Raw genomic sequence first — 230686 nt, 5'->3', positions numbered from 1 at the left:
GCGGGCGGGCGAAGCCACGAGCGCCGTGCTGCTGACGGCGAACGCCTTCGGCCTGTCGTCGTGCCCGCTGACCGAGCCGCTGGAGCTGCCCGACGTCCGCGACACCGTCACCGAGCGGGTCACCGGTGGGTCGTTCCCCCAGATGGTGCTGCGGATCGGCTGGGCCCCCGCCAACGCCGAACCGCTGCCCGCGACCCCGCGCCGGGACCTCGCCGACGTCCTGCAGCCGCTCGGGACGCCCCCCAAGCACTTCCAAGCCCGCTAGCGAAGGAGCCGGTCATGCCGTACTGGAACCACCACTGGGCCATGGGCTGGGCCGGCGGCGCCGGCATGCTGGTGCTGACGGCACTGGTCCTGGCCGGGCTGGCCGCCCTCGCCGTCGTCCTCGCCCGGCGGGGACCGCAGCCGGCGTCGCCGGACGACACCGCCCAGCGGATCCTCGACGAGCGGTTCGCCCGCGGCGAGCTCGACCGGGAGGAGTACGAACGCCGTCGTGACGCCCTGACGAGAACGAGATGACCACGCGCGGGCGGGTGCTGCTCGCCGTGGCGGCGTGCGGACTGGCGGTCGCCGGGTGCGGGACCGATCAGGGCTCGCCGTGCCGGTGAGCACGCCGCGGCCGGCCTCGGTGCTCCCCGCGCCGGTCACCACCCCGCCTTCCGCTTCGGGGCCAACGGCACCGCCTGCCACGACGGCGCCGGCTGGCGCACCGAGGCGCGCGATGCGGACCCGAGGAGCCGCGAAGCGCTCTACCTCGTGCGCGCCGGGCGGCACGCCTGCTTCGACCGCGTGGTCTGCGGGCCGTGCGCTTCGCCGGCTCGTCCGAGGGGCTCGGCACGTTCGCCGCCGGCGTCCGCGCGAAGCTGCCGTTCCGCGTGTTCACCCAGCTCGGGCCGCAGGACCGGGTCCGGCGGGTGGTCGTGGACATCGCCCACTGAGAGGACGTCATGGACCGGCTCAGCCCGCTCGACGCGGCCTTCCTCGAGATCGAGGACGAGGACCCCGGCTCGTCCCTGGCCATCGCGTCGATCGCGATCGCCGAAGGGCCGGTACCGGACCAGGGCGAGTTCACCGCCGCCGTGCTCGAGCGGCTCGCCGGGATCCCGCGGTACCGGCAGAAAGTGCGCACGGTGCCGTTCGACCTCGGCCCGCCGGCATGGGTCGACGACCCCGCGTTCGATCCGGGCGCGCACTTCGGGCGGGTCGCCCTCCCGGCCCCGCACGACGACAACGCGCTCTGCGAGCTGGTCGCTCTGCTGATGGGCGAACGGCTCGAACGCGACCGGCCGCTGTGGGAGTTCTGGGTGATCGAGGGCCTGCCGGACGGGCGCTGGGCGATCCTGACGAAGGTGCACCACGCTTTGGCCGACGGGCTGGCGGCGACCCGGCTGCAAACCGTCCTCTTCGGCGACGCCCCGGCCGACCCGCACCCCGGCGCGGAGGCGGCCGACCCGGGTTCGGCCAAGCTGCTGCTGGACGCGGCCGGCTCGCTCCTGCGCACGCCGTGGACCCAGACGCGGCTGCTCGCCCGCGAGCTGCTGCACCCGAACCGGCTGGCCCGCCGCGTCAGCGACGCCGCCCGCGGTCTCGCGGCGATGACGTCTGCGCTGCTGCCCGTGTCCCCGACTCCGCTCACCGGACCACTCGGGCGCGACCGGCGCTACTCGACCGCCTCGGTGCCGCTGGCCGACGTCCGGGCCATCGCGCGGACCTTCGACGTCACGGTGAACGACGTCCTGCTCGCCGCCGTCACCGGCGGATTCCGGGAACTGCTGCTGCAGCGCGGCGAGACGCCCGCCGCCGACAGCGTGCGGTCGCTGGTGCCGGTGTCCGTGCGGACCGGCACCGCGCTGGACAACGAGGTCTCGCTCCTGCTGCCGCTGCTGCCGGTCGACCTGGCCGACCCGGCGCAGCGGCTGGTGCGCGTGCACCGGAGGCTGGGCACGCTGAAAGCCGCCAAGGAAGCCGACGCCGGCGCCCTGCTCACCGCGACCGCGGCGCACGAGCCCTTCGCCCCGGTCGCCTGGGCGATCCGGGCGGCCGCGCACCTGCCGCAGCGCAACATCGTCACGGTGACGACGAACGTGCGCGGCCCCGCCGAACCGCTGTCCGCGCTCGGCCGCCGGATCGTGCGGATTCACCCGTACGTGCCCATCGCGCTCCGGGTGCGGATCGGCGTGGCGATGCTCAGCTACGCCGGCGAGGTGACGTTCGGGATCACCGCCGACGCGGACACGGTTCCGGACACGGACGTGCTCGCGAAGGCGATCGAGCGGGAGTTCCCGGCGCTGCTGGCCGCGGCCCGCTGAGTCCAGCAGTCACCTCGTGCGCCACCTTGCCCGGGCCACCCGACGCTCTACCGCTGCGGCGGCTCAGGCCGGCTGAGCCGCCGCGGCGAACTCCTCGGCCAGCGCGTCGACCAGGGCCTCCGGGTCCGGGATCAGCTCGCGGTCGGTGCCGAAGCCGAACCGCACCTCGCCGGCGTAGCTGAAGATGCAGATGGTGATCGCCTGGCGGCCGCTGCAGGGTGCCCAGCCGACGATCCCGGCCACTTCCGCGCCCGCCAAGGTCATGCGCGTCCGCGGGCCGGGGACGTTCGTCAGCACCCCGACCGCCTTGCCGGCGAAGAACCGGCTCACCGGGCGGCCCAGGACCGCCGGGCTCTGCGCGATCGCGTACTGCATCCCGAACGTCAGCGCGGGCTCGAAGGAGTCGCGGATCCGGGCGACCCGCGCGTGCACCTCGGCGAGGCGCTCGGCGAACGTCCGGCGGCCGAGCGGCAGCCGGGCCAGCACCAGGGAGAAGTGGTTGCCGAGCGTGGCCGGGAGGTCCTCGTCGAAGGACGACAGGCTCACCGGGATCAGCCAGCCCAGGTCCGACGGCCCGGGCCGGGCGGTGCCGTGCGCGGTGAAGTACCGGTCGAGGGCGCCCGCGACGAGCGCGGTGCAGACGTCGTTGATCGTCGTCCCGGTGTCGTGGCCGATCCGGCCGAGTGTGACCAGCGGGACCGGGTCGCCCCACGCCGCGGTCTTTTCGACGCCCGGTTCGCCGTCCCACAGGCCGGTGGCCGTGGACGGGCCGAGCAGGTCACCGGTCCCGGTCGCGCTGTGCCAGAGCGTCGTCGCCGCGCTCGCGACCGTGTCGACCGCCCGCCGGGGGCCGCCGTCGAGGGCCGAGGACAGGAAGCCGGCGACCGCGCCCGTGGTCCCCACGGCCGCGGTCGCGCCGAGCACCGGCAGGGCGACCGCGGTCTCCAGCACTGGGTGCACGCGGGCGGCCCGCTGCTGGAGCTTCGCGCCGGTGTCGCCCAGGACCCGCAGCGCGGTGGCCCCGAGCCGCGCCACGGGCTGGGCCACGGGTTCGCGGTGGGGTCCGGCTCCGCCGACCTTCGCGTGCGGAGCCGTTTCGTTCCCGGCCGGGTCCAGGAGGCTGAACAGGACCTGCGTCAACCGGATGCCGTCGGCCATCGCGTGGTGCGTCCGGCAGACCAGCGCGCTGCCGCCGCGGTAGCCCTGCAGCAGGTCGATGGTCCACAGTGGACGTCGTGGGTCGAGGGGCTCGCTGCGCCGCGCCGCGACGAACGCCTGCAGGGCCGCCTGGTCGGCGGGCGCCGGAAGGTCCTGCACGAAGAGGTGCTCGGCGAGGTCGAAGCCGGGATCCGTTTCCCAGGAAAGGGTTCGGCCGTGGCGGACGGCTCGCTGGAAGTACACCGGGTAGCGCGCGAGCAGGCGGTCGGACACCAGCGACCGCAGCCGCGCGGGGTCCACCGGTGTCCGCGTCCAGAGCACCGAGGTGACGACCATCAGGTTCTCGGGCCGGTCCAGGTGCAGCCACAGGCTGTCCTGCGCCGGCATCCGGCGGTGCGGTCCGACGGTTTTCCGTGTGTTCGGCACCGTTCCACCGTGCCGCGGCGCCGGCTCCGGGGAAAGGGCCGGAAGTCCTCCGCCCGCGCGGCCGAGGACCCCGCACCTTCGGCGAGTTCTTCGCGCGGGCCGGGCGAAGCAGTCGTTCTGCCCGAGCCGCGAGGACCTTGGGCCCTACGAGGACTCCGCGCCGCCGGAGAACCATCGACGGGAAGTGACTACGACAGGGAGAAGCAGATGACGGTACGGCTCGGCATCAACGGATTCGGCCGGATCGGCCGCGACATCCTCCGGTGCGTGCTGGAAACCCCGGACAGCCCGATCGAAGTGGTCGCGGTCAACGACATCACCTCACCGGAGATGCTGGCACACCTGCTCGCGCACGACTCCACCTACGGGCGGCTGCGCATCCCGGTCGAGGTCGTCGACGGCGAGGCCCTGCGCGTCGGCGACCACCTCATCCAGGTGACCTCGACAGCGGACCCGGCGCAGCTGCCGTGGGGCGAATACGGCGTCGACGTCGTCGTCGAATCCACCGGCAAGTTCCGCACCCGCCAAGCCGCCGGCGTACACCTGACCGCGGGCGCGAAGAAGGTCGTGATCTCCGCACCCGGCAAGGACGTCGACGCGACGATCGTGCTCGGGGTGAACGAAGACGACTACGACCCCGCCAACCACCACATCGTGTCGAACGCCTCCTGCACCACCAACTGCGTCGCGCCGATGGTCAAGGTGCTGCACTCGGCGTTCGGCATCCGCCGCGGCCTGCTCACCACGATCCACAGCTACACCGGCGACCAAGCCCTGCTGGACCGCCCGCACAAGGACCCGCGGCGCGCCCGGTCCGCGGCGGTCAACGTGGTGCCGACCAGCACCGGCGCCGCCAAGGCGATCGGGCTGGTCCTGCCGGAGCTGGCCGGCAAGCTCGACGGCGTCGCCGTGCGCGTCCCGGTCGAAGACGGCTCGCTGACCGACCTGACGGTGGAGCTCGAGCAGCCGGTGACGGCCGAGCAGGTCAACCACGCGTTCGCCGAAGCCGCCGACGGCGACCTCAAGGGCATCCTCCGCTACACCGAAGCCCCCATCGTCTCCCGCGACATCATCGGCGACCCCGCCTCCTGCGTGTTCGACGCCCAGCTCACCAAAGCCGACTCCCACCTGGCGAAGGTGTTCGGCTGGTACGACAACGAATGGGGCTACGCGACCCGCACCGTCGAGCTGGTGGAGCTCATCGGGCGCTCGCTGCGCTGAGTGCCCCGGGTGCCCGCCGGTGACACGACCCGGCGGGCATCCGTCCCCAGTGCCCCGGGGACGACGATGCGTTGCATCGCCGTCCAGCTTCAGCGCAGTCCGGCGGCCGCGCCGTCGTCCTGGTTGTACTTCAGGTGGTTGCGGACCGCGACCACGCCCGGCACCGATTCGGTCAGCCAGCCGGCGCGCTCCACTTCGCTGCGCCGGTCGATCACGCCGCTCAGCGTCACGACGCCGTCGGCGACCTGGACCGTGGCCGTCGACGGCTCCGCCCGGATCGACCGCTGCAGCACCTCGCGCTCGACGATGTCCTTGATCTCCTCGTCCGGGCGCAGGAAAGACCGCAGGACGTCCCGGCGGGCGAGGACGCCGATCAGCCGGCCGGAGCCGTCGACGACGTACAGGCGGCGCAGCTTGGCCTCCACCAGACGGCGGGCCGCGCCGGCCACCGGCTCGTCCTTGGCGACCGTCGGCACGCTGCGGGTCATCAGCTCGCGCGCGGTCAGCCCCTGTGCCTTGGTCCACACCCGGCGCTTCCAGAAGACCGGCTCGGTCCTGCTGTCGCTGCGGTGGCGGGCCAGCAGGTCCGCCTCGTCGACCACGCCGATCGGGCGCCGGTGGTCGTCGAGCACCGGGATCGCGGCGATCCCGTGCTCCGCCAGCAGCGAGACGAGTTCCTTGAACGTCGTCCCGGCACCGGCGGTCACCACCGGCCGGGTCATCAGATCCGACACCTGCGGACCGCGCATCGCACACCTCCGTCAGACAGTTCTCTTCAGGTTAGAAATCCCCGCCGGGACCGGGCTGCGGGCGAGGGTCCCCGGCCGGGAGGTCTTTCGCCCCTTGCTCTACGTCGCGCGCAGCCGCGCCACCACCACCGGGCAGAGCGCGTAGGACATCAGCGACTGGCTCGTCGACCCGAGAGCCAGCCCGCCGAACCCGCCGCGGCCCCGGCTGCCCACGACCAGCAGCTGCGCGTGATCGGCGAAGTCCAGCAGGCACTCGGTGGCCCGGCCGGCCATGACCTCGCGTCGCACCACCACGTCCGGGTACTTCCCGCCCCAGCCGGCCAGCCGCTGGCCGAGCAGTTCGTGGGCGTACTCCTCGGCCACCTTGCCCGTGTCCCACCAGCCGTCGCGGTGACGGCAATGCACCGCGACCAGCGGGACGTCCCGCCATGACGCCTCCTCGAACGCGACCGCGATGGCCTCCTCGCTCGCCGGGCTGCCGTCGACCCCGACCACGACCGGCCCTTCGGCCGGCGGTTCGTCCTCCCCGGCGTGCGGGCGGATCAGCGCGACCGGGCAGTGCGCGTGCGCGGTGAGCGCAACCGTGACCGAGCCGAACAGGATGCGGCCCACCGGCCGCAGGCCCGGCGTGCCGAGCACGAGCATCGCCGCGTCGCCGGATTCGGCGACCAGGGCGTCGACGGCCCGTTCGGGCCGCAACACCGTTTCCGCGTCGATGCCCGAAGCCGCGTCTCGAGCCTCCGCCAGCAGGACTCGTCCTTGCTTCCCGGCCGCTTCCAGCAGTTCCTCGTACGTCGGATCGATCCTCGGGTAGGGCGCGGGCAGTTCCGGCAGCGCGTGGACCAGGCGCAGGCCGAGCCTCCGTTCCCGCGCGACGCGCGCGGCCCACCGGACCGCCGCGAGCGCGCCGGCCGATCCGTCGACACCGACCACCAGTTCCGAGCCGCTCATGCGATTCCCCTTTCGGTTCCCCGGAAGTCAACCGGCGTAGGCCAACGCCCGCACGAGGCTTCGGCCCCGTTCCGCGAGGACTTCGGTCCTTCCCGCGCGGTCCTCGTCAACCGGCCCCCAAAGGCCTCCCGGCCGGGGACTTTCGGCTCCAGAAACCGCGGCGGCACCGGAAGAAACTGACCGCAGTACCGAAAGAACGGAGGTTCGCCATGTCCATCAAGCCGGACACCAAGAAGGCAGTTCCCACCCAGCGGGTCACCGAACCGGCGCCGATCCCCGATTTCGCCGCCGGTCCCGCGGTCGCCGGGAAGTCCCTGGCCGTCCTGCGCGTCGCCACCGGATTCATCTTCCTGTGGGCGTTCCTCGACAAACTGTTCGGCTGGGGATACGCGACCCCGTCCAAGGGTGCCTGGATCCACGGCGGCTCGCCGACCAAAGGCTTCCTCAGCGGCGTCGACGCCGGACCGTTCCAGTCGATGTTCCACACCTGGGCCGGCACCTGGTGGGCCGACACCCTGTTCATGCTCGGCCTCGCCGGCGTCGGCATCGCCGTCATCGCCGGAGTCGGACTGCGCCTCAGCGCCGCCGCAGGCACACTCATGATGCTCATGATGTGGACCGCCGAATGGCCCCTCGCCCTCACCACCAGCACCGGCGAAGCCACCCACTCCACCAACCCGATCGTCGACTACCACATCATCTACGCCCTCGTCCTCATCGCCCTCGCCGCCGCCGCGGCCGGGAACACGTGGGGACTCGGCCGCCGCTGGGCCCACCTCACCGGCGACCGCACGTGGCTGCGCTGAACAACCCCGCCCCAGGGCGCCCGCCGGTCGGCGGGCGCCTTTTCCCCTGCCCGAAAGGAAAAGCGATGAAGGCACTCGTGTACGACGGCCCGGGCCGGCGCAGCTGGACCGAGCACGCCGATCCCGAACTGACCGCGCCGACGGACGCGATCGTGCGGGTCGACGCGGTCACCATCTGCGGCACCGACCTGCACATCCTCAAAGGTGACGTCCCCGAGGTCGAACGCGGCCGGATCCTGGGCCACGAAGCCGTCGGCACGATCACGGAGACCGGGTCCGCCGTCACCTCCGTCAAGCCCGGCGACAAGGTCCTGGTCTCCTGCATCTCCGCGTGCGGCCGGTGCGAGTACTGCCGGAAGTCCGCCTACGGCCAGTGCCTCGGCGGCGGGGGCTGGATCCTCGGGCACACGACCGACGGCGTCCAGGCGGAATACGCGCGCGTCCCGTTCGCCGACACCTCGACGTACGTCCTGCCGTCCGGGGTGAGCGACGAGTCGGCGCTGATGCTCGCCGACATCGTCCCGACGTCGTACGAGGTCGGCGTCCGCAACGGCGGGGTGAAACCGGGTGACACGGTGGTGATCGTCGGGGCCGGGCCGATCGGGCTGGCCGCGATCACCAACGCTCAGCTGTTCGCCCCGAGCACGATCATCGTGGTGGACAAGGAACCGGCCCGCCTCGACGCGGCCAAGTCCTTCGGCGCGGACGTGCTGGTGCAGCCCGGTGACGCGGCGGCCGCGGTGGCCGAGGCGAGCGGCGGGCTCGGTGCGGACGTCGCGATCGAGGCGGTGGGCATCCCGGAGACGTTCGAGCTGTGCACCCGGCTGGTCCGGCCGGGTGGCCACGTGGCGAACGTCGGCGTCCACGGCGCACCGGCGACGTTGCACCTCGAGGAGCTCTGGATCAAGAACGTGACGATCACGACCGGCCTGGTCGACACGGCCAGCACGCCGATGCTGCTGCGGATGCTGGCGGCCGGGCGGCTGGAAACGAGCCGGTTCGTCACGCACCGGTTCGGGCTCGACGAGATGGACGAGGCGTACGACGTCTTCGCCCACCCGCAGGACAGCAACGCGCTGAAGGTCGCGCTGTTCCGCAGCTGAACCGAAGCGCCGGCAGGCGGTTCTCGAGGTGCCCCGCACCCCGAGGGCCGCCTCGAGGCGCGTGCCCCGGCAAGGAGGGCCGAAGAGCGAAGCCCTGGCCGGGATCCGGATCGGGATCTCGGGCGGGCGCCCGGAAGCCGGCCGCACCACCCGCACCGACGCCGCCGGCCACTTCGCCTTCCTCGACCTGCCTGCCGGCAACTACACGACCTGGGCCGACACCACGGAGTGGTACGTGCCGGCGTCCGGTGCCGAGGTGACCGGGGAGAACGATCCCGAGGTGTGGACGCCGGGGACCTGGCCGGACCGGGCGTGACCTTGCCCGCCGGCTCGAGGCGCACCTTCGACCTGACCGTGCGGATCACCCGGGAGGCGGCCACCGAAGGGAACCTGCGCGTCCGGTGTTCGGTCGGCGCGCCGCCGCACCTCAACTTCCCGGCCGCGGTCGAGGCGACCGCCAGGGTGCCCGGCGGCATCGCGCCGAAGGTCGTCGGCTACGTCGGGCGTTTCCTCCGCAAGCCCCAGCTCGGGCTGCCGGAGAGCACCCCGCTGCCCGGGGTGAAGGTCTACCTGCGGGACCAGGTCACCGGCCGGGTCGTCACCCGCGCGGTGACCGACAGCGAAGGGGCCGTCGTCCACAATGGACGACGGCCCCTTCCGCACGGATCAGAAGACCGGGCGTTTACCGCTCAGCATCCCGGCCGGCCCCGGCGGTGCCGGGGACACATCCCGGTCGTCGAAACGGGCCTTGAGGGTCTGGCGCACTTCCACGACCCCGTCGACCCTGCGGATCAGCGCCACGATGACCGGGATCATGCTCTGCCGCTCGACCGTGCCGTTGAGGGTCACGATGCCGTTGTGCACCGAGACGTACAGCGCGGCCGGGTCCATGGCCATCTCCCGCCGCAGCACCTCTTCCCGGACCTCGTCCCGGATCTCCCGGTCCGTGCGCAGGAACACCCGCAGCAGGTCCGACCGCGACACCACCCCGACGAGCTTGCCCTCGTCGTCGACCACCGGCAGGCGGTGGAAGTGGTGCTCCTCGAGGAGCTTCGCGGCCACCGCCACGTCGTCGTCCGCCCGGACGGTCACCGCCGGGCTCGTCATCAGGTCGGCGACGAAGGCCGCGCCGGCCTTCCGCTTCGCCTGCCGCGAACCGGGCTTCAGCAAACCGTGCGGGGCTTCGCGTTCGAGCAGGTCGCCCTGCGAGACGACCCCGAGGACCAGCCCGTCCTCGTCGACCACGGGTGCCCCGCTGATGTTCCAGGACGCCAGCAGCACGGCGACCGCCTTGAACGGCGTGTCCGGTCCCACGGTGGTGACTTCGGCCGTCATGACCGAGCCCACCTTGCGACGACTGGGCATTTCGACCTCCTTCACAGCAGCGGCCCGGGGTAGTACGTGGCCGCGGGTTCCGGTTCCGGGATCGCGTCCTTCTCCGGCTCCGGGACCGTCCGCGCCGGGATCACCACGACGGGGCAGCTCGCCTCGCGCAGGCAGTGCTCGGCGACCGAGCCGACCAGCAGCTTCAGCAACCGGCCGTGGCCGTGGCTGCCGAGCACCAGCATCGACGCGGTCTTCGACGCCTCTTCCAGCGCCACCGCCGCCGAGTGCTCGACCAGCTCGGCCCGGACGGCGACACCCGGGTGTTCGGCCCGTGCCTCGCCGACGGCCTCGTCGAGCTGCTTCCGTTCGCGGTCGGCGACCGTCTGCGGGGTGCCGGCGACCGCCGCGCCGAGGTCGTAGACCGGCTCGAACGTCCACGCGCGCAGCGCCACGACCTGGCGGCCGCTGACCGCCGCCTCGGCCATCGCCCAGCCCAGCGCGGCCGCGCTGATCGCCGAATGGTCCACGCCGACGACGATGTCGCCCTGGTTTGCCGTGGTCATGTCAGTTTCACCTTCTCTTCGTCTCAGTCTCAAGAACGGGTTTTGCGGTCCTGGCCGGCGAACCACTCCTGCTGCCAGCGGGCGTAGCGCAGCCGGTCGAGGAAGAACACCGAAAGCCGGTAGCCGACGGCCAGCAGGATCAGCGCCGCGAGCCACAGGCCGAGGCCGACGCCGGCGGCGTCGATCACCACGGCCGCGGCGCTGAGCGGCGGGTCCACCGGGTGGCCGGCGGCGTCCACCCAGATCGGCAGGACGTGCCCCTTGAGGGTGCCTTCGTCGGCGACGACCTGGCCGACGCGGCGCGTCCCGTCCGGCAGCACCCAGGCCGCCTCGGTGGGTTCGCCGGTGCCGACGACACCGCTGCGGCCGTTGACCGTGATCTCGGGGCCGTCGGCGAGCAGGGTGGCGGTCACCAGCGTGCGTTCGCCCAGCTGCCGGGCCGACTGGCCCTGCTGCCGCGCGAAGGTTTCCGAGCCGAAGGCGGCGGCCACCGGGAGCGCGGCGAGCGCGAGCAGCAGCACGACGGCCAGCAGACCGCCCTGGAGGCGATCCGAAGGGCGCGCCACCGAACCGTGACGCGGGAAGAGCGTGCGCCACTGCCGCGCGATCCGGTTCATGGTGGCGTCCTTTCGTCCGTCGTCCTCCCAGGATCACCGCCGGCCGCGGGTTCGCCGAAGAGGCGTTGGACCCCGGACCGGAGTCCGTCGGCGGACCGGCCGGGGACTTAGGACCCTGTGCCGCCCGCGGAACCGGGCGGGATCGTCGGGACACCCGACGAAACGGAGCACCGACCATGCGCGCACGCGAGATCATGACCACCCCGACGTTCGCCCTGACCCCGTCGGCGACGCTCGAAGAAGCCGCGCGGACGATGACCGCGCACGGGTTCACGACGATGCCGGTGGTCGACGCGGACGGGCGGCTGCTCGGCCTGCTGTCCGAAGAGGACATCCTGCGCACGCCGGCCCCGCCCGGCGACCCGGACACCGGCGTGATGCTCGACGGCGCGCCGCGCACGGCGGGCTCGGCCATGCGCACGACCGGCCTGGCCGTACCGGCCGGCACCGAGGTGGCGGAGCTGGCGCGGCGGATGACCGACGCCGGGGTGCGCTCGGCGCCGGTCGTCGAAGGCGGGCACGTCGTCGGGATGATCACCTTCCACGACGTGCTGCGGGCCGTGGCCGGGCGGCCCTGAGCGTCACCCGGCCGGGGTCCGGTGGGTCAGCACGTCGTCCACCGGACGGCGGCCGGTCAGGCGAGTCGGGTAGCCGTAGCCGATGCGCAGCAGGGTGTGCGGCTGCCCGAGGCCGGCGAAGAGGCGGTCGAGCTGCTCCCGCGTGTGAGCCGTCTCGAAGGGCTGCGACAGGAAGGACGTCGCCAGGCCTTCGGCGGTCGCGGTGAGCAGGACCCGCTGCATGGCCATCCCGGCCCGCACCTCCGCGTGCGGGCCGCGGTCGCGGGTCAGCACGGCGCCGAGCAGCGGTTCCTGCTCGTACTCGCGGGCCGGGAGATCCGGGTTCTCGTGCGACGCGCGCAGCGACACGACACCGTGGCCGTGCGGTGGCGGGCCGGCGGAGATCTTCGGGACGCCGTCGGGGCTGTCGGCCTCGCGGTGGGTCCAGAACGCGGCTTCGGCGCGGAACCCGTCGTCGTCCGCCTGCAGGGCTTCGGCCCGCCTGATCAGCGAGGCGACCGGGGTGTACCGGCCGGACGCGTCGAGGTAGTCGATCTGCCCGCCTTCGTGCATGGCCGCCGACTTGAGCGCGGCCCGCACGGCCGGCGGCACCGCCTTGTCCAGCAGCGGCCGCCGGTTCGTGTGCCGCCGGAAGACGGCCTCGGCGAGCCTGCGTTCGGCCGCGGTGGCCTTTTCGTTGCCGTCGAGCCGGATCACCGCGACGAGGTCGGGTTCGGCCGGATCGGGCAGCAGCCGGACGACCGCGGCGAGCCCGTTGGCCCGCAGGCTGATCTGCAGGTTGAAGGCGGCGGCCCCGCAGGCGAGCCGCGCCTCCCGCCCGTGCGGGTCGGCGACGGCGAGCACGCGCTCCCGGTCCAGCCACACCTCGACCACGTCGTGCTCGACGACGAACCGCCAGGGCTGGGTGTTGTGCGGCGAGGGCGCGCGCACGGCCGAGGCAAGGGCCTGGTCGAACACGGTGGGCAGTGGTCGGTTCATCGTCGGGCTCCGGTGTCTGGGGGATGAACACGTCCAGCATCACCGGCGGGCTGCGGGTGCCGCGACGGCCGCGCGTCACGACCGGTGAGGACCAAAGACCTTCCGCACGCTGCCGGATGCGGAAATCCGGCCGGACGGCTGCGTGAGTCCGCGGCCGCCGGTCCTGGCGTCGGTGAGCCGGGTCGCGCCCGGAGGTCATCGGGGTGGAAACAGTTCGCCGAGCGGGAGCCGTGGCGAGGGGGCGGCGGGGACGGCCGCGTAGCCGAAGCGGAAGATCGCCTGCGGGGCACCGGGCAGGGCCAGCTCGGAGACCAGCCGCGCCCGGAGGCCGGTCAGGTGCAGGGGTTGCGTGATGACCGAGCCGGCCAGCTCCTTCGACGCCGCGGTGAGCCAGACGCGCTGCAGCGCGGCCCCGGCGGCGAGGTGGTCGAGCCGGGTGTCGGTGCCGGTGCAGAAGATGAGCAGGTTCTCGGCGGCGAGCCGGTCGGCGAGCACGGCGTCGTCCGGGATCGGCGTGCCCGGCCGGACGATCCCCGCGAACGGCACCGGCTCGGGGCCGAGCGCGTCGCCGGCGATGCCGTCGCCGGCCGCGGCCCAGCCGTGGGTGTGGGCGGTCCACACCGCGAGCTCGCGCTGGTAGGCGCGGTCGTCGCGGAGGACTCGCGCGGCGAAGCCGAGCAGCTCGGCCAGCTTGTCCAGCCGGCCGGGCACCACGACGTGCACGCCGGTCGTCTCCCCGGCGGCGACCAGTGCGCGGTGCGCGGCGGTGGGCACCCGGTTGTGGATGAACCGGTGCCGGTGGCTGCGGCGGCGGCCGATCGCCTGGTAAAGCAGGTAGTCGCGGGTGGAGGTGGCGCGCGGGCGGCCGATCGTCACGGTGGCCACGACGTCACCGCCGCTGCGCAGGCCGGTGTGGCAGTCCCGGCCGAGCGCGCGGACCGCGAGCTCGAGGTTGGTCAGCGCGGCCCCGCAGGAGAGCGTCCGGTCCCGGCCGGCCGGGTCGTGCCGGCGCAGCCGGACCTCCCGGCGCTCCAGCAGGTCCACCTCGGTGCCGCGGACGAGCAGCTGCCACGGCTGGCTGTTGTGCACCGAAGGGGCGCGGCTCACGGCGCGCGCGAGGACGCCGAGCTGTTCGGTGGTCAGGGCGGCGGGCGCGGCGGCGGTCATTTCGCGTCACTCCTCGTGGCGGAGCCGGGTGCTCCGCCCATGGTCGCGGTGGCCGCGGGACGGCACCGGAGCACAAAGTCCTCCGGTCCGGCGGAATTCGTCCCCTACCCGGCCGCAGCCGGCCGGCCGCACGATCGGGGCGACACCGGAGGAAAGAAGGAAGTCATGAGTACTGGTCGCGTCATCATCGTCGGAACGGACGGTTCACCCCGCGGCGACGCGGCACTGCGGTGGACCCTCGAAATCGGCGCCCACGCGGGCGACACGGTCCGGGCGATCCTCGTCCGGCCGCGGGACACGCTGCTGCCCGGCACGTCGTTCGCCATCCAGCCGCACGGCCGGGTCCCCGAGGCGGATTACTCGCTCGACGCGCGCGTGCGCGAGCTGGCGACCGAGACGCCGGCCTCGGTGGAGACCCGGACGGTCCACGGCGACCCGGCCACGGAGCTGGTGACGGCGTCGGCGGACGCGGACCTGCTGGTGCTGGGCGCCCACCGCGGCGGAGCGATGGCGGACCTGGTGCTGGGCAGCGTGGGGCGGGAGTGCGTGCGGTACTCGCGGTGCCCGGTCGTGGTCATCACCCCGGAGGCGGCACACCGCCTCGCTCCGGCTTGATTCGCCGGAGCGGCCCGGGTCAGGGGCGGCGGGTGGCCCAGCGGAACAGCTCATCCGCTCCCCAGACCAGGACCGGCATCGGGAGCAGCATCGCCACCACCCAGGCCGGCAGCGCCGCCGTCCCGAACAACGCCTGCAGCGGCGGGAGGTAGATCAACGCCGCCGCGAACACCAGCTCGAACACGATCCCGCCCAGTAGCAACCGGTTCGTCGCCAGGCCCACCGAGCGCAGCGACACCCGTTCCGTCCGGGCCGCGAACGCCGTGCCCACCTGGCAGGCCACGATCGCCGCGAAGCTCGCCGTCGTCGCCTGCAGATAAGCCGCGTGCAATGCTCCCGAGGTGACGTCCGCGCCCGGGTGCCAGCCGGCCGCGTACAGCACCGCGAGGAACGCTCCCAGCACCAATGCCCCCGACAGCAGGCCCATGATCCCCCACGCCCGCAGCAGCATCCGGCCCGTGACCACGCCTTCGGAACGGCGCCGCGGACGGCGGCCCATCAACCCCGGCTCGGCCGGCTCGCGGCCCAAAGCCAACGCCGGCAAGGTCTCCGTGCCCAGGTCGATGGCCAGGATCTGCAACACCGTCAACGGCAACGGGATCATCCCGCCCGAGACCGCGAACAGCAGGAACGGCAGCACCTCCGGCACCGCGTGCGCGAAGATGTAGAGCACGAACTTCCGGACGTTGTCGAACACCCGGCGCCCTTCCCGGACGCCGGCGACGATCGTGGCGAAGTTGTCGTCCGTCAGCACCACCGTCGCCGCTTCCTTGGCCACGTCCGTGCCGCCGACGCCCATCGCCACGCCGATGTCCGCGCGGCGCAGCGCCGGGGCGTCGTTGACGCCGTCGCCGGTCATCGCCACCACTTCGCCGCAGTCGCGCAACGCGTCCGCGATACGCAGCTTGTCCTCCGGGGCCGCGCGGGAGAACACGATCTCGCCGTTGGCCGTCAAAGCTTCGTCGAGGGCCGGCTCCGGCAGCTCGGCCAGCTCCTCGCCGCTGATCACCCGGTCCGCGCCGATCCCGACCCGGCGGGCGATCTCCGCCGCCGTGCGGCCGTTGTCGCCGGTCACCACGTGCACCCGGATGCCCGCCGAATGGCAGTCCGCGACCGCCGCGGCGACCTCCGGCCGGGGCGGATCCACCAAACCCACCAGGCCGAGCAGGGTCAGGTCCGTCTCGGCTTCGTCGCGGCTGCCCGGCAGGGTGGCCACCCGGCGGCCGGCGACCGCGAGCACCCGCAGGGCCCGGCCCGCCATCTCGTCGACGAGCGCCAGGAGCCGGGCCCGTTCCGCGGCCGGCATCGCGCAGCGGGGCAGGACCTGCTCCGGCGCGCCCTTGGTGGAGACCAGCAGGTCACCGTCCACGAAGTCCACAGTGGACATCCGCTTGAGGCGCGGGTCGAACGGGTACAACGCCTTCCGGGCGGACAGATCGGCCGCGTCGGCGCCGGCGTACCGCAGCAGGGCGAGTTCCGTGGGGTCCCCGCTCGACGCACTGACGTCGGCGGTGCTGCACCGCGCCAGCGCCGCCGTCAACGGCTCCGGCTCCCCCACCGGGTGCACCTCCTCGACGCTCATCTCGTTGCGCGTCAGCGTCCCGGTCTTGTCGGTGCAGATCACCGTCGTCGACCCCAGCGTCTCCACCGCCGAGAGCCGCTTGACCACGGCCCCCGCTTTCGCCATCGACCGGACACCCGCCGCCAGCGCCAGGGTGATCGTCGGGAGCAGCCCCTCGGGGACGTTCGCCACCAGCAGGCCGATCGCGAAGACGAAGGCCGCCGACCAGGACAGCCCGGCCAGCCAGCCCAGTGGCAGGAACCCGATCCCGACGACCACCGCGACCAGCGCGATCAGCCACGCCACGCGCCGCACCTGCCGTTCGAGCGGGCTTTCCTCCCGCCCGACGCGTGAGGAGAGCGACGCGATCCGGCCGATCTCGGTGTGCCGCCCGGTGGCGTGGACGACGGCGTGCGCGGCCCCGGCGACGCACACCGTGCCGCTGAAGACCAGGACCGGCGAGTCGAGCGGGCGGGAAGCGTCGTCCTGGGCGTCGGCCATCCGGGTCACCGGCACCGACTCGCCCGTCAGCATCGACGCGTCGACGTCCACCGTGCCGTCGATCAGCCGGGCGTCGGCGGGGATCCGGTTGCCTTCGGCGAGGACGAGGACGTCGCCGGGAACCAGTTCGGTCGCCGGGACGTGCCCCACCCGGCCGTCGCGCAGCACCGGCGCCCGGTCGGGCAGGTACTTGCCCAGTGCCTCGACCGCCTTTTCCGCCTGCTGTTCCTGGACGAACGCCAGCAGGCCGTTGAGCAGGATGACGCCGGCGATCGCGATCGCCAGGTTCGTCGTGCCGGCGACCCACGCCAGCCCGCCCGCGACCCACAGCAGCAGCGCCAGCGGGTGGACCAGCTGCCGCCCGAGTTCGAGGGGCCACTTCCGGCCACCGTGCGACGGCAGCGCGTTCGGGCCGCTCACCTGCAGCCGGCGGGCGGCTTCCCGCGCCGTCAGTCCGGCCGGTGTGGTCCGCAGGTCCCGCAGCAGCCGGACGACCGGCTCGCGTGCGTCGACCGCCGGCACCTCGGCCGGTTTGCTCTTCAGGTGCGTGGTCATCGTGCCTTCCTTCGCTTCGGGGTGGCGAGGCCGACCAGCAGCAGCCCCTGCGGGATGCCGGGCACGATCTCGGAGTGCCGAGCTCGCTCGGCGGGGGTCAGGCGGGGCAGCGGGACGCTCCGGGACGCGAACCCGCGGACGACCGCGGCCAGCCGGGTGCCGTGCAGGGCGGCGCCGGCGAGGACGTGGTGGCGCCGGCTGTCGCCGGGGGTGGTGACGAGCAGGGCCGACTGGCCGGTGACGTCGGCGCCGAGCTGTGCCAGCGCCGGCACCCAGTCCGGGCGCACGATGCGCACGTCGGTCTCCGGCCAGAAGCCCTCGCCCGCCAGCGCGCCCAGGACCGCGAGGCTGACGGGCCGCAGCTCCGGTTCCGCCAGCTTGCGCAGCGCGACGTACCGCGCCCACTCGCTGCTGGAGGGCGCCCGCGGCTCGCCGACCCGGACAACGACCGCGACCCCGGGCCGGTCGGCGTCGTACGGGAACACGACGACCGGATCACGGCCGAGCACCCGCACGACGGTCCAGATGGTCGAGAGCGCGGCGCCGCATTCGAGCAGGGCGGCGGTGCCCGCCCGGTCGCGCCGGGCGGGCGGCTCGGTCAGGACGACCTCGTCCGGCCGCACCTCGGCGACGCACCGGTTCGGGCCCAGCCGCACCAGCGCGTCGCCGAGCACGGCGCGGGACGAGGTGTCCCAGCGGAACCCGGTCATCCGCCCGGGCGCACGGGGAGATGCCTGGTGGCGGCCCGGCAGGTGGCCAGCAGGCCGTCGACGTCGATCACGGTGACGCGGTGGTCGAGACCCGGTGGGGTCGCCGCCCGGACGTCCGGGTCCGGGGAGACCAGCGCGACCGGCACGTGGTCGCGGACGGCGCAGACGACGCCGAACTCGCGCGCGGTCAGCCCGGGTTCCTGGCCGCGGACGTCGACGACGAGGTCGGGCTGGGCGAACGGCTCGTCGAGCGGGCAGCGGCCGCCCGGGGCGAGGGCGCGGCAGAGCCCGGTGCGGTCGTGGCAGCGGCTGACCAGGCAGCCGGCGTCACGCAGGGGCTGGACGAGGAAGTCGGCGTCGCCGAAGGACGCTTCGGTCAGCAGGACGTGCACGGGGTCACCTCACGGACACTCGGGCGAGCGCCTCTTCAGCGCCGCGGGCCAGCTCCAGGTCTTCCCGGGGCAGGACGATCAAGGCGGGCACCGGGGAACCGGGCCGGGTGACGATCCGGTCGACGTCGGTGTGCGGGGCGGCGCCGGCGCGCAGGCCGAGCACCCCCAGGCCGTCGATGACCGACGTGATCAGCTCGGGCTGGTGCTCGGCGACGCCACCGGTGAAGACGACCGCGTCCAGTTTCGCCAGGCTCGTCGCGGCCGCGCCGATCTCCCGGCACAGCCGGTGCCGGTAGACGTCGAGCGCCACCGAGGCGTCGCGGTCGCCGCGGGAGGCCGCGGCGAGCACGCGCCGCAGATCACCGTTGGTGCCGGTCATCCCGGCGAGCCCGGAGCGGTGGAACAGCGCGTCGGCCATCTCGGCCGGGCTCATCGGCGCCGTCTGCATCACGTGCAGCAGCAGGCCGGGGTCGACCGAGCCGGACCGGGTGGCCATCATGGCGCCTTCGAGCGGGGTGAAGCCCATGCTGGTGTCGACGCCGTGGCCGTCGCGGATCGCGGTCACCGACACGCCGGCGCCGACGTGGGCGCACACGAGCTGCAGGTCCTCCGGCGCGCGGCCCAGCAGCTCGCCGGTGCGGTGCAGTGAGTACTGGCAGGACAGGCCGTGGAAACCGTAGCGGCGCAACCGGTTCTGCACGGTCCACGCCCGGGGCAGCGGGTACCGCGCCGCCGCTTCCGGCATCCGGGCGTGGAACGCCGTGTCGAAGCAGGCGACCACCGGGACGCCGGGCAGCAGGCGGCGGACTTCGCGCGTGACCTCCAGGGACAGCGGCTGGTGGTTGGGGGCCAGGGAGGTGAGCCGTCCGAGGTTGGCGAGCAGGGCGTCGTCGACGCGGGCGGGGGCTTTCTGCGAGCCGCCGTGGACGAACCGGACGGCGACGGCGTCCACTTCGGACCAGCGGCGGATCGCCCGGCCCACGGCGGAGTCCGGATCGGTCAGGTCCCAGGCGGCCCAGCCGACGGCGGTGCCGTCGGCGACCAGCGACACCTTCACGCTCGACGAGCCCGGGTTGAGGGTCAGCACACGCACGAGTCGCTCCTTCAGTCTCGCAGCCGGCGCAGGAACGGGTCTTCGGCCGCAACGGGTTGCAGGCGGGCGCGGACGTCGAGGGCCACGCAGCCGTCCGGGCGGACGCGGACGGGGTTGAGGTCCAGTTCGGCCAGCTCCGGCACCAGCTCGGCCAGCCGGTTGACCTTCAGCAGCAGCTCGCGCACCGCCGCCCGGTCCAGCCCGGACGCCCAGAGCGGCTTCGACGCGCGCAGGCCGTCGAGCAGCAGGTCCGCGTCGGCGCCGGTGAGCGGCGCGAGCCGGGCGGCGTGGTCGGCGATCAGGTCGGTGTCGACGCCGCCGAGGCCGAACACGACCAGCGGGCCGAACACCGGGTCCGAGCGCACGCCGACCAGCAGCTCGCGGCCGGGTTCGGCCATCGGCTGGACCGTCACGCCACGCAAGGCGGAGCCGAACCGGGCCCGCAGGAGCCGGAACGCCTCCACGATCCGGTCGGCCCCGTGGACGTTCAGCAGGACACCGCCGCCGGCGGTCTTGTGCAGCAGGCCGTCGGCGTCGGCTTTCAGCACGACCGGCGAGCCGAGGTCGGCGGCCGCGGCGTCCATCGAGTCACCGGCTTCGACGTAGCGGGTCTCCACCATGGGGATGCCGGCGAGGCGCAGCAGTTCGACGGCGTCCGACGGCGAGAGCCAGCCTTCACGGTCGCGGGCGAACGCCCGCAACGCGTCCGGGTCTTCGAGCGGCTCGAGGTGTTCTTCGGCCTCGGGCCGGTTCAGCCACCGCTCGTAGCGGACGAGCCGGGCCAGGACCGCGGCGGCCGCGGCGGGGTCGTCGTAGCAGGCCGTGACGCCGCGGCCGGGCACCAGCGGCGCCACCCGGGCGCGCTGGCCGGGCCGGACCGCGAAGACGGTCTTGTACTCGGGCGGGAGCACCGCGGCGAGCGACGTGCCGGGATCGCCGACCGCGGTGGGCACGGTCGCGGCGATGACCGCGTCCACGCCGTCGTCGTCGAGGACCGCGCGCAGGGCGTCGGCGAAGGCCTCGGGTGGGACGGCCGCGGTCGTGTCGACGGGGTTGCGCACCGCCGCCTCGGCGGGCAGCAACTTCGCGAGGCGGTCCCGGGTGTCCTGGGACAATTTGGCCATGACCAGGCCTTCGCGCTCGCAGGCGTCGGCAGCGAGGACCCCGGCGCCCCCGGCGTTGCTGACCACGGCCACCCGCGGGCCGCCGGGCAGGAGCTGCCAGGACAGCCCGGCGATGACGTCCACCAGCTCGGCGACGGTGTCGACGGCGATGACGCCGGCCTGTTCGAACAGCGCGTCCCGGGTGACGGCCGGGGTGGCGGCCGCGGCGGTGTGCGAGGCGGCCGCGCGCTGCGCGGTGTCGCCGCTGCCGGAGCGGACGGCGAGCACCGGGCGGGTGCGGGCGAGGCGGCGGGCCAGCCGGCTGAACTTGCGGGGGTTGCCGAACGACTCGAGGTAGAGCACGGCCAGTTCGGTGCGCAGGTCGGTGGCCCACCACATCAGCAGGTCGTTGCCGCTGACGTCGTACTTGTCCCCGGTGGAGACCAGGGTGGACATCCCGAGGCCGAGGTCGCCGAGGGACTCGGCGAGCGCGATGCCGACGCCGCCGGACTGGGTGACCACCCCGATGTTGCCCGGCCGGACCGGGGTGCCGAGGAAGGTGAGGTCGTAGGGGCACGCGGGGTCGGTGGAGACGACGCCGAGGCAGTTCGGCCCGACCAGCCGCAGGCCGTGTTCGCGGACGGCCGCGCGGACGCGCTCGCCCGCGCCGGTGCCGGTGAGCCCGGAGGAGAGGACGACGACGGCCCGGACCCCGCGTTTCCCGCACTCCTCGACCGCCTGCGCGGCGGCCGGCGCGGGCAGGCAGACCACCGCGAGTTCCGGAGTGCGGTTCAGCGCCGCGACGGACGGGACGCACCGCACTCCGAGGATCGCGTCGGCGTGCGGGTTCACCACCTCGACCGAGCCCCGGTAGCCGGAGGTGACCAGGTTGGTCAGGACCGCGTGGCCCACCGATCCCGGCCGCCGTCCGGCACCGATCACGGCGATCGAGGCCGGCTTGAACAGGTGCGCCAGGCTGGCGGCGTCGGCGACCGAGTCGCGTTCGAGGACCGCATCGAGGTAGGCGGAATCCTCTTCGAGGACCATCACCACGTCGCGCTCGGGACCGCCGACGCTGGCCTCGAAGCTCAGGCCGAGGTCCTTGAAGACGTGGATGACGTTGGCGTTCTCGGCCAGCACCTCGGCGAGGAACCGCTTCAGGCCGGTCTTGCGGGCGTGGGAGACGAGGTGTTCCATCAGCAGCGTCGCCACGCCCTGGGTGCGCACGGCCCCGTCGACCACCAGGGCGACTTCGGCGTCGCTAGAGTCGTTCAGCACCTCGTAGTTCGCCACGCCGACCAGCGCGCCACGCCGGTAGCAGCCCACGGCGTAGTGGCCGGGGCCGGCCTCGGCGGCGATCTCCGCCGCCAGCTTGTCCAGGGTGTTCGGGCGGGGGCCGAAGAACCGGAAGTAGGTGTCCCGCTGGGTGAGCCGGGTGTGCAGGGCGAGCACGTCGGCCGTGTCGGCGGGGTGCAACGGACGCACGAGCACCACGTCGCCGTGCGCGAGCAGGGCCCGGGTCATCGTTTCTCCTCGGGGCATGAGGGTGGGCGCGGCCGACCGAGGGCCGCGCCCACCGCGGAGGGTCACCTAGTTCTTGGTGACCTGGATCTTGACGTGCTTGTCGCGCGGGTGCTCCGAAACCGGCATCGATACTTCGAGGATGCCGTCGGTGTACGTCGCCTTGACCTTCGCCGGGTCGGCTCCGGCCGGCAGGCTGACCGTGCGGCTGAAGGTGCCGTAGGAGAACTCGCTGCGGCCGCCTCCGGCGGTTTCCTTCGCCTCACGCTCGGCGGAGATGGTCAGCAGCCCGTTGTGCGTGGTCACGGAGATGTGCTTCTCCGGGTCGAAGCCGGGCAGCTCCGCGCGGAGGGTGTACTTGCCGTCCTCAGTGGACTCCTCGATCCGGACCGGGTTGTGCTCGGCGAACGGCCACGGGTTCTCCAGCCACGCCGCGATGCTCGGCAACGCCAGGCGAGAGCCCGGCACCAGGGCAGTCATCCGTTCCTCCTTCCCTGCGACTTCGGGGGTCGCAGGACAAGGAGACCTCGGGGAGGTGGCCGGGCGACGCGGCCGGATTGCCCGAACCGCGAGGACCTTCGTCACCGATGCCGGGCGCGAGGAACCCGCGGCCGGCCTGACCCGCCGCAGCGGCCCCGCCCCGGCCGCTCAGCCGACCGGGTTCGGAGCTCCCGGCCGCTCAGGCGACCAGGTGTGGGCTCCCGCCGCTCAGCCGACCGGGGCCGCCCACTCGATCCTGACCCCGCCCTCGGGGCCGCTGTCCAGCGCGAACGTTCCGCCCGAGGCCTCCGCCCGGTCGCGCAGGTTGCCCAGCCCGCTCGGGGAGATCCCTTCCGCGAGTCCCTTGCCGTCGTCGGTCACGACGACGCGGACGTAGTCGTCCTTCACCGCGATCGACACCGTCACCGCCGCGGCCTCCGCGTGCCGGACCGCGTTGCTCACCGCCTCGCGCACCACCGCTTCGACGTGCTCGGCCAGCTGCGCCGGCACCGTGTCGATCGGGCCGGACATGCTGACCGTGGGCTGCAGCGGGGCGTCGTCGGTGAGCTCGGCGATCGCGTCGTGCAGCCGGTGCCGCAGCCGGACACCCGTCTCACCCGCCGCGCCACCGTGCAGGTCGAAGATCGCCGTACGGATCTCCTGCACGATCTCGTGCATCTGCTCGATGCTGTCACCCAGCCGCTTCTGCAGCTCCGGCGACTTCGTCCGCCGCTGCGTGCTCTGCATCGACAACCCGACCGCGAACAACCGCTGGATGACGTGGTCGTGCAGGTCACGGGCAATCCGGTCCCGGTCGCCCAGCACGTCCAGCTCGCGCGCGGCCCGCTGCTGCGCCGCCAGCTGCAACGCCAGTGCCGCCTGGTCGGCGAAGGACGCCACCACCGACAGCTGAGCCGCCTCGAACCCGGAGGATCCGGCCTCCCGCGCCGCGATGAGCACCCCGGTCGTCCGGTCGCCCGCCCGCAGCGGCACCACCATCGCGGGCCCGAAGCGGTGCTCGCCCAGCACGAGCTCGGGCACACTGCGTGGCGTCCGGTCCCGGTACACCGAGCCCGGCACGCTTTCTTCGAGGTCGATGTGCGTCCCCGACAGCTCCGCAGCCCGCGTACCCGCGCACACCGTCACGGTGAGGTCGTCGACGGCGTCGCCCCAGTCCTCGTCGACGTCGAGGCGCCCGGAGTTGGGGAGCGCGAGCATCGTGACATCCGACCCGGTCAGCTCCAGCGCCCGGCTGGCGATCAGGTTGAGCGCCTCCGCCGGATCGGTACCGCCGAGCAGCTCCGTGGTCACCTCGCTGGTCGCGGCCAGCCACTGCTGCCGGATCCGCGCCTGCTCGTAGAGGTGCGCGTTCTCGATCGCGATGCCGGCCGCGGCGGCCAACGCCTGCACGACGACCTCGTCGTCGTCGGTGAACGGCTCCCCGTTCTTCTTCTCGGTCAGGTACAGCCGGCCGAACACCTCGTCGCGCACCCGCACCGGAACGCCGAGGAACGTGTGCATCGGCGGGTGGTGCGCCGGGAAGCCCACCGAGGCCGGGTGAGCGGAGATCTCCTCGAGCCGGAGCGGTTTCGCCTCGTCGATGACCACCCCGAGCACACCGTGCCCCTCGGGCAGGTCACCGATCAGCCGGCGGGCTTCGTCGTCGATGCCGACGTAGATGAACTCGGCCAGGGAACCGTCCTCGGCCAGCACCCCCAGCGCGCCGTACTTCGCCTCGCCCAGCTCGATGGCCGCCTGCACGATCCGCGTCAGCGTCGTGTCCAGCTCCAGCCCCGAGGCGACGGCCAGCACCGCGTCGAGCAGCCCGTCCATCTTGTCCCGGGTACCGATCAGCAGCTCGATCCGGTCCTGCAGGTCACGCAGCAGCTCGCGCAGCCGCAGGCCGGACAGCGTGCCCGCCATCCGCCGCGGCTCCTGCCCGGCTTCGCTCACAAGGCCTCCGCATCATCAGTGACTTTGTCCCCTTTCCGCGGCACCGCGAGGCGAGAGACCGTCGAAAGAAGCTTTTGAACCACAGTGTGCCGCACCGCGGTACCAAGGGGAGACCATGACACTACCCATCACTTCGATCGGCTTGCTGGACCCCGATCAGGTGAAGTCCGTCATCGGCGCTGCGGTGCTGGCGCCGTCGACGCACAATACCCAGCCCTGGCGCTTCCGCTGCAGCCCCGAGGGCCTGGAGCTGCACGCCGACCCCGGCCGCGCCCTGCCCGTGGCCGACGCCGACCGGCGCGAGCTGCTGCTCTCCTGTGGTGCGGCCCTGTTCAACCTGCGCACGGCCATCCACGCACTGGGTGCCCACCCCGCCACGACGCTGTTCCCCCGGCGCGACGACCCGACGCTGCTGGCCGTGGTCCGGCCGTTCGCGGCCCGCCGTCCCGACCCCCGCCTGGTCGAACTGGCGGACGCGATCCCCCGCCGTCACACGAACCGGACGCCGTTCGAAGCGGGCACGATCCCGGTGTCCGTGGTCGCCGAGCTGCGCCACGCCGCGGAGGTCGAGCAGGCGTGGCTGCCGCGGCTGAGCGGGCAGCAGCTGGAGGGCCTGCGCGAGCTGGTCCACAAAGGGCACCACGCCCAGCTCACGGACCCGGCGTTCCGGTCCGAGTGGCAGCGGTGGACCGGGCGCGGCCCGGACAGCCGCGACGGCGTCCCGGAGTACGCGGCCGGGTCGATGCCCTCCGACAACGGCGGCTGGGTACTGCGCGACTTCGGCTCCCGGGACCGCGGCCGGCCCGACGGCTCCCAGCCTCTGGTCGTGGTCATCGGCTCGTTCGACGACACGAGGGCGGACCAGCTGCGGGCCGGTCAGGCGATGCAGCGGGTCCTGCTGACGGCGACCGTGGCCGGGCTCGACGCGTCGTTCATCTCCCAGCCGGTCGAGGTCCCGGCGGTCCGGGCGGAGCTGCGCCGGCTGCTGGGCGGCGGGCTGTGGCCGCAGATCGTGCTGCGCCTCGGCCGGGGCGCGCCGGTGCCGTGGACACCGCGGCGCTCGCTGGCGGACGTCCTGATCGAACCGTCGCCGTTGGGTTCCCGGTGAGGTGAACGCGAACGCGCGATCCGGCCGGAGCCGCTCAGCCGCCCTGGTTGCGCAGTTCGGTGGCCAGGACCGCGGCCTGCGTGCGCCGCTCCATGCCCAGCTTGGTCAGCAGCCGGGAGACGTAGTTCTTGACGGTCTTCTCGGCCAGGAACATCCGCTCCGAAATCTGCCGGTTGGTCAGGCCCTCGCCGATCAGCTCCAGCAGCTTGCGCTCCTGGTCCGACAGGTCGGCCAGCGGGCCTTTCTTCGCTTGGCTGTCGCGCAGCTTCGCCATCAGCGCCGCGGCCGCGTGGGCGTCGAGCAGGGACTTGCCCGCGCCGACCTCGTGGACCGCCGAGACCAGGTCCATGCCCTTGATGTCCTTGATGACGAACCCGCTCGCGCCGGCCATCACCGCGTCCAGCATCGCCTGCTCGTCGGTGAAGGAGGTCAGCATCAGGCACTTGAGCTCGGGGAGCTTGGAGCGCAGCTCGCGGGCCAGCTCGATGCCGTTGCCGTCGGGCAGCCGGACGTCCAGCACGGCCACGTCCGGGTTCAGGGCCGGGATGCGGGCCAGTGCCTGCGACACGCTGCCGGCCTGGCCGACGACGGTGAGGTTCTCGTCCTCGTCCAGCAGGTCGGCGACGCCACGGCGGACGACCTCGTGATCGTCGACGAGGAACACACGGAGCATGGACAACCTCCCGGGTACGGATCCGACACGCTCAGCGTACGACCGCAAGACCCCGCGCGGCAGGGACCCGTGACCGTCCCGGAAGTGACCAAGGACCCTAAGGCCGGGCACCGTCGGCACCGGATGCTCACCGGGTAACCCGCGAACGAGCAGGAGAACCGGATGAGCGCCCTGGACCTCGCCCGATGGCAGTTCGGGATCACCACCGTCTACCACTTCATCTTCGTCCCGCTGACCATCGGGCTGTCCTTCCTGGTCGCCGGGATGCAGACGGCCTGGGTGCGCACCGGCAACGACCGCTACCGCCGGATGACGAAGTTCTGGGGGAAGCTGTTCCTCATCAACTTCGCCATGGGCGTGGCGACCGGCATCGTGCAGGAGTTCCAGTTCGGGATGAACTGGTCGGACTACAGCACCTTCGTCGGCGACATCTTCGGCGCGCCCCTGGCCATCGAGGGCCTGCTCGCGTTCTTCCTCGAGTCGACGTTCCTGGGCCTGTGGATCTTCGGCTGGGACAAGCTGCCGAAGAAGCTCCACCTCGCGACGATCTGGCTCGCCTCGATCGGCACCGTCCTCTCGGCGTACTTCATCCTCGCCGCCAACTCCTGGATGCAGCACCCGGTCGGCTCGATCGTGAACCCGGCGACCGGCCGTGCGGAGCTGAAGGACTTCGGCGCCGTGCTCACCAACTCGACGGCGGTCGGGGCCTTCGCGCACACCATCACCGCGTGCTTCCTCACCGCCGGCATGTTCGTCGTCGGCATCAGCGCCTGGCAGCTCCGCAAAGGCAACGCGGCGGACGTCTACCGGCCGTCGATGAAGCTCGCCCTAGTCACCGTCCTGATCGCCAGCCTCGGCGTGATCGTCACCGGTGACCTGCAAGCCCGGCTGATGACCCAGCAGCAGCCGATGAAGATGGCCGCCGCCGAAGCCCTCTACGACACCGTCGCCCCCGCCTCGTTCTCGCTGTTCACCATCGGCTCCCTCGACGGCTCGCAGGAGAAGTTCAGCATCCGCGTTCCCGGCGTTCTGTCCTTCATGGCCACCGGGAAGTTCGACGGTCAGGTCGAGGGCATCAACGACCTCCAGACCGCCGAACAGCAGCAGTACGGGCCCGGCGAGTACCGGCCGAACATCCCCGTCAGCTACTGGACGTTCCGCCTCATGATCGGCTTCGGCTTCCTCTGCCTGCTCATCTCGCTGGCCGGGCTCTGGCTGTTCCGCCGCGGCCGCACCCCGCGCGCCCGCTGGTTCTTCCCCGCCGCCACCGCCGGGATCGCCCTGCCGTTCCTGGCCAACAGCGTCGGCTGGATCTTCACCGAGATGGGCCGCCAGCCGTGGTCGGTCTTCGGGGTCCTCAAAACCGCCGACTCCGTCTCCCCCACCGTCCCCGCGAGCAGCGTGCTCACCTCGCTGATCGTGTTCACCCTGCTCTACGGCGTGCTCGCGGTCGTCGACGGCGTCCTGATGGTCCGCTACGCCAAGGCCGGTCCCCCACCGCCGGAGGCATCCAGCGAAGACACCGATTCCGACGAGCCGCGGCCCGCGGCCTTCGCCTACTGAGACGCCGGAGACCCCGCCATGGCCCTCACCGACATCTGGTTCCTGCTCATCGCGGTCCTCTGGACCGGCTACTTCGTCCTCGAAGGCTTCGACTTCGGCGTCGGCACGCTGCTGCGCGTCCTCGGCCACGACGACACCGACCGCCGCGTGCTGATCAACACGATCGGCCCGGTCTGGGACGGCAACGAGGTCTGGCTGCTCGTCGCCGGCGGCGCCACCTTCGCCGCCTTCCCGCTCTGGTACTCGAGCCTGTTCTCCGGCTTCTACCTGGCGCTGCTGCTCGTGCTCGTCGCGCTGATCCTGCGCGGGGTCGCGTTCGAGTTCCGCGGCAAGCTCGACAGCCCCCGCTGGCGCAACACCTGGGACTGGATCATCGTCTTCGGCTCCGCCGCCCCCGCCCTGCTGTGGGGCGTCGCCTTCGGCAACATCGTCCACGGCGTCCCCCTCGACGCCCAGCACCACTTCACCGGCACGCTCTTCACCCTCCTCAACCCCTACGCCCTGCTCGGCGGGCTGGCCACGCTCAGCCTCTTCACCTTCCACGGCGCGGTGTTCCTGACCCTGAAGACGACCGACGCCCTCCGCGACCGGGCTCGCACGCTGGCCCGCGCGCTCGGCGGCACGGCGATCGTGTTCGGCGGCGTCTTCCTCGCCTACACCGCGATCGAGCACGGCGGCTGGGCGTGGCTGACGTCGGCCCTCGCCGCGCTGCTGCTGGTCGCGGCGGTGCTGTTCGCCGCGGCCGAGCGCGACGGGTACGCCTTCGCCAGCACCGCCGCCGCGATCATCGCGGTCACCTTCACCCTGTTCTGGTCGCTGTACCCGAACGTGCTGCCCTCGACGACCGACCCGGCGTTCGGCCTGACCACCACGAACGCCTCCTCGACGCCGTACACGCTGCAGATCATGACCTGGGTCGCGGTCGCCTTCACCCCGATCGTGCTGGCCTACCAGGCCTGGACGTACTGGGTGTTCCGCAAGCGGATCAGCCGGGCGTCGATCCCGGCGGGCGGCGGCCTGCCCGTGGTCCGCCGGTGAAACCCCTCGACCCGCGGCTGCTGCGCCACGCGAGCGCGGTCCGCCCGTTCGTCCTCGCCTGCGCCGCACTCGGCGTGCTCACCGCGATGCTGGTGCTCGCCCAGGCGGAACTGCTGGCCAAGACGATCACCTGGGCGTTCCTCGACGGTCTTTCGCTCCACAGCCTGGTGCTGCCGCTCGGCCTGCTGACCGCGGTCGTCCTGGCGCGGGCCGGGATCACCTGGCTGGCCGAGACGACCGCGCACCGCGCCGCCGCCCGGGCTCTCTCGCAGCTGCGGGAGACGGTCATCGCGGCCGCGCTGCGGATCGGGCCCCGGCGGGCGGACCGCTCCCCCGCCGAGGTCGCGGCCCTGGCGACGCACGGCGTCGACCGGCTGGAGGGCTACTTCTCGCGCTACCTGCCGCAGCTGCTGATCGCGGCGGTCGTGCCGTTGGTCGTCGGCGTGCGGATCCTGGCCGCCGACTGGGCGGCCGCGGTGATCGTCGGCCTCACGGTGCCGCTCATCCCGGTGTTCATGATCCTCATCGGGCTCTACACCCAGCGCGACGTCCAGCGGCAGTGGAAGACGCTTTCCGTGCTGGGCAACCACTTCCTCGACCTCGTTGCCGGCCTCGCCGAGCTGACCGCGTTCGGGCGAGCGCGGGCCCAGATCCGGTCGCTGCGCGAGATCACCGAGAAGTACCGCACCCAGACCCTGCGCACCCTGCGCGTCGCGTTCCTGTCCGCCCTCGCCCTCGAGCTCCTGGCCACCCTGTCGGTCGCGGTCGTCGCCGTGTCGATCGGCCTGCGGCTGCTGGCCGGCGAACTCGACCTCCAGACCGCGCTCGTCGTGCTGATCCTCGCGCCCGAGGTCTACCTGCCGCTGCGGGCGGTCGGCGCCCGGTTCCACGACAGCGCCGAAGGCCTCGCCGCGGCCGAAGAGATCATCGCCCTCGCCGACACACCCACCGGCGACACCGGCACCCGCACAGTCCCCGACCTCACCCGCGTGGCGGTGCGCTGCGAGGACGTCACGGTCGAGGGCCGGTCCGGACCGGTTCTCGACGGCTTCAGCCTGCGCCTGCCGCCCGGCGAGGTCGTCGGCGTGACCGGCCCGAGCGGGGCGGGCAAGTCGACGCTGCTCGACCTGCTGCTGGGCTGGCGCCGTCCCGACGCCGGCCGGATCATGGTGGGCGGCACCGACCTCGCCGACGTCGGCCGCGTGACCTGGCACCGGCACCTGGCGTGGGTGCCGCAGCAGCCCCACCTGGTCGCCGGGACGGTGGCGGAGAACATCCGCCTCGGCTCGCCCGACGCGACCGAAGACGAAGTGCTCGCCGCCGCCGACACCGCGGCGCTCGACGTCTCGCTGTCCACCGTGGTCGGTGAGCTGGGCGCCGGGCTGTCGACCGGGCAGCGCCGCCGCGTCGCGCTGGCCAGGGCGGTGCTGCTCGACCGGCCGCTGATCCTGCTGGACGAGCCGACCGAGGGCGTCGACGCGGAGACCGAGGCGGCCATCCTGGAGCGGCTGCCGAAGGTCCTCGCCGGGCGGACCGCGGTGATCGTCAGCCACCACCCGGCGGTGCTGGCCCGCTGCGACCGCGTCGTCTCCCTGGGCGAGCCGGTCACCGTGGCCACGCCGCCGGCCGCGGTGTCGCCACGGCCGATCTCACGGCCTTCCGCTGCTCCGGCTCTCGTTTCCTCCACAGTGGACGTTCCCCGGTGGCGGCCGCTGCGCGAGGCGATCCGGCCGCACCGGCTCCGGCTGGTCCTGGCCTGCCTGGCCGCGACGGCGGCGCTGGGCTCCGGAGTCGCCCTCACGGCGACGTCGTCGTGGCTGATCGCGAGCGCGGCCCTGCACCCACCGGTGCTGAGCCTGATGGTGGCGATCGTCGCGGTCCGGACGTTCGGCCTGGCCAAAGGCATCTTCCGCTACGTCGAACGACTGCTGTCCCACGACGTCGCCCTGCGCGCGCTGGCGGAGCTGCGGGTGCGAGTGTGGGCGCAGCTGGTCCGGATCGGCCCGGCGGGCACCGCACGCCTGCGCCGCGGCGACCTGTTGCACCGGCTGGTGTCCGATGTGGACAGCCAGCAGGACGTCCTGGTGCGCGGCCTGGTCCCGGGGGTGTCGACGTTCGTGGTCCTGTCGGCGACCGCGGCCACGCTCGGGCTCGTCCTGCCGGGCGCCGGCCTCGCCGCGGCGGCCGGCCTGGCCGTCGCCGGTGTGCTGGCGCCCGCGGTCGCCGCCCTCGCGGCTCGCAAGGCGCAGCGCGAAACGGCGCGGCTGCGCGCGGACCTGACGGCGGGCACGGTGGAGCTGCTGCAGGCGTCGGCCGACCTGATCACCCACGACGCGGCGGCCCGGCGCCACGCCCGGCTGCGCGAGCTCGACGGCGTCTTGACGGCCCTCCAGCGGCGGTCGGCGGCGTGGCGGGGCCTGGGCAGCGGGATCGCCGCGCTGGGGGTCGGGCTGACGTCGGTGACGTGCCTGGCACTGGGCATCGTGGCGGCGGTCCCCGGGCCGGCGCTGGCGGTGCTGGCGCTGACGCCACTGGCGGCGGCCGAGCTGGTGGCGGGGTTGCCCGAGGCGGCTCAGCGGCTGCTCGGGGCCTCGGGCTCCGCGCGCCGGCTGGCGGAACTGGACGCGCTCCCGGCGCCGTCCCCGGCCACCGCTGCGGCACCGATGGCTTCGAACCTGGCGGCCGAGCACCTGTCGGTCCGCTGGCCGGGTGCCCCGGTCGACGCGGTCGAGGACGTGAACCTCCGCATCGGCGACGGCCGCCGGATCGTCCTGACGGGCCGCTCGGGCGCGGGCAAGAGCACGGTGATCGCGGCGTTGCTGCGGTACCTGGACCCGTCGGCGGGCCGCGTCCTGCTGGACGAGGGGAACACGCTGGCCTACGACGGCGACTCGGTCCGGGAGCGCATCGCCTGGTGCGGCCCGGACACGCACCTGTTCGACAGCACGCTGCGGGAGAACCTCCGCCTGGCCCGGCCTTCGGCCACCGACGACGAGCTGCGGAGCTCTCTCGGCCAGGCCCAGCTTTCATGGTGGCTCTCCCAGCTGCCGGACGGCCTCGACACGGCACTGGGTACGCACGGAACGCCGGTTTCCGGAGGTGAGCGCCAGCGCCTGGGCGTGGCCCGCGCGTTGCTTTCGGACCGCCCGATCCTGCTGCTGGACGAACCGACGGCCCACCTCGACGCCCCGACGGCGGCAGCGCTGGCGGCCGATGTGCTGAAGGCGACCGAGGGCCGGTCGGCGCTCGTGGTGACGCACCGGCCGGCGGAGTTCGCCGAGCTGCCGGCGGTCGATCTGTCCCGCAGCGCGGCCGGGGTGCGCTGATCCTCAGGAGATCTTGCAAACGGCGTACCAGGTGCGCCGCCCCAGCCGCTGGACGGCCAGCGCGAGGTGCTCGGCCCGGCGGTACAGCTCCCGCAGCCGCATCTCGCGCCGCGGGTCCGGTTCGGTCTCCAGCTCCGCGATCGCCCGGCGGTACGCGTGTTCCGCGGCCTCCAAAGAGGACAGTGCCGCGTCGGCCTCCCCCGCGGCTTCGGTGCGGGGCAGGGTGTCCACGGCCTTGTGCAGCATGTCGAACGCGGTGACGACGGTGAGGACCATGGCCGTGAGGTGCTCGTCCGGCTGCGTGCGGGACAAGTCGGATTCGCGGACGAGCATGTACGCCGCCTCGGCGATCTCCCCGAGCCGCTCGGCCAGCTCGAACACGTCCTCGGCCTCGATCGGCGTGCTGAACGCCTCCCGCACGGCCACCAGCACCTGACGGCGCTCGCCCGCCTGCACCAGCAACGGCGTGCGCAGCTCGCCGCCGGTCGGCAGGCCGCGGGCCCAGCCCGCCAGCGCGGTCAGCAGCTCGGCGACCGTGTCGGCCTGGTCGCGCAGCAGCCCGAGCACGTCCGGGTTGTGCGGCAGGAACCACGTCTTGGGCAGCTTCATGCCCACCACCTCCACAACGGGAGCGCGGCCGCGCCCAGCACGGCACACGCCGGCAGGGTGATCAGCCACGCGGAACAGATTTCGCCCACCACGGCCCACCGCACGTGGTGGACGCGGCGGCTCGCGCCGGCCCCGACCACCGAGGCGGCGACGACGTGGGTCGTGCTGACCGGCGCCCCGGCCGCCGCCGCGGCGAGGATCACCGCGGCCGAGCTGCCCTGGCTCGCCAGGCCGTCGGCCGGGCGCATCCGGTAGATGCCGCGCCCGACGGTCCGGACGACCCGCCAGCCCCCGGACGCGGTGCCGAGGGTCAGGGCCGCCGCCGCGGCGAGCTTGACCCACAGCGGAACGGCAAAGGCCTCGAGGTGCCCGGTCGAGACGAGCAGGAGCGTGATGACCCCCATGGACTTCTGGGCGTCGTTCGCGCCGTGGCTGAAGGCCAGCGCCCCGGCGGTCAGCCACTCCGCGCGCCGGAGCACGGTGTCGACCCCGCGGCGTGCCCGGCGCAGCGCCCGCCGCACCAGCAGGTCGGCGGCCGCGCCGAGGCCGGCGCCCAGGATCGGCGACAGGGCCAGCCCGGCCAGCACCCCGAGCACACCGGAGACGTGCAGGCCGTCGAGCCCGCCCCAGCGCACCCCGGCGAACCCGCTCGCCCCGACCAGGCCGCCGACCAGCGCGTGCGACGAGCTGGCCGGCAGTCCCCGCCACCAGGTGAGCAGGTTCCAGGCGATGCCGGCGGTGACGGCCGCGCCGACCGCGGGCAGCACGTCCGCGGCCGGCAGCCGGACCACCCCGCCGACGGTGTCGGCGACCGTCGTCCCCGCCAGCAGCGGTCCTGCGACGTGGCAGCCCGCCGCCAGCAGCAGGGCCGCGCCCGGAGTGGCCGCGCGGGTCGCGACCAGCGCGGCCACCGAGTTCGCCGAGTCGTGGAAACCGTTGGTGAAGTCGAAGACCAGGGTGATCGCGATCGCCGCGGCCAGGACGGCCGCGGCGGTCACGCCTCAGCCCTCCCAGGTCCAGTGCCGCACCTCGGGCAGGTCTTCCCCGTGGGTGCGGATGTAGCGGTGGTGCCGTCCCTGGGCCTCGGTCATCCGCTGCCGCAGCACCCCGGCCGTCGCCACCAGGCCCGGTACGCGGTCGATCACGTCGATCACCAGCTGGAACCGGTCCATGTGGTTGAGCACCAGCATGTCGAACGGCGTGGTCGTGGTGCCGTGCTCGGTGTAGCCCCGGACGTGGAGGTCGTGGTGACCGGTGCGGCGGTAGGCCAGGCGGTGGATCAGCCACGGGTAGCCGTGGTAGGCGAAGATCACCGGGCGGTCCGGGGTGAACAACGCGTCGAACTCCCGGTCCGAAAGACCGTGCGGGTGCTCGGCCTCGGGCTGCAGGCGCATCAGGTCGACGACGTTCACCATGCGCACGGCGAGGTCCGGCAGTTCCTCCCGGAGGATCTTCGCGGCGGCCATGATCTCCAGGGTCGGGGCGTCGCCCGCGCAGGCGAGGACGACGTCGGGTTCCCGGTCGGTGTGCGTGCTGGCCCATTCCCAGATGCTCGCGCCGCGGGCGCAGTGCAGCGCCGCCTGCTCGGCGTCGAGCCAGTTCGGCGTGTCGTTCTTCCCGGCGACCACCACGTTGACGTAGTCCCGGCTGCGCAGGCAGTGCGCCGCGACCTCCAGGAGCGTGTTGGTGTCCGGCGGGAAGTACACCCGCACGACCTCCGAGCTCTTGTTCGCCACGTGGTCGACGAAACCGGGGTCCTGGTGGGAGAACCCGTTGTGGTCCTGCCGCCACACGTGCGAGGTCAGCAGGTAGTTCAGCGACGCCACCGGCCGCCGCCACGGGATCTGCCGGTGCACCCGCAGCCACTTGATGTGCTGGTTGACCATCGAGTCGACGATGTGCACGAACGCCTCGTAGCAGGAGAACAGCCCGTGCCGGCCCGAGAGCAGGTAGCCCTCCAGCCAGCCCTGGCACAGGTGCTCCGAGAGCACCTCGAGCACGCGGCCGTCGCGGGCCAGATGCTCGTCGACCGGTTCGACGGCGGCCTGCCACTGCTTGCCGGTGACGTCGTAGACCGCGTCGAGCCGGTTGGACGCGGTCTCGTCCGGGCCGAACAGGCGGAAGTTCTCCCGGCCGGCGTTGAGCGCGAAGACGTCCCGCAGGAACCGGCCCAGCACCCGGGTCGGCTCGGCCACCGTCGCCCCCGGTACCGGTACGGGCACCGCGTGGGCCGCGGTGTCCGGCAACGTCAGCGGGCGCAGCAGCACACCGCCGTTCGCGTGCGGGTTCGCGCCCATCCGCCGGTCCCCCGCCGGGATCATCGCCGTGACGTCGGCGGCCGGGCGGCCGGACTCGTCGAACAGTTCCGAAGGCCGGTAGGACAGCAGCCACTCCTCCAGCTGCTTGAGGTGCTTCGGGTTGTGGCGGACCTCGGCGAGCGGCACCTGGTGGGAACGCCAGGTCCCCTCGACCGGCTTTCCGTCCACAACGGACGGTCCGGTCCAGCCCTTGGGGCTGCGCAAGACGATCATCGGCCACACGCCGCGCCGTTCGGCGAGGGTGGCGACCGCCGAGTCGAGCGCCGCGGCCATCGCCTGGTGCATCGTTTCCGGGTCGCTGCCTTCGACGTAGATCGGCGCGTAGCCGTACCCGCGCAGCAAAGCGTCCAGTTCGGACGGCGGAATCCGGGACAGGACCGTGGGATTGGCGATCTTGTAGCCGTTGAGGTGCAGGATCGGCAGCACCGCGCCGTCGCGGACGGGGTCGAGGAACTTGTTGGCGTGCCACGACGTCGCCAGCGGCCCGGTTTCGGCTTCGCCGTCCCCGACCACGCAGGCGACGAGCAGGTCCGGGTTGTCGAACGCGGCCCCGAAGGCGTGCGCCAGCGAGTAACCCAGCTCGCCGCCCTCGTGGATCGAGCCCGGTACCTGCGGAGCCACGTGACTCGGCACGCCGCCGGGGAAGGAGAACTGCCGGAACAGCTCGGCCATCCCGGCGGCGTCCCGCGTCACCTCGGGCCACGCCTCGGTGTAGCTGCCTTCGAGCCAGGTGTTGGCCAGCAGGGCCGGGCCGCCGTGGCCCGGGCCGGTGACGAGCATGGCGTTCAGGTCATGGGTCAGGATCGCGCGGTTCAGGTGCGCGTAGACGAAGTTCAGGCCGGGCGAGGTCCCCCAGTGCCCGAGCAGCCGCGGCTTGACGTGCTCGGGCTGCAGCTGCTCACGCAGCAGCGGGTTCGCCATCAGGTAGATCTGGCCGGCCGAAAGGTAGTTCGCGGCCCGCCAGAGGGCGTCCACCTGGGCGAGCTCGATGCTGCCGAGCACCGCCGGGCGGGCTTCGACGGCGGTCATGCCTTCCGCTCCGGGCGGACCACGAGCACCGGGCACTGCGCGTGCTGGACCAGCGCCTGGCTGGTCGAACCCAGGAGCATGCCGGTGAAGCCGCCGCGCCCGCGACTGCCCACGACGACCAGCTGCGCTTCCGCGGAGATCTCGAGCAGCGCGTGCCGGGGCCGGTCGCGAACCAGCATCCGGCGGACCTCGACGTCGGGGTACTTCTCCCGCCACCCCGCGAGCCGCTCGCCGAGCAGCCGTTCTTCGTCCTCCTCGAGGGATTCCGGCTGGGTCAGGATGCGCGCGCTGCCGAAAGCGTCTTCGTAGGTGACGTCGTTCCAGGCGTGCAGGGCGACCAGCGGAACGCCGCGCAGCGACGCTTCCTCGAACGCGACCGCGATGGCCTGTTCGCTGTTCGGGCTGCCGTCGACGCCGACCGCGACCGGGCCGGTCGTGGAGTCGTGGCGGCCGCGGACGATCGCGACCGGGCAGTGCGCGTGCCCGGCGACCGCCGCCGCCGTGCCGCCGACCAGCATGTCCGCGAACCCGCCGGTGCCGGTCCGGCCGACGACGAGCGTCCGGGCGTGCCGGGACTCCTCGATCAGCATCGGGACCGGCGGGTCGTTGGGCAGCTCGGTCGTGACGACGAGGTCCTTGTCGACCGAAGCGGCGAGGGCGCGCGCATCGGCGATCGCCCGTTCGCCGTCGGCCTGGACGGCCTCGAACAGCGTCGCCGCGCCGATTCCGGTCATGCCGCCGCCGTAGTAGAGGCCGGCGACCTGCAGGCCGTGCACGATCTTCAGCTGGAGGTGGCGCCGGGAGGCGAGTTCCGCCGCCCACGTGACGGCGGCGGCCGAGCCGGCCGAGCCGTCGACGCCGACGGTGATCCTCGGATCGTTGGCGGTCATCGTGTCTGCTCCTCACCCGCGTATGCGGTCTCTGCGGCGATGACGCCCGGCACGGCGAGCGCCAGCAACTGGGCGACGTGCCGGTCGGAATCGTCGTCGAACTGGTCGGTGATGTGCACGAGCCCGTCGTGGACGTCGACGTGCCAGCGGCCGCTGCCGCCGTAGATTTCCAGGCGGTGCTTGACGTCCCGGGCGATGTCGACGTCCTCCCGGGCGAGCACCCGCACGACGTCGCCGCGGGTGACGATGCCGACCACGGCCGAGCCGTCGACGATCGGCATCGCGCGGATCCGGGCGTCCACCAGTGCCTGGCACAGGTCGGCGACGTCGGTGCCGCTGCTCATCGCGGTGACGGGGGCGGTCATCAGGTCGCCGACGGTGTGGCCGGCGGTGGCTCCGCCGGGTTCGCGGACGTAACGGGGATCGGCCGGGATGCGGCCGCGGATGAGATCGGCCTCGGTGACGATGCCGGCGAGGCGGTCGTCGTCGTCGACCACGGGCAGTGCGGTGAAGCCGTGCGCGGCCAGCAGTTCGGCCGCCACCTTCGCGGACGTCCACGGGTGCACGGTGATCACCGGCGCGGTCATCAGGTCGCGTGCTCGCATCGGGGGTTCCTTTCGTGTCACCTCCCAACCTAGGAAGGCAGGCCCCCGGCCACCGCCGTCATCGGTCACCGGTCGCGGGGACTTACGTCCCTTCGCCCGGCCAGCTCCACAAGGGACGAAGGTCCCGCCGGAGCCGCGCGACCCTCACGGGTGTAGGCGCGCACGAGCCGGGACAGGTCGGCGGCACCCCGCGGTCCGGACCGGCCAGGCTGATCGACCCGTCGGGGTGTCTCGTGCGGGCCCGTCACGGTGGCGCTCACCGCGAACAGGCGCAGCACCGCGCGCGTCCGGGCGGTGGTCAGCTCGCCGGCCGCACGACCGCCACCGGGCACGGCGAGTGCGCGATCAGGGCCTGGCTCGTCGAGCCGAGCAGCATGCCGGTGAACCCGCCGCGGCCGCGGCAGCCGACCACGATCAGCTGCGCCTGCTCGCCGCGTTCCAGCAGGGTGCGCACCGGGCGGCCGCGGACGACCTCCAGCTCGATCGCCAGATCGGCGTATTTGCGCTGCCAGCCCACGATCTGCTCGGTCAGCTTGACGCGCTCCTCGGTCGCGATCGCGGCCGGGTCTTCCTGCATCAGGTGCGGGCGCAGCATGCCGTCGGCGAGGACGTCGCTCCAGGTGTGCACCGCGAGCAGCGCCGCGCCGCGCAGCCGCGCTTCTTCGCAGGCGAACGCGATCGCGGCCTCGCTGTCGGGCGAACCGTCGGACCCGACGACCACCGGGCCGGTGCGCGGCGGCGGATCGTGCGGGGTCCGGCCGCGGACGACGACGATCGGGCAGTGCGCGTGCGCGGCCAAGGCGACGGCGGTCGAGCCGACGAGCAGGCCGGTGAACCCGCCCAGCCCGCGCGAGCCGAGCACGATCAGCTCGGCGTGCTGCGATTCCTGGACCAGCGCGGTGACCGGGCTCCACTCGCGGGCCGCGGTGCCGACCTCCAGACCAGGGTGCTCGGCGAGCACCGCGGCCTTCGCGCCGGCCAGCCAGCCCTCGGCCCGCTCGGCCAGCCCGGCCCGCACCTGCTCGTGGCTGCCGAACGGGACCGGCGTCTGCACCTGCGGAAGGGCGTAGACCTGGACCAGCCGCAGCGGCCGCCCGCGGCGGACGGCTTCCGCGCCGGCCCACACGGCCGCCTGCACCGCGGAACCCGAGCCGTCGATCCCGGCGACGACCGCCCCGTCAACGAACCCGGACATGACCGTCCTCCTCGTGGATGTACCGCCGGACCCGGTCGAAGCGGGTGCGGGCCCGGGCCTCGGCGGCCTGTTCCTCCTCGGCGGTCAGCACGACCGCGTCGGGGCCGGGGAAGACCGTCGACACGTGGTCGTCGGCCGTCCACCGGACGATGTAGGGCGGGGTGCCGTCGGCCGAGCGGACCTCGAGGATCCGGCCGCGCTGTTCGGGCGCGCCGGCCCACGGTCCCTTGACGACGAGCCAGTCACCCGGCTGTGCGTGCATGCTCGTTCCTTCCTAGATGTCCACAGTGGACGGCTGAGGCGGTGCGGGTGCCGCCGGGCGCTGCGCAGCGCGGTGTGCGGCCACGGCGATCAGGACGACGCCGCCGGCCAGCACCACGAGCCCGGACGCCAGCAGCGCCAGTGCGATCCAGCCGAGGGCGGGCGCGGTCGCGCCGGCTTCGGCGCGCACGGAGATCCCGCGCGAGCCGTCCGCGTTCATCACGACGGCGGTCCACTGCCCGTTCGCCACCGGCCAGCCGACGGTCTGCGTGCCCGCGCCGGACGCGCTCGCGATCCAGACGCGCGCGCCGCCGGGCGGGACGGCCGGGGCACCGCCGAGGTGCGTGCGGTCGCCCGCGGTCGTGTACTCGGTCGCGGCCAGGTACCGCTCGACGTCGGCGGTGCGGCCGATGCCGACGAAGACCGGGCGCCCGCCGGTGCCGGCCGCCCGGATCCGGACGTCACCGATGAAGCTCTCCAGCTTCGGCACGGCCACGCCCTCCAGCCGCACCGGATCGGTGGCGACGGCGTACCCGCTCGAGACGAAGGTGGTGGCCGCGGTGAGGTAGCCGTCGGCGTCACGCTGGGTGCGGTCGGCCCACAGCACGGTGGCGCCGCCGGTGAGCAGGCCCATCGACCCGAGCACCAGCACGGCCCCGGTGACCGCGGCGGCGATCCGCCCGGCGGTCCAGCCCGGCGCGTGCGGGTGCGGCGGTGGCGGGTGCGGCGGTTCGTGGCCGGTTTCGGCGCCGCCCATGTCGAGCCGGAACGGCGGGTATTCGTCGGTCATCAGCGACACGTAGGCCGCGACTCGCAGCACCCAGCGGTCCATGCCGAGGACGAAGTCGAAGATCGGCCGCGGGTAGCGGCCGGTGAACAGCAGCACCACCCCGGCGACCAGGACCAGCACGCCGACGAGACCACCGGCGGCCCAGTCGAACGTCCCGTCACTGGTACGAGACGCCAGCCAGGTGCCGCCGCCGACGAACAGACCGGCGACGATGAGGTGCGGAATGGCCAGCAGCCACCACTTCACCAGCACCAGCCCGCGCGAAAGCCGTTCGGGGTAGGCGATGTCGAGCCGGGCCGGGTAGTCCGGGACGTCGGCGAGGGTGAACGGCGGGTAGCGGTCGGTTCCGAGCGCGGCATAGGAGTAGTACTGCACCCGCCAGCTCCACCGCAGCACACCGGCGGTGAACTCGAACAGCGGCCGCGGGTACCGCCCGGTGATCAGGATGGCGAAGAACGCCACGATCGTGGCGAACGGGTAGGCGAACCACAGGAACGCCAGCACGATGTAGTGCGGGACGGCGAGCAGCCACTTCACCAGCCAGAGCCCGCGGGACAGCGGCTCGTCCAGCGTCGCCTCGACCCGGACGGGGTACTCGGTCATGACACGCTCCTTCCCACGCCGCCGGCCAGACGGTGCCCGGGTCCGCTGGAGAAGAGCCGGACCGGGACGTGCACCAGGCCCGCGTCGCGGGCCTTCGCCACCGTGACGAGGACTTTCACCTCCGCACCGCCGCTTCTTCCCACAGCTCGACCCCGACGACGCCGTAGACGGTCTTCGCCAGCGCCGTCACGACCCGGCGCTCGGCCTCGTCGGTGAAGGTGCCGCGGATGGTCACCATGCCACCGGTGACGGAAACCGCCCACCGGTCGCGGTGCCCGCAGTAGTCCGTGAGGAGCGCGTTGAGGTGGGAGGCGATCGAGTCGTCCTGGCGCACCAGCGGGGTGAGCATGTCGCGGCGGCTGACGATGCCCACCAGCACGCCTTCGTCGTCGACGACCGGGATGCTGCGCCGCCGGTCGCCCAGCATGCGCCGGGCGATCTCGGTGAGGTCGGTGTCCAGCCGCACGGTCTCCGCCGGGGTGGTCATCATCGTGGCCACCAGCACGTCGGGCGCAGCGCCGGTGATGCCGCTGCGGAGCGCGTCGGCTTCGGTGAACACGCCGAGGACCGCGTCGTCCTCGCCGACGACCGGCAGCGCCGCGACGCAGTGTTCGGTGAGCAGCACGATGGCTTCGCGGACCGGCGTCTCCGGGCCGACGCGCACCACGGGCCTCGTCATGACGTCGCGTGCTTTCACGACGGCTCCTTTCCTGGGAGTTCAGTGCACGACCGCGACCGGGCAGGCGGCGTGGGCGAGCAGGGTGTTGCCGGTCGAGCCGAGGATCCCGCCGGCGACCGGCCCGCGGCCTCGCGTGCCGACGACGATCAGCCGGGCGTCCGGGGCGGCGTGCTGCAGCGCGCGGGCCGGAACCCGCTCCGGCACGACCCGGGTGCGGACCTCGAGGTCCGGGTACTTGCGGCACCAGCCGTCCACGTGGGCCGCCAGTTCGGCGTCGTCGCCTCCGGCGTGGACGACCAGCACCGGCGCCCGGGTCGCGGCGGCCTCCTCGAACGCGAACCGCAACGCGTGCTCGCTCGATTCGGACCGGTCGATCCCGGCGACGACCGGTCCCGTCCGGGCCGGCTGGTGCCCGGGCACCACGACGACGGGGCACGGCGCCTCCGCGGCCACCCGCAGGGCGACCGAACCGATCAGCGCGCCCCGCAGGCCGCCGAGGCCGTGCGAACCGAGGACGACCAAAGCCGCGTCCGCTGCCTCCTCGAGCAACAGGTCGGCGGCGAGCCCGAGCCGGACCGCCGTTTCGACCCGCACACCGGGCGCCCAGTCGCGGGCGATCGCGGCCGCGCGGTGCAGCCAGCGGTAGATGTGCTCCAGCAGGAGCTCGTTGCTTCCGGGGGCGGGGGCGCCTTCGAAGACGCAGGCGTGCACCAGGCGCAGGGTGGTGTCCCGCCGCCCCGCTTCCCGGGCCGCCCAGCGAACAGCGGCGTACGACGGCTCGGAAGCGTCCACCCCGGCGAGCACCGGCCGGTTCGCGGTCATGAGTTCCTCCTGCTGTCCGGGAGGTCCAGCATGGGCGCGGCGGGTACGGGCCGGTCAGGGCCCGAAGTCCCTTTCACCGGGGACCAAATCCGCCTGTTCGCGCGGGCCCGGCCAGGCGCCGAGTTCGCGCTCGGCGTCGCGGGCAAGTCCCGGAAAACCGTGATCGCCTGGCGCCGGGTGGCAGCCGACGACTTCGCGCCGTTCGACGAGCCCGGCTTCGGCAAGCTCGTGCCGGCCGTGTCGGCGGTCCCTACGGCGCGCCGCGCACGGTGGCCGCGAAAGGCCCGGGAGCGGGCCCTCGCGGCCTACACGCGCACCGATCAAACCTGACTTCCGGCCGCCGCCTGCCGCGGGTCGTCCGCGGTGGCCGGGATGGCGTCCTCCTCGTTCTCCTTGATCGCGTGGTGTTCGACCGCGTGCAGGTACCGGCCCACCTTCGGGCCGTGCCGCCCGCGCTCGGCGACGTCCCGGCGTGCCTCGGCTTCGATGGCCGCCTTTTCCTTCTCGTCCATGGCTTTCTCCTGGTTCAGTGCGGCAGCAGGGTCGCCGCGTGGTCGGGAACGTAGGTCTGCAGCCGCCGGTCGGGCCGGAAGTAGCCGGCCGGCTCCGGCCGCGGCGGCAGCGAGACCGCCTGGCGGGGCACCTCGAAGTAGGGCACGCTCGCGAGCAGGTGCGCGATCATGTTCAGCCTGCCGCGCCGCTTCTCCTCGCTTTCCACGACGTGCCAGGGGGATTCGGCGGTGTCGGTGTGCACGAACATCTCGTCCTTCGCCCGCGAGTAGTCCTCCCAGTGCGTGACCGACTGCAGGTCGATCGTCGAGAGCTTCCAGCGGCGCATCGGGTCGTCGATGCGGGCGCGGAACCGGCGTTCCTGCTCGTCGAGGCTGACCGAGAACCAGTACTTGCGCAGCAGGATGCCGTCGTCGACGAGCAGCCGCTCGAAGATGGGGCACTGCTGCAGGAACCGCCGGTGCTCCTCGGGCGTGCAGAACCCCAGCACCCGCTCGACGCCGGCGCGGTTGTACCAGCTGCGGTCGAACAGCACGATCTCTCCCGCCGCGGGCAGGTGCTCGATGTAGCGCTGGAAGTACCACTGCGTCCGCTCGCGCTCGGTCGGGCTCGGCAACGCGGCGATCCGCACCACGCGCGGATTGAGGTGCTCGGTGACGCGCTTGATCGTGCTGCCCTTGCCGGCAGCGTCCCGGCCCTCGAACACCACGACCAGCCGCGCCCCTTCGGCCCGGACCCACTCCTGCAGCTTCACCAGTTCGGCCTGCAGGCGCAGCAGCTCGCGCTCGTAGACCGGGCGCGGGATCTTCTGGGTTCCGGGCATACCCCGACGCTACGAACGCGGTGTGCCTCAGCGCCGCGGCCGGACGTCGGCGGCGCTGGGGTCTTTGGTCCCTCGTCCCGGGGCGGTGCGGCCCTCCCCCGGGTGCTCCCGCGAGAGGACGGTCGGACGGATGCATGCCACTTTCCCGCTCGGGCGCCCGGCCGGTATCGCCGTCGGCGCGCACTGGTCCGTCCTCCCGGCCATGGCTCTGCTCGCCGGTTTCCTGGCGCGGTCGCCGTTGCCGGACACCGTCCCCGGCCTGTCCCCGGCCGTCTACTGGGCGACCGGCGTGACCGGGTCGCTCGTCTTCCTCGCGTCGTTGCTGGTGCACGAGCTCAGCCACGCGCTGGCCGCGCGGGACCGCGGCCTCGTCGTCGACGGCATCACCCTGTGGCTGCTCGGCGGCCGCACGGAACCGGACGGCGATCCCCCGTCGCCGCGCGCCGCGATCGCCGTCGCGGTCGCCGGGCCGGTGGCGAGCCTCGCGGCCGGTGCCGGGTTCCTGGTCGCCGGCCTGCTGTCCACCGGGGTCGCCGCGCCCGCGCTGACCTGGCTGGGCTGGGCGAACCTGCTCCTGGCGTCGTTCACCCTGCTGCCCGGCGCGCCGCTGGACGGCGGCCGCGTCCTCCAGGCGCTCGTCTGGCGGCGCACCGGCGACCGGCGGCGCGCCCGGGCCGCCGCGGCGCGCTCCGGTCACGTCCTCGGGGTGGTGCTGGTGGCCGCCGGGCTGCTGCAGGTGGTGTGGTCCGGCAGCCTCGCCGGGCTGTGGCCGGCCGGCCTCGGCTGGTTCCTCGCCTGGTGCGCCCGGGCCGAGCTGGCGACGTGCGCACCGCGGTCGTGACACGCGCCGCCGGATGACGGTCGCCGTGAGCGGCCCTGCCGCAGCCGCCGGCCAACGCCCCTTCCGGGCCGGCACCTGCTTCGTGATCGCCGGGGTGCCGTCCGGGGCCGCTCACGAGCTCGGGAGCATGAAGTACGCTTCCTCCTCCTGCGCGAAGTGCAGGGCCGGCACGGCATCCAAGCCGTAGAGCGTCGCGCGCAGGTCGTCGGCCTCGGGCGCGGGGCCGACGCGGAAAAGGGCCGAAGGGCCTCGACCCCGTCCCCGCCGCGAAGCCCTTGGACCCTGTGGCCGCCGGACCGCCGCGGCGAGCATGGAGGCAGCCGATCCGAGGAGGACCGATGACTTCCACGATGCCCGACGCCTACACCGTGCGAGCGGCCGTCGCGCTGGCGGTGCGGGCCCCTTCGGTGCACAACTCCCAGCCGTGGCAGTGGCGGTTCGGCGGACGCACGGTCGAGCTGCGCGCCGACCCGGGCCGCCGGTTGCGCCACGCCGATCCCGACGGCCGCGACCTGCTCGTCAGCTGCGGGTGCGCCCTGCACCACTTCACCGTCGCCGCGGCCGCGATGGGGTGGGCCGCCCGGATCCACCGGCTGCCCGAGCCGGGGCTGCTCGCCCGGATCGACCTGGTCCCCGGCGACACGAGCGACGACGACATCGCCCTGGCCGCGGCCATCCCCCGCCGCCGTTCCGACCGGCGCCGGTTCGCCGAGCGGCCGCTGCTGGTGCGGGACGAGGTGGTGCTGCAGAAGAGCGCTTCCGAGCAGGGCGTGACGCTGCACGTGGTGCAGGAGGCCCCGCACCGGACGGTGCTCACCACCGCGGCCGCGGAGGCCGCCGGGCTGCACCGGGCCGACCAGGACTACGAGCTCGAACTGGCGGCGTGGAGCGGCCGCGACCACGCCCCGGACGGCGTGCCGGCCCGGAACGCCGTCCTGGCCGCCGCACCCCGCCGCGAACTGCGGATCCGCGAGTTCGCGGGCGGCCGGATCCCGGACACGGCCGGCCCCGACGGCGCGGTCCTCACGGTGCTCGCCACCGCCGGTGACACCGAACTCGACCGCCTCCGCACCGGTGAAGCCGCCAGTGCCGTGCTGCTCACCGCGACCCGGCTGAACCTGGCGTCCTGCGTGTACACCGAACCGTTCGAGTTGACGAGCACGCGCGGCCTGGTCCGCGACTGCGTCCTCGGCGGCCGGCTCGAGCCGCAGCTGGCCGTGCGCGTCGGCTACGCGCCGCAGGACGCGGCACCGCTCCCGGCGACCCCGCGCCGGCCGATCGGCGAAGTCCTGCGGCCGCTCCCCCACCCGTACGGCGTCGGCCTGCCGATCCCGGAACAACTGCGCGGCCGCTGAATTCTTCGCATTCGGAGCATGTTCGACGAATTCGATTGTCTTGTGCCCTCCCGGCCGCAATGGAAGACTGCGCGCGTCCGAAAACCGCGAGCTTCCCCGGGAGGGACCATGCGAAGAACCGCGACCACCTTGTTCTCGGCAGCCGCACTGGCGACTGCCTTCGCCGGCACGGCGGGTGCCGCCTCCACTTACCAGTGGCAGAACCAGCGCAGCTTCTCGTGCCTCGACCAGGACTACTCCGGCGGGACCGCGCACTCGACCGTACTGGCGTGGCCGTGCAGCGGAGTGACCAATCAGAAATGGGAGTGGGAAATCCTCTCCGACGGGACCAACCGGTTCAGGAACGCCCGCAGCGGCATGTGCCTCGACCAGGACTACACCGGAGGCGTCCCGCATTCCACGATCCTGGCCTGGCCCTGCGCCGCAACGGACAACCAGCACTGGCGGCTGACCCGGAAAGACGACGGGCACTTCGTCTTCCAGAACGTTCGCAGCGGATCGTGTCTCGACCAGGACTACTCCGGCGGGACCGCGCACTCGACCGTACTGGCGTGGCCGTGCAGCACGGTCGAGAACCAGCATTGGGACTACCCCTGACCGCTCTCACGCCGGAAAGGCCCTCCCGCACCGGGAAGGCCTTTCCTCGTACCGCTCTCACGCGACGTCGTTCCAGACGTAGTCCAGGCGGTTGCGGACTTCCACCACTCCGGACAGCTCGCTGAGCGACCGCGTCACCGGGTCGATGTCGCTGCGCCGCTCCACGCGGCCCACCACCGTCACGATCCCGGCCCGCACCTCCACCCGGACCCGGTCGGGGCCCCAGCTCAGCTGCCGGATCCGCTCGCAGACCTCGCGTTCGAGCTCGGCGTCGCCGCGGGTGAATACCCGGACCAGGTCGCGGCGGGCCAGCACCCCGGCCGGCTTTCCGTTGCGCAGCACGAACAACCGGCGGACGCCGGTCCGGGCGAACTTCTCCGCCGCGGTGGCCAGGGAGTCGCCGGCGTCGATCGTGACGACCGGGCTGGTCATCAGGTCCTTCGCGGTGCACGCCGTCGCCTTGCGGGCCAGCCGGCGGTCGCGGCGGCGGGGCTTCGGGTCGTCCCACAGGTGCGGCAGCAGGTCCGCCTCCGAGACGACGCCGACGAGCGCGCCGGTCTTGTCGACGACGCCGACCGCGCTGATTCCGTTGCCGGTCAGCAGCTCGGCGATGTCCTTGAACGGCGTCTGCGGGGAGACGGTGATCGGGTCGGCGGTCATCACCGCGGAAACCGTGGTCATGGCGGGTACTCCTTGTCGTTCAGGCGTTCTCGGTGCGGACGACCATCACGGGGCAGGCCGCGTGGTGCAGCAGGGCCTGGCTCGTCGAGCCGAGGACCAGCCCGGTGAAGCCACCGCGGCCGCGGCTGCCCACGACGAGCAGCTGGGCATCGTGGCTCGCGGAAAGCAGGCGGTGGCGGGGCTTGTCGTGCTCGACACGGCGCTCGACCGTGACGTCCGGGTACTTCTCCGGCCAGCCGGCGAGCCGCTGGGCCAGCAACCGGTGGCCGGAATCCTGCAGGGACTCGCCCTGGAACGCGACGTTGCCGTCGCTGAACAGGCCGGCGGTGTCGCCGTCGTGCCAGGTGTACAGGGCGACGAGCGGCGCGTTGCGGAGCGAGGCTTCCTCGAACGCCCAGGCGATCGCGGCCTCGCTCAGCGGGCTCCCGTCGACGCCCACGACCACGGGGCCGTCGACGCTCTCCCGCCCGCGCACCACCACGACCGGGCAGTGCGCCTTGGCGGCCAGGTCGACGTCGGGGGAACCGCTGAACAGCCCGGCGATCGGGCCGACGGGCTCCCCGGTGACGAGCAGCCGAGCCCGTTCCGAGACCGCCAGCAGCCCCGGGACCGGCCCGCGGTCACTGGCCTCGGTGGCGACCGCCAGCCCCGGCACGGCGGCTTCGAGGGTCTCCCGCGTCCGGCGCAGCAGCTGGTCGGCTTCGGCCTCCTTGATTGTCAGCCAGTCCGACGGCGGGTACACCTTGCCCCCGAACGCGGCGTCTTCGTACCCGTAGGCGGTGAAGACGAGCAGCGAAGCGTGCCGGCGGGCCGCTTCCCCGGCCGCCCACAGCGCGGCCGCGGCGGCCGTTTCCGAGCCGTCCACGGCCACCACGACCGGCGCGTTTCCGGTTGCGCTCATGACGTTTTCCTCCGGGGTTCCAGTTCGTGATCCCGACGGTAGGACGCGGGCGGCTGCGGTCGCTGCGGTCGTTCGTCCCCGCGCCCGGTGACCTTCGGCCGCTCCTGCGCGGTCCGCGGCGATTCCCGGGATGCCCCGGAGGCGGCGAACCGGCCGGTGGTCGCCGGGATCGACGGCAGCACCGTCTCCTGACGGAAGTCCTCGCGCGGATGGCCCTTCGCCCCACCGGAACCGGGGCCGGGTGGCCCTGGGAACCGGGGCGGTCCGGCTCTCCTGCCCGGGCCGCGCCAGGCGGACTCTGGAATCCGACGAAAGTGAGGCACGCCATGGACCCCAGCCCCGGATTCGCCCCGGCGACCACCGCCGAGCCGGCGTCCCTCCGCCGCGACCGGCTCGCCCTGTGGCCCGCCGATTTCGTCGATCCCCGCTACGCCGGCGTCACCGACCGGCACCTGGCACGCACCCTGACCGCGGAAGACCGGTCCGAAGAGGACGGTCTGGACCCGCTGGAGCGCGTGACCTGCCGCACGCACCGCCGCTGGCTGCACGACTGCGTCGCGTCGCCGCTGCACGTCGTGATCGTCACCGGCACCCGCTGGTGCCGCGCCTGCGAATGCGCGCTGACCGTCGCGGTCGACCAGCTGGCCGGCGACGTCTCGGTCCGCTGCCCGTCCTGTGGCGAAACGCCCGCCACGCGAGCCACCCGCCAGCTGGTCCGCGCCTGCCGCGCGAGCCTGGCCGCCGCGCACGACCGCTGAGCCGATGACGCGCAGCCGGCTGTACCGCAGCGGTGTCCTGGAGCAGGAGGACTTCCCCGCCACCGAAGCCGCCCGCCACCTCGCCGACCCGTCGGTGACGTTGTGGCTCGACTTCGACGCCCCCACCCCCGAGGACCTGGCGGCGCTCGCCACCGAACTCGGCCTGCACCCGCTGGCCGTCGCCTCGGTGCTCGACGAAGACCACCAGCGCCCGAAGCTGGTCCGCTACGACCGGCACTCGTTCGTCGCCGTGTACACCGTGCGGGTGACCGACGGCGTCCTGACGGCTTCGGAGCTGGACGCGTTCGTCACCGACCGCGTGCTGGTCACGGTGCACCGCAACAACACGACCGACATCGACGCGCTCACCGCGCGCTGGGACACCACGCCGGAACTGGCCAAGAGCGGCGCCGGGTTCCTGCTGCACGGCCTGCTCGACTACGTCGCCGACGGGCACCTCGACGCCGTCCAGGCCCTCGACGAGCAGGTCGAGGCGCTCGAAGACCTGGTGTTCGCCGACCACGTCGACCACACGGACCTGCAGCGCCGGTCCCTGGCCCTGCGCCGCAGCCTCAGCCGCCTGCGGCACCTGGCGGTGCCGATGCGCGAGATCGTCGCCGCCTTGATGCGCCGCGACGACACACTGCTGCCCTACTTCCAGGACGTCTACGACCACGTCCTGCGAGTGACGGAGTGGACGGAGTCGTTGCGCGACCTGATCGCGACGATCCGCGAGACCCAGCTGAGCATCCAGGGCAACCGCCTCAACACGATCATGAAGAAGGTCACCAGCTGGGCGGCGATCATCGCGGTCCCGACGGCGATCACGGGGTTCTACGGCCAGAACATCCCGTACCCGGGCTTCGGATCGGCATCGGGGGTGTGGGTGTCGACGCTGGCCATCCTGGTCATTTCGGCGACGCTGTACGCCCTGTTCAAGCGCCGCGACTGGCTTTGACGGTGAACCGCCGCCACAGCAGCTTGTCCGCCTCCACCACCCCGAACGCCGCCACCGCGGCACCGAGCACCCACAGCCACGACGACAACCCCACCGGCGCCGTGTGGAACCACGAGTTCATCACCGGCACATACGTCAGCAGCACCTGCAGCCCGGCCGTCAACCCCAGCCCCAGCGCGAACATCCGGCTGTGCCCCGGCCACGCACGCAGCACCGGCCGGTCAAGGGAACGGCAGCTGAGCAGGTAAGCCGCCTGAACCCCCACGAACACGTTGATCGCCGTCGTCCGCGCTTCCGCCGCCGAAGCACCCGAAGCCACACACAGGCCGTAGGCACCAAAGGCCGCCACCACGAGCAGGAGCGAAATCAGCACCACCCGGCGCAGCAAGGAACCCGTGAACAACGGCCGTTTCGGCGGCCGCGGCGGCCGGTGCATGACGCCGTGCTCGGTCGGCTCGAACGCCAGCGTCAGGCCCAGGAACACCGCCGTCGTCATGTTGATCCACAGGATCTGCACCGGCACGATCGGCAGCGTCGTGCCGAGCAGGATCGCCACCAGCACCACCATGCCCTCGCCGATGTTGGCCGGCAACGTCCACGCGATGAACTTGCGCAGGTTGTCGAACACCCCGCGGCCCACCCGCACCGCCGCCTCGATCGAGGCGAAGTCGTCGTCGGTCAGGACCATGTCCGCGGCCTGGCGGGCGGCGTCGGTGCCGCCTCGCCCCATGGCGACGCCGATGTCCGCGCGGCGCAGCGCCGGCGCGTCGTTCACCCCGTCCCCGGTCATCGCAACCACGTGCCCGCGGCGCTGCAACGCCTGCACCAGCTCGAGTTTCTGCCCCGGCGACACCCGCGCGAACACCTGCGTGCCCGCCACGGCGTCGTCGAACTCCCCCTCCGGCAGGGCGGACAGCTCGGCGCCGGTCAGGACCCGGCCGGACGCCAAGCCCACCTCACCGGCGACCGCGCGGGCCGTTCCGGCGTGGTCACCGGTGATCATCTTGACGTCGATGCCCGCGCTCCGGCAGGCCGCGACCGAGCTGACCGCCTCGGGCCGTGGCGGGTCGTGCATCGCCTGCAGGCCCAGCAGGACCGGCCCGGCTCCCGGCGACACCCGCGCGAACGCCAGCACCCGCAGGCCCTGCGCGGTCAGCGATCCGTGTACGCGGTTCAGCGCGTCCCGGTCGAGCGGACGTACGTCACCGCCGGGAACCACCTCCTGCTCACACCGGGCCGCGACCTCCTCGACCGCGCCCTTGAGGTAGGCGACGCCGGCGTGGACCGTCGTCATGGTCCGGGTCTCGGACTCGAACGGCACGGTGTCCGTGCGCGGCGCGGCCGCCCGGATCTCGTCCGGGTCCAGCCCCGCCGCGATCGCCGAGCCGAGCAGCGCGATCTCGGTGGGGTCGCCTTCGCCGAGCTCCGCGTCGTTGCACAGGACGCCGGCGACCAGGCACTCCCGCAGCGTCTCCCCCGCCGTGGCGACCGGGACCGGCGACCCCGCCGCCGCGAGGGTGGTCACCGTCATCCGGTTGCGGGTCAGCGTGCCGGTCTTGTCCGTGCAGATCACCGTGGTCCCGCCGAGGGTCTCGACCGCGGGCAGGTGCCGCACGATCGCGCCGCGCCGGGACATCCGCACCACGCCGATGGCCAGCACGATCGCGACCGCGGCCGGCAGCCCTTCGGGGATCGCGCCGACGGCGAGGGCGACCACCGCGGTGAACATCTCCGGCGCGGGCGTGCCCCGCAGGACGCCCAGCACGAACGCCCCGGCCGAGACGGCGACGATCACCAGGCTCAGCTGCCGCGAGAACCGGCCGAGCTTGCGCGTGAGGGGCGTCTCGACGATCTCGGCGGTGGCGACCAGGTGCTGGATGCCGCCCAGCTGGGTCGCGCCGCCGGTCGCGGTGACCAGGCCGCGGGCCTGGCCCCGGGTCACCAGCGTGCCGGAGTACGCCGAGCCGGTCCGGTCGGCGACCACGGCCTGTGGCGGCACCGCGCCGGTGGCCTTGACCACCGGCACCGACTCCCCGGTCAGCGCGGATTCGTCGATCTCGGCCAGGTGCACCTCGGCCAGCCGGACGTCGGCGGGCACGCGGTCGCCCGCGGCGAGCTCGACGACGTCACCGGGCACCAGCCGGGCCGCGGGCACGCGCTGCGCGACGCCGTCGCGGACGACGGTCGCGGCCACCGGGACCATCTTCGACAGCGCCTCCAGCGCGCGCTGCGCGCGGGATTCCTGCACGAACCCGACGACGGCGTTCAGCACGACGACCCCGGCGATCACCCCGGCGTCGACGTGCCCGCCGAACACCCACGTGACGGCCCCCGCCAGCAGCAGGACGTAGATCAGCGGGTTGTGGAACTGGGCGAGCAGCCGCCGGACCGGCCCGGGTCCGGCGGGCACGTGCACGGTGTTGCCGCCGAAGCGCGCCAGCCGCGCTTCGGCCTCCTCGCTGCTCAGCCCCAGCGCCGGATCGACGCCGAGCTGCTCGGCGACCGCGGCCACCGGCAGCGCGTGGAACTCTGCCGGGCCGGTCACGGTTGCGGGATTCACTGCGCCGCCTCCAGATTGTCGTCTTCGGTTGCCTGGGTCACCGTGGCCGGCGCCGGTGTCCGTGCCGGGCTCGCCGTCAGGTGGCGGCGCGGACCAGCGCCGCCCCGAGGGCCGCGCCCCACGCCTCGGCCCGTTCCGGTTCGCCGGGCTCCGGTCCGGTGTCGACAGATTCCGTCCCGACGAAGAAGCTCTCCGCCGGCAGGACGAGTCGGCAGCCGCGCTTGCTCAGCCGTTTGGCCACCCCGAGCGACGCGGCCCCGGTGAACACGCGCGGCTTGTCGATCCGGGTGTCGAAGGCCGCGGCCGCCAGCCCGGCCGGTACGACCTCGATGGAGTCCAGCCATTCCCGTACGCCGATCCGCGACCGCGTCGGGTAGTCCACCTGCTCCGCGGCCGACTTCCGGGTGGCCGCGCGGCTCATCCCGTGCACGTGGGTGGGCCCGCCGACGACGAGCAGGCCGACCCCGGCGAGGTCCCGGGGCGCTTTGTCGACGTTGACCACCTCCACCGGGGCGGCCCCGGCCAGCCCCTTGCCGATGGCCTCGGCCACCCTCTCGGTCGCACCGAACATCGACTCGAAGACGACGAGGATCCGCATGTCCGCTCCTTTCAGTGGTCGAGCCGGACCGGCTTGCGCGTCAGCGCTTCGATGTCACCGGCCGCGCACTCGAACAGGTTGTGGGCCAGGTCGCTCAACGCGCGCGATGCGGCCAGCTCGTCGCCGATTTCGGGCACGCCGGTGTCGGCCGGGTTGAGCCGCGCGACGCCGGTCCCCGAGACCCGCGTGTCGTCGGCCGTGTGGAGCCTGGCCGTGGCCCGGGTGCGGCCGTCGTCGTCTTCGTCGATGTGCACTTCGACGTGCCAGCGCTTCTCCTGCATGACTGCTCCTCAGGTTTCCTCGGGCACCATTTCGATGGCGCCGCACGGGCATTCGGCGACGCAGATCCCGCACCCCTTGCCGACCCGGCCCGTCCCTCCACGCTCGCGGCCGAAAACGCACGGGCATAGAGCACAACGTCACTTCCGCCGGCCCCGGTGGACTTCCGTCCCGCCGCCCGGTGACCTCGGCCCCTGGGTCGCCGTTGCCGCCGGCGCAGCCTGGGCTGGTTCATCCGGTCCCGCCGGCGACGCGACCGGATCGGGCCCGCCGTGAAGCGGGCGGTCCCGGCCGCGAACACCGTCACCCGGCCCGGGCTGGGGCACGTCCGCTCGCGGGGCGGCCGGCGCGGACGCTAGGGGTTCGCGCGCGGGCGCCGGATGGTGTCCCCGCCCTTGTGGTGCCGGGCCCGGCCGTACTTGGTCTCCAGCACGCTCTCCAGCTTGTGCGTGGCACCCTGGCACGCTTCCAGCACGGTCTCCGCGTGGTGGGTGACGACGACCGGTGCGTGGCCGGCGGGACGCGCCTCGAGCACGCACCGCCGGTGCCGGTCACCGGGGTTCGCGTCGCCACCGACGTGGACCTGCAGGATGTCGATGTCCCCGGCGAACCGCGCCAGCGCCGTCTCGAACTCGCCCGTGAGGCGCTGGGCCAGCTCGTCGCCGCCGTGGACCTTCTTGCTCGTGTCGATCCTGATCTCCATGCCCCAGATCCTGTTCGGCGGGCACGTGCTCTCCCAGGTCCGGAAGTCCTCGGCCGCGAGGACCAAAGGCGTCCGGCGGCATGGCGGCGACGATGTCCCGAAGGCCCTCCGGGCGAGGCCCTCCGGCTCTCCCGGCGCACCGCGGCCCGGTGCCACCGTGGGAACCGGAGGCGAACCGATGGACCGACGAATTCCGGACACCGCCACCGTCGAGGCCGCGGTGGCCCTCGCATTGCGTGCCCCGTCCGCGGGCAACGCCCAGCCGTGGAGCTGGCGGATCGGGTACAGCACGCTGCACCTCTTCGCGGACGTGGACCGCCCGGCGTCCGAGCCCGACCTCGGCGAGCGGGACGTGCTGCTCGGCTGCGGCGCGGCCCTGCACCACGTCCGGGTGGCCTTCGCCGCTCTGGGCTGGGACGCCGAAGTCCGGCGGCTGCCGGATCCGGGCGACCCCGCGCACCTGGCCGTGGTGACCCCGCACCCCGCCGGGCGGCCGACGGCCGGAACGACCGCCCTGGCGGCCGCCATCCCCCGCCGCCGCACCGACCGGCGCCCGCCCGCGGCGTGGCCGGTGCCCCGCGAGCACCTCGACGCGCTGGCTCGCGCGGCAGCCCGTGAGGACACGAGGCTGGATGTGGTGACGGAGGCCGTCCGGGAAGGGATTTCCGGGCGCCGGCCGGGCGCGCTCGGGACGGGCGGCGAAGTGCTCGTGCTGGCCACGGCCACCGACGACCGGATGGCCCTGCTGCGCGCGGGTGAGGCGACCAGCGCGGTGCTGCTCTCCGCGACCGCGCTCGGGCTCGCGTCCTGTCCGCTCCCCGCCTCGCGGGACGCCCTCGAAACGTTCGCCGGCGCCACGCCGGCGCACCCCCAGGTCCTGTTGCGGGTCGGGTGGGCGCCACCCGGGTCCGAGCCCCTGCCGCCGACGCCGCGGCGCCGCTTGGGGCACGTCCTGGAACCCCTTCCGGCGCCACCCAAGTACCACCACCGGCTCGTCACCACCTGACCGCGCAAGGAGGACGACCATGTCCACAAAGGACCGGAACCGCGCGGCGAAGCATCGACCGTCACCCGCGGCTGACGAGGGAAGGTGAAGTGAGATGGGTTTCCTGCACCAGGAGAACAATCCGGGGCCTGCCCGTGCGGGCGGGTTCCCCAGCGGACTGCGCGTGCGCGCCCACGGCGGCCGGTTCGACGGACGGACCGGCGTCGTGGTCGGCCGGAACCCCGACCTCCGCCCGGGCTCGGTCTGGGTCGAGTTCACCCCGGGCCACGCCCGGCTCGTCCCCGGGTACCGGCTCGACGTCCCCGACCCGGAAGACTGAACCGCCCGCACCGGCAGAGGAGGGGCGCGATGCCCGGGACCACCGGGTCCGGCCGGCCGTCACCGGGGCAGCGAAGGCGTGCCATCCGCACGGTGCAGCGGCACGCACGCGACGGTGACGACGAAGCCGAACTGCTGGCGATGCTGGGGCTCGACCACCCGGATCCGCCGCCGGGCGGCCCTCGCCGTCCGCCCGGCCGGTTGACTGTCCCAGCCGACTTCGGGATCCGGCTCGAGGAAAGCCACCGCGGTGCCCGCGATACCCAGAGCCGGCAGGGACCAGGCCGCGGTCCGCTCGGCGCCGAAGGGACGCGCGGAGATGCGCTGGCCCGCGAGATCCGGCGTCGACAGGGCCATCAGGATCAGGCCGCGCGCGCTCGCGCTGACGAGCGTCGCCACGGTCTCGAACGTCGATCCCAGTTCGGGGCGCAAGCGAAGGAGACAACGATCATGCGGCCGTACTCCTCCGCTCTTCCAGGTTCTTCCCGACGCTGCTTCCCACCACTGACCGAGGAGGGTCCGCGGCACCCGCCCCGCCCGACAGGGACCAAAGTCCTCTGTGGATACCCCAAAGTCCCTCGGGAGCAACAGGCCTCGGCGCTCAGCGGTTGTCGACGGCACTGTCGGCCCGGCCGACGGCGGCCCGGCCGGCCTCGAGCCGGGCGACCGGCACGCGGAAGGGCGAGCAGGACACGTAGTCCAGCCCCACCTCGTGGAAGAACCCGATCGACGCCGGATCGCCGCCGTGTTCGCCGCACACGCCCAGGACGAGGTCCGGGCGGGCGGCCCGGCCCGCCGCCACGGCGTCCGCGACGAGCTTGCCGACGCCGTCCCGGTCGATCGTCTCGAACGGCGACACCGGGAACACCCCTTCGGCGACGTAGACGGGGAAGAACGCGGCTTCCACGTCGTCGCGGGAGAAGCCCCACACGGTCTGGGTCAGGTCGTTGGTGCCGAACGAGAAGAACTCCGCCGACCCGGCGATGCGGCCGGCGGTCAGCGCCGCCCGGGGCAGCTCGATCATGGTGCCGATCCCGTACGGGAATTCCGCGCCGCGGACGACCTCGTCGAGGATCCGCCGGGCCCGGCCGGCCATGATGTCCAGCTCCCGCACGTCACCGACCAGCGGGATCATGATTTCCACGCGCGGTTCGCCGCCCGCCCGGACCCGGGCCGCGGCGGCTTCGGCGATGGCCCGCACCTGCATCTCGTACAGACCCGGCACGACCAGTCCGAGCCGGACCCCGCGGGTGCCCAGCATCGGGTTCTGCTCGTGCAGCCGTTCCACCGCGCGCAGCAGCCTTTCCGGCGCGTCCGGCCGGTGCAGGGCCCGCGCCACCGCCACCTCGGCGGTCAGCGCGGTGCGGTCGGGCAGGAACTCGTGCAACGGCGGGTCCAGCAGCCGGATGGTCACCGGCCGCCCGTCCATCTCTTCGAGGATCGCCTCGAAGTCTGCGCGCTGCAACGGAAGCAACGCCGCGAGGGCCGCTTCGCGCTCCGCCGTGCCCTCGGCGAGGATGAGCCGTTCGACCAGCACCCGCCGGTCACCGAGGAACATGTGCTCGGTGCGGCACAAGCCGACGCCGGTCGCCCCGAGGCGACGGGCCCGCCGCGTGTCCTCCGCGGTGTCGGCGTTCGCCCGCACCTCCAGCCGCCGCCGCGCATCCGCGTGCGTGATGATCCGGTCCACCGCCTGCAACAGCGCATCGTCGCCGGGCTCACGGCGACCTTCGAAGTAGTCGACGACCGGGGACGGCACCACGGCCAGCTCGCCGAGGTACACCTCGCCCGCGGTGCCGTCGATCGAGATCACGTCGCCCTCGGCGACCACCGTGCCGTCCGCGGTCGTGAACCGCCGGTTCACCACGTCGACGTCCAGCGATTCGGCCCCGCACACGCACGTCCGGCCCAGCCCGCGCGCGACGACGGCGGCGTGCGACGTCTTGCCGCCGCGGCTGGTCAGCACCCCGCGGGCGTGGATCAGCCCGTCGAGGTCGTCGGGGTTGGTTTCCTTCCGCACCAGGATGACCGCGGCCCCCTCCTCGGCCCGGCGGACCGCGGTGGCCGAGTCGAACACCGCCTCACCGACCGCCGCGCCGGGGGACGCGGCGACACCGGTCGCGACCGGCGAAACACCGGTCTCGGCGAACCGGGGGAACATCAGCTGGGCCAGCTGCGCGCCGGTGACCCGCCGCAGTGCCTCGTCGGCGTCGATCACGCCTTCCTCGCGCAGCGCTTCGGCGATGCGGAACGCGGCGGCCGCGGTGCGCTTGCCGACCCGGGTCTGCAGCATCCACAGCTTGCCGCGCTCGATGGTGAACTCGATGTCGCACAGGTCGCGGTAGTGCTCCTCCAGCGTCCGCATGATCCCCAGAAGCTGCTCGTACGCCCGTGGGTGCAGGTCGGCGAGCCGGTGCAGGGGCAGGGTGTTGCGGATACCGGCCACGACGTCCTCGCCCTGGGCGTCGGCGAGGTAGTCGCCGTAGACACCCGGTGCCCCGGTGCCCGGGTCACGGGTGAACGCGACGCCCGTGCCGGAATCCTCGCCCAGGTTGCCGAACACCATCGCGCACACATTCACCGCGGTGCCCAGATCCTCGGGGATGTGCTCGGCGCGGCGGTACACGTGGGCGCGGTCGGTGTTCCACGATTCGAACACGGAGTTGATCGCGAGGTTCAACTGCTCCCGCGGGTCCTGCGGGAACTCCCGGCCCGCCTGTTCGCGGACGATGTCCTTGAACGTGCCGGTCAGCGCCCGGAGATCGGCCGCGTCCAGGCCGAGGTCACCAGTGACGCCCTTGGCCTGCTTCGCGGCCCGCAGCGCGCCGCTGAAGTGCTCGTCGGCCACGCCCAGCACCGTCGTGCCGAACATCTGCACCAGCCGCCGGTAGGAGTCCCAAGCCAGCCGGTCGTCCCCCGACCAGGAGGCGAGCCCGGCCACCGAGTCGTCGGTCAGCCCGATGTCGAGGACGGTGTCCATCATCCCCGGCATCGAGAACCGCGCGCCGGAGCGGACCGAGACCAGCAGCGGCCCGTCCACCTGCCCGAGTTTGCGGCCCATCGCCCGCTCCAGCGCGTGCAGGTGCTCCTCCACTTCCCCGGCCAGTTCCTCCGGCGGCGCTCCGGTGGCCAGGTAGGTCCGGCACGCTTCGGTGGTGATCGTGAACCCCGGCGGCACCGGCAGTCCCATCACCGTCATCTCGGCGAGGTTGGCTCCTTTGCCGCCGAGCAGCTCCGCCATGGCGCGGTTGCCCTCGGCGAAGTCGTACACGTACTTGCGCATCGTCGTCTCCTGTCGGGATCCGAAGTGGACCGGGCACGGCCTGGACCCCGGGCGCCCGGACGAGGCCGTCGCCCCTGGGGACCGGGAGCGACACAGGCCCGGTAGTGGTGGCCGGGTGGCGAGCAGGGGGAAGGGGACGCGCCCCGGGCCACCACCACCGTCCTGCGCGAGGGCGCCCGCTCCGGGAGTGGTCGGGGGGCTGCGGGCCGTCCCTCGGCGTTCACGATTCTCTTCGGCGGCGTCGTTCCGGAGGGCGGAAAGTCACCGTGTGAGAGGAAGAAGGACCCGGATCGCGATCATGCCGGCGCCGGAGTCACCACCCGCCCAAGGCGAGTACCCGGTGCGGCGCCGGAGACCGCGGACGGGCATGATCGGAACCAGGCAACGGATCCGGGAGGACGCGGCGTGGCGCGAAGCAGTGCAGAACGGCGGGCCGGGTCCTGATGCGGATCGTGTCGGAGAGCCGGTTGGCGGCGGTACTGGCCGGGGTGCCGGCAACGCCGCGGGTGGTGGTCAGCGGGAACTTCGCGACGCCGGCACGGGCGCTGGCCGTGCTGGACGCGGCCGTGGCGGAGTACCGGTTGTTCGCGCTGAACGCGCAAGCGGGGCTGCCCGACCGGCCGGGCGTGCTGCTCGAGACGCCCTTCGTGGGGCCGGGAATGCGGGGCCGCGCCGGACTGCGGTACTTCCCGTCCCGGCTGTCGCTCGTGCCGCAGCTGCTCAAGCAGGGGCTGCCGCCGGACGTCGTGCTGGTGCACACCACGGCACCGGTCGACGGGGTGGTGTCGCTGGGCACCGAAGTCAACATCCTGCCCGCGGCGATCGAAGCCGTCCGCGCTCGCGGCGGCCTTGTCGTCGCCCAGCTCAACCCGCACATGCCGTTCACCTACGGCGACGGCGTGCTGCCGGTCGACGAGATCGACTACGCGCTCGAAGCCGAGGAGCCGCTGCCCTCCCCCGCGCTGCGGGCGCTGGGCGACACCGCACGCATCATCGGCGCGCGGGTGGCGGATCTCGTCGCCGACGGTTCGACGCTGCAGCTGGGCATCGGCGGGATCCCCGACGCGACCCTGGCCGCGCTGACCGGCCACGCGGGGCTCGCGGTGTGGTCGGAGATGTTCAGCGACGGCGTGCTGACCCTCGACCGCGCCGGGGTGCTCGATCCGGCCGAGCCGGTGACGGCGTCGTTCGTGTTCGGCAGCCCGGAGCTGTACAAGTGGGTCGACCGCAACCCGCGAGTCCGGCTGCTGCGGACCGAAAAGACGAACGACCCGGCGGTGATCGCCCGTCAGCGCGCCCTGGTCTCGGTGAACAGCGCCCTCGAGGTCGACCTGTTCGCCCAGGCGAACGCCAGCCGGGTGCGCGGAACGATCTACTCGGGTTTCGGCGGGCAAACGGACTTCGTGGTCGGCGCGCTGCACTCGCCGGGTGGGCGGGCGATCATCGCCCTGCCGTCCTGGCACCCCAAGGCCGGCGTGTCGACGGTCGTGCCGCGGCTGACCGGGCCGGTCACCTCGTTCCAGCACAGCTTCCTGGTCAGCGAACACGGCGTCGCGACGATCTGGGGCCGCGACGCGGACGAGCAGGCCCAGCAGATCGTGGACCGGGTCGCGCACCCCGACGCCCGTGAGGAGCTGCGGATGCGCGGCCGCGAACTGGGCTTCTCCCTCGGCGCCTGAGTGGTCGTTCCCCCGGCCGGGAGCCGTATCGGCGCCTAAGGGCTCCCGGGATGAGGACCTTCGGCACCAGAGCGGGCGGCTGTTGCGGCCGAGACTGGGAGCCGAGCAAACGGAGGTTCTCATGTCGATCCGACCGGATGAAAAGAAGACCAGCACGACCCGGGTTCCGGTCCAGCGGACCACCGAACCGGCGCCGATCCCCGATTTCGCCGCCGGTCCCGCGGTCGCCGGGAAGTCCCTGGCCGTCCTGCGCGTCGCCACCGGATTCATCTTCCTGTGGGCGTTCCTCGACAAACTGTTCGGCTGGGGATACGCCACCCCCTCCAAGGGCGCCTGGATCCACGGCGGCTCACCCACCAAAGGCTTCCTCAGCGGCGTCGACACCGGACCGTTCCAGACGATGTTCCACACCTGGGCCGGCACCTGGTGGGCCGACACCCTGTTCATGCTCGGCCTCGCCGCCGTCGGCATCGCCGTCATCGCCGGAGTCGGACTGCGCCTCAGCGCCGCCGCAGGCACACTCATGATGCTCATGATGTGGACCGCCGAATGGCCCCTCGCCCTCACCACCAGCACCGGCGAAGCCACCCACTCCACCAACCCCATCATCGACTACCACATCATCTACGCCCTCGTCCTCATCGCCCTCGCCGCCGCCGCGGCCGGAAACACCTGGGGACTCGGCCGCCGCTGGGCCCACCTCACCGGCAACCGCACGTGGCTCCGCTGAACAACCCCGCCCCAAGGCGCCCGCCGACCGGCGGGCGCCTTTCCGTTGTGGGCACCGGAACAGCCCACTCCAGCGACCACTGGTGACCTTGTGCTCTTTCCCGCTTCGGCGCCCCTGCGGGATCCTCGCCTCGAGCCATCCGATCCACTGTGCGCCGCGCCGCGGCGCAGGGAGAAACATGACGTCAGCCATCACGCCGATCGGCCTGCTGGACTCCGACCAGGTCAGGTCCGTGATCGGGGCCGCGGTACTGGCACCGTCCACGCACAACACCCAGCCGTGGCGGTTCCGCTGCACCCCGATGGGTATCGAGCTGCACGCCGATCCCGAGCGCGCGCTGCCGGTCGTCGACGCCGACCGGCGGGAGCTGCTGTTCTCCTGCGGCGCCGCGCTGTTCAACCTGCGCACCGCCATCCAGGCGCTCGGTGCCCACCCGGCCACGACGTTGCTGCCCCGGCGTGACGAGCCGGACCTGCTGGCCGTCGTCCGGCCGTTCTCCGCCGGCAAGCCCGACCCGCGGCTCGTGGAGCTGGCCGACGCGATCCCGCGGCGCCACACCAATCGCACGCCGTTCGCGCAGGCCGCCATCCCCGCCGCCACGGTCACCAGGCTGCGCCACGCCGCCGAGCTCGAACAGGCCTGGCTGCCGCGGCTGGACGCGGTACAGCTGGACCGGCTCCGGGAACTGGTCAACAAGAGCCACCACGCCCAGCTCGCCGATCCCGCCTTCGTCGCCGAGTGGCGGTACTGGACCGGCCGCGACCGCACCAGCCGCGACGGCGTCCCCGACTACGCCGCCGGCGCGATGCCCGCCGACGACGGCGGCTGGATCCTCCGGGACTTCGGCGCCCGGCCCGCACCGCGGCGCGGCCGGATCGGCGAAGGCGACCCGCTGGTCGTGGTCATCGGTTCCTTCGACGACACCCGGCTCGACCAGCTCCGCGCCGGGCAGGCCATGCAGCGAGTCCTGCTGACCGCGACCGCCGCCGGGCTCGACGCGTCGTTCATTTCGCAACCGGTCGAAGTCCCCGCCGTCCGCACCGAGCTGCGCGATCTGCTCGGTGGCGGGCTGTGGCCGCAGATCGTCCTGCGCCTGGGCCGCGGCAAGCCCGTGGCGTGGACGCCACGACGCTCGCTGGCCGACGTTCTGCTGCCACCGGACCGGTTCGCTTCTCGGCCGTAGCGACCGGCGCGGCGGCCCGCACGGGCCGTCCCGGCTAGCGCGCCGCCGAGGAGGAGACGTCGCCGGCCAGGGGAACCTCCCAGGTGACGATCGTGCCGCCGGCCGGGCGGGCGGTCACCGTGAGGGCTCCGCCGGACCCGGCCAGGTCCTCGTCCGGTGCTGCCGGGGCCCCGTCGTCTTCGACCTGGGCGAAGAGGCAGCCGGGCCGCAGTTCGACGGTGACGGTCACGTGCCGGGCCCCGGACCGGCGGGCCACCCCCGCCAGCGCGGCGTCCAGAACCGCCATCAGCCGATCCCGGACCGGCCCGCGCAGCGCGGTGTCGAGCCGGCTGTCGAGCCGGGAGGTCATGGCGACGTCCGAGGTTTCGGCGGCCGCGTCGACGAGGTCCTGGATGCGGCGGTGCAGCGCCCGCTCGCGCGCGGGTTCGGCGTGGATGGCGAACACCGTCGAGTTCAGCTGCTGGATGACCTCGTCGACCGCCCGCGCGGCGGCGCGCACCCGGCGGGCGGCGTCCTCGCGCTGGATGATCTTGAGCGCACCGGTCAGCCCCGAGGCGATCGTCGAGAGCCGGCCGACGACCGCGGTGTTGAGCTCGCGCGCGATGCGCTCCCGGTCGTCCAGCACCGACAGGAGCACCGCGTCCCGGCGCCGCTCCGCCAGTTCCAGGACGATCGCGGCCTGGGCGGTGAACAGCTCCAGCGACCGGACGACGCTGGTCGGGGTGATCGGGTGGCCCGGTGCGTTGACCACGGCCAGTACCCCGCGCACGGCGTCCGGTGGCCCCAGCGGCACCCCCAGCGCGGCCCCGACGGCCACCTCGGGTGCGAGTCCCGCGTCCCGCGCGGCCGGCGACGCGTCCTCGCTGATCACCGAGCGGCCGGTCCGGAAGACCCGCACGCTCAGCGGCTCCCGGGCCGGCCCGGCCGCGCCGGTCAACGGCAGCCGCAGGGAGCGGTACGCGCCGGCCTGCGCTCCCGCCGAGGCGGCGACGACCAGGTGTTCGCGGGTGTCGTCGGGCACCAGGACGAGCGTCTGGTCCACCCCGGCGATGGTGCGGGCCCGGGCCGCGATCAGTTCCAGCACGTCCTCGGCCGGCGCGTCGGCCAGCACCGCGGCGCTGATGCCGAGGGCCGCGGCCAGCTGCTCGTTGGCCTGGTGCAGTTCCTGGCTGCGGGCGAAGACCTCCGCCTGCATCGCCTGCCGCTCCCCGGCCCCGGCGTCGTTCGGCGGCAGCCGTTCCAGGAAGGGGGTGACCTCTTCCACGCGGTGCAGGATCCACCGCACGGAACCGTCCTCGCCGGGCACGGGGGCGTTCACCGTGCTCCAGATGCGCTGCTCGACCACCCCGGGCTGCCCGGCCACGGCCACGTCGTAGCGCTGCAGCGGCATGACGTGCCGCTGCCCGGTCGCCAGGACGCGCTCCAGCGACGCACGCAGGGTCCGGGCCCCGCGGGGGTCGTCGGGGAACGAGGTGAACACGTCCTGCCCGACCAGTTCCTCGCGACCGCGGCCGGAAACCGCCAGGTAGGCGTCGTTCACCGCGAGGAAGACCAGGTCACGGGACAACACGGCGGTCGGCGACGGGCCGGCCAGGAACACCGCGGCGAAGTCCATGCCCTGTTCCATCACGCCTCGTTCCCGGCACCGGCCTCGACGTACCCCGCTTCGACCGCCTGCATGTCTAGCATCAGCGGAACACCACGCGCACGCCCGTACCGCCGTCCGGGTACACCCGCGCCCGATACGCTCACGCGCCTGCGAGCGCGGCGTCGCGCAGCTGACGGCGTGAGCTGATCCCGAGCTTCCCGAAGACTTTCCGCAGGTGCCATTCGACCGTGCGCGGGCTCAGGTACAGCCGGGTGCCGATCTCGGGGTTCGAGTAGCCCTCCGCCGCGAGGCGGGCGATCTGGAACTCCTGGGACGTCAGCTCGCCCGCCGGCTCCGCCGTGCGCTTGCGCGCGGTCTCCCCCGTCGCCTGCAGCTCGCGCCGGGCCCGGTCGGCGAAAGCCGCCAAACCCATCGTGGCCAGCTGTTCGTGGGCCGTGTGCAGGTGCGGCCGGGCGTCCACGCGGCGGCCTTCGCGGCGCAGCCATTCGCCGTACAGCAGGTGGCTGCGGGCGAGGTCCACCCGCAGCGGCGTCCGCTCGAAGCACGCGATCGACTCGCGGTAGCCGTCGTCGGGGTCGGTGCCGCCCAACGCGCGCACGCGGGCGTCCATGCCCTTCGCCTCCGCCGTTCCGGCCGCGGCGGCGCGCTCCGCGGACCGCGCTGCCGCGGCCGCCAGCAGGGCTTTGTCCCCCGTCCGGGACGCCGCCTCGGCCAGTTCGGCGGTGGCGAGGCCCTGGAACCCCACCACGTCGTGGTCGAACACCCGGCGGGCCGCGGCCAGGGCGGCGTCGTGGCGGCCGAGACCGTTGTACAGCACCGCCCGTCCGTAGTCGGCGAAAGTCACCAGCCGGAGCTGGCCGCGCGCCGACGCTTCGCGCGCGATGTCCTCGAACCCCGCCCGTGCTTCCCGGCCGCGGAACGCCTCGAGCAGCATCGCCGCGTAGCCGACCGGCGCGTTGCCCGTCACGTCGGCGATCACGCGGTCCTCTTCGGCCGAGGCCGCCGCCGCGGTGAGCTCGCCCGCGAGCAGTTCGTTGACGCCGAGGAAGTTGAGCGCGAACTGCAGCTGCACCAAGGCGCCGGCGTCGCGGGCGAGCTGGACCTGGCGCGCGGCGAACGCCCGGGCCGCTTCGAAGTCCGCCGCTTCCGTGGCGATCATGCCGCCTGCCCGGTTGCCCAGCAGCCACAGCACCCGCCCGGTGTCCTCGGCGGAGACGTCCAGCGCCTGCACCGCCGCCAGGGCGCTGGACAGCAGCGGCGCCGCGGCTCGGTAGCCGTCGGTGAGCCGGGCGACCAGGGCGTCCAGGACGAGGTCGACCGCGCGGGGCGGCACGGGCGCCGGGGGCGCGGCCCGGGCGGCTTCGGCCGCCGCGGCGAGCCCGCCCGCGTCCGAACCGGCCCACAGCGCCGCCCCCAGCGCTTCCAGGTACGTTTCCCGCGCCCGGTTCGCGTCGAGCGGGGTGAGCTGCCCGGCCGCCCGCAACAGCAGGCGGGCCGCCTCGCCACCCCGTCGCCGGTCGAACGCGATCTGCCCGCGCAGCCGCTCGGCTTCGGCGGCGCGCCCGGCGTCGGGCGGCCCGGCCGCCGCCGAATCGAGGAGGCCGAGTGCCTCCTCGAGCGCGCCGGCGTCGCGCTTGACCGCCGCCGCCGCGAGTTCGCGTTCCGCGCGCCGCGCGGGTTCGGGCGTCAGCAGCGCCGCCTGCTCGAAGAACGCGGCCGCCGCGACCAGGCCGCCGCGGGCCCGGGCCCGGCCCGCCGAGCGTTCCAGGTCGGCGGCGACGTCTTCGTCCGGCGAGACGGTCGCCTGCGCGCGGTGCCAGGCCCGCCGGTCGGGGTCCCGGTCCGGGTCGGTGACGTCCGCCAGGGCCCGGTGCACCTCCTGCCGGTCCCGGGCCGGCGCCGACCGGTAGACGGCCGACCGGACCAGCGGGTGGCGGAACCGGATCCGGCGGCCGAACTCGATCAGCCCGGTCGCTTCGGCCGCCGTGGCGGGGTCGGCGCCGAGCCCCAGCCGGCCGGCCGCGGCCCAGAGCAGGGTGGCGCCGCCGAGGGGCTCGGCGGCGGCGATGAGCAGCAGCCGCCGGGTGTCGGCGGGCAGCGGCTCCAGCTGCTTGACGAAGCACTCTTCGATGCGCCCGGCGAGGGGCACGGGCTGCCCGAAGGCGTCGGCCGCGGTCCACGCGCGGGGCAGTTCCAGCAGGGCCAGGGGGTTGCCGTGGGTCTCGGCGATGATCCGGTCGCGGACGCGGGCGTCCAGCGGGCCCTTCACCACCGAGGCCAGCAGCGCGTCCGACTCGGCCTCCCCCAGGCCGCCGACCGGGAGTTCGGGCAGCCCGGCCAGGTCGGGCTCGTGGCCGCCGTCGCGCAGCGCGAACACCACCGCGATCCGCTCCGCGAGGAGCCGGCGGGCGACGAAGGCGAGGACCACCGCGGACATCCGGTCGAGCCACTGTGCGTCGTCGACCAGGCAGAGCAGCGGCTGTTCCTCGGCGACGTCGGCGAGCAACGTCAGCACCGCCAGCCCGACCAGGAAGCGGGTCGGCCGGGCACCGGCGCTGAGCCCGAAGGCCGTGCCGAGCGCGTCGCGCTGCGGCCCGGGGAGGCGGTCGAGCCGGTCGAGGAACGGCGCGCACAGCTGGTGCAGCCCCGCATAGGCCATCACCTGCTCGGCTTCGACGCCGGCGGCGCGCGCGACGCGGAATTCCCGCGCCTGCGCGCCGGCGTACTCCAGCAGCGCGCTCTTGCCGATCCCGGCCTCGCCGCGCAGGACGAGCACCTGGCCCCGCTCCGACCGGGCGCCGGCCAGGAGCCGATCGAGGGCGGCGCATTCGCTGTGCCGGCCGATCAGCGCCGGTCCACGCCCCGGCATGCGCACCTCCCACAACCGTCCGGCGACGGCGGTGCCGGGCGAGCCGAACAGTAGCGCAGCGCGGGGCCCGGCCGATCAGGCGTCGTCGCGGTCTCCCGCGGCGCGCGCCTCGATGGCCCTGGCGGTCTTCGCCAGTTCACCGCCGAGGACGCGCTTGCCCACGAGCCCGAGCAGGCCGCCGAGCAGCCGGCCCTTGAGGTTCTTGCCTTCCCGGACCACCACGGCGTCGACCTGGGTCGCCCCGTCCGCCAGCCGGGTGAAGGTGTAGGTGTGCCCGGAAGCACCGCCCCAGGTGTTCGAATCGGTGGTCGTCATGACGACCCGGGCCGGGTCGGACCAGTCGTAGCGCAGGCGTTCCCAGATACCGCCCGAACCTTCGGTGACGTCGGCGTGGGCGGGTCCCTGTTCGTGCACCCGCAGGTACTCGCCCGAGCTGCGGCCGAAGAGCTTCGCGCGCTCCGGGCCGAAGTCGGTCAGCCCGGCGAGGAACTGCTCGGGGGAAACGGTGGTCACCTGGCGCAGGTGGATCGTGGACATCTCGTTCTCCTGGCTGAAGCGGGGGTCAGGCGTGGTCGGTCATGTACTGCGCGTACCAGACGGGCCATTCCTCGTCGTACTGGCCGGTTTCCTTCTCGTGCTCGCCGTGCGCGGCGGCGGCCTCGCGGAGGGCCTTTTCCAGCTCACCGGCCGAGCCGTAGGTGACACCGGTGACGCGGCCGGGGAAGCGGGTGGTGATCTCCTGCAGCAGCCAGGTGTTGCCGTCGGGGTCGCTGAAGGAGGCGAAGGAGCCGTAGGTGCCGTGGTCGGGGTGGACGCCCGGGGCGAAGGCGCCGGTGTCGTCGCGGTGGAAGACCTCGCTGACGTCGACACCGTGTCCGGCCAGTTCGGCCCGGGCGGCTTCGATGTCGTCGACGACGAGGTAGGTGCCGCGGACCGAGCCGGGGGTGGCGTCGGTGAGGCCGGTGCCGAAGTGGATCGAGGCGGTCGATCCCGGCGGGGTCAGCTGCACGACGCGGGAGGTGCCGAAGGCGATGTCGGCGTCTTCGCGCCAGCCGAGGGTCTTGTAGAAGTGCTTGGTGCGGTCGACGTCGGTGACGGGCAGGACGACGACTTCCAGCTTCATGTCCATGGTCGGGCTCCTTCTCTCCGGTGGCGGCGGGGTTCGCCGCCCGCCACTGAAGAGTGGCCCCCGGCGGCCCTCCTTCGCCCCAGGGAGACACCCTGGTCCGGCCCGGGCCGGGGATCAGCCCTGGCGCGCCATCGCCCCGGTGATCAGCAGGGTCAGCCCGTGCTCCAGGGCCGGCGCCAGGTCCAGGTGGAGCGCGGCCAGCGCCGGGTCCGCCTCGTACGCCGCCCGGACGCTGGGTGACGGGCGGCAGTGCGTCCACAGCCCGCCGGTCAGGATCATGGCCAGCAGGCACACCGGCACCGCTTCGCCGCCGACTTCCGGTACCGCCCGGCGGAGGAGCCCGGCCATCGTGTCCAGGCCACCGAGCGCCGACCGCTTGAACCGCACCACGACGTCGGTGGACACGTTGCGCTCCAGGACCGCGGCCTGCGCGCCGATGAGGTCGCACAAGACGGTGCGGCGGGCCAGCGAGCGAGCGGCCACCGCCGCGAACGCCGCGGCCCGCTCCGGCGCCGTGCGGGCCGGGTCGACCCCCGCGGCCAGTTCGTCGGCGACCTCGGCCAGCCAGTCCTGCAGCGCGCGGTCCAGCAGCTCCAGCAGCACGGCTTCGCGGGATTCGAAGTAGCGCAGGACGTTCGACTTGGCCAGGCCGACCCGGCGGCTGAGCTCGTTGAGGCTCACCTCGGCCACCGGCATCTCGTCGAGCATCTTCAGCGCCGTGTCGAGGATCGTGCGGCGCCGCTCCTCCCGCTGCTCCGCGCTGCGCGCCCGCTGGAACGTCATGAGACCAGCGTAACGCCCCGGCCGCCGAATTGGAGACCGGCAGTCTCTTGACATCAGACCACCGGTTCCTTAGCGTCGGAGGCATAACAGACCGGCGGTCCGAAAGGGCCGTGACCCAGGAGGACTGCCATGAGCGAGAACTGGACCGAGCGCGACGTCCCGAACCAGCGGGGCCGCGTGGCCGTGATCACCGGCGCCAACACCGGCCTCGGCTTCGACACGGCGAAGGTGCTGGCCGAGCGTGGCGCGACCGTGGTGCTCGCCGTCCGTGACGTCGCGAAGGGCAAGCAGGCGGCCGCGCGGCTGGGCGCGGACGCCGACGTCACCGTGCAGGAGCTGGACCTGTCGTCGCTGGAGTCCGTCCGGTCCGCGGCGGCCGACCTGCACGCGACGCTGCCGAAGGTGGACCTGCTGATCAACAACGCCGGCGTCATGTACCCGCCGCGCCAGACCACCCGCGACGGCTTCGAGCTGCAGTTCGGCACCAACCACCTCGGGCACTTCGCGTTCACCGGCCTGCTGCTGGACCTCCTGCTGCCGGTCGAGGGCTCGCGGGTGGTGACGGTCGCGAGCATCGCCCACCGCATCCGCGCGGCGATCCACTTCGACGACCTGCAGTGGGAGCACTCCTATGACCGCGTCGCGGCGTACGGGCAGGCCAAGCTGGCCAACCTGATGTTCGCCTACGAACTGCAGCGCCGCCTGGCCCCGCACGGGACGACGGCGTCGATCGCCGCCCACCCCGGCGTGGCCCGCACGGAGCTGATGCGCAACTCCCCCGCGGTGGCCCGCGCGCTGTTCCCGGTGGTGGCCCCGCTGTTCACCCAGAGCTCGGAGCGCGGCGCGCTCCCGATCCTGCGCGCGGCCACGGATCCCGCCGCCCTCGGCGGCCAGTACTACGGCCCCGCCGGCCCGGGCGGCTACCGCGGGCGCCCGCAGGTGGTCGCGTCCAGCCCGCAGTCCTACGACGCCGCGGTCCAGCGCCGGCTCTGGGCCGTCTCGGAGGAGCTCACCGCCGTGAAGTTCCCGGTCGGCTGACCGGCCGGTTCTTCGTGCCGGACACTGCCCGCCGACAGCGCCCGGTCAGCCGCCGATCCGGGCGCCGACCGCCGCCAGTGCCGTGGTCGCCGGCTGGAAGAACGTCACGCCGCCGGTCCGGCAGTTGCCGCTGCCGCCGGAGGTCACGCCGATCGCGCTGCCGTCGCCGGTGAACAGCGGGCCTCCGCTGTCGCCCGGTTCGGCACACACCGTCGTCTGGATCAGGCCGGTCACCCGGCCCTCCGGGTAGTTCACCGTGGCGTTCAACGCCGTCACGCGGCCGTTGTGCAGCCCCGTCGTGCTGCCCATCCGGGACACCTGGCCGCCGACCTGGGCGGCAGCCGCCCGGGTGATGTTCACGAGGCGGCCGCCGCCGGTGTCGACGGCGCTGGGGGCGCTGGTTGCCGCGTTGTCGTACGTCAGCAGGGAGAAGTCGCCATTGCCGGGGAAGGTCGACTTCTGGACGGTGGCGACCGGGCGGCCGCCCTGGGTGAGCGACCACCGCCGGCCGGCGGCGGCGCAGTGGCCCGCGGTGAGGATCGCCGGCCTGCCGTCGTTCGTGGTCACGTTGAACCCGAGTGAGCAGCGGGCCCCGCCGGCGAAGATGGCGTCGCCGCCCTCGGCGAACAGGCTGAGCACCCCGGGCGTCCGCTCGACGCGGACCGCCTTCCCGCGGGTCGCCGCCAGCAGGCTGTCCCACTTGGCGCCCTGCACGGTGCTGTCGGCCGTGACGAGCGTTTCGCCGGTCCGCGTGTCGACGGCCCAGGCGGTGCCGGTGATGGACTGGGCCACCTCGCCGGTGCCGGCCGCGTCCGCCTGCGGGAGGGCGATCGCCGCGGTCCCGGCGGCCAGCGCGGCGGCCGCCGCGGCCAGGACCTTGCCCCGGCTGATCTTCCTGTGTCGGGAGCGCATCGATGACCTCCGTAGCCGTTGATCACTTCCTGCAGTGATCCACGGCCGGGCAGAGCGGCCGGTTCGAAAAACCGAACGTTCCTGCCCGGGTCTCAGCTGCCTGCGCGGTACGCGGCGATCCTGATCCGCAGGCCACGCAGGTGTACCAGGTCGATCGCGAACGCCGAAGCCGGCTGGTACCCCGGGGCGGGCGAGTCCGTCCGGCAGGGCCCCGTGAGGTACACGAACTCGTCCTCCGGATCGTACCGCGGCTCCGACCAGACCGCCGCCTCCCCCGCCGCGCTGTCGCCTCGGCGGGCGCGGGCCAGCCAGTAGACCGGCAGCTTCAGCACCTCGCCCAGCACCTTGTCCAGCGCCGGGAGGTCGCCTTCGGCGACCGCGAGCCCGCGGCCGGCCCACACGCGCGGCGCCCAGTGGCCGCCGGCGGCGGTGTGCGTGAAGGTCGCCGTGTCGCCGGACGCGGTGACGGTCCACTCGGCAACGGTGGTGAGGGTCGGCATCGGCAGCCTCCTGCGGTCGCGGCCCCCAGGTCCGGCACACCGTAGTGGATCATGGCCGGGCCGTGATACCACCGGTGGCCCGCGGGTCACCGGGCCGACCGGCCAGTGTGCGCCGAAGAACCAGGTCAGCGCGACCACCTCGATCCCCGCGCCAGCTGTTGTTCATCCGATATTCACCCACGGATCTCCAATGCGGGTAACCGTGCGAGGCTGGACGGCGTGCACCACGAACAGCCTCAAGAACTCGTGCCCCGGTCGGTCGCCGAGCTCGCCGCGGATCCGGCGTGGACGGTCACCCGCACCGGCACGACCGGTCAGTGGCTCACCGCCGAGCGGGTCGTCGAGGGCAACGGGCACCGGCGCCTGATCGGCCTGACCCCGATCCGCCCCGGCACCGTCGCCCTCATGCTGTGGTCCGGCGGCGAGGTCGTCGAGCACGTCCGCGGCACCGAAGCCGACGTCTGCGCGACCGCACACCGCTGGGCGGCCGGCTTCCTGCCCGGCGAGCGGCTTTAAGGCCCGGGGCGACGGCTGTTCCACTCCGGACTACCGGCCCTGAGCCGGGTCCGGCTTGCGCCTGTACACCCGGTCGAGCCCGGCCGGGTGCGGGCTCGACCGGTAGCCTGGCCGGCGGCGAACCGGACGAAGGCACGGGACGAATGAGCGAGACCGATCCGCACATCCACGTCGAGCGGAAGGTGGTCGAGGCCGGCCCCGAGGTCCGCAACCTGATCTCCTCGACGCTGGGCCGCGCCACCGACGCGCCGGGTGCCGTCACCACCGGTTGCGGGCTCCGGGTGCCCTACGCGATGACCTCGGTCCGGCCCGAAAGCGTCACCTGCCTCGCCTGCCGGGAGCACGCCCACCGGGAGTACCTGCGCTTCGCCGGGCAGATCGAGCGGCTCGGCCGCGGCCCGATGCCGGGGGTGAACATCACCGGCGCCCAGCTGGCCGAAGCGGCGGAACGGCTCCGCGACTTGGCGAGAAGGTTCTCCGGCGAAGGCCACTAGTCCGTGAATTCTTCTTGTTCACCTCGCGTTCATTTCCCGGTCGTCTCATGGGGCATGTTCCCGGTACTGCCGCCGACCGGAAGGTGAACGATGAGCACTCTGGACACGATGGCCACCGAGCAGCTCGACACGCACCTCGCCCAGCTCGAGGACCGCTTGGGCAAGGACTACGCGAACGTCACCCGCAGCCGGCTCCACGCGATGGTCGACCGCGAACGCGCCCGGTTCGCCGGAGCCCGCATCCACGCCTTCGTGCCGATCCTGGTCGAACGGGCGGTCCGGGCGGCGCTGACCACGCCCTGAGAGCGCTTTCCGCCGGTTTTCCCGCCAAAAACGGCCGCGATCGGATGGGTCTTCCGGTCGCGGCCGCAGGGCGGGGAAAAACCCTTCAGTTGTAGCCCATCTCGTCGGGCGAAACGCGGTTGTACCCCATTTCGTCGGGGTTGTCGGCGAGAACCGCCGTCGAAGCCGCGCCCTCCGCCGTGACGGCGAAAGCAGCGGAAGTACTCAGGACACCAGCCGCGAAGAGGGTCAACGCGACCGTCGCGACCGCTCGGCGCACCCGCATCATTCCTCCGGTGGTCAATCGGGGCGAAACTGGCTTTCGGGCGCTGCGGACGCTCCCAGGTCCGGCACAACCACCGGACAACGGATGGTTAAGAACCCGCCAACGCCAGACGGCCATATCAGGTGCCGTCGCATTTCCGAACAATGCTGGAACTCCGTGTTTCCGGAATCGGAACCACGGGTGGCCGGACGACGGGACAGCTACGCCGAGTACACCTCTTGTTCAACATCCGTTCGTCTTCTATTATCGTGCGTGTGCAACCGCTCACGGACGGTGCTGACCGCCTGATCGGCCGGGACGGTGAGCTGTCCCGGCTGGCGGGCTGGGTGCACGAAGTCGCCGCCGGGCGCGGGCGGGCGGTCCTGGTGGACGGCGAGCCGGGCATCGGCAAGACCGCCCTCGTCCGGGCCGCCTGCGCGGTCGCCGCCCGGGCCGGGTGCCAGGTCTTCCGGGGCGCCGGCGACGAACTCGGGCAGGCCCTCCCCCTGCTTCCCCTGCTGGACGCGCTGCGGATCACCGGTTCCGCGCCGGATCCCCGGCGGGAAGGCATCGCCGCGCTCCTGCGCGGCGACACCGCGCGCGGCACGGGAACGGACCTCGCCGCGGTGGCCGCCGAGCAGCTGCTGACCCTGGTCGACGAGCTCTGCCAGGCCGGCCCGGTGTTGCTGGTGGTCGACGAGCTGCAGTGGGCCGACCGCGCGACCGTGGCGGTCTGGGGCAGGCTCGCCCGGTCGGTCCGGCAGCTGCCGCTGCTGCTGGTCGGCGTGCTGCGCCCGGTCCCGCGCCGCGACGACCTGCGTGCGCTGCGGCGGATCGTCGGACCCGCCGAACGGCTGCGGGTCGGCCGGCTCACCGGCCCGGCCGCGCTCGAACTGGTGGCGGAGCTGGCCGGCGGCAAGCCGGGCGACCGGCTGGAGCAGCTCGCCGACGGCGCCGCGGGAAACCCCTTGTACCTCACCGAACTGCTCGGCGCCCTGACCCGGAGCGCCTGCCTCGCCGTCGACGAAGCCGGGATCGCCGAGCTGACCGGCGGGCCGGCGCCCGATTCGCTGCCGGAAGCGATCGCCGACCGGCTCGGCTTCCTCTCGGAGCCGACGCGGGCCGTGCTGCGGGCGGCCGCGCTGCTCGGCGTCGGCTTCTCGGTGGCGGACCTGACCGTCGTGGCCGAGGCCGAGCTGGCGGCGCTGCTGGCCGCGCTCGACGAAGCACGGGCGGCCGGGGTGCTGGTGGCCTCCGGCGACGACCTGGCCTTCCGGCACCCCCTGATCCGCCAGGCCCTCTACGACGAGCTGCCCGCCGGGGTCCGGGTCGTCTGGCACCGGGCCGCCGCGCGGGCGCTGGCCGACGCCGGTGCCCCGGTCGAGCGGGTCGCCCGGCAGCTGCTGCCCACGGTGTCCGGCGGGGACGCGGGCGAACCGGTGCCGGGCTGGGTCGTCGGCTGGCTGCTCGGCGCCGCCACCGCGCTGATCGGCCAGGCGCCCGAGGTCGCGGTCACGCTCCTGCGCCGGGCGGTGCGGGACAGCGCGTCGGACGCGCTGAGCTGCCGCCTGGCCGACGCGCTCTACCGGGTGGGCGACTTCGCCGCCGCCGAGCGGGTCGCCGAGCGCGCCCTCCGGCGGGCCGACGATCCGGATCTGCGCGTCGACCTGCACACGACGGTGACGCAGTGCCGGGCGATGACCGGCCGCTCCGCCGAGTCGCTGGCCGCGCTGAGCCGGGCCGCGGCCGCGCCGGGGCTGCCCGCCCGGCACCGGGCCCGGCTGCTGGTGCTCACCGCGCGGACGCACCGCGATCTCGGCGAGGTCGACACCGCCGCCCGGGTCGCCGCCGAAGCGCTGGCGGGCGCGGGCGAGGACCACTGGGCGACCGGGTGGGCGCTGCACGTGCTGAGCCTGGTCGCGATGATGCGCGGCGAATGGACCGAAGCGCTGCCGCTGTTCGAACGCGCGATGGCCACCGCCTCGGGCGACCCCGCGCTCACCGATCTCGGCCTGCTGCTGCGCATCAACAAGGCGGTCACGCTCGGCGCCCTCGACCGCTACCCCGACGCGCTGGCCGCCGCCGAGCGGGCCCGCGAACTGGCGGACCGCGCGGGCAGCGTGGTGCGGCTGACCCAGGCGCAGAGCGCGCTCGGCCAGCTCCTGCTGGGCAGCGGCCGCTGGGACGACGCCGTGGCGGAGGTGGACGTCGTCCCGGACGACCTCAAGGACCCGAGCGTGGCGTGCTGCGACCACGGCGTGGCGGCGATCATCCACTTCCACCGCGGCGAGACGGCCGAGGCGCACCGGCACCTCGACGCGGCGGCCCCGTGCGCGGACCGGATCGGCGGCCGGGTGGTCGAATCACTGGCTCTGGCCCGCAGCCTGGCCCTCGAGCAGGCCGGCGAACCGGAACGGGCGCTCGCCGCGCTGACCGCCGCCCTGACCGGCGAGGACGAAGGCGAGGGCCTGCTCGGCGACGCCGTCCGGCTGGCCGTGGAGACCGGCGACACCGCCACTGCGGCCGCGATCGGGGCCCGGGTCCGCGCGATCACGGCCGGGGCGGCCGTCCCGCACCGCCAGGCGCTGGGCCGGTACTGCCGGGGAATGACCGACCGCGATCCGGAAACCTTGCTGCGTGCCGCCGACGGCTACCGCGACGCGGGCCGTCCCCTCCCCCGCGCCAAGGCCCTGGAAGCCGCCGCGATCGCGTTCGCCGAGGCGGGCGACCGCGGTTCGGCGCGGGCCGCGTTCACGCGCACGCTGGACCTGTGCGGCGAGCTGGGCGCGCAGTGGGACGTGGCGCGGCTGCGCGCCCGCTTCCGCGAGTTCGGCATCCGGCGTGGCCCGACGGTGAAGCACCGCCAGGCCACGCACGGCTGGGACAGCCTCACGCCGACGGAGACCAAGATCGCCGGCCTGGTGGTGGCGGGGCTGTCCAACCCGCAGATCGCGACGCGGCTGTTCCTGTCACCACGCACGGTCGCCACCCATGTGTCCCATATCCTGGCGAAGCTCGGGGTGCATTCGCGCATCGACATTGCCCGCGAAGCAACCCGCCATACGGCGTCGGGCTAGCGGGTCCCGGAGTGGCGGATCCGGCTCCACATCGGCACGACGAACCACCACAGCGAGAACCAGCCGAGCGCACCGGCGGTGAACCACGCGGCGAGCGCGGGCCCGAGCGTGACGCTGAGGATCAGCAACAGCGCGGACCCGATGGAGAGCATCAGCAAGGTGAGCCCGCACAACGCGAACCGGCTGGAGGCGAGCACGAGCTGCCGCTTGAGCCGCCGCTGGTAGACCAGCCGGTGGAAGGCGGCCGGCGCGATCAGCAGCGCGGTGGCGGCCGCCCCGAGCACCAGCGCGGCCACGTAGACCCGCCGTTCGAAGTCGGTCAGCGTCGCGAAGCGCGGTGTGAAGGCGACGGTGAGCAGGAAGGCGAGCAGCAGCTGCACCCCGGTCTGCGCCACTCGCACTTCCTGCAGTATCTCGGCGTAGTTCCGGTCCAGCCGCTGCACCGGCGTCTCGCGGCGCACCGCGAAGTTCCACTGGTCGTGGGCATCCGGGAGCCCGGGGAGCCGGTCCGGGTGGGTCGTGTCGATCTCGTTCACCGTCATGCCGGAACCCTCCCGCAGACCGCCGAGCGAAACATCGGTCGATCAAGGGATGCGGGAAGGCGCCGCCTCGGTCACCGACGGATCCTCAACGCCGGGCCGGGAATTCCCGCGCGGCGGCGTTCGCCCGGTCGACCGCCGCCATGTTCTCCTCCGCCCAGCTGCGCAACGCCGCGAGCGGCACCTCGAGGGAGTGTCCCAAAGCCGTGAGGCGGTAGTGCACCCGCGGCGGCACCGTCGGCTCCACCCGGCGCTCGGCCAGGCCGTCGCGGGTGAGGCTCTGCAGGGTCACCGACAGCATCTTCTGCGAGACGCCCGGCATCCGGCGCTGCAGTTCGGCGAAGCGCACCTCCTCCGGGCCGGCTTCGGCCAGCACCTTCACCGCCATCGACGTCCACTTCGTGCCGATCCGGTCCAGGAGGCGGCGGGTCGGGCAGGCCGGGTCGAAGAGGTCGCCCTTGCCGGAGGGGGTCACCTGGAGCTCACCACCTGTTCGCGAAGTGCCGTCTTGGCGCGGCCGGGCCGGTTACCTAGCCTCATCTGGTCACCAATGGTAACCACCGGGAGGTCACGTGCACGAGCAGCGGGTCAGGGCGAACGGCATCGACGTCAACGTCGTCGTCACCGGGCGGGGGCCGGCGTTCCTGCTGCTGCACGGGTTTCCGCACACGTGGCGGCTGTGGACCGCGGTCATCCCGCACCTGGCCCGGCACCACCGGGTCATCGCCCCGGACCTGCGCGGCCTCGGGGCGACCACCCGCGCCGCCGACGGCTACGACGGCGGAACCCTCGCCGCCGACGCCGAGGCCCTCCTCGACGCCCTGGACGAGCCGACGGCGACGGTCGCCGGCATCGACGCCGGGGCCGCGCCCGCGTTCCTGCTCGCGATGCGCCGTCCTGAGCGGGTCCGCCGGCTGGTCCTGATGGAGGCGCTGCTCGGGCGCCTGCCCGGGGCCGGGGACTTCCTCGCGGGCGGGCCGCCGTGGTGGTTCGGGTTCCACGCCGTGCCCGGCCTCGCCGAGACGGTCCTCGCCGGTCACGAGGCGGACTACGTCGGCTGGTTCCTCGACGCCGGCACCCGCGGCCGCGGCGTGCCGCCCGCGATCCGCGACCACTTCACGGCGGCGTACACCGGCCGGGAAGCCCTGCGCTGCGCGTTCGAGCACTACCGCGCGATGCCCGAGACCGCGGCCCAGCTCGCGGCGGCCACCGCGGCCGGCCGGCTCACCGTGCCCACGGTGGCGATCGGCGCCCACCCGGTGGGCGGCACCCTCGGCCGCCAGCTGCGCCCGGTCACCGACGAGCTCACCACCCACCACATCGACGACTGCGGCCACATCATCCCGCTGGACCGGCCCGGCGCCCTGCTGCCATTGCTGGTTCCCTGACGCCGGTTTATTCCCGTCACCGGCCACCGTCCCAGCAGTTGGCCGCGCCCGCCCGCGGCACGGAATCCGGCGCACACTACGGACGAAGCCGAGGAGAAGGGGAACGCGGGATGGCATCAGGAACCGGCCCACGGATCGCTGTCGCACTGGACGGGGCGGGCTGGCACCCCGCCGCGTGGCGCGAACCCGGTGCACGGCCCCGCGAACTCCTCACCGCCGGGTACTGGACCGACCTGGTCCGCGAAGCCGAGGCCGGCAAGCTGGACTTCGTCACCATCGAGGACTCGCTCGCCCTGCAGACCGTGCACCCACTCGACCGGCCGGGCGAGCGGACCGGCATCGTCCAGGGCCGCCTCGACGCCGTGCTCACCGCCGCCCGCGTCGCCCCGCTGACGTCGCACATCGGGCTCGTGCCGACCGCGGTGGTCACCCACACCGAGCCGTTCCACCTGTCCAAGGCCATCGCCACCCTCGACTACGTGAGCACCGGACGCGCCGGGGTGCGCGTGCAGGTCGCCGGGCGCGCCGACGACAACCGGCACTTCGGCCGCCGCGAGTTCGGCGAGTTCCGGCTGGAAGACGCCGCCGAGCCGGGCAAACCGAGCCCGCTGGCCGAGTTGTTCGACGAAGCCGCGGACTACGTCGAGGTCCTGCGCCGGTTGTGGGACAGCTGGGAGGACGACGCCGAGATCCGTGACGTCGCCACCGGCCGGTTCGTCGACCGGGACAAACTGCACTACATCGACTTCGCCGGCCGCTGGTTCTCGGTCAAGGGCCCGTCGATCACGCCGCGGCCGCCGCAGGGCCAGCCTCCGGTCACCGCGCTGGCCCACGCCGCCGTCCCCTACCGGCTCGCCGCCCGCTCCGCCGACGTCGTCTACGTGACACCCTTCGACCGCGAGCAGGCCGGCGCGATCGTCGCCGAGGTGCGCGAGGAGCAGGAGAAGGCCGGGCGCGGCGGGGAAATCCTGCACGTCTTCGGCGACGTCGTCGTGTTCCTCGACGAGTCCGAGCGGGCCGCCGTGGATCGCAAAGCCCGGCTCGACGACCGGTTCGGCGCCCCGTACTCCTCCGACGCCCTCGTCTTCACCGGCACCCCGGCCGGCCTCGCCGACCTGCTGCTCGACTGGCACGCCGCCGGGCTCTCCGGGTTCCGCCTGCGGCCGGGCGCCATCCCCGGCGACCTGACCGCCGTCACCCGCGGCCTGGTCCCCGAACTGCGGTCCCGCGGGGCCTTCCGCACCGAGTACGAGGCGAGCACCCTGCGCGGGCTGCTCGGCCTCGCCCGCCCCGCCAACCGCTACGCCGCCGTCTGAGAAGAGAGACCCGAGATGTCCCGGAAGCAGATCCACCTCGCGGCGCACTTCCCCGGCGTCAACAACACGACCGTGTGGAGCGACCCCGAAGCCGGCAGCCACATCGAATTCAGCTCGTTCGTCAAGCTCGCGCAGACCGCCGAGCGCGCGAAGTTCGACTTCTTCTTCCTCGCCGAAGGCCTGCGGCTGCGCGAGCAGAACGGGCAGATCTACGACCTCGACGTCGTCGGCCGTCCCGACACGTTCACGGTGCTCTCGGCGCTGGCCGCCGTCACCGAGCGGCTCGGCCTCGCGGGCACGATCAACTCGACGTTCAACGAGCCCTTCGAGGTGGCCCGGCAGTTCGCCTCGCTCGACCACCTTTCCGCCGGCCGCGCCGCGTGGAACGTCGTCACGTCGTGGGACTCCTTCACCGGCGAAAACTTCCGCCGCGGCGGGTTCCTCCCCCAGGACCAGCGCTACGAGCGGGCCGAGACGTTCCTGCGCACGGCCTGGGAGCTGTTCGATTCCTGGCGGGGCCACGAGATCGCCGCCGACCAGGAGACCGGCGAGTTCCTGCGGGCCCCGGAGGCGGGCGCCTTCGCCCACCACGACGCGCATTTCGACATCGAGGGCCGGTTCCCGGTGCCGCGCAGCCCGCAGGGCCGCCCGGTGATCATCCAGGCGGGCGACTCCGACGAGGGCCGCGAGTTCGCCGCGGCCACCGCCGACGCGATCTTCAGCCGCTACGGCACCCTCGAAGCCGGGCAGGCGTTCTACGCCGACGTGAAGGGCCGGCTGGCGAAGTACGGCCGGACGCCCGAGCAGCTGGTGATCCTGCCCGCGGCGACGTTCGTGCTCGGCGACACCGACGCCGACGCCCACGAGCGCGCCCACGTCGTCCGGCGGCAGCAGGTCAGCGCGCAGACGGCGATCAAGTTCCTCGAGCAGGTGTGGAACACCGACCTGTCCGGCCACGACCCCGACGGCCCGCTGCCGTCGGCGGATCCCGTGGTCGACGGGTCCACGATCGCGCCCGGCCGCGCCAGCGTCCGCATGTACCGAGACCCCGTCGCCACGGCCCGCGAATGGCGGCAGCTGGCGGAGGCGAAGAACCTGTCGACCCGCGACCTGATCATCGAGGTCACCGGCAGGCAGACGTTCATCGGCTCCCCGGCGACGGTGGCGGCCACGATCGACGACCTGGTCCAGGCCGACGCGAGCGACGGGTTCATCCTCGTCCCGCACGTGACCCCGGGCGGGCTCGACGAATTCGCCGACCAGGTCGTGCCCCTGCTGCAGGAACGCGGCTCGTTCCGCACCGAGTACACCGGCACCACGCTGCGTGCCCACCTGGGACTCGACGCATAGCGACCCCCGCCAGAACTTTTCCGGCCGCAACTGCAACGGCCCGCGGGGGCAGCGGCATCTTGAAGGGTGTGCAGTTCGAAGAGTTCGCCCGCGAGCAGCTGCCCGGACTGGTGCGGTTCGCCGCGGTCCTGACCGGGGACCGCGAACTGGCGCAGGACGTCGTGCAGGACGCTCTCGTGCGCGCGCACCGGGCGTGGCGGCAGCTGACGGCGGCCGACCGGCCCGAGCTGTACATGCGGAAGATCGTCGTCAACGGCTACCTCGGCTGGCGCCGCCGCTGGTACCAGCGGTCCGTGCGGCCGGCGCCGGACGTCCTGCGGTTCCGCGAGGCCGCCGAGCCCGACCCGGCCGGGCGGATCGCCGACGCCGACCAGCTCACCGGCCTGCTCGCCGGGCTGAGCCGCGCCCAGCAGGCGTCGATCGTCCTGCGGTTCTACGAAGACCGCGACGACGACGAGATCGCCGCCGTCCTCGGCTGCGCGCCCGGCACGGTCCGGAGCCACATCTCGCGCGGCCTGAGCTCGCTGCGCGTCCGGCTCGACGAAGACAAGGAGAGCGTGTGATGACCGACCTCGACCAGCTGCGCCGCGTGTTGCACGCCCAAGAGGCCCTGGCCCCCGACCCGGACGCCGTGCTCGCCGCCGCGACCCGCCGGATCCGGCGGCGCCGGGCCGCCGGGGTGGCCGCCGTGACGCTCACCGTGGTCGCCGTCGGCGCGGGGGCCATCGGGCTGCTGGAGCGGGGGACCGCGGCGGCCCCGCCGGCCGCCCACCCCGCTCCCCCGGCCGCGGCCGCACCCGGGGCGCCGCTCCCCGCCGCGCCGTCGATCAGCCTCGAGGACGGTTCCTGGCAGCTGCTGATGTGGGCCGTCCAGCCGCACTTCGCCGGCCTGCACTACGGGCGGGACCACCGGTACGCGTTCGAGATCGACGTCCGGGACGGCACGGCCCCCCACGGCGCGCTGCCGGCGAAGCCGACGGCCGCCGGTCAGCTCCGGGACCCGCGGTCGGTGCGGTGGCAGGACGGACCGGACCGGTGGGTCTGGGCCCGGACCACGAAGCCGGTGACGGCCGTGGAAATGCTCGACCTGCTGGGGAAGATCCGCGCCACCCCGCCGGTCGTCCACTCGCCACTGAAGTCGCTGCAGGTCCCCGCCGGGCAGAAGGTCACGACGTTCACCAGCGAGCCCGAGACGAACACGCTCGTGCTCTGCCCCGACCCCGAAACCATGCGGGCCCCGCTCGACAGCCGGTGTTACTCCCTGTTCGTCACGCGGACCGAGCGGGCCGCGGACAGCCCGTCGCCGGAGGACCCGCTGCCGCTGCACCAGCACCGGACGATCGGGGCCTACACGATCGAGATCGACAGCTCCCCGTCGAACAAGGCGGCGGCGCGGGAACTGCTGGATTCCGTGCAGCTGGACCGGTAGCCGTCCTCAGTAGACCGAGTGCAGCAGCTCGGCGACCTCCGCTGCCGACGGCAGGCGCGGCGCGTTCCCGGTGACGGCGTCGGCCACCGCGTCCGCCGCCAGCGCCGGGATGTCCTCGCGGGCGACGCCGAGTTCCCGCAGCGAACGCTTGATCTCGATCGCCCGCGAGATCTCCCGGACGGCCTCGATCGCCGCGCCTGCCCAGTCCGGTGCCGGTGTCGCGTGCAGCGCGCGAGCCGTCGTTTCGTACGCCTCCGCCGCGGCGGTCGCGCTGAACGCCATCACCTCCTCCAGGACCGCGGCCAGCGCCACCCCGTGCGGGGTGCCCGTGTGCGCGGTCAGCGCGTGGCCGATGCCGTGGACCAGGCCGAGGCCGGACAGCGTGAGGGCGTGGCCGGCCAGGTGCGCGCCGAGCATCAGCTCCGCCCGCGCCTCCAGGTCGCCGCCGTCGCGGTAGGCGGCAGGCAACCAGCGGCCGACGAGGGCGACCGCCTGCGCCGCGTAGGCCGCCGAGAACGGCGTGGATCGCCGTGAAGCCAGGGATTCGATGCCGTGGACCAGTGCGTCCAGGCCGGTGGCGGCGGTGATCCCGGCGGGCAGCCCGAGGGTGAGCTCCGGATCCAGCACGGTGATCCGCGGCCGGACCGAGGAGTGTCCGATGTAGACCTTCCGGCGCGCGCAGACGTCTTCGGCGACGCCGAACCCGTTGGTTTCCGCCCCGGTGCCTGCGGTCGTGGGGACGGCGATCAGCGGCAGGCCGCCGGCGGCGTCCCACAGCCGGTCGGCGTCCGCGGCCGCGGCGCCCGGGTTCCCGGCGAGCAGCGAGATGCCCTTCGCCGCGTCCAGGGCCGAGCCGCCGCCGAGCGCGAGCACCACCGAGTCACCGAAGCCGCGCAGCGCGGCGGCACCACGGTCCAGTTCCGCCGTCGACGGGTTCGGGCCGACGTCCTCGTGCACGGCGTGCTCGATCCCCGCGCCGGCCAGGATCTTCTCGACGCGCCCGACGATCCCGGTGGCTCGCAGCCCCCGGTCGGTGACCACGAACACCCGGCCGTGGCCCAGGCGGTCGACGAAGGCCGGCAGCTCGGCGAGGACACCAGGACCGTATTCGGTGTGGCCCGCCGGCTCGACGGACAGGCGCACGCCGGCCGCCTTCGGCCGGCCGGGGGTCAGATCCGCCACCGGTTCACCGCCTCCTCGTCCAGTTCGATGCCGAGCCCGGGCCGCCGCGGGACCTCCAGCTCGCCTCGCGCGTTGATCATCACAGGTTCGGTGAGCATGAAGTCCCGCCGTTCCGGCGTCCACCCCGGCGGATCCCAGGGGAATTCGAAGAACGGACCGCCGCCGACACCCGCGCAGACGTGCAGGTTGGCCAGCACGCCGATGCCGTTGGTCCAGCTGTGCGGGGTGAACGCGCGGTGCTTGAGCCGGGCGAGCTCGGCGAGCGTCCGGGCCCGGTGCATGCCGACCGCGAGCACGACGTCCATCTGGTAGACGTCGAGGACGTCCTCTTCGAGGCAGCGCAGCAGCTCCGGCACCGAGTGGTGCATCTCCCCCGCCGCGATCCGCACGCCGGGGTTCTCCGCGCGGAGCATCTTGAAGCCGTCTAGGTCGTTATACGGCAACGGTTCCTCGACCCAGAAGACGTCCAGCTCGGCCAGCCGCCGCACCAGCTTGCGGGTCCTGGCGAGGTCGGACGCGGGCGCGGTGTCGCCGGGCATCCGCCAGGACTGGTTGAGGTCGACCATGATCTCGAAGTCCGGGCCGAGCGCGTCGCGTACCGCGGCCACCGTGGCCACCCCCTCCTCGACGCGGTCCCGGTCGATCCGGAGCTTCATCGCCCGGAACCCGGCCTCGCGGGCCCGCAGGGCCGTCTCCACGCGCTCGGCCGGCGGCTTCAGCTCGGCCGAAGAGGCGTACGCGGGCAACGAGCGAGCGGAGTTCCCGAACAACGTCGCCACCGGCAAGCCCGCGACCTGGCCGATGATGTCCCACAGCGCGGCTTCGAGGGGCCAGTGGCGACCGCCGTGGAAGTTGGCGGTTTCGATGGCCTTGACGTGCCGCACGATGTCGAGGGGGTCTTCGCCGAGGAACAGGTGCTCGACCGCCTCGAAGCCGGTCATCGTGTCGCCGGAGCCGATGCCGGTGATGCCGTCGTCGGTGTGCACCCGCACGATCGTCGCGTCGAAGTGCCGCCGCGGTGCCGGATCCCAGGCCGCGGCGAGCGGCGGGTCCAGTTCCAGCCGCAGCCGGTCGAGGGTGATGGCGGTGATCTTCATCCGAATGCCTCCGGAGAGCGCCCGTGGCCGGTGGGACCGACGGTAGAACCGCGCGGAACCGGCGGGCAAGGCCGCGGCGCAGGGTGTGCGCGCACCTCGGCTGGGAAGCGCGCCCGGCCCGTGCGGTGCCGGAACCGGAAAATGCCCGACGTTCGCTCCTTCGCGACCACCCGATCCGCCTACGCCGATTCCCGGCCCAGGCCGTAACCCGGCCCGGCCGGAGACCGTCTTTGAGGAAGTCCTATCACCGATCCGAAGGTGGCGAACGTGACCGCACAGGCGCCGGCGGGCGCGAACACGAGGCAGCCGGCACCGCCGGAGGCGGACGACACCACGCGGTACCTCGCGGCCGCGGCCCACCTCGACCGGCACTACGCCGACGAGGCGGTCCGGGAGTTCTTGACCGAGCCGACCCGCCAGGTTCCGCCGCCGATGGGGCTCGACACCCCGGCCGTGCTCACCGAAGCCGTCGCGGCCCGGTCGCGCCGCAAGTACCGCGACGGCGTCCTCGCCGTGCTCGGGATCGTCGTGCTGGCCACCGGGTTCACGAGCATGTTCCTCTACTCCTGGCTCGGCTGGGCCGCGCTGCTCAGCATCCGCCCGATCTGGCGGAAGACGCGCTGGGACCGCCCCGGCGGTCTCGCGGTGACCTGTCTCCGGCTGGCCGGCCTCTTCCTCCTGTACGTCGTCAGTTCCCTGGCTCCCCTGCTGATCATCGTGGCCGCCGTGCTCGGCGGCGCGAGCAGCAAACCGGCCTGCACCGGGTACTACTGCCGGCAACCGGTGACGTCGTCCGACGACGTCCCGGTCAGCGTGGTCGGCGGCACCGGTGGCGTGATCGCCGTCCTGTGCGCGCTCGTGATGCTGGTCATCGTGGTCGCCGATCGCGTCGTCGTCTGGCACACCGTGGTCCGGCACTTCGGCCGCTGGGCCCGGCACCGGACCGACGTCACCCCGCTCACCGACGACCGGCTCGCCATCCAAGCCGCCCCCGCCCGGTTCCGCGAGGAGCTCCGGCGGCACCGGTCCCCGCAGCCGCCGCGCTCTTCCACCGGCGGCTTCCCCCTGGTCGTCTACCGCGGACGGAACCCCTTCGTCGGCGCCGGGACCAGCGTGGGTGCCTGGTCGACGGCCATCCCGCTGGAGGAAACCGCCGGCGCACGCCACATTCGGCCCCTGACCACCGACCGGCTCTACCGCGCCGCCGCGGCGGCCGTGACCACCCTCGGCGAAACCGGTGCCCTCAGCCCGGACCAGCGGCTGAAGACCCTCGGCACGAGCGGCGTGGTGTTCGCTTCCGCCGAAGCGCTGCTCGCGCACGCGGGCGACCCGATCCGCGACGAGTACCTGCCCGCCTTCGACGCCCCGCCGGTCGCGTTCCTGTCCCCGGCGGAATCGAACCGCGTCTACGCCACCCCGCGCGAATGGGCCCGCTACTACCTGCACTTCCAGGTCGAGACCTGGAACCGCGAGCTCGTCTTCTCGGCTTTCCTGCACGCCGCGGTCGACGACAGCACCCTTTACCTCGAATGGACGCCGTGCGTACTGGCGCCCGTGCGCGACGAATTCCGCGCCCCCGATCGGATGACGGACAGCCTCCTGGCGCCGGTCCGGCAGGGACTCCTGCGGTGGGCCAGGCTCCCGGTGACCCTGCCGGGGCGGCTGTGGCACGCGGTGACCCTCATCCGCCCGCGCCCCCACGACCGGTACACGATCGACCCCGACCGCTACGGCAACGCCCGGACCCTGCGTGAGCTGGGCGCCGCCGGCTCCGTCCGGGACTACTTCCAGATCGTCGACGTCGAGCGGTACACCAAGCTGCTGGAAAGCCGGCTGGTCCCGGCGATCAGCGAAGTGCTGCGCGACTGCGGCTATTCCCCGGCTTCCTTCGAACAACGCATCGCGGCGGTGATCACGAACAACACGACGATCACCACCACCAACACCGGCACGACGATCAACGGCGGCACCGTCAACGGCGCCGTTTCCGGCGGCACCGTCACCACGAACGCCCGGGAGGGCTCATGACCGGACACGAAGAGAACTCGATCAGCGTCCAGGCCGGCACCACGGTTTCCGGTGGCACGATCAACGGCAACGTCAGCGGCGGTTCGGTGACGATGGGCCCGGTGTCCGCCGGCTCGGCGCCGCCGGATCTGGTGGCCCTGCTCCGCCAGCTCAAGGGCCAGGTCGTGGCGGCCGGGCTGTCGCAGCAGAACACGACCGCGGACCACCTCGACGAGCTGATCGAGCAGGCCCGGTCCCCGCACCCGGAGCCCGGCGTGGGCCGGTGGTGCTGGACGAAGGTCACCGCGGCCCTGGCGGGGATCAAGGAGTTCGACGACCTGGTCGGCCGGATCGCCGGGCACCTCGCCGCCCTGTGGCCCGGCTGAGCCCGAGACATCACATGTCTTTCCCGGCGATCTGCCAATTCCTGCGCCAATAACCCCGGAGACACGCGCAAACCCGGGCGTCCGAACTTGATACATCATACGACCGCTAGACTGGCCGCAGGAAATCCATGTCCGAGGAGTGCGATGGCGAGGTCGTTGACCGACGAGGCGATCGACCGGATCCGGGAGTTCGTCCGGTCCGGCAGGTTCCCCGCGGGGTCCAGGCTGCCCCCCGAGCACGAACTGGCCACCGAACTGGGGATCTCCCGCAGTCCCACGCGGGAAGCCGTGAAGGCGCTGGCGCTCGCCCGGGTGCTCGAGGTCCGCCGGGGTGACGGCACCTACGTCACCAGCCTCGCACCCAGCCTGCTGCTGGAGGGCCTGGGCAACGCCGTGGCGCTCATGCAGGGCGGGAGCATCCTCGAACTGACCGAGGTGCGCCGGCTGCTGGAGCCCGCCGCCACCGGGCTGGCCGCGACGCGGATCGGCGACGCTCAGCTGCGGGCCGTCGGCGAGCTGCTCGATGCCATGCACGAGGCGATCGAGGACGTCGAGCGGCTCACCGTGCTCGACGCCGCCTTCCACCGCGCGGTCGTCAGCGCCGCCGGCAACGAGACCCTCACCGCGCTGCTCGACGGGATCTCGTCGCGGACCTTGCGCGCGCGGGTCTGGCGCGGCACCGTCGAGCGGGGCGCGACGCACGTGACGCTGTCGCAGCACAAGGCGATCTACGACGCACTGGCCGACCGTGATCCGGCGGTGGCCACCGCCGCCGCGCTGATGCACGTCGACACCTCCGAACGCTGGCTGCGGGCGCACCTGGCCGACCTCGAGGACCTCGACGGCCGGCCCGGCGCGTGACGGCCGTCAGGTCTGGCGCTTGCCGCTGGTGATGCGGGACATCACCAGTGCGATGAGGATGATCGCGCCGTTGAGCGCGCCGATCCACTGGGCGGGCACGCCGGCCAGGGTCAGCACGTTCTGGATCATGTACAGCAGCAGGATGCCGGTGAAGGCGCCGAAGAGCGTGCCGCGGCCGCCGTTCAGGCTCACCCCGCCGATCACCGCCGCGGCGAACACCGTGAAGATGTAGCCGTTGCCCTGCGCCGCGGCGACCGACGCGAGCCGCCCCGAGAGCAGCAGGCCGCCGAGCGCGGCCAGCACGCTGGCGCCGATCAGCACGAGCCACACGATCCGGTCGGTCCGGATGCCCGCGGCCTTCGCCGCGTCCTCGTTGCCGCCGATCGCGTACAGGCTGCGGCCGAACCGGGTGTAGCCGAGCAGGACGATCCCGCCGGCGAACAGCAGCACGCAGATCCAGATCGACGCCGGGATCCCGGCCCACAGCGTCGTGCCGAGGTAGAGCATCGAATCGGGCAGGCCGAAGAACGTCTGGCCGCCGGAGATGCCGGTCAGCAGGCCGCGCAGCACGATCAGCATGCCCAAGGTCACGACGAACCCGCTCAGTCCGAACCGGACGATCAGCAACGCGTTGAGCGCCCCCACCACGACACCGACCAAGAGCACGACGGGCACGGCGGTCCACGACGGCAGCAGCCCGAGCGAGTGACCGCCGCCGATCGTCAGCCAGGCCGCCACGCCGGGCGCGAGGCCGAAGGTCGATTCCAGCGAGAGGTCCATCTTGCCGACGACCAGGACCATCGTCTGGGCGAGCACCAGCAGCGCGATCTCCGACATCGTCTGCAGGATGTTGATCACGTTGTCGTACTGGAGGAACACCGGGTTCACCAGCTGGCCGACGACGGCGATCGCGATGATCCCCGGCACGAGCGCGAAGTCGCGCAGGCGGGCCAGTGCGATCCGCCGGGGCGGCCGGGCGGTGCCGGGTCCGGTCCGCGGCGGGGCGTCCACCGCGGCGGGGCTTTCAGGCATCGAGGTCGACTCCTTCCACGGCGGCCACGACCTCGCGGTCCTGCCAGCCGGCGGGGATTGCGGTGGTGAGCCTGCCGTGCACCACGACCAGCAGCCGGTCGCAGACGCGCAGGTCGTCGAGTTCGTCCGAGGCGATCAGCACCGCGGTGCCCGCCGCGGCGGCCTCCGCGACCTTGCCCAGGAGGAACTCCTTCGACCGCACGTCGACCCCGGCGGTGGGGGTGATCAGCACGAGCAGGCGGGGATCGCCCGCGAGCGCGCGGGCCATGACGACCTTCTGCTGGTTGCCGCCCGACAGCGCGGACACCGGCAATCCGGGGCCGGGTGTCTTCACCGCCAGCCGGCTGATCAGCGTCCCGGCGAGCCGGTCGCGCCGGCCGGACCGGACGAAGATGCCCGGCCCGAGCCGGTCCATGACGCTCATCGTGGTGTTGTCCGCAATGGACATCTCGGGCACGAAACCCTGGTGGTGCCGGTCTTCCGGGACGAAGCCGACGCCCGCGGCCAACGCCGACGGGACGTCGCCGGGCCGGGGCCGCCGGTCCCCGACGAACACCGTGCCGGAGGTCGGTTTGCGCAGCCCGGCCAGGGACTCGGCGAGCTCGGTCTTGCCGCTGCTGCCGGATCCGGCCAGCCCGACGATCTCCCCGGGCGCGACCTCGAACGACACGTCCTCGAAGTACGGCGCCAGGGTCAGGCCGGCCACGCGCAGCACGGGCTCGGCGCCGTGCCGGACCGAGGACGCCCGTTCCTGCGTCGTGACGGCGTTTTCGCCGGTCATCGCCGCGACCAGGCCGGCCTTCGGCAGCTCGGCGACCGGCGCGGTGAGGACGTGCCGGGCGTCCCGGTACACCGTCACCGTGTCGCAGATTTCGTACACCTCCTGCAGGTGGTGGCTGATGAACAGGAAGGTGACGCCTTGGCGCTGCAGTTCGGCGATGTGCCCGAACAGCCGGGTGATGGCGGCCCCGTCGAGCTGCGCGGTCGGTTCGTCGAGGATGACGAACCGGGCGCCGAACGACAGGGCCCGCGCGATCTCGACGAACTGCCGCTGCTCCACGCTGAGCTCCCGGGCCGGCCGGTGCACGTCGACGGCCACCGACCAGCGCTCCAGGAGCTCGGTGGCCGAGCGGCGCAGCGCGGCCCAGCGGACGAACCCGCCGCGGGTCTCCTGCCGGTTGAGGAACAGGTTCTCCGCCACCGACAGGTCGGGGATGATCGTCGACCGCTGGTACACGCACGCCACCCGCGCCCGCCAGGCGTCCCGATCGGCCAGGGCCGGGGCCGGCTCGCCGTTCAGCCGCACGGTCCCGGCGTCCGGCTCGGTCAGTCCGGTGAGGACGGACACCAGGGTCGACTTGCCGGCCCCGTTGCGGCCGACCAGGGCGTGGGTCTGTCCGGGAAGGACAGTCAGGTCGGCCTCGTCCAAGGCGACCGTGGCGCCGTAGCGCTTGACCACCTGACGGGCCTCGACGACCGGCACGGTGTTCATGTTCGGTTCCTCTCGCCGACGCCGTCAGCTCTTGCTGTTGCCCCACAGGGACTGGTCGTCGACCTTGACGCTGGGAACCGGGCCGAAGGTGGCGCCGTCCGCGGTGACCAGCGGCGCGGCCAGCTGGTCCTCCATCAGGCCGTCGCGGACCTGGACGATGGTGCTCTCGTGGTCGGTCTTGCCCGGGGCCGGCGTCTTTCCGGCGATCGCGTCCTTGATGTACTGCAGGGCGTACTTGGCGAACAGGTCCGCGGGCTGCGACACGGTCGCGTCCATCTCGCCGGCCCGGATCTTGGCCAGCTCCTCCGGGATTCCGTCGTTGGACACGACGAACACGTGCTTCGGGTCGCTCGCCGGGACGGCCAGGCCGCGCTGCTTGAGCAGCTGCAGCGTGCCGGACAGGGCGAAGCTGGACTGCATGTAGACGCCCTTGATGTCCGGGTTCGCCGTCAGCCGCGTCTGCAGCTTCTGGGCCGCGGTGTTGGCCTCCCAGTTGGTGGCCTCGCCGAACACCGTGATGCCCGGGAAGTTCTTCTTCATGCAGTCGTTGAAGGCTTCGGTGCGGTCGCGGCCGTTGATCGAGGCGAGGTCGCCCTGCAGCATGACGACCTTGCCCTTGCCGCCGAGCTTGGTGCCGAGGAACTGGCAGGCCTTCTCGCCGTAGGCGCGGTTGTCGGCCCGGACGACCATGTAGACGTTGCCCTGGTCGGGCCGGGTGTCGACGGACACGACCGGGATCTTCTTGCCCGCCAGCTGCTGCAGGGTCGGGATGATCGCCGCGGTGTCCTGCGGCGCCATCACCACGCCCTTGACGCCCTGGCTGATCATCGTCTGCACGTTGGCCGTCAGGTTGGCGACGTCGTTCTGCGAGTTGGTGGTCTTGAGGTCGAGGCCGGACTGGCCGGCGAACTGGGGCACGTACTTGATGTAGGCGTTCCAGAAGTCGGTGTCCGAGCGCGGGTAGTCGACCCCCACGACGGTTCCGCCCGAACCGGCGGTCGAGCCGCCGCCGCTGCAGCCGGCCAGTGCGGCCGCGGTCAGGACGCCGGCGGTGACGACCGCGGCGGCGCGCAGGTGCAGGAACTTCATGACCTCTCCTCGTTGACAGGTTTGGGGCGGAGACGGAGGCCGGACATCCCGCCGTCCACGGCGAGATCGGTGCCGGTGGTGGCACCGGAGCCCGGGCCGGCCAGGTAGCAGATCGCCGCGGCGACCTCGTCGGCGGTGACGAGCCGGCCGGTGGGCTGGCGCGCGGCGAGCGCGGCCAGCTCGGCTTCGGGATCGGCGGCCGTGGCCAGCAGCCGGTCGATCCACGGGGTGTGCGCGGTGCCGGGGTTCACGCAGCACACGCGGATTCCTTCGGCCAGGTGGTCGGCGGCCATCGCCCGGGTGAGCGCGAGGACGGCCCCTTTCGTGGCGCTGTAGAGCGCTCGTTGCGGCAGCCCGGCGGTGGCCGCGATCGAGCAGGTGTTCACGATCGCCGCCGCACCCGACGCCCGCAGGTGCGGCAGGGCCGCGCGGGTCACCCGGACCATGCCGACGACGTTGACGTCGAACACGCGGTGCCACTCCGCGTCGTCGTTGTCCTCGACCGTTCCCTGCGCCCCGATCCCGGCGTTGTTGACCAGGACGTCCAGGCCGCCCAGGTGGTCCACCGCCGCGGCGACCCCGGCCCGCACCGAACCGTCGTCCGACACGTCGGCCCGGATCCCGGTCAGCGGGGCCTCGGCGACGTCGTCCAGGTCGAGGCAGACGACCCGCGCGCCCCGCCGGGCCAGCATCCGCGCGGTGGCGAGGCCGATGCCGGACGCGCCGCCGGTCACGACGGCCCGGACGCCGTCGAACTCGCCGCCGCTCACGCGACCACCACCGCGTCCCGCTGCCAGACCGGGCCGTCGGGGAACCGGTACTGCGCCACGGATTCCGGGTGCAGCCGCGCCCCGAGCCCCGGTGCGAGGGGGGCCAGGTAGTGGCCGCGCTCGATCCGTACCGGGTCGACGAAGTGCTCGTGCAGGTGGTCGACGTACTCGATGACCCGGTCGGTCCGGCTGCCGCTGACCGCGACGAAGTCGAACATCGCCAGGTGCTGCACCATCTCGCACAGCCCGACCCCGCCGGCGTGCGGGCACACCGGGACGCCGAACTTCGCGGCCAGCAGCAGGATCGCGATGTTCTCGGTCACCCCGGCGACCCGGCTGGCGTCGAGCTGCAGGACGTCGATCGCCTGCGCCTGCAGCAGTTGCTTGAACATCACCGCGTTGTGCGTGTGCTCGCCGGTGGCCACCTTGATCGGCGCGACCGCGCGGCGGATCGCCGCGTGGCCGAGCACGTCGTCGGGCGAGGTCGGCTCCTCGATCCAGTACGGGTCGAACTCGGCGAGGGGACGCAGCCATTCGATGGCCTGCGCGACGCCCCACGCCTGGTTGGCGTCGATGGCGATCCGGATGTCCGGCCCGACGACGTCCCGCGCGAGCCGCAGCCGGCGGACGTCTTCGTCGAGGTCGGCGCCGACCTTGAGCTTGATCTGGGTGAAGCCGTCGGCGACCGCCTCCGCCGAGAGGGCGGCCAGCTTCTGCGGCGAGTACCCGAGCCAGCCGGGAGTCGTGGTGTAGGCGGGAAAACCGGACGCCAGGAGCTCGGCCTGGCGGGCCGCGCGGCCCGGCTCGGCGCGGCGGAGGATGCCGAGGGCCTCGTCGCGCGTCAGGGCGTCCTCCAGGTACCGGAAGTCGACCAGGTCCACCAGGTCCGCCGGCGGCATCTCGGCGAGCAGCTGCCAGACGGGCTTGCCTTCGCGGCGGGCGCGGAGGTCCCAGGCCGCGTTGACGATCGCGGCCGCGGCCATGTGGATCGCGCCCTTGTCCGGGCCCAGCCACCGCAGCTGGCTGTCCCCGGTCAGCCGGCGGGAGAACGCGCCGAGGTCGGCGAGCGCGTCGGCCACCGGCATCCCGATGACCAGCGGCACGAGCGCCCGGACCGCGGCGACCTCGACGTCGTTGCCGCGGCCGACGGTGAAGGCGAGTCCGTAACCCTCGTCGCCGGCGCTCGTGCGGATGGTCACGTACGCCGCCGAGTAGTCCGGTTCCGGGTTCATCGCGTCCGACCCGTCGAGGCTCAGCGAGGTGGGGAAGCGGACGTCCACGGCGTCGATGGCGCTGATCACTTCGGCCAACGGGGCCCCCTCTCATCCGGCGCAGACAACATATGTATGGCTACGCGCCGGCCCACGAATTGTCCAGAGCCGGTCCGTAACACGGCAATAACTTGGGCTTTCCGTAATCGATGACTACAGCGTGTTGTTTTACGTATGATGACCCGTCGAACCTTTGAAGCAGACATCATATGTCTGCTACCGTCCCGCCATGCGCTTCCAACGCCTCGGCGAACCCGGCCGGGAGATCCCGGTCGTCCTCGACGAAACGGGTGCGGCGCGGGACCTGCGCGCGCTGACCCCGGACATCGACGGCGCCTTCTTCGCCGCCGGCGGCGTCGCGCGGGCCCGGGCGGCGCTGCGCGAAGGCGCCCTGCCCGAGCTCGACGCGGCCGGCCTGCGCGTCGGCGCCCCGGTGGCCCGGCCCGGCCTCCTCGCCTGCATCGGGCTGAACTACTCCGACCACGCCGCCGAAACCGGGGCCGAGCCGCCCGCGGAGCCGGTGGTCTTCCTCAAGGCCACCAACACGATCACCGGCCCGGACGACACCGTGCTCATCCCGAGGACCAGCACCCGCACCGACTACGAGGTCGAGCTGGCCGTGGTGCTCGGCGGGCGGGCGCGGTACCTCGGGAGCCCGGAGGACGCCGGCGCGGTCATCGCCGGGTACGCGATCTCGAACGACGTCAGCGAGCGCGCGTTCCAGCACGAACGCGGCGGCCAGTGGACCAAGGGCAAGTCCTGCGAGACGTTCAACCCGCTCGGCCCGTGGCTGGTCACCCCGGACGAGGCCGGCGACCCGCAGGAACTCGGCCTGCGGCTGGCGGTCAACGGGCAGCCGCGGCAGGACGGCACCACGCGGAACATGCTCTTCGGCGTGCGGCACCTCGTCTGGTACCTCAGCCAGTTCATGGTGCTCGAGCCGGGCGACGTCGTGAACACCGGCACCCCGGCCGGGGTGGCCTTCGGCGCCAACGACTTCCCCTATCTGTCCGAAGGGGACGAAGTGACCGTGGAGATCGACGGCCTCGGCCGCCAGCACCACCGGATCGGCCGGGCGTGACGGGCCGGCGCGTCGACGCCCACCACCACCTGTGGCAGACCTCCGTCCGCCGCCACGCGTGGCTGGACGGCGCCGCCACCGCGGCCATCCGGCGCGACTTCACCCCGGCCGACCTGCGCGCGGCCGCCGCCGGAATCGACGCGACGGTCCTCGTCCAGGTCCTGCCGGACCTGGACGAGTCGGTCGAATTCCTCGCGATCGCCGCCGCCGAGCCGCTCATCGCCGGGGTGGTCGGCTGGATCGACCTCACCGGTTCGCCCGCGCGGGACATCGAACGGCTGCGGTCGGCACCGGGCGGCGAGCTCCTGACCGGCGTCCGGCACCTCGTCCAGGCCGAGCCCGACCCGCGCTGGCTGGAACGCGAAGACGTCCTGGCCGGGCTCGCCGCGGTGCGCGACGCCGGGCTGGTGTACGACCTGCTCGTGCGGCCCCACCAGCTTCCGGCGGCCACCGCGGCGGTCCGGGCGCTGCCGGAGCTCACCTTCGTCCTGGACCACCTGGCGAAACCGCCGGTCGCCGGCGGGGACCTCGAGCCGTGGGCGACCGGGCTGGCCACCCTGGCCCGGGAACCCAACGTCGTCGCCAAGCTGTCCGGCCTGGTGACGGAAGCCGGCCGGCCGTGGCGGACCGGCGATCTGCGGCCCTACGCGGACACCGCGCTCACCGCGTTCGGCCCGGACCGGCTGATGCTCGGCTCCGACTGGCCGGTGTGCCTGCTCGCCGGGACGTACGCGGAGGTCATGGCCGCCGCCGACAGCCTCCTGGAAGACCTGACACCGGCCGAACGGGATGCCGTCCGCGGCGGGACCGCGACTCGCGTCTACGGGTTGCGCTGACGACACCCCGGAGCCGTGGCTACTCCCCCGAGTACGCGCCCGCGGCGAGGTCCTCGACGAGGGTGGGCCCGGTCGGGGTCCAGCCGAGCAGCTCCTGCGTGCCGGTGCTCGTCGCCGCGAGGTCCAGGGCGAAGAACCCGCCGATCCACCCGAAGTGGTCTCCGGCGGCGTCCGCCGGGATCGAGGCGACCGGCAGGTCGAACGCGCGGCCGATCGCCTCCGCGATCTCGCGGGTCGGCACCCCTTCCTCGGCGACGGCGTGCAGGCGGGCGCCCGCGGGCGCCTTCTCGAGGCCGAGCCGGACCATGCGCGCGGCGTCGCTCACGTGCACGGCGGCCCAGCGGTTGGTCCCGTCGCCGGGGTAGCCGGAAACGCCCTTCTGCCGGGCGATCCCGGCGAGGACGGCGATGAACCCGTGGTCGCGGTGGCCGTGCACGGTCGGCGAGAACCGCAGGCTCACCGGGTGCACACCGCGGCCGGCGAACTCGAGCGCGAGGTTTTCGCTGCCGCCGCGCGGCGCGTCCGGGCCGTGGAACGGCGAAGCGTCGGCTTCGGTCACCGGCCGGCCCCGCGTGATGCCGGCGATCCCCGACGCCACCAGGAACGGGCGGCCGCTGCCGGAAAGGGCCTCGCCGATGGTCTGGACGGCGCCCCGCTCGGCGGCGTTCGACACGGCCGGGTTCGCGAAGTCGTGCTTGTTCGCCAGGTGGATGACGGCCTCGGCCGCTTCCGCGCCGGCGCGGATGCCGTCGAGGTCGTCGAGGTCACCGCGGCGGACCTGGACGCCCTTCGCCTCGAGCCGCTCGGCGGACGCGGCCGACCGGGCCAGGCCGCTGACCTCGTGCCCCGCGGCCAGCAGCTCGCCGACGACGGCGGAGCCGATCCAGCCGGAGGCTCCGGTGACGAAAACGTGCATGACGTGAACTCCTTCGGAAGCAGTGATGTCAGTGACCGACGTCAGCCGCTGACATGACCACCCTACGCCTGGATGTCAGCCGCTGCCATCACTAGACTGGCCGCATGGTGCGCTGGCAACCGGGAGCCCCGGAGCGGCTGCAGAAGGCGGCCCTCGAACTGTTCGCCACGCGCGGGTTCGAGCAGACGACCGCGGCGGAGATCGCCGGGTCGGTCGGTCTTACCGAGCGCACCTTCTTCCGCCACTTCAGCGACAAGCGCGAGGTCCTCTTCCACGGGCAGCAGCAGCTGGTCCGGACGTTCCTCGACGGCGTGGCCGCGGCACCGCCGTCGGCCGCACCGCTCGAAGTCGTCGCCGCCGCCCTGCGCTCGGCGTCGGCCTTCTTCCCGGACGAGCGCCGCCCGCACTCCCGCCTGCGCCAGTCGGTGATCGACCGGAACCCGGCGCTGCAGGAACGCGAGCGGCACAAGCTGACCACCCTGGCCACGACCGTCGCCGACGCGCTGCGCGCCCGGGGCGTCGACGACCTCGCGGCCACGCTGGCCGCGGAGTCGGGCATCACGGTGTTCGGGATCTCGTTCACGCGGTGGCTTCGCGAGGAGCGGTCCCTCGCCGACATCTCCGACGAGGTGTTCGGCGAACTGCTGAGACTGGCCGGCGAAGCCAGCCGGGAGCATCCCCCGGCACGCGCCTGAGCTTCGCCGTCGACCCTCACCCGCCCCACGAGAGCACTTGCAGGCCCAGCGGGGTGATGTGGTGCGAGGCGACGGCGCCGTCGCGGTGGGTGGTGATCATGCCGGAGTCGCGCAGGATGGCCGTGTGGTGGGTGATCGTGGCCGGGGCCACCCCGGTGCGGCGGATCAGCTCGCGGGTGCTGCACCCGTCCAGCGCCAGCCGCAGGATCGCCGCCCGGGTGGTGCCGACCAGCGCACCGAGGTGGTCACCCGCACGGCGTTCGCCGGCCGGCAGCCGCGTGGCGGGGTCGATCGGGATCGCCACCGTCGGCGGCAGCGCCGGGTCGGCGAGCGCCACCGGGTGCATCAGGGAGAAGTAGCACGGCACCACCCGCAGCCCCCGGCCCGCGAGGTACAGGTCACCGTCGAGGGCGTAGGGCAGCCGCAGCGTCGGCGGTTCCCAGACCGCACCGGGCGCGATCCCGGTCAGCATCGCCTCGATGCCGTCGTGCACGTACGTGTGCATCCGGCGGGCGAGGTCGGCGTGCAGGGCGGTCTTGACGACGTCCAGCTGCGGCAGGACGGTCGCGCGGTAGAAGCGGCCCAGCGCGGTGCGCAGCCCGTGCAACGCGGGCGCCCCGCCGTCGGCGATGGCCTGCACCGGCGCCGACCCGTCGCCCAGCAAGGCGATCTCCGCATGCAGCCGGGGTTTCGGGACGGAGACCACGGCGTCGAGCGCGTCGCCCAGCTCGTCGTACTCCCCGGCCGGGGTGAGGAAGTCCGGGAAGTACTCCGCGTGCGGGGCGATGCGCGGCAGGGTGTGCAGGAGCCTCCGCAGCCGGGGATCGGCGAGCGCTTCCTGCCGCACGCTCCGCCGCCACCCGTCGAAGTACAGGCCGCCCTCCCGGTGCTGCAGCAGCTGCACCGCACTGACGATCTCCCACATGTAGTCGATGCGCGGCGCGAGGCGGGTCCGCCCCAGGTCGGCTTCGGTGAAATGGATCCGCAGGCACGGCATCGCGATCCCCCCTGAACCATCGACCTCGTACAGGGCATCGCGGTTGCACGCCGACTTGCTACTGCCACAACAACAGCGCTCACGCGCAACAATCCGTGGATTCTCCTCCGTTCGCGAGCAGGGTGAGCAGCCGGGCGACCTCGTCGCGGACCGCGTCCCGGCCGGGAGCCAGGTAGCGGCGGGGGTCGGTGAGCGTCGCGTGCTCGCCGAGCGCCGAGCGCACCGAGGCCGTGAGCACCTGGTTCAGCCGCGTCCCGACGTTGACCTTGACGATGCCGCTCGCCACCGCCCCGCGCAGGCCCTCGTCGGGCACGCCGGAGGAGCCGTGCAGCACGAGCGGCACCGGGACGCGGTGCGCGAGGGCCGCGATCAGGTCCTCGTCGAGCACCGCGCTGCGGTCGGCCATGGCGTGCGACGACCCGACGGCCACGGCGAGGGAGTCCACGCCGGTCGCGGCGACGAACTCGACGGCCTCGGCCGGGTCCGTGCGCACGCCGGGGGCGTGGGCGCCGTCCTTGCCGCCGATCTCGCCGAGCTCCGCCTCGACCCGGCAGCCCGCGGCGTGACAGCGTTCGACCACGGCTTTCGTCCTGGCCACGTTCTCGGCGTAGGGCAACGCGGCGGCGTCGAACATGACGGACGTGATGCCCAGGTCGAGGCCCTCCCGGATCAGGTCCTCGTCCTCGATGTGGTCGAGGTGGACCAGGACGGGCACGGCCGCGGTCTCGGCCAGCCGCAGGCAGGCGAGCGCGAACGGGGCGAGCGAACCGTGGTAGCGGACGGCGTTCTGCGAAATCTGCAGGACCACCGGGAATCCGCTGCGTTCCGCACCGGCCACGACGGCCTCGGCGTGCTCGATCAGGATCGCGTTGAACGCCCCGATCCCCCGCCGCCGCGTGCGCAGGTCGTCCAGCAAACCGGCCCAGTTCATCGGATCCTCTCCACTTTCACGTCCCGGATCCACCGCTCCCTGGCCGCGATGTCGATCTCGCCGGCGACCGGCCGCAGCACCGCGGCGGCCGACGTGGCGACCACGTCCGCGAGGGCGGCCGGCCAGTCCACTTCGGACATTCCGCTCAGGTGCCCGGCCAGCGCGGCGGCGCCCGCGTCCCCGGCGCCGGCCGGGTTGCCGGTGACGACTTCGGCGGGCCGGGCGCGCCAGGTGCCCCGGGCGGTCACGGCCACCGCGCCTTCGGCGCCGAAGGTGGCCACGACCGCGGGTGCTCCCCCGGCCACGAGGTCCGGACCGGCGTCCAGTCCGCCCAGTTCCTTCAGTTCTTCTTCGTTCGGCATGAGCACCGCGCCGCTTTCCGCGACCTCGCGGAGGGCAGCGCCGGAGACATCGGCGATGACCGGCACGCCGTGCCGGGTGCACAGCCGGACCAGCTTCGCGGGGACGTCGGCGCCCAGCCCCTCGGGCACACTCCCGGAAATCACGACCGCACCGGCCGGCAGCTCGGCGCGCAGGGCGTCGAGCATGCCGGCCTCCGCCGTCTCGCCGGCCGGGAAGCCGTTCTCCTGCAACATGGTCGTGCCGCCGGTACGGGCCACCACCGCCACGGTCCGCCGCACCGCGGGCAGGGCCGGGACCAAGCGGTGGGCCAGGCCCAGCCCGTCCAGGCCGTCCCGGAACTCGTCCGGCGTCCCGGTGGTGGTCAAGGCCAGCACCACGCTCTCGCCGCCCAGCTCGCGGACGACCGCCGCGACGTTGACGCCCTTGCCGCCGGCGCGGGACCGGACGTCGGCCACCCGCGTGGTCCCGCCCAGGCGCAGTTCCCCGACCCGGTAGGTCACGTCGATGGCGGGGTTGAGCGTGATCGTGACGATCCGGGATGTCACGGCTCGGCCGTCTTTTCCGTGCGGTACACCATCAGGGTCGAGCCGGCCAGGGCCAGCACGATGCCGGCGAGCTGGAACCCGGTCGGGGTGGCGCCGAAGAGCAGCAGCGAAAGGACGATCGTCAGCACGGGGGCGAGCGCGTTGGTCACCGGCGCCACGATCGAAGCCTTGCCGCGGCTCATCGCCATCACGAGGAACAGCGCGCCGACCGCGTTGAGCAGCTGGGTCCCGGCGGTGAGCGCGGGCGCCTGCCACGGGAACCCGAGCGGGAGCCCGCCCATCATCAGCACGGCGACCGGGATCAGCAGCAGCCCGCTGACGGTCATCCAGCCGAACGTCGAAGCGTCGTCGACGCCGGCGAGCGCGGCCTTGCGCATGAAGAACGCCTGCACGCCCCACGCCACGCACACCAGGACGGCCAGCACGAGGTAGAGCCACCCGCTGTCCCCGCCGTCCCCTGTGGACACCGAGAACAGGACGACGGCGACGAGCGCGAGCAGCACGCCGGCCCACGACCACCCGCCGAGCCGTTCCCGCAGCGCGGCGAACGCCAGCAGCACCGTGACCGCGGGCGAAAGCGCGACGATCGGGAAGATGACGTAGGCCGGCCCGATCGTCAGAGCCTTGAACAGCACGAGCTGCCCGCCGGCCCCGGTGAGCCCGATCAGCAGCCCGTAGCCGGCCGCGACCCGGCCGCGGTCGAACTTCCGGCCGCGCAGCGAGAACCACGCGGGCACGAGCATGGTCAGCGCCCACACGACGTACACCATCGGGTCGGGGTAGGCGTAGAGCTTCGTGGGCAGGCTGGAGATGGCTCCCCACACGCCCCAGAACACCACCAGCAGTCCCGCGTACGGGATCCAGGTGCGGGTGGCCACCGTTGTTCCGGTCATCTCGGCTCCTCGGCTCCTCAGTGCGGCAGGGACGCGGTCGGGTGGACCTGATCGGCCCGCAGCGGGTGTCCGTGCAGGCGCGCCGCGTAGAGCGCGGCGCCGAGGTGCGGTTCCAGCAGGGGCTCGCGGAGGTCGTACTCCAGGGACAGCGCGTCGCGGAACGACGCCAGCACGGGCGCCGAGCCGAACATGCCACCGGAGTACGACACCGGAACCCGTTGCGCGGCCTCGAATTCCAAGGCGGACCGGCCGACGTCCACGAGCAGCGCGAGCTCGCGCCCGGCTTCCCGGAGGATCCCGGTCGCGACCGCGTCGCCGGCGTCCGCGGCCCGGGTCACGACCTTGCTCAGGTTCGCGATCCGGCCCCGGTCGCCGTGCCACCGGTTCACCACGACGTCGATCGCATCGAAGTCGGCGGCGAGGCCGAGCTCCGCGCGCATCGCGTCGACGAGCGGGCCGGCGGGCAGCCGTCCGTCGACCATGCGGCTGAACGCGTTGAGACCCTGGATCGCGACCCAGTAGCCGGAGCCTTCGTCCCCGAACAGCTCGCTCCAGCCCCCGCCGCGCCACTGCCTGCCTTCGTGTTCGCCGTAGGCGATCGAGCCGGTGCCGGCGACGACGTTGATGCCGTCGACCGCGCCCAGCGATCCGGCCCAGCCGCAGATCATGTCGTTGCCGCAGCGGTAGTTCCGCGTACCGAGGATCCTCGCCGGTACCGCGTCGAGTTCCGGCACGTCGGCACTGATCTCGCCGTAGGCGGGCAAGCCGAAGAAGGCGTAGGCGATGTCCGGGACCGGAACGCCCGCCGCCCGGCAGACCTCGCCGATCCCCTGGCGCAACAGGGGTTCCACGATCTGCAGGCCTTCGCTCAGGTAGTACACGCTCGCGGTCCGGGCCTCCGCGACGACCCGGCCGGCGGGATCGACCAGGCAGAAAGCCGTCTTCGTCCCCCCGCCGTCGACACCGAGGTACACGTCAGCTCACCTCCGGAGGCGTGAATTCGTGGATGACCACGCCCTGCACGACGCGGTTGACCTCCCCGTCGGGGAACGGGTTGTCCGGCGTGACGCCCAGCGCGAGGGAGCAGGCGAGCGCCGTGGTCTGGGCGGCGAGGACGGCGAGCAACGCGTAACCGGCCACGGGCAAGCCGGGTGGCGAGGGCACGGGCCAGACCTGCGCGCCCCCGGACCCGGGAGCGCCGCCCACCACGACCACCCGCTCCTCGCCGAGCGACTGCACCAGTTCACGCGCGATGTCCACGTCGTACTGCCGCGCGTACGGATCGGTGGAGAGGAAGACCACGGCGACGGTGCGCTCGTCGAGCACCGACTTCGGCCCGTGCCGGAAGCCGAGCGCGGAATCGGCGATGCCGACCACCTCACCGCGGGTCAGCTCCAGGCACTTGAGCGCGGCTTCCCGGGCCAGCCCGCGCAGCGGCCCCGAGCCCAGGAACACCAGCCGGGCCGGTTTGGCGCCGGCGATCGCCGTCGCGTGTTCCGCGGCCCCGTCGAGCACCGCCGTCCCGGCGCGTGCCAGCGCCTCGACGTCGACGTCCACGCCGAAGGCGAGCAGCGCCGCCAATGCCATGCCGGTGAACGAGGACGTCATCGCGAACCCGCGGTCGTTGACCTCGTCCGGCAGGGCGACCACGACCGCGTCCGCGACACCGGACCACCGGCGGGCCAGCTCCCCCGCCGGGTCGCAGGTGATCACCAGGTGCCGCAGCCCGGGCGTCAGCCGGTGGAGCAGGTCCGCCGCGGCGACGGACTCGGGGCTGTTGCCGCTGCGCGCGAAGGACACCAGGAGGATCGGCCGGTCGTCCACCACGGCCAGGGGGTCGGCGACGATGTCCGTGGTGGCGATCGCCTCGACCGGCCGGCCCAGGTGACGCGCGAGATCACGGGCCACGACCTCGCCGACGAACGCCGAGGTGCCCGCGCCGGTGAGCACGATCCGCCGGTCGTCGCCGGCCAGGTCCCCGATGTCCGGCCGGGCCCGCCGCACGGCATCCGCCACCCGGATCCAGGTGGCGGGCTGCTGCCCGATCTCCCGCGCGGTCCGGCTGTCGCCGGACCACCGCCCGCTGCTGTGCATAGGTGCCGCCTCCGATTTCCGGGTCGTTCTCCCGGAGACTCACCCGCTCCCGCGCGAGGGGGCAAGGTCCGGTGTCCAAATGCGCATCCGGATTGAGCGTTTCGACGGCTGTCGTAAGCTCCGCCCATGTCCACGCGGAAACGGCGCACCACCCGGGCCGAACGGCTCTCGGAGCTGTTGCGCGTGCTCGCCGACACCGGCGAGCTGCACGTGGGCGAGCTCAGCACCCGCCTCGGCGTCTCCGCGGCCACGCTGCGGCGCGATCTGGCCAAACTGGAGGAACAGCGGCTGCTGACCCGCACCCACGGCGGCGCCCGGCCCCGCGGGCGCACGAACGAGGTGCCGCCGCCCTACCGGGAAAGCCGGTCCCCGGAAGCCAAACGCGCGATCGTGCGGGCGGCGATCCGCACGCTGCCGACCGGGCCGCACGTCATCGCCCTGACCGGCGGCTCGACCACCAGCGAGCTCGCCAGGGAGCTGCCGGGCCGGGCGGATCTGACGGTGGTCACGAACGCGCTGAACATCGCGATGGACCTGGCCCTGCACCCCCGGCTGAAGCTGGTCGTCGTCGGCGGGGTCGCCCGGCCGCAGTCCTACGAGCTGGTCGGGCCCTGGGCCGAGCACGTGCTGGCCTCGATCAGCGTCGGCACGGCGTTCGTCGGCGTGGACGGCATCGACGCGGCGGCGGGCATCACCACCCACGACGAGAACGAGGCCCGGACCAACCGCGCCATGCTCGGCCGCGCCCAGCGGGTGGTCGTGCTGGCCGACGGCAGCAAGCTCGGGCGGACCACCCTCGCGCGGATGGGCGACATCCAGGACGTGCACGAGGTCATCACCGACTCCTCCGCCGCACCCGGTGCGGTCGCGGCCATCCGCCGGGCCGGGGTCCGGGTCACCGTCGTCGAAACCGGCTCCGCCCAGGACCGGTGAAACGCTCATCACGACTGCGCGTTTCGTTGACCGCGGTGGCCGGCCTGCCTACCTTTCGCCGACAACAGCCCCGACGATGACGGAGTTCCGGATGAAGCGTTCCCTCCCCGTCCACGGCAAGCGATTCGCCACTTTCGCAGCGGCGGGTGCCCTGGCGGCCGGCGCCCTCGCCGCGGCCGCCGCCCCGGCGTCGGCCGCGGTCACCCTGCCCCCGCAGGCCGCCGGGTTCGACTACCAGATCGGCGGCGCGTACACCCCGCCGGCCGGGGTGCAGATCGTCAGCCGCGACGTCTCCGCGGCGCCGGCGAGCGGGAAGTACAACATCTGCTACCTCAACGCTTTCCAGGCGCAGGAAGGCGCGGACGGCGACTGGCCGAGCGACCTGCTGCTGCGCGACGCGAACGGCAACAAGGTCGTCGACCCCGACTGGAAGGAGACGCTGCTCGACCTGCGCACCGCCGACAAGCGCTCCCGGGTCGCGGCCAAGGTCGGCAGCTGGATCGACACGTGCGCCGCGAAGGGGTACCAGGCGATCGAGCCGGACAACTACGACAGTTACAGCCGGTCCAAGAACCTGCTCACCACCACGCACGCGCAGGAGTACATCAAGCTCCTGTCCGCCCGCGCCCACGGCAAGAACCTCGCCATCGCCCAGAAGAACACCCCCGAGCTGGCCGGCAACCGGGTCGCGAACGGCCTCGACTTCGCCGTCACCGAGGAATGCGGCGAGTACGAGGAGTGCGACGCCTACGCCGGCCCGTTCAACAACCGGGTGGTCGACGTCGAGTACACCGCGTCGGGCATGAGCAAGGGCTGCCCGGAGTGGAAGAACAAGATCAGCATGGTCCGGCGTGACCTGTACGTGGTGCCCCAGGGCACGAGCGGGTACGTCCGCAAGACCTGCTGACCCGCACCTTGACACGCCCGATCACGCTCGCTTTACTGCTGTCCACGTCGGGACCGCCGACGTCAGAGGTATGCCCAGCCGGTATGTCGGTTCCCGCCGCGAGCCCGGACTGAGTCGCCAGGACCCGTTCGAGGTCCGAGGCGGGGTCGTGCCCACCATCATCCGGAGTCCGATGATGTCTTTCCCGTTTCCCGGCCGGGGTTGCTGATGGACCGCCGCGGATTCCTGCGCGGCGCCGGCGGTCTGGCCCTCGGTGCCGCCCTCGCCGGCTGCGGCCCGGCGCGGGCCACCGGGGGCCCGGTGACGGTCGAGGTCTGGCACGGCCAGACCGACACCGGCAAGAAGGTCCTGGAAGAGCTCGTCGCGGACTTCCACCGCACCCACCCCGAGATCCGGATCGACCTGGGCGGCGGCGTCCTCGCCGACGCGATGCTCCAGAAGATCACCGCGGCGCTCGCGTCGGGGTCGTTCCCGGACGTCGCCTACGTCTTCGGTTCGGACCTCGCCAGCGTGGCCCGCAGTCCCAGCGTCGTCGACGTCACCGACCTCGTCGACGCGGGACCCGGGTTCTGGGCCCCGGCCCGGGAAGCGGTCACCGTCAACGGCCGCGTCCGCGCGGTCCCGGCGCTGCTCGACTCCCTCGCCGTGGTGTGCAACAAGGAACTGTTCGCGGGCGCCGGGATCCCGTTGCCCGCCGCGGGCTGGACGTGGGCGGACTTCGTCGCCACGGCGGGGAAACTCACCGATCCGGGCAACGGCACGTTCGGCACCGCCTGGCCCGCCACCGGCGACGAGGACACCGTGTGGCGGCTGTGGCCGATGGTGTGGGACCTCGGCGGCGACGTCATCGGCGCGGGCGGGCGCGGCATCGGGTTCGCCGGCCAAGGCGTCCGTGCCCTGGAGGTCGTCCGCGACCTCGCCGCGGCGAAGGCCGTCTACCTCGACCCGAAGACCGGCAGCGAGCAGATGTACCAGGCGTTCGAGGCCGGGCACATCGGCATGGTGCCGACCGGGCCGTGGCAGCTGCCGGACATCGCCGACGCCGGGATCGACTACGCGGTCGTGCCGTTGCCGAGCTTCAGCGGCCGCCCGGTGACCATTTCCGGCCCGGACACCTGGACGCTGTTCGACAACGGCGAAGAACGCGTGGCGGCGGCGCGGACCTTCCTGTCCTGGCTCGCGGACCCGGCCCAGGACGTCCGCTGGGACGACGGCGCGGGCAGCCTCCCGCTGAGCCGCCGGACGCAGCAACTGCCCGCGTGGCAGGAGAAAACGGACAGCACCCCGGGCCTGCCGGTGTTCGTCGACGCGCTGGAGAACGCCCGCGTCCGGCCGGTGCACCCGGCCTACCCCCAGGTGTCGGCGGCGCTCGGCACCGCGATCGTCGCCGTGCTGCTCGGCCGGGCGACGCCGGCCGACGCCATGCGCGACTGCGCCGCGGCCGCGAACGCCGCCCTGATCATTCCGCGATAGGGAGCCGCCATGCCCGGACTGCCGAGGCCCATCACCGTGCCCAGCCGAGGCTCCGCCTCGGGCCGGGGGCTCCGCCACCCGGAACCCCCGAAAAGCTCGGTCACACCGGTTCGCCGCCGCGAAACCGCGGCCGCCTGGGCCTACATCTCCCCCGCCGTGCTCATCATCCTCGGCCTCGGCGTGGTGCCCGTCGCCTGGTCGCTCGTGCTGTCCTTCCAGGCCGACGACCTGGTGACGCCGAGCCGCTGGGTGGGCCTGGACAACTACGCCGCCCTTGCCCAGGACCCGCACTTCGCCCAGGCCGTGGGAAACACCGTGCTGTACACGGTGCTCTACGTCCCGCTCAGCATCCTGTTCGGCTTCCTGCTGGCGCAGGCGCTGAACCGGCGCATCCGCGGGGTGGGCGTCTACCGGACGCTCGTGTTCGTCCCGTTCGTGCTGTCGGCGACGGCCCAGGGCGTGCTGTTCTCGTTCATCCTCGACCCGCAGTTCGGCGCGGCCAACTCGGTGCTGCACCACCTCGGCGTGTCCCCGCAAGGGTTCCTGACCGACCCGGGGCAGGCGCTGCTGGTGCTGGTCGCCATCACGTTGTGGAGCGGCACCGGTTTCTGCGTCGTGGTGTACCTGGCCGCGCTGCAGGACGTCCCGCCGTCGCTGGTCGAGGCCGCGCGGCTGGACGGCGCCGGGACGTGGCGCGTGCTCCGGCACGTCACGCTGCCCGCGGTCACCCCGGTGACGGCGTTCCTCGTGGTGTGGCAGCTGATCACTTCGCTGCAGGTGTTCGACCTGGTCTACGTGACGACCAAGGGCGGCCCGCTCGGCTCGACCACGGTCATCGTCTACTTCGTCTGGGAGCAGGCGTTCAAGAACTTCACCGCCGGCTACGGCGCGGCGTCGGCCTACGTGCTCGCGCTGGCCCTGCTCGCCGTCGTGGTCGTCGTCCGGGTGCTGCGCCGGCCCGGGAAGGCCCTCCGATGACCACCCAGCCCGCCCGGCTCGAGGCGCCCGCGACCCGCACCGCGCTCCCCGTGCTGCGCCGCCCCCGGTTGCCGTTCAGTCCCTGGCACCTGCTGCTCGTGCCGCTGGCGCTGGTGTTCGCGGCGCCCCTGGTCTGGCTGCTGCTCAGCTCGGTGATGAGCAACGCCGAGATCAACCGGTTCCCGCCCGCGCTGTGGCCGTCCCATGTGGACTTCTCGGGGTACCGCTATGTCCTCGACAACGCGTTGTTCCTGCGCTGGTTCACGAACTCGCTGATCGTCTCGGCGGTCACCGTCGGGTCGAACCTGCTGTTCGGCACGCTGGGCGGGTACGCGTTCGCGCGGATGCGGTTCGCCGGCTCGCGGGCCCTGCTCGCACTGATGGTCGCGACGATGGCGATCCCGTTCCAGCTCACCATGATCCCGACGTTCCTGGTGATGAAGAAGCTCGGCCTGATCGACACCCTGGGCGCGCTCATCGTGCCGTCGCTGGTGACGCCGTTCGCGGTGTTCCTGCTGCGCCAGTTCTTCCTGTCGCTGCCACGGGAACTCGAAGAGGCGGCGTGGATCGACGGCTGCTCGCGGCTGCGGGTGCTGTTCACCATCGTGGTCCCGCTGTCGCGGCCCGCGCTGAGCACGGTGGCCGTGCTGACCTTCCTGAGCACCTGGAACGACCTGACCTGGCCGCTGATCGCGGTCAACCACGACACGACGTACACGCTGCAGCTGGGGCTGACGACGTTCCAGGGCCAGCACCACACGAACTGGGCCGCGGTGATGGCGGGCAACGTCATCACCGTGCTGCCGGTGCTGCTGGCCTTCCTCGGCGCGCAGAAGACGTTCATCCAGTCGGTCACCTCCAGCGGGCTCAAAGGCTGACCCGCGCACTCCCGGATCGGATCTCCATGACCCCCAAGATCACCTTCGTCGGCGCGGGCAGCGTCGTGTTCACCCAGGGCCTCCTGGCCGACCTGTTCGCCTACCCGGAGCTGGACGGCGTGCACGTCGCCCTGCACGACATCGACCCGGACCGGCTGGCCACCGCGCTGGCCGCGGCCCGGCGGATCGCCGCCGTGCGCGGCGTCAAACCCGTGCTCACCGCGCACGCGGACCGCCGGGAAGCGCTGTCCGGCGCGGACTTCGTGGTGAACATGGTGCAGATCGGGATGGCGGCGGCGACGCACACCGACTTCGAGGTCCCGGCACGCTACGGCCTGCGGCAGACCATCGGCGACACCCTCGGCATCGGCGGGATCTTCCGCGCCCTGCGGACGTTCCCCTTCCTCAAGGCGCTCGGGGCGGACATCGCCGAGGTCTGCCCGGAGGCGTGGCTGCTGAACTACACGAACCCGATGGCGATGAACGTCCAGTACCTGGGCGAGGCCACCGGGCTCACCCGGGTCGTCGGGCTGTGCCACTCGGTGTACTGGACCGTGCACGGGCTCGCCGCGCTGGTCGGGGTGCCGTTCGACGAGGTCACCTACGTCGCGGCGGGCGTCAACCACCAGGCCTGGGTGCTGCGGTTCGAGCACGCGGGCGCGGACCTGTACCCGCGGCTGCACGAGCTCGCCGGGTCCGACGAGCAGCTGCGGCGGCGCGTCCGGTTCGACATGCTGCGCCGGCTCGGCTACTACCCGACGGAGACCAGCGAACACTCGGCCGAGTACGTGCCCTGGTACCTCAAGCACGACAGCGAGGTCGAGCGCCTGCGGTTGCCGATCGGGGACTACCTGGGCATCGTCGCGGAGAACGAAGCCGAGTACGAACGGACCCGCCGGGCGATCGCGGCCGACGAGCCGCTGCCCGTCGAAGGCACGGGCGAATACGCGCCGCAGATCGTCCACAGTGTCCTGACCGGCACCCCGCGGACGGTCTACGGCAACGTCGTCAACCGGGGCCTGATCGAGAACCTGCCGTCCGGTGGCGTGGTCGAGGTGCCGTGCCTGGTCGACGGCACCGGCGTCCGCCCGACCCGCATCGGCGCGCTGCCCCCGCAGCTGGCCGCGCTCAACCGGGCGTACCTGAGCGTCAACGACCTCGTGGTGCGCGCGGCCGTCGAGGACGATCCCCGCCACCTGCGCCACGCGGCGATGACCGACCCGGCGACGGCGGCCGCGCTGCCGGTCGAGCGGATCTTCGAGCTGTGCGACGACCTGGTCCGCGCGCACGGCGACCGGCTGCAGCCCGGGCTGCGCGCCGTCCTCGGCCCCTGACGGTTGCGATTTCCGGAGTGGCCGCCGGCCGCGACCGCCCCTGACCGCGGGGCTCTCAGAGTTCCCACAGAACTTCCCAGGAACCGGCCAGGGAGGTCCGCCACGCTCGCCGCATGACGATCGAAATCCGGGGCCTGACCAAGCGGTACGGGCCCGACACCGTGGTGGACGACCTGTCGTTCACCGTCCGGCCCGGCCAGGTGACCGGGTTCCTCGGGCCCAACGGCGCCGGGAAGTCCACGACCATGAAGATGATCGTGGGCCTGGCCGCGCCGACGCGGGGCTCGGTCACCATCGGCGGGCGCCGCTACCGGGACCTCCCGGTGCCGCTCACCGAGGTGGGCGCGTTGCTCGACGCCGGGGCCGTCCACGGTGGCCGGAAGGCCCACGACCACCTGCTGGCCCTCGCGGTGAGCAACGGCCTCCCCCGGCGCCGCGTCGGCGAGGTGCTCGCCCGGACCGGGCTCGAGGGCGTGGCCGGCAAGCGGGCGGGCGGGTTCTCGCTCGGCATGCGGCAGCGCCTCGGCCTCGCGGCGGCGTTGCTCGGCGACCCGGCGGTGCTGATCTTCGACGAGCCGGTGAACGGGCTCGATCCCGAGGGGATCCGCTGGATCCGGGGCTTCATGCGGTCACTGGCCGGCGAGGGCCGGGCGGTGCTGGTGTCCAGCCACCTGATGAGCGAGATGGCGCAGACCGCCGACCACCTGGTCGTCATCGGCCGGGGCCGGCTGGTCGCCGACACCGCCGTGAGCGAGCTCGTGCGCGGCGAGGGCACCGTGCTCGTCCGCACGCCCGAGCCGGGTTTCGCGCGGCTGCTGGCCACCGCCGGGGCCGCCGTCCGGGAAGGGGCCGAGGCCTCGCTGATCGTGTCCGGCATGACCAGCACCGACATCGGGAAGCTCGCGGCCTACCACGGCGTCGCGCTCGCCGAGCTCACCCCGCAGCGCGTCTCCCTGGAGGACGCCTTCATGGCGCTGACCGAGGACAGCGTCGAATACCAGGGGGCGACCGCATGAGCGTGTCCTTCACCCATTCCGTCCGCTCGGAGTGGATCAAGTTCCGCAGCCTGCGCTCCACCTGGTACACCCTCGCGTGCCTGTTCGCGGTCGGCCTCGGCATCACCGCCCTCGCCATCAACGCCGCCGCGAAGGACTACCCCGGCGACGGGCCGTGGGATCCGGCCAACCGCAGCCTGACGTCCTACATCGTCGCGCAGCTGATCATCGGGGTGCTCGGCATCCTGGTCGTCACGGCCGAGCACGCGACCGGGCTGATGCAGACGTCGCTGATCGCCACCCCGCGCCGGCACCGGCTGCTGGCGGCCAAGCTGGTCGTGGCGGTGGCGGTCGCCGTGGTGGCGGGCCAGGTGCTGATGTTCGCCGCCTTCTTCGTCGGCCAGGCCGTCCTCGCCGGCCACGGCGTGCCGCACGCCCGGCTCGGCGATCCGGGTGTGCTCCCCGCGGTGCTGGGCGGCGGGCTCTACCTCGCGGCGATCGCGCTGCTGGCGGCCGGGCTCGGCACGATCATGCGCGCCACCGCGGGCGCGCTCGCCACGCTGGTCGGGATCGTCTTCCTCGTCCCCGCCATGGCCGGCCTCTTCCCCGCCGGGCTGCGGCAGCTGTTCTCCTACTGGCCGACCCTCGGCGCGGCCGCGATCTTCAAGACCGTCCCCGACCCGGACTTCCCGCACCCGTGGCTGAACCTGGCCGGGATGTGCGCCGGGATCGCCGCCGTGCTGGCCGTGGCGTTCGTGGTCTTCCGGCGACGGGACGTCTGATGCGCGAGGCAGGCCGGGGACTGCTCGCGGCGGCGGGCGCGCTGCTGGCCATGGCGGTGGCCGCCTCGGCCGGCCTGGCCCTCCTGGGAGCCCGCGATCTCGGTGCGCTGACCGCGGCGGTCGTTGCGCTGGCCATGGGCGGCTCGGCGGAGGTCGGCGCGGTTCCGGCAGCCGGTTTGCCGGTCGCCGTGCGGGGCAGCGTCGAGGTGATGCCGCTGGGGGTCACCCTGGCCGGTGCGGTGGTGCTGGGCTGGGTGCTGCTGCGCCGCCGCGAGGACAGGCTGCTGGTCCGCGGCGCGGCGGCTGCCGTGGCGTTTCCGCTCGGCGTGGGCGCGTTCGCGTGGGCCGCACAGGGAAAGCTGTCGCTCCCGGACGGCGTCGCGACGGGCGGGTGCGTGCGGAACGGCGGTTCGCCGCGGCTGCCGGTCTCCGGCGCACTGGACGCCGGGTTCTCCGTGTCCGCGGGCCCGGCGATGGCGGGTGCGGTGGCCTGGACGTTGCTGGTGGTCGGAGCCTGCTGGGTCCTCGCGCGGTATCCCGTCCGCGCGGGAAGCGTGGGGTGGCCGGCGGGCGGGATCACCGTCCTGTGCCTGACCCTCGCGTGGGCGTTCGGCGGCCCCGCCGCGGCCGGGGGCGTGCTGCTCGTCCTGCCCCAGCTGGTGTCCGGCGTTCTGCTGCTGGGGCTGGGCGTGCCGTGGACGGTCACCGGCCTGCCCTGCGCACCGGACCTCGCCCCGGGCGGTCCGGCGACCTGGGTGGCGGCGGCGGTGCTGCTCGCCTGCGGGGTCGCGGTCCGGAGCCGCCGTCCGGGCAGCCCCGTGCGCCGGGCGGTGGCGAGCGCGGTGCGGTTCGCTCCGGCGGTCGGTGCCGTGCTCGCCGTCATGACGCTGCTGACGCGGATTTCCGTCGACGTCTCGGTCGGCGCGTTCGGCCTGTCCCTGCCCGTCTTCGCCGCGCGGTTGACGGCGAACCCGCTGCTCGCGCTGGTGGCCGGGCTCGCGGGCGGCGCCGTGGCGGGCTTCGCGGGCTCCCTGCTCGCCGACGGGATCTCCGTATCCTCGCGGGCATGGAAGCGATGACGTCCCGGCTGCTGGTGGTGGACGACGAAGCCACCGTCCGCGAGCTGCTCTCCGCCGCGCTGCGCTTCGCCGGCTTCCAGGTGACGTCGGCGGCGACCGCGCGCGAAGCGGTCGCCGCGGCCACCGCGGAGCCGCCCGACCTCGTGCTGCTGGACGTCATGCTGCCGGACATGGACGGCTTCGAGGTGGTCCGGCGGCTGCGCGAGCGGCCGGCCGGCCACGGCGCGCCGGTGCCGGTCCTGTTCCTCACCGCGCGGGACCGCCAGTCCGACAAGGTCACCGGGCTCTCGCTGGGCGCCGACGACTACGTCACGAAGCCCTTCGACCTGGCGGAGCTGATCGCGCGGATCCGCGCGATCCTGCGCCGGACCGCGGGCCACCCGGCGGCCGTGCTCACGGTGGGCGCGCTCACGCTCGACGCCGAGGGCCACCACGTGACGCGCGAAGGGCGGCCGGTCCGCCTGTCCGCCACGGAGTTCCGGCTGCTGCGCTACCTGATGGAGAACGCCGGGCGGGTCGTGTCGAAGGCGCAGATCCTGGACCGGGTGTGGCGCGAGGACTTCGGCGGCGACGCCGGGATCGTCGACACCTACATCTCCTACCTGCGGCGCAAGGCCGACACCGGAGAACCGAAGCTGATCCACACCGTGCACGGTGTCGGCTACGTGCTGCGGGAGCCCCGCCGGTGAGGCGGCTTTCCCTGCGGGCCCGGCTCCTGCTGCTCACCGCGGGCCTGCTGCTGGCCGGCCTGACGCTCATCGGCACGCTGGTTTCCGGGCAGCTGGAACGGTTCCAGCTCGAGCGGCTCGACGGCCAGCTGCGCTCGATGACCGAGCTCATCTCCCGGGCGGCGGGGCCGCCGCCGGCCGCGAGCCCGGCCGTGCGGCCCGATCTCGTCGACCCCGCGCTCGAGCTGTTCGGCACCCCGTACGTCGTGTACCTCGACGCGGGCGGCGCGGTGGCGGGCGGCCTGCACTCCTCCCGGGTGGACGGCGCGACCTTGCCGCCGACCGACGCCCTGCGCACGGTCCCGGCCGACGGGACGGCCGTCGACCTGGACGCCGCCGACGGGTCGCAGCGGTGGCGGGCCGTCGCGCGGCCGGCCGTCCGCTGGGGCGGGACGGTCGTCTCGGCCGCGCCGCTCGCCGAGGCCGACGCCACCATCGCCCAGCTGCGGACGAGCAGCCTGGTCACCGGCGCCGCGCTGCTCGTCGTGCTGACCGCGGCGGGCTGGTTCGCCCTCGGCCGGGGCCTGCGGCCGCTGCGCCGGATCGAGCACACGGCCGCGGCGATCGCCGGCGGCGACCTCACCCGGCGCGTCCCGGCTCTCGCGCCGGCCGGCACGGAGATCGGGCACCTGGCGGCGTCGCTCAACACCATGCTCGGCCAGCTGGAACGGGCGTTCGCCGACCGGGCCGCGTCGGAGGCGCGGATGCGCACCTTCGTCTCGGACGTCAGCCACGAGTTGCGCACGCCGCTGTTCGGCATCAAGGGATCCACGGAGCTCTACCGGATGGGGGCGCTGGCCGGACCGTCCGATGTGGACGACACGATGCGCCGCATCGACCGCGAGGCCACCCGGCTCACCGCGCTGACCGAGGACCTGCTGCTGCTCGCCCAGCTCGACGAGGCACCCGAAGAGCAGCTCGACCGGGCCCCGATGGACCTGCGCACCCTGGCCGGCGACGCCCGGCACGACCTGCGGGCCCTCGACCCGGCCCGCACCGTGTCCCTGACCGGCCCCGGCGGCACCGGCCCGCCCGGCCCGGCGCCGGTCGACGCCGACGAGGCCCGGCTGCGGCAGGTCGTCACCAACCTGGTGGGCAACGCCGCCGCCCACACGCCCCCGGGCACGCCCGTCCGCATCGGCGTCGGCACGATGGCCGGCCGCGCCGTCCTCGAGGTGGCCGACGAGGGCCCGGGCATGACGGCCGAGCAGGCGGCCCGCGCCTTCAACCGCTTCTACCGGGCGGACCGCTCCCGCACCCGCACCCCGGGCGCCGACGCCGGCCTGGGCCTCGCCATCGCCCGTTCCCTGGCCCGCGCCCACGGCGGCGACATCGAACTGGAGACCACGGTCGGCCAGGGCGCCTGCTTCCGGCTCGCGTTGCCGGTGAACGGTTTTACGGACTGACGCCGGTGTGGGCCGGGTTCCTCAGTGCCGGATCGGACGCGATGACAGCGCAATCCATCACGGCGGCTCCACCGCTCCGGGGTGCCGGCTGAGGGTGCGTTGCAGGGCTGCGTGCCGGAACTGGTACACGGTGCCGGTCTGCCGCAACACCCCCCGGCGGTGCGCGTCGGCGAGGAACGTCATGGCCCGCCAGGGAAACCGGCCGGTCGCCGCGAGCCACGTCCGGGCGATCACGAAACCGCCCCACGCGGTGCCGAGGCCGAGGGCCAGGACGCCCACCAGGGCGAAAGCCGAGCTGAACACGGCCACCTCGGGCATGGCATCCCCGGAGCCGATGGCGAAGGACGCGCCGTACAGGGCGCCGCCCAAGGACCCGAGGAACAGGACACCCGCCCGATCGGCGCGGAGCACGGATTCCGGGCTGACCGCGCGTGCGGTGTCAGCCGGCCGGGCCATCAGGCCGGCAACGCCGGTGGCCAGGCCGACGGATGCCCCGCTGAGCAGCCCCACGCCGAGCCCCGCGGCGAACCCGGTCGCCAACCCGATCACCAGCGCCGCGACGAGGCCGGACACCGTCACCGTGGTCAACGCGCTCGCCGCCCGGCGGAGGTTTCCCCGTACCGGCAGAGTCGCGATGAGCGGGCCGGGGACGCCACGCCGCCGGTCCAGCAGGACACCGCCGAACCCGGCCAGCAGACCCGCCGGCAACCCGGCACCGATGCCGAACATCATCCCCGTGCCCAGCCCGAAGACGAGGCCCGTCGGAAGACCGCCCGCGATCTTGAGCGCGAGCCAGAGCACGAAGGCGGTCATGAGGACCGGGCCGAACACCAGGCGGGTCGTGCCCGGTCCCGGCAGCAGGCCGCCGGCCAGGCCGCCGAGCAGGCCGAAAGCCAGTGCCGTGCCCGTGCGGGGCATCCGGTCGGCGAGGTGCCACCACGTCACGTCGGGCGTGTCGTCCCGGTCCAGCCGTCCGGCCAGGAACCCGAGCCACCGGTGCGCGCGGTCGGGGGGCCAGCGACGGAGCTCCGTTCCGGGCTCCCGCGGACGGTCCCGGTAGATGGTGGGAACGAAGACCTCGAGAAGGTGATCCTCCAGTTCGTCCGCCGTGGCGAACGGCTCCGTGTCCAGGAGCTCGGCGGGGTCACCCGCCGGGTCGTCGCTGTAGATCGAGCGGACGAGCCCCACCATGAGAGGGGTGGACAAGACGCTGGTCAGGTTCACGCAGGCGCGCGCGGCCGGCTGCTCCCGCAGCACGGCCAGGATCGAGTCCCACATCGTGGCGCCGGGGCGATCACCGGTTCGCGGCCGTGCGGTCCGCGGCAGGTAGGCCGCCAGGTCGTCGATGCCGACGTCGCACAGCTCGATCACCGCGGCCCTGGTGACCACGTCGGTGGTCGCGACGGCGGCCTCGAACTCCGCCGTCCGGCTGGTGACCACGAACGGGAACCGGCAGGAGTTGAGGGTCGCCAGCGCTTCGGCCCGCAGGCCGTCGGCGATTTCGTCGAACCCGTCCAGTACCGGCAGGATCCGGCCGCTCTCGATCAGCTCCGCGGCCACGGACCTGCCGAACCGGCCCACCCGGTTCATTCCGGTGTAGTCCCGGACGAGCTGGCTCTCGAGCCAACGGTGCAGCGACACCGCCGCCGGGTCCCAGGCGCCGAGCCCGAAGATGACGGGTACCGGCTCGGCGGGCGTCCGGGTCGCCAGCAGATCCATGGTGAGCCGCATGGTCAGCACGGTTTTCCCGGCACCCATCCGGCCCAGGAGCACCAGCCGCCGGGAGGGGATCCGGCGGAAGACCCCGGCGATTCCTTCCAGGTCCCCGGCCAGCCGCAGCGGGTCGGCGGCTTTGCCGAACTGCGCCCCGCAGACGTTCGCCCAATGGTCCATCACGGACGGCGCAGCGGCCCGCCACCGGACGGGCAGGGGTAGCGGGTCGTGGATCCGCCGGATCTCTTCCTCCCGTTGCCACTGCACCGAAACGGCGTGCGCCAGCGCCTCGGCGGCGTCGTCCAGTTCGTCGGCACGCCGGGCCCGCCGCCATTCGTGGACATGCAGCCCGCCGTGCACGGTCCCGGCCTGGACGACCGGCCCCCCGGCCGATCCGGCTTCGTTGTGGACCACGACGTGCGCGGTTTCGTCCTCGTCTCGCTCATTCCGCACCGACGCTCCCATCGCGATCATTGCACGGGTATCTGCATGTGCAGATTACTGTGCAAGTCGCGGTTCTCCCGGCCGCTGCGACGAATGGCCGCCCTGCTGCGACGGCAGGTGTGATCGATATCGGCGGACGGGAACAGTGCGTCGGTGCACTCCGCCACAAGGAGATGCCGGATCCCGGAAAGGAGAATCGCCGATTCCGTCGAGCGCGGGAAAGGTTATTTCATACCGGCGGATTCTGCGTGAACGGCCGGCCGCGGCTCAGGAGACCGTCCACACCTGGCTCGAGGCGCCTGTCCCGCCCAGCTGGACGACCTGCGCCCCGCTCGCGGTCGACGACCCGGCGACCCCGATCACGAGCCCGCTGCCGATGTTCTGCAGGACGTACTGGCTGCCGGTGAGGCTGCCCACCAGATCCGCCGCCCACTGCTGGCCGGCGCCGCCGGTGCAGGTCCACTGCTGCAGCTGGGTTCCGCTCGCCGTGGACCCGTCCGGCACGTCGAGGCACAGGCCGCTGTTGACGTTCACCAGCGTGAAGACGTTGTCGGCGAGCTTCGTCAGCCGCCACTGCTGGTTGGCGCCGCCGTGCGCGGGCCACTGGATGATCTTCCCGCCGGTGGCGGTCGAAGCGCCCGAAGCGTCCAGGACCATTGAGCTGCCGGCGTTCTTCAGCACATGCGTGCCGGCGCTCGGCAGGCCCGCGTTCGCCGACCAGGTCCCCGCCTCGGTGTCGAGGTTCCAGCTCGGGTACTGGCCGAGGCTGACCGTCGTGCCGCGGATCGTGAGCGGGAGCCAGATCAGCGGCGAATTGCCCATGGCGTTGCCCGTCCAGCGGTCCCCCGCGTAGATATAGGTGGTCGCCGCGCTGCCCTGGACCGTGATGATGTTCGCCGTCTGGCTGTTGTAGGTGTTCGTGCCCGCCGCCGCGAAATTGCGGAACGGCGACCACGGCCCGGCGAGCGACGTCGCGGTCGCGTAGACGTTGTCGTTCGTGGCCCAGCCGGTCAGGTGGGAGACCAGCAGGTAGTACGTCCCGCCCACCTTGACCACGGCGGGCGACTCGTAGTTCGGCAGCGTTGCCACCGCACTCGCCACCGACAGGTAGTCCGCGGCCAGCCGGTAGATGCGGAGGCTGCGGCCCGCGTTCTCGCTCAGCAGGTACGCGGACCCGTCGGTGTCCTGGTACAGGCCGATGTCGCGGCTCTGGTTGCCCAGCGGCTGGAAGCTCCCCCGGTAGCTGTACGGCCCGCACGGCGTGGGGCTGGTCGCCACCCCGACCCGCTGCTCGGAGTAGCTCGTGTTGTCGATGTGCAGGTACATCACGTACATCCGGGTGGTGGCGTTGTAGAGGACCTTCGGCCGTTCGACGATGCGGTTCGGCCCGAGGTCGCCACTGCCCTGCTTGGCCAGCGCGATCCCCTGGTACGTCCAGTTCGCCAGGTCGGCCGAGGTGTAGCAGGGGATGTCCTGGAACGCGGTGTTCGCCGTGGTCTGGCCGGTCTTGTCCTCGCCGAAGCCGGACCAGGTGTCCCCGGTCTTGACGATGCCCAAGCCGTGCAGCTGCAGCGCACGGCCGGCGGTGTCGGTCCGGACGGCGCCGAGGATGAAGGTGTTCGTCGCGCCGTGCGCCGGTGGCGCGGGCACCAGGACGGCGATCAGGGCGAGCAGGACGCCCACCCACCCCTTGCGGAACCGGTGCGGTGACCTGACCATCGTGGGCTCCCTTTCCCGGCGCCGGGCGTCGAACCGGTTCGCGTGACCGGCCGGCCAGCATGGTATGAACGCGGCCGGAGGGAGGTCAACGATCAGCCGAGGTAATCGGCTGAAAAGCCGGGTGGAGCCGGAAACTTACATTCGCTCGGCCGACCATCGAATCGGTTCGAGCATTCGCTGGTGTTCGTCAGCGCAACGCGGCCTGGAGCTGCAGAGCCCGCGCCTGCGCACCAGCCACAGCGGGGCGGCAGAACTCCGTCACCATCGCCAGCACCCGGCCGGACGCCGCGGCGGGCGAGGCGGACAAGTCCGGAGTGGCTGCGACCGTGATCCCGCGGGTGCCCGCCTCGTCGCTCATGCTCCACGTGCTGTACCCGGGTACGTCCCCGGCGTGCCCCCAGACGTCGGGGGCTCCCGGACCGCAGATGCCACTCAGGGAAATGCGCATCAGCCCCAGCCCGTAGCCGACCAGACCGCCCTGGCCCGGCCACGGAACCGTTGTCTTCATCTGCGCGAGCAGGCCGGGCGGCAGGAGCTCGCCGCCGAGCAGGGCGTGGAGGAAACGGTTCAGGTCGGCCGCGCTGGAAATGATGTTGCCGGCCCCGAAGTAGCGGCTGAGGTTGTACACGGTGACGTCGGTCAGCCCCCGCGGCGCCGGGTAGAGCTGCTCGTAGCCGCGGACCGCCGGGCGTGGCACCAGCGGGAAATCCCGCGGCAGGAACGTGTCCGCCAGGTGCAGCGGACCGGTGATCCAGTCGGCGAGGACCTGCTCGAACCGCCGTCCGGTGAGCTTTTCCACCAGCAGCGCCAGCACGTTGTAGCCGGTGTTGGAATACGACCAGCTCGTGCCCGGCGGGAACAGCAGCGGCTGCACCGTGCTGTCGTGGATCGCCTCGACCTCGCCGAAGTGCACGAAGCGTTCGGTGTCCACCTCTTCCGCGGTCGTCCAGGTGTACTGCGGCGCCAGGTCCCGTGGCACGCCGCCGGTGTGCTGCAGCAGCTGCCGGACCGTGATCGGCTCCGGGTAGGGCAGCAGGCCGGGCAGGTACTTCGCGACCGGTTCGTCCAGCCCCAGCCGGCCTTTCGCGGCGAGCTTCAGCACGAGCGTCGCCGTGAACGTCTTGGACACGCTCCCGACGCGGAACCGGCCGCCGGTGTCCGGCTTCGCGCCGGTGACGACGTCCCCGATCCCGGCCCGGCCGCGCCACCGGCCGGCCGGATCGGCCGCGGCCGCGATCATGCCGACGTTCCCCGCCTGCACCGCCGCCTCCAGCGCGGCCTGACGCGGATCCGTTGCGGCGGAAGCGGTACCGGTACCGGCGGCGGCCAGCAGTGCGGCACAGACGGCGGAGACGGCCCATCGACGCATGATTCCCCCCGGTGTCAGCAGTCTGCCCCACGGTAGCGCAGTCCGGCCGCGGCGGTAAAAGATCCGGCGAGCCGGTATGTTGGATATCTGCCCACCGGAGTTGCCGACGGCAAACTATTTGCGCTAACGTATCCTGGGAGCGCTCCCAGGCGATCATTTCCGGCCGAAACTTTCGCCGGTACCCGGGAAAGGAAACACCATGCGAAATACCCGAGGAAGGCTCCTCCGGGCGGTGTGCACCGTGGTGCTGGCAGGCCTGGGTGTCGTGCTTCCGTCCCCGGCCGCCACCGCCGACGCCGACACGACGCCACCGACCGCGCCGGCCGACCCCCGCGCCTCGAACCTGACGTGCACCGGCGTCACGTTCTCGTGGTCGGCCTCGTCCGACGACGTGGGGGTGGCCTTCTACGACGTCTACCACGACGGGCAGCTCATGAAGTCCGTGCCGGGCACGGCTTTGTCGGCCGAGCTGACCGTCGTGCCGGGAGCCACCTGGGGGCTGTACGTCAACGCCCGCGACGCCGCGGGGAACGTTTCCCAGGCCAGCACCACGGTCCCGGTCACCGTTCCGCAGTGCCAGGCCGACACCGAGCCGCCCACCACCCCGGCCGGCGTCAGGGCGGCCGCGTCGGGCACCACGGTCACCGTGCGCTGGTCGCCGGCCACCGACAACGTCGGCGTCACGGGCTACGAAATCCTCCGCAACGGCACCGCCGCCGGCTCGACCGCCTCGACCTCCTTCACCGACAGCGGCCTGGCCGCGAACACCCGCTACCGGTACCAGGTGCGGGCGCGCGACGCCCAGGGCAACCGGTCGGCCGCGAGCACCGCGGTCGCGGTCACCACGGGTTCCTCCTGCGCCACGGCGTTGTGCTCGGTCACCAGGGTCGCCACCGAAACCGACCTGCCGTGGGGGCTGACCACGCTGCCCGACGGCCAGGTGCTCTACAGCCGCCGCGACACCTACGAAATCGTCCGCCTCGACCCCGCCACCGGCACGCAGACCGTCGTCGGAAAGGTGCCGGACGTGGCAGGAACCGACGGCGAGGGCGGCGTCCTGGGTCTCGCCGTGGCCGCCGATTTCACGGCCGATCCGTGGCTGTACGTCATGCACACCAGCTCCACCGACAACCGGGTGGTGCGCATCCGCTACACCGGCGGCGTGCTCTCCGGGAGCCCGCAGGTGCTGCTCACCGGCATCCCGCGCAACAAGTACCACAACGGCGGCCGGCTGCGGTTCGGCCCCGACGGCAAGCTCTACATCTCGACCGGCGACGGCCAGAACGGCGCCTGGGCCCAGGACCTCACCGTCCTGGCCGGCAAGGTCCTGCGCATCAATCCCGACGGCTCGGTCCCGTCGGACAACCCCTTCGGCACCCCGGTGTGGAGCTACGGCCACCGCAACCCGCAGGGCTTGGCCTTCGACTCGCAGGGACGCCTCTGGGAGCAGGAGTTCGGCAACTCCGTCATGGACGAGACGAACCTGATCGTGCGCGGCGGCAACTACGGCTGGCCCGCCTGCGAGGGCACCACGGGCAGCTGCGGGCAGGCCGGCTTCATCGCCCCCAAGCACACCTACCCCGTCGCGGAGGGCTCGTGCAGCGGCATCGCCGTGGTCCGCAGCGGCCTCTACATCGCCTGCGAACGCGGGATGCGGTTGTACCGGGCCGAAATCTCCGGCGACGACCTGACCGACGTTCAGCAGTACCTCAACGGCACGTACGGGCGGCTGCGCACCGTGGAACCGTCCGCCGACGGCGGTTTGTGGCTGACCACCAGCAACTACGGCGACAAGGACAGCGTGCCGAACAACAGCAACGAAAGCATCCTCAAGGTCGAGCTCGGACGCTGATCCCCGCGCACGGAAGGAAAGCCGTCATGGCGCACCGCAGGAATCGCATGTGGACGGTGGCCGCGGCGCTCGTCGCCGCGGGTGTGGTGGCGCCCCCGGCGTCCGGCGCCGGCACGAGTTCGCCGTGCACCCCGGGAACGACCTACGGCTCGCCGTTGCCGAGCCCGGCGGTGACGTCCCAGCTCGTCCGCGGCGGCTTCACCTTCCTCGAAGGGCCCACCTGGGACCAGCGGACGGGCACCCTGCTGGTGTCGGACATGCAGAACCCCACGGGCCCCCAGGGCGTCCAGCCCTCGAACATGCTCCGGTACACCCCGCCGGCCACGTTCGAGACGTTCATCGCCGGCTCCGGGAGCAACGGCCTGGCGATCACCGCCGACGGCAGCCGGGTGCTCGCCGCCACCCACGACAACCGCACCGTTTCGGCCTACAGCCTGGCCGACCGCAGCCGGACGGCCGTCGCCGCGGGCTCCCCCGGCCACGCGTTCAACTCGCCGAACGACCTGACCATCGCCCAGGACGGCACCGTCTACTTCAGCGATCCGAACTACCAGCGCGGCAACCGCGCCGACGAGCAGGGCGGCCGGACCGGCGTCTTCCGCGTCCGCGACGGGGTGGTGACCCTCGTCGACGACACGCTTTCGCAGCCGAACGGGGTCGTCCTCTCCCCCGACGGCCGGACGCTCTACGTGGGAGCCACCGGCGCCGACGTGATCGTGAAGTACGCCGTCCTCCCCGACGGCAGCACGGGCGAGCGCACGACGTTCGCGAAGATCCGGACGCCCGACGGCGCGACCGTCGACTGCGCGGGCAACCTGTACTGGATCTCCAACAGCGAGGGGCTCGTCCACGTCTTCTCCCCCTCGGGGGCGCAGCTCGGCACCATCTCCGCCGGCCGCACCAGCACCAACGCGGCCTTCGGCGGGCCGGACGGGCGAACCCTGTACATCACGTCGAGTGTGGCCGGTGGCGGATTCGGTCTCTACCGGACACAGCTGAACGTACCGGGCAACCCCTACTGAGTTACACCGGACGGCCGACCGTCCCGCACCTAGTACTTTCGGCCGATGTCCGCACCGGGAAAACCCTCCGAAAGACGTGAGCCATTCCGGGGTTCCTCTTGCGGCGCCGGTTCCGCCGCCAATCACCGTCCTAACGTGGCGGTGCTCGGTGATCTTCAACCGGAACCGAAGAGGGGAAACCACCTTGCCCGACCGGACCAGATTCCTCGGCAGGACGCTCGCCGCAGCGGGCACCGCGGCGGCGCTCGCGCTCGCCACGGCCGTTCCCGCGGCCGCGGCCGCACCATCCACCGTCGAACAGGACGTCGCGCAGCTGTACCAGGACGTCATCGACCTCTACAACGGCTTGCCGGCGGACGCGCTGCGCAACGTGGACCGGCTCATCGAGTCGCCCGTCCCGCGCATCGGCCCGCGGAGCCGGGCGGCGGACGGCCCGATCCCGGGCTGCACCGAAGGTTCGCTGCTGACCTACGCGAACAAGCTCGCGTCGCAGCTCACCCCGCTCGAAGGCCAGGCACTCGACGCGCTGTCGGGGCTCAGCCAGCTCTACGTCCAGGGCGTCGCCTCCGACAAGTCGCCGCAGGTCTTCGGCACCGACGGCCAGTACACCGGGCGCGCCACCACCGCGATCGACAAACTGCGCGGCTTCTGGGACATCGAGAGCTGGAACATCCAGCTCGTCGCCTGGAAGGGCACCGACCTCGGCAGCCAGGCCAAGATGGCGCAGACCTTCAGCCTCGGGCTCGCCCCGGCGAAGGTGAAGGCGGCGGCCGCGCTCGCCACCAAGGTGCTGTACGAAGTTCCCGCGCTGCAGGGCGGCCGCAACCCGCTGATCACCCTGAACGCGTTCTCCGCGCCGGCGGGCAGCCTCGGCGGCAAGCGCGTGGCCCTCGGCGACGGGCTGCTCGACACCGTGAACACCCTCGGGTTCGACGAGGTCTCGGTGGAGTCCGTGGTCGGCCACGAGTACGGCCACCAGGTCGACTTCGCCCACGACAACCACCCGCGCAACGAGTCGTCCGAGATGGGCCCCGACGCCTACGGCGGCTACTTCGTCGCGCACGCCAAGGGGTTCGCCTGGAACGCCCGCACCCAGCAGGAGGTCACCTACCTGGACGCGTCCATCGGCGACTGCTACCACAGCCACGGAACCCCGGACCAGCGCAAGGCGGCGGGCGCCTGGGGCGAGAAGCAGGCCACGAGCCAGGCCAACCCGAACCGGATCATCCCGTCCGCCACGATGATCGACAAGTTCCAGAAGGTGTACCCGAAGCTGATGCCACCGGCCCCGGTGGCCGCGGCGCACAGCTGATCCCGGGCCGGGCCGTTTCCCTCGTAGTGCGGGAGACGGCCCGGCGCCGGACTCGGGGTCAGGGACCCAGGCCGGCCGCCGCGGCGGCGAACGCCTCGATCAGCGGTGAGCGGCGCGCCTCGAGCCAGGCCAGGGCCACGCGGTTCGGCCCGATGTCCTCGACCGGGATGCCGATGACGTCCGGGCGGGTGTAGAACGCCGCCGTCGACAGCGGGAGCACGCTGATCCCGGCTCCGGCGGCGACCAGCTCCAGTTTCTCCTCGACGCTGTGGATCGGCGGGACTTCGGGGCGGCCGGGCCCGCGCAGCTCGAGGGCGATGTCCCGCCATTCCGGGACGGCGTCGGGGTCCTGCAGCAGGTGCTCACCGGCGAGTTCGGTGACCGGCACGGATTCCTTGCCGGCCAGGCGGTGGCCGGCCGGCACCATGACGAGGCGAGGTTCCTCGAACAGCGGCCGCACGGTCAGCCCGCGCCGGTCGATCGGCAACCGGACGATGCCGACGTCGACGCGGCCGTCGTGCAGGACTTCGACCTGGTCGTGCCAGCTGGTCCGCAGCAGCCGGACGGTGACGTCCGGCCGGTCCCGGGCCAGCGCCCGCACCGCCGGCGTGACCACGATGCCCGGCATGAACCCGACCGTGAGCACCGGCTTCACTTCCGCCGCGGCCGTGACCCGCCGGTGCACGGCCTCGGCGGCGGCCAGCAGGTCCCGGGCGTCCACCAGCAGCTGTTCGCCGGCCGCGGTGAGGACCGTGGTGCGGCGGTCGCGCACGAACAGGAGCGTCTTCAGCTCGTTCTCCAGGGCGCGGATCTGCCGCGACAGCGCGGGCTGGGCGATGTGCAGCCGCGCCGCGGCCCGCCCGAAGTGCAGCTCTTCGGCCACGGCCACGAAGTACCGCAGTTTCCGCAGGTCGAAGTCCACGTCGGCGCACCCATCCCGTTCCGGTCCGCCCCCATCATCGCAGGTCGTGATGCGTTCCGGGCATCACAGCGCGCGAAACGGGTCTTGGACGCGCCGCGGGAGGCCGGGCCACCGTGGAGGAGGAACGGAACACGGGTGAAAGGACAGCGATGAAGATCTTCCTCACGGGCGGTTCGGGCTACATCGGCCGCGCCACGATCGGCGAGCTGGTGCGGCTCGGGCACACCGTCGAGGCGCTCGCCCGCAGCGACCGCGCCGAGGCCGCGGTCACCGCCGCCGGGGCGACGGCGGTGCGCGGCGGCCTGACCGACCTCGGCGTGCTCAACCACGCGGCCGCGCACGCGGAAGCCGTCATCCACCTCGCGCAGGCCACCACCGGTGAGGAGGACCTGGCGGCCGCCACCGCGATGCAGGACGGCGTCGGCGGCGGCACCTACGTGCACACCGGCGGCAGCTGGGTCTACGGCGACACCGGCGGCGTGCGCGACGAGACCGCGCCGTGGAACCCGCCGGCGATCGTGGCCTGGCGGCGGGCCGCCGAGGACGCGGTACTGTCCCGTGGCGGACGGCCGGTCGTCGTGCAGCCCGGTCTGCTCTACGGCGGCGAAAACCGCCTGATCGACGCGTTCTTCGTGCAGCCGGGCCGGGAAACCGGTGCGATCCCCCACATCGGCGACGGCGGCAACCACTGGGCCCTGATCCACCTCGACGACCTCGCCGCCCTTTACGCGGCGGCGCTGTCGGCCCCGCCGGGTTCGGTGTACCTCGGGGTGAGCGGGGTCAACCCGACGGCCAGGGAGGTCGCGGAGGCGTGCGCCCACGCCGCCGGCCTGGACGGCAAGACCGTCTCCCTCACCCTCGAACAGGCCCGCGAGCGGATGGGCCCGATCGCCGACGCGTTCGCCCTCGACCAGCAGCTGACGTCGGCCAAGGCGCAGCGCGAGCTCGGCTGGCGGCCGGTGCACACCGACCCGCTGACCGAACTCGCCGCCGGGGCGTGAGCCGCAGGTAGGTGGCCGGCACCCCGGCGACAGCGGCCGGCTGAATCCGGTCCGGACTTCCTCACCGCTTCGGGTGTACCGCCATCACCGCGGCGGCGTGGTGCCGGTCCGCTCATCTCCGTAGCTCAGCCAGGTCCCGATCGGCGGACGCTGTCCGACGCCCGGGCGCCGGTAGTCGCAGACGCCGCCGGGGAACGCCGCCCGCAGCCGCTGCCGCTCCGCCGCGGTGAAGGTGACCGGGTAGTCGCGGAAGTCCAGGGGCTTCAGCCGGCACTTGAGCACGTCGAGGGCCAGGCTCTCCCCCGCGACCATCCGGGTGTTGGCCGCCACCGGGTACTGTGCGCCGCACCGGCCGCTCGCCGGGTACGTCAGCTTCTCGGTGATCCGGGCCGTGGGAGACAGGTAGCAGCCGTCGCCGAGGTCGGCCGGCCGGTTCGCCAGGACCTTCCGCTGACGGCTCCGGTGGGAACCGTCGGCGTCGATCGCGGTGAGCCAGCGGTCCATCGCGTCGAGCTCGTAGGCGCCGGCCGCCGCCGCTTCGGCCGCGGTGGCGTGGTTTTCGATGATGACCTGGTTGTCCGCGGTGCCGTTGGCGCGCAGAAGCCGTTGCCGCAGTACGTAGGACCACTCGGTGGTGTGGATGTCGTTGCCGAACCCGGCGAGGTCGAGATCGGTCCGCTGGTCGATGATCGGCGTTTCCCGCAGGCCCTGCGACGCGGAGTTCAGGATGCCGTCGGCGTACGCCGCTTCCAGCGCCTTCGGGTCGGCCGCGATCCGTTGCGGCACCGGCGTTCCGGTGTGGTCGAGGCCGCCGATGGCGGCGTTGAGGTCTGCGAACTGCGCCGCGGTGATCGTCCCGGCCTTCAGCGCGGCCAGGCCGTACTGCACGCCGGTGGTGTCCAGCGGGCTGCGCACGAACCCGGTCACCGGGTCCCGGCCGAGCTGGTTGACCAGCTGCTCGTTCGAGTTGCACTTCACCCCGCCCGGGTTGGTGACCGGGTCCCACCGCGCCGGGACCGGGATGGCCGCGTTGCAGCTGCCGGTGGCGGTCGCGCGGCTGGCGAAGGTCTTGTCCCAGGAGACGCAGCTGTCATAGCTGGCAAAACCCGCGACGGCCTGCTTCTGCGCCGCGGTGAACGACGCGCCCGGCCCGGCGAAGTACCGCTCCAGCAGGCGGCAGTCCGACACCGGGCCACCGGTGCTCAGCGGGTCCGGGAACGAGACGCCGGGGATGATGCCGTCGACGATGCCGGGGTAGTTCTCCGCGATGTCGTACTGCTGGATCGCCCCGCCCGAGCCGCCCCAGCCGATGGTGTGGGCGATCGGCCCGTAGGTCTCGGCGAAGTGCTCCTTGACCATCATCGCCGCCTCGGCCGAGATGATCGGGCTGCAGTTGGTGTCCAGCACGTTCAGGGTCGAGGACGCGACCGCGTAGCCCCGCGCCAGGAACAGGTCGTTGACCACCCCGCCGGTCGAGGTGCCCTGGTGGTAGCCCGCGTTGCAGCCGCCGCCGAAGGTGTAGACCAGCTTCCCGTTCCAGCCGGCTTCCGGCGCGACGGGCGACGGCTCACCGTCGTAGAGCGCCGCCAGCTCGTAGACGGCGCGGTCGATCGTGCCGCGCTCGACGCGGACCACGTACGGCACCGCGCGCCCGCCGACGTTGGCCGTCGCGAGGTCGGCGGGCCGGGCCGCCGGATCCGCCAGCGGCGCGAAGGTCCCGGCGGTGGTCCGGTACTGGTAGCCGACCTGGGTCGGCGCGCTGCAGAGCGGCTGCGTCGCCGCGGGCAGGCCGAACGCCTGGGTCTCGCAGTAGAACGGGCGCTGCTGCGCGCCGGAGAAGACGGGCCCGGTGATCGGGTGGTTGGTGACGCGCAGGTTCGCCCGCCGGTCCGGGCCGCCGCTGCGTGCGCTCAGCTCGTTGACGCCGTCGCGCAGGCCGGTCACCAGGCCCAGCAGGCTGCCGTCCGGCTGCGCGCGGAAACTCGCGGTGACGTCGTGGCCGTTGGCGCTGACGGTGACGCGCTTGCCCGCCGGGACCACCTTGACCAGGACCTGTCCCCCGCTGACGAGCGCGGGCCGGGGGTTCGACACCGTCTCGATCGTCAGCGGCCGCCCGGGGCCGCCGGCCACCGCGGTCCCCGGCAGGAGGAGCGGCACGGTCAGGGCGGCCACCAGGACGGATGAGCGCAACGCACGGTTCGCCACCGGATCCCCCACTCGCTATCGGCACCGCCTCGTCGCGGCACCAGGCTGGAGCCGGTATAGCACCTGCGGCCCGGCCGGGACAACGGCGCCGGGTCAGCTCAGGCGCATCCTGCCGTCGTAGTAGCCGGTGGGGATGGTGAACGCCCACCGTTGCTGCACGACCGCGTGCGGCGGCACCTCGGCAGCGGCTGAGCGCGTGATCCCGGTGCGTCAGACGTGGCAGGCCACCATCGGCACTTCGGCCGGCTCGGCGTGCGTCTTCCCTTCGACGAACACCACCGCCGCGCCGACCCGGGAGGCGACGCCGAGCTTGCGGATGATCCGGCTGACGTGCGCGCGCACCGTGCGCTCGCTGATCGCCAGCCGGTTCGCGATTTCCCGATCGGTCTTGTCTTCGGCGACGATCGCGAGCACTTCGAGCTCGCGCTCGCTCAACACAGCCATGGGACCAGCCGGCACTCCGGTTTCCACGTTTCCCCCTCGACCCGAGGCTCCGGGGTGCGTCCGCACCGCCGGATGTCCCCCACGGTCCCAGCTCCCGTCGACAATCCGTCGACAGCCGGTCGACGGGACCGTCAGCCGGGCGGCCAGCGGCGGGCGGCGAGGTCGCCCAGCGGGGTGTTGACCAGTTGCCGGCGGCGTTGCGGGGTGAGCCCTTCGTACGCCGGGAGCATGTCGGTCTCGATCCACTTCCACCGGTCTTCGAACACCGTGAGGTCGCCGCCGGGCACGACCTCCCGGAACGGCTTCCCGCCGGGCACCGGCGACAGGGCCTCGCGGGACAGCTGGTCGGGGATCAGGTCGAAGTCCTTCATGGCGCGGATCCGGCCGTAGTACGGCGCCACGACGGTTTTCTGTTCCCGCAGCAGCAGTTCGCGGTTCCCCCGCCGGACCCGGCCGGGGTCGCCGGAGCCGATGTCCCGCCAGGCGTCGGCCGGCACGCCGCCGGTGGCCACCAGCTCCGCCGCGCCCGCCTGCGCGAAAGCCTCGTGCTGCCAGGCCAGGTCCTCGAAGATCGCCCGCTGCGTCCGGAGCAGCACCACCTGCAGCCCGTGCGCGTAGTTCACCACGAGGCCGGCGCCGGGATCCTGGCCGATGCCCCACTTGGCGACGTCGAACTGTTGCTGCGCCAGGGTCAGCCCGTGGTACACGGCGCCGCCGGCGAGCTTCGCCATCCCGGCCCACAGCAGGTTCTCGTTCCGGTTGAACAGTCCCGTGTAGTAGGCGTAGACCCGCTCGACGATCGGCCGCTGGCGCTCGAACCCGTCGTCCGGTTTCCACCCGGCCGGATCGATCCCGGCCGCCGCCAGCGTCAGCCGCCGCCATTCGGCCACCTGCCGTTGCGGCGCCGCCGGGGGAACCGCGGCGGGCGGGGCTTGCAGCGCCGGACGTACGATGCTCGCGCGGATGTCCGTCCACTCGCGGCGCAGCGCACGCTCGCCGGACCGGATCGCGCGCCCGCGCAGCTGCGGGTGGCGCGCGTGGAAGACGACGTCGGTGAGCCAGTTCTCCTCCCGTTTTCCCCCGGAGACGAGCAACCGGACGGCCAGGGCGGCGTTGCCGGCCTTGAGCGCCGCGCGGACCAGCACCGGCAGCCGGGCCACGGTACCGGCCCAGTCCTCCAGTTCCCGTTCGACCGAGAACTGACGCTCCACATCGGACACTTCGAGGACGCCGGCCGCGAACGGGCTGACCAGTCCGCCCCGGCCGGCTAGGAAAGATCGGTCAGCCACAGCCAGCCTGTCCTTCCCCTGTCCGGTCCGCCGGTCACGGTGACCTTCGCCCAGAACCACGCCTGGGACGGTGCGAGCGACCGGGGACGGATGTCGATCCGCTGCAGCGGCGTCCCCTTCGGCAGGGTGGCGATCGTCCGGCGCGTCGCCGGGTTGTCCCACAGCTGGGCGGTTTTCGCCTTCACCTTGCGACTTTCGGCGATGGGCACCGCTTCCGGCCGCGCGCCGGTGGACGTCCGGCTGTCGTTCCACAGCCGGGCCGCGGCCAGGAAGGCCGGCGACGGCACGTCCGCCGATCCCGCCTCGAACTTCAGCAGCTCCGGCGCCCGGTGCGTCCCGGGTTCCGGCCAGCGCCAGCCCCACCGCACCGAACCGTAGTAGGTGCCCTTCTGGGTCCCCGCGGTCGCGACGGCCGCCGTCTCGAACTGCTGGCTCCACCCGCCGGTGTGCGCCGCGTCCGCCGACGTGCCGATGTCGCCGGAGGTCAGGGTCGGCTGGTCGGTCATCGACGCTTCGGTTCCGTGCCACTTGCCCTTCGCGTCCTTGCGGCCGGACCCGGGACTCGCCGGGGCGTACCAGGGCACCGGGCTCCGCGGGAACTGGTCGACGTGCGCGCCGTCGCCGGGAACCATCCGGCTTTCGGCGGTTCGCCGCTCCTGCTCGCCGGCGGTGTACTTGTTGTGCGGAACGTCGTTCAGCACCGACCGCGCCACCTGGACGAACTCGATCCGGTCGGCGTCGACGGACTCGCCGGGCCGGAACGCAACGGCGATGTCCGCCCCGAACCCGACGAGCAGGTCACTGTCGCCCATCGACACGTTCGTGAGGCCGTAGCGGCCCACGGTGAACGAGCCGGCCCACGTCCGCACGGTGGCCACCGGGGCCGGTGGCCGCCGACGCGGGTCTTCCCGTTCCAGCGACCGCTCGGGTACGGACACGTGCGTCCACTCCCACTCCCACCGGGGTTCGGGAAGTGTCCAGCCCCGCACCTGCCTCACTCCTTCCGGCCGTTGAGCGAGGGCGCCAGGGCGGCCCCGTTCGAGGACGGCGCCGACCCGGGCACGGGCACCCGCAAGGGCTGCGTGCCGGTGACGACCGGACGCGGGTAGGCGGGCGACTCCTTGACCCGCTCGCCGGTGGCCGACTGCCAGTTGTTGATCACCGACCGGGCGTCGCTGACGAGGTTGTTCTTGCCGGTGAACAGGGTCGCCGCGGTGTCCTCGGTGTCGAACAGCCCGAGCTCGATGCCGCGCAGCAGGGTCGACATCGGCTCGGCGAGGTCGAACAGTTCCCGCGACCGCAGGGCCGGGGTGATCCCCACCTTCTGGCCGAGCGCACCGAGCCGGTCGGCCGCGCTGCTCGCCTGCGCCTGCAGGTCGGTGATCACCGACGTGTCGGTGTCGATGGTCAGGTGGAACCAGTTCAGCATCGTCACGTAGGCGAACTCCTCGCGGGCGAGCGCGCCGCCGCGGCGGCGGTTGCCGAGCAGGTCCTTGATCGCCGTGGACAGCAGCGCGATGTAGCCGGGGTCGGTCGGGTTGGGGCCGCTGTTGTTCGCCGTGTTCTCCAGGCCGATCCAGACCTGGCGCAGGAATTCGCTCCACTTCTGCCGGAAGTCGAGGTTCACCGGGCCGGTCAGGGCCTTCCAGTCGGCCAGGGGCCCCGAGCCGGCCCACACCGGCGGCACCGGGTGCGCGAGGTCGAGGCCGAACATGCGCCAGTACGCGTTGCGCCGGTTGGTCCGGTCGAACGGGCGGACCTCGCTGAGCACGCTCGCCACCGAGAACGTCGGGCTGTCCCGGAAGAACAGCTGCTCGGTCGCGCGCAGCCAGGCGATGCTGTCCGGCGACAGCACGCCCATCGTCTCGCCGACGACCAGCCGCCGCACGACCTCGGCGAAGATCTCGACGATGCCGGTGCTCTCGAGGACGTACGCGTAGGCCAGGTGGTGCCAGAGCAGCGGCGGGCAGAACAGCTGGTTCGGCCGCCCGCTCCACTCGAACGGCCCGTCGGTGTTGATGCCGGACGGAGCCAGGAACGCGTTGATCCCGTTGGTCGACGGGAACGGGTCGTCGCCCGGCTGGGTCGGCAGGTCGAGCGCGTCGAGCACCTTGTCGTCGAAGAACGTGGTGAAGAAGGCGAGGTCCGCCCGGCCGCCCGGGTCCGGGATCTGCGGGGTCCGGCGGGCCCCGCCCCACACCTCGTCGAGGAAGTACGCGATCTGCCAGGGGTGCAGGCGGAACACCCGCTGCGGCGAGCCGAGGGCCTTGGCCAGTGGGAAGAACATGACACTGTCTCCGTTGTCTAGGGGGTCATTCGCCCGGGACCGCATCGCGGCACGGGCCGATCGCGACCGGCTCCCCGTCGCGCACGGTGAACGTGACGATCGAGTCGATCCGCTGGTCGTCCCGGATGGCGTTCTCGCCTTCGTCGATGACCACGGGCCTGTCGTTCACCAGCCCCTCCAGCAGCCGGGTGACGCGGCCGGCGCGGACCTTCGCCGCCGTCGCCCGGCCGAGACCGGTGAAGGTGAGCCGTCCGGAGTCCCGCTCGACCTCCACCGTGGTCAGCTGGAAGACGCTCGGCGCGCGCCGGCCCAGCGCGAAGCCGAGGAAGTTGTAGGCGAACCGGACCCGCACCGGCTCCGGGGGCTCGTCGGTCGTCGTGGTCGTCGTCCGGTGGCCGGCGGAGCCGTTCTTCTCCCGCGCCAGTTCGCCGATCGACTGGGTGAGGGAGACCAGCTGGGCCAGCATCGCGTCGCGGTCGCCGGCCGGCTGGACCTCCGCGGCGGCCGGCTTCGTGCGGCCGGTGACGGCGCGGGACTCGGTGGTCTTCGGATTCGTCATGGGTTCCTCGTTCCGGTCAGGCTGCACGGTGGGGACTGAGCGGTGCGGCGTCCGCACCGACGGAGGTGACCCAGGCCAGCAGGGCCGCCTGGTGGTCCGCCGCGGCTTCGGGGGCGAGCACCGCGCGCGTGGACAAGAGGGCGAGGATCCGCAACGGCTCGCGCCGCCTCAGGTAGGCCGAGGTGAGCAGCGAGGGACCCGCCTGCCGGGCCAGTGCGTCCAGCGCCGCCGGCGACACCCGGCTCGGGTCGAGCAGCGCCGAAAGCGGTTTCCCGCCGAACGCCGCCATCGGCAGCCGGGTGCACACGTCGGCCAGGTCGCCCAGCACCGGAAGGCTCGCCCGGGCGAGCGCGCCCGCGTCCCCGTCGGCGCGTTCGACCGGATGCCGGTGGAGCCACGCCGCCGCGAGGTCGTCCCACGGGCCGGCCCCGAACCAGCGGCGGCACAGTTCGACGTTGAACAGCACCCGCAGGAACGGGAAGGGGTGCGGATCGCCGAACCGGATCCGGTACACCGACGGCGTGGGGCCGTCGACGACGTTGGCCAGCGCGGCGACCGGGGCCCAGCCCGCCTGGACGAAGGCGTGGACGTCGCCGGCGATTTCCCCGGCCCAGTCCCGCCAGGTCCGCGCCAGCTCGGCGGACCGCGGCGCGAGCCGGGCCGCCAGCGCGTCGGCGAGTTCGGTGTTCCAGCCCGTCAGGTGGGCGACCTGGTGGCCGGTCTCGTGCAGCAGCGCGGTCGGGTAGGCCAGGTTGTGCCGGGTCAGCTTGATCGCCGCGGCCGGCGAGGGGTGGCTGTGGTCCCACAGCCGGATGCCGGCCCGCAGGATCGAGGCCCCCAGCCCGTGGTCCAGGTACACCAGGGCCGGCGGTGGTTCGAGGCCGACCCGGGTCAGGACCGCGGCCATGCTGTCGCCCGCGAGCGTGTCGTACCCGCGCAGCACCGCCCGCAGCGCCGGGTTGGTCCGGCTGTTCACCGCGTGGCCGTAGAAGTCGAGGATCGTTTCCACCTGCAGGTAGCGGGTGCGCAGTCTCAGCACGGCCGCCCGCACCGCGCCGGGGTCGCCGCCCTGGCCGAGCAGGCGGCGCGCCGCCTTGCCCTCGGCCACCAGCACGGCGACCAGCTCGGACAGCCGGGCGCGGACCTGGCGCTGCAGGTAGTCCTCCAGCGCCTGCCACGCTTCGGGCGCGGCCACCGTGTCGAGGTCGGCGAGCGCCTCGGCCGCGAGCTGCCAGTGGGCCAGCTCCGCCGCCGTCTGCCGGTCCACCGCCTCAGTCACGGTGCCGCCCCGGTCTGATCGCGACGGCCGGGTCGCTCGCCGGGGTGCCCGCGGCGAGCGCCGCCCGGTCGGCGAACCCGAAGGTGAAGGTCAGGGTGGCGCCCGGCGCCGGATCCTGGGCGGCCTTGGCGAGGGTGGCCGCGGCGGCGGGCAACTGGTCCGCCACCGTGCGCAGGACGCCGTCGACGAGCCGCCGGGCGAGCCGGGCCGCGGCCCCCGCCTCCACGGCGATGCCGTGCTTGGTCATCAGCCGGGTCAGCCGGCGTTCGATCGCCCGCAGCGCGGCCGGGCCGAGCAGCCGGCGGACGATCGCGACCACCTGGACGAAGTGCCGTCGCTGCAGGTGCGCGGCGAGCTCGTGGGTGTCCCGCTCGCCGAGCACGAGGTTCACCCGGAGCACCGGTTGCGGCGCCGTGAGGTCGAACAGCACCCCGAGGAAGTGCCGGCGGTGCATCGGACGCCCGCGGTGGCGGAAGCGGAAGTAACGGCTGCCCGGGCGGCGGTGCCCGCCCGGCAGGCCGTGGTGCCCGACGTGGGCCAGGCGCGGGTTGCCGGCCAGCACGGTCGCCGCGGATTCGGTGAGTTCCTCGAACTCCTCGGCCGCGGCGACCGGCCCGTCGGCGGATTCGAACGCGGAGACGTGCCCGAGCCCGCCGCCGGGGAGGAGCTCGTACAGCTCCACTTCGCCGTCGACGGGCCAGGTCTCGGCTCCGTCGTCGAGCAGCCGGCGTTCCAGCGAATCGCCACCGGAGAAGATCACCGCGCGGGCCATGGGCCGGGTGATCCGCACCGGGATGATCCGGCTGTACTTCTTGTAGCGGAAGCACGGCCGGGTGGCGCGCGGCATCATCAGCCACACCCCGTGTTCGCCGTCGACGCCCGGCTCGGCCAGTTCGGGGCGCAGCACCGCGGCGGGGAGGTGGCGCGCGGCCGCCTCGGCGAACGCGTCCTGGATCTCGGTTTCCAGCAGCAGCTCGTTCTCCAGCGACTCCGGCGGCAGCGTCAGCACCTTCCGCACGGTGTCCTCGGCCGCCGCGGCGAGCGCCTCGCCGCCCAGCGCCGCGTCGCCGCCGGTCTCGAGGCCGAGCAGGCCCAGCCCGGCGCTCGCGATGTGCCGGGACAGCAGGTTCGCCGCGTCCTGGCCGACCATGCCCGCGATGAGCTGCGAGAGCGGCTTGGCGATCCCGTCGACGATCCGGTCGCGGCCGATCAACCGGACGCCCATGCGGATCAGCGGCATCGCCGCCATCACCACGGGGATGAACTCCTCGAGCTGCGCGACGGGCGGGACGCCGGGGTCGGCCTCGGCCAGCTCGCGGACCAGCCGGGCGCGGGCGGAGTCCAGGTCGTGCGCGGCCGAAGGCGCGTACGGGTCCTCGCCCGCCGGTTGCAGCTCGGCCAGCAGGTGCGCGGCGGTCGTGTCGTCGGGGGCGGTCACCAGCTCGGCGAGGCTCCGGTCGAACGTGTCCGCGAGCTCCTCCTCGTGGCTGCCGGTCTCGCCGCGGAGCTTGGCGGCGAGCTGGGTGGCCAGCGGGCGCAGGGATTCGGGCAGCTTGCCGATCGCGGTGTCGAGCACCTTGCTCAGCAACGGTTTGACGAGCAGCCGCAGCTGCCCGAACAACGGTCCCAGCGCGAGGTTCCCGACGACGGAAAGCCCTTTCTTCGCGAGCTTGACCGCACCCTTCGCGAGTTTCTTCGCCTTGTCCAGCAGCTTGCCGAAGAACAGCTGTTGCACGTCGGCCGGATCGGTGAACCCGTCGATCCCGGTGGCCGCCTCGATTTCGCCCTCCTGCAGCGAGTCCGCCGGCCGGTCGCCGAAGTACGCCTCCAGCGCGCCCAGCATCCGGTCGGCCTCGCCGGCCAGGTGTTCCAGCCACTGGGTGGTGTCGGCGGTGGCGAGCGTGGGCGCTTCCGAGTCGTTCGACCAGGTCCCGACCGACTTGAGGTGCCGGGCGGCGGCCTCGTCGGCCAGCGCCTCCAGCGCCTCGGTGAACCCGGGATCTTCGAGCTCGGCGACCAGGGCATCGGTCGCCTCGGCCGCCCGATCACGATCCCCGGCGGCCACCGAGGCTTCCGCAAAGGGCGAATGCAGCACCTGCCCGGCCGGCGGCGCGGCCACGGGCCCGGCCACGTTCGCCAGGCTCACCGGCGCGAACGGCGAAGTCGCGCCCATCTCGGTGGTGACTTCTTCGCCGTACGGGTCGAGAACGGGCACGCTCATCGGGAACCTCCACAGCTGACCGCCCCAGCTCTGGATGCCGGCGCGAACCTCCGCGTGCGTCCTGTCTGGACGGACGGTGTGAGTTCAGCGTGGCATCCGGGTTCCGGTGGTCACCAGTGGCTTTTCCGCCACCCGCCTGGGTCCTGGGCACGGCGGGCGGGATTCAGGCGTTGCCGGCCGGGTCTCGCCGGACGAACTTGACCTTCACCGATGTGGTGACCCCGGCCTCGGCAATGAAGCCGAGCTTGCCCTTGGCACTGAACCCCAGCTGGAATTCGGCCTCCTGCATCGCGAATTCCCCGGCTGTGGCGGACATTTCCGCCGCCAGGTCGCGCAGCAGGCCGACCACGGTGCGCCAATCCTGCTCGACCGCGGCCTTCGGCCGGGTGAAGAAGCTCTTGACGAGCTGCGCCCGTTCGCCGAACTCGCGTTCCTCGCCGAGCCGGCCGGGCACCACCTCGGTGCCGGTGATGAAGACGAATTCGTCAGGTGCGGCCTCGTCCACGGTCCCTCCTCCCGGTCAGTCTTCGCAGATCTGCATGTCCCACACGATTTCGTGTTGGCGAAGGAGGTGAACCCGGCCCCGTGGACCTGATCGGAGTGTCGCGTCCCCGAGGAACATGCCGTAGGGGTGTGCCGTCAGCGTTTCCGTGACCAGGGAGCCCGACCAGCCGCCCCGCCCGGAGGCCGTGATCAGCACCTCGGCCGGGACGTTCGGCGTCATGCCGAAACTTCCGCGGATGACGCCTTCCGAAATCTGCGCCTCGATGACGTCCGCCACGACGGTGCCGCCTTCGGGAGTGGTCAGCCTGACCGGGAAGAAGCCGACCACGCCGGTGATCGGGACCACCTGGACGGGTTCCGTGGCCGTGTCTTCGACGATCGCCGCGTCCATGACGCCGCACGAAGCCAGGACCTTTCGCCGGCTCGCGGTGGCCGGATCCTGGTCCGCGGCGCAGAAGTCCACTTTGTCGCCGGCCTGGAGCCGGTACCGGTTGACCCGGCCGCCGGCCACGTGCGCGGCGGTGAGCAGTCCCCGGCCACCGGGAATCCGCACCCGGCAGGTGATCATTCCCTTCTCCCCCGCGACCACGGGGCCGGCGGCATCGCTGAGGACCGGAGGCGGGCGGAGCACGACCGGGAATTCCTGGCCCTCCACGCGGATGCTGAGGGGTGCGGCCTGTAGCAACGCCAGGCGGCGGACGTAGAAGACCACGCCGAGGCGAATCTCGGTGCCGTCGGTCACCAGCCCGATCGCGCTCCGGACCTTGCCGGACACCCGGGTCTGCGTCTTGACCGCGCGGCAGAGGGCCGCGGTCCACAAGGCGGCGCGTTCCAGTTCTTCGGTCAGGAGCCCCTCTGCGCCGGGCGGGTAGACGGCGTCGCGGCCGACGTCCGGCTTGAACTGCGGCACCGCCCGGCCGACGTCCCCGGCGGCCAGGCGCCGGGGAGGGTCTGCGTTCGCGAAGCGACCGTCCCCGCCGTGCCGGCGCTGACGGCGCATCCGGCCGGCGCGGACGAGCAGGTCGGTCACCCCGGGCCGGAGCCGGCCGGTCGCGCGCGGCTCCGGCGTCTCGATCGGCTGGAACCGGCCGGTCCTGAGCGGCTCCGGCGTCCCGACCTCGGGCAGAACGGCCAAGCCGCCCGGCACGCGTTGGACCTGGTGTCCCGGCTGCGCCAGGTAGCCGACGAGGTTGCCGGGCGCGTAGGGCAGGTGCTGGTGGCGATCCACCGCGGTGGACGCGGCGAATTCGGAGTGCTGGTCCGCCACGCCGATGCCACGGTCCGCCGAACCGAACCAGCGGAAGAACCCGGTGAACGAATCGTGCAGTTCGCCCAGTGCATTGCCGGACCCCAGTGCTGCCAAGGCGTCCGGCCGGAAGGCGAGTCCACATTGCTCCGCCCGGTCGGTCATCCAGCGCAGAGCGAGGTCCGAAAGATCGGACACCGGATGCCCGCCGCCGACGTCCGAATGATCTCCGGCGAACCAGACCTGTTCGCACACCTGGCCGGGGTCGCCGGAGGCCTTCCAGACGGCCGCGCTGAACGACTTCCGGTGCTCGTCGACGGCCAGCGCCTGGAAGGCCGACTGCACGATCGAGCTCAGATCCGTGTCGTGGAACTGCCAGCGCTTGTTGAGCCGGTGGATCAGGCGGCCGCCGCTGAGGGGGATGCCCAGTGCGCCCACGGTGTCCCAGACGCCGACGAACCGGATGGGCGTCACGTCTTCGTGCGCGTACCTCGCGCGGAACTCCCGGGCCCGCGGGCTCCCCGGGCCGGTGGCCTGGTCGCGGTCGCGGTAAAGCTGGTAGGCCTCTTCGAGACGGTCCAGGTTCTCCGGGCGCAGGACGCCGCAGTTCCGGATGAAGCCCACGGTGCTGCGCGCGGTGTACGCGCCGCGGCTGAAGCCGAAGAAGAAAAGCTCGTCGCCGGGTTCGTACTGGGTGACGACGAATTTGTAGGCCTCCTGCACTTTGGCCGAGAGTCCCAAACCGAAAGCACCACCGGTGAGATGGTCCCACAGGTCCTTCCCGGTGCCGACGCCGTCGCTGTGGTAAGGGATTTGCCACATCCCGGCCGAGTCCGTTTCGGCGAGGGCTTTCTTGACCTTCGCCACATTCGTGGGATTCGGCTGCCCGAGTTTGTTCCAGGTGCCGTCGCAGCAGATCACCAGTCGTTTCGCCATGTTTTTCTCCCCGGCGTCGGACCGGTAAGTCGCGTCGGGCCACTCGCGCGTTACACGGGGTGAAAAGACTCCGGCGAGGCGCTTGAGTCTCCCTCAAGGGGAGGCTGCAGGCTGACGGTGTGGACGACGAGAACCTCCTCACCATCGGGACGCTGGCCGCGCGGACCGGCCTCTCCGTCAAGACGATCCGCTTCTACGCCGACAAGGGGATCGTTCCGGCCACCTGTCTCAGCCCGGCCGGCTACCGCCTGTACGACGTGGCCGCGCTGGCCCGGCTGGAGCTGGTCCGCACGCTCCGTGCCCTGGACATCGATCTGGCGACGGTCCGGCGCGTCCTGGCCGGTGAGACCTCGCTGGCCGAGGTGGCCGCAGCGCACGCGGCGGCCCTCGACGTGCAGATCCGCGTGTTGCGCCTGCGGCGTGCGGTGCTGGCCGCGGTCGCGAACCGGGAATCGACCCCTCGGGAGATGGATTTGATGCACCGCCTGGTGAACCTGTCCGACGCCGAACGGCGCCGCTTCGTCCACGACTTCGTCGACGACACCTTCGGTGGCGTCGACGCCAACCCGGCCATGGTGGAACTGCTGCGGTCGACCATGCCGGAACTCCCCGGCGACGCCACTCCCGAACAGGTCGAGGCGTGGATGGATCTCGTGGAACTGGTCCAGGACACCGGCTTCCGCGCCGCGGTGCGGCGGATGGCCGAGTACCAGGCGGCGCAGCGCGCCGACGGGGACACCACCGGCCTGCACCACGACCTGACCGAGACGGTACGCGAGAACGTCGGCCGGGCCCTGGACGCGGGGATCGCCCCGGGCTCGGAGGAGGCCGCCGGCATCGTCGCCGCGCTCACCGCATGCTACGCCGAGACGTTCGGCAAGGCCGACGACAGCCGGCTGAAGGAGTGGATCCTCGAACGGCTCGAGGTCGCCGACGATCCGCGCGTCACGCGCTACTGGCAGCTGGTGGCCACCATCAACGGCTGGCCGCCGCTCCCGGACCAGGGCCCGGTGTTCAGCTGGTTCGGCCGGGCTTTACGCGCCTTCGGCCGTCAATGACCGATACCATGAAGTATGGATACGGGGGAATCCGCGGCCGAGAGGCAGGTCTTCGCCTTCGCCGGCACCTGTCTGCTGGTCATCATGGCGATCGTCGGCGCCGTGTTCCTGGTGGCCGGCGGGCGGGCGGTGGCCGAGGAGAACCGGTCGGCCGGGGTGTTCCCCGCCCAGGTGCTGGTGGCTCGGAAGGCGCCGGACTACGAGGTCGCCTTCGCCGGGCCCGATGGTGTGGTGCGCGCCGATGTCACGTCCGGGAACAAGCACCGGTACCGGGTCGGTGACCGGATGGATGTCCGGTACTGGCCCGACCAGCACCGCATCGAACGGGCCGACGACGGAGCCCGGTTCGCCGTCGGGTTCGGGGCGCTGCTGGTGGTGGTCGGTCTCGGTGGTGCCGGTTACCGCGTCGTGCGAGCGCGCCGGCGCCGGATGCCGGCGTAGCGGGCTACCGGGCGGCCAATGCCCGGGGCTGCCGGTCCGTTCGGGACACCGGCGGTGCGGGGGCGCGGCGGAAGCGGTCACAGGCACCGCCCGACGGTCAGGTGTCCATCCGGCTGCTCCCCGTGAACGAGCCGTCTCGTCAGGACTTCGCCGGCAGGCCCGGGGCCGGGGCGGCGCGGGCGCGGTCCACGTGGGAGCGCGCGTGGGCGGCGGCGTCGTCGAGGCTGGCGAACAGGTGGCTGTCGTGGCGGATCTTGGCCAGCGCGCCCGTGGTGGCCAGCAGGTGCCGGTGGTGGTCCTGGACCCCCTTCAGCAGCACCGTGACGCCCCGGGCTTCGAGCTCTTCGATGGCTTCGCCCAACGCCTTGGCGCCGGTCGCGTCGAGCAGGTGCAGGCGGGACAGCCGCAGGATGACGACGAGGACCCCGTCCGCGGCGGCCGCGATGTCGGTCACGACGCGTTCCGACGCGCCCCAGAACATCGCGCCCTCGAACCGGACCACGGCGATGTGCTCGTCGCCCGGGGTGGCCGGGCCGGGCAGGTCGTCGCGGCGGGCCCGGGCGGCCCGGGCGAGGTGGCGCAGGGCGAAGAACGCGGCGACGAGCAGGCCGATCTCGACGGCGAGGATGAGGTCGGCCGCGACCGTGACGATCGCCGTCACCGCGAAGGTGACCGCGCTGGAGCGGCTCGCACGGACGACTTCGCGGACCGTGGCGAGCGAGACCATGCGGAGGCTGGTGACCAGCAGGACACCGGCGAGCGCGGACAGCGGGATCCGGGAGACGAGCCCGGCGGCGGCGTAGATCACCGCGAGGATCACCAGGGCGTGCACGACGGCGGCGAGCCGGGTGCGCGCCCCCGAACGGACGTTGACCGCGGTGCGGGCGATCGCGCCGGTCGCCGGCATCCCGCCGAACAGCCCGCTCGCGATCGACGCCAGGCCCTGGCCGACCAGCTCCCGATCCGGCCGGGTGGGCCCGACCGGCGGGCCGCCGCGGGTCATCGTCGCGGCCACCCGGGCCGACAGCAGCGACTCGATGGCGGCCAGCGCGGCCACCGCGACGACCGCCCCGGCGAGGTCGTGGACCGCACCGAAGCTGACGGACGGCAGGCTGGGAGCCAGGGTGCCCGGCAGGGCCCCGATGCGGGGAATCGGTGCGTGCGTCACTTCCGCGCCGACGGTCACCGCCGCCACGGCCACCAAGGACGCCGGCAGCCCGCGGTGCAGCCGGGGCAGGACCAGCATGAGCACCGCCACGACCGCGACGGCCGCCACCGCCCAGCCGGTCACTCCCCCGGCGACGGCTTTCACCGCGCCCACAAGGGGATTCAGCCCCGCCGCCGCCGTTGTCCCGACAGCCGCGGGAATCTGCTGGAGGAAGATGATGCAGGCGATGCCGAGGGTGAAGCCTTCGACGACCGGCCAGGGCAGGTAGCCCACCAGCCGCCCCAGCCGCGCCGCACCCGCGACGAGCACGACCGCGCCACCGAGGATCGAGACGAGGGCCACCGACGAGGGGCCGTGGGCGGCCACGATCGGCGCCAGGACGACGGCCATCGCCCCGGTGGGGCCGGACACCTGGACCGGCGAGCCGCCGAACACCGCGGCCACGATCCCGGCCACGACGGCTGTGACGAGCCCGGCCGCCGCGCCGGCACCGGAGCTGATGCCGAACGCCAGCGCGAGGGGCAGCGCGACGACGCCGACGGTGATCCCCGCGAGGAGGTCCGCGCGCACGGCCGGGCCGCGCAGGTCGTAGTCGCCCCGGCCCGGGAGGAACTCGCGCGAGCTCCCGAGGACGCTCACGCCCGGACCGCGACGGCGTCGAGGATGGCCTTCGGGCTGGCGCCGGGCAGCGGCGGCAGCTCCCGTGCGGCCCGCAGCTGCGCGGAGCCCGGACGCAGGCTCGACAGCAGGAAGGCCCGCGCCACCACGAGGAGTTCGGCGACCAGCGGCTCGGCGAGCCAGTACTCGACCGCGTTGCCGGAGCGGGCCGAGGTGACGACGCCGGTCCGGCGCAGCACGGCGAGGTGCTGGGACAGCTGGGACGCCTCGCAGCCGGTCACCTCGAGCAGCCGGGTGACCGGCGCACCCTCCTCCCCGGCGGCGGCCAGCACCTCCAGGACCTGGATCCGGGTCGGGTGGGCCAGGCACTTGAAGAGGTCGGCCTTGATCCGGTAGAGCGGCTCGGTCGTGCGGGATCTCGCGGGCATGAGCACCTCCTGGATTGATGACTCTATCAATCCATCAATCCACGGCGGCGCCGGCCTGCCGGGTCACGCCGTGACTGCTTCGCCCGTGGTCGTCAGCACCGCCGACAGCCGCGCGAGCACTTCGGGGTGCACTCGGTAGTAGACCCAGGTGCCGCGCCGGTCGCCGGTGATCAGCCCGGACTCGCGCAGCACCTTCAGGTGATGGGAGATGGTCGGGCCGGTCAGGTCGAAGGCGTCGGTCAGGTCGCAGACGCACGCCTCCCCGCCGTCGTGGGACGCGATCAGCGACAGCAGCCGCAGCCGGACGGGGTCGGCCATCGCCTTGAACAGGTGCGAAAGCTCGACCGCCTGGTCCTGCGTCAGCGGTTCCCGGGACAGGGGTGCACAGCAGGCGTTCATCGCGACGATCGGCAGCTGTTTTGACATGTGTCTATCTTGACAGGCTTCTAAACAGAGGGCAAGCTGAGCTCCTCGCCTGATTCGATGAACGTCAATTCAAGGAGGACTGATGTCACGGGTACAGCTGGCCTTGCGGGTCGGGGACCTGGCCGGATCGATCGACTTCTACTCGAAACTGTTCGGGGCGGAGCCCGCGAAGCTCCGGCCGGGCTACGCGAACTTCGCGATCGACGAGCCCGCGCTGAAGCTGGTGCTGCTGGAGGGCGAGCCGGGCCAGGAGACGGTGATGGACCACCTCGGCGTCGAGGTCGAGTCGACCGACCAGGTCAACGCGGCCACCCAGCGGCTGACCGGCGAAGGACTCGAGACGCTCACCGAGGACGACACCACGTGCTGCTACGCGGTGCAGGACAAGGTGTGGGTGCACGGGCCGGGCAAGGAGCCGTGGGAGGTCTACACGGTGAAGGCCGACTCGACGACGTTCGGCACCGACAGCGCCGCGCTGGTCACCCCGGCGGCGTGTTGCACGCCGGACGCCGAGACCGGTGCGGCGGCCAAGCCGGAGGGCTGCTGCAGCTGAAGGACCGAGGCCGGTGCGCAATCGAGGGGCGCACCGGCTCCTCATCGGCCGATGCGGGTGCTGCGGCGTTCGATCATGACGACGTCCCGCCACACACCGTGGTGCCGGCCGACGCGTTCGCGGAGACCGATCTCCCGGAACCCGGCGCGGCGGTGCAGTTCGCGGCTGGCGGTGTTCTCGGGGAACACGCCGCTCTGGATCGTCCAGATCCCCGCGTTCTCGGTCGAGGCGATCAGCGCGGCCAGCAGCGCGTGCCCGACTCCGCGGCCCTGCGCCTCCGGGTCGACGTAGACGCTGTGCTCGACGACCCCGGCATACACGCACCGCGAGGACACCGCGGAGACCGCGGCCCAGCCGATGACCGTCCCGGCCGGGTCGACGGCGACCAGCCGGTGTTCCTCGAGGTGGGCGGCGTCCCAGGCTTCCCATCCCGGTGCGGCGGTCTCGAAGCTCGCCTGCCCGGTGTCGAGCCCGGCCTGATAGATCGCGAGCACGTGGTCCGCGTGGCCGGCCGTCATCGCAACGACCTCGACCGCCTTGGTGGCGCGGATGATCGCGGAGTAGAGCTTGTCGCCGGTCTCGTGGGTGAGCCGGATGTCGACGCCGACGAGCCCCGCGCGCTGCAGGAGCGTCCGGTAGCGGTCGGCGGTGAGCGCGCCGCCAAGGCATTCGACCGCACCGGCCCGGGCCGCGCGTTCGGCGTCGGTGAGGCTGTCGTCGGCGAGGATGTCGGTGATGCCGAGGCGGCCGCCGGGCCGCAGGACGCGGGCGATCTCGCCGAACACCGCGGCCTTGTCCGCCGACAGGGCGATCACGCAGTTGGAGATGACGACGTCGACCGAGGCGTCCGGCAGCGGGATCCGCTCGATGGTGCCCTTGAGGAACTCGGCGTTGGTCACGCCGGCCTGCCCGGCGTTCCGGCGGGCGAGGGCGAGCATCTCGTCGGTCATGTCCAGCCCGATGGCCCGCCCGCCGGGTCCGACGCGACGGGCGGAGAGCAGGACGTCCAGCCCGCCACCGGAGCCGAGGTCGAGCACGGTCTCGCCCGGCTTCAGCTCGGCGACGGCCAGCGGATTGCCGCAGCCGAGGCTGGTCGCGGTCACTTCGGCCGGAAGCTCCGCGCCGACGTAATGCACGGCGCCGAGCCGCTCGGCGTCCCCTTCGCCGGCCAGCAGGCCGGTCCCCTCCCCCGCCAGAGCCCGCCGGGCAGCGGTGGCATAGCGGTCCCGGACGGCGTCGCGGTCGGGATTCATCGGGCCTCCTCGTCGATGGCCTGGGCGAACGACCGGACCCCGCGGCCCATGACGACGTCCGCAGCACTCGGAAAGCAGGACACGCACTTTTCGTTGACGCGGTAGAGCCGAGCGGTCCCCCGCGGCTCGACCAGTACGAATCCGGTGTCGGCCAGGACCTTCAGGTGCGCGGAGACGGTGGACTGGCCCACGCTGACCTGCTCGACGATCTCCCCCACCGTCATCGGGCTGCCGGTCTCGGCGAGCAGGTTGAGGATCTGCACCCGCGTCGGATCGGCGAGCGCCCGGAACCACCCGGCGTAGGTCTTGGCAGTGTCCCGGTCGAGCAACGGCGACCCCCTCCATCGTCAATCGACGATAGACGATGGAGGGGGTCGTGAGGAAGGCCGATCAGCTGACGAAACGGACGTCCGCGGCGGGCGTGTAGCCCAGGGTCCCGGTGCTCAGGTACACCCTGAACCAGCCGTTGGAGGCCACGCACAGGGCCGGCCCGGTCATGTGCTGGCCCGCCGTCTTGGTTCGCACGACCGGGTATTCCGTGCCGGGGCCGCTCCGGACGACGGTGTTCCTGATGGCCACGTACGTGCAGTCGGCCGTCACCCCGTCACCAGACAGCACGGCGGCGGGCGCCGCCGGTGCGGCCTGCGCGGTGGCGGCGGCGCTGAACGCCAGCACCACTGCCAGGCCCGCGACGCCCAGCCCTCGCCGGACGACATTGCTGTGGTAACTCGTAGTTTCCACGATGGTCCCTCTCGTTCGGTTCCGCAGGTGAGGCACGCGCTTGCGCGCTCACCTCTCACCCCGGGGAGTTTCGGGACCTTCCTCGTCCAGCGGTGGCGGCATGTCCGCCATCCTGCGAATCCTGTCTCCGGTCATCCCGTAGTGGCCGAGGAACGCTTGGCGCAGCGTTTCCGCGGACCGGAACCCGCAGCGCCGGGCGATCGTGGCCAGGGACAGTTCGCTGCCCCGGGCCAGGTGCGCCGCGGCTTCGGTCCGGGCCACCCGTACCGCGCGCGCCGGGGTGACACCCCATTGACCGGTGAAGAGGCGGGTGAGGTGCCGGGTGCTGATGCCGGCCCGTGCCGCCAGCGCCCGCGGGCTGAGGTCGTCGGCGAGGTGGGTGGCGATGTACCCCGCGAGGTCCCGCACGATCCGATCCCCCGGCGGCGGCGCCAGGAACGTGCTGATCTGCGCCTGGTTGGCCGGCCGGTGCAGGTAGGTGACCAGCTCCCGGGCGACCTCACGGGCCAGCGTGGGACCGTGGTCGTCCTCGACCAGCGCCAGCGCGAGGTCCAGCGCGCTGGTGACGCCGGCGGAGGTGTAGACGTTGCCGTCGCGCACGTAGATCGGGGCCGGGTCCACGGTGACGGCCGGGAACACCGAGGCCATCAGGTCGCTGTAGCCCCAGTGGGTCGTGACCCGGCGGCCGTCGAGCAGTCCGGCCGCGGCCAGCACGAAGGCACCGGTGCACACCGAGGCGATCCGCCTACTGCGGGGAGCCAGCCGCCGCACCTGCGTGAGCAGCCGGTCATCGGTCATCGCGGTCTCCGTGCCGTGCCCGCCGACGACCAGCAAGGTGTCGATCCGGCCGGTCACGGACGCGAGACGCCGGCCGCCGGCGAGGCCGATGCCGGACGAGCTGCGCACCGGTTTCCCGGTCACCGAAGCGAGTTCGATCCCGTACGGCGGACTCGCCCGGTATTCGTTCGCGATCTCGAAGGTCGCGCTCGCGCAGGCGACATCGAGGATCTGCGCATCGTCGTAAGCGACCACCAGCACCCGGCGAGCCGCCGCGTTTCGGGCCACTCGAACCGCCACCCCCCGTTGTGGACCGAGTCCAGGTTACGCGGAGCGCGAGCAGCCCGACCGCGACCGGCGACCGCGTTCCGGCGGCCTGCGGTCAACCACGGGCCGAGGACCGGAGTCCGTCCAGCAGCAGGTTCAGCAGGCGGTCCGCCGTCGCTTCCCGCCCGGGCGAACCGGCCACGGTGAAGATGCCGATCAGCGCGGCAGCGATGTCTTCGGCCGGGACGTCGGCGCGGAGTTCCCCGCTCGCGCGGCCGGCTTCGAGGATGGCCTCGACGGCGGCGAGCAGCTCGGTCCGGGTGTCGGCGTGGGCGATCTCCCCCGATTCGACCATCGCGAGCAGCGTGTCGAGCATCCCGTTCTTGGTGGCGATCCACTCCCCGAACAGGTCCATCCAGCGCCGCAGCGCGGTGGGCGGGTCGAGCCGGGCGAGCAGCTCACGGGCCCCCGTGGTGAGCCGCGAGACCTGGTCCCGGTAAACCGCGTCGACCAGCGACTCGCGGGTCGGGAAATGCCGGTAGAGCGTGGCGATCCCGACCCCGGCTTCGTGGGCGATCGCCCGCATCGACGGCTCGTCCCCGGCCGAGGCGAACATGCGGGTCGCCACGTCGAGCAGCTGCCGGCGGTTGCGGGTCGCGTCCGACCGCGGGCCACGGGTCCTGGGGGCAGCCAAAACGGATCACGCTCCACTTATGCTAGGTTGGGTCACGTTAACCGAAGCGTAGTCCGTTTAAGGTTCAGGAGGCGGATGGGCATGGGAAATTCGACGGTCACCACGAGCCGGGTGGTCCGGTTCGAGTCGTTCGGCGGACCGGAGGAGTTGCAGATCTGCGAGGTACCGGTGCCGCAGGCCGGCCCGGGACAGATCCGGGTGCGGGTCACCGCGGCCGGCCTCAACCCGATGGACTGGTTCATGACCTCCGACGCGGAGACCGCCGCGCGCTTCGGCTTGAGCCTCCCGTGCGGGTTCGGCACCGACTACGCCGGGGTCGTGGACCAGGTCGGGGCCGGGGTGAGCGGATTCGCGGCCGGCGACCGGGTGTTCGGCGGCGCCCTGTCCCGCGCGGTCGCCGACCACGTCCTCGTGGACGTGGCGGGGACCATCGCGGCGGGCGGCGAGGCGCACCGCACCCCGGACGGCGTCGACGACCGCACCGCCGCCACCCTGGCCATCGCGGGCTGCACGGCGGCCGCGGCGCTCGCCGTGGTGGAGCCGGGTCCGGGCGACACGGTGCTCATCGGCGGCGCGGGAGGCGGGGTCGGCGTGTTCGCCGTCCAGCTCGCCCGTCTCGCGGGCGCGCGGGTGATCGGGACGGGCTCGGCCACCTCGGCCGGCGCCCTGCGCGCCCTGGGGGCCGAGCCGGTGACCTACGGCGACGGCCTGGCCGGCCGGGTCCGCGCGCTGGCCCCCGGCGGCGTCACCGCGGCCGTGGACCTGCACGGCGCGGACGCGGCGCAGGCCGCCCGCGAACTCGGCGTACCCGACGAGCGCATCACCGCCATCGCCGCCCGGATCGACGGGATCAGGCCGGCGAACGGCGCGGACGCGGCCCCGCAGGCGGTTGAGGAGATCGCCGGCCTGGTGGCGGCGGGCCGGCTCCGGGTACCGATCGCGGCGAGCTTCCCGGTCGAGCAGATCCGCGCCGCGGTGGAACTCCAGGCGGGACGCCACGTGCACGGGAAGGTCGTCATAGACCTTTAGTCGCCGGGGCCGTGACGCCTCGGCAACGCCCGGATCGCGCCGCCGCGACGGGGTGACCGGCATCCTGCGCTCCAATGTGGCGTTGGTTGCGTCTGACGCACCCAATGTGGCGTTCGGTGCGTCTGACGCACCGAACGCCACATTGGGGCGCTCACTCGGCAACCCGAGCTGACCAGTGAAGGCACCGGATGCCCCCGCTCCTGAAGGTCCGCGCTCCGCGACCGGCCGCCCCCGCGGCGTTGCCTGCGGCCGGGGTACGCGGCCCGGGAGCCCCCGCCGCGGCGGGCCCGGCCGCATCGGACGTGGTCCACGCCCGTGCGCTGCTGGGCAACGCCGCGGTGACCGCGGCGACGGGTGGCCTGCCGAACACCCCCGAGCCGCGGCTGTCCCCGTGGACCGCACAGCTGATGCTGGCCGGCCAGAACCTCGTGGGCAACCAGGCCGTCGCGAACCAAGCCATGGCGCTGGCCCCGGCCCGGCCCACGCCTGCGCCTGAGAAGCCCCCGCCCGCCAAGCCGGCCACCCGCAGGACCGAGGCGCAGCCCGCGCCGGCCCCGGACGAGAAGGACCTGGCGGCAGGCAAGACGACCGGAGAACGCCCGGAGCGGGGTGCCAAGCCGGAGAAGGGCGCCGGCTCCCGCTCACCCGCAGCCGATCCGAAGTTCCAGGCCCTGAAGAAGGACGTCGACACCAAGAAAAGGACCATCGGCACGAGCCATCCGCCGGCGGCCGCGGAAGCGGGTGCGGCCCAGGACGCCGCCCAGGCCCCGGCGGACGACCAGGAGGCCCGGGGCAAGGCGGCGCACGCCGAGGACATGGCCGCCGCCCAGCCGAAGGAGTTCGACAAGCAGGCGTTCATCCAGGCGGTCAGGAAAGCCGTCGCCGACAAGGCCCCGAAGAACCTCGACGAGGCGGACAAGTTCGGTGAGTCGGGCAAGGCCGAAGAGGTCAAGACCGAGGTCCAGGGCAAGGTCGGCGCGGGCAAGGACGCCTCGGCGCAGGAGATCGCCGAAACGACGGCGGCACCACCGCAACCGGCTCCGGACGCCAAGCGGGTCATCCCCATGGCCGCGGACCGCGTGCCGGGCAAACCGGGCACCCCGGACCCCACCCGGGCGGCCCCGGACCGGCTGCCCCCGTCGGCCACGGACCTGTCGGCGGGCCCGGACCAGGTCGACCGGCAGATGGCCCAGGCCCAGGTCACCGACCAGCAGCTGGCGTTCAAGAACTCCCGGGAACCGCAGTTCGACAAGGCGGTCAACGAGAAGAAGGCGATGGAGGCGCACTCGGAGGCCGCCCCGAAGAAGCTGCGTGCCGCCGAGGACGGCGAGCTCGACCAGGTCAAGAGCACGGCCGCCGCCCGCGGGTCCGCCGCGATGGCGGGCATCCACGCGACCCGCGTGGCCACCGGCCGGCAGGTCGGCACCGGCAAACAAGGCGCGAAGAAGACCGACGAGGACAAGCGGAAGGAGGTCACCGACCTCCTGCAGCAGGTCTTCGACCGGACCAAGTGCGACGTCGAGAAGATCCTGACCGACCTGGACAAGAAGGTCGACGACCAATTCACGACGCAGGAGAAGCGGGCGCGGGACCGCTTCACCCGCGAGCACGAAGAGGGCATGCAGCGGTACAAGGACGAGCGCTACGGCGGCGCGTTCGGCTGGGCCCGCTGGACCCGGGACCTGTTCGCGGGCCTGCCCGAGGAAGCCAACCGCATCTACGAACGCGCGCGGGACACCTACCTCGCGGCGATGGACCAGCTCATCACCGACATCGCCGGCACCGTCGAGGCCGAGCTGAAACGCGCCAAGGACCGCATTTCCGCCGGCCGCAACGAACTGAAGGCCGCGGTCGACAAGCTCCCGGCCGACCTGAAGGCGATCGGCCGCGAAGCAGCCTCGGATTTCGAGGGCAAGTTCGACGAACTGAAGGACACGGTCGACGACAAGGGCACCGAACTCGTCGACACCCTGGCCACCCGGTACACCGACGCGGTCAAGTCGGTGGACGCGGAAATCGCCGCCGAGAAGGAGAAGAACCGGGGCCTGGTGGCCAAGGCCGCCGACGCGATCGGCGGCGCCATCGAGGCCATCGCCGAACTGGGCCGGATGCTGATGGGCGTCCTCCGCAAGGCGGTGGCGGCCGTCGGCGCCATCCTGAAGGATCCGGTCGGCTTCCTGGGCAACCTGGTCACCGGCGTCGGGGGCGGCCTGAAGCTGTTCATGAAGAACGCGGGCCGCCACCTGGAGGCCGGCGTGCTGGCGTGGCTACTGGGCACCGGCGCGACGATCGGCCTGCAGCTGCCCAGGACGTTCGACATCCTCGGCATCGTGAGCCTGATCGCCACCGTCCTCGGGCTGTCCTGGCCGAACCTCCGCGCCCGCCTGGCCCGCAAGGTCCCCCACCAGGCCCTGGTCGCGGCGGAAACCGCCGTGCCCTTGGTCGCCGAAGTCAAACGCCGGGGCGTGGCCGGGATGTGGGACGACCTGAAGACCCGCGTCGGCGACCTGAAGAAGGACCTGATCGGCCACCTGGTCTCCTTCCTGCTCCCCACGATCGTCATCGCCGGCATCACCTGGATCGTGTCCCTGTTCAACCCCGCGTCGGCGTTCATCCGCGCCTGCAAGATGATCATCGACATCATCCGCTTCATCGTCACCAACGCCCGCCAGATCGTCGACTTCGTCAACGCCGTCCTCGACGCGGTCCTGGCCATCGCCCGGGGCGGCACCGGCGGCGTCCCCGCACTGGTGGAACGCGCCCTGGCCCGCGCGATCCCGGTCCTCATCGGCGCACTGGCGGCTCTGCTGGGCATCGGCGGCATCGCCGGCAAGGTCAAGGAGGCCTTCCAGAAGCTCGCCCGTCCGGTGAACCGGGCCATCGACTGGGTCATCGACAAGATCGTCGGCCTGATCAAGAAACTCTGGTCCAAGCTCAAGTCCCGGCGCGCCCGGCCGTCGCGCCACGGGAAGCCACGCCGGCCACGGCGGCCGGGCCGGCCCAAGGACCGGGTGAGCCGCCGGGACAACACTCCGGACGGCCGGCGGAAGCGGTTGCACGCCGCGGTCGCCGCCGGGGTCCGTGCGGTCAACCGGCTGCGCGGGCGCACGGTCGCGCGCCGGCTGATCGAACCCCTGCTGACCGTGATCCGCCTCCGGTACGGCCTGTCCGTGCTCCAGCCGGTGGAACAGGGCGGCCGATGGGCGGTCCACGGCGTGATCAACCCGGAGCTGACCGGGCCGACCGCGAAGGGCGCCGACGGCGGCGACAACCCGAACTTCGCAGCGGACGCGAAGAGGTTCGAAGAGGTGCTGGGCTCGAAGGCGGCCGTGCACCCGAACGCGACCTCCGCGCTGGCGGGCATGGCCGCGAAGGCGAAGAAGTACCTCATCGAGGCGGCCGGTAGCTGGGACTACGCGAACTCGGCGCTGCACGTGCTGATCACGAAGATCGCGTCCGCGAACGTCGAGCTGGCGACCCGGGCCGGCTCGGTGGTCGACCTCGAGGCCGTGCAGGCGGAGGCGGACGAGGCCGCGCGGCAGGCGATGCTGATGAAGCCGGTCATGGCGGTCTTCGACGAGGGCGCGCTGTCCGAGCGCTTCACCCACGTCATCAGCTTCTACAGCAACGTGCTGGGCCCCGATCTCCTCGATCCGAGGCGGTTCCGGGAGCAGGTGACCGGCTGGATCGTCGCGGTGGACCTGGATCTGGACCGGCTGAGGATTCTGGCGAAGGCCGTTCGGAGACCCGGACGACGCAGCCTCCGGGGCGCGATGGGCACCGTGCCGAGGGGATCCGACGTCGAGTTCCAGGGACGGGCGAGAATCAGCCGGGATCGGAGCGAGAGCAGGGCGATCGACCTGCGGGCCGGCGAGCTCGGCCTGCCGATGACCGAACGCGAGGTGGCGCAGCAGCGGTCGCTCCAGGCGGATTGGGACCCGGAGCTGCACACCCTGAAGTGGGAAGCCGGCTCCAAGGAGTGGCGGATCAGGGAGGAGGGCGAGTTCAAGATGAACCGGGTGCGGGGCCGCAAGGCACAGGAGTGGGCGCGGCGCATGCAGGAGCTCGGCATCCCGCTCGCCGCCGGCCCGTCGGGAACCACCAACGTTATGATGAACGTGGCGGTGGTGTTCCGGGCCGACCGGTACGACGCCAGGCTCGCCTGCATCGGCTTCCTGCTCGGCTACCGGCACCACTCCCTGGTCGAGGTGCTGGCCGCCGCGGAGCCGTTCGGCTGCTCGTACACGAAGGGCCGGAAGATGTACCGGCACATCAAGCCGATCGACGAACAGACCTTGCGCGCCTACGGCGGCGGCAAGTTCCCCGACGAGCCGGCCGCCCCGGGGAAGGACGGCGCCCCGTGACGAGGCGGTGCCGCCCCTACCCGCAGCTGGTCGGTGCGGACTGCTGGCTGCCCGTCGAAGCCTTCGAATTCGGCTGGGCCACCGCGGTCGGCTGCAACAACCTGCGCTGCCCGGACTGCGGGGAGGCGGTGCGGTGGGACGGGCAGCCGGGCCGCACGGTTCGCCGCTACTGGTGTGCCTGCCAGGAACACCTGGAGACCTGGACCTACTGGATCGGCGGGGAGCCGGAGGACCTGTACCCGGAAAAGCTCGCCTGGTACTGCGACGGTCACCCGGACCTGAAGCTGCCGGCGGTTCTCGACGGCGTGACGCTGGATCCCGGGACCGGCTGGGGCGCGGTCGCCGCCGCCGCGATGCTGGAGGAGCCGTTCCACCCGCCCCGCATCGACATCCGCCAGGCGTGGCTGGTCCGGCTGTACCACCTGCTCCCCCGCGACCGGGCGAAATTGAGCACGGCGATCGCCGACTTGATGTACGCCACCGATCCACGCCTGGTCGTGGGCGCTCTCGAGTTCTTCACCACCGAACGGAAGGCGCCCGGCGCGGAACGCATCACCGACGTGGTGACCACGCGCCGGGACTGGCTGGCGGCGGCCCACGACCCGCGCACGCCGTCCGTGCCGCTGCTCGACGACGCGGTGCTCCTGCTGCACACCCGGCTCCTGGACACCGGCCGAGCGACCGACCGGCCGGCGCTGGCCCTGGCCAAGGAGCTGGCGCTGTCGGGCATCGGCCCGCACGAAACCGCGGCGACGCTCCTCGACCACGACCGGAAGTGGCTCTGGGCCAACGCACGCTCGCTGATCCACGCGAACCCGGACTGGGCGGCCGACCTCGCCTACCTGGCCACGCAGCAACGCGCCTCGATGCGGCCCCGGCTGCTGCGCGACCTCGCCGCCGCCGCCCCGGACGCGACCCGCAAAGCGGTCACCGAACGCATCCCCGAGCCGGAACGGCAGCGGCTCCTCAAGCTGCTTCACGAGGCCGATGCGGAAGGCGGCCCGGACGAACCCGGCTGACCAGGCTCCCCGGTGAGCGAGGTCGACCGGCGGCCCGCCGCTCGGCATGGCCGTCCGCGGCCCGCAACTGTCCACTTCGGACGCCGCCGTCGCCGGCTTCCGGGCCGCCGCCGGACGCGGGCCTCTGCGCAGCGAACTCGCCGAACCACCGGCCCCGGACAGCGAGCTGCTGCCACGCCTCGGGGACGAACCCGTCAGCGCCCGTCGTTGAGTTCGCCGATGCTGCGGCGCACGGCGAGGCGCAGGGCCGGCTCGCGGGTGTCGGCGGCACTGGCCGTCGCCGCGTGGGGGCCGGTGACCGGGCCGGCCACCGGGAAGACGCGGTCCTCGCCCGGCAGGGGCACGCCCGGGCAGGTGACCGAGCCCGGGCGGGAATTCGCCGTCAGGAAGACGTTGACCATGCCGTCGACGCACGGGTTGCCGCCCAGGGCGTACTGGCCGTGGAACGCGGCGTCGTCGACCGACACCAGCGGGACCCCGGCGGCGCGGACCGCCGAACGTGCTTGCTCGTACCCGGTTTGCGGGTCGAACTCGCCCTGGACCACCAGCACGTGGGCCGCCGCTTCGGGCGGGAGGCCGGTCAGGGCCTGCCGGGGGCGGTCGGACCAGAACCCGCACGGCTCGGTCAGCCCGTAGGCCCAGCCGAAGATCGGGTACTGCGGGCCCTGCCGGTCGGACAGCCGCTTGTACCAGCCGGCGGTCCTGGTCGGCTGGTCGCCGCAGGCCACCGCGTAGCGCGTCCCGGAAACCTTGCGGTAGTCCGGTTCCGCCGCCGCCAACCCGGCGGCGACGTCGGTGCCGGTCAGCTGGGCCAGCCGCTTGCCGAACACGGCCGTCGACCACGTGTCCAGCGGCCCGGCGAGCGCGGCCGGGGCCTGGACGGGCTTGCCGTCGAGTTGCCCGGCCCCGGCGACGAGGACCGCGGCGTCGAGGAGCCACCGGATCTCGTGGCCGTTGCCGACGAACAGGGCGTCGAACTGGTCCGGCGCCACGCCGAACCCGGCGTAGAAGGCGCGCAGCCGCTCGATCTTCTGCTTCACCTCGGCGGGGGACGCGCCGAGCTGGGCGGGGAACTGCCGGGCCAGCCACGGCACGAAGACCTCGTCGGTCTGCCGCTGGCCGATCTTCGGGAACGCCTCGAAGTCGGCCTGCAGCCGGCCTTCGAAGTCGACGCTGGAGTCGAGCACCACCTTGCCCGCGCGGGCCGGGAACAACGACGCGTACTTGGCGCCGAGCCAGGTGCCGTAGGAGTACCCGAGATAGTTGAGCTTTTCGTCGCCGAGCAGCGTCCGGATCAGGTCCATGTCGTGCGCGGTCTGCCACGTCGTGACGAACGGTGCGACCGCGTCGCTCTGGCACGCCTCCGCGATCGCCCGCGGTGTCTTCTGGTGTTCGGCGATGCTCGCCGCCGAGCGGTCGCGCGCGTCGAGCGGCCCCTGCGGCAGCCGTCCCACCGGTACCTGGCAGACGAACCCGGCGTCGGCGGTCCCTTCGTGCCCGGTGCCGCGCGGGTCCATGCCGATGAAGTCGTACCGCTCGTTCACACTCGGCTCGAGGCCCGCCAGCGCACCGGCAAGGGAACTGCCCTGCCCGCCGGGACCACCCGGGTTCACCAGCAGCGCGCCGAGCCGTTCGCCCGTCGCCGCGACGCGGCTGATGGACACGCTCAGGTCCACCCCGGAATCCGGGTGCGCCCAGTCCCGCGGCACGGTGATCACGGCGCATTCGGCCGGCTTCGCCCCGTCGGCCACGGGGAACGGGCAGGCCCCCCAGGCCACCTGCTGGCCGGTGTAGCGGTCCGGAGTGGCCGCGGCGGCGGTTCCCGCCGGAAGCACCGGGACCGCGAGCAGCACGGCGGTGACCAGAAACCGGCTCGCTGTCTTGTTTTTCACGTGACGCCCCTCGTCCGGGTGAATGATCACCCGGAGTATGGCGCGCATTCCCGGCGCCGGGATCAACCAAAAGTACGAGGACCGGCCCGCACCACGAGGGTTCGCGCCACCAGGTCACCGATCCGCTGCCGGCGCCGGGAGACCACGATGCTGACGACGGCCACCAGCCCGAACAGCAGGCCGTCGACCGTCATCAGCAGCCACCGGAAGACGTAGGCGCGCGCTTTCGGTGGCCCGCCGCGCAGGGTTTCCACCCGCAGGCCCATGACCAGCATGCCCGGGGTGACTCCGCCCCGGCGCAGGGGAATCCAGATGTGGATCAGGGCGTCACAGGCGTAGTTGACGGCGAAGAACGTGATCGCCGGGCCCCACAGGATCGCCTTCGGCGGCACCCATCCCCACTGCAGCAACGGAATGAGGACGAGACCGGCCGCGAGCGCGGCGAACACCCCCAAGCCGGCGGCGAGCGCCTGGTCCAGCACCGCCTGCACCACCCGGCGTCCCGCCATCCGCAGCCGCTCCGGCCCTTCTCGCCGCCCGGCCGGGATGGTCACCGCGCTGACCGCACACTGGGCGAGTCTTGCACACCGGTCAACCCAGCAACCCCCGCTGCCACGCCCAGACGGCGATCTCCGTGCGGTTCCGGAGTTCGAGCTTGCGCTGCACGCTCGCCAGGTGCGTCTTGACCGTCGAGAGGGAGACGCGGAGGTCGTCGGCGATCTCCGCGTTGGTCCGGCCGCGGGCGACCGCGAGCACCACATCGGACTCGCGGTCGGTCAGCAGGCCCGGTGTCCCCTGCGCGCGCTGCCGCGCCTTTTCGGTGAACCGGGCCAGCAGGCGCACGGTCACCGACGGCGACACCATCGCCTCCCCGTGGGCCGCCGCGCGGACCGCGTCCACCAGCAGCTGCGGGCCGGCGTCCTTGAGCAGGAACCCGCTGGCGCCGCCGAGCAGGGCGGCGTAGACGTTCTCGTCCGCGTCGTAGGTCGTCACCACCACCACGCGCAGCGGTTGCGCGACCGCCGGCCCGGCCAGCAGTTCGGTGGCCCGCAGGCCGTCCACGCCGGGCATCCGGATGTCCATCAGCGTGACGTCCGGCCGCAGCTGCCGCGCCAGCCGGACCGCGGTCTCCCCGTCGGCGGCTTCGGCGATCACCTCGATGTCCGGCGCGGCGTCCAGCACCAGCCGGAATCCGGTGCGCACCAGCACCTGGTCGTCGGCGACGAGCACCCGGATGGTCATCAGAGCCCCCTCGGCAAGGCGTCGAAGGGCGCGTCCTCGCCGGCGAGCGGGAGCCGCGCCGTGACCGTCCAGCGCGCCCCGGGTGCCGGCCCCGCGGTCAGGCTGCCGCCGAGCATGGCCAGCCGTTCGGTCATGCCGATGATCCCGAACCCGCCGGCTGCGGCCCGGGCGGGCGCGGCGACACCGTCGTTGCTCACCTCGAGCACCAGGTCGTCGGCCTCGACGCGGGCGGAGACGATCACTTCGGTCGCGGCCGGCGCGTGCCGGCGGGCGTTGGCCAGCGCTTCGGTCACGACGCGGTGGACGGTCGTGGTCACCTGCGCCGGCGCCGGCAGCTGGTCCAGTTCCTCGGCGACGTCCACGCGGGCGGCGGAGCCGGCGGCCGCGCGCACCGCGTCGCCGAGCACGGCGCCGGACAGCAGGGGCACGTCCCGGGTGTCCCGCAGCATCCCGACCAGCCGGCGCGCGGCGGCCAGTGCCGCGCCGCCGGCTTCCTCGATCTCGCGGTAGACCGCCGCGTGCCCGCCGACGTCCGCGTTCGCTTCGGCGATCGCCCGGGCGGCCTGCACGCGGACGACGATCCCGCTGACGTGGTGGGACACCAGGTCGTGCAGTTCCCTGGCCAGCTGCAGGCGTTCCTGGCTGCGGACCCGGTCCAGCGCGTCGCGCTGCCTGCCGTCCGCCGCGCGCAGGATCAGCCCGACCCCGAGGCAGGCCCCCCAGTACGCCGCGGCCGCCACCGCCAGCAACGTCTCCGGTTCGCCGGCGCCGTAGCGGAGCAGGGGCGCGGCGATCATCACCGCACCGAGGGCCGGCGCCAGCGCGGCCGCGTGCTTCGGTTCGAGCTTGCGGCCGGCCGTGGCGGTGAGCAGCCCGGCGGCGACGATCTCGGCGACCGGCGGCTGGCTCCACGTGTGGGCAGTCACCGCCACGACCGTGCTGATCGCCGACAGCGCGACGACGACGCTTCCCAGCACGCCTACGTGGCGGGGGAAGCGCCGCCGCAGCACGGCCAGCACCGGGATCGCCGTCCCTGTGGAAGCCAGTGATCCGGTCAGCGGCGCGGCCCAGCCTCGGCCGGCGCCGGGTACGCGCAGCACCAGCACCACGTCGGCGACAATCGCCGCGGCCAGCACGGCGAGCTCGGTGCCGAGCATGCCGCGCCGGGCCCGGGCCCCCGCTCTGCGCATGGCCGTCATGATCCCGCGCCCCGGCTCAGCCCGCGCGCCGGACCCCGGCGACGTAGCGGTTGGACGGCGGCAGGTAGCTGAGCACCGTCGCGACGACGGCCACCCCGCAGCTCAGGTAGCCCGCCCACGACGGTTCGGTGGTGAGCAGCGAAGCCGCCTGCAGCAGGGTGAAGACGGTCAGCGTGACGCGGGCCCAGTTGCGGCCGGCCTTGAGCTTGAACGACAGCCACAGGTAGACGAGCGCGATGACCACGGCGATGGCGACCGGCACGGCCTGCGCGAACAGGGTGAGCCGGTCGAGCTGGTCCTGCGCCAGCGCGGGGTTCGCCCGCCGCAGCGCCGCCGCGATTTCGTCGCGCGCGCTCAGGACGAGCAGCCCGCCGGCGATGGCGGACACCGTGGACACCAGGAAGCCGAAGAAGGCGGCGATGATCGTGCTGGGCGGGTTCTCCCGCGCGGTTTCGGTAGTCATACCGGGAAGTTAGGACTCGCCGCGCCCCGGCACCGGTTGAGGCGAGCCCGTCTCGTACTTTCGGCCGAGGCGGCAATCCGTTCGCTCGGGGTGTGGCGAGGAGCCGGTCGCCCCCGTCCAGAGGCCGGCCTGGTGATCGACGACGTGCCCAGCACGAACCGGTGGCGTGCGCTACCTGGAGGTCCGCGTCCACCCGGAACGCATCCTCGCCATCGGCGTCGACTACGGCCCCTCCCTTTCCGGCGATACCTGCGATCGCAGCGACCTGTGGTCACGGAATCCGGCCTCGGGCCGGGGGCGGCCGAGGTAGCCTGACGCCCCGTGGCCCCGATCGAGGGAGAGGCCGGTGGACGTTTCCTCAGCGGTTCCCGAGGAGCTGCGCCCGGTGGTGGCGACGTCGTCCGGAACGGTGCGGCTGGTGTTCGTGCCGCGCGTCACGCGCCTGCTGACCAAGACGTGGGCCGGCAGCCTCGCCGTCCCGTTCGCGGTGGCCGGCCCGCTGCTCGTCTTCGTGGTCCTGCCCGTGGTCGCCGTCCTCTTCGGATGGGCTGCGATGTGGCACACCGCCCTGGTGCTCGGCGGTGTCCTCGCGGTCCTCGGTCTGGTGCTGTCGGTCATGATGCCGTGGAGCCTGCGTTCCGGCGCACGGTGGGTCGAGCTGAACCCGGCGGAGAACCCGGCGCGGGTGCTCGTCAAACGGCTGTCCGGGGCGACGCGGACCAGTGCGTTGCGGTCGATCGCCGTCGTCGAACACGTGAAGCTCGCCGAACCCGCCGGTGTCGAACTGGAGGTGCGCACGACGGACGAGACCGTCCGGGGCGCCGAGCGGCTCGAGGTGGACGCCCGGACCCTGGCGGAGTGGCTGAGCAGCCTGCCGGGCGTCGAGGTCGAACGCCGGCAGGTCGTCGACCGGGTGAATCCGACCCGCGACCGCTGGTGGCGGCGCCGGCAGGTGGCGGCGGTGTGGGACGTACCCGCCGACGCCGTACCCGTGATCGCGGACGAACTCGGGGTGCGCTGTGACGTCTTCGTCCCCCGCGCCGCCGCCAGGCAAGGGAACGTCCGGGCGATCGACGTCTACGACCCGGACGACGTCCAGGAGATCACCGGCCAGCTCTCCGGCGAAACCGTCGCGGCGTTCATGCTGCGCCGGCTGACGAGCTTCACGCGTGAAGCGAGGCTGCCCGCCGGCGACGACCCGCTGCTCCACCTCGTCAAGGACACCGGACTCGCCGGGCGGTACCGCACGGCGCTGCAGCACCTTCGCGATCCCGGCCCGGAAACCCACCCCGCCGTCACTTTCGCGCAGTACTCGCTGTGCCAGGCAGTACGCGGCGAGCCCGTTCCGGCGGCCGGGCCGGCGCGATGGACACCACCGCCCGACTTCGACGCGGTCCTCGCCACCTCGATGGCCGCCCCGTTCCCCAGACCGACCCGGTACGCCTGAACGAACCCCTCCTCCGACCCACCCCGCCAGGCGGCGGCTCAGCCGAGGTCGTCGCGTGGTCGATCCAGGTGCCCACGGAGCACAGCTCCACATTCCGTCGCCGACGCCCCGGACAGCGTCAGCGGCGGGCCCCGGGCCGGGTCAGCAGGTGCGTCAGCGGCTTGGCGCCCATCCCGTGCAGGACCACGCTGCCCAGGACGCAGACCACGGTGATGACCAGGATCGTGTCCGCCGCCGGCCCCTCGGGCAGCTTGTTGAACGCCAGGAGCCCGAACACGATCGTGGTCGTGCCCCGCGGGCCCAGCGCGCCGACGAGCAGGCGTTCCCGTCCGGCCAGCTTCGACCCGGCCAGCGAAAGGAGCACCGGGACCACGCGGACCACCGTGAGCACCGCGGCGCAGAACAGGACGACCTGCCACGAAACGCCCAGGGAGAACGCGAGGATGGCCGCGATGCCGACGACGAACCACATGGTGGTGGTCAGCAGGGTGGTCACGTCCTCCAGCAGGTGCAGGTCCTTGCCCAGGGCGTCGGCCCGGACCTCCGCGCGGTCGGCCCGGCCGTCGCGGACCCGGCGGGCCTTGAGCAGCCGGTGCAGGTAGCGGAAGGCGGTGCCGCAGACGAAGGAGGCAACGAAGCCGTTGCCGTCGACGGCGACGGTCGCGGCGTAGGTCAGCAGCGGCGCCAGCAGCACGACGATGCGCCCGGACTGGGCCGTCACCCACCCGGCGTGGTGGGCCCGGTCCAGCAGCCAGGCGAGGAGGCTGCCGATGACAACCCCGGCAACCAGGGCTTTGGCGGCGAAGGGCAGCGCAGTGGCGAGCGCGTCGATCGGTGTCCGCTGCTGGCTGTGGTCGCCGGCCAGGATCAGCGCGAAGAGGAACAGGGGTGACACGATCCCGTCGTTGTAGCCGCTTTCCACGTTCAGCACGCTGCGGACCCGCATCGACAAGGCGCGGTCGCGCACCAGCTGCTCCGCCGGCGCGAAGTCGGTCGGCATGGTGACGCCGGCGATGAGCAGCAGCACCGCCCACGGCAGGTCCGGGAACAGCAGCCAGCCCAGCAGCGCCGCCAGCGCGAGGCTCACCGGAAGGGCGACGAACAGCACCCTGGCCACCAGGCCGGGGTAACCGCCCCACAGCCGTCCGCCGCGCACTTCGGTGGCGTCGACGAACAGCAGCACCGCGAGGATGATCTCCGCGACGTGCTGCACGGCCTCGGTGTTCAGCACGGCCGCGATGGAGTCCTCGTACAGCAGGCCGACGAGGACCCCGGCCAGCACCATCACCACCGGCGCACCCAGGTTCCACCGGTCGAGCCGGGCCGCCGCCAGCGCCCGGACGACCATGGCGAAAGCGGCGGCGAGGAGCAGCAGGTTCATGCGCTCATTCTCGCGGACGGTCCTAAAAGGAGCGAACCCGGCTCAGCCGTTCGCACGAACTGTCCTTTGTGCTCACTGGCGTAGGACTGACCGCCACCGGGACGATCGGCGCGGTCTCCGCGAGCATGTCCCTGGCGACCGCCGCGGGAGCGATCGCGTTCAGCCGCCTGGCCGGCAGGACACCCCGGGTGCTGCTGCCCGTCGAGTTCGGTCTCGCCGCCGCGATCGCCGCCGGTCTGACCGCGTTCCTGCTGTGGCGCAACGACCAGCCGCTCAACGTCACCGAAGGCTGGCGGCCACCTCGACCGGGATCGAGGTGGCCGCCCGGCTCCGGGCTACCTCTCGGCCGACAGCTGGAACTCCACGCCGCCGAGGTCCTCGTCACCGCTGGACTGCGACACGCGGAACACGAAGTCCGTGCCCGCCGCCGCGTCCGTCGCGGTGAACGTCACCGCCGTCTCCAAGCGCTCCTTCGGCTGGATCACCAGCCCCTGCAGGACCGCCTGCTGGCCGCCGGTGATCTCGACCTGCGTCTCCCCCACCTGACGCACGCCGATGCCCTTCTGGCCGCTCGCTCGCCAGCGCTCGGCCAGCACCTTGCCGAGGTCGACGACCACCTTGCCGGGGCCGCCCGCGAACGGCTTGCCGGGCTGGGTGAACAGCAGGTCGGTGGGGGTGGCCCGCTCGAGGACCGGGTTGCCGAGGGTGAACGGGTGCGTCACCGGCGTGCCGGGCTTCAGCTTGACCGTGTCCACGTTGCGCCACGCGATGTTGTTGTTGTACCGCGTGTTGACCAGCGTGTTCGAGCCGGTCAGCTCCGGGTAGGTCATCGGGTCGGTCGCCGAGATCCACCGGGCGAGCAGGCAGAAGTGGCCCGGTCCCGGCACCGAGGTCCACGGGATCGTCACCTGGGTGGTGCCCGCCGGCACGGTCACCGTGGGCGAGGAGCCGATCGGGGTCCAGTCCATCGGCCACAGCGCCGCCCCGCCCTGCGCGGTGTAGGAGACCTCGACGTGGCCGGTCGACGCGCCGGATCCGCCCGGGCCCGGGTTGTTCAGCGTGACGACCACGTAGTTCGGCGGGCCGATGACCGGGTTGGTCCCCGCGCACGGCGGCGGCGACGTGCACACCTTGATGTCCGGGCTGGTCCAGATCGGGTTCAGGCCGTGCGGCGCGACCCCGGTGTCGGCCGGCGCGTCCTTGATGAACACGTCGGTCTTCCGGCAGTTCTTGAGCGCGTCGAGGATCGCCGCGCCCGCACCCGTGCCGTTGGCCGGCGTCGCCGCGTACGTGCCGCCGGTGGTGGTGGCGTAGTCCTGCATGATCGCCGCGATGCCGGGCAGCGCGTTCGTCTGGACGTAGACCGCGGAGACCTTGATGCCCTTGTTCGCCGCCTGCACCGCCCGCAGGTGGGCGTTGGCCTGGTCGGCCGCGGTGAAGGTGTCGTCGAAACCGCCCGGGTGGGCGTCGGTCACCAGGATGACCATCTTCGTCGCGTTGGAGCGCCAGGTCCCGGAGAAGTCGCCCGTCTGCGGACGCCCGATGGCGGGCAGGTTGTTGACGGCGGTGTTGACCGCTTCGTCGGACGCTTCGGGCTCACCGCCGCCGCCCGTCGCGGTCAGCGCGTTGATCTGCGGGGCGACCGTGCCCAGGTCGAGCGGCGCGAGGTCGGTCCGGACCGTCACGTCGTCCTTGAACGTGACCAGGCCGAGCTGGTAGTCGTTGCCCGAGTTGGCCTGCACGGCGGTGGCGATGTTGCCCAGTTCGTTCTTGATGTTGGTCAGCGCCGGGCCCATGCTGCCGGTGTCGTCGATGACGAACGCGACGTCGAGCGGCCCGCACGGCGAGTTGGGCGGCGGTGCGGCGGCCGGGGCCGCCGCCACGGGGGTCACGGGCAGGAACGCGGCCGCGGCGGCGAACGCGAGTGCGGCGGTCAACGGTCTGCGGCGCCGGGGCCGCGATCTGGTGGTCATCCGGTTTTCCCCTCGGAGAGTCGGAACAGGGACGGGAACCGAGCGTCACCGCGACCGGTTGTGAACCGGTTGTCGATGCCCCCGCGGATCAGCTGGTTGGCTGTTTTCGCGCCTCCTTCGCGCTGGCTACGCTCGCTGAGCGGTGGTGCCGCGCGGGAAGGAGCGGGGGTGTCCCAACCCGGGGAGCTGCGCGTGCTGGGGCCGGTCGAAGCGGTCGGGCCGGCCGGGCCCGCGGCCCTGCACGGGACGCGGCAGCGGGTCGTGCTCGGGGTGCTGGCGCTGCACGCGGGCACCGTGCTGCCGATCCCGCGGCTGGTCGACGTCCTGTGGGGCGAAGACCCGCCGCGCACGGCGGTCAAGACGCTGCACAGCCACGTCGCGCGGCTGCGCCAGGCGCTGGAGAGCTGCGGGTTCCCGGGCGTCCTGGTCACCCGCGAGCCGGGCTACCTGCTGACCGTCCCGCCGGTGGCGGTCGACGCGCACCGCTTCGAGCAGCAGATCCGCGCGGGCGCGGCCGACCTCGCGGCCGGCGCCGTCGAGCGGGCGGCCACCACCCTGCGCGCGGCGGTCACCCTGTGGCGCGGGGACGCCTTCGCCGACGCGGCGCCGTCCGGCTGGGGCCGGCGCGAGGTCGACCGCCTGCACGAACTGCGGCTGGGCGCGCTGGAAGACCTCTGGGACGCCGAACTGCGGCTGGGCCACCACGAACAGGCCGTCCGCGAGCTGCCCCGGCTGCTCGCCGCCGCGCCGACCCGGGAACGGCTGACCGGCCTGCACATGCTCGCCCTCTACCGCTGCGGGCGGCACACCGACGCGCTCGACGCCTTCCAGCGGCTGCGGCGGCGGCTCGCCGACGAGCTCGGCGTCGACCCCGGTCCCGAACTGCTGGCCCGGCACACGGCGATCCTGCGGCGGGACCCCGCCCTGGATCTCCGCCCGGCCCCGACCGGGCCCTCGCAGCTGCCCGCGGGCGTCGGGCACTTCACCGGACGCGAAGCCGAGCTCGCGGCGCTCGACGCCGTGCTCGACGAGCCCGAACGGCCGGTGGTGGTGGTCTCGGGCGCGGCGGGCATGGGCAAGACCGCGCTGGCGCTGCACTGGGCGCACCGGGTCGCCGCCCGCTTCCCCGACGGCCGGCTGTTCCTCGATCTGCGCGGGGAGGATCCGGCCGAGCCGCTGCCGGGTGCCCGGGCGCTGACGCACCTGCTGCGCAGCCTCGACGTGCCCGACGAGAACATCCCGGGTGACCAGGCCGGGCGCGCCGCGCTGTACCGGTCGCTGCTGCACGGGCGCCGGTGCCTGGTCGTGGTGGACAACGTCGCCGGGCTCGAGGACGTCCTGCCGCTGATCCCGGGCACCGGCCCGGCCCTGCTGGTCGTCACCAGCCGGCAGCACCTGGCCGCGCTGGGCACCCGCCACGCCGTGCGCCCGATCGCCCTGGACGCCTTCGCCCACGCCGAATCCGTGGCCTTGCTGGACCGGGTGCTCGGCGCCGAGCGGGTGCGGCGCGAGCGGGGCCCGGCCGCGCGGGTGGCCCGGCTGTGCGGCGGGATGCCGCTGGCGCTGCGCATCGCGGCCGCCCGGCTGGTGGGCGCGCCGAAGCGGCCGATCGCCGAGCTCGCCGCCGAGCTGGCCGGGGCCGGGCGGCTGGACACCCTGGCCGTGGAAGGGGATTCCCGCACGGTCCGGGCCGTGCTCGCCACCGCCTACCGCCCGCTGGCCGCCGCGCAGGCCCGCTTCTTCCGCCGGGCCGCCCTCGGCCCGGGGGCCACGTTCAGCGCCGCGCTCGGGGCCGCGCTCTGCGAGGTGCCGGGTGCCGACGGCGAGCGGGCCGCGGCCGGGCTCGCCGCCGCGCACCTCGTCACGGCCGCCGGCGCGGGCCGGTTCCGGTTCCACGACCTGATCCGCGAGTTCGCCCGGCAGTGCGCGCGGGCCGACGAGCCTCCGGCCGCCCGCGCGGAGATCGCCGACCGGCTCGTCGACTGGTACCTGGTGGCCGCGGCGGCGGCGAACCGGGCCATCGACCCGAACCGCGACCTGGTCACGCCGTCACCGCGGTTCGCCGCGCCCGAAGTGCCGGTCGGCGACGACCGGCACGCCGCGCTGACCTTCCTCACCGCCGAACGCGACAACCTGCTGCCCGTCGTGCGGTTCGCCCGCGAGCACGGCCGCGCCAAAGCCGCTTGGCAGCTCACGTACCTGCTGACCAGCTTCTACGACACGGCCGGGCACTGGCACACGCGCGTCGAGCTGTGCCGCGAGGGCGCCGCCGCCGCGACCGGGCTCGGCGACCCCCTGGCCGAGGCGGAGATGCTGCGGGCGCTGGGCGTCGCGTACTTCATGACCCGGCGGCTGCCGGAGGCCCTGGAGACCAACGCGGCCGCGTTGCGGACGGCGCAGGCCGCCGGGGACGTCCAGGGCGAAGGGCACATCCACAACAACACCGCCAACGCCTACGCCGAACTGCGCCGCTTCGACGAAGCCATTGCCGCCCACCGGCTCGCGGTCGCCCGCAACGCCGCGGTCGGCAACGACCTCGGGCACGCGCTGTCCCAGCGCAACCTCGGCCACACCTACGTCCGGATGGGCCGCGCCCCGGAGAGCCTGGCCCCGCTGACGGCGGCGCTGGCGACGTTCCGCGCGCTGGGCAACGCCCGGCTGGAAGCCGCCACGCTCGACACGCTCGGCGAGGCGCACCTGCAGCGCGGGGACCACCGGGCGGCGCTGGCGCACCTCGGTGAGGCGCTCGCGGTCAGCCGGGTGCTCGGCGACCGCTGGCTGGAGTGGGAGTCGCTGCTCGACACCGGCCGGGTCCACCTGGGCCGCGGCGACTTCGCCACCGCGGCGGACCTGTTCGGGCAGGCCCTCGACCTCAGCCGCGACGTCGGCGACCGGCACGGCGAGGCGGCCGCGCTGGAGCACCTCGGGCGGGCCCGGCTCGGGGCGGGCGACCTGGCCGCCGCGCGCGAACACCTGGAACGCGGGCTGGCCGTGCGGGCCACCGTGCCCGACGGCTACGAGCAGGCGCACCTGCACCGCGACCTCGGTGATCTGGAGGCGCGGCTCGGCCGGCCCGCCGACGCGGCCCGGCACTGGGCCACGGCCGCCGCGTTGTACACCCAGGCCAACGCGACGGCCGAGGCCCGCGAGGTGGCTAACCGCCGGGCTTGATCGTCACCTCCGCCCGCGCGTTCCCCAGCTTGCCGGCCGACGGGCTGAACAGCTCCAGCACGAACCGGGACTCGCCTTGGTTGCCGTCCAGCAGCTCGACCGCGGCGCTCCCCGCGGAGGCACCGGGCGGGATCGTCACCGTCGCGTCCTTGACCGGCACGTACGCCGGTTCGCCGGTGCCGAGCGGCAAGGTCCGGTAGTGCACGGTGACCGGCGCCTTGGCCGGGCCGCCGCCGAGCCCCACCCCGACCGTGCAGACGTGCCAGCAGATCTTGCCGCCGTCGGTGGAGACCACGACCGCGGGGCCGCCGACGCCGTCGTCGTCGAGGATCCCGCCCGCGGCCAGGCCGTCGGCCAGGACCAGGCCGGCCGGGTCGGACAGGCGCAGCAGGAACGGCTCGTTCGGCTCCCCGGCGGCGTCCTTGACGACCTCGACGGCGACCGTGCGCGGGCCGGCGTCACCGCTCCAGCTCAGCCGCCCCGCGACGGGGACGTAGTCGGTCAGGCTGCTCGCGCCGGGCGAGACATCGTCGGTCTTGTAGGAGACCGACCCGGTCGGCGCACACCCCGCGGCGGCCGTGACGGACACGGTGAACGCGAAGGTGGTGTAGGCCGGGCCGGGCTCCCCGGCGGCCGGGGTGCCCTCGTAGAGCGTCCGGTCGGCGACCGCCACCGACGCGGGCCCGCAGCCGCCGGCCACCGCGCCCGCGGGCGCGGGCGTCCCCAGGCCGAGCAGGAGCACGACCACGGCGAGTACCGCTGTTCTCATCGGAGTCCCCTTGCGTCCGGGCCCGCGGAGGAGCGCGCCACCCGGCATGCGTACCGCACCCCGGTTGCAGCGGGGTTGTGACCGGGGCGGCCTCAGCCCGGCTCCGAGAGGATGACGGCTCGCGAGGCCAGGTGCAGCGCGAGCCGCTCGTCCGGTCGGGACAGGTCCACCCCCAGCAGCTGCGCCGGCCCGCGTCGGCGACCCGGCGGCGCAGGTCCGCGCCCGGTTCGGTGTCCAGCCGCAGCAGGTCGCCGAGCAGCGCCGTGCACGAGCGCGGACCCGGCCCGCCACCTCCATCCTGCGCATGCACGCCCGCAGCCGTCCCGGCGATCCGCGGCTCACCCCACTTCGAACGCGCCGATGTCCGGTTTGCCGGTGTAGATCGGGGTGTCCGCGTAATCCCGGCCGCCGTTGCCGCTGGTCTCGACGCCCCGGTTCACCGCGGGTGAGCCGGCCCGGACTCGCAGGCCGTACGCCGCGGTGAGCCGCGGGCCGGAGGCCGGGGTGCCCACCGTGTAGTCGGGTGTCCCGGTGAACTGCGGGTCCGCACGGACGGCGTGGGCGTCGCCGGACGGCACCGGCAGGCTCGCGCCGCCGTAGAGGTTGCTGTCGTAGTGGATCGTCGAGCTCGTGGTGAGCGATGCCCCGGCCGTCGTCGAATACAGGACGTTGTCCGTGATGTCGTAGGACGAAGTCAGCGAGGTGCCGTAGCCGTAGACCAGGTTCTTGCCACGGTCGTTGTAGAGCGTGTTGCCGTAGACCTTCGCCTTCGCGGCCTTGTCGGAGTGCAGGTACAACGGATAGCGGGTGTTGCCGGCGAGCACGTTGTAGCGCAGCACGACGTCGCCGAAGGAGAACTGGCAGAGCAGGACGCCGTCGCCGTTTCCGTGCGACCAGTTGTACTGGACGACGACCTTGGTGGTCGCCTTGTCCGCGTCGATGCCGTTGGAGTCCGCGCCGTGGGCCTTCGGCGTGGTCTCGGCGACCTCGTTGGACTGGATGGTCACGTCGTCGGCGAAGTAGGTCTCGATGCCCGACGTCCCCGCCCGGTACACGACGTTCTGCTCGACCACCGCGTGCCGGACGCCGGTGAGGTACACGCCGTTGCAGCCGTAGGCCGTGCCCGGCTGGCTGATGTGGTTGCCGCGGATGACCACGTTCGTGTGCGGGGTGAACTTCGCGTCGCCCGCGCTCGTGCGGCTGCCCCAGCCGGTGGCCACGGCGCCGGGGGCGTCCCCGGAGTACTGCTTGACCACGATGCCGGCGAAGGACGTGTTGGCGACGACCGAGTTCTGGATGGTGACGCCGTCGAGCACGGCCGGGGACGACGGCGGCGCGCCGAGGTTCGCCACGGTGGAATCGAACACGATGCCGCCGGTCTTCTTCGACCGGTCCCAGCCCATCTTGAAGTGGATGCCGGGCGCGTTGTCGGCGGTGTCGCCGCCGATCCAGTTCACCTCGCCGGTGACGTCGTGGACGTCGACGCTCTCGACCACGAAGCCGTGCAGCGTCCGGCCGCCGGTGCCGGTGACGTGGATGCCCCGCAGGTCCTTCAGGTTCGCCCCCGGCGTGCCCGTCGCGGGCGCCTGGTTGGTCACCTCGAGGTGGCGGATCGTCCAGAACTCCTGGTCGGCGAGACGCACGGTGTCCGCGACCGCGCCACCGCCGTCGATCCGCGGGTTCGCCCCGTCGCCGTACCGATCGACGGTGATCGGCGCGCCCGAGGCGCCGGAGCCTTTCGGCCACAGCTGCCCGCTCCATCGGCTGCCGGCCTTCAGCAGGACCTGGTCCCCCGCGTGGAACGTGGTCTGGCCGACGCGGGCGAGGCTGCGCCACGCGTGCGCGCTGTCCGTGCCGGCCGCGCTGTCGTTGCCCTGCGCAGCATCGACGTAGTAGGTCACGGCGGCGACCGGCGCGGCGGGTGACGGGACAACGCCGGAGGCAGCCAGCAGCGCGGCCGCCAGTAATCCGGGGAAGGATCGGAACACGGGCCACTCCTCACGCAGGGGGAGGACGGCGCCCGGCGGGTGAGCGGCCCGCCGGGCGCGTCCGGGAATCAGCCGTTCTGCACCAGGCTGAAGTCGTCGACGTTCACCCAGTTGCCGGCGTTCGCGTCCGAGGAGACGCCGACCTGGATCGACCCGTTCGTCACGGTGATGCCGGAGACGGTCACCTTCGTCCAGCTCCCGAGCGCCTGGTTGATCGACGCGCTCAGCTCACCGCCGCCGAAGTTCTTCGCGAAGATCGTCGCCTTCTTCTGGCCGCCGCTGCTCTTCACCCACGCCGACAACGTGTACGTGCCGTTCGGCAGCGAGATGTTCTGGAACCGCGACGCGGTGTAGGCCGACGACGAACTCTGCGCGAACGCCCACCGGCCGGTGTGCCCGCCCTGCTTGTTGCTGTTGACGGCGCCGCCGGTGGTCGTCCAGCCCGCGAGGTCGTTCTGCGCGACCCGGTCGGCCTCGGCGCTCGGGTTGAGGACGTAGTTGTTGCCGCGTCCGACGGCCCAGGTCCCGGCCGCCGCGTCGACGGTCCACTGGTTCAGCGAATGGAACACCGGCGTCGACCCGTTGAAGGTGACCGGCAGCCACTGGTTGTAGCCGATGCCGTTGCCGGCGAAGTCGCTCCAGCGGTCACCGCCGAACATCACGAACGACCCCTGGGAGCCGGTCACCGTGAACGCCAGGCCGGTCTGCGTCACGTGCGAGAAGTCGGCGTCCGTCCCCTGCAGCACGAACTCCGAAGAGTACGGGCCCATGATGTTCTTCGCACTGATGCAGTAGGTGTGCGACGCGTTCCAGCCGTGCAGATCGGACGAGCAGAAGTAGTACGTCCCGTTGTACTTGAACATGATGTTGCCTTCACGGCCGCCCGCCGAGCTGTTGTAGACGTTCTTCGCCGGGTCGACCTGCAGGAAGTCCGACGACCGCAACGACGACACGTACAGGTGCGAACGGCCGCTCTTGTTGCTGTAGACCAGGTACGCCTTGCCGTCGTCGTCGGTGAACACCGACTGGTCGCCCGACATGCCGGTGGACACACCGGCGATGCTGGACTGCGTCCCCGCCTTGGTGAACTTGCCGTTCGGCGTGCTGCTCGTGGCGAACACCAGCCCGCCGCCCAGCTGCGAGACCAGCACGTACTTGCCCGTGTTCGGGTTCCGCGCGACGCCGATCCGGCCGACCCAGCCGCCGCCCAGGTCGGAGCCGGTCAGGGCGTTGCCTTCGAACTTCCAGTTCGCCAGGTCGGTCGACGAGTAGATGGTGATCGCGCTCAGCGAGACGTCGCCGTTCTTCCCGCCGCCCGGGTTGTTGTAGTAGCTGACCGCGCCGTTGTACTTGGCCCCGTACCAGTAATAGGTGGTGCCGACCTTCAGCACACCCCCGCCCTGAGAGTAGATCGGGTTGCCCGAGGTGTCCTTCCAGAACACGTCGTTCTGGATCGTCGCCGCGGCGGCAGCCGGGGCGGCCGTGGCCGGCGTGCCGCCGGAAACCAGCGCCACGGCCGCGGAAAGGAAACCTGAGACGAGGGATCGCCGGAAATTGTTCCTCAGCACTTTCATGACCTCCGGGTGGAGTACTTCTGGATGATTCGTCCGGCTGTCCGCGCTCCCGGAAACCGCCGGTTCACCTCAGGACTCGAACGCGCCGAGGTCCGGGGCCTTGCCGGTGTAGGGCAGGCCGACGTCCGTGCCCTTGTCGATCAGCGTGCTGCCCGCCGCCAGGCGCAGGTGGGGCAGCACCGGCAGGCTGCCGTCGGACTGCCGGGCCGCGTCCCACCCGGACGTCGAAACGCTCCGGAACTGCGCGTCCGACAGCGTCACCCCGAGGTTCCACGAGTTGTAGGAGGCGTTCGTGCCGGACATGTTCGAGGTCAGGGTGCCCTGGTAGGCGAGGTTGTTGCGCAGGTTGCCGAGCCCGACGGCCGCGCCGGCGGAGTTGATGCCGAGCATGTTGAAGTCGGGGTGGTTGTTGTAGCCGGTGTTGTCGAAGTAGTCGTTGGCCAGCGTGTGGTGGTTGGCGTAGAAGCCCGCGGCCTTGTTGTTGAACGCCACCGAGTTCCGGATGGTGTGCTTGGCGCCGTTGCTCACGTATTTGCCGCCGTACCCACCCATCTTGAAGCCGTTGCCGTTGCCCGACGACGTGGTCGTCTCCGGCAGGTAGCCGTTGCGCCACGCCCACGAGTTCTCGATCGTGACCGAGGAGAACGCGTTGATCAGGTCGAAGCCGTCGTCGGAGTTCCACCACGCGCGGCACCCGCGGAACACGTTGCCCGGGTGGCCGGCGGAGATGTGCGCGCCGAATCCGTCCGCGCTTTCCCCGGCGCCGTTGGAGGTGCGGGGGTCGTAGTTGTCGTGCGAATCGGAATCGAGGACGAGGTTGCCGCCACCGTCCTGGATGAACAGCCCGGGCCCCATGTTGTTGTGCAGGTTCAGCAGCTCGAAGGTGTTGTTGCTGCCGGAAACCCAGATGCCCCACGATTCGTGGTTGAGGTTGTTGTTCTGGGGCACGCCCTTGACTTCGAGGCCCTTGAGGTGGATGTAGTCGCCGGTGACGTCGAAGCCCTTGATCCGGCAGTTGTCGCTGACCCGCGAGAAGTCGAAGACCGGCGTCTCGCCCGGGTAGGCCCAGTAGCGGATCGGGTTGCCGGAACTGCCGCTCTTGTTCAGGGTGATCGCGTCCACCCGGTCGGTCCCGCTCGCGCACGCCTTGTTCGCGCGGGAATAGCCGTAGGTGCCGCCGCGCAGGTACACGGTGTCGCCCGCCTGGGCGACGGCCTGGGCATGGGCGACCGAAGCCCAGGGCGCGGCCTGCGTCCCGGCGGCGCTGTCACTGCCCGACGGAGCGACGTAGTAGGTCTTCCCGGCCGCCGGGCTGCTCGCGGCGACCGGGGCGCCGGCGACCACGATGGCCGCCGAGAACACCAGGGAAGCGAGGATCTTCATGAATACTCAGGCTCCTTCAGTTGCAGCTGCCGGAACACGGCACGAACGGCGCCGTGGTGCCGGTCAGCGTCGTCGTGCCGAGCGTCAGCCCGGCCGCGCTCGCGGTCACCGTGATGGTGCCCGCGCCCGTCGCGCGCACCAGGCCGTACGCGACGCCCTGGTAGGCCTTCCGGACCGAGCCGCGGAACGTCTCCTGCACGGGGCTGCCGCTGTCGACCGCGATCAGCTGCCCGGGCCCGCTGACGCTGAACGTGATCGGCGCGGAAGAGCTCGTCACGACCCGCCCGGACGCATCGGCCACGGTGGCCTTGACGTACGAAACGTCGTCGATGTCCGTCGACACGGAGCTGTGGTCGGGCGCGAGCACCACCCGGCTCGCCGTGGTGCCGGTCGCCGGCGGCGACGTCGTGGGCGCACCCCACGTACGCTGCCACGAATACCCGATCGGCCGGACCGTGCCCACCGCGTCCATCAGGCCGAAGTCCGGCTCCACGCGGGGCCACAGCGCGTCGGCCTCCCCCAGGTACGCCGCGCCGGTCCAGAGGAACAGGCCGGTGACGTTCGCGTTGTTCCGGACCGTCGTCCACGCCGAGGTGTCGGTGCCCATCTCGGTGAACAGCCCGGCCCGCGCGGGCGACGCCTTCGCGGCTTGGATGACCTCGTCGGGCCGGTAGTTGCCCCCGAAGACGTCCACAATGGTCCGGGTGGCGCCGGTGACGTCCCCGCTGTCCCCCGGCCGGAACAGCGCCTGGGTGACCGGCCGGCCCGGGTCCAGCGCGTGCGCGATCGAGACCATCCGGGTCAGCAGCGGCGTCCGGGTGGCGATCGGGTCGCGGATCTCGTTGCCGGTGCTCCACATGGCCACGCTGGGGTGGTTGCGGTCACGCAGCACCACGCTGGTGGCGTCGACCTGGTACCACGGCACCGAACCACTCGCGCCGGGCACCGCGGGCGTCCCCGTCGGCGCGGCCGCCGTCCGGTTGAAGTACGTCGCGTAGTCACCCACGTCGGAGTACTTGTGCTGGGTCCAGACGTCGAAGAACTCGTCGAGGACCAGGAACCCCATCCGGTCGGTGAGCTCGAGGAAGGCCGGGCTCGGCGGGTCGTGCGCCGTGCGGATGGCGTTCACCCCGAGCGCCTTCAGCTGCGCCAGCCGCCGCTGCACCGCCCGCTGCGGCGCGGCCGTCCCGAGCCCGTGCAGGTCCTGGTGGAGCGCGACACCCTGGAACTTCACGCTCTTGCCGTTGAGGCTCATCCCCGTCGCAGCGTTGAACGTCACCGTGCGGATGCCCACGGACGTGACGTCATCGTCCACGGCCGTGCCGCCCACGAGGACGCTCGTCGCCAGCGAGTACAGGTTCGGATCGGCCAGGTCCCACAGCTTCGGGCTGCTCACCGGCACGTCGTAGGCGAAGGTGGCCGACGCCCCGGCGGCGACGGTCTTGGCCCCCGTCGTCACCGCGGGCAACGCGGCCCCGCCCGGGTCGCTGAGGACACCCTGGACACTGACGTTCGCCGCCGCGCCACTCTCGTTGACCACTGTGGTCTCCGCGTGCACAGTGTTCGCGTTCGGCGTCGTGACCCGGGTCGCCCACTGTCCTATGTGTACCGGATCGGTCGCGATCAGGCGGACGTCGCGGTAGATTCCGGCGCCGGTGTAGTAGCGGGACGCCGGTTGCGACGTCGTGTCCGTCTTGACGGCGACGACGTTGTCGCCCCCGAGCGTCGCCGCCGCGGTGATGTCGTAGCGGAAACTCGTGTAGCCGTACGGGTGGGTACCGATCAGCGTGCCGTTGACGTACACGCTCGCGTTGGCCATCACGCCGTCGAACTCCAGGGACACCCGGCGGCCGGCAGGCACTCCCGCCAGGGAGAAGTGCTTGCGGTACCAGCCGATCCCCGACGGCAGGTACCCGCCACGCCCGGTGCTCGGCGCCGACTGGGAGAACGGGTTGGCCGGCGGGTTCTTGCCCTCGATGCTCCAGTCGTGCGGCACGCTCAGCTTTCGCCAGCCACTGTCGTTGTAGGACGCACCACCGGCGCCACTGGCGTCGCCGTAGTTGAACAGCCAGCCGGCATCGAAGTCCGTCACCGTCCGGTACCGGTTGGCCGCCACGGACGTGCCGGGCACCGCGAACAGCGCCGCGATCAGCAGCACCACACCGGCCACGGCTTTCCCGAAGTTCCTGAGTTTTCCGGGCAACGCTCTCACCTCACGATCACGGATTCAGCGCAGGTAACTCACCAAGGAGAGGTTCAGCTCGCGGATGCCCTGCACGACGAGGTTCGCCATCTGCGTCGCGCCGTACACCGAGAAGTGCGTGTTGTCGGAGACGCCGTCCGCCGCCTGGGTCAGGTAGATCTTCTGGGACGCCGACGAGCCCAGCGACTCGACCAACGTCTTGCTCTTCGCCGTCAGGTCGATGACCGGGACGTTCGCGCTCTTGCCGAGTGCCCGGATCACCGCGGGCAGATCGACGCCCTTGCTGTTGACGTGCAACGCCGTCGGCGTCAGTTTCGCGCCGTTGAACAACCGCCGCACCGGTGGCGTCACCAGGACCGGGACCCCGCCGCGGGCGCGCACGCCGTCGACCATCTTGGCGAGGTTGTCGCGGAACGCCGTGGCCGTGGTGGTCTTGTCGTTGTGCCCGAACTGGATGAACACCAGGTCCTTGCTCTTGATCAGCGGCTTCATCCTCGGGAACAGGGCGCTGTTGGCGAGGAAGCTCCCCGAGCTCTCGCCGGAATCCGCGTAGTTGGCGATCACCGCCCCGTTCCGCACGGCGGTGGGCAGCACCTGGCCCCAGCCGGTGTACGGGGCGACCGGCTGGTCGCAGACCGTCGAATCGCCGGCCAGGTAGGTCACCAGCGGGGCCGCGGCCGGGGTCACCGTCAGCGAACCGATCGCCGGCGCGGTCCCGCCGAACGTGAGGTCCAGCCCCGGGGTCCCGGTGCCGCCCTGACCGGTGGGCTGCCCTTCCGGCTCACGGACGTTGACCGTGACGGTGGTGGAAACGACCTGGCCCGCAGTGGTCCGGACGGCGTTCAGCACCTCCCGCCGCGCCTCCACCGAGATCGACGTATCGGCCGCCTTCGGGCCGCCGAGCCCGACCGTGACGTCGTAATTGCCCGGCGAGACCGCGAAATGGCACTTGATCGGCGCCGATCCCGAACATTGCGGTGGCAGCGCCCGCTCGGCGGCCGCCGCGGCGGGTGCCGGGACCAGCGCCGCGGCCACGACCAGGGCGGCGAGCATCCCGTTCTTCCTGGCGGACATGCGAACTCCTCTATCCGATGTGGATGGTCCGGTAGCCGGTTTCACCCCGGCCTCCGGAGCGGAACTCGACGGGGCCGGGTATTTTGGGAGCGCTCCCAGCGTAACACACCGGACACGTCGCCGATACCTCAGTAAGCGCTTTCTTCAATGCCGGGCCGTCAGCTCGCTGCTCGCCATCACCCCGGCGGAAGCACCGTGACCGACGGGGGCGCGCTCACCGGCGGCGCGAACCGGATCCGCACCACGAATCCGTCCGGCCACCCGATCTCGGCCCCGTCTCCGGTCGCCGAGGCGACCGGCTCGCCCGCCTCGGCACCCAACGCCGCCAGCGCGACGAAGACCGCCGAGCCGTGGACGTTCCCGGTGAGCCGCGGGAGCGACACCCACGGCACGAAAGCGGTGCCGTGGGGAGCGCGGATTTCGTCCCGGCCCGTCCAGCCGGCCAGCGGGCGGAGCAGGGACCCGCCCGGCGCGGCCGCCCAGCCCGTCTGCTCGGCACGGGCACCGGGCGGGGCACCCAGCACGCGGTGCACCCGCAGCTCGTCACGCCCGCGGACGACGGTGACGCTCTCGACACGCAGGCCGGGCACCGCCACCGGGCCGTCCGGGAACACCGGACGGTGCCAGGACGCGGCCCAGCCCCAGCCGTCGCCCTGGCCCGCGCCCAGCGGGTGGATCCGGCGCCGGACGCTGCGCACCCCGGACACGACCACCGCGAGGTGGTTGTCGGCCGGGTTGCCGCGCGCGGTCGGGCCGGTCCGGGTCGAGTAGGCGAACCGGCCGTAGTGCGGGTTGTCCCCCGCCGCGGACTCGGCCTCGTGCGGCCGGACGCCGTCGCTGCCGTGGTTGTGCAGCCGGACGACACCGTCGTCGCGGGTCGCCTGCAGCAGCAGGCCCGGCGCCGGGAGCGCCACCACCGTGTCGGCGGTCTCACCGGGCGCGGGCCGTTCGACGTCGGTCCACAGCGGATGCTCCGGGGGCGCGAGCAGGCAGGCGAACGCCTTCGACGCCCAGTAGGGCGAGCCCGGCCCGGAGTAGTACTGCACCGTCGGGGCGTGCGGCCCGTGCCAGCCGAGGCTCAGCAGGCCGTGCTCGTCCACGGCACCGCGGTCCAGGAAGTAGCGCAGCGCTCCGCTGATCAGCCGTCGTGACACGCCCGGCGGCAGCGGGGTGTCGCCGGTGACGGCGCCGAGGCCGACCGCCGACGCGGCCGCGAACCGGTAGGTCAGCGAGCGTCCGAAGTGCAGGGGGGCGCCGTCACCGCCGAACCACAGGCCGAAGCTCTCCAGGTGCTCGCGCAGCCGGGCGCCGAACGGGGTCGCCGCGCCGGCGAGGTGGGCGTCCAGCACCGGGTACAGGTGCAGGGCCCAGCCGTTGTAGTGGTCGAAGGCGCGCCCGTCGCCGTCGGCGTACCAGCCGTCCCCGCGGTACCAGCCCTCCAGTAGCTCCAGCGCCCGGTCGCGGGCCCGCGCGGTCTCGGCGTCGGCGCGGCCTGCCGAGGCGAGGAACCCGGCCACGGTGAAGGGGAACAGGTACCAGTTGTTCGGCGCCGGGACGTGCCTCAGCGCACCGCGCAGCCACTCCTCGATCCGGTCCTGCACGGCGGGCGCGAGGTGGTCCCACAGCCACGGCCGGGTCAGCCGCAGGCCGAGCGCGACGGACGCGGATTCGACCATCGGCTGCCCGGCGAGGTGGTGGTCGCCGATCACGGGCCACGACTCGGCGTCGTCGCGGCCCGGTGTGCGGGTGCCCGCGTCGAGTCCGCCTGCGTACCGGTCCAGCCGGCCGTGGGGGTCTTTCCCCTCTTCACCGGCAACGCGGAAGGCGGCGGCGAGGAAGGTCCGGGCGAACCCCTCCAGCCCGTCCGAGCGGACGCCGCTGCCCGACGGCGGCCCCGGCAGGTCGAGCCGGGCGCCGCCCGGGGTCGCCCATTTCCAGGCTGCGTCCAGCAGGCCGTCCGCCACGGCGGTCCAGTGCTCCCGCGTGTACCCGGTGTGCGGGCTCAGCGTGCGGTCCTCGCCGGGCAGCTTCACGCGATCATCCCCAGGAGTTCGCGGCGGACGGGGTGGGCGAACGCCTCCCCCGCCGTCCAGCGGGTGACCTCCGCGACGGCCAGTTCGGCCAGCCGCCGCAGCTCGTTGCCCTGCGAACCGGCCAGGTGCGGGGTGATCAGCACGTTGTCGTCCGTCCACAGGGGATGCGCCGGCGGCAGCACCTCCGGGTCGGTGACGTCGAGGATCGCCCGGATCCGCCCCGCCCCGGTCGCCTCGGCCAGCGCCTCCTGGTCGACCACCGCCCCGCGCGCGGTGTTGATCAGCACCGCGTCCGGCCGCATGGACGCGATCAGCTCCCGCCCGACCAGCCCGCGGGTCTCCGGCAGCAGCGGGGTGTGCACGCTGACGACGTCGCCGCGGGCGAACAGCTCGGCCAGGCTCACCGCTTCCGCGCCCAGCTCCGCCGCTTCGGCCGCGGTCAGGTGGGGATCGTGCACGAGGACGCGGAGGTCGTGCGGGCGCAGCAGGCCGATCACCCGCCGTCCGATCATCGACGCCGACAGGATCCCGACGGTCCGGCCGTAGTTGCCCAGGTGCGGCGGCACGCCCAGCCCGTCGTCGCGGCGGCGGGCCGCCCGGTGGCCGCGGGCGCGTTCCAGCACCCGTTTGCCCGACAGCAGGATCATCGACAGGGTGTACTCGGCTACCGGCACCGCGTTCGCCGCCGCGGCGGACGTCACCGCGATCCCGCGGTCCCAGCACGCTTCGGTGACGTGCCCGCGGACCGAGCCGGCGGTGTGCACGACGGCCCGCAGCCGCGGCGCGCGGGCGAGCGCGGCCGCGTCCAGCGGCGGGCAGCCCCAGCCGGTGATCAGCAGTTCGACGTCCCGCAGGGCGGCGTGGGCGGCCGGGATCGCGAAGTCGTCGAGCACCCCGTCCGCGAGGTCGCAGAGGCGGCGCAACGCCGTCATCGCGGTGTCGTCGAGCACCGCCGCCGCGGCGCGGGGAGCCATCGCGAGCGCGGCGCGGGGACGGCTCACTTGACCGCCCCCGCCGTCAGCCCTGATCGCCAGAACCGCTGCAGCAGGGCGAACGCCAGCACCAGCGGCAGGACGGCCAGCAGCGAGCCCGCGATCACCACCGGGTAGTACTCGGGAGACGTGGTCGCCGCGCTGTTCCAGCTGTAGAGGCCGAGGCTGACCGGGTAGAGCTGCTGGTTCGACAGCATCACCATGGGCAGGAAGAAGTTGTTCCAGATGGCGGTGAGCTGGAACAGGAACACGGTCACGACGCCCGGGCCGAGCATCCGCAGCGAGACCCGGAAATAGGTCGCCAGCTCTCCCGCTCCGTCGATCCGCGCCGCCTCCAGCACCTCGCCGGGCACGTACCCCTGGCTGAACACGCGGCCGAGGTAGACGCCGAAGGGGTTGAACAGCACCGGGATGAACACCGCCCACACCGTGTCGACCACGCCGGCGCCCGAGGCCAGCAGGTACAGCGGGAGCGCGAGCACGGTCTGCGGCACCATCACCGCGGCCAGCACCAGCCCGAACAGCTTCTCCTTGTGCCGGAAGACGTACTTGTCGAACGCGTAGCCGCAGGCGATGCTCACCAGCGCGCTCACGGCGGCACCGCCGACGGCGTACAGCAGGCTGTTGAGGTACCAGCGGCCGTAGATGCCCTTGTCCATCGCGAACAGGTCCTGGACGTTCTTCAGCGGTGAGAACCCCTCGAGCGAAAGGAGGTCGCTGCCGAACAGGGCGTCCCGGTCCTTCATCGCGGCCAGCAGCAGCCACAGCGCCGGGATCAGGGTGTAGAGCACGGAGATCGCCACGACGGTGTTGACGGCCGTGCGGCCGAGGAACTTCGGCGGGTTCACTGTGCGGCCTCCCGGGTGCGGCTGGTCCAGCGTGTGACGCCGTAGGACAGCGCGATCGTGCACAGCAGCAGGATCACCGACGCGGCCGCGGCGAGGCCGTAGTTGTTGCGGGTGAACGCGGCGTCGTAGATGTACATGCTCGGCGAGAACCGCGCGGTGATCATCGGCGTCGCCTGCGACAGCAGCATCGGCTCGGTGAACAGCTGCAGCGACCAGATCAGGGTGAACAGCACGACCATCACGATCGACGCGCGGATCATCGGCGTCTTGATCCACAGCGCGGTCCGGACCCCGCCGGCCCCGTCGGCCACGGCGGCCTCGACCACCTCGCGCGGCACGGCCTGCAGGGCGGCGTAGAAGACGACGACGTTGTAGCCGAGGTTGCTCCACAGCGCGATGTTCACCATGGCCGGGATGACGGTGTGGACGCCGAGGAAGTCCACCGTGATCCCGGCCTTGCCGAACAGGTCCACCACCGGGGACAGGCCGGGGAGGTAGAGGTAGAGCCAGATGATCGCGGCGATGATGCCGGGCACCGCGTGCGGCAGGAACAGCGCGAGCCGCGCCGAGCCGCGCAGCCGGGCGGCACCCGAGTCGAGCAGCAGCGCCAGGCCGAGGGAACAGAGGACCAGCAGCGGCAGGTACAGCAGGCAGTACAGCGCGACGACGCCGAGTCCGCTCAGGAACGTCGGATCGGCCAGGACGGCGGCGTAGCTGCGGAACCCGACGAAGATCGTGTGCTCCGGGCCGAACCCGAGACCCGGTTCGTCGGCGCCGAAGAAGCTCAGCCACAGCGCCGTTCCGGCCGGGACGAGGAAGACCACCACCAGCAGCACGAAGAACGGCGCCATCAGCACGGCGCAGGCGGTGCCGTGCCGGTGCCGCTTCCGGACGCGCGGTGCGGGCGCTCTGGAAGCGCTTTCCGGACGAGCGAGCGTCGTCGTCATCGCCTCTCCTTCTCAGCTGCTGTGCTCGGTGGTCGCCAGCCCCAGGGCGATCAGGTCCGGCATGGTGGCGCGCTGGGCGTCGCGGACGGCGTCGAGGAGGGTGCCCTGGCCGGCGCTCGCCCGGGCGAACCCGTCCTGCAGCACCCGCTGGGTCGCGCTCATCCGCGGCCCCCACGTCCAGCCGTCCCGGATCTTGGCCGCCTCGGCCTCGAAGAGCCGATAGATGTCCTGGCCGCCGTAGTACGCGCGGCCGAACGCCTTCCGCCCCACCTCGACCAGGTCCGGCGCGGCCGGGTACTGGCTGCTGGTGCCGCTGGAGAGCCGGGCGCGCAACGCATCGGGGTGCGACACCTGCCATTCGATGAACTCCATCGCGGCTTCCGGGTGGGCGCTGTCGCGGGTGACGGCGAACGTCGAACCGCCGTGCGTCCCGACCGCCGGCTGCGCCGGATCCCATTGGGGCAGCGGCGCGATCGCCCACTTGCCCTTCTGCGCAGGCCGGGCCTTCATCTGCGCGCCCGCGTCCCAGGCGCCGCTCATCCGGGCCAGCACCAGCCCTTGGCCGATCTGCGCGTCCCCTTGCCTGCCCTGGACGCCGTTCGCGAACACGAGACCGTCGTCGATCAGGTCCTGCCAGTACCCGGCGACGCGGCGGGTCGCGGCGTCGGCGAGCGAGACGTTCCAGGCGCCGCCGGCGGTGTCGAACCACTGCGCGCCCGCCTGCCACGACACCGCCGCGAACTGGGTCGCCCCGTCGGTCGCGAAGGCCACCAGCCGGCGCCGGTCGTCGCGGACCTTGCGGGCCACCGCGGTGAACTCGTCCCAGGTGCGGGGCGGCCCGGAACCGTGCTGGGCGAACAGATCGGTGCGGTAGTGCAGCACCATCGGCTCGACGTCCAGCGGCACGGTGAACACGCGCCCGGCGAACGTCGTCAGCCGCAGTGCCTGCGGGAGGAGCTTGGCGCGCAGGCGATCGGAGACGAGGTCGGTGATGTCCCGGGCCACGCCGTCGATGGCGAACCCGGGCACCTGCGGGTATTCGATGGTGGCGACGTCCGGTGCATTGCCCGCGCGGACGGCGTTGCTCAGCTTCGCGTACCCGCCCTGGTCGCCGGACGGGATCTGCTGGAACACCACGTGGATCCGGTTCTGCGTCCGGTTGAAGGCGTCGACCACCTGCTGGCTGCCGCGCAGGGCCGACCAGAACGTGATCCGGGTGGCGCCGCGCGGGGCGTCCCCGCCCGGGCCGGTGCAGGCGGCGGCGAGAGGAAAGGCGATGCCTGCGGCGAGAACGGTCCGGCGGCTGGGTCGGACAGGCATCGATGCCTCCTGCGGGTCGCGGGCTCCCCGCAGTTTGGGCGCCTGAACGAATTCCGGTCAATAGGCCCGGGCAACTCGGTCAATCGATCAGCGTTGAATTCCGAGTGGCCGCGTCGACCCGCGCACCTTGAGTTCCGGCAGGACGGTGATCCGCCGCGCCGGCCGCCCCGCCGGCCCGCGCAGCCGCTCCAGCAGCAGTTCCGCGGCCAGCCGGCCCACCTCGGCCTTCGGCGGCGCGATCGCGGTCAGCGGCGTGCTGGCCAGCGCCGCCACGACGTCGTCGTAGGCCACCACCGAACAGTCGCCGGGCACCGTGATCCCGGCGTCGGCCAGCTGCTGGACGAGCATCAGGGCATCGACGTCGCCGTGCATGATCACGCCCGTCGCGCCGTGCTCGAGCAGGACGTCGGCGAGCGGCTCGAGGTCGCGCACGGGCTCCTGGTCGGCGACCGCGCCCGGCGCGCTGAGCACCACCGTCGCGTCCTCGATCTCGGGGCGCTCGGCGCAGATGCCGGTGAACGCCGCGCGCAGCGCCCGTGCGGTCGGGCTGTCGTCGCGCGCGGCCAGGACGATCCGGCGGTGGCCGAGGGCGAGCAGGTGCGTCACCGCGAGGTGGACACCGTACCAGTGGTCGGTGCACACGGAATCCCTGGCGTGCAGCGCACTTCCCGGCCGCGGCCGCCGTTCCATCAGGACGACGGGGACGTCGGCCGCGGCCAGCCAGCCGTCGTCGGCCTCCTCGGTGACGACACTCCGCCAGCGCGGCGCGACGAGCACGCCACGGGCGTCGTCGGCCAGCAGCCGCTCCACGATGGCCCGCTCGGCCCCGGCGACCTGCGGCGCCGGGTGCAGCACGACCCGGACGTCGGCCTCCTCCAGCGCGCCGCGGGCGCCGTGCAGGACCTCGGTGAGGTAGGCGTGCCGCTCGGGAACGACCAGCACCACCGGACCGCCGTCGTCCGCCGGGGGCGCCGGCTCCGGCCGCCGCGGCACCAGCGAGCGCACGACACCGTGGCCCCGCCGCAACCGGCCGGCTCTGGCCAGCTCCTCGACGTCCCGCCGCACGGTGATGACCGAGACGGCCAGCTCCGCGGCGAGCTCGGTGACCCGCGCCTGGCTGCGCGCCTCGACCACGGCCAGGATCCGCCGCCGCCGGTCCTCGCCCGACTCCCGCATCTCGACCTTCGTCCGCCGGCTGTTCGTTCGATCGTTTCGCGGAGCATAACGATCAGCCGTAGCCCCGGTCCAGACGGCGCAGCCGGCCGGCGGGAGCGTGATCGGCACCCCGCATCCGCGGCCGGCCCTCAGTAGGGCGCGGTCGCCGGCCAGACGATCGCGCCGGCCGGGATGGTCGCGGTGAGCTGCCGGAAATCCGCCGCCGGCACCACACCCTGGTCGCGCAGCGCGGTGGCGACCAGCCGGGCCACCTCGATCGCGCCTGCCGCCTGGAAGTGGGTGTTGTCCTGGCTGCCGTCGGGGTAGTTCGGGTACTTCCCCGCCGGGAAGATCATGAAGTACTTCTTCGTGCCCTCGACCCCCGCGCGGTTCCACAGCGCCGTGCTGGCCACGGTCAGGTCGATCAACGGCACGTGCTTCGCCGCCGCGAGTTCCCGCATCGTGACCCGCAAGGCCGCCGGCTACGTCATCGCGGACCTGAACACCGCGCTGAACAAGATTTCCACGGATCTCGCATCGCGGAACCCGATCGACGCCGGGGCAAGTCACTCCAGGTCTACAACCGCACGGCCGCCGGCACCGTCACCGTCACCAGCACCAAGCCGGTGGGCGGCCACAGCTTCACCTACACCTCGACGGCGGCCGGCCAGGCCTTCGCCGTCCAGCGCGGCGCGACCGAGTTCGCGCTCGTCAGCACGTTCACCCTCCCCACCACCATCGGTTCGGTGACCTCGGCACAGACCGGCTCCTACAACGCCGACGACGTGTGGGTGACGCAGGGACCGAAGAGCTACACCGTTTCCGGCAGCACCATCGTCATCAAGCTGGCGAAGAACGAGTGTGTCCGGGTCATCGTCTCTCAGCTCGGTTTCACCCCCCTTTCCGGCTCCCACCCGTGATCGACTCCTGGTAGACGTCGGCGGAAATCGGCACCTGACCGTCGGCTCGCCGGGGCTACGCCGGGTTCTCCGCGACGGCGAGGTAGTCGGTGTAGATCTGCGGCGAGCCCGAGAACGACGCCAGCTGCTTCCACTCCTCGTACATCTGCTTGGTGTCGCGGTGGGCGGCCGCGAACTCCGCGGCCTCACCGGTGGCGATGTCGGGCTCGGGGTAGAAGACGTCCAGCGCGTCCAGGCTCGCGATCTCCATCATCATCACGTACTGGTCGAGGCGGTTGCCCCGCTCGCCCTTGAGCACGTGGAAGCGCCAGTCCGGGTAGTCGTCGATCCGGTGGTGGTTCTCGGCGATGAAGCGGTCGAACATCTCCTCGGTGACTCCGGCGCGCAACGCCAGGTTGTGGATCCCGACGACCCGGGCGACGGGCTCCTCCCCCGGGCGGTTGCGGTAGCGGGGGCCGGGCGTGACCGTGCTCCGCGGGTTGTCGGCCAGCAGCCGGTAGTCGGTGAACAACGTCGGCAGCTCACCGTAGGTGCCCAGCTGCCGCCATCGCGCCAGCACCGCCTCCGCCTCGGGGTGCTGCGCCCAGAACTGCCGGGCGAGCTCGGTCTGCTCGCCCCGGGCTGTGACGTAGCGGTCGCGTTGCTCGGCGCTGTCGATCTCGTACAACATCAGGTACTGCCCGGTCCGCTCGCCGCGCAGACCGCGCAGCAGGGTCCACCGCCAGCCTGGGTACAAGGGCAGGTGAACGCCTTCAGCACGCACGAAGGTCTCGAACTCTTCCGGCGTGACACCGGCCTCGGTGTCGATGGCGATGTACTGGAAGGTGAACACCGACGAGCGTCCCATTTGCGTCCAATCCTCGGGCCGGGGAGGGGATCGCGCGTCCGGCAAGCACGACTCCCTTGTCCCCATCCTGCCCGCTCCGGAGCAACGGGGCAGGTGGCGTGCCTCGATCGGAAGGGCCCCAGCGACTCCTGCTGCACGAAGCAACATACGGATCCGGCCGACGTGGAAGGACCGATCCAGCGCACTCGCGGCGGCCACCTGCTCTGAAATGCAGCTGCGAACCACAGCACGTCTTAGCCAGATCATCCGCTCGGACCGCGACATCCACCTGAACGGCCGGCCTCGATTACTTGCAGTGTGTGACCGATCCGCTATCGTGGGTTGCTCATGACCCGTACGAGGGTGGGGAGGCCCCGTGGGAAATGGCTTCAAAGTTGCGCTCGACGAGCTGCAACGCGTCGGCGACAGCGCCCTTCCGGCGCTGCGGGACATCATGGGAACCCAGCTCCCGGTCCTGAATTCGCACGAGGGCCTGGCCGGCCCCGGACATCTGGACGCCATCAACGACTACCAGCTGGCATACGCCCGCTTCACCGACGAGGTCGCTGCCCGGCAGAAGCACGGCACCGAGGTCGTCGACGCGACGGCGGAGGCCGCCAAAGCGATCGTCGCGCTGTACCGCCGCGCGGACGGACAGAGCTAGCGGTGGGTGACTGGAAGAGCGACGACGAGGTCCGGTCGGCCGCCGACCGCGCCGCCCGCCGGCTCATCGAGCTCTTCGATGAGGAACAGCCGGACGGCAAGTGGCTCGGCTCACCGGAGACATACCCGGACGGCGGCGGCGCAGTGCTGCTGCGCAGCTTCCTCGAGGATGCCGACAACGTGCTCAGTCTCGACCCGCAGAAGATCATCGACGAGTTCGAGCGCATGAAAAAGGTCGGACGCGCCCTCGACCAGGACACCTCGTCCGCCATCATCGACGCATTCCGGAAGATCGACTACTCGGTGCAGGACTGGGAAGGCGGCGGAGCCGACGCCTTCCGGCACCAGATCTCGATGATCCAGGCCTTCATCGGTCAGCAGGCCGGCTACCTGGTCAAGACGGTCGAATCGCTGGCGATCCTCCTGGCGGCCTCTGTCCAGGCGCGGCGGGACTACGTCGCGGTCGCCGACGCCACCAGCGCCGCCGTCGCCAAGGCCCTCAAGCAGCACGACGACGCCGATACGAAGATCGCGATCTCGATCGGCGCGAGCGTCGTCTCCGCCGTCCTCGGCGTCGCGACCGGAGGGGCCTGGTTCACCGCGAGCGCCGGCGTCATCATCGGCGCCGCCTCCGCCGGCCTGCAGCTCGCGGTGGACGGCGACAAGTTCGCCGAAGTCGCCTCCGGCTACAAAACCGGCAAGGACCAGGTCCTGACCAGCTACCAGGACATCGTTCACAGCTCTCTCGCCAAGATCCGAGATGCGGAGCGGGACCTGCTCGACGAGAAGAACGAACTGTTCGCCCCGACGCCACCGAGCATCGACGTGAAGTCCCCGAGCTTTCACTACGGGGACTTCTCCTCCGTCGATCGCCCGGTCGCCGAGTTCGACCCCAAGGTCGATCAAGAGCACCGAAAACTGGTCGAGGAGCACGCTCCGACAGGTGTCACCGGCCCCGGCACACCGATTCAGAGGCGTCTCGATGGCTGACACGATCCGCCGGGCCGCGCTGGGGGTCCTCGCGGTCGCCCTGACCGCTGCAGCCTGCACCGACCCCGGCGAACCGCCCGCGCCCAGCAGCTCGACGTCGCCCGCACCGCTCACCGCGACGCCGCTCGATGTCTCGCGCTATCTGACCACGCCGTGCTCGGGAGTGCCGACCGAGCTGACCGCACGACTCGGGTTGCCCAAACGAGAAGACGCCCGCGAAACCGTCCTTGTCGGCGCCGGAGTCCAGGCCCAATGCCGCCTCTCGAGCGGCCCGCCCCTGTCCGCCGCCGCGGAAGTCCGCTTCTACCCGAAAGCCCGGCCACTCCCCCTCGTCACCGGTCCCGGTAGCCAGGTGAAGCCCACTTCCCTCAACGGGTATCCCGCCGGCGAATGGGTGCTCAGCACCGGCACGGACAACAGCTTCACCTCATGCCAGATGATCGTCGACATCGCACAGAGCCAGGGAGTCGGTATCCTCTTCAACGGCCCGACCGGCGAATCCGTCACCGCCTCATGTGCGAAGGCGCGGCAACTTGCAGAGGGCGTCGTCGCCGCACTGCCGCACTGATTCGCAAGGCAGAGTTCGTTCTCGCGGCGTTCGTGGTCCTCATGGAAGGATTTCTGCCTCGTGCAGGCGGATGACCGCCGCAGGCCCAGAAGCCCCACCACGACGCGGTGAAGATCCGGCAACCGATGTGCTTGGCAAAGTACCGGGCCAGGTCCGGGACCTTCGTTGCGGTGGCCGCCGGTCAGCGTGGCCGCGGATAGCGGAACGCCGCCGGTGCACCGGAAACAGCGGCTCCAGCCGCTCCCACAGCTGGCCGGTCAGGACCTCCTCACACCTACCGACTTCACCGAAAAACCCGGCAGGACACCCAAGGCGACACACCGACTCATTCCGAATCCCCCTCTTCGGCGGTCGCGACCGGTTCGGCCCCGGCAGGCGGTCGAGTTCGGACGCTTGGCCCAGGCCCCGGAGCACGCGGCGGGTGTTCACGGGCTCGGCGGTGTGATCACACACCTTCTGCTTCTCCTCGTGAATCATCTCCGGACGTGCCTTCTCCACATCTCCGAAAAGCATTTTCGGAGATGTCGGTTCCGAATGGTCGCGCGGGATACTCGAGGTATCGATGCCGTGGAGTCGGGGGGACGACCGCGTCTCCTGTGGACGGACGTGCGCGTTAGGGGCGAATGGATGAGCGACGTTGACGGCCACGCCGAGGAGGCCGATGCGCCTGCCATCGCCATTGTCGGGCTTTCGTGCCGGTTGCCCGGTGCCGGTGACGTCCGCCGGTACTGGCACAACCTGCGCACCGGGGTCGAAGGGATCAGCCGGTTCCGGTTGGACGACGTCATCGCCGCGGGCGTGCCGGTCGAGGTGGCCAGGCATCCCGACTACGTGCCCGTGCGCGGGTTGATCGAGCAGGGCGAGTGCTTCGACCACGCCTTCTTCGGCTACAGCCCGGCCGAGGCGGCCGGGATGGATCCGCAGCAGCGCGTGTTCCTGGAAGCGTGCTCCGCGGCTTTGGACGACGCGGGCATCGACCCGCAGCGGTTCGGCGGCTGGCTGGGTGTCTTCGCCGGGTCCGACCGGGTGAACCAGGACCTCGTGGATCCGGCGGACGAGGTGGCCGCGATGGTCGGCTACGAGAAGGATTTCCTGGCCACCCGGGTCGCCTACAAACTGGGGTTGCGCGGACCCGCGATCACCGTGCAGACAGCGTGTTCCACGGCTCTGGTCGCGGTGCACCAGGCGGCCTCGAGCCTCAGCAACCACGAGTGCGACGCCGCGCTCGCCGGTGGCGTCGCGTTGTGGCTGCCCCAGGCCAACGGCTACCTCTACCAGGAGGGCAGCGTCGTGTCGGCGGACGGCCACTGCCGCCCGTTCGACGCCGGCGCCACCGGCACCGTGTTCAGCAGCGGGGTCGGCGTGGTGGTGCTGCGCAGGCTGGAGGACGCCCTCGCCGACGGTGACCGGATCATCGCGGTGCTGCGTGGCTCGGCCGTGAACAACGACGGCGGCCAGAAGATCGGCTACGTCGCCCCGTCCATCGCCGGGCAGCGCGAGGTGATCGGCTTCGCGCAGGCCGTCGCCGGGGTGGACCCGGCCGACATCCACTACGTCGAGGCGCACGGCACCGGCACGAAGGTCGGTGATCCGGTCGAGGTGGCGGCGCTCACGTCCGCGTTCCGCGAGTCCACCGACGGTGTCGGGTACTGCTGGCTGGGGTCGGCGAAAGGCAACATCGGGCACACCGGCGCCGCGGCCGGCGTTGCCGGGCTGATCAAGGCCGCTTTGGTGCTGAAGAACCGGCACCTGGTGCCCACCCTGCACTTCCGCAGCCCGAATCCCGAGCTGGAACTCGAGTCCAGCCCGTTCCGGATCGCGACCACGGTCGAGCCGCTACCGGCCGACGGGCCGTTGCTCGCCGGGGTCAGTTCGTTCGGCATGGGTGGTACGAACGCGCACGCGATCCTGGAGTCGGCGCCGGTCGCGGCACGGCGGACCACGCAGCGCAAGCCACGCGTGTTCTGCCTGTCCGCGGCCACGCCGAAGGCGCTGGCACGGCTGGGGTCCGACATCGCCGAAGCCTTGGCCGAGCCGGCCGAGGACGACCAGACGGCCGAGGACGTGGCGTGGACCCTGGCCCATGGCCGGCGCCGCTTTCCGCACCGGATCGCGGTGGTGGCGACCGATCGCGCGGAGGTGTCGGCCGCGCTGCGGGACGGGCCGCCGGCTCGCCGGGCCGGTGCGGGCACGCAAGGCGCGTTCCTGTTTCCCGGGCAGGGCACGCTGCGGGCCGGGTTCGGGGCCGCGGCGCACCAGCTGCTCCCGGTGTTCCGGGAGACCTTCGACGAGCTCGCCGACCTGGCCCGCGCGCGGTTCGGCGTGGACCTGGCACAGGCCCTGCGACCCGGCTGTGACCCCGCGTGGTTGCGCGACACGGCCCACCAGCAGCTGGCGCTGTTCGCGATCGGCTACGCCCTGGCCCGGCAGTTCCTCCAGTTCGGCATCCAGCCCGCCGCCATGCTGGGACACAGCGTCGGCGAGTACGTGGCGGCGACGGTGTCCGGGCTGTGGCAGCCCGCGGACGCGCTCGGGCTGATCCACGAGCGCGGGTTGGCGATGCGGGACACCGAACCGGGGGCGATGCTGAGCACGGCCGCGCCCGCCGAGCACGTGCGGGACCTGCTCGACGCCCACCCCGGCCTGTCCGTCGCGGTCGCGGGTCCGGTGCACACCGTGCTTGCCGGGCCGCCGCCGGCCGTCGAGGTGGCGATGGCCACGTTGCGGCGCTACGGGACGACCGACAGCAGGCTGCTGGACACGGACCGGGCTTTCCACTCGCCGGGGATCCAGCCTGCCGCGCGACGGCTGGGCCGTGCGGTCGCCGCGACGCCGCGCGGAGTCCCCGCGTTGCCGTTCCTGTCGAACCTGACCGGCGGCCTTGCCGACCCGGCCCGGGTGGCCGACGCCGGCTACTGGGTGGACCAGCTGACCAGCACGGTTCGCCTCGCGGACTGCGTCGAGGCGCTGCTGGCCGGTCCGAGCCAGGTGTTCCTGGAACTGGGGCCGGGCCAGACGATGACCCGCATGCTCCGCGCGCACCCGGCCTGGACGCCCGAACGGCTGGCCGTGCCGCTGGCCGGGCGCTCGGGCGATCCCGAGGAGGCCGGGGTGCTGTCCGCGCTGGCCCGCCTGTGGGAGCGAGGGTTCGAGGCCGGGGTCGACGGGTTGTCCGAGGACGGCCAGCCGCGCCGGACCGCGTTGCCGCCGCATCCGTTCGAGCCGGTCCGGTGCGAGCGGCCGATCGCGCGGGCGACGAGCCGGTCCGGGCTGCGACACGACGCGGTGCTGACCATCGGCGACGTGCCCGCTCCGGGCATGGTGCAGTCGTTCGGCCAGGGGTCGGCGTGGTTCGGGGCGATTCGTCCGTCCGAATCAGGCAGCGCGGTCACGGCTGTCTCACGGGACGGGGCGGTGTCCCCCGTCGTCGTGGCCGGACCCGGTGTCGCCGTGGGGGGCGCACTGGCGCGGGAGTGCGGCTCCGTCGGGATCCGGCTGGTGCTCGTCGGCGCGACCGATCCGGTCGCGGTGGACGAGGCGCGCGCGGCCGCGCCCGATTTCGTGACCGTGCTGGATCTCGGCGGCGAAGCGCCGCCCGACGAGGCGCCGGTGGGCGCCTGGGGCGGGTCGTACGCCTGGCGCGAGAACCGGTGGTGGCTGCTGGACGAGCCGCCCCGGTCCGCCGTCGAACGACGGGTCGAGGAAGCAGCGGTCGAGACGGAGGACTTCGCCGCTCCCCGCAGCGAGGCCGAGGTGGCGATCGCCGCCGTGTGGCGGGAACTGCTGGGTGTCGAGCGAATCGGGGTCCACGACGACTTCTTCGAACTGGGTGGGCATTCGCTGCTGACGACGCGGCTCGCCGCCCGGTTGCGCGCGTTGTTCGGCGCCGATCTTCCGCTCGATCTGGTGCTGGACAACCCGACGGTGGCCGGGCTCGCGGCCGCCGTGCGCGGCGGTGGCGCAACGACGGGTGCGACCTTGGCCCCCCGTCCGCATCCGCACGACCCGGTACCGCTCGTTCCCGGGCAGCGCCGGTTGTGGTTCCTCGACCAGTTCGACTCCGCCGCCGCATACTCCCTTCCGCTCGTCCTGAGGCTCACCGGAGAACTCGACGAGCGCGCACTCACCACGGCGTTGACCGAAATCGTGCGCAGGCACGAGGCGCTGCGCACGGTGCTGCCGATCCGCGACGGTGAGCCGGTGCAGCTGGTACGGCCCGCCGAGCCGGTCGAGCTGTCCGTCGCAGACACCTCGGAGGCCGGGCTCGCGGAGATGCTGCGCGACGATCTGCGGCGACCTTTCGACCTCGCGGCGGGCCCGCTGTTCCGGGCGACGTTGTTCCGCGTGGCGGCCGAGACGCATGTGCTGTCCCTGTGCCTGCACCACATCATTTCCGACGGGTGGTCGCTGGACATCATCTGTGCCGAACTGGCCGCGCTCTACAACGCCTACCGTGCGGGCGGACCGTCCCCGCTGCCCGAGCCCGTGCTCCAGTACGCCGATTTCGCCGCGTACCAGAGGGACACGACGGCCGATCTCGAGTACTGGCGCGAACGGCTGGCCGGATCGGTGGATCTCGACCTGCCCACCGACCGGCCCCGGCCCGCGCAGCAGAGCTACGCCGGGGCCGTTGCCGTCCGTGACCTCCCGCCGGACCTGTCCGATCGGGTGCGTCAGCTCGGGCTGGACCGGCAGGCGACGCTGTACATGACCCTGCTCGCCGCGTTGACGGCCTTGCTGCACCGCTACACCGGGCAGGAGGACATCTGCGTCGGCACCCCGGTGGCCGGCCGCACCCGGGTCGAGCTGGAGCGGATCGTCGGGTTCTTCGTGAACACCCTGGTGCTGCGCAACGAGCTGGACCCCAGCCTGTCCTTCGCGGCCTTGCTGGAGCGGGTGCGGGAGGCGACGCGTGGCGCACTGGCGCACCAGGAGCTTCCGTTCGACCGGCTGGTCGAACACCTGCGGCGGCCTCGCGATCCCAGCCGCAATCCGCTGTTCCAGGTGATGTTCAACCTGCTCGGCGGGGACGCGGTCGTGCCGATGGACGGGCTGGGCGTGGAAGGCCAGGACATCGACATGGCGATGGCGCAGGTCGACCTCGCGCTCGACGTGTCCGACCGCGCCGGTGGGCTCTCGTGCCGGTTGGAATACAACACCGACCTGTTCGACGCCTCCACGGCAGAACGTTTCCTCGCGCACCTCGAAGCACTGCTGACCGCCTGCGTCGCCGCGCCGGACACCCCGATCGGCGAGATCGAACTGCTGTCCGCGGCGGATCGGTCACTGGTCCTGACGCAGTGGAACGACACCGGGCTGGACCTTCCCGCCGGAACCGTCGTGGACGTGTGGGAGCGGCAGGCGCGGCTCACCCCGGACGCCACCGCCCTGGTCGGCGTGGACACGCGGTGGACATTCGCCGAGGTGAACGCGCGAGCCAACCAGCTGGCCCGGCTCATGCCCGCCGTGGGTCCCGAGGAACGGATCGCCGTCGTGCTCCCCCGGACGGCCGACATCGTGGTGTCGATGCTCGCGGTCCTCAAGGCCGGTGCCGCCTACCTGCCGGTCGACCCGGATCTGCCGGACGACCGGATCGCGCACCTGCTCGCCGACGCCGAGCCGGCCCTGGTGATCACGAATCTCGCCCTGGCCGGCGAGCTCGGCGACGTCCCGAGCGTCATCCTGGACGATCCGGCGACCGCCGGCCGCCTGCGGGGGACGGACGCGACCGATCCCGGTACGGCGATCGCCCCGTCCCATGCCGCGTACCTCATCTACACGTCCGGATCGACCGGCCTGCCCAAGGCGGTCGTCGTCGAGCACCGCAACCTGGTCAACCTGTTCGCCGAACACCGGCGGACACTGTTCTCCCGCACGGCCGGCCCGATCAAGGTCGCCGTCACGGCGTCGTTCTCGTTCGACACGTCGTGGGACGAGGTGCTCTGGATGATCGCCGGGCACGAGCTGCACGTGATCGACGCGGACGTGCGTGCCGATCCGGATGCGCTGGTCGAGTACGTCGTGGCCCACGAGATCGACTTCCTCGACCTGACGCCGTCCTACGCCAAGCCGCTCATCGCGGCCGGCCTGCTCGACCCGGCCCGCCGTCCGCCGGCCATGGTCATGATCGGCGGCGAGGCGATCGACCAGCAGCTGTGGGACGAGCTCGCCGCCGCGCCGCGCACCGCCGCCTACAACTACTACGGGCCGACGGAATGCACGGTCGACACACTGTCCGCGCGGATCGTGGCCGGCCGGGCGGTCACCCTCGGCACGCCGATCGCCAACACCCGCGCCTACGTGCTCGGCCCCGGCCTCCGGCCGGTGCCGCCCGGCCTCGCCGGCGAGCTGTACCTGGCCGGGGCGAGCGTGGCGAGGGGCTACTTCCGCAGGCCCGAACTGACCGCGCAGCGGTTCCTGCCGGATGTGTTCGGCCAGGAGGGTGACCGGATGTACGCGACCGGGGATCTGGTGCGCTGGCAGACCGGCGGCACGCTCCAGTACCTCGGGCGTACCGACCAGCAGGTGAAGATCCGCGGGTTCCGCATCGAACTGGGTGAGATCGACGCCGTGCTGGCCGCGCACCCGGACGTCGCGGCGGCGGTGACCATCGACCGGGAGGACCGGCCGGGTGATCTGCAGCTCGCCGGGTACGTGGTGGCCCGGCCGGGCGCGACGCTCGACGTGGCCGGCCTGCGCGCCGTCGCCGCGCGTTCGCTGCCCTCCTACATGGTGCCCGCCGCCATCTGCGTGATCGACCGGATCCCCTGCAACACCAGCGGAAAGCTGGATCGCTCGGCGTTGCCCGCGCCCGAGTTCGGCTCGGTGACGCGCCGGGCGCCGCGCACGCCGGCCGAGCGGGTGATCACCGACGTGTTCGCCGAGGTGCTCGAGGTCGAGGACGTCGGTGCCGACGACAACTTCTTCGAGCTGGGCGGGCATTCGCTGCTCGCCACCCGGTTGATCGCCCGCCTGCGGGCCGAGTTCGACGTGGCGCTGACCGTGCGGACGCTCTTCGAGCTGCCCACGCCCGCCGGGCTGGCCTCGTGGTTGCGGGCCCCCGGCAGCACCGGCGGTGCCCTGGACACCCTCCTGCCGATCCGGGCGGAAGGGGCCGGAGAGCCACTGTTCTGCCTGCCCCCGCTGGCCGGGTTGAGCTGGTGTTACGCCGGGCTGCGCCGCTACCTTCCGGACCGGCCCGTCTACGGGCTCCAGGTGCGGGGCATCCGTGAGCCCGACCGGCTGCCCACCGCACTGGCCGGGCTGGTGGACGACTACGTCGGGGAGATCCGGCGGGTGCGCCCGGGCGGGCCGTACCACCTGCTCGGCTGGTCGGCCGGTGGCAACCTGGCGCACGCGGTCGCCGTACGCCTGCGGGAACTCGGGGAAACCGTCGGCACGCTGGTCCTGCTCGACTCGTACGTGGATCTCGGCGGAACGGCCGGGCGAGCGGAGATCCGCGACACGATCACCCAGGATCTCGGCGTCGAGCTGGCGGACGTGGTCGACGTCGACGCCGGAACACTCGTCGACGCGGCGCTGCAGGTGCAGCGGCTCGTAACGGCGACGCGCCCGAAGAGGTTCGACGGACCCGTGCTTTACCTGACTGCGCAACGCGACCGGGAAACCGGCTCGTCCCCGGTGGACGATTGGCGACCGCTGGCCGGAAGCCTCACGGAACTCCCGATCGACTGTCATCACGGGGACATGATGCGCAAGGGACCGCTCGCCGAGATCGGTCCGGTCGTCGACGCGGAGCTGAAACGCACCGCCAAGGACTGGGGGAACTCCGATGGTGTTCGGTAGCGCCGTGCGGCGCCTACGCGAGGACCTGGTACCGGCGAAGGGCAACGAGCGCCGGTACGCCCTGGCGATCTTCCTCGACTCGATCGGCGACGGGCTGTTCATCACCGGAACGACGGTGTTCGCGTTGCGCGTGGTCGGGCTGTCGCCGCAGCAGGTCGGTTTGGCGCTGTCCGCGGCGGGAATCGCGGGCTTCCTCGGCGCCAGCACGTTGGGCCGGGTCGCCGACCGGTTCGGCCCGCGGCGCGTCATGATGGCGCTGTGCCTGGTGGACGCGCTCGCGCTGATCTCCTACACGCTGGCCGGTTCGTTCGCGGCGTTCACCGTCTCGGCCTGCCTGGCGTCGGCGACCGGCTTCGGCAAGGGGCCGGCCGGCTCCGCCCTCGTCTCGGCGATCACCACCGCGGAGCGCCGGATCCGGTTGCGGGCGCAGGTGCGTTCGCTCAGCAACCTCGGCTTCACCGTGGGTGCCGCGTTCGCCGGGTTCGCGCTCGCGATCGACACGATGCCCGCGTACTACGCCCTGCCGATCGGCGACGCGGCGAGCGTGCTGCTGGAGCTGCTGGTGATCGGCGGGCTGCCGGAGGTCAGGGCCGTCGCCACGGCGACGGCCCGCCGGTCGTTCACGGCCCTGCGGAACGTGCCGTTCCTGCTGACCACGGCGCTCAACGCGATGCTGACCCTGCACACGGCACTGATCAATGTCGTGGTGCCGCTGTGGATCCTCGGGCCGATGGGCGCGCCCGCGCCCCTGATCAGCGGGCTGCTGATGGTCAACACCGTACTGGTCGTGGTGTTCCAGGTCCGGCTGAGCCGGGGAGCCGAGTCGCTGGCCGGCAGCATCCGGCTCGCCCGGTGGGCGGCCGCGGTGCTGGTGGCCGGGTGTGTGATCGCCGGTCTGTCCAAGGACCTCCCCCTGCTCCCCGGTGTGCTCCTGATCGCCGTCTCGGTCGTGCTGCTGACCGTGGGCGAAATGGTGCAGTCCGGCGCGGCTTGGGGCCTGTTCTACGGACTCGCGCCGAAGCAGGCGCAGGGCGAGTACCTCGCCGGGCTGGAGATGAGCCTGGCCGCGCAGTCCATCCTCGGACCCGCGTTCGGCACGTGGCTGGTGCTCACCTTCGGCCTGTTCGGGTGGAGTGCGCTCGGCGGCGTGTTCCTGGGTGCCGCTGTCCTCATCGGGCCGGCGGCGCAGTGGACCTCGCGCCGGCTGGCCCGCCTGTACCCCCCTGCCGTCGAGCCGGAGGAGCTGACGGAGGCGGCGTGAGCCTACGCCGCGAGCCGGTCGGCGGTGTCGACCTCGTCGCGCAGGCCGAGCAGCTCCCAGCGTTGCAGGGCAAGGGGTACGTTGCCCTCCAGCCAGAGCCGGTCGTGGAACGCCATCAGGTCGAAGGCACTCCCCTGCTCCCGCACGCAGTCGTTGAGCAACGCCAGGATCTGGAGCTTGCCGATCTGGTAGCTCAGGCCCTGACCGGGGTTGCCGGCGAAGAACGCGGCTTCGGCCAAGGCGGTCGCGCGGTCCATCGGCACCCGCTCGGCCAGCTGGTCCGCGGCCTGCGCGAGGGTGAGATCGCCGACGGCGAGGCCGATGTCCACCTCGACCCGCAGCGCGCGCAGGCGCATCGCGTTGGCCACGAACAGGGCGCTGGTGGGTTCGTCGTCCAGCAACCCGGACTGGAGCATCAGCTCCTCGTTGTAGAACGCGACACCCTCGTTGGGCGTGGAGTCGTAGTAGTGGCGGCGGATCGGGTCGGGATGCCGCCAGGACAACGCGAGCTGTTGTGCGTGCACGCCTTCGTGGATGATGCCGCAGCGGGGATCGCGGGCGTCGGCGAGGGGGAAGTACGGCAGGTCCGGGCCGGGATCGGTCACGTAACGCAGCGCGTCCTCGCCCGACCGGCTCTGGCCGGACGCGTAGTGCGGGACGCCGAGCCACGTCAGGGGCGCCAGATAGGCCGGCATGGGCGCGAACCGGTACCGGCGCAGGCCGGTGGGCTGCCCGAGAATCCGCTCGCCGGCGAGGAACCGGCGGACGGCCTGTTCGGCCGCGTCCTCGCGGGCGACGAGCGTGGGCAGGTCGGGGAGCTCCGGCGGCCGGCTGTGCCGGTACCGGTGGCGAAGCAGGGTTTCGGTGGCGACCGCCCGCTGCCACTCCTGCCGGCCCATGGCCAGCAACTGCGTCGCCGGATACGGCAGCAACGCGACCCGGTGCAGGAAGTAGCCGAACGCGCCGGGGCCGATCGACACCGCGCCCCGGAACCCGGCACGGTGCCGGCGGAGCCAGTCGCGGTAGGCGACGACGGCCGTCCGGGCCGCGCCGGTGGCCGCGGACAGGTCGGCGTGGCACTCCTCCGGCAGGTGCGGCGCCAGCGCGGACATGGCGGTCACGACGTCCTGGTCGGCGTGCGCGAGGAGGCCCAGTGCGTGGTCGGCGAACGACTCGACCGTCTCGCCGCCGAGGTTCATCACGGCCTGGCTCAGCGTCGACGGGACCCGGCGCAGCAGGGCGATGAGCGTGTGAGCGCGTTCCGCGTCGAACGGCGCCGGTGCGAGCAACAGGTTGTAGACCGGGACGAGGGCCTGGTCCACGTAGAAGCCGGGGTTGCGTTGCCAACCGCGCAACAGGTCCAGTTCCCAGTGCGCGCGAGCCAGTGCCGAACCGAGCAGGCGGTGATCGACCTGGACCGGAATGTCCTCATCGGACACATCGACTGCCCGATACCGTTCGGCGAATCCGGACAACGCCACGCGTCGTGCCGCGATCGCGGCGGGTGACCAGTCGGGGGTCCAACCGGGTGGCCGCTCGACCCTCGTGATGTCGTCATAGGAGTCGGGCTGGGTCGCCAGCCGCCAGGTCCAGAACTCCTTCGCCAGCGCCGGTAGTCCGGCGCGGGCCGACGTACGCACGATCACCTGTACTCCGTTCAGTTTCCCGTTACGGGCTCGGCGCCCACCAACGTCCGCCGCGGTGCGCTGGCCAGCGCCCAGCGAGCGGCCACCGGCAGGCCGATCCCGGCCAGCAGGTAGCCGGCGCCCAGCACGAGCCAGCCGGCCGGGCCCAGGACGACGAGCAGGGTGGTCATGACGGCGGGCGCGAGCATCGTGGCCGCCAGCTGACCGGTCGAGAAGACGCCTTGGTATTCGCCGTGCGCCTCGTGGGGCGTGAGGCCGACCGAGAGGCCGACGCCGCTGCCGACGAACAACAGTTCCCCGACCACGGCGATCGCACTTCCCGCGATCAGGACGACGTAGACCATCGGGCTCGATTCGTGATAGCTGGTCGCGTAGACCAGGCACGAGCACGCGAGCGCCACCCCGGACCACACGCCGAGCCGGCTCGCCCCGGCCACGGTGGTGCCGGGCTGGGCGATCCGGCGCATCAGCAACGCGAGGACGGCCGCGTTGCCTCCCATGAGCACGCCGATGACCCACGGCTGGGCTTGGGTGTGCGTCGTGATCCACAACGGCACGCCGATGTCGAGCATGCCCCAATTCAGCGCCAGGAGGCCGTTCAGGATCGTGATCGTCAGGAACGGGCGGTCACGCAGCACCAGGACGGCGCGCTTCTCCCTGCGGTCCTTCAGGGACTGCACGTGCGGCAGCTTGATCAGCGCCGCCGCGAAGAGGAGATTGACGGTTCCGTAGGAGAGGATCAGCGCCAGGTAACCGGCGTGGCTGTCGACCGACAGCACGACCGCCCCGATCACGGCACCGAGGACCATGCCGGCCTGGGCCATCGCGTTCGTCGTGGCGATCAACCCGATCCGGCCGGGGCCGCTGACCAGGCCGGCGATGAGAGCGGTCCGGATGCCGGGAACCGAACGCTCACAGGCGATCGTCACGCAGGTCACCAGAATGATCACCCAGAACTGGTGTACGACACCGAAGGACATCACGGCGGCGCCCTGCACCACCGTGATCCCGATGAGCACCTCGCGGGCGCCGAGCCGGTCCGCGAGATAGCCGAGCGGACCACCGATGATCATGCCGACGAGCCCGGCCAGCGTGACCCCGAACCCGAACTGGGCCGTGCTCAGGCCGATCGATCGCGTGAAGAACAAGGCGTAGCAGGTGAACCAGGCGCCCTTGCCGACGCACAGGATCAGCGTGCCCACGACGATCGGAGCCGTCCGCTCCCTAGCTCTGCCCGAGGCCATCGGCGTCCAATTCTCCCGTAGCAGTTGGTGGCCGAGCCTGTCATCCGCCCGACGGCCGAGGCGTCTCCCGGCGTGCGGATGTCGTCCGGTCCCCGGCGATCGCTGTCGACCGCACCGGAGGAGATGCTGCGCGCGACCGCCGCGGAAACAATGATCCGGTGCTTGCAGCCGATTCCGATGGGTGTCCCGGCCCGGTGCACCACGCCGTCTCCCGGTGGGCCGCCGACACGCCGGACCTGCCCGCGATCTCCTGCGCCGGTGCCACCCTGAGCTACCGCGAGTTCGACGAACGGGCCAACCGGTTCGCCCATCACCTGCGGGCACTGGACGTGGCCCGTGGTTCGGTGGTCGCGCTGCACCTGGATCGCGGCCTCGACCACTACGTCGCGCTGCTCGCCGTGCTGAAGGCGGGCGGCACGGTGCTGCCCCTGGACACCACCTACCCGATCGAGCGGCTGCGTTACCTGCTCACCGACAGTGGTGCGGGCGTGCTCGTCACGAGCGGCGGCCTGGAAACGCTCGAGGGGACGGTGACGATCCGGCTCGACCGGGACGCCGAGCTCGTGGCCGGATACCCGGCCACACCACCACCGGAGGACGTGCAGGCGGACGACGTCGCCTACGTGATGTACACGTCCGCTTCGACCGGGCAGCCCAAGGGCGTGCGGCTGACCCACGGCGGCATCGCCCACCTGTGCGGCACGCACGTCGAGGCGCTGGGCCTGACCAGCGCGGATCGCGGGTCGCTTGCCGCGCCGCTGAGCTTCGACGCCGCCATTCTCGACCTGTGGCCGATGCTGGTCGTCGGCGCGCGGGTCGTCGCCATCGCCGACGACGATCGCGCCGAGCCGCCTCGGCTGGTGGCGGCGCTGCGGGCCGCCGACGTGACGGTGTGCTTCCTGACCACCGCGCTCGCCGAACTCCTGCTCGTCCAGCCCGGGCTCGCCGAGCTGCCCCTGCGCTACTTGGTGACCGGAGGCGAGGCGCTGCGCAGGCGGCCGAGGCCCGGGCTGCCCTTCCGGCTGATCAACATCTACGGCCCCACCGAGACCACGGTCTACGTCACGTCCACCGTCGTCGACGACGACGCCACCGGCAGCGGCCCCATCCTGATCGGCCACCCGATGGCGGGCGTCGGCGTGCACCTGCTGGACAAGGACGAGCGGCCGGTGCCGGAGGGCGAGCCCGGCGAGATCGTGGTGTCCGGTCCCGGCGTCGCCCGCGGCTACCTCGGCCGGCCGGAACTGACGGCGCGCCGGTTCCGGCCGGATCCGGCTGCTCCCGGCGCGACCCGCTACCACACCGGTGACCTGGCCCGCCGGCGCGCCGACGGCAGTTTCGAGTTCCTCGGCCGGCTCGACCGGCAGGTGAAGGTGCGCGGACACCGCATCGAACCGGAGGAGATCGAGCGGACGCTGCTCGACCACCCGGGCGCCGCACAGGCCGCCGTGGTCGCGATCCGGCCCCCCGGCGAGCCGGCCCGGCTGGTCGCGTACGTGGCCGGGGATCCGGCGTGGCGGCCCGACGGTGACCTGGACGAGGCCCCGGTTCCCCCGGGCGTGGCGAGGGCCACCGAGGTGACGCTCGCGCAGCTGCCCAAGGCGGGCACGATCCTCGAGATCGGCAGCGGTCTCGCCGGGATCGACCGGGTCGCGGCCCGGCACGTCCGGGTCGGCACCGTCGCGGAGGTGACGGCGGAAGCGGAGTTCGACGCGACCGTGCTCGACTGCCGGCCCGGGGTGTATCGCAGCGTCGAAACGCTTTTCGGCGCGATCGGCGAGGCGGTTCGCGCGACCAGGGACGGCGGTCTCGTCATCGCGTCCGGCGTGCGGTCCCTCCCGCTGCTGGCGGCGGCGTACGCGAACCGGGAGCTGGCCGGCGCTCCGGATGAGATGACCATCGAGGAGCTGCGCTGGCGGGTCGGCAGCCGGCTGCGCGCGGACACCGGCCTGGCGGTGCACCCGGGTGCGTTCGCCGCACTCGAGGTGGCCCCCCGGGTCGCCGCGGTCGATCCGACCCCGACGCACCGCCGGCCCGGCGCTCCCACGTTCGACGTGGTGGTGCACGTCGGGCCGCCGGCCGGTCGCGGCGAGGTCGAGTGGCTGGACTGGTCGGCCGGCATGGACCTCAGGGCGATCCGCACCCTGCTGCAGAACGGCGAGCGGCCGGTGGTCGCGGTGCGCCGCATCCCGATGGCGGCAGCGGCGGCGACGGACTGGGCCTCGTTCGCCACGGTCGGCGACCTCCGGCAGGACACCCCGGACGAACCGGAGGCGCCGACGCCACTCGACCTGTTCGGCGTCGCCGCCGGCACGCCGTACCGAACCAGGCTGAGCTGGCGGGCCGGGCGCGAGGACGGATCGGTGGACGCCGCGTGGGTGCGTGAGCCGGCACCGATCGCCGTGGTCTGGCCGGAACCGTCCGGCGTGCCCGCGTCCGCGCCGGCCAACCAGCCCGGCCGGCCGTCGATCGATCGGGCGCTACGGGCCCAGCTGCGGGCGAAACTGGCACGACGCTTCGTGCCGCACGAGATGCCGGACCTGATCCTCGTGCTCGACCGGCTGCCCCTGACGCCGGTCGGCAAGGTCGACCGCGCGGCACTGCCCCCACCGTCGTGGCTGGCGACCGGGGGCCCGGCCGAACCGAGAACACCCGCGGAGGCCGCGGTACACCCTTTGGTCGTCGACGTGCTCGGCCATCCCGCCATCGGCCTCGACGACGACATCCGGACGTTCGGCGCGCATTCGCTGACCATGGCCCAGCTCACCGCCCGCATCTCGGGACGGTTCGGCGTCCAGGTCCGGGTCCGCGAACTGCTCGCCGAACCGACCGTCGCGGCGATCGCGATCCGGGTGGCCGACGCGATCGAGGCCGACCTGGGTGCCCGTCAGGAGGTTGCGTGACCACGGACGGCCTGATCGCCGAGCCGGCCCGGGCCGCCGTACTGCGGCGGCTGAACGGGACCGCGCCCGCCGATCCCCTCACGCCCCGGCCGGACGGCTCGGGTCCGGCTGAACTGTCCTTCGTCCAGGAACGCCTGTGGTTCCTGCACGAGCTCGACCCCGGCAGCGCCGCGTACAACATCCCGTTCGCGCACCGCCTGCGTGGCCCGGTCGATGCCGGCTGCCTTCGCGCCGCGCTCACCGAGATCGTGCGCAGGCACGAGGTGCTGCGGTCCACACTGGACGAGGACGGCACCGGCCGGCCGGTGGCCGTGGTGCGCCCACCCGAACCGTTCGCCCTCCGGACGACCGAAGTGGACGGTGACACCGTCGACGACCGGTTGGGCAGGACCGCCGAACTCGCCCGCGAACGCACGCGAACGCCGTTCGACCTGCGCCGCGGTCCGCTGCTGGACGCCGAGCTGTTCCGGATCGACGACGACGACCACGTCCTGGTGCTCTGCGTGCACCACATCGTCGCCGACCAGTGGACGCTGGGGGTGCTCGGCCGCGAGTTGACCGAGTTGTACACGTCGTTCCTCCTCGGGATTCCCCCGCTGCTGCCCGAGCCGCCCCTGCAGTACGCGGACTTCGCGGCGTGGCAACGGCGTCGGTGCACCCCCGCCGTGCTCGCCGGGCAGGTGGCGCACTGGCGGGAGCGGCTGGCCGGGATGCCCCTGCTGGACCTGCGCACCGATCGGCCGCGACCGGCCACGATGGGCTGGACGGGCGCCCGGGTCGAGCACCAGCTGCCCGCCTCGATCGTGCGGCCGCTGCGCCGGTTGGCCGAACGCCGGGGTGCGACGATGTTCGCCGTCGTGGCCGCGGCGCTGACCACCTTGCTGCACCGCTACACCGGGCAGTCCGACGTCGCGATCGGCGCCGCCGTCGCCGACCGGGGACGCGCGGAGCTGGAGGAGCTCGTCGGCTTCTTCGTCAACACCGTCGTGCTTCGGACCGACCTGTCGGAGGAGCCGAGTTTCGCCGACCTGGTCGACTCGGTGCACGACCACACCATGACCGCGCGGGAACACCAGGACCTCCCGCTGGAGCGGCTGGTGGACGCACTGGGCGCCGGCCGCGACCCGAGCAGGCCGCCGTTGATCGGCGTCGTGCTGTCGTACCTGAACACGCCCGGCGACCGCCTGCGGCTCGCGGGCACGGCGTGTTCGCCGTTCCGCTTCGATCCCGGTGTGGTGAAGTTCGAACTCGACGTCTACGTGACGGAGATGGAGGGCGGCCTGCGGGTCGAGGTCGACTACCGCACCGACCTGTTCGACGCGGAGACGATCCGGCGCATGCTCGTCCACCTGGAGCGGCTGTGTGGTTCGGCCGGTGCCGATCCCACGGTGCCGGTGTCCGCGCTGGCGTTGCTCGACGCGAAGGAACACGCCGAACTGCTGGCGTGGGGCAACGCGGACGGTCCGGCGCCCCGGGCGGAGCTGAGCGTGCTCGACGCGTTCGACCGTCAGGTCGAGCGGCATCCCGGCCTGCCGGCCGTGCGGGACGGCGACCGGGTGCTCAGCTACCGGGAACTGGCGGACAGGTCCAGCCGGCTGGCGGCGCGGCTGACCACGGCGCTGGGCGGCCGGCCGGCGTGTGTCGGCGTGTGCCTCGACCGCTCCGCCGAGCTGATCGTGGCGCTGCTCGCGGTGCTGCGGGCGGGCGGGCACTACCTGCCGCTCGATCCGGGTTACCCGGCCGACCGCCTGAACTACATGCTCGCCGACACGGATGCCGGCCTGATGGTGACACGCGACGCGTTCGCCGACCGGATTCCCGGGTGGACCGGACCACGGGTGCTGGTCGACTCGGACGAACGGACCGGAGAGCCACCGCTGGTGCCGGTGACGCCGGAGGACTTGGCGTACATCATGTACACCTCCGGCTCGACCGGGCGCCCCAAGGGAATCCGCGTGCCGCAGCGTGGCGTGGTCCGGCTGGTGCACGACACCGACTACGTGCGGTTCGGGCCGGGTGACCGGATCGCCCACGCCAGCAGCCTGTCCTTCGACGCGGCGACCTTCGAGATCTGGGGCGCGCTGCTGACCGGCGCGCAACTGGTGATCGTGCCGCAGGACGTGGTGGTCGAGCCGGACCGGCTGGCCGCTTTCCTGCGGGAGCAGGAGATCACCGCGCTGTGGCTGACCTCGTCCCTGTTCAACCACACGATCCGGGCGGTACCGGACGCGGTGGCGACCGTCGGCACCGTGATCGTCGGCGGGGAGGCGCTGGACGTGGCGACCGTGCGGACCGTGCTCCGGCATCCGCCCAAGGTCCTGCGCAACGGCTACGGCCCCACCGAGAACACGACGTTCACGACCACCCACCTGATCACCGACCTGCCGCCGGACGCCACTTCGGTGCCGATCGGCAGGCCGATCAACGGCACGCGGTGCTACGTGCTCGACGACCATCTGCGGCTGGTCCCCCCGGGTGCGCCCGGTGAGCTGTGCGTGGCCGGGCTGGGCGTGGCCCTCGGCTACACCGGCGCTCCCGAGCTCACCGCCGAACGTTTTCCGCGTGATCCCTACGGCGACGGTGCTGACGTCCTCTACCGCACCGGAGACCTCGTGCGCTGGCGGGCGGACGGCGTGCTGGAGTTCCTGGGCCGGCGCGACGACCAGGTCAAGATCCGTGGCTACCGGATCGAACTCGGCGAGATCGAGACGGTGCTGGCCGGCTGCCCCGGCGTGCGGTCCGCGGTGGTCGCGGTCCGGCAGGAGCCCGACGGGCCGCAGCTGACCGGTTACGTGCTCGCCGACTCCGGCGAGCGCCCGTCGGTGACGGACATCCAGGCCGCGGCGGCGGCGACGCTGCCCACCTACATGGTGCCGACCGGAATCGCGATACTCGACAGCTTCCCGTTGAACGCCAACGGAAAGGTCGACCGGGCCAAGCTGGCCGGCGTCGAGCTGACGACGGCGGCCACCGTGGTCGAGCCCCGCGACGAGACCGAGGCGATCGTGTGCGCCGAGTGGCAGGCGGTGCTCGGGCGCTCCGGGATCGGCGTCACCGACAACTTCTTCCACCTCGGTGGCAACTCGCTGCTGGCCACGCGCGCGGTGAGCCGCCTGCGACGGCGCACCGGAGTGCGGATCACCGTGCGCACCCTGTTCGACCACCCCACGGCCGAGGGCTTCGCCCGGGCGCTCACCGCGACCAAGGAGGCAGGCCGATGACCAGAACGGTCCCCGATGGCCTGCTGCCCGCGGCCAACGTCCAGGAACGGATGTGGCTGGCGGAGCGCCTGGAACCGGGTCTCGGCCGGTACAACGTGCCGTATGCCTGGGAAGTGCAGGGCAGGCTGTCACCGGCGGCACTCGCCGGCGCGGTCGCGACCGTGATCGAGCGGCACGAGATCCTGCGCACCACGTTCGTCGAGCACGACGGGCGGCTGTACCAGCGGGTCGACGAGCCGTGGACCCCTCCGGTGGCCACGGTGAACCTGCGGGACCTGCCCGGCGCGCGGCAACTGCTGGCGGGCTGGTTGCGGGAGCAGGCCAGGAAAACGTTCGACATCGGCACGAACCGCCTGCTGCGCCTCGGCATCGCCGAACTGGACGGCGATCGTCAAGTGCTGTTCCTCGGCCTGCACCACCTCGTCTCCGATGCCGCATCGTTGCCGCTGTTCCTGCGGGAACTGCGGGCGGTGTACCGGCAGCCCGCGCTGATGCCCGACCCCTCGCCCGGCGACCGGCCGATCCGGCCGTCCGAGCCGGCCCGTGGGACGGCCATTCCGAAGCTACCGCGTCCGGGAGGGCCGCAGTGACCGAGTGGGTTTTTCCAGCATCGCTCGTCCAGGAGAAGCTGTGGGGGGCGGCGAATCACGGCTCGCCCGCACCCACCGCGTCGCGGGTGATCCGGTTGCCCGACGGGTCGACGGAGGAGCAGGCTCGTGCCGCGCTGGCAGCGGTGGTCGGCCGGCACGAGAGCCTCCGCACCCGGCTGCGCCGCGACGGCGGCCAGGTGGTGCAGGTGGTCGTGGCCGACCAACCGGTCGACCTCGGTTCCACAGTGGACGCTCCCGGTAGTGCCCGCGTTCCCACGCCCGCCGCCGGGGCCGGGGTGTTCGGCCAGTCCTCGGCGCCGTTGTGGAACGCCCGGCTCCTCCGGCACGAAACCGGGCTGTCGCTGCTCTTCACGGCGGATGAGGCCGTGTTCGACGACCGGTCGTTCGGTCTGCTCGCCGACGAACTGACCGAACTGTGCCGGGCCGCCCAGGAGGGCCGGGCCGCGATCCTGCCCTCGTTGCCCGTCCAGTACGCGGACTTCGCGGTCTGGCAACGCGACCGGCTGGCCTCGGGCGCGGCTGCGGAGGAGATCGCTTCCTGGCGGGACCGGCTGGCCGGTGCGCCACCGATCACCTTGCCGCCGACGGACCGGCCACGGCCGACCATCGCGGACGACACCGGCGCCCGGGTCGGGGCCGGCTTCCCGGACGGCCTGGCCGACCGGATCGCCGCGACGGCCCGTGCCCGGTCGGTGACGCCGAGGACGGTCCTGATCGCCGCGGGCGCCGCGTTGCTGGCCCGGTTGACCGAGAACGGCACGGACGTCGTGTTCGGCGTGCCGGCCGACGGGCGCGACCGGCCCGAGGTGGCTTCCCTGCTGGGCAGGTTCGCCGGCGTGGTCGCGATGCGCGTCGCGGTCGCCGGTCGGCCGAGTTACGCGACGCTGCTGGCCCAGGTCGATGAAGCGCTGGCCGACATCGATGCCCACGGTGCCACGCTCCTCGCCGCCGACGCCGACGAACCGGATCCGCCGTACCAGGTTTCGTTCGAGGTCGATCTCGACGGCGAACCGGTGGAGCGCCGCCCGGACCCGGCTTCCGGCGACCTCGTGTTCGAAATAGGCAGCACGGGCATCGGCCTCCGCTACCGGACAGCGCTGTTCGACGAGGAGACCGCGGCCGAGATCACCCACCGTTTCGTGCGGCTGCTGGACGGGTGCGTCACGGATCCGGACGCGCTCGTCGCCGACCTGCCGCTGATCGGCGACGCCGAACGCGAGCTGGTCCTGGACACGTGGAACGAGACCGCGTACCCGCTCGAACCCGCCACGCTGAACTCGCTGTTCGAGCGGCAGGCGGCCAGGACACCGGACCGGATCGCGGTGGTCCACGGCGACGACACGATGACCTACCGGCAGCTCAACGCGGCCGCGAACCGGCTGGCGAGACGGCTGGTCGAAGTGGACGCGCGGCCGGATTCGCTCGTCGGCATCGCCCTGCCGCGCGGTGTCACGCTCGCGGTCGCGGTGCTCGCCGTGCTCAAGTCGGGCGCCGGCTACCTGCCGCTGGACCTCGAGATCCCGGTGGACCGGATGGCGTACATGATCGCCGACGCGGCACCGATCCTGATCCTGGCGACCGGCGAAACGACCGGACGGCTCCCGGCCGACGCCGCGGTTCTCACGTTGGACGAGTCGGATCTCACGGCGGACGACAGCGCCGACCTCACCGACACCGAACGACGCGCGCCGCTGACTCCCGCGTCCACCGCCTACGTCGTGTACACGTCCGGCTCGACCGGCCGCCCCAAGGGCATCGTCGCGGAGCACCGCAACGTCCACTCCTATGTGGACTACGCCCTGCGTACCTATCCCGCGCTGCGCGACGAAGCGCTCATGCCGTCGCCCCTGTCCTTCGACCTGAGCATCACGGGGTTCTACTGCCCGCTCGTCTCGGGCGGCCTCGTCCGGCTCGCCGCGGTCGACGAGCCGGGTGCGCGGGCGGGCAAGGCCGCGTTCCTGAAGTGCACGCCCGGCCACCTGCCCATGGTCGACACCGAGGTCGCACCCTCGGTCGACCTGATCGTCGGCGGCGAAGCCCTGCCGAGGGAGGCGTTGGCCGCGTGGCGCGCGGCCAACCCGGCGGTGCGGGTGACCAACGAGTACGGACCGACGGAAACCACCGTCGGCTGCGTCGCGGAGTTCTTCGACCCCGGCGCACCACTGCCGCCCGGTTCCGTCGCGATCGGCAGGCCCGTGGCGAACATGCGGGCCTACGTGCTGGACGAGCGGCTGCGTCCGGTACCACCCGGTGTCGTCGGCGAGCTGTACCTGGCCGGCAAGCAGGTCGCCCGTGGCTATCTCAACCGGCCGGAGCTGACTGCGGAACGGTTCGTCGCCTGTCCGTTCGGCGAACCCGGTCAGCGCATGTACCGGACCGGGGACCTGGTCCGGCACCGCAACGACGGTGCCATCGAGTTCCACGGCCGCAGCGACACGCAGATCAAGCTGCGTGGCTACCGGATCGAGCCGGGCGAGATCGAGTCCCGGTTGCGGGAACATCCGGCGATCACCGACGTCCTCGTCGCCTTGGAGGGTGGCAGCACGGGCCGGCTCGTCGCCTACCTGTGCTGCCCGGGCGAACCGCCGCGACCGGCCGACCTGCGGACCCACGTCGGCGCGACCCTGCCCGGCTACATGGTTCCGTCCGGTTACTTCGCCGTGCCGGGTATTCCGCTGAACGTCAACGGAAAGACCGACTTCGCGGCGCTGCGCCGGCACGCCGAGCCGTTGCCCGACAGCACCGGACGGGCGCCGGTGACGGCGACCGGCCGTGCCGTCGCCGAGGTGTTCGCGCGGGTACTCGACGTGCGGGAGCCCGGCGCCGACGACTCGTTCTTCGACCTGGGCGGGCATTCGCTGCTGGCGGCCCGGATGGTCGGCGAGATCGCCGCGGCGACCGGGGTCCGGCTGACCCTGCGCGACCTGCTGGGCCATCCCCGGGTGCAGGAGCTGGCCGACCGCATCGACCGGGACCGGGTCGACCGGCGCGGTCCAGCGGCGGTGTCCGACGTGGCCGGCTCGCCGCTCTCCGCTATCCAGGAGCAGATGTGGCTGGCCGAACTGCTCGATCCCACCGGTTCGGCGTACAACGTGCCGTTGGTGTGGCGGCTCGCCGGAGAGGTGGACGCGACCGCACTGGGCGCCGCGTTCGGCGCGCTGGTCGCCCGGCACGAAATCCTGCGCACCGCGTTCATCGAACACAACGGGACGCCGCGGCAGGTGGTCCGGGAACCGTGGCAGCCCGAGGTGGTCGTCGACGACCTGCGGGAGGTCGGTGTCGCCGACCGGAAGGCGCGCGTGGACGCGTTCGTCGACCAGGAGGCGGAAACGCCGTTCGACCTCGCAGCCGGTCGTCCGCTGCGGGTCCGGCTCGTGCGGTTCGCCGACGAGTACGCGCTGCTGGTGTGCCTGCATCACCTGGTTTTCGACGGCGAATCGACCCCGGTGTTCGCCGCGGAGCTGGCCACCCTCTACGCGGAAGCACTCGGCGCGCCGGTGGCGCCGCCGGCGGAACCGCTGCAGTTCCGCGAAGTCGTCGCCGACCAGGCGGCGTGGCTGGCCGGCGAGGAGGGCGCCGACGGCATCGAGTTCTGGTCGGACTACCTCACCGGTGCGCCGGTCACCCTCGACCTCGGCCCGGCGCCGTCCCGGCCAGGACCGCACGGCGCCTTCACGGTGCCGTTCTCGGCCGAGTTCGCCCAACGGTGTGCCGACCTGTGCACCGAGCACCGTACGTCGTGGTACATGGTGGCGGCGTCCGCGGTCGCGGCTCTGCTGCACCGGTGGTCCGGCACCGACGACGTGACCATGGGGCTGCCGCTGGCGAACCGGCAGGACGAGCGCCACGCTGCGGTCCTCGGTCCCTGCCTGAACACGGTCGTGCTGAGATCCCGCACGGGTCAGCAGGACACGTTCGCCGATCTGCTCGACGGTGTCCGGGAATCCTTCCTGGACGCCTTCGAATACCAGGCCGTGCCGTTGCCTGCGGTGCTGGATCGGCTCGATCCTCCCCGGGCCAACGGCCGCATCCCGTACGTCGACGTGTCCCTCGCCGTGCTGGTCAACTCCGCCGAGGAAACGGAGTTCGGCGCGGCGCGGATGGTGTCCGTCCCGTTCGACCGCTGGCAGCACGACAGGAAGTTCGGCATCACCGTCACGTTCATCGACGACGACGGCGCGATCGGCGCCGTCATGTCCTACCGGGGTGACCGCTACCCGGCGGCGACCGTACGGCGGATGGCCGACTGGCTGGGCGCGCTGCTGGACCACGTGTCGGAGTGGGCGAGCACGCCGATGACCGGACTGCCGCCCACGACCGGGCCGCAGTTCCGGGACTTCGTGCTCGCCACGGAGGGCAACCGGGATCACGCGGCCGGTGTGGAACATTGGGCCGGCGTGCTGTCCGGCGCGCCCGCCTATCCGGCGGTCGTCCCGCCACTGGCCGCCGAACCGGCGGGCGCGGTGCCGATCCCGCTGCGTCCCGACGCGCTGACCAGGCTGCGTGCCGTCCAGGCCGAGCACGGCGTGTCGTGGTTCATCGTGGCGGCGACCGCGGTCGCCGCGCTGCTGCACCGGTGGACGGGCGAGGACGACGTGACCTTCGGCGCTCCCGTGGCCAACCGGGACGACTTCGCCGATGTGCTCGGGCCGTGCCTCAACACCATCGTGCTGCGGTCGCAGCTCCCGGAGCGGGCGACCGTCGCGGATCTGCTGGCACGCGTGCGGGACACGGTACTGGACGCGTTCGACCACCAGGACGTGCCGTTCGACGTGGTGGTCGACCGGCTCAAGCCGGCCCGGCGGCCGGGCTGGACGCCCTACATCGAGGTGCTGCTCGCGGTCACGACGGACGGCACGGAGCAGCTGGTGCTGGCCGAGGACATCGAGTTGCGGCCGCTCGAGCTGGACCACAACGGCGCCGGCTACGCCGGGAAGTTCGGTCTCACCGTGGGCTTCGACGACGTCGACGGTGCGCTCGCGGGCACCCTGATGTTCCGGGGCGACCGCTTCACCGCCGGCCAGGCGCGGGCGATGGCGCGGTGGCTGGGCGAGCTGGTCGGCTCCTTCGCCGACGTCCTCGACCAGCCGCTGGACACCCTCGACCTGGTCGGTGCCGAGGAGAACGTCGAGCTGGCGCGGATGGAAGCGGGCCCGGCACCGGCGGACGTCGGATCGGTGGCCGAACTCGTGGGCCGGTGGTGCGCCGGCTACCCGGACGCACCGGCCGTCCGGTCCAGCCGCGGCGTGCTCAGCTACCGCGACCTCGACGAACGGGCCGAGGCACTCGCCGCCGTACTGCGGCCGCTGGCCAAGGGCGAACAGCCCGCCCTGGCGCTGTTGCTGCCCCGCGGCGAGGACATGGTGATCGCCATGCTCGCTTCGTGGAAGGCCGGCTTCCTGTTCTGCCCGCTGGAACCGGGGTACCCGCCGGGCCGGATCGGCTACATCCTCGGCGATCTCGACGCCTGCGCCGTCCTCACCGACGATCCGGCGCTGCTGGCCGACGTACCCGGCGACGCCGTGCCCGTGGTCGACGTGACCGCGGCCGTTCCCGCGGCCACAGGTGCGCCGAGCGCGCTGCCACACCCGGACGCCACCGCGTATGTGCTGTACACGTCCGGCACCACCGGCACGCCGAAGGGCGTCGAGTACAGCCATCGCAGTCTCGCCATCGCGACGCAGTGGCACATCGACGCCTTCGAGGTGACGCGGCTGGACCGGGCCAGCTGGCTGCACAGCGTCGCGTTCGACATGACCCAGTGGGAGGTGTGGCAGACGCTGAGCGCGGGCGCGGAACTGCACGTCTACGAACCCCAGGTGATCGCGCCCGAACTGGCCGGCTGGCTCACCGAACAGCGGGTGACGATGTTCTTCACGCCGACACCCCTGGCCGAGGCCCTGTGGGCCGCCGGTGCGGAACTGCCCTCCGTGCGCTGGCTCGTGTTCGGCGGTTCGGCCCTGACCGTGCTGCCGCCGACGGGCACGAGCTACCGGATCTGCGACTCGTACGGGCCGACCGAGACGTACAACACCACGCTGCACGAGGTCGATCCGGCGACCGCGACCGTGCTCAACTGCATCGGCAGGCCGAACGCGGGCGCCCGCGTGTACGTCCTCGACGAGGCGGGCCGGCGCTGCGCCGTCGGAATGCCCGGCGAGATCCACATCGGCGGCACGTCCGTCGCGAAAGGCTACTGGCGCAAGCCCGATCTCACCCGGGAACGCTTCGCCGCCGTCGATCCCGACGGCCATCCCGGTCCGGTGTACCGGACCGGCGACCGGGGGCGCTGGTTGCCCGACGGCACCCTGGAGTACCTCGGCAGGCTGGACCGTCAGCTCAAGGTGCGGGGCTACCGGATCGAACCGCAGGAGATCGAGGCGCAGCTGCGCAACGATCCGCTGGTGCACCAGGCCGTCGTGCACACGTTCCCGGACGATCCGGCGCCCCTGGTCGCCTACCTGGTCGCGCACACGCCCGGCCAGGCGGACACGCATTCGGTGCTGGCCCGGCTCAAGCTGACGCTGCCCGAGTTCATGGTGCCCAGCGCGCTGGTGTGGCTGCCTGAGCTGCCGTTGAACTCCCGTGGCAAGGTCGACGTCGGCGCATTGCCGAAGCCGAGCCGCTCCGACGTCGCGGGAATCGGGGAGTTCAGTGCGCCGCGGACGGAGCTGGAGCGGCGGATCGCGGCGGTGTGGTCCGACGTGCTCGGCGTCGAGGCGGTCGGTGCGCACGACAACTTCTTCGACCTGGGCGGCAACTCGCTGCTGCTGGCCACCCTGCACGCCCGGTTGCAGGAGGCCCTGTCCGCGAAACTGCCCATCCGGCAGCTTTTCGAGTACCCGACCGTGTACACGCTCGCGAACGCACTGGCCGCGCCCGACGCCTCGGCGCCGCGGGCCGAGGCCAAGGAGTCGGCCGCGGACCGGGCTCGCAAGGCGCGGCAGGCATGGGCCCGCCGGGCACGACCCGCCCGGTGACGTGAGGAGACCAGCCGATGACCGACGGCGCCGCGATCGCGATCACCGGAATGGCCTGCCGCCTGCCCGGCGCGAACACGCCGGAGCGCTTCTGGCACAACCTGTGCCGCGGAGTGGAGAGCATCAGCCGCTTCACGGCCGGCCAGCTCGTCGCGGCGGGCCTTGACCCGGATCTGGTGCGCCGGCCGGAATACGTGCCGGCGCGGGGTGTCCTCGACCGTGGCGGGTGCTTCGACCACGAGCTGTTCGGCTACAGTCCGGCCGAGGCGGCCGGATTCGATCCGCAGCACCGGGTATTCCTGGAGACGTCGGCGGCCGCACTGGACGCCGCGGCCATCGATCCGCAACGGTTCCCCGGCTGGATCGGTGTTTTCGCGGGCAGCAACGCGGTCAACCCCGACCTGCCGGCGGCGGACGCCGACGAGGTCACCCGGCTGATCGGCTACGAGAAGGACTTCCTCGCCACCAAGGTCGCGTACAAGCTCGGCCTGCGCGGTCCCGCGCTCACCCTGCAGACGGCGTGCTCGACGGCGCTGGTCGCGATCCACTACGCGGCGCAGAGCCTGCTGAGCTACGAGTGCGACGCCGCCATCGCGGGCGGCGCGTCGCTGTGGATGCCGCAGGTCGTCGGCCACCTGTACCGGCCGGGCAGCATCAGCTCGGTGGACGGCCGCTGCCGCCCGTTCGACGCGGACGCCACCGGGACGGTCGGCGGCAACGGTGTGGCGGCGGTGGTCCTGCGCCGGCTGGCGGACGCGCTCGCCGAGGGCGACCCGATCGTCGCGGTCCTGCGTGGTTCGGCGGTGAACAACGACGGCGCCGGGAAGGTCGGCTACATCGCGCCGTCCGTGACCGGCCAGCGTGCGGTCATCCAGCTCGCGCTCGCGCGGGCCGGCGTCGATCCCGGTGACGTCGGCTACGTCGAGGCGCACGGCACCGGGACCAGGGTCGGGGACCCCGTCGAGGTCGCGGCACTCACGCAGGCGTTCCGGGAGGAGACCGATCGCGTCGGGTACTGCCGGCTCGGCTCGGTGAAGGGCAACATCGGCCACACCGGACCCGCGGCGGGGGCCGCCGGTGTCATCAAGGCGGCGTTGATGGTGCAGCACCGCGAGTTCGTGCCCACCCTGCACTACCGGCGGCCCAACCCGGAACTGGAACTGGAAAGCAGCCCGTTCGTGGTGGCCGACCGGCGTGAGCCGTGGCGGGGAGACGGTCCGTTGCTGGCCGGGGTGAGCTCGTTCGGCATGGGAGGCACGAACGCGCACGCCGTGCTGGAGTCGGCGCCCGACCGGACGCGCCCGGTCACCACGCGCCGGCCCCGGGTGTTCTGCCTGTCCGCGAACGCACCGGCGGCCCTGCGCCGGATGCGCGACGAACTCGCCGACCACGTCGAGTCCACAGCGGACAGCGTCGACACCGCCGAGGTAGCACTGACGCTGGCCGGCGGACGGCGCCGGTTCGCCTTCCGCGGCGCCGTGGTGGCCGCCGATCCGGCCGGGCTCGTGGCGGCCCTGCGGACGGCGAACCCCCCGGTCACCGCGTCGCCCGAGGCCGGGGTCGCCTTCCTGTTTCCCGGCCAGGGCGCGCTGCGCTCAGGGTTCGGTCGCTCCGCGCACCGGCTGCTGCCGGTGTTCCGGACGACCTTCGACGAACTGGCGACCGCGGCGCGCGAACGGTTCGGCGTCGAACTGGGTGCCGCGCTCGATCCGGCCACGGATCCCGCCTGGCTACGCGATACCGTGCACCAGCAACTCGGCCTGTTCGCCATCGGCTACGCGCTGGCCCGGCAGTTCATCGCGTTCGGCGTGACACCGTCCACCATGCTCGGTCACAGCATCGGCGAGTACGTCGCGGCCACGGTCGCCGGGCTGTGGAACCCGCTGGACGCGCTCTCCATCATCCACGAGCGTGGCCGCGCCATGCGGGACACGCCACCCGGCGGGATGGCCGTGGTGACCGTGCCCCCCGGCGAAGTGCGTGAGCTGCTCGTCTCGCGCCCTGACCTGACACTCGCCGTCGCCGGATCGCGCCACTCGGTGCTCGCCGGGCCAGCCGACGCGATCGAGGCGTTGCGCGCGGACGGGCTCGCCGAGCGCTTGCTGGACACCGATCGCGCCTTCCACAGCCCGTTGGTCCACCCGGCGGCCGAGGCGCTCGGCACCGTTGTCGCGGCCATGCCCTCGGCAAAGCCCACGTTGCCGTTCCTGTCGAACCTCACCGGCCGGCCGGCGGACGCGAACCGCGTGGCGCAGGCGTCCTACTGGGTCGATCACCTCGTCAGCACGGTACAACTGGCCGCGAACACGGAGACGCTCCTCACGGGAGGGTCCCGGGTGTTCGTCGAACTCGGTCCCGGCCGGTCGATGACCCGATCACTCATCGGGCATCCGCACTGGCGGCCGGAGTTCCGGGCGATCACCGTCGACGGCGCCGACGGCGAGGAACACGCCCTGCTCACCGCTCTCGCGGGCCTGTGGGAGCACGGGTTCGACGTCGACGTGGCGGCCGGCGAATCGTCCGGGCGGCGCTGCACCCTGCCGGCCTACCCGTTCGAGCCGACCGAGTGCTCGACGGCCGTCCGGCCACGGCTCGTCGAGAAGCCGAGCGTCCCCGGCCGGCCGGACGGTTCGCTTCGGGAGCGGCTGGCCGGCATCTGGTGTTCGGCGCTCGGGGTGACCGCAGTGTCCGATGAGGACGACTTCTACCGGCTGGGCGGCGAGTCCATCACGTCGATCAACCTGCTCGGCCGGATCCGGGACGAGCTGGGCATCGCCGTGCCGCTCACCGCGTTCAGCGAGCGGCCCGTCTTCGGCCGGCTGATCGAGCTGGCGCGACAGGCGCAACCCGAGACCCCGGCCGCGGTGACGAACCTGCTCACCCTGCGCGCGACCGGCGAACGGCCGCCGCTGTTCCTCGCGGCACCGGCCGCGGGCAGTTCGCTGGTGTACCGGAGGCTGGTCGGACTGCTCGATCCGGAACAGCCCTGTTACGGGCTGGAAAGCCCCGGTCTGCACGACGGTGCCGCGCCTTTGCGCCGGTTCGAGGACATCGCCGCACACCATGTCGAGCTGATCCGCCGCGTCCGGCCGAAGGGGCCGTACCTGCTCGGTGGCTGGTCGGTCGGGGCCATGGTGGCCCACGAGATGGCCAGGCAGCTCACCGAGGGCGGCGAGACCGTGACCGGACTGGTCGCCATCGACGCCTGCGTGTTCGGCACCGCGGGCCGGGCCCTGCACCGGCGGCCCGGCTTCCTGGTCCGGACCCTGCGGTCGATGGCGAGCAACCGGCTGTCCGGCCCGCCCGGGGTCGACGACCTGGTCCGGGACGTGCCGGGCGTCGACTTCGCCCGGGTGTTCAACGCCAACCTCGCGGCCACGCTGCGCTACCGGCCGCGGCCGGTGCCGTGCGACATCGTGGTGTTCAAGACCGTTCGGCGGCCCGGCGAGGCCGAAGCGTTGCGGCGCGAAGTCGCCCCGCTCTATCGCGGCACGACCACGGTCGTGGCCTCGCCCGGCGACCACTGGTCGATCCTCGGCGAGCATGTCGGCTGGCTCGCCGGCCGGATCGATGAAATGCTCGGGTCGCCGCTGTCCCTGCCACTGGCCGGTTGAAGCCGGCCCGTTCGCCCACACCGAAAAGAGTTCACCGTGACGGAGCCGGACAACACCGGTATCGCCAACGCGATCGTCGACGCCAACCGCTACCTGACCCTCGGCACGTCCGATCAGGACGGTACGCCGTGGCTCACACCGCTGTACTACACGCCCGACGGGTATGCGGACTTCTACTGGATTTCCTCGCCCGAAGCGGCGCACTCCCGCAACATCGGTCGGCGGCCTGAAGTGAGCATCGTCATCTTCGACTCGCAGGCGGCCGTCGGGACCGCTCAGGCGGTGTACGCGCGCGCCCACGCCGAGCAGGTACCGGACGCGGACCTGCCGGACGCGGTACTCGTCGCCTTCAGCCCGCGGTTTCCCGGCGTGCGCTCGATGACGCCGGACCAGCTCATGGCACCGGCATCGTTCCGGCTCTACCGCGCGCGGATCACCCGGCGCTGGATCCTCGACCCGGCACCGGGATCAGGTGACCGCCGGGTCGAAGTGCCTGCAACGTAGCGGAAGGCATGCTGATGTCGGTACGGCTCGGTGCACTGGTGCTGCCCGAATCGGCCGGGCCGCAGGCGGCGGCCCGGTGGCGCCAGGTCGAACAACTCGGGTTCGACCACGCCTGGACGCTGGACCACCTGTCCTGGCGGACATTGCGTGGTGCCCCGTGGTTCGACGCCATGACCACGCTCACCACCGCGGCGGCCGCGACCAGCACCCTGCGGCTGGGCACGCTGGTCGCTTCGCCGAACTTCCGGCATCCGGTGCTCACCGCCGCCCAGGCCATGGCGCTGGACCACGCCAGCGGCGGCCGGTTCGTGCTCGGTGTCGGTGCCGGTGCGGCCGGCCCGGACGCCGACGCGCTGGGTGGCGGCCCCCTGTCCCCCGCACGCCGGGCGGAGCGGTTCGCCGAGTTCGTCGCCGTCGTCGACCGGGTCCTGAGGGAACGGCCCTGCACCGTCACCGGCACGTGGTACTCGGCGGTCGACGTACTCCTCGCACCCGGTTGCCTGCAGCGGCCGAGGGTGCCGTTCGCGGTGGCGGCCGCGGGTCCGAAGGGAATGCGGGTCGCCGTCGAGTTCGCCGACACCTGGGTGACGATCGGCGCCACCGGCACCCCGGGCGGGCTGCCCGAGCAGGCGGCCTTCGACCGGCTGCGCGGGCAGCTCGGCCGGCTGGACGAGCTGTGCGCCGAGGCCGGCCGGGCCCCGGCCGCCCTGGCCAGGCTGGTCAACCTGAGCCGGGTGGCCGAGGAACCGTACTCCTCGGCGCAGCGGCTGGTGGACCTGGTCGGCCGCTGCGCCGAGCTGGGATTCACCGACATCGTGCTCGCGTGGCCGCGCGCACAGGGGGTGTTCCGGGGCGATCAGGACGCCTTCGAACGGGCCGTCGGCGCCGTGCGCGAGTCCTTCGTCACGCCAGCGTAAGGCCGTGCTCGCGCATCCAGACGTCGACCTCGATGAACGGGATCAGCAGGTGCGCCGTGCTGGCGTGGGTCATCGTCGGCCCCTGATCCGCCAGGGCGGCGACCCGCTGCCGGTCCAGGGCCGGCGCCAGCGGCGACGACGCGTCGGCCAGCAGCGTCCGCACCTTTTCGTGCACCATCCGGTCGTACGCCGGGTTGTGCATGGCCGGATACGCGCTCTTGGGACGGTTGAGGATCTCGTCCGGGATCAGGTCGGCGGCGGCCATCCGCAGCAGGCTCTTCTCCTTGCCGTCGGCGATCTTCATCTCCCAGGGCACGTTCCACACGTACTCCAGCAGCCGGTGGTCGCAGAACGGGACCCGCACCTCGAGGCCGACGGCCATGCTCATCCGGTCCTTGCGGTCGAGCAACACCGCCAGCGGGCCGTGCAGGCTGAAGAACAGCACCTCCCGCATGCGGGCGTTCAGCTTGTCCTCTCCGGCCAGCCGGGGCACCTGCCCGCGTAGCGTGGCGTAGCGGTCGGCCTCCAGCTCGGCGGGACGCAACGCCCGGCGCAGGTCCGGGTTCAGGCAGTCGGCCAGCCGCGGGGCGTTGCCCAGCCACGGGAACGTGTCGCGCCAGACCGTCGCCGGGTCGTGGAACCAGGGATACCCGCCGAACACCTCGTCGGCGGCCTCACCGGACAGCGCGACGGTCGAGCGTTCCCGCAGGGCGGCGAACATCAGGTACATCGACGTGTCGAACTGGCCGAGGCCGGGCAGGTCCCGTGCGCCGCGGGTGGCGGCCACCACGCCGGCGACGTCGGCCGCGTCCAGCGTCACCTCGACGTGCTCGGTACCCAGGTGCTTGGCGGCCAATGCGGCGTACGGCGCGTCGCGTTCCGGGCGCAGCGCGGTCGGCCGGAAGTCGTTCTCCTCGCCGGTGAACTGGACGGAGTAGGTCAGCAGGGGGCCGTCCTCGGCCATCGCGAGCTCACGCGCGGCCAAGGCGGCCATCACGGTGGAATCCAGGCCGCCGGACAGCAACGCGGCGCGCGGCACATCCGCGACCAGCTGGCGGCGCACGGTGTCGGTGAGCAGTTCCCGGACCGTCGCGACGGTCTCGGTCAGGCTCTGCGTGTGCTCCCGGCTGACGAGCCGCCAGTACGGGTACTCGTGGCAGCCGCGCCGATCCACCCGGACCACGTGCCCCGGCTTGACCTCCCGCATGCCACGCAGCGGCGTCTCGCCGGGCATGGCCAGTCTCGGGTTGAGGAGGATCGGCAGCGCGTCGGCGTCGAGCGCCGGGGTGAAGTGCGGATTCGCCATCAGCCCCTTGGGCTCCGACGCGAACAGCACGCCGTGCGTGAGCGGGGCGTAGTAGAGCGGTTTGATCCCGAGCCGGTCCCTGGCCAGCACCAGCTCCTCACGCACCGAGTCCCAGATGCCGAACGCGAACATCCCGTTGAGCCGGTCCACGCAGCCCGCGCCCCACTGCAGGTAGGACCGCAACAGCACCTCGGTGTCCGACCTGCTCGTGAACCGGTGGCCGAGTTGCGTCAGTTCGGCGCGCAGTTCCCGGAAGTTGTAGATCTCCCCGGAGTACGTCAGCACCACGGGCGACCGGTCCGGGCCGTGCTCGGCCGCCATCGGTTGCGCGCCACCGTCGACGTCGATGACGGCCAGCCGGCGGTGCCCGAGCGCGGCGTGCGTGCCGACCCAGGTGCCCCGCGCGTCCGGGCCCCGGTCGCGCATGGTGTCGGTCATCCGGTCGATCACTGCCCGCTGGGTGCGCAGGTCCCGGTCGAAGTCAAGCCACCCGACGAAGCCGCACATCAGATCTCCTCAGGCCGCGAGCAGCTCGCGGAGGTGGCCGCGCAGCCGCTTGGTGTATTCGTGCAGGTTCAGATCCACTCGGGCCGACACCGGATCATCCACATCGGACAGTACGCAGTGGACGAAGGTCGGCGACCCGCAGGAGCGCAGTTCCGAGCGCAGGATCGCGCCGAGCGAGGCCACGTCCGTGACCCGCCGGACACCGCGGTAGCCGCAGGCGACGGCCAGTGCGGCGAAGTCGGCACCGGCGGGCGCCACGGCCTGCCCTCCGGTCGACGCGTATTTGCCGTCGTCGAGCACGACGTGCACCAGCGGCAGGTCGCGCATCGAGCCCGCGGTCAGCAGGCCCACGGGGTTCATCGACAAACTGCCGTCGCCGTCGATGACGACCGTCGGCCGCTTTGTCTGCTGGGCGATGCCGATGGCGATGGACGAAGCGAGTCCCATCGAACCGGTCATGTAGAAGTGGTTGGGGCGGTCGGCGATGCCCCGGGCGATGCGGCAGGCGTATCCGGTGGTGAAGACGATCGGCTCGGTCCTGACCACGTCGAGCACGGCGTTGATGGCGGCGGTCTTGTTCACGGCCGCCACCCGAAGGCCGTCGGGGGCACCAGCAGGGCGGCCGTCCGCCGCTGCTCGGCGACGACCTTGTGCGCCCAGGACACCACGTCCTCGGGATCCCGCTCCAGGACGCGCGACTCGACACCGAGGCCGTCCAGCAACGGCACCGTCAGCTGTCCCATCACCAGGTTCTCCTCGGTGGGGTCGGGATCGACGCCACGCAGGCTGACGACGAGCAGCATGGCCAGCCGGTAGGGCGTGACGAGGGAGGCGATCGCGTTGACCGACTGCGCGAGCCCGGAGTTCTGCATCATCACCACGGGGAACCGCCCGGCCAGGTCCGCGCCCGCCGCGATGCCGACCGCGTTGTCCTCCCTCGCGACCGTCATCAGTTCCGTTCGCGCGGCGATCGCGTCCTGCAGCCTGGCGAGGATTCCGCACGGGGTGCTCAGGAACGGCCCGAACCCGGCCGCCAGGAGGTCGCCGGCCAGGCCTTCGGCCAACGCTGGCCCTTCGGTACGCATAACTTTCTCCTTCTCAGCGGCGGATCGGCGTCCGCTGCGCGCCGACGAGGAACTCGTCGAGGTCGATCACTCGGGTGGCGTGCACGCCCGGGCCCCCGGCCGCGATGTCGGTGCGCTCGTGGCGCAGCGCATCGCGGAAGTAGGTGGCAACGAGCCGGTCGGCATCGTCCACCGCGATCATCGGCGTGGCCACCAGGAAGTCCCGCACCCTCGGGGTGTCCGCGTCGATGCGCACGTAGACCCTGCGGTCCCGGTGATGGTCGGTGGGCAACGCCGTGATCGGGTGGAAACGCGACTTGAACTGGTAGACACCCCGGCCGGGGAAGGGATCGGCGCCCGCGAAGTCGATCCGCGTCACGCCGTGGGCCGCGGCCCATTCCATCGTCAGGTAGTAGACGGCCTTCACCGCGCCGCTGCGGTAGTGCGTCTCGTCGCCGTCGAGCACGCCGAGCAGGCGCATCCGCAGTGTCCGCCCCTGGTCGTCGAGCCGGCACAGCACGCCGGTGACCCGCTTGTCGCCCTCTGAGACGAACAAGAGGAAACCCTGGTGGAGCAGGCAGTGCAGCGCGATGTCGCGGTCGGTGCTCCGGGTCTGCCCGCCGTGCCGGACGGCCATGGCCGGCAGGTGCATCCGCTCGTAGAAGAAATCGAGATCGGCCTCGTCGCGGGAGATCTCGGCGGTCCACTCGTGCTTGCGGCGCGACGCGGCGAACTCGCGTCGTTGCCTGCGTGACACCCGCCGGTACATCGCGTCGATGTCGTCAGTGACATCGAGCAGCAGGTTGACCCGGAAAGGCAGCACGAGGGATCGCTGTGCCGGCAGCCGCCGGGCCCGCCGTGCCGAACAGCCCACGAGGAGCACGTCCGCTCCCGGCTCGGCGGCGCCGTCGCGGATCGCCCGCCAGCCGGTGCGTCGCGCCGGCTCCGCGACCAGGCCACCCTGCTCGCTCGGATAGGGCACGATGTACTTGAGACCTTCGGGAAACCCCTGGTAGCGAAGGGAGAAACCGCCGTCCTCGCCGGTGAGGCGCTGGTCGACCATGGCCCGTCCGGGGGAACTGGACGCCTTCTGGTGCAGGCTCGCCCACGCTCCGCCGCCCGTCGTCCAGCGGTATCGGGCCTTCGCCGAGACGGTCACGCCGCCCGCCGTGCCGATCGCCGGCGTGCCGTGGCCAGGAGCGCCGGCCGCAGATCGGCGGCTCCGCCGACCGGGTGCAGTGACCGGTCCGGAATCGGCGTGTAGTCCGAAGTGTCGTAGGAACCGGAAGCGTGCAGGACGATCTCGTCGGCGTCGACCAGTCCGCGGTCGATGCCGTTGAGCACGCCGGTCAGCAACATCACCAGCGACCACTCACGCAGCGAGCGGGGATCCGCGGGCAGCGTGATCCCGGTGTCTCCGAGCAGCACCCTGATGCGGCCATAGGCGGCGAGGCACTCGTGCAGCGATACGACGATGCCGCCGCCGCCCTGGGCCGCGATGATCTGGTTCATCGCGGGCGACGTCGCGGGCTTGCGGGTGTAGAAGGTGGCTTCCAGGTTTTCCGCCGGGTCGAACGTGGCCGCGGGGTAGCGGGGTTGCTCGTCCTGGCGGTGCAGCCCGGTCGCCCGGTCGAGGCGGTATTCGGGCGCGGAGATGCCGTGCAGGCTCTGCACCATGTCCGGGGTGTCCAGGTGCTGCACCAGGAAGTAGCCCGACCGCGGCGGGTCGGGCACCAGCGTCGTGCCGAAGTGGTGGCCCAGCAGGCCGAACGCACTCGACACGGAGTGGGCGTGCAGTCGCGTCCGGCCGGGTTCCAGCGGCAGGTCGGCCTGCTCGACGAACGCCCGCACGGCGTCGGCGCAGCGATAGTTGGCCAGGTCGAGGGTGTGCCAGAGGCGTGCCCCGGTGAGCTCGTAGAGCTCGGTGGAGTACATCTCGAGTGCCTGCAGCGCCACGGTCTTCACGTGGTCGGGGTGGCCGGGAGGCAGCACGCACATGGGGTTGAGGGCCGCGAGGACGGGATCGTCGGTCAACTCGGACGCCCACAGTTTCGGCCGCGCCGCGTCGGGCACCAGGGTCACGATCCGCAGGCTATCCGGATCCGCGAGACCGGCCCGGTAGGCACGCAGCACGGCGTCCCGCAAGGCCGTCGCCTTGTTCGCCGAGGACGGCGTGAGAATCACGATCGGTTCACCCGTGCGGTCGATGTGCCGGACCGCGCGCGCCACGATCACCGTGGAGGCCAGCGTCTTCGCCGTCCGCGTACCGGGGTTGCCCATCAGGTCGAAGAGCACGAGATCCTTGCCGCCCACCCGGTCGAGCCGGTGGAGCGGCAGGTCCACGACCGAGAAGAACTCGCGCAGCCGCGGCGACGGCTCGGGCAGCGCGAACTCCGGTTGGAAGCCGACGGAAGGCAAGCGGCTCTGCCCGGCCACCGCGAGCGCCCTGCGCAGATTGTCCCCGTGACGTGTCAGGACATCGGATGGTCCTGGTGCCACGTGGAATCGGTGGGCCATGCTGTGCTCCTTGTGGGATGTGAACAGAAAGTCCTGGGCCGTCTGCGGGGAACACGCACGGCACGTCTTTGTGCATCATGGTCTGTTCCCTCCATCCATCGTGCACAGCACGAGCGGATGACTCCTCTTCACGAATGCGATCGTCATTTCGCACCGTGCAGATTCCACGCTGGTGGCAAGACGGAAGAAGGAATCTGGAAACAGAACTCGGCGGTCAGCCCGCCGACGCTCGCGTCAGGAGGCTTTGCCCGGCACCCGGTGGCCTGGCCAAGAGTGTGTCCTGACGGGAGTGAGCGTGGCCGGCACGCTAGTGCGATGTGCCCAAGCTGCCGTCGACCACGAGCCGTTTCCCCATGTTGAACGCCTCGTACGGGGTGTATCCCAGGTGTTCGTACACCCCGATCACGCCGCTGTTGCCGGGACGGATCTGCAGCTGGACCTTGGGGCAGCACAGCGTCCTCAGAGCCGCCTCGGCTTCCTCGACGAGAGCCCGGCCGAGCCCCGTGCCCCGATGGTGTGCCGAGACCGCGAGGTAGTGGATCCACCCGCGATGCCCGTCGTACCCGGCCATCACGGTCCCGACGACGTGGCCGCCGTGCTCCGCGACGAAGAACATCTCGGGCTGTACCGCTTGCTTGCGCCGCACGTCGGCCAGCGGGTCGTTCCACGGGCGGGTGAGTCCGGCCTGCGTCCACAGTTCCACCACGGCGCCGGTGTCTTGCTTCTCGAACGCTCTGATCTTCGCGCGGCTCATTCGCTTGTTATGCCAGGGCTCACGCGAGGCCCGTAAGTATGTAGCGTATGACTTCATGCTCCGATATGAGCTCGAACCCTCCGACGTCTCCACGATGCGGTTCGGCATATCACCGCTCAGCGAGCTCGCCCTGGGACTCCGCGCGCTGCGGAAGCCCGGCGCCTTTCCGCTGCAGCGCCCCTGGACCGACCTCATCGGCCCCGCCCGTCCGTTTCTCGACACCGAGGTCCTGCACGGCCTCGTCAACGAACGGCTCTGGGTCGCCGACTTCGTCACCCCTCGTCCGGACTCGCCGCTGACCGACTTCGACGCCGAGCTGGTCGAGCTGGCCGAGCTTTCCCCGGAGCGGCTTCGAGGCGATCTCCTGCGGGTGCACGGCACTGTTCCGCCGGTGTTCGCCGGACCGCACGACCAGGTGGCCGACCGCCTCCGGTCGGCACTCGCCACCGCCTGGAAGCTGTGCTTCGCCCCGTACTGGCAGCGAATGCGCGCGGTGCTGCAAGCCGACATCACCCACCGCGGCCGGCTGGTCGCCGAGGCCGGTATCGGGCGGATGCTGAGCGGGCTGTCCCCCGCGATCACCTACGTCGGCCGGCACCTCGATGTCCGCCTGACCCGGCCTGAGCCGCGGCTCAGGCCGGTCCGGGGTGAAGGGGTCACCCTGGTGCCGTCGATGTTCGTGCGCAGGGCGTCGGTCCCCTTGGCCGACGAGCTTCCGCCGACGGTCCTGTATCCGGCACGCGGGCAGGGCACGATGTGGTCGACCGCACCACGTCCCGAACCGGGCGCGGTCCGCGCGCTGATCGGCAGCGCCCGCGCCGAGCTCCTGACCATGCTCGGCGAACCGGCCTCGTCGACCGAGCTCGCCCTTCGCCTGGGCGTCACGACCTCGGCGGTCAACCAGCACCTCCGCGTCCTCCTCCGCAGCGGACTGCTCAACAGCGCCCGCTACGGGAAGAGCGTCCTCTACTACCGCAGCGACCTCGGCGACTCGCTCTGCGGCCGTTGACGACGGCAGGGGTTCGGCAAAGCGGTGGCCACTCAGGCCTGGTGCTTCGGGGGCTCACGGGCGCCGGTCCGCTCGGGACCGGCGCCCGCCACCGGCCCGGCGGTCGGGTGACCGGGGCGAACGCCGCCAGGTACCCCAGTTCGGCGAACAGCTCAGGCGCCGCTTCGGCGACGGCGGTCGCCACGGCGCCCCCCATCCTGTGGGCGACGACCACGCACGGGCGGCCGCCGCCACCGCCCCGGCGGATCTGCTCCACCAAGGTGATCGCGGCCGACGACGCAGTCACGAATCCGCCCACCGCGCAACCGCCCGGCAAGCCGATGTGGCCGATCGTCAATCTCCAGGCGGAGGGATCCGCCATAGGAGCGGCGATCCGCCGGGCGCGAGCGCCCGTGGCGACGATGTGCGTCGTAGCCGATCTCCCGGCCGTTCGCGGTGGCCACCACCCGGCGGTCGGCGTCGGCGGCCACCGCGGGCGAACGGACTACGTCGACGCCGAGCCCGTCGAGCCGGTAGCCGAGCGTGCTGCCGGCACGGTCGTCCTTGAGCACGGCCTTGGACAGCGGAGGGCGGGCGTAGGGGCCGCGGTGAGGCCGGCGATGGACTCGCCGGCGACGACGATCGAGCGCGGTGTGTCACGGGGTTTCCCGCAGCGCGGCGACCGGGCACGAGGTGACGGCCGCCCGCGCGGCGGCGAGCTGCTCCGGCGGGATGTCGGCGCCTTCGAAGTGGTGGACGAGTTCGGCGTTGTCGTCGAGTTCGAAGATGGCGGGGGCCTGTTCGGCGCACAGGCCGTGGCCTTCGCAGCGGTCGTAGTCGGCGGAGATCTTCACCGGGTGTCCCCTTTCAGGCCGGGATGAGTTCGATCGGGAGCCGCCCGAGGCGGTGGATGATGTTGTTCTGCGCCCACTCGGGCGGGCCGGCCGGCTCGATCCGGTCGACGCGGGCCACGAGCGCGCGCAGCATCGCCTGGGTTTCCAGGCGGGCGAGGCCCTGCCCGGCACAGCCGTGCGTGCCGTACCCGAAGCCGAGCTGGCGGGCGGCGTCCCGGCGGATGTCGAACGTGTCGGGGTTGTCCCACGCATGCGCGTCGCGGTTGGCCGAGGCGTAGAGGACGAGGACGCGCGAGCCCGCGGGCAGTGCGGTGCCGGCCACCTCGGTGTCGCGCGCGACCTTGCGGCTGAAGGCACGCAACGGGGACTCGAACCGGACGATCTCGTTGACCGCGTTGGGGATCAGGCCCGGGTCGTCCTTGAGGAGCTGCCACTGGCCGGGGTGGGTGGCGAACAGGTGCAGGGCGCTCGCGATCGCGCTGAGGGTGGTGTCCAGGGACGGCGCCAGGTAGTCGATCATCAGCGCCGGGCACTCGGCGTGGGCGAGTTCGCCCGCGTCGGCCGCGCGCAGCAGGTCGTCGCCCATGCTGCCGGGCAGGACCTTCCGCCGCTTCGCGACGGTGTGCGCGAACCGCGCCATTCCCAGGCCGGCCGGGATCGCCTGCACCGCCTGGCCGTTCAAGGGCCCCAGGATGTCGAACGTGGCCGCGCCCCACCGCAGCAGGTTCTCCCGCCCCTCCGCCGGCCACCCGACGAGGTCGGGGACCACCGCCGCGGGCAGGGCGGCCGCCACTTCGACGCCGTCGACGGTGCGCCGGGCGACTGCGGCGTCGACGATCTCGGCGGCCTGGCGGTCCACGACGTCCTTCATCGCGCGCAGCGCCCGGGGCGTGAGCCGGTGGGCGACCAGGGCGCGGCGGCGGGCGTGGTCTTCGCCGTCGCTGTTGAGCGTCGTGCCCCGGGAGAGCCGGTTGGCGATCGCGTTGAGTGCGACGCCGTCGCCGGAGACGAAGGTCCTGTCGTCCAGCAGCACGGCCTTGCACTCGGCGTAGCGGGGCAGCGCGTAAATCTTGTGCCGGGGCAGCCACACCACCGGGCCGAGCTCGCGCAGGCTCGCGTAGTGCGGGTACGGGTCCAGGATCGCCTGTGGCGAATAGATGTCCGGCCGGTACACCGGCAGTTCGGGGTGTCGGGCCATCGTCGCTCCTTGTCAGGGGTACCGGCGCAGGATCCGGAAGAGGCGGGGGCCGGCGCTCAGCACCGTGCCGTCCGGGCGGACGACGGCCGCGCCGGTGCGCAGCCAGCGGCGCAGCTCCCCGGACCGGCTGGTGGGGACGAGAACCGCGCCGGACTTCCGGATCGCGGCTCGCTCGGTCTCCGACGGCGTGGTCGTGGTGACGACGGCGAAGCGGCCGCCGGCAACGTCGTCGAAGCGGGTTCCGTCGTCGAGGAGGGCGTTGGGGCACAACCGTCCCGCCAGGGAACGCCGGAAGCGGGGCCGCGCCACCAGGGCTGACCGGCGCAGGGCGGGCGTGGCGCTGTCGAAGACCCGGCCGTTCATGCGCGGCACGGCGACCCGGCGGACGAGGGTGCCGAAGCGGCCGCCTTCGGTCATGGCCTTGCCGATCAGCACCGCCCGCCGGATCATCGAGCGGGCGTGCGGCTTGCGTTCCGCCTCGTACGTGCCGAGCGCGCTCTCGGGGAGGGTTCCGCCGAGGACGCCCGCGAGTTTCCAGGTGAGGTTGGCCGCGTCGCGCAGGCCGGCGCCCATGCCCTGGCCGATGAACGGCGGGGTGAGGTGGGCGGCGTCGCCGAGCAGGAACACCCTGCCCGAGCGCCACCGGTTCGCGATCCGCGCGCGGAAGGTGTACTCGGCGACGCGGACGATCTCCAGGTCGCCGGCCGGGACGTCCCCCGTCCACGGTGCGATCAGCGGGTGCAGCCGGTCGAGGTGGCCGAAATCGTCGCCGGTCTCCCCCGGCAGCAGCCGGAACTCCCAGCGGTGGCGGGTCTTCCCGATGCGCATGTAGGTCGCCGCGCGGCGCGGATCGCAGACCTGGTGCACGCCGTCCCACTGGTCGAGGCCGGCCGTGGCCGCCACGTCCACCACCAGCCAGCGCTGGGCGAACTTCAGGTCCGCCATCGTCGCGCCGATCGACGTCCGGATGAGGCTGTTGGCGCCGTCGCAGCCCAGGACGTATTCCGCGTGGATCACCTCCCGCGCGCCGGTGCCGCGGTCGGTCACCTCGGCCCGCACGCCGGTCCCGTCCTGCCGGATCCCGGTGACCTCGGTGTTTCCGCGCAGGGTGACGGTGCCGATCGTCTCCAGCCGGGTGCGGAGCAGGTGCTCCAGATCGGGCTGGTCGAACATGTTCGCCTCCGGGTGGCCGTGCCGGCCGTCCGGCGAACGGCGGAACTCCGCCAGTACCCGCAGCTCCGGATCGAGCAGCCGCAGCCCTCGGGAGGGCCGGGAGATGGCCGCGAACTCCCCGGCCAGCCCGAGCCGGCCGAGGATGCGGTACACCTCGTCGTCCAGGTGCACCGCGCGGGGCCGGGGATAGACCGCGTCCTGCCGTTCGAGCACCAGGCATTCGACGCCGGACCGGCCGAGCAGCGCCGCGGCGGTCAGCCCGGTCGGGCCCGCGCCGACGATCAGGACGGGCACCTTCACGGCGCCACCCCGAGGACCACGAGGTAGCCGGCGACGAGCGCCGCGCAGACCAGCGCCGGCACGAGGTCACGGCCCCGGTCCCGGCTGCGCACGTGCGTGACGAGAGCGCCGGCGAGGAGGAGCAGCAGGCCGGTGGCGGCCAGGGCGCCGAGCACCGGCACGGCCAGGCCGAGCAGGACCCCGGCGGCTCCGGCGATCTCCAGCGCGCCGACGCCACGGTAGGCCGGGACGGAGAACCCGGCGTGCGCGGCGCGTTCCCGCATGGGCGCGAGCGCGAACAGCTTGGCCGCACCGAAGAGGAGGAAGACGGCCGCCACGACGACGGACAGGGCGATCACGGGTTTCCTTGGCTGCTCAGGCGGGCAGGGACGGGATAGCGGGCGAGCGTGGCGGCCACCTTCGGTTCGTCCACTTCGGACGGGACGGTGACGGCGGCGACCACGGTGCCGTCCTCGATCACCGCGTCGACCACCACGCCGTCGAACGGGCCGAGGGCCTCGGCGAGCGCCCGGCGGGTGGCATCGGCGCGCAGGGCGAGCTTGTACGGCTTGCCGACGTCGGTCACGGGCAGCGCGTCGAGCACGGTGACGGCCTTCGGCGCGGCGGCGCGCTCGGGCACGCGGCCGGCGGCCCAGCCCAGCAGGGCCTCCTCGGTCACCGCAGCCCCGGGTGCCAGGGTCACGTAGGCGACCGGCACCTCGCCGGCGTGCTCGTCGGGCCGTCCGACCGCGCCGGCCGCGGTGACCTCGGGGTGGGCCAGCAGGGCGTCCTCGACCATCGCCGGGTCGATGTTGTGCCCGCCGCGGATGATGAGGTCCTTGGCCCGCCCGGCCAGGTGCACGAACCCGTCGGCGTCGAGCCGGGCCAGGTCGCCGGTGTCGAGCCAGCCGTCGCGGAGCTTGCCGAGGCCGTCCAGGACGTACCCGTTTCCGGCACGCCCGACGACATAGCCCGGGAACACCGTGGGGCCGCTGATGGCCAGCACGCCGGTCTTGCCGCGGGGCAGCTCCTCCCCCGTTTCCGGATGCACGACCTTCATCCGCTGGTACGGCAGGCGCTGGCCGACGGTGCCGGGGCGCGGGTCGCCGGGGAAGCTGCGGGCGCTCGCGCAGGTGGCCTCGGTCAGCCCGTACCCCTCGACCAGCGTGACGCCGGTGTGGGCCTGGAAGCCCTCCCGCACGGCCGCGGGCAGCGGCGAAGCGCCGACCATGGCGTACCGCAGGCCGGCGATGTCGGCGTCCACCGGGCACTGGGCGAGCACCGCGTACACGGTCGGGACCGCGCTCATCGCGGCGATGCGGTGGTGTTCGACGATCTTCCAGAACTGCCCGTACAGCGCGGGTTCCCGGTAGCCGAGCGGGCCGGCCCACACCGCGTGCTGGCCCTTGAACAACGGCGCGAGCAGCGTGACCACCAGCGCGTTGACGTGGAACAGCGGCAACGCCGCGAAGACCGCCGAACCGACGTCGAGCAGCGAGTTCGCCGCGATCATCCAGGCGTCGGCGACCTCGTTGGCGTGGGTGTGCGCGGCCAGCTTCGGGGCCCCGGTGGTGCCTCCGGTGTGGAACAGCGCGGCCAGGTCCGACGCCACCGGGGGTTCGCCGTCGAAATCGGAGTCGTCGTGGGCGGCGGCGAGGTCGGCGAGGTAGCCCACGCGGACGCCGTCGACGGCCGGCAGCGCGGCCGGTTCGCCTGCCGCGCCGGTCGGGCGCAGCACGAGGATCGCGTCGAGCCCGGGGGCGAGATCCCGTGCGGTGGCCCAGGTTTCCGGCGCGAGGTCCGGACCGGCGGTGATCAGGACGCGGGCGCCCGAAAGGCGGAGCAGTTCGGTGAGGTGGTCACGGGAGAGGCCGCCGTTGAGCGGCGCGGCGATCCCGGCGAGCTGGGCGGCGAGCGTCGCCGGGATCAGGTCGGCACAGTTCGGGGACATCAGCGCGACCGCGTCGCCACGCCGGACACCCAGTGCCCGCAACAGGTTCGCGTAGCGGTGGACGTCGGCGAGCAGCTCGGCGAAGGTGCGCCGGGCGGGTTCGCGCCACCGTCCCGCGTCGGGCAGCACGGTGGTCGCCGGACGGTCCGGCCACCCCGCGGCGGCCCGCCGGAGCAGGGCGTACGTCGACTCCGGCAGGTGCCGCTCGGCGAGCGGGACGGCTTCGATCGCGGCCAGGTCGGCCGGTCCGGCGTAGCGGGGCCACAGGGAAGCGACGGTCATCACCGGTACCTCACGACCGTGCGCTGGGTGCCGAGGTCGAGGGCCCCGTCGTCGGTGGCGGCGGACGCCTCGACGACGTCGCCGTCGGCGAGGTACTTGGAGTTCTTCGCCTGCCCCTTGAAGAACAGCTGCCACTTCAGCGCGGCAGGCAGCAGCGAGGCGATCTTCTCCACGACCTTCGGCGGTGCGGACAACGCGGTGCCCGCCGGGGTCCCGGTCAGCACCAGGTCGCCGGGATCCAGCCGCTGGAACCGGGCCAGCGCCTGAAGGGCCTGCAGCGGGCGGTGGAGCATGTCCTCGCCGACGACCGCGTTCTGGCGCACCGTGCCGTTGACCGACAGCCGCAGCCGCAGGTCCGCGAACCGCTTCAGCTCGGCGGCGTCCACGAGCACGAGGGCGGGCCCGGCCGGGGTGAACGTCGGGTACGACTTGGCCTCGTAGAACTGGGTCTGGGGCAGCTGGATGTCACGGGCGGAGACGTCGTTGGTGACCACCAGGCCCGCGACGTACTCGTGCACGGCGGTGACGGCGCTGCCGACCGGGATCTCGCGGCCGACGACCAGGCCGATCTCCACCTCGTAGTCGAGCAGGCGCACGTGCGGCGGTTTGACGATGTCGTCGAAGGGACCGCTGATCGACCCGGACGCCTTGCGGAAGAACGTCAGCGGCACGGTCGCCGGGTCCATCCCGGCGTCGGTGACGTGCGAGGCGAAGTTGGTCATCTGGGCGACCACGCGGCAGGGCGCGGTGACCGGGGACAGCAGCTCGAGCGACGCCACCGGCACGGCGCCGGCGGCGCCGGCCGCGGCGGTGATCGCCGCCCGGTCACCGAGCAGTTCGGCGGTCGTCGTCGCGGCCGTGGCGATCTTCGCCGCCCCCGACGGGGTGGCGGCATACCAGGCGTCGGCGGTACGCAGGACGGTCAGGCTCATGAGCGGGCTGCTTTCAGCAGGCCCAGCAGGCGCTGGGCGTCGAATTCGTTGTCTTCGCGGAGCGCCGCGAACACGGCGCGCAGTTCGCGCAGCGACTCCCTGCCCGGCTTGACGCCGAGGAAGTCGGCGGTGGCGGGTGGTCCCCACTGGGCCAGCCCGGAGGCGGTCAGCGGGGCCCAGCCGGGTGCCACGGTGTGGTCGAACAGGTCGCCGTCGCTGAAGTGCTCGACCATGAACCCGTCCGGGTCACGCCAGTAGTCGAAGAGCTGGCTGCCCTCGATGTGCCGCCCGATGCCCCAGGAGTGGTGGTAGCCATGCTCGCGCAGGTACTCCCCGCCCGCGGCCAGCGCGTCGAGGTCGGCCACCTGGTAAGCGGAGTGCACGTAGCGATCGGCCGGGCCGAGGACCATGGCCAGCGTGTGGTGGTCGGCCGGGGTGGCACCCCGGTCGCAGCGGAGGAAGCTCATCACCGGCCCGCGCTCGCGCTGCCCCGGGTAGTACAGGAAGTCGCTGACGATCAGGCCCAGGTGGTCCAGGTACCAGTCCAGCGCCTCGCGGTAGCGGGTCGTCTGCAGCACCACGTGCCCCAGCCGCTGGACCCGGGCCGGCGCGCGGGGCGGGCGTTGTGTGGCGTTGACCCGCTGGACCTCGAGGCCGAAGTTGAACGCGTGCGGCTCCTGCGGCGGCAGCGCGGGCAGCTCGTGGGTGCCCGAGACCACCCGGACGCGCAGGCCGCCCGGGTCGGGCAGGTCGACGGC

The 230686-nt window shown here is 72.7% G+C and carries 198 protein-coding genes (2 of these 198 only partly in view); 78 read left to right on the top strand and 120 right to left on the bottom strand.

Features of this window, described 5'->3' with window-relative positions:
• The 4 genes from AB0J55_RS02470 to AB0J55_RS02455 all read left to right on the top strand — a co-directional run.
• Window positions 1–265 carry the 3' end of an NAD(P)H nitroreductase gene (locus AB0J55_RS02470; protein WP_364243382.1) on the top strand. Its footprint begins 746 nt before the window's first position, so the window shows 265 of its 1011 coding nt (coding positions 747–1011); its start codon lies beyond the left edge, outside the window; its stop codon occupies window positions 263–265.
• A gap of 14 nt (window positions 266–279) precedes the next feature.
• On the top strand, window positions 280–519 hold the full coding sequence (locus tag AB0J55_RS02465) for an SHOCT domain-containing protein (RefSeq protein WP_364241657.1): 240 nt from the start codon (window positions 280–282) through the stop codon (window positions 517–519).
• Window positions 520–803: 284 nt separating this feature from the next.
• A complete protein-coding gene (locus AB0J55_RS02460) occupies window positions 804–938 on the top strand; it encodes a hypothetical protein (protein WP_364241655.1) in 135 nt (44 codons plus the stop codon).
• Between the two features lie 9 nt (window positions 939–947).
• A complete protein-coding gene (locus tag AB0J55_RS02455; RefSeq protein WP_364241652.1) occupies window positions 948–2309 on the top strand; it encodes a wax ester/triacylglycerol synthase family O-acyltransferase in 1362 nt (453 codons plus the stop codon).
• A 63-nt stretch (window positions 2310–2372) separates the two neighbouring features.
• Here the strand turns inward: AB0J55_RS02455 and AB0J55_RS02450 are convergent, their stop codons facing one another.
• Window positions 2373–3893 (bottom strand): WS/DGAT domain-containing protein, encoded by a 1521-nt coding sequence (locus tag AB0J55_RS02450; protein WP_364241649.1) that lies wholly within the window; start codon window positions 3891–3893, stop codon window positions 2373–2375.
• Window positions 3894–4100: 207 nt separating this feature from the next.
• On the opposite strand from AB0J55_RS02450, the gene gap reads away from it, so the two are divergent.
• On the top strand, window positions 4101–5114 hold the full coding sequence (gene gap / locus AB0J55_RS02445) for a type I glyceraldehyde-3-phosphate dehydrogenase (protein WP_364241646.1): 1014 nt from the start codon (window positions 4101–4103) through the stop codon (window positions 5112–5114).
• 89 nt (window positions 5115–5203) lie between these two features.
• Here the strand turns inward: gap and AB0J55_RS02440 are convergent, their stop codons facing one another.
• Together AB0J55_RS02440 and AB0J55_RS02435 are read right to left on the bottom strand one after the other, a co-directional pair.
• Complete coding sequence (locus AB0J55_RS02440) at window positions 5204–5863, bottom strand: CBS domain-containing protein (RefSeq protein ID WP_364241643.1); 660 nt, start codon at window positions 5861–5863, stop codon at window positions 5204–5206.
• A gap of 99 nt (window positions 5864–5962) precedes the next feature.
• The gene (locus AB0J55_RS02435) at window positions 5963–6814 is read right to left on the bottom strand and encodes a universal stress protein (protein ID WP_364241640.1); all 852 of its coding nucleotides are present in this window, start codon (window positions 6812–6814) and stop codon (window positions 5963–5965) included.
• A gap of 209 nt (window positions 6815–7023) precedes the next feature.
• On the opposite strand from AB0J55_RS02435, the gene AB0J55_RS02430 reads away from it, so the two are divergent.
• From AB0J55_RS02430 to AB0J55_RS02420, 3 genes are all read left to right on the top strand, one after another.
• Window positions 7024–7620 carry a hypothetical protein gene (locus tag AB0J55_RS02430; protein WP_364241638.1) on the top strand — a complete coding sequence of 199 codons (597 nt, stop codon included), beginning with the start codon at window positions 7024–7026 and terminating at the stop codon, window positions 7618–7620.
• A gap of 65 nt (window positions 7621–7685) precedes the next feature.
• Window positions 7686–8723 carry a zinc-dependent alcohol dehydrogenase family protein gene (locus AB0J55_RS02425; protein WP_364241635.1) on the top strand — a complete coding sequence of 346 codons (1038 nt, stop codon included), beginning with the start codon at window positions 7686–7688 and terminating at the stop codon, window positions 8721–8723.
• A 61-nt stretch (window positions 8724–8784) separates the two neighbouring features.
• A complete protein-coding gene (locus AB0J55_RS02420) occupies window positions 8785–9039 on the top strand; it encodes a carboxypeptidase-like regulatory domain-containing protein (protein ID WP_364241632.1) in 255 nt (84 codons plus the stop codon).
• A 350-nt stretch (window positions 9040–9389) separates the two neighbouring features.
• Here AB0J55_RS02420 and AB0J55_RS02415 read toward each other — a convergent pair whose 3' ends face one another.
• Genes AB0J55_RS02415 through AB0J55_RS02405 form a run of 3 tightly spaced genes read right to left on the bottom strand, consistent with a single transcriptional unit; the run spans window position 9390 to window position 11229 of the window.
• The gene (locus tag AB0J55_RS02415; RefSeq protein WP_364241629.1) at window positions 9390–10088 is read right to left on the bottom strand and encodes a CBS domain-containing protein; all 699 of its coding nucleotides are present in this window, start codon (window positions 10086–10088) and stop codon (window positions 9390–9392) included.
• A gap of 11 nt (window positions 10089–10099) precedes the next feature.
• A complete protein-coding gene (locus AB0J55_RS02410) occupies window positions 10100–10612 on the bottom strand; it encodes a universal stress protein (RefSeq protein ID WP_364241627.1) in 513 nt (170 codons plus the stop codon).
• Between the two features lie 29 nt (window positions 10613–10641).
• Window positions 10642–11229: a hypothetical protein gene (locus AB0J55_RS02405; RefSeq protein ID WP_364241625.1), complete on the bottom strand. Its 588-nt coding sequence runs from the start codon at window positions 11227–11229 to the stop codon at window positions 10642–10644.
• 176 nt (window positions 11230–11405) lie between these two features.
• Here AB0J55_RS02405 and AB0J55_RS02400 point away from each other — a divergent pair, with 176 nt between their 5' ends.
• Window positions 11406–11807, top strand: a complete 402-nt coding sequence (locus tag AB0J55_RS02400) for a CBS domain-containing protein (RefSeq protein ID WP_364241622.1) — start codon at window positions 11406–11408, stop codon at window positions 11805–11807.
• Window positions 11808–11810: 3 nt separating this feature from the next.
• Here AB0J55_RS02400 and AB0J55_RS02395 read toward each other — a convergent pair whose 3' ends face one another.
• Both AB0J55_RS02395 and AB0J55_RS02390 read right to left on the bottom strand, forming a co-directional pair.
• Entirely contained in the window at window positions 11811–12785 is a 975-nt protein-coding gene (locus tag AB0J55_RS02395; RefSeq protein WP_364241619.1) for a hypothetical protein, read from the bottom strand.
• Between the two features lie 195 nt (window positions 12786–12980).
• Window positions 12981–13952, bottom strand: a complete 972-nt coding sequence (locus AB0J55_RS02390; protein ID WP_364241616.1) for a nitroreductase family protein — start codon at window positions 13950–13952, stop codon at window positions 12981–12983.
• Between the two features lie 165 nt (window positions 13953–14117).
• On the opposite strand from AB0J55_RS02390, the gene AB0J55_RS02385 reads away from it, so the two are divergent.
• The gene (locus tag AB0J55_RS02385; protein WP_364241614.1) at window positions 14118–14567 is read left to right on the top strand and encodes a universal stress protein; all 450 of its coding nucleotides are present in this window, start codon (window positions 14118–14120) and stop codon (window positions 14565–14567) included.
• Window positions 14568–14586: 19 nt separating this feature from the next.
• On the opposite strand, the gene AB0J55_RS02380 is transcribed toward AB0J55_RS02385, so the two are convergent.
• The 7 genes from AB0J55_RS02380 to AB0J55_RS02350 form a co-directional block, all read right to left on the bottom strand.
• A complete protein-coding gene (locus AB0J55_RS02380) occupies window positions 14587–17184 on the bottom strand; it encodes a cation-transporting P-type ATPase (RefSeq protein ID WP_364241612.1) in 2598 nt (865 codons plus the stop codon).
• On the bottom strand, window positions 17181–17894 hold the full coding sequence (locus AB0J55_RS02375; RefSeq protein ID WP_364241609.1) for a hypothetical protein: 714 nt from the start codon (window positions 17892–17894) through the stop codon (window positions 17181–17183). Before AB0J55_RS02375 ends, AB0J55_RS02380 begins: the two co-directional genes overlap by 4 nt.
• A complete protein-coding gene (locus AB0J55_RS02370) occupies window positions 17891–18286 on the bottom strand; it encodes a hypothetical protein (protein ID WP_364241606.1) in 396 nt (131 codons plus the stop codon). The genes AB0J55_RS02375 and AB0J55_RS02370 overlap by 4 nt, the downstream gene beginning before the upstream one ends.
• A gap of 4 nt (window positions 18287–18290) precedes the next feature.
• Window positions 18291–19379 (bottom strand): acetate kinase, encoded by a 1089-nt coding sequence (locus AB0J55_RS02365; protein ID WP_364241603.1) that lies wholly within the window; start codon window positions 19377–19379, stop codon window positions 18291–18293.
• An 11-nt stretch (window positions 19380–19390) separates the two neighbouring features.
• Complete coding sequence (locus AB0J55_RS02360; RefSeq protein ID WP_364241601.1) at window positions 19391–22006, bottom strand: GNAT family N-acetyltransferase; 2616 nt, start codon at window positions 22004–22006, stop codon at window positions 19391–19393.
• 66 nt (window positions 22007–22072) lie between these two features.
• The gene (locus AB0J55_RS02355) at window positions 22073–22483 is read right to left on the bottom strand and encodes an Hsp20/alpha crystallin family protein (protein WP_364241598.1); all 411 of its coding nucleotides are present in this window, start codon (window positions 22481–22483) and stop codon (window positions 22073–22075) included.
• A gap of 228 nt (window positions 22484–22711) precedes the next feature.
• Window positions 22712–24406, bottom strand: a complete 1695-nt coding sequence (locus AB0J55_RS02350) for a GAF domain-containing protein (RefSeq protein WP_364243380.1) — start codon at window positions 24404–24406, stop codon at window positions 22712–22714.
• Between the two features lie 145 nt (window positions 24407–24551).
• Here AB0J55_RS02350 and AB0J55_RS02345 point away from each other — a divergent pair, with 145 nt between their 5' ends.
• Complete coding sequence (locus AB0J55_RS02345; RefSeq protein WP_364241596.1) at window positions 24552–25544, top strand: hypothetical protein; 993 nt, start codon at window positions 24552–24554, stop codon at window positions 25542–25544.
• 34 nt (window positions 25545–25578) lie between these two features.
• On the opposite strand, the gene AB0J55_RS02340 is transcribed toward AB0J55_RS02345, so the two are convergent.
• A complete protein-coding gene (locus tag AB0J55_RS02340; protein ID WP_364241594.1) occupies window positions 25579–26217 on the bottom strand; it encodes a response regulator transcription factor in 639 nt (212 codons plus the stop codon).
• A 162-nt stretch (window positions 26218–26379) separates the two neighbouring features.
• On the opposite strand from AB0J55_RS02340, the gene AB0J55_RS02335 reads away from it, so the two are divergent.
• Genes AB0J55_RS02335 through cydD form a run of 3 tightly spaced genes read left to right on the top strand, consistent with a single transcriptional unit; the run spans window position 26380 to window position 32144 of the window.
• The gene (locus tag AB0J55_RS02335) at window positions 26380–27780 is read left to right on the top strand and encodes a cytochrome ubiquinol oxidase subunit I (RefSeq protein WP_364241592.1); all 1401 of its coding nucleotides are present in this window, start codon (window positions 26380–26382) and stop codon (window positions 27778–27780) included.
• A gap of 18 nt (window positions 27781–27798) precedes the next feature.
• Window positions 27799–28818 carry a cytochrome d ubiquinol oxidase subunit II gene (gene cydB, locus AB0J55_RS02330; RefSeq protein ID WP_364241589.1) on the top strand — a complete coding sequence of 340 codons (1020 nt, stop codon included), beginning with the start codon at window positions 27799–27801 and terminating at the stop codon, window positions 28816–28818.
• Complete coding sequence (gene cydD, locus AB0J55_RS02325; protein ID WP_364241587.1) at window positions 28815–32144, top strand: thiol reductant ABC exporter subunit CydD; 3330 nt, start codon at window positions 28815–28817, stop codon at window positions 32142–32144. Before cydB ends, cydD begins: the two co-directional genes overlap by 4 nt.
• Window positions 32145–32147: 3 nt before the next feature.
• On the opposite strand, the gene AB0J55_RS02320 is transcribed toward cydD, so the two are convergent.
• From AB0J55_RS02320 to AB0J55_RS02270, 11 genes are all read right to left on the bottom strand, one after another.
• The gene (locus AB0J55_RS02320) at window positions 32148–32753 is read right to left on the bottom strand and encodes a hypothetical protein (protein WP_364241584.1); all 606 of its coding nucleotides are present in this window, start codon (window positions 32751–32753) and stop codon (window positions 32148–32150) included.
• The gene (locus tag AB0J55_RS02315; protein WP_364241581.1) at window positions 32750–33751 is read right to left on the bottom strand and encodes an inorganic phosphate transporter; all 1002 of its coding nucleotides are present in this window, start codon (window positions 33749–33751) and stop codon (window positions 32750–32752) included. The genes AB0J55_RS02320 and AB0J55_RS02315 overlap by 4 nt, the downstream gene beginning before the upstream one ends.
• Before the next feature lie 3 nt (window positions 33752–33754).
• Window positions 33755–36100 (bottom strand): phosphoketolase family protein, encoded by a 2346-nt coding sequence (locus AB0J55_RS02310; RefSeq protein ID WP_364241579.1) that lies wholly within the window; start codon window positions 36098–36100, stop codon window positions 33755–33757.
• On the bottom strand, window positions 36097–36990 hold the full coding sequence (locus tag AB0J55_RS02305; RefSeq protein ID WP_364241577.1) for a universal stress protein: 894 nt from the start codon (window positions 36988–36990) through the stop codon (window positions 36097–36099). The genes AB0J55_RS02310 and AB0J55_RS02305 overlap by 4 nt, the downstream gene beginning before the upstream one ends.
• Window positions 36987–37595, bottom strand: coding sequence for a CBS domain-containing protein (locus AB0J55_RS02300; RefSeq protein ID WP_364241574.1), 609 nt, complete (start codon window positions 37593–37595; stop codon window positions 36987–36989). The genes AB0J55_RS02305 and AB0J55_RS02300 overlap by 4 nt, the downstream gene beginning before the upstream one ends.
• A 298-nt stretch (window positions 37596–37893) precedes the next feature.
• Complete coding sequence (locus AB0J55_RS02295) at window positions 37894–38790, bottom strand: universal stress protein (RefSeq protein ID WP_364241572.1); 897 nt, start codon at window positions 38788–38790, stop codon at window positions 37894–37896.
• A complete protein-coding gene (locus tag AB0J55_RS02290) occupies window positions 38774–39052 on the bottom strand; it encodes a DUF1918 domain-containing protein (protein ID WP_364241569.1) in 279 nt (92 codons plus the stop codon). Before AB0J55_RS02290 ends, AB0J55_RS02295 begins: the two co-directional genes overlap by 17 nt.
• A 12-nt stretch (window positions 39053–39064) precedes the next feature.
• Window positions 39065–40444, bottom strand: coding sequence for a DUF4389 domain-containing protein (locus AB0J55_RS02285; protein WP_364241567.1), 1380 nt, complete (start codon window positions 40442–40444; stop codon window positions 39065–39067).
• Window positions 40441–40563, bottom strand: a complete 123-nt coding sequence (locus AB0J55_RS02280) for a hypothetical protein (protein WP_364241564.1) — start codon at window positions 40561–40563, stop codon at window positions 40441–40443. The genes AB0J55_RS02285 and AB0J55_RS02280 overlap by 4 nt, the downstream gene beginning before the upstream one ends.
• Window positions 40560–41141 carry a CBS domain-containing protein gene (locus AB0J55_RS02275; protein ID WP_364241561.1) on the bottom strand — a complete coding sequence of 194 codons (582 nt, stop codon included), beginning with the start codon at window positions 41139–41141 and terminating at the stop codon, window positions 40560–40562. The genes AB0J55_RS02280 and AB0J55_RS02275 overlap by 4 nt, the downstream gene beginning before the upstream one ends.
• 21 nt (window positions 41142–41162) lie before the next feature.
• Window positions 41163–41945, bottom strand: coding sequence for a universal stress protein (locus AB0J55_RS02270; RefSeq protein WP_364241559.1), 783 nt, complete (start codon window positions 41943–41945; stop codon window positions 41163–41165).
• Window positions 41946–41975: 30 nt separating this feature from the next.
• Here AB0J55_RS02270 and AB0J55_RS02265 point away from each other — a divergent pair, with 30 nt between their 5' ends.
• Window positions 41976–42275: a hypothetical protein gene (locus AB0J55_RS02265; RefSeq protein ID WP_364241557.1), complete on the top strand. Its 300-nt coding sequence runs from the start codon at window positions 41976–41978 to the stop codon at window positions 42273–42275.
• Here the strand turns inward: AB0J55_RS02265 and AB0J55_RS02260 are convergent.
• Complete coding sequence (locus AB0J55_RS02260; RefSeq protein ID WP_364241554.1) at window positions 42266–42457, bottom strand: hypothetical protein; 192 nt, start codon at window positions 42455–42457, stop codon at window positions 42266–42268. The two genes, AB0J55_RS02265 and AB0J55_RS02260, sit on opposite strands and share 10 nt — an antisense overlap.
• Window positions 42458–42471: 14 nt before the next feature.
• Window positions 42472–43278: a polyphosphate kinase 2 gene (gene ppk2, locus AB0J55_RS02255; protein ID WP_364241552.1), complete on the bottom strand. Its 807-nt coding sequence runs from the start codon at window positions 43276–43278 to the stop codon at window positions 42472–42474.
• A gap of 130 nt (window positions 43279–43408) precedes the next feature.
• Here ppk2 and AB0J55_RS02250 point away from each other — a divergent pair, with 130 nt between their 5' ends.
• The 3 genes from AB0J55_RS02250 to AB0J55_RS02240 all read left to right on the top strand — a co-directional run bounded on the left by AB0J55_RS02250 (window position 43409) and on the right by AB0J55_RS02240 (window position 46071).
• On the top strand, window positions 43409–44119 hold the full coding sequence (locus AB0J55_RS02250; protein ID WP_364241551.1) for a site-2 protease family protein: 711 nt from the start codon (window positions 43409–43411) through the stop codon (window positions 44117–44119).
• Window positions 44120–44457: 338 nt separating this feature from the next.
• Window positions 44458–45474 (top strand): hypothetical protein, encoded by a 1017-nt coding sequence (locus tag AB0J55_RS02245; RefSeq protein ID WP_364241549.1) that lies wholly within the window; start codon window positions 44458–44460, stop codon window positions 45472–45474.
• Window positions 45475–45582: 108 nt separating this feature from the next.
• On the top strand, window positions 45583–46071 hold the full coding sequence (locus tag AB0J55_RS02240; protein WP_364241547.1) for an RICIN domain-containing protein: 489 nt from the start codon (window positions 45583–45585) through the stop codon (window positions 46069–46071).
• Between the two features lie 57 nt (window positions 46072–46128).
• Here AB0J55_RS02240 and AB0J55_RS02235 read toward each other — a convergent pair whose 3' ends face one another.
• Complete coding sequence (locus tag AB0J55_RS02235) at window positions 46129–46752, bottom strand: CBS domain-containing protein (protein ID WP_364241544.1); 624 nt, start codon at window positions 46750–46752, stop codon at window positions 46129–46131.
• 19 nt (window positions 46753–46771) lie between these two features.
• Window positions 46772–47653 (bottom strand): universal stress protein, encoded by an 882-nt coding sequence (locus AB0J55_RS02230; protein WP_364241542.1) that lies wholly within the window; start codon window positions 47651–47653, stop codon window positions 46772–46774.
• Window positions 47654–47979: 326 nt separating this feature from the next.
• On the opposite strand from AB0J55_RS02230, the gene AB0J55_RS02225 reads away from it, so the two are divergent.
• Together AB0J55_RS02225 and AB0J55_RS02220 are read left to right on the top strand one after the other, a co-directional pair.
• On the top strand, window positions 47980–48411 hold the full coding sequence (locus AB0J55_RS02225; RefSeq protein WP_364241540.1) for a hypothetical protein: 432 nt from the start codon (window positions 47980–47982) through the stop codon (window positions 48409–48411).
• Between the two features lie 4 nt (window positions 48412–48415).
• Window positions 48416–49369 (top strand): magnesium transporter CorA family protein, encoded by a 954-nt coding sequence (locus tag AB0J55_RS02220; RefSeq protein ID WP_364241537.1) that lies wholly within the window; start codon window positions 48416–48418, stop codon window positions 49367–49369.
• Here the strand turns inward: AB0J55_RS02220 and AB0J55_RS02215 are convergent.
• From AB0J55_RS02215 to AB0J55_RS02200, 4 genes are all read right to left on the bottom strand, one after another.
• A complete protein-coding gene (locus AB0J55_RS02215; RefSeq protein ID WP_364241535.1) occupies window positions 49347–51914 on the bottom strand; it encodes an HAD-IC family P-type ATPase in 2568 nt (855 codons plus the stop codon). The two genes, AB0J55_RS02220 and AB0J55_RS02215, sit on opposite strands and share 23 nt — an antisense overlap.
• A 91-nt stretch (window positions 51915–52005) precedes the next feature.
• Entirely contained in the window at window positions 52006–52527 is a 522-nt protein-coding gene (locus tag AB0J55_RS02210) for a flavodoxin domain-containing protein (protein WP_364241533.1), read from the bottom strand.
• Window positions 52528–52538: 11 nt separating this feature from the next.
• On the bottom strand, window positions 52539–52808 hold the full coding sequence (locus AB0J55_RS02205) for a DUF1876 domain-containing protein (RefSeq protein ID WP_364241530.1): 270 nt from the start codon (window positions 52806–52808) through the stop codon (window positions 52539–52541).
• A 353-nt stretch (window positions 52809–53161) separates the two neighbouring features.
• Window positions 53162–53509, bottom strand: coding sequence for an HPF/RaiA family ribosome-associated protein (locus AB0J55_RS02200; protein ID WP_364241527.1), 348 nt, complete (start codon window positions 53507–53509; stop codon window positions 53162–53164).
• 178 nt (window positions 53510–53687) lie between these two features.
• Between AB0J55_RS02200 and AB0J55_RS02195 the strand changes: the two genes are divergently transcribed.
• Both AB0J55_RS02195 and AB0J55_RS02190 read left to right on the top strand, forming a co-directional pair.
• Window positions 53688–54515 carry an NAD(P)H nitroreductase gene (locus AB0J55_RS02195; RefSeq protein ID WP_364241525.1) on the top strand — a complete coding sequence of 276 codons (828 nt, stop codon included), beginning with the start codon at window positions 53688–53690 and terminating at the stop codon, window positions 54513–54515.
• Between the two features lie 94 nt (window positions 54516–54609).
• Entirely contained in the window at window positions 54610–54834 is a 225-nt protein-coding gene (locus AB0J55_RS02190; RefSeq protein WP_364241522.1) for a hypothetical protein, read from the top strand.
• Window positions 54835–54893: 59 nt separating this feature from the next.
• Here AB0J55_RS02190 and AB0J55_RS02185 read toward each other — a convergent pair whose 3' ends face one another.
• Together AB0J55_RS02185 and ppdK are read right to left on the bottom strand one after the other, a co-directional pair.
• Window positions 54894–55232: a hypothetical protein gene (locus AB0J55_RS02185; protein ID WP_364241520.1), complete on the bottom strand. Its 339-nt coding sequence runs from the start codon at window positions 55230–55232 to the stop codon at window positions 54894–54896.
• 202 nt (window positions 55233–55434) lie between these two features.
• Window positions 55435–58116: a pyruvate, phosphate dikinase gene (gene ppdK / locus AB0J55_RS02180; RefSeq protein ID WP_364241517.1), complete on the bottom strand. Its 2682-nt coding sequence runs from the start codon at window positions 58114–58116 to the stop codon at window positions 55435–55437.
• Window positions 58117–58559: 443 nt separating this feature from the next.
• Here ppdK and AB0J55_RS02175 point away from each other — a divergent pair, with 443 nt between their 5' ends.
• The 3 genes from AB0J55_RS02175 to AB0J55_RS02165 all read left to right on the top strand — a co-directional run bounded on the left by AB0J55_RS02175 (window position 58560) and on the right by AB0J55_RS02165 (window position 61708).
• The gene (locus AB0J55_RS02175) at window positions 58560–59795 is read left to right on the top strand and encodes an acetyl-CoA hydrolase/transferase C-terminal domain-containing protein (RefSeq protein WP_364241514.1); all 1236 of its coding nucleotides are present in this window, start codon (window positions 58560–58562) and stop codon (window positions 59793–59795) included.
• Window positions 59796–59916: 121 nt separating this feature from the next.
• A complete protein-coding gene (locus tag AB0J55_RS02170) occupies window positions 59917–60525 on the top strand; it encodes a hypothetical protein (RefSeq protein WP_364241511.1) in 609 nt (202 codons plus the stop codon).
• A gap of 178 nt (window positions 60526–60703) precedes the next feature.
• Window positions 60704–61708 (top strand): hypothetical protein, encoded by a 1005-nt coding sequence (locus tag AB0J55_RS02165; protein ID WP_364241509.1) that lies wholly within the window; start codon window positions 60704–60706, stop codon window positions 61706–61708.
• A gap of 34 nt (window positions 61709–61742) precedes the next feature.
• Here the strand turns inward: AB0J55_RS02165 and AB0J55_RS02160 are convergent, their stop codons facing one another.
• From AB0J55_RS02160 to AB0J55_RS02140, 5 genes are all read right to left on the bottom strand, one after another.
• On the bottom strand, window positions 61743–63335 hold the full coding sequence (locus tag AB0J55_RS02160) for a PAS domain-containing protein (protein WP_364241506.1): 1593 nt from the start codon (window positions 63333–63335) through the stop codon (window positions 61743–61745).
• A gap of 121 nt (window positions 63336–63456) precedes the next feature.
• Complete coding sequence (locus AB0J55_RS02155) at window positions 63457–66186, bottom strand: AAA family ATPase (protein WP_364241503.1); 2730 nt, start codon at window positions 66184–66186, stop codon at window positions 63457–63459.
• A 75-nt stretch (window positions 66187–66261) separates the two neighbouring features.
• Window positions 66262–66723, bottom strand: coding sequence for a hypothetical protein (locus tag AB0J55_RS02150; RefSeq protein WP_364241501.1), 462 nt, complete (start codon window positions 66721–66723; stop codon window positions 66262–66264).
• Window positions 66724–66748: 25 nt separating this feature from the next.
• Window positions 66749–67315, bottom strand: a complete 567-nt coding sequence (locus tag AB0J55_RS02145; protein ID WP_364241498.1) for a VOC family protein — start codon at window positions 67313–67315, stop codon at window positions 66749–66751.
• 114 nt (window positions 67316–67429) lie between these two features.
• Window positions 67430–68098 carry a TetR/AcrR family transcriptional regulator gene (locus AB0J55_RS02140; protein ID WP_364241496.1) on the bottom strand — a complete coding sequence of 223 codons (669 nt, stop codon included), beginning with the start codon at window positions 68096–68098 and terminating at the stop codon, window positions 67430–67432.
• A gap of 129 nt (window positions 68099–68227) precedes the next feature.
• Here AB0J55_RS02140 and AB0J55_RS02135 point away from each other — a divergent pair, with 129 nt between their 5' ends.
• On the top strand, window positions 68228–69136 hold the full coding sequence (locus AB0J55_RS02135; protein ID WP_364241493.1) for an SDR family NAD(P)-dependent oxidoreductase: 909 nt from the start codon (window positions 68228–68230) through the stop codon (window positions 69134–69136).
• Window positions 69137–69181: 45 nt separating this feature from the next.
• Here AB0J55_RS02135 and AB0J55_RS02130 read toward each other — a convergent pair whose 3' ends face one another.
• A complete protein-coding gene (locus AB0J55_RS02130) occupies window positions 69182–70048 on the bottom strand; it encodes a S1 family peptidase (RefSeq protein ID WP_364241491.1) in 867 nt (288 codons plus the stop codon).
• A 92-nt stretch (window positions 70049–70140) separates the two neighbouring features.
• Window positions 70141–70548: a hypothetical protein gene (locus AB0J55_RS02125; protein WP_364241489.1), complete on the bottom strand. Its 408-nt coding sequence runs from the start codon at window positions 70546–70548 to the stop codon at window positions 70141–70143.
• Between the two features lie 219 nt (window positions 70549–70767).
• Here AB0J55_RS02125 and AB0J55_RS02120 point away from each other — a divergent pair, with 219 nt between their 5' ends.
• The 3 genes from AB0J55_RS02120 to AB0J55_RS02110 all read left to right on the top strand — a co-directional run bounded on the left by AB0J55_RS02120 (window position 70768) and on the right by AB0J55_RS02110 (window position 71861).
• The gene (locus AB0J55_RS02120) at window positions 70768–71064 is read left to right on the top strand and encodes a hypothetical protein (RefSeq protein ID WP_364241486.1); all 297 of its coding nucleotides are present in this window, start codon (window positions 70768–70770) and stop codon (window positions 71062–71064) included.
• 143 nt (window positions 71065–71207) lie between these two features.
• Window positions 71208–71558, top strand: a complete 351-nt coding sequence (locus AB0J55_RS02115) for a hypothetical protein (RefSeq protein ID WP_364241483.1) — start codon at window positions 71208–71210, stop codon at window positions 71556–71558.
• A 90-nt stretch (window positions 71559–71648) separates the two neighbouring features.
• Window positions 71649–71861, top strand: a complete 213-nt coding sequence (locus AB0J55_RS02110) for a three-helix bundle dimerization domain-containing protein (RefSeq protein WP_364241480.1) — start codon at window positions 71649–71651, stop codon at window positions 71859–71861.
• Window positions 71862–71946: 85 nt separating this feature from the next.
• On the opposite strand, the gene AB0J55_RS02105 is transcribed toward AB0J55_RS02110, so the two are convergent.
• Window positions 71947–72126, bottom strand: a complete 180-nt coding sequence (locus AB0J55_RS02105; RefSeq protein ID WP_364241478.1) for a hypothetical protein — start codon at window positions 72124–72126, stop codon at window positions 71947–71949.
• Window positions 72127–72380: 254 nt separating this feature from the next.
• Between AB0J55_RS02105 and AB0J55_RS02100 the strand changes: the two genes are divergently transcribed.
• Complete coding sequence (locus AB0J55_RS02100) at window positions 72381–75182, top strand: AAA family ATPase (RefSeq protein ID WP_364241475.1); 2802 nt, start codon at window positions 72381–72383, stop codon at window positions 75180–75182.
• Here AB0J55_RS02100 and AB0J55_RS02095 read toward each other — a convergent pair.
• Together AB0J55_RS02095 and AB0J55_RS02090 are read right to left on the bottom strand one after the other, a co-directional pair.
• Entirely contained in the window at window positions 75179–75724 is a 546-nt protein-coding gene (locus AB0J55_RS02095) for a DUF6328 family protein (RefSeq protein ID WP_364241473.1), read from the bottom strand. The genes AB0J55_RS02100 and AB0J55_RS02095 overlap by 4 nt on opposite strands.
• A gap of 85 nt (window positions 75725–75809) precedes the next feature.
• Window positions 75810–76196 (bottom strand): helix-turn-helix domain-containing protein, encoded by a 387-nt coding sequence (locus AB0J55_RS02090; protein ID WP_364241470.1) that lies wholly within the window; start codon window positions 76194–76196, stop codon window positions 75810–75812.
• A gap of 97 nt (window positions 76197–76293) precedes the next feature.
• On the opposite strand from AB0J55_RS02090, the gene AB0J55_RS02085 reads away from it, so the two are divergent.
• The 5 genes from AB0J55_RS02085 to AB0J55_RS02065 all read left to right on the top strand — a co-directional run bounded on the left by AB0J55_RS02085 (window position 76294) and on the right by AB0J55_RS02065 (window position 81204).
• Window positions 76294–77109: an alpha/beta fold hydrolase gene (locus AB0J55_RS02085; protein WP_364241467.1), complete on the top strand. Its 816-nt coding sequence runs from the start codon at window positions 76294–76296 to the stop codon at window positions 77107–77109.
• A 110-nt stretch (window positions 77110–77219) separates the two neighbouring features.
• Window positions 77220–78425 (top strand): LLM class flavin-dependent oxidoreductase, encoded by a 1206-nt coding sequence (locus AB0J55_RS02080; protein ID WP_364241464.1) that lies wholly within the window; start codon window positions 77220–77222, stop codon window positions 78423–78425.
• Between the two features lie 15 nt (window positions 78426–78440).
• Window positions 78441–79775, top strand: coding sequence for an NtaA/DmoA family FMN-dependent monooxygenase (locus AB0J55_RS02075; protein ID WP_364241461.1), 1335 nt, complete (start codon window positions 78441–78443; stop codon window positions 79773–79775).
• A gap of 68 nt (window positions 79776–79843) precedes the next feature.
• Complete coding sequence (locus AB0J55_RS02070; protein ID WP_364241459.1) at window positions 79844–80338, top strand: SigE family RNA polymerase sigma factor; 495 nt, start codon at window positions 79844–79846, stop codon at window positions 80336–80338.
• On the top strand, window positions 80338–81204 hold the full coding sequence (locus AB0J55_RS02065; RefSeq protein ID WP_364241456.1) for a hypothetical protein: 867 nt from the start codon (window positions 80338–80340) through the stop codon (window positions 81202–81204). Before AB0J55_RS02070 ends, AB0J55_RS02065 begins: the two co-directional genes overlap by 1 nt.
• Before the next feature lie 6 nt (window positions 81205–81210).
• Here the strand turns inward: AB0J55_RS02065 and AB0J55_RS02060 are convergent, their stop codons facing one another.
• Entirely contained in the window at window positions 81211–82386 is a 1176-nt protein-coding gene (locus AB0J55_RS02060; RefSeq protein WP_364241453.1) for an iron-containing alcohol dehydrogenase, read from the bottom strand.
• Window positions 82374–83483 carry a mandelate racemase/muconate lactonizing enzyme family protein gene (locus AB0J55_RS02055; RefSeq protein ID WP_364241451.1) on the bottom strand — a complete coding sequence of 370 codons (1110 nt, stop codon included), beginning with the start codon at window positions 83481–83483 and terminating at the stop codon, window positions 82374–82376. The genes AB0J55_RS02060 and AB0J55_RS02055 overlap by 13 nt, the downstream gene beginning before the upstream one ends.
• A gap of 267 nt (window positions 83484–83750) precedes the next feature.
• Here AB0J55_RS02055 and AB0J55_RS02050 point away from each other — a divergent pair, with 267 nt between their 5' ends.
• The 3 genes from AB0J55_RS02050 (at window position 83751) to AB0J55_RS02040 (ending at window position 86737) form a co-directional block, all read left to right on the top strand.
• Window positions 83751–85511, top strand: a complete 1761-nt coding sequence (locus AB0J55_RS02050; RefSeq protein ID WP_364241448.1) for a hypothetical protein — start codon at window positions 83751–83753, stop codon at window positions 85509–85511.
• Window positions 85508–85876, top strand: a complete 369-nt coding sequence (locus AB0J55_RS02045; protein WP_364241445.1) for a hypothetical protein — start codon at window positions 85508–85510, stop codon at window positions 85874–85876. The genes AB0J55_RS02050 and AB0J55_RS02045 overlap by 4 nt, the downstream gene beginning before the upstream one ends.
• A gap of 144 nt (window positions 85877–86020) precedes the next feature.
• The gene (locus AB0J55_RS02040; RefSeq protein ID WP_364241442.1) at window positions 86021–86737 is read left to right on the top strand and encodes a FadR/GntR family transcriptional regulator; all 717 of its coding nucleotides are present in this window, start codon (window positions 86021–86023) and stop codon (window positions 86735–86737) included.
• Between the two features lie 6 nt (window positions 86738–86743).
• On the opposite strand, the gene AB0J55_RS02035 is transcribed toward AB0J55_RS02040, so the two are convergent.
• Genes AB0J55_RS02035 through AB0J55_RS02015 form a run of 5 tightly spaced genes read right to left on the bottom strand, consistent with a single transcriptional unit; the run spans window position 86744 to window position 92430 of the window.
• Window positions 86744–87769 carry an ABC transporter permease gene (locus AB0J55_RS02035; protein WP_364241439.1) on the bottom strand — a complete coding sequence of 342 codons (1026 nt, stop codon included), beginning with the start codon at window positions 87767–87769 and terminating at the stop codon, window positions 86744–86746.
• Window positions 87762–89261, bottom strand: a complete 1500-nt coding sequence (locus AB0J55_RS02030) for a sugar ABC transporter ATP-binding protein (RefSeq protein WP_364241436.1) — start codon at window positions 89259–89261, stop codon at window positions 87762–87764. The genes AB0J55_RS02035 and AB0J55_RS02030 overlap by 8 nt, the downstream gene beginning before the upstream one ends.
• A gap of 24 nt (window positions 89262–89285) precedes the next feature.
• On the bottom strand, window positions 89286–90350 hold the full coding sequence (locus AB0J55_RS02025) for a sugar ABC transporter substrate-binding protein (RefSeq protein ID WP_364241434.1): 1065 nt from the start codon (window positions 90348–90350) through the stop codon (window positions 89286–89288).
• A complete protein-coding gene (locus AB0J55_RS02020) occupies window positions 90347–91120 on the bottom strand; it encodes an SDR family oxidoreductase (protein ID WP_364241431.1) in 774 nt (257 codons plus the stop codon). Before AB0J55_RS02020 ends, AB0J55_RS02025 begins: the two co-directional genes overlap by 4 nt.
• Window positions 91117–92430: an enolase C-terminal domain-like protein gene (locus AB0J55_RS02015; RefSeq protein ID WP_364241429.1), complete on the bottom strand. Its 1314-nt coding sequence runs from the start codon at window positions 92428–92430 to the stop codon at window positions 91117–91119. The genes AB0J55_RS02020 and AB0J55_RS02015 overlap by 4 nt, the downstream gene beginning before the upstream one ends.
• Window positions 92431–92620: 190 nt before the next feature.
• Here AB0J55_RS02015 and AB0J55_RS02010 point away from each other — a divergent pair, with 190 nt between their 5' ends.
• The gene (locus AB0J55_RS02010) at window positions 92621–93472 is read left to right on the top strand and encodes a fumarylacetoacetate hydrolase family protein (RefSeq protein ID WP_364241426.1); all 852 of its coding nucleotides are present in this window, start codon (window positions 92621–92623) and stop codon (window positions 93470–93472) included.
• The gene (locus AB0J55_RS02005; RefSeq protein WP_364241423.1) at window positions 93469–94308 is read left to right on the top strand and encodes an amidohydrolase family protein; all 840 of its coding nucleotides are present in this window, start codon (window positions 93469–93471) and stop codon (window positions 94306–94308) included. The genes AB0J55_RS02010 and AB0J55_RS02005 overlap by 4 nt, the downstream gene beginning before the upstream one ends.
• Before the next feature lie 19 nt (window positions 94309–94327).
• Here AB0J55_RS02005 and AB0J55_RS02000 read toward each other — a convergent pair whose 3' ends face one another.
• On the bottom strand, window positions 94328–95224 hold the full coding sequence (locus AB0J55_RS02000) for an SDR family oxidoreductase (protein ID WP_364241420.1): 897 nt from the start codon (window positions 95222–95224) through the stop codon (window positions 94328–94330).
• 104 nt (window positions 95225–95328) lie between these two features.
• Here AB0J55_RS02000 and AB0J55_RS01995 point away from each other — a divergent pair, with 104 nt between their 5' ends.
• Window positions 95329–95919, top strand: a complete 591-nt coding sequence (locus tag AB0J55_RS01995; protein WP_364241417.1) for a TetR family transcriptional regulator — start codon at window positions 95329–95331, stop codon at window positions 95917–95919.
• A gap of 16 nt (window positions 95920–95935) precedes the next feature.
• On the opposite strand, the gene AB0J55_RS01990 is transcribed toward AB0J55_RS01995, so the two are convergent.
• The 6 genes from AB0J55_RS01990 to AB0J55_RS01965 all read right to left on the bottom strand — a co-directional run bounded on the left by AB0J55_RS01990 (window position 95936) and on the right by AB0J55_RS01965 (window position 101742).
• Window positions 95936–96916: a winged helix-turn-helix domain-containing protein gene (locus AB0J55_RS01990; protein ID WP_364241415.1), complete on the bottom strand. Its 981-nt coding sequence runs from the start codon at window positions 96914–96916 to the stop codon at window positions 95936–95938.
• 79 nt (window positions 96917–96995) lie between these two features.
• Window positions 96996–97847, bottom strand: coding sequence for a class II fructose-bisphosphate aldolase (locus AB0J55_RS01985; RefSeq protein WP_364241412.1), 852 nt, complete (start codon window positions 97845–97847; stop codon window positions 96996–96998).
• Complete coding sequence (locus tag AB0J55_RS01980) at window positions 97844–98755, bottom strand: PfkB family carbohydrate kinase (protein WP_364241409.1); 912 nt, start codon at window positions 98753–98755, stop codon at window positions 97844–97846. Before AB0J55_RS01980 ends, AB0J55_RS01985 begins: the two co-directional genes overlap by 4 nt.
• Entirely contained in the window at window positions 98752–99648 is an 897-nt protein-coding gene (locus AB0J55_RS01975) for a DMT family transporter (protein ID WP_364241406.1), read from the bottom strand. The genes AB0J55_RS01980 and AB0J55_RS01975 overlap by 4 nt, the downstream gene beginning before the upstream one ends.
• 17 nt (window positions 99649–99665) lie before the next feature.
• Window positions 99666–100622: a BadF/BadG/BcrA/BcrD ATPase family protein gene (locus AB0J55_RS01970; RefSeq protein WP_364241403.1), complete on the bottom strand. Its 957-nt coding sequence runs from the start codon at window positions 100620–100622 to the stop codon at window positions 99666–99668.
• Between the two features lies 1 nt (window position 100623).
• On the bottom strand, window positions 100624–101742 hold the full coding sequence (locus AB0J55_RS01965) for an SIS domain-containing protein (RefSeq protein ID WP_364241400.1): 1119 nt from the start codon (window positions 101740–101742) through the stop codon (window positions 100624–100626).
• A gap of 126 nt (window positions 101743–101868) precedes the next feature.
• On the opposite strand from AB0J55_RS01965, the gene AB0J55_RS01960 reads away from it, so the two are divergent.
• The 11 genes from AB0J55_RS01960 to AB0J55_RS01910 all read left to right on the top strand — a co-directional run bounded on the left by AB0J55_RS01960 (window position 101869) and on the right by AB0J55_RS01910 (window position 113235).
• Complete coding sequence (locus AB0J55_RS01960; RefSeq protein ID WP_364241397.1) at window positions 101869–102675, top strand: DeoR/GlpR family DNA-binding transcription regulator; 807 nt, start codon at window positions 101869–101871, stop codon at window positions 102673–102675.
• Window positions 102676–102766: 91 nt separating this feature from the next.
• Window positions 102767–103582, top strand: a complete 816-nt coding sequence (locus AB0J55_RS01955) for an endo alpha-1,4 polygalactosaminidase (protein ID WP_364241395.1) — start codon at window positions 102767–102769, stop codon at window positions 103580–103582.
• A 207-nt stretch (window positions 103583–103789) separates the two neighbouring features.
• Window positions 103790–105055: an ABC transporter substrate-binding protein gene (locus AB0J55_RS01950; RefSeq protein ID WP_364241392.1), complete on the top strand. Its 1266-nt coding sequence runs from the start codon at window positions 103790–103792 to the stop codon at window positions 105053–105055.
• Between the two features lie 9 nt (window positions 105056–105064).
• Window positions 105065–106033, top strand: a complete 969-nt coding sequence (locus AB0J55_RS01945; RefSeq protein ID WP_364241390.1) for a sugar ABC transporter permease — start codon at window positions 105065–105067, stop codon at window positions 106031–106033.
• Window positions 106030–106911: a carbohydrate ABC transporter permease gene (locus AB0J55_RS01940; RefSeq protein WP_364241388.1), complete on the top strand. Its 882-nt coding sequence runs from the start codon at window positions 106030–106032 to the stop codon at window positions 106909–106911. The genes AB0J55_RS01945 and AB0J55_RS01940 overlap by 4 nt, the downstream gene beginning before the upstream one ends.
• Window positions 106912–106937: 26 nt before the next feature.
• Entirely contained in the window at window positions 106938–108245 is a 1308-nt protein-coding gene (locus AB0J55_RS01935) for an alpha-glucosidase/alpha-galactosidase (protein WP_364241385.1), read from the top strand.
• 113 nt (window positions 108246–108358) lie between these two features.
• Window positions 108359–109261 carry an ATP-binding cassette domain-containing protein gene (locus AB0J55_RS01930; RefSeq protein ID WP_364241382.1) on the top strand — a complete coding sequence of 301 codons (903 nt, stop codon included), beginning with the start codon at window positions 108359–108361 and terminating at the stop codon, window positions 109259–109261.
• Window positions 109258–110022 (top strand): ABC transporter permease, encoded by a 765-nt coding sequence (locus tag AB0J55_RS01925; protein ID WP_364241379.1) that lies wholly within the window; start codon window positions 109258–109260, stop codon window positions 110020–110022. The genes AB0J55_RS01930 and AB0J55_RS01925 overlap by 4 nt, the downstream gene beginning before the upstream one ends.
• Window positions 110022–111101, top strand: a complete 1080-nt coding sequence (locus AB0J55_RS01920; RefSeq protein WP_364241376.1) for a streptophobe family protein — start codon at window positions 110022–110024, stop codon at window positions 111099–111101. The genes AB0J55_RS01925 and AB0J55_RS01920 overlap by 1 nt, the downstream gene beginning before the upstream one ends.
• Complete coding sequence (locus AB0J55_RS01915; protein ID WP_364243377.1) at window positions 111098–111790, top strand: response regulator transcription factor; 693 nt, start codon at window positions 111098–111100, stop codon at window positions 111788–111790. The genes AB0J55_RS01920 and AB0J55_RS01915 overlap by 4 nt, the downstream gene beginning before the upstream one ends.
• Window positions 111787–113235, top strand: coding sequence for a HAMP domain-containing sensor histidine kinase (locus tag AB0J55_RS01910; RefSeq protein WP_364241374.1), 1449 nt, complete (start codon window positions 111787–111789; stop codon window positions 113233–113235). Before AB0J55_RS01915 ends, AB0J55_RS01910 begins: the two co-directional genes overlap by 4 nt.
• Window positions 113236–113292: 57 nt before the next feature.
• Here AB0J55_RS01910 and AB0J55_RS01905 read toward each other — a convergent pair whose 3' ends face one another.
• From AB0J55_RS01905 to AB0J55_RS01895, 3 genes are all read right to left on the bottom strand, one after another.
• Entirely contained in the window at window positions 113293–115401 is a 2109-nt protein-coding gene (locus AB0J55_RS01905) for a hypothetical protein (protein ID WP_364241372.1), read from the bottom strand.
• Window positions 115402–115659: 258 nt separating this feature from the next.
• The gene (locus AB0J55_RS01900; RefSeq protein ID WP_364241369.1) at window positions 115660–117111 is read right to left on the bottom strand and encodes an RICIN domain-containing protein; all 1452 of its coding nucleotides are present in this window, start codon (window positions 117109–117111) and stop codon (window positions 115660–115662) included.
• Window positions 117112–117298: 187 nt separating this feature from the next.
• Entirely contained in the window at window positions 117299–118480 is a 1182-nt protein-coding gene (locus tag AB0J55_RS01895; RefSeq protein ID WP_364241366.1) for a serine hydrolase domain-containing protein, read from the bottom strand.
• A 232-nt stretch (window positions 118481–118712) separates the two neighbouring features.
• Here AB0J55_RS01895 and AB0J55_RS01890 point away from each other — a divergent pair, with 232 nt between their 5' ends.
• The 3 genes from AB0J55_RS01890 (at window position 118713) to AB0J55_RS01880 (ending at window position 122666) form a co-directional block, all read left to right on the top strand.
• On the top strand, window positions 118713–120332 hold the full coding sequence (locus AB0J55_RS01890; protein WP_364243374.1) for a PQQ-dependent sugar dehydrogenase: 1620 nt from the start codon (window positions 118713–118715) through the stop codon (window positions 120330–120332).
• Window positions 120333–120358: 26 nt separating this feature from the next.
• Window positions 120359–121354, top strand: a complete 996-nt coding sequence (locus AB0J55_RS01885) for an SMP-30/gluconolactonase/LRE family protein (protein WP_364241364.1) — start codon at window positions 120359–120361, stop codon at window positions 121352–121354.
• Window positions 121355–121538: 184 nt separating this feature from the next.
• The gene (locus AB0J55_RS01880; protein ID WP_364241361.1) at window positions 121539–122666 is read left to right on the top strand and encodes a M48 family metalloprotease; all 1128 of its coding nucleotides are present in this window, start codon (window positions 121539–121541) and stop codon (window positions 122664–122666) included.
• A gap of 58 nt (window positions 122667–122724) precedes the next feature.
• Here AB0J55_RS01880 and AB0J55_RS01875 read toward each other — a convergent pair whose 3' ends face one another.
• Window positions 122725–123588, bottom strand: a complete 864-nt coding sequence (locus tag AB0J55_RS01875) for a LysR substrate-binding domain-containing protein (protein ID WP_364241358.1) — start codon at window positions 123586–123588, stop codon at window positions 122725–122727.
• A 149-nt stretch (window positions 123589–123737) separates the two neighbouring features.
• Here AB0J55_RS01875 and AB0J55_RS01870 point away from each other — a divergent pair, with 149 nt between their 5' ends.
• A complete protein-coding gene (locus AB0J55_RS01870) occupies window positions 123738–124589 on the top strand; it encodes an NAD-dependent epimerase/dehydratase family protein (RefSeq protein ID WP_364241355.1) in 852 nt (283 codons plus the stop codon).
• 84 nt (window positions 124590–124673) lie between these two features.
• Here AB0J55_RS01870 and AB0J55_RS01865 read toward each other — a convergent pair whose 3' ends face one another.
• The 10 genes from AB0J55_RS01865 to AB0J55_RS01820 all read right to left on the bottom strand — a co-directional run bounded on the left by AB0J55_RS01865 (window position 124674) and on the right by AB0J55_RS01820 (window position 137559).
• Window positions 124674–126794 carry a DUF6351 family protein gene (locus AB0J55_RS01865; RefSeq protein ID WP_364241352.1) on the bottom strand — a complete coding sequence of 707 codons (2121 nt, stop codon included), beginning with the start codon at window positions 126792–126794 and terminating at the stop codon, window positions 124674–124676.
• 210 nt (window positions 126795–127004) lie between these two features.
• Window positions 127005–127238, bottom strand: coding sequence for a helix-turn-helix transcriptional regulator (locus AB0J55_RS01860; protein WP_364241349.1), 234 nt, complete (start codon window positions 127236–127238; stop codon window positions 127005–127007).
• Between the two features lie 131 nt (window positions 127239–127369).
• On the bottom strand, window positions 127370–128527 hold the full coding sequence (locus tag AB0J55_RS01855; RefSeq protein ID WP_364241347.1) for a hypothetical protein: 1158 nt from the start codon (window positions 128525–128527) through the stop codon (window positions 127370–127372).
• Window positions 128506–129516 carry a hypothetical protein gene (locus AB0J55_RS01850; protein WP_364241344.1) on the bottom strand — a complete coding sequence of 337 codons (1011 nt, stop codon included), beginning with the start codon at window positions 129514–129516 and terminating at the stop codon, window positions 128506–128508. Before AB0J55_RS01850 ends, AB0J55_RS01855 begins: the two co-directional genes overlap by 22 nt.
• 5 nt (window positions 129517–129521) lie before the next feature.
• The gene (locus AB0J55_RS01845) at window positions 129522–130814 is read right to left on the bottom strand and encodes a hypothetical protein (protein ID WP_364241342.1); all 1293 of its coding nucleotides are present in this window, start codon (window positions 130812–130814) and stop codon (window positions 129522–129524) included.
• A 25-nt stretch (window positions 130815–130839) separates the two neighbouring features.
• Entirely contained in the window at window positions 130840–131373 is a 534-nt protein-coding gene (locus AB0J55_RS01840; protein ID WP_364241340.1) for a hypothetical protein, read from the bottom strand.
• A gap of 16 nt (window positions 131374–131389) precedes the next feature.
• Window positions 131390–132652, bottom strand: coding sequence for a hypothetical protein (locus tag AB0J55_RS01835; RefSeq protein WP_364241337.1), 1263 nt, complete (start codon window positions 132650–132652; stop codon window positions 131390–131392).
• Window positions 132645–134873, bottom strand: coding sequence for a hypothetical protein (locus tag AB0J55_RS01830; RefSeq protein WP_364241334.1), 2229 nt, complete (start codon window positions 134871–134873; stop codon window positions 132645–132647). Before AB0J55_RS01830 ends, AB0J55_RS01835 begins: the two co-directional genes overlap by 8 nt.
• A gap of 163 nt (window positions 134874–135036) precedes the next feature.
• Window positions 135037–135378 (bottom strand): hypothetical protein, encoded by a 342-nt coding sequence (locus tag AB0J55_RS01825; RefSeq protein ID WP_364241331.1) that lies wholly within the window; start codon window positions 135376–135378, stop codon window positions 135037–135039.
• A 15-nt stretch (window positions 135379–135393) separates the two neighbouring features.
• Window positions 135394–137559 carry a DUF2235 domain-containing protein gene (locus AB0J55_RS01820; RefSeq protein WP_364241328.1) on the bottom strand — a complete coding sequence of 722 codons (2166 nt, stop codon included), beginning with the start codon at window positions 137557–137559 and terminating at the stop codon, window positions 135394–135396.
• Window positions 137560–137678: 119 nt separating this feature from the next.
• Between AB0J55_RS01820 and AB0J55_RS01815 the strand changes: the two genes are divergently transcribed.
• Complete coding sequence (locus AB0J55_RS01815) at window positions 137679–138617, top strand: MerR family transcriptional regulator (RefSeq protein ID WP_364241325.1); 939 nt, start codon at window positions 137679–137681, stop codon at window positions 138615–138617.
• A 15-nt stretch (window positions 138618–138632) separates the two neighbouring features.
• Window positions 138633–139058: a DUF3592 domain-containing protein gene (locus tag AB0J55_RS01810; RefSeq protein ID WP_364241322.1), complete on the top strand. Its 426-nt coding sequence runs from the start codon at window positions 138633–138635 to the stop codon at window positions 139056–139058.
• A 139-nt stretch (window positions 139059–139197) separates the two neighbouring features.
• Here AB0J55_RS01810 and AB0J55_RS01805 read toward each other — a convergent pair whose 3' ends face one another.
• From AB0J55_RS01805 to AB0J55_RS01795, 3 genes are all read right to left on the bottom strand, one after another.
• Window positions 139198–140865, bottom strand: a complete 1668-nt coding sequence (locus tag AB0J55_RS01805; RefSeq protein WP_364241320.1) for a SulP family inorganic anion transporter — start codon at window positions 140863–140865, stop codon at window positions 139198–139200.
• Window positions 140862–141272: a metalloregulator ArsR/SmtB family transcription factor gene (locus AB0J55_RS01800; protein WP_364241318.1), complete on the bottom strand. Its 411-nt coding sequence runs from the start codon at window positions 141270–141272 to the stop codon at window positions 140862–140864. Before AB0J55_RS01800 ends, AB0J55_RS01805 begins: the two co-directional genes overlap by 4 nt.
• A 63-nt stretch (window positions 141273–141335) precedes the next feature.
• Window positions 141336–141698 (bottom strand): metalloregulator ArsR/SmtB family transcription factor, encoded by a 363-nt coding sequence (locus AB0J55_RS01795; RefSeq protein WP_364241315.1) that lies wholly within the window; start codon window positions 141696–141698, stop codon window positions 141336–141338.
• Between the two features lie 82 nt (window positions 141699–141780).
• Here AB0J55_RS01795 and AB0J55_RS01790 point away from each other — a divergent pair, with 82 nt between their 5' ends.
• The gene (locus AB0J55_RS01790; RefSeq protein ID WP_364241312.1) at window positions 141781–142251 is read left to right on the top strand and encodes an ArsI/CadI family heavy metal resistance metalloenzyme; all 471 of its coding nucleotides are present in this window, start codon (window positions 141781–141783) and stop codon (window positions 142249–142251) included.
• A gap of 41 nt (window positions 142252–142292) precedes the next feature.
• Here the strand turns inward: AB0J55_RS01790 and AB0J55_RS01785 are convergent, their stop codons facing one another.
• From AB0J55_RS01785 to AB0J55_RS01765, 5 genes are all read right to left on the bottom strand, one after another.
• Window positions 142293–143504: a GNAT family N-acetyltransferase gene (locus tag AB0J55_RS01785; RefSeq protein ID WP_364241309.1), complete on the bottom strand. Its 1212-nt coding sequence runs from the start codon at window positions 143502–143504 to the stop codon at window positions 142293–142295.
• Complete coding sequence (locus AB0J55_RS01780; RefSeq protein WP_364241306.1) at window positions 143501–143833, bottom strand: metalloregulator ArsR/SmtB family transcription factor; 333 nt, start codon at window positions 143831–143833, stop codon at window positions 143501–143503. Before AB0J55_RS01780 ends, AB0J55_RS01785 begins: the two co-directional genes overlap by 4 nt.
• Window positions 143834–143894: 61 nt before the next feature.
• Window positions 143895–144245 (bottom strand): SH3 domain-containing protein, encoded by a 351-nt coding sequence (locus AB0J55_RS01775; protein WP_364241303.1) that lies wholly within the window; start codon window positions 144243–144245, stop codon window positions 143895–143897.
• A gap of 48 nt (window positions 144246–144293) precedes the next feature.
• Window positions 144294–145283 carry a DJ-1/PfpI family protein gene (locus AB0J55_RS01770; protein ID WP_364243372.1) on the bottom strand — a complete coding sequence of 330 codons (990 nt, stop codon included), beginning with the start codon at window positions 145281–145283 and terminating at the stop codon, window positions 144294–144296.
• Window positions 145284–145404: 121 nt separating this feature from the next.
• Window positions 145405–145983 carry a TetR/AcrR family transcriptional regulator gene (locus AB0J55_RS01765; protein WP_364241300.1) on the bottom strand — a complete coding sequence of 193 codons (579 nt, stop codon included), beginning with the start codon at window positions 145981–145983 and terminating at the stop codon, window positions 145405–145407.
• Between the two features lie 81 nt (window positions 145984–146064).
• Between AB0J55_RS01765 and AB0J55_RS01760 the strand changes: the two genes are divergently transcribed.
• The 3 genes from AB0J55_RS01760 to AB0J55_RS01750 all read left to right on the top strand — a co-directional run bounded on the left by AB0J55_RS01760 (window position 146065) and on the right by AB0J55_RS01750 (window position 152395).
• Window positions 146065–147012 carry an NADP-dependent oxidoreductase gene (locus AB0J55_RS01760; RefSeq protein WP_364241297.1) on the top strand — a complete coding sequence of 316 codons (948 nt, stop codon included), beginning with the start codon at window positions 146065–146067 and terminating at the stop codon, window positions 147010–147012.
• 188 nt (window positions 147013–147200) lie between these two features.
• Window positions 147201–151376, top strand: a complete 4176-nt coding sequence (locus AB0J55_RS01755; RefSeq protein WP_364241294.1) for a hypothetical protein — start codon at window positions 147201–147203, stop codon at window positions 151374–151376.
• Window positions 151373–152395, top strand: a complete 1023-nt coding sequence (locus AB0J55_RS01750) for a hypothetical protein (protein WP_364241291.1) — start codon at window positions 151373–151375, stop codon at window positions 152393–152395. The genes AB0J55_RS01755 and AB0J55_RS01750 overlap by 4 nt, the downstream gene beginning before the upstream one ends.
• Before the next feature lie 194 nt (window positions 152396–152589).
• Here AB0J55_RS01750 and AB0J55_RS01745 read toward each other — a convergent pair whose 3' ends face one another.
• The 5 genes from AB0J55_RS01745 to AB0J55_RS01725 form a co-directional block, all read right to left on the bottom strand.
• A complete protein-coding gene (locus tag AB0J55_RS01745; protein ID WP_364241288.1) occupies window positions 152590–154287 on the bottom strand; it encodes an alpha/beta fold hydrolase in 1698 nt (565 codons plus the stop codon).
• A 62-nt stretch (window positions 154288–154349) separates the two neighbouring features.
• A complete protein-coding gene (locus AB0J55_RS01740; RefSeq protein WP_364241285.1) occupies window positions 154350–154841 on the bottom strand; it encodes an RDD family protein in 492 nt (163 codons plus the stop codon).
• A 37-nt stretch (window positions 154842–154878) separates the two neighbouring features.
• Window positions 154879–155529 (bottom strand): response regulator transcription factor, encoded by a 651-nt coding sequence (locus tag AB0J55_RS01735; protein ID WP_364241282.1) that lies wholly within the window; start codon window positions 155527–155529, stop codon window positions 154879–154881.
• Entirely contained in the window at window positions 155529–156719 is a 1191-nt protein-coding gene (locus tag AB0J55_RS01730; protein WP_364241279.1) for a histidine kinase, read from the bottom strand. Before AB0J55_RS01730 ends, AB0J55_RS01735 begins: the two co-directional genes overlap by 1 nt.
• A 25-nt stretch (window positions 156720–156744) precedes the next feature.
• Complete coding sequence (locus AB0J55_RS01725; protein ID WP_364241276.1) at window positions 156745–157191, bottom strand: hypothetical protein; 447 nt, start codon at window positions 157189–157191, stop codon at window positions 156745–156747.
• A gap of 346 nt (window positions 157192–157537) precedes the next feature.
• On the opposite strand from AB0J55_RS01725, the gene AB0J55_RS01720 reads away from it, so the two are divergent.
• Entirely contained in the window at window positions 157538–158638 is a 1101-nt protein-coding gene (locus tag AB0J55_RS01720; protein ID WP_364241273.1) for a hypothetical protein, read from the top strand.
• Window positions 158639–158756: 118 nt separating this feature from the next.
• Here the strand turns inward: AB0J55_RS01720 and AB0J55_RS01715 are convergent, their stop codons facing one another.
• Together AB0J55_RS01715 and AB0J55_RS01710 are read right to left on the bottom strand one after the other, a co-directional pair.
• On the bottom strand, window positions 158757–160019 hold the full coding sequence (locus tag AB0J55_RS01715) for a cation:proton antiporter (protein ID WP_364241270.1): 1263 nt from the start codon (window positions 160017–160019) through the stop codon (window positions 158757–158759).
• A gap of 335 nt (window positions 160020–160354) precedes the next feature.
• Window positions 160355–161992, bottom strand: a complete 1638-nt coding sequence (locus tag AB0J55_RS01710; protein ID WP_364241267.1) for a vWA domain-containing protein — start codon at window positions 161990–161992, stop codon at window positions 160355–160357.
• A gap of 192 nt (window positions 161993–162184) precedes the next feature.
• On the opposite strand from AB0J55_RS01710, the gene AB0J55_RS01705 reads away from it, so the two are divergent.
• Window positions 162185–165163, top strand: coding sequence for a BTAD domain-containing putative transcriptional regulator (locus AB0J55_RS01705; protein ID WP_364243369.1), 2979 nt, complete (start codon window positions 162185–162187; stop codon window positions 165161–165163).
• On the opposite strand, the gene AB0J55_RS01700 is transcribed toward AB0J55_RS01705, so the two are convergent.
• The 13 genes from AB0J55_RS01700 to AB0J55_RS01640 all read right to left on the bottom strand — a co-directional run bounded on the left by AB0J55_RS01700 (window position 165147) and on the right by AB0J55_RS01640 (window position 181910).
• On the bottom strand, window positions 165147–165932 hold the full coding sequence (locus AB0J55_RS01700) for a Calx-beta domain-containing protein (protein ID WP_364241264.1): 786 nt from the start codon (window positions 165930–165932) through the stop codon (window positions 165147–165149). The two genes, AB0J55_RS01705 and AB0J55_RS01700, sit on opposite strands and share 17 nt — an antisense overlap.
• 338 nt (window positions 165933–166270) lie before the next feature.
• On the bottom strand, window positions 166271–167920 hold the full coding sequence (locus AB0J55_RS01695; protein ID WP_364241262.1) for a right-handed parallel beta-helix repeat-containing protein: 1650 nt from the start codon (window positions 167918–167920) through the stop codon (window positions 166271–166273).
• 68 nt (window positions 167921–167988) lie between these two features.
• Window positions 167989–169434: a family 43 glycosylhydrolase gene (locus AB0J55_RS01690; RefSeq protein ID WP_364241259.1), complete on the bottom strand. Its 1446-nt coding sequence runs from the start codon at window positions 169432–169434 to the stop codon at window positions 167989–167991.
• 129 nt (window positions 169435–169563) lie between these two features.
• The gene (locus AB0J55_RS01685; protein ID WP_364241256.1) at window positions 169564–170877 is read right to left on the bottom strand and encodes a right-handed parallel beta-helix repeat-containing protein; all 1314 of its coding nucleotides are present in this window, start codon (window positions 170875–170877) and stop codon (window positions 169564–169566) included.
• A gap of 16 nt (window positions 170878–170893) precedes the next feature.
• Window positions 170894–173080 (bottom strand): glycoside hydrolase family 2 TIM barrel-domain containing protein, encoded by a 2187-nt coding sequence (locus AB0J55_RS01680; protein WP_364241254.1) that lies wholly within the window; start codon window positions 173078–173080, stop codon window positions 170894–170896.
• 24 nt (window positions 173081–173104) lie between these two features.
• The gene (locus AB0J55_RS01675; RefSeq protein WP_364241252.1) at window positions 173105–174154 is read right to left on the bottom strand and encodes a rhamnogalacturonan acetylesterase; all 1050 of its coding nucleotides are present in this window, start codon (window positions 174152–174154) and stop codon (window positions 173105–173107) included.
• A 176-nt stretch (window positions 174155–174330) separates the two neighbouring features.
• Window positions 174331–176187, bottom strand: a complete 1857-nt coding sequence (locus AB0J55_RS01670; RefSeq protein ID WP_364241249.1) for a DUF2264 domain-containing protein — start codon at window positions 176185–176187, stop codon at window positions 174331–174333.
• Complete coding sequence (locus AB0J55_RS01665) at window positions 176184–177188, bottom strand: hydroxyacid dehydrogenase (protein WP_364241247.1); 1005 nt, start codon at window positions 177186–177188, stop codon at window positions 176184–176186. The genes AB0J55_RS01670 and AB0J55_RS01665 overlap by 4 nt, the downstream gene beginning before the upstream one ends.
• Window positions 177185–178027 carry a carbohydrate ABC transporter permease gene (locus tag AB0J55_RS01660; RefSeq protein ID WP_364241245.1) on the bottom strand — a complete coding sequence of 281 codons (843 nt, stop codon included), beginning with the start codon at window positions 178025–178027 and terminating at the stop codon, window positions 177185–177187. The genes AB0J55_RS01665 and AB0J55_RS01660 overlap by 4 nt, the downstream gene beginning before the upstream one ends.
• Window positions 178024–178974 (bottom strand): sugar ABC transporter permease, encoded by a 951-nt coding sequence (locus AB0J55_RS01655; protein ID WP_364241243.1) that lies wholly within the window; start codon window positions 178972–178974, stop codon window positions 178024–178026. Before AB0J55_RS01655 ends, AB0J55_RS01660 begins: the two co-directional genes overlap by 4 nt.
• A gap of 12 nt (window positions 178975–178986) precedes the next feature.
• Window positions 178987–180294 carry a sugar ABC transporter substrate-binding protein gene (locus AB0J55_RS01650; protein WP_364241241.1) on the bottom strand — a complete coding sequence of 436 codons (1308 nt, stop codon included), beginning with the start codon at window positions 180292–180294 and terminating at the stop codon, window positions 178987–178989.
• Window positions 180295–180381: 87 nt separating this feature from the next.
• Window positions 180382–181470, bottom strand: a complete 1089-nt coding sequence (locus AB0J55_RS01645; protein WP_364241239.1) for a substrate-binding domain-containing protein — start codon at window positions 181468–181470, stop codon at window positions 180382–180384.
• 128 nt (window positions 181471–181598) lie between these two features.
• Complete coding sequence (locus AB0J55_RS01640; protein ID WP_364241237.1) at window positions 181599–181910, bottom strand: hypothetical protein; 312 nt, start codon at window positions 181908–181910, stop codon at window positions 181599–181601.
• On the opposite strand from AB0J55_RS01640, the gene AB0J55_RS01635 reads away from it, so the two are divergent.
• Entirely contained in the window at window positions 181884–182369 is a 486-nt protein-coding gene (locus AB0J55_RS01635; RefSeq protein ID WP_364241234.1) for a hypothetical protein, read from the top strand. The two genes, AB0J55_RS01640 and AB0J55_RS01635, sit on opposite strands and share 27 nt — an antisense overlap.
• A gap of 55 nt (window positions 182370–182424) precedes the next feature.
• On the opposite strand, the gene AB0J55_RS01630 is transcribed toward AB0J55_RS01635, so the two are convergent.
• Entirely contained in the window at window positions 182425–183216 is a 792-nt protein-coding gene (locus tag AB0J55_RS01630) for a hypothetical protein (protein ID WP_364241231.1), read from the bottom strand.
• 355 nt (window positions 183217–183571) lie between these two features.
• Here AB0J55_RS01630 and AB0J55_RS01625 point away from each other — a divergent pair, with 355 nt between their 5' ends.
• The 5 genes from AB0J55_RS01625 to AB0J55_RS01605 all read left to right on the top strand — a co-directional run bounded on the left by AB0J55_RS01625 (window position 183572) and on the right by AB0J55_RS01605 (window position 194483).
• Window positions 183572–183859, top strand: a complete 288-nt coding sequence (locus AB0J55_RS01625) for a hypothetical protein (RefSeq protein ID WP_364241229.1) — start codon at window positions 183572–183574, stop codon at window positions 183857–183859.
• Between the two features lie 2 nt (window positions 183860–183861).
• Window positions 183862–184848 (top strand): hypothetical protein, encoded by a 987-nt coding sequence (locus AB0J55_RS01620; RefSeq protein ID WP_364241227.1) that lies wholly within the window; start codon window positions 183862–183864, stop codon window positions 184846–184848.
• Window positions 184841–185416: a DUF3558 family protein gene (locus tag AB0J55_RS01615; protein ID WP_364241224.1), complete on the top strand. Its 576-nt coding sequence runs from the start codon at window positions 184841–184843 to the stop codon at window positions 185414–185416. The genes AB0J55_RS01620 and AB0J55_RS01615 overlap by 8 nt, the downstream gene beginning before the upstream one ends.
• Window positions 185417–186043: 627 nt before the next feature.
• Window positions 186044–193222: an amino acid adenylation domain-containing protein gene (locus AB0J55_RS01610; RefSeq protein ID WP_364241221.1), complete on the top strand. Its 7179-nt coding sequence runs from the start codon at window positions 186044–186046 to the stop codon at window positions 193220–193222.
• Window positions 193209–194483, top strand: a complete 1275-nt coding sequence (locus AB0J55_RS01605) for an MFS transporter (protein ID WP_364241218.1) — start codon at window positions 193209–193211, stop codon at window positions 194481–194483. Before AB0J55_RS01610 ends, AB0J55_RS01605 begins: the two co-directional genes overlap by 14 nt.
• A gap of 2 nt (window positions 194484–194485) precedes the next feature.
• Here AB0J55_RS01605 and AB0J55_RS01600 read toward each other — a convergent pair whose 3' ends face one another.
• Together AB0J55_RS01600 and AB0J55_RS01595 are read right to left on the bottom strand one after the other, a co-directional pair.
• Window positions 194486–196129: a DUF885 family protein gene (locus AB0J55_RS01600; RefSeq protein WP_364241215.1), complete on the bottom strand. Its 1644-nt coding sequence runs from the start codon at window positions 196127–196129 to the stop codon at window positions 194486–194488.
• Window positions 196130–196140: 11 nt separating this feature from the next.
• Window positions 196141–197331: an MFS transporter gene (locus tag AB0J55_RS01595; protein WP_364241212.1), complete on the bottom strand. Its 1191-nt coding sequence runs from the start codon at window positions 197329–197331 to the stop codon at window positions 196141–196143.
• 200 nt (window positions 197332–197531) lie between these two features.
• Between AB0J55_RS01595 and AB0J55_RS01590 the strand changes: the two genes are divergently transcribed.
• The 7 genes from AB0J55_RS01590 to AB0J55_RS01560 are packed head-to-tail and all read left to right on the top strand — an operon-like array spanning window position 197532 to window position 216123.
• Window positions 197532–200276, top strand: a complete 2745-nt coding sequence (locus AB0J55_RS01590) for an amino acid adenylation domain-containing protein (protein ID WP_364241209.1) — start codon at window positions 197532–197534, stop codon at window positions 200274–200276.
• Window positions 200273–203497: an amino acid adenylation domain-containing protein gene (locus tag AB0J55_RS01585; RefSeq protein ID WP_364241206.1), complete on the top strand. Its 3225-nt coding sequence runs from the start codon at window positions 200273–200275 to the stop codon at window positions 203495–203497. The genes AB0J55_RS01590 and AB0J55_RS01585 overlap by 4 nt, the downstream gene beginning before the upstream one ends.
• Window positions 203494–204087 (top strand): condensation domain-containing protein, encoded by a 594-nt coding sequence (locus AB0J55_RS01580; protein WP_364241204.1) that lies wholly within the window; start codon window positions 203494–203496, stop codon window positions 204085–204087. Before AB0J55_RS01585 ends, AB0J55_RS01580 begins: the two co-directional genes overlap by 4 nt.
• Entirely contained in the window at window positions 204084–211088 is a 7005-nt protein-coding gene (locus AB0J55_RS01575) for an amino acid adenylation domain-containing protein (RefSeq protein ID WP_364241201.1), read from the top strand. The genes AB0J55_RS01580 and AB0J55_RS01575 overlap by 4 nt, the downstream gene beginning before the upstream one ends.
• 17 nt (window positions 211089–211105) lie before the next feature.
• The gene (locus AB0J55_RS01570; protein ID WP_364241199.1) at window positions 211106–214702 is read left to right on the top strand and encodes a beta-ketoacyl synthase N-terminal-like domain-containing protein; all 3597 of its coding nucleotides are present in this window, start codon (window positions 211106–211108) and stop codon (window positions 214700–214702) included.
• 36 nt (window positions 214703–214738) lie between these two features.
• Complete coding sequence (locus AB0J55_RS01565) at window positions 214739–215206, top strand: pyridoxamine 5'-phosphate oxidase family protein (RefSeq protein WP_364241196.1); 468 nt, start codon at window positions 214739–214741, stop codon at window positions 215204–215206.
• Window positions 215207–215220: 14 nt separating this feature from the next.
• Window positions 215221–216123 (top strand): LLM class flavin-dependent oxidoreductase, encoded by a 903-nt coding sequence (locus AB0J55_RS01560; RefSeq protein ID WP_364241193.1) that lies wholly within the window; start codon window positions 215221–215223, stop codon window positions 216121–216123.
• Here AB0J55_RS01560 and asnB read toward each other — a convergent pair.
• The 6 genes from asnB to AB0J55_RS01530 form a co-directional block, all read right to left on the bottom strand.
• Window positions 216110–217936, bottom strand: a complete 1827-nt coding sequence (gene asnB / locus AB0J55_RS01555) for an asparagine synthase (glutamine-hydrolyzing) (RefSeq protein ID WP_364241190.1) — start codon at window positions 217934–217936, stop codon at window positions 216110–216112. The two genes, AB0J55_RS01560 and asnB, sit on opposite strands and share 14 nt — an antisense overlap.
• A 9-nt stretch (window positions 217937–217945) precedes the next feature.
• Window positions 217946–218518: a thiamine pyrophosphate-dependent enzyme gene (locus tag AB0J55_RS01550; protein WP_364241188.1), complete on the bottom strand. Its 573-nt coding sequence runs from the start codon at window positions 218516–218518 to the stop codon at window positions 217946–217948.
• Complete coding sequence (locus AB0J55_RS01545) at window positions 218515–219021, bottom strand: hypothetical protein (protein ID WP_364241185.1); 507 nt, start codon at window positions 219019–219021, stop codon at window positions 218515–218517. The genes AB0J55_RS01550 and AB0J55_RS01545 overlap by 4 nt, the downstream gene beginning before the upstream one ends.
• Window positions 219022–219034: 13 nt before the next feature.
• A complete protein-coding gene (locus tag AB0J55_RS01540; protein ID WP_364241183.1) occupies window positions 219035–220159 on the bottom strand; it encodes a GNAT family N-acetyltransferase in 1125 nt (374 codons plus the stop codon).
• Entirely contained in the window at window positions 220156–221517 is a 1362-nt protein-coding gene (locus AB0J55_RS01535; RefSeq protein WP_364241181.1) for a DUF6002 family protein, read from the bottom strand. The genes AB0J55_RS01540 and AB0J55_RS01535 overlap by 4 nt, the downstream gene beginning before the upstream one ends.
• 307 nt (window positions 221518–221824) lie before the next feature.
• Window positions 221825–222271: a GNAT family acetyltransferase gene (locus AB0J55_RS01530; RefSeq protein WP_364241178.1), complete on the bottom strand. Its 447-nt coding sequence runs from the start codon at window positions 222269–222271 to the stop codon at window positions 221825–221827.
• A 55-nt stretch (window positions 222272–222326) separates the two neighbouring features.
• Here AB0J55_RS01530 and AB0J55_RS01525 point away from each other — a divergent pair, with 55 nt between their 5' ends.
• Window positions 222327–223280 carry a DUF5937 family protein gene (locus AB0J55_RS01525; protein WP_364241175.1) on the top strand — a complete coding sequence of 318 codons (954 nt, stop codon included), beginning with the start codon at window positions 222327–222329 and terminating at the stop codon, window positions 223278–223280.
• A gap of 152 nt (window positions 223281–223432) precedes the next feature.
• Here AB0J55_RS01525 and AB0J55_RS01520 read toward each other — a convergent pair whose 3' ends face one another.
• The 8 genes from AB0J55_RS01520 to AB0J55_RS01485 all read right to left on the bottom strand — a co-directional run.
• A complete protein-coding gene (locus AB0J55_RS01520; RefSeq protein ID WP_364241173.1) occupies window positions 223433–223831 on the bottom strand; it encodes a hypothetical protein in 399 nt (132 codons plus the stop codon).
• 84 nt (window positions 223832–223915) lie between these two features.
• Entirely contained in the window at window positions 223916–224113 is a 198-nt protein-coding gene (locus AB0J55_RS01515; RefSeq protein ID WP_364241171.1) for a ferredoxin, read from the bottom strand.
• Between the two features lie 13 nt (window positions 224114–224126).
• A complete protein-coding gene (locus AB0J55_RS01510) occupies window positions 224127–225311 on the bottom strand; it encodes a cytochrome P450 (protein ID WP_364241168.1) in 1185 nt (394 codons plus the stop codon).
• A 12-nt stretch (window positions 225312–225323) separates the two neighbouring features.
• A complete protein-coding gene (locus AB0J55_RS01505) occupies window positions 225324–226784 on the bottom strand; it encodes a bifunctional 3-(3-hydroxy-phenyl)propionate/3-hydroxycinnamic acid hydroxylase (RefSeq protein WP_364241165.1) in 1461 nt (486 codons plus the stop codon).
• The gene (locus tag AB0J55_RS01500; RefSeq protein ID WP_364241163.1) at window positions 226781–227122 is read right to left on the bottom strand and encodes a DoxX family protein; all 342 of its coding nucleotides are present in this window, start codon (window positions 227120–227122) and stop codon (window positions 226781–226783) included. The genes AB0J55_RS01505 and AB0J55_RS01500 overlap by 4 nt, the downstream gene beginning before the upstream one ends.
• Complete coding sequence (locus tag AB0J55_RS01495; RefSeq protein WP_364241160.1) at window positions 227119–228996, bottom strand: acyl-CoA synthetase; 1878 nt, start codon at window positions 228994–228996, stop codon at window positions 227119–227121. Before AB0J55_RS01495 ends, AB0J55_RS01500 begins: the two co-directional genes overlap by 4 nt.
• Window positions 228996–229928: a fumarylacetoacetate hydrolase family protein gene (locus AB0J55_RS01490; protein WP_364241157.1), complete on the bottom strand. Its 933-nt coding sequence runs from the start codon at window positions 229926–229928 to the stop codon at window positions 228996–228998. Before AB0J55_RS01490 ends, AB0J55_RS01495 begins: the two co-directional genes overlap by 1 nt.
• On the bottom strand, window positions 229925–230686 hold the 3' portion of the coding sequence (locus AB0J55_RS01485) for a VOC family protein (protein WP_364241154.1). Its footprint extends 363 nt past the window's final position; 762 of the gene's 1125 nt are visible here — the last part of the coding sequence; the start codon falls outside the window, past its right edge — the gene reads right to left on this strand; it ends in the stop codon at window positions 229925–229927. Before AB0J55_RS01485 ends, AB0J55_RS01490 begins: the two co-directional genes overlap by 4 nt.

The organism is Amycolatopsis sp. NPDC049688, from assembly GCF_040674975.1.
Classification (GTDB): Bacteria; Actinomycetota; Actinomycetes; order Mycobacteriales; family Pseudonocardiaceae; genus Amycolatopsis.
The sequence above is the reverse complement of the archived record's forward strand: the minus strand, read 5'-3'. Positions and strand labels throughout refer to the sequence as shown.

Excerpts from the sequence above, each read along its gene's own strand:
- AB0J55_RS02465 (WP_364241657.1), top strand. The coding sequence starts at position 280 with ATGCCGTACTGGAACCACCACTGGGCCATGGGCTGGGCCGGCGGCGCC.
- AB0J55_RS02455 (WP_364241652.1), top strand. The coding sequence starts at position 948 with ATGGACCGGCTCAGCCCGCTCGACGCGGCCTTCCTCGAGATCGAGGAC.
- gap (WP_364241646.1), top strand. The coding sequence starts at position 4,101 with ATGACGGTACGGCTCGGCATCAACGGATTCGGCCGGATCGGCCGCGAC.
- AB0J55_RS02440 (WP_364241643.1), bottom strand. The coding sequence starts at position 5,863 with ATGCGCGGTCCGCAGGTGTCGGATCTGATGACCCGGCCGGTGGTGACC.
- AB0J55_RS02435 (WP_364241640.1), bottom strand. The coding sequence starts at position 6,814 with ATGAGCGGCTCGGAACTGGTGGTCGGTGTCGACGGATCGGCCGGCGCG.
- AB0J55_RS02430 (WP_364241638.1), top strand. The coding sequence starts at position 7,024 with ATGTCCATCAAGCCGGACACCAAGAAGGCAGTTCCCACCCAGCGGGTC.
- AB0J55_RS02425 (WP_364241635.1), top strand. The coding sequence starts at position 7,686 with ATGAAGGCACTCGTGTACGACGGCCCGGGCCGGCGCAGCTGGACCGAG.
- AB0J55_RS02415 (WP_364241629.1), bottom strand. The coding sequence starts at position 10,088 with ATGCCCAGTCGTCGCAAGGTGGGCTCGGTCATGACGGCCGAAGTCACC.
- AB0J55_RS02410 (WP_364241627.1), bottom strand. The coding sequence starts at position 10,612 with ATGACCACGGCAAACCAGGGCGACATCGTCGTCGGCGTGGACCATTCG.
- AB0J55_RS02405 (WP_364241625.1), bottom strand. The coding sequence starts at position 11,229 with ATGAACCGGATCGCGCGGCAGTGGCGCACGCTCTTCCCGCGTCACGGT.
- AB0J55_RS02400 (WP_364241622.1), top strand. The coding sequence starts at position 11,406 with ATGCGCGCACGCGAGATCATGACCACCCCGACGTTCGCCCTGACCCCG.
- AB0J55_RS02395 (WP_364241619.1), bottom strand. The coding sequence starts at position 12,785 with ATGAACCGACCACTGCCCACCGTGTTCGACCAGGCCCTTGCCTCGGCC.
- AB0J55_RS02390 (WP_364241616.1), bottom strand. The coding sequence starts at position 13,952 with ATGACCGCCGCCGCGCCCGCCGCCCTGACCACCGAACAGCTCGGCGTC.
- AB0J55_RS02385 (WP_364241614.1), top strand. The coding sequence starts at position 14,118 with ATGAGTACTGGTCGCGTCATCATCGTCGGAACGGACGGTTCACCCCGC.
- AB0J55_RS02380 (WP_364241612.1), bottom strand. The coding sequence starts at position 17,184 with ATGACCACGCACCTGAAGAGCAAACCGGCCGAGGTGCCGGCGGTCGAC.
- AB0J55_RS02375 (WP_364241609.1), bottom strand. The coding sequence starts at position 17,894 with ATGACCGGGTTCCGCTGGGACACCTCGTCCCGCGCCGTGCTCGGCGAC.
- AB0J55_RS02360 (WP_364241601.1), bottom strand. The coding sequence starts at position 22,006 with ATGACCCGGGCCCTGCTCGCGCACGGCGACGTGGTGCTCGTGCGTCCG.
- AB0J55_RS02355 (WP_364241598.1), bottom strand. The coding sequence starts at position 22,483 with ATGACTGCCCTGGTGCCGGGCTCTCGCCTGGCGTTGCCGAGCATCGCG.
- AB0J55_RS02350 (WP_364243380.1), bottom strand. The coding sequence starts at position 24,406 with ATGGCGGGCACGCTGTCCGGCCTGCGGCTGCGCGAGCTGCTGCGTGAC.
- AB0J55_RS02345 (WP_364241596.1), top strand. The coding sequence starts at position 24,552 with ATGACACTACCCATCACTTCGATCGGCTTGCTGGACCCCGATCAGGTG.
- AB0J55_RS02340 (WP_364241594.1), bottom strand. The coding sequence starts at position 26,217 with ATGCTCCGTGTGTTCCTCGTCGACGATCACGAGGTCGTCCGCCGTGGC.
- AB0J55_RS02335 (WP_364241592.1), top strand. The coding sequence starts at position 26,380 with ATGAGCGCCCTGGACCTCGCCCGATGGCAGTTCGGGATCACCACCGTC.
- cydB (WP_364241589.1), top strand. The coding sequence starts at position 27,799 with ATGGCCCTCACCGACATCTGGTTCCTGCTCATCGCGGTCCTCTGGACC.
- AB0J55_RS02320 (WP_364241584.1), bottom strand. The coding sequence starts at position 32,753 with ATGAAGCTGCCCAAGACGTGGTTCCTGCCGCACAACCCGGACGTGCTC.
- AB0J55_RS02310 (WP_364241579.1), bottom strand. The coding sequence starts at position 36,100 with ATGACCGCCGTCGAAGCCCGCCCGGCGGTGCTCGGCAGCATCGAGCTC.
- AB0J55_RS02305 (WP_364241577.1), bottom strand. The coding sequence starts at position 36,990 with ATGACCGCCAACGATCCGAGGATCACCGTCGGCGTCGACGGCTCGGCC.
- AB0J55_RS02300 (WP_364241574.1), bottom strand. The coding sequence starts at position 37,595 with ATGCGAGCACGCGACCTGATGACCGCGCCGGTGATCACCGTGCACCCG.
- AB0J55_RS02295 (WP_364241572.1), bottom strand. The coding sequence starts at position 38,790 with ATGTCCGGGTTCGTTGACGGGGCGGTCGTCGCCGGGATCGACGGCTCG.
- AB0J55_RS02290 (WP_364241569.1), bottom strand. The coding sequence starts at position 39,052 with ATGCACGCACAGCCGGGTGACTGGCTCGTCGTCAAGGGACCGTGGGCC.
- AB0J55_RS02285 (WP_364241567.1), bottom strand. The coding sequence starts at position 40,444 with ATGACCGAGTACCCCGTCCGGGTCGAGGCGACGCTGGACGAGCCGCTG.
- AB0J55_RS02270 (WP_364241559.1), bottom strand. The coding sequence starts at position 41,945 with ATGACCGCGAACCGGCCGGTGCTCGCCGGGGTGGACGCTTCCGAGCCG.
- AB0J55_RS02265 (WP_364241557.1), top strand. The coding sequence starts at position 41,976 with ATGGGCGCGGCGGGTACGGGCCGGTCAGGGCCCGAAGTCCCTTTCACC.
- AB0J55_RS02260 (WP_364241554.1), bottom strand. The coding sequence starts at position 42,457 with ATGGACGAGAAGGAAAAGGCGGCCATCGAAGCCGAGGCACGCCGGGAC.
- ppk2 (WP_364241552.1), bottom strand. The coding sequence starts at position 43,278 with ATGCCCGGAACCCAGAAGATCCCGCGCCCGGTCTACGAGCGCGAGCTG.
- AB0J55_RS02250 (WP_364241551.1), top strand. The coding sequence starts at position 43,409 with ATGCATGCCACTTTCCCGCTCGGGCGCCCGGCCGGTATCGCCGTCGGC.
- AB0J55_RS02245 (WP_364241549.1), top strand. The coding sequence starts at position 44,458 with ATGACTTCCACGATGCCCGACGCCTACACCGTGCGAGCGGCCGTCGCG.
- AB0J55_RS02240 (WP_364241547.1), top strand. The coding sequence starts at position 45,583 with ATGCGAAGAACCGCGACCACCTTGTTCTCGGCAGCCGCACTGGCGACT.
- AB0J55_RS02235 (WP_364241544.1), bottom strand. The coding sequence starts at position 46,752 with ATGACCACGGTTTCCGCGGTGATGACCGCCGACCCGATCACCGTCTCC.
- AB0J55_RS02230 (WP_364241542.1), bottom strand. The coding sequence starts at position 47,653 with ATGAGCGCAACCGGAAACGCGCCGGTCGTGGTGGCCGTGGACGGCTCG.
- AB0J55_RS02225 (WP_364241540.1), top strand. The coding sequence starts at position 47,980 with ATGGACCCCAGCCCCGGATTCGCCCCGGCGACCACCGCCGAGCCGGCG.
- AB0J55_RS02220 (WP_364241537.1), top strand. The coding sequence starts at position 48,416 with ATGACGCGCAGCCGGCTGTACCGCAGCGGTGTCCTGGAGCAGGAGGAC.
- AB0J55_RS02210 (WP_364241533.1), bottom strand. The coding sequence starts at position 52,527 with ATGCGGATCCTCGTCGTCTTCGAGTCGATGTTCGGTGCGACCGAGAGG.
- AB0J55_RS02205 (WP_364241530.1), bottom strand. The coding sequence starts at position 52,808 with ATGCAGGAGAAGCGCTGGCACGTCGAAGTGCACATCGACGAAGACGAC.
- AB0J55_RS02200 (WP_364241527.1), bottom strand. The coding sequence starts at position 53,509 with ATGGAGATCAGGATCGACACGAGCAAGAAGGTCCACGGCGGCGACGAG.
- AB0J55_RS02195 (WP_364241525.1), top strand. The coding sequence starts at position 53,688 with ATGGACCGACGAATTCCGGACACCGCCACCGTCGAGGCCGCGGTGGCC.
- AB0J55_RS02190 (WP_364241522.1), top strand. The coding sequence starts at position 54,610 with ATGGGTTTCCTGCACCAGGAGAACAATCCGGGGCCTGCCCGTGCGGGC.
- ppdK (WP_364241517.1), bottom strand. The coding sequence starts at position 58,116 with ATGCGCAAGTACGTGTACGACTTCGCCGAGGGCAACCGCGCCATGGCG.
- AB0J55_RS02175 (WP_364241514.1), top strand. The coding sequence starts at position 58,560 with ATGCGGATCGTGTCGGAGAGCCGGTTGGCGGCGGTACTGGCCGGGGTG.
- AB0J55_RS02170 (WP_364241511.1), top strand. The coding sequence starts at position 59,917 with ATGTCGATCCGACCGGATGAAAAGAAGACCAGCACGACCCGGGTTCCG.
- AB0J55_RS02165 (WP_364241509.1), top strand. The coding sequence starts at position 60,704 with ATGACGTCAGCCATCACGCCGATCGGCCTGCTGGACTCCGACCAGGTC.
- AB0J55_RS02160 (WP_364241506.1), bottom strand. The coding sequence starts at position 63,335 with ATGGAACAGGGCATGGACTTCGCCGCGGTGTTCCTGGCCGGCCCGTCG.
- AB0J55_RS02155 (WP_364241503.1), bottom strand. The coding sequence starts at position 66,186 with ATGCCGGGGCGTGGACCGGCGCTGATCGGCCGGCACAGCGAATGCGCC.
- AB0J55_RS02150 (WP_364241501.1), bottom strand. The coding sequence starts at position 66,723 with ATGTCCACGATCCACCTGCGCCAGGTGACCACCGTTTCCCCCGAGCAG.
- AB0J55_RS02145 (WP_364241498.1), bottom strand. The coding sequence starts at position 67,315 with ATGGACATGAAGCTGGAAGTCGTCGTCCTGCCCGTCACCGACGTCGAC.
- AB0J55_RS02140 (WP_364241496.1), bottom strand. The coding sequence starts at position 68,098 with ATGACGTTCCAGCGGGCGCGCAGCGCGGAGCAGCGGGAGGAGCGGCGC.
- AB0J55_RS02135 (WP_364241493.1), top strand. The coding sequence starts at position 68,228 with ATGAGCGAGAACTGGACCGAGCGCGACGTCCCGAACCAGCGGGGCCGC.
- AB0J55_RS02130 (WP_364241491.1), bottom strand. The coding sequence starts at position 70,048 with ATGCGCTCCCGACACAGGAAGATCAGCCGGGGCAAGGTCCTGGCCGCG.
- AB0J55_RS02125 (WP_364241489.1), bottom strand. The coding sequence starts at position 70,548 with ATGCCGACCCTCACCACCGTTGCCGAGTGGACCGTCACCGCGTCCGGC.
- AB0J55_RS02115 (WP_364241483.1), top strand. The coding sequence starts at position 71,208 with ATGAGCGAGACCGATCCGCACATCCACGTCGAGCGGAAGGTGGTCGAG.
- AB0J55_RS02110 (WP_364241480.1), top strand. The coding sequence starts at position 71,649 with ATGAGCACTCTGGACACGATGGCCACCGAGCAGCTCGACACGCACCTC.
- AB0J55_RS02105 (WP_364241478.1), bottom strand. The coding sequence starts at position 72,126 with ATGCGGGTGCGCCGAGCGGTCGCGACGGTCGCGTTGACCCTCTTCGCG.
- AB0J55_RS02095 (WP_364241473.1), bottom strand. The coding sequence starts at position 75,724 with ATGACGGTGAACGAGATCGACACGACCCACCCGGACCGGCTCCCCGGG.
- AB0J55_RS02080 (WP_364241464.1), top strand. The coding sequence starts at position 77,220 with ATGGCATCAGGAACCGGCCCACGGATCGCTGTCGCACTGGACGGGGCG.
- AB0J55_RS02075 (WP_364241461.1), top strand. The coding sequence starts at position 78,441 with ATGTCCCGGAAGCAGATCCACCTCGCGGCGCACTTCCCCGGCGTCAAC.
- AB0J55_RS02065 (WP_364241456.1), top strand. The coding sequence starts at position 80,338 with ATGACCGACCTCGACCAGCTGCGCCGCGTGTTGCACGCCCAAGAGGCC.
- AB0J55_RS02055 (WP_364241451.1), bottom strand. The coding sequence starts at position 83,483 with ATGAAGATCACCGCCATCACCCTCGACCGGCTGCGGCTGGAACTGGAC.
- AB0J55_RS02045 (WP_364241445.1), top strand. The coding sequence starts at position 85,508 with ATGACCGGACACGAAGAGAACTCGATCAGCGTCCAGGCCGGCACCACG.
- AB0J55_RS02040 (WP_364241442.1), top strand. The coding sequence starts at position 86,021 with ATGGCGAGGTCGTTGACCGACGAGGCGATCGACCGGATCCGGGAGTTC.
- AB0J55_RS02035 (WP_364241439.1), bottom strand. The coding sequence starts at position 87,769 with ATGCCTGAAAGCCCCGCCGCGGTGGACGCCCCGCCGCGGACCGGACCC.
- AB0J55_RS02030 (WP_364241436.1), bottom strand. The coding sequence starts at position 89,261 with ATGAACACCGTGCCGGTCGTCGAGGCCCGTCAGGTGGTCAAGCGCTAC.
- AB0J55_RS02025 (WP_364241434.1), bottom strand. The coding sequence starts at position 90,350 with ATGAAGTTCCTGCACCTGCGCGCCGCCGCGGTCGTCACCGCCGGCGTC.
- AB0J55_RS02010 (WP_364241426.1), top strand. The coding sequence starts at position 92,621 with ATGCGCTTCCAACGCCTCGGCGAACCCGGCCGGGAGATCCCGGTCGTC.
- AB0J55_RS02000 (WP_364241420.1), bottom strand. The coding sequence starts at position 95,224 with ATGCACGTTTTCGTCACCGGAGCCTCCGGCTGGATCGGCTCCGCCGTC.
- AB0J55_RS01995 (WP_364241417.1), top strand. The coding sequence starts at position 95,329 with ATGGTGCGCTGGCAACCGGGAGCCCCGGAGCGGCTGCAGAAGGCGGCC.
- AB0J55_RS01990 (WP_364241415.1), bottom strand. The coding sequence starts at position 96,916 with ATGCCGTGCCTGCGGATCCATTTCACCGAAGCCGACCTGGGGCGGACC.
- AB0J55_RS01985 (WP_364241412.1), bottom strand. The coding sequence starts at position 97,847 with ATGAACTGGGCCGGTTTGCTGGACGACCTGCGCACGCGGCGGCGGGGG.
- AB0J55_RS01975 (WP_364241406.1), bottom strand. The coding sequence starts at position 99,648 with ATGACCGGAACAACGGTGGCCACCCGCACCTGGATCCCGTACGCGGGA.
- AB0J55_RS01965 (WP_364241400.1), bottom strand. The coding sequence starts at position 101,742 with ATGCACAGCAGCGGGCGGTGGTCCGGCGACAGCCGGACCGCGCGGGAG.
- AB0J55_RS01960 (WP_364241397.1), top strand. The coding sequence starts at position 101,869 with ATGTCCACGCGGAAACGGCGCACCACCCGGGCCGAACGGCTCTCGGAG.
- AB0J55_RS01955 (WP_364241395.1), top strand. The coding sequence starts at position 102,767 with ATGAAGCGTTCCCTCCCCGTCCACGGCAAGCGATTCGCCACTTTCGCA.
- AB0J55_RS01950 (WP_364241392.1), top strand. The coding sequence starts at position 103,790 with ATGGACCGCCGCGGATTCCTGCGCGGCGCCGGCGGTCTGGCCCTCGGT.
- AB0J55_RS01945 (WP_364241390.1), top strand. The coding sequence starts at position 105,065 with ATGCCCGGACTGCCGAGGCCCATCACCGTGCCCAGCCGAGGCTCCGCC.
- AB0J55_RS01940 (WP_364241388.1), top strand. The coding sequence starts at position 106,030 with ATGACCACCCAGCCCGCCCGGCTCGAGGCGCCCGCGACCCGCACCGCG.
- AB0J55_RS01935 (WP_364241385.1), top strand. The coding sequence starts at position 106,938 with ATGACCCCCAAGATCACCTTCGTCGGCGCGGGCAGCGTCGTGTTCACC.
- AB0J55_RS01930 (WP_364241382.1), top strand. The coding sequence starts at position 108,359 with ATGACGATCGAAATCCGGGGCCTGACCAAGCGGTACGGGCCCGACACC.
- AB0J55_RS01925 (WP_364241379.1), top strand. The coding sequence starts at position 109,258 with ATGAGCGTGTCCTTCACCCATTCCGTCCGCTCGGAGTGGATCAAGTTC.
- AB0J55_RS01920 (WP_364241376.1), top strand. The coding sequence starts at position 110,022 with ATGCGCGAGGCAGGCCGGGGACTGCTCGCGGCGGCGGGCGCGCTGCTG.
- AB0J55_RS01915 (WP_364243377.1), top strand. The coding sequence starts at position 111,098 with ATGACGTCCCGGCTGCTGGTGGTGGACGACGAAGCCACCGTCCGCGAG.
- AB0J55_RS01900 (WP_364241369.1), bottom strand. The coding sequence starts at position 117,111 with ATGGTCAGGTCACCGCACCGGTTCCGCAAGGGGTGGGTGGGCGTCCTG.
- AB0J55_RS01895 (WP_364241366.1), bottom strand. The coding sequence starts at position 118,480 with ATGCGTCGATGGGCCGTCTCCGCCGTCTGTGCCGCACTGCTGGCCGCC.
- AB0J55_RS01885 (WP_364241364.1), top strand. The coding sequence starts at position 120,359 with ATGGCGCACCGCAGGAATCGCATGTGGACGGTGGCCGCGGCGCTCGTC.
- AB0J55_RS01870 (WP_364241355.1), top strand. The coding sequence starts at position 123,738 with ATGAAGATCTTCCTCACGGGCGGTTCGGGCTACATCGGCCGCGCCACG.
- AB0J55_RS01860 (WP_364241349.1), bottom strand. The coding sequence starts at position 127,238 with ATGGCTGTGTTGAGCGAGCGCGAGCTCGAAGTGCTCGCGATCGTCGCC.
- AB0J55_RS01845 (WP_364241342.1), bottom strand. The coding sequence starts at position 130,814 with ATGTTCTTCCCACTGGCCAAGGCCCTCGGCTCGCCGCAGCGGGTGTTC.
- AB0J55_RS01840 (WP_364241340.1), bottom strand. The coding sequence starts at position 131,373 with ATGACGAATCCGAAGACCACCGAGTCCCGCGCCGTCACCGGCCGCACG.
- AB0J55_RS01830 (WP_364241334.1), bottom strand. The coding sequence starts at position 134,873 with ATGAGCGTGCCCGTTCTCGACCCGTACGGCGAAGAAGTCACCACCGAG.
- AB0J55_RS01820 (WP_364241328.1), bottom strand. The coding sequence starts at position 137,559 with ATGGCGAAACGACTGGTGATCTGCTGCGACGGCACCTGGAACAAACTC.
- AB0J55_RS01810 (WP_364241322.1), top strand. The coding sequence starts at position 138,633 with ATGGATACGGGGGAATCCGCGGCCGAGAGGCAGGTCTTCGCCTTCGCC.
- AB0J55_RS01800 (WP_364241318.1), bottom strand. The coding sequence starts at position 141,272 with ATGCCCGCGAGATCCCGCACGACCGAGCCGCTCTACCGGATCAAGGCC.
- AB0J55_RS01795 (WP_364241315.1), bottom strand. The coding sequence starts at position 141,698 with ATGTCAAAACAGCTGCCGATCGTCGCGATGAACGCCTGCTGTGCACCC.
- AB0J55_RS01790 (WP_364241312.1), top strand. The coding sequence starts at position 141,781 with ATGTCACGGGTACAGCTGGCCTTGCGGGTCGGGGACCTGGCCGGATCG.
- AB0J55_RS01785 (WP_364241309.1), bottom strand. The coding sequence starts at position 143,504 with ATGAATCCCGACCGCGACGCCGTCCGGGACCGCTATGCCACCGCTGCC.
- AB0J55_RS01760 (WP_364241297.1), top strand. The coding sequence starts at position 146,065 with ATGGGAAATTCGACGGTCACCACGAGCCGGGTGGTCCGGTTCGAGTCG.
- AB0J55_RS01755 (WP_364241294.1), top strand. The coding sequence starts at position 147,201 with ATGCCCCCGCTCCTGAAGGTCCGCGCTCCGCGACCGGCCGCCCCCGCG.
- AB0J55_RS01735 (WP_364241282.1), bottom strand. The coding sequence starts at position 155,529 with ATGACCATCCGGGTGCTCGTCGCCGACGACCAGGTGCTGGTGCGCACC.
- AB0J55_RS01730 (WP_364241279.1), bottom strand. The coding sequence starts at position 156,719 with ATGCGCAGAGCGGGGGCCCGGGCCCGGCGCGGCATGCTCGGCACCGAG.
- AB0J55_RS01725 (WP_364241276.1), bottom strand. The coding sequence starts at position 157,191 with ATGACTACCGAAACCGCGCGGGAGAACCCGCCCAGCACGATCATCGCC.
- AB0J55_RS01715 (WP_364241270.1), bottom strand. The coding sequence starts at position 160,019 with ATGAACCTGCTGCTCCTCGCCGCCGCTTTCGCCATGGTCGTCCGGGCG.
- AB0J55_RS01710 (WP_364241267.1), bottom strand. The coding sequence starts at position 161,992 with ATGACCACCAGATCGCGGCCCCGGCGCCGCAGACCGTTGACCGCCGCA.
- AB0J55_RS01700 (WP_364241264.1), bottom strand. The coding sequence starts at position 165,932 with ATGAGAACAGCGGTACTCGCCGTGGTCGTGCTCCTGCTCGGCCTGGGG.
- AB0J55_RS01685 (WP_364241256.1), bottom strand. The coding sequence starts at position 170,877 with ATGAAGATCCTCGCTTCCCTGGTGTTCTCGGCGGCCATCGTGGTCGCC.
- AB0J55_RS01675 (WP_364241252.1), bottom strand. The coding sequence starts at position 174,154 with ATGTCCGCCAGGAAGAACGGGATGCTCGCCGCCCTGGTCGTGGCCGCG.
- AB0J55_RS01655 (WP_364241243.1), bottom strand. The coding sequence starts at position 178,974 with ATGACGACGACGCTCGCTCGTCCGGAAAGCGCTTCCAGAGCGCCCGCA.
- AB0J55_RS01650 (WP_364241241.1), bottom strand. The coding sequence starts at position 180,294 with ATGCCTGTCCGACCCAGCCGCCGGACCGTTCTCGCCGCAGGCATCGCC.
- AB0J55_RS01645 (WP_364241239.1), bottom strand. The coding sequence starts at position 181,470 with ATGCGGGAGTCGGGCGAGGACCGGCGGCGGCGGATCCTGGCCGTGGTC.
- AB0J55_RS01640 (WP_364241237.1), bottom strand. The coding sequence starts at position 181,910 with ATGCGGGAACTCGCGGCGGCGAAGCACGTGCCGTTGATCGACCTGACC.
- AB0J55_RS01630 (WP_364241231.1), bottom strand. The coding sequence starts at position 183,216 with ATGGGACGCTCGTCGGTGTTCACCTTCCAGTACATCGCCATCGACACC.
- AB0J55_RS01615 (WP_364241224.1), top strand. The coding sequence starts at position 184,841 with ATGGCTGACACGATCCGCCGGGCCGCGCTGGGGGTCCTCGCGGTCGCC.
- AB0J55_RS01610 (WP_364241221.1), top strand. The coding sequence starts at position 186,044 with ATGAGCGACGTTGACGGCCACGCCGAGGAGGCCGATGCGCCTGCCATC.
- AB0J55_RS01605 (WP_364241218.1), top strand. The coding sequence starts at position 193,209 with ATGGTGTTCGGTAGCGCCGTGCGGCGCCTACGCGAGGACCTGGTACCG.
- AB0J55_RS01580 (WP_364241204.1), top strand. The coding sequence starts at position 203,494 with ATGACCAGAACGGTCCCCGATGGCCTGCTGCCCGCGGCCAACGTCCAG.
- AB0J55_RS01570 (WP_364241199.1), top strand. The coding sequence starts at position 211,106 with ATGACCGACGGCGCCGCGATCGCGATCACCGGAATGGCCTGCCGCCTG.
- AB0J55_RS01560 (WP_364241193.1), top strand. The coding sequence starts at position 215,221 with ATGTCGGTACGGCTCGGTGCACTGGTGCTGCCCGAATCGGCCGGGCCG.
- asnB (WP_364241190.1), bottom strand. The coding sequence starts at position 217,936 with ATGTGCGGCTTCGTCGGGTGGCTTGACTTCGACCGGGACCTGCGCACC.
- AB0J55_RS01545 (WP_364241185.1), bottom strand. The coding sequence starts at position 219,021 with ATGCGTACCGAAGGGCCAGCGTTGGCCGAAGGCCTGGCCGGCGACCTC.
- AB0J55_RS01535 (WP_364241181.1), bottom strand. The coding sequence starts at position 221,517 with ATGGCCCACCGATTCCACGTGGCACCAGGACCATCCGATGTCCTGACA.
- AB0J55_RS01530 (WP_364241178.1), bottom strand. The coding sequence starts at position 222,271 with ATGAGCCGCGCGAAGATCAGAGCGTTCGAGAAGCAAGACACCGGCGCC.
- AB0J55_RS01525 (WP_364241175.1), top strand. The coding sequence starts at position 222,327 with ATGCTCCGATATGAGCTCGAACCCTCCGACGTCTCCACGATGCGGTTC.
- AB0J55_RS01510 (WP_364241168.1), bottom strand. The coding sequence starts at position 225,311 with ATGGCCCGACACCCCGAACTGCCGGTGTACCGGCCGGACATCTATTCG.
- AB0J55_RS01495 (WP_364241160.1), bottom strand. The coding sequence starts at position 228,996 with ATGACCGTCGCTTCCCTGTGGCCCCGCTACGCCGGACCGGCCGACCTG.
- AB0J55_RS01490 (WP_364241157.1), bottom strand. The coding sequence starts at position 229,928 with ATGAGCCTGACCGTCCTGCGTACCGCCGACGCCTGGTATGCCGCCACC.